The organism is Rhodophyticola sp. CCM32 (assembly GCF_004751985.1).
Taxonomy (GTDB): Bacteria; Pseudomonadota; Alphaproteobacteria; order Rhodobacterales; family Rhodobacteraceae; genus Rhodophyticola.
The window spans coordinates 2,391,849-2,619,919 of the sequence record NZ_CP038492.1 but is presented as its reverse complement, the minus strand read 5'-3'; the positions used below and the strand labels follow the sequence as shown (position 1 = coordinate 2,619,919).

Genomic DNA, 228,071 nt, shown 5'->3' with positions numbered 1-228,071 from the left:
CCTGACCCAGGTCTGGGAGCCGGTGAAGGACGGTCAGGCGCGCTGGCTGTTTCTGGATGAACCGGTGTCAAGCCTGGATATCGCCCATCAGCTTGAGGTGATGACCCTGGCCCGCCGCTATGCGGATGCGGGCGGCGGGGTGATCGCGGTGATGCATGATCTGAACCTGACGGCGATGTTTGCGGGCAGCGTTGCCCTGATCGAAGGCGGGCGGCTTGTGCGTCAGGATACCCCCGGGGCGGTTCTGACCGATGATCTGCTGTCACAGGCCTATGGCTGTGCGCTGAAGGTCAGCACACCACCGCAGGATGGCAGCGTCTTTGTCCTTCCCCAGACAGCGCAGGCCTGAAGGGCGCGCTGTCATTTAGCGCCGGATTTTCGTATATAAACCAGAGTTTGAAATAGGCGTGGTAGGCCCGGCAGGACTCGAACCTGCAACCAAAGCGTTATGAGCGCTCTGCTCTAACCAATTGAGCTACAGGCCCGCCTGACTGGCAGGCTTAGCAGCTTGCCCGGGGTCGTCAAGTCGGGCGGTCCCGCTTGCGTGGCCCTGCATGCTGTCTTATGGCCTCGGGCGAGCCTGTCGGAAGGAGTGTCACGATGCCTGATTTGCCTGTTCTCTGCCTGCGCTATCTGCTGTGGCTGATCGGTGCGACGCTGGTGTTTCTGCTGGCTGTCAATCTGGCAGGCCTGCCACTTGGCCCGGCGACACAGGTCATTCTGGCCTCGGTCCCGGCGATTATCATTGCAACCACGGCGATCCGCCGGGCCGGTCGCATTCCGCCGCTTGTGGCCTGGGTGCAATTATGGCTGGCGCTGTTCGGGGTCTATATGGCGCTTGAATTGCTGTTGATCGCGGCGTTCGCGCCGCATCTGTTCGGCGTATTGCTGCAATTCGGGCCGGACAGTCTTGGCTATCTGACGGCGCGTGCCATGGTGCTGCCCATGCTGGCGCTGTTTTTGTTTCTGGGTGTGCGATCAGACCGCGCCCGGAACGGGTGATAAGGTGCAGGCGCATGGACAGGCGAACGACCCCCTGCTAGCAGGGCTGCGACAGCCGAAAGGGGCATGATGACAGACGCGAAAAACAGCCTGACTTATGCTGCGGCAGGTGTTGATATTGACGCAGGCAATGATCTGGTGGAGCGGATCAAACCCTTTGCTGCGGCCACCAGACGCCCCGGTGTGATGGCGGGGCTTGGCGGGTTTGGCGCGCTGTTCGACCTCAAGGCGGCGGGCTATGACGATCCGGTTCTGGTGGCGGCCACCGATGGGGTGGGCACCAAGCTGCGGATTGCGATTGATACAGGCGTGGTGGATACGATCGGTGTCGATCTGGTGGCGATGTGCGTCAATGATCTGGTCTGTCAGGGGGCGGAACCCTTGTTTTTCCTCGACTATTTCGCCACCGGAAAGCTGGATGTGGAAAGCGCCGCACAGATCGTTACGGGCATTGCCCGGGGCTGCGAAGGTGCGGGCTGTGCGCTGATCGGCGGTGAGACGGCGGAAATGCCGGGCATGTATGATGCGGGGGATTTCGACCTTGCGGGGTTTGCGGTGGGGGCGATGGACCGCGGCGCGATCCTGCCTGCGGATGTGGCCAGGGGTGATGTGCTTCTGGGGCTGGCCTCGGACGGGGTGCATTCCAACGGCTATTCGCTGGTGCGCCGGATCGTGGAGATATCGGGGCTGGGCTGGGAGGCTGCGGCGCCTTTCGGCGACGGCACGCTTGGCGCGGAACTGCTGACGCCCACACGGCTGTACGTGAAACCGGTGCTTGCGGCGATCCGTGCGGGCGGTGTGCATGGGCTGGCCCATATCACCGGTGGCGGGCTGACCGAAAACCTGCCCCGTGTGTTGCCCGATGGCATGGGGGCCAGGATTGACCTGGACAGTTGGACCTTGCCGCCGGTGTTCCGCTGGCTGGCGCAGACCGGCGGGATGGACGCGGCCGAGATGCTGAAAACCTTCAATGCGGGTCTGGGCATGGTGCTGGTTGTGGCGGCGGATCGCGCCGATGATATCGCCGGTCTGCTGACAGCCGAGGGGGAAGATGTGTCTCGGATCGGGGTCGTCACCGGGGAGGCCGGCATGCACTATTCCGGGGCGCTTGTGTGACCAGACGTGTTGCGATTCTGCTGTCCGGCAGTGGCTCCAACATGGTGGCCCTGGTCGAGAGCATGACCGGCGACCACCCGGCGCGGCCCTGTCTGGTGGTCGCCAATTCCGCCGGGGCAGGGGGGCTGGCGAAAGCGGCGGACCGGGGCATTGCCACCGCGATGGTTGATCACCGCCCGTTCAAGGGCGACCGGCCCGCTTTCGAGGCCGCGCTGCACGAGGTGATCAGCGCCGCGCGGCCGGATATCCTGTGCCTGGCAGGGTTCATGCGGGTGCTGACCGAAGGGTTCGTCAGCCGCTGGCAGGGCCGGATGCTGAACACTCATCCCTCGCTCCTGCCGAAATACCGGGGGCTGCACACCCATGCCCGCGCCCTTGCGGCGGGGGAGGCCATGCATGGCTGCACCGTGCATGAAGTGACCCCCGCGCTGGATGACGGCCCGATTCTGGGTCAGGCCCAAGTGCCAATTGAGCCCGGCGATACGCCTGATCGTCTGGCCGCCCGGGTTCTGGCGCAGGAACACCGGCTCTACCCTGCGGTTCTGCGCCGTTTCGCTGCCGGTGACCGGACCCCTGTTTTCCTGAGCTGAACGGCCCCTTCTCTATCTCCCAAATACTTCCGCCGGAGGCATCCTGCCATTGCTGCAGGCCCGAACATTCAAGACCCTTCCAATTCCGCAGCCACTGGCCTATCACCGCGCCCCAGACATCTGTTGATCCGCTTGCAGGAAAAGACCCCGCTTTTGACCCAGACCCTGACCAGTACCGACGCGCTTGCCGCCTTTTGCGCCCGCGCCGCCACCGCCGCTTATGTCACCGTCGATACCGAATTTCTGCGTGAACGGACCTATTTCGCGCAGCTTTGTCTGGTGCAACTGGCCTTGCCCGGTACGGATGAGACAGAGGATGCGGTGCTGATCGACCCATTGGCCCAGGGCCTGTCGCTGGAACCGTTGTTTGATCTGTTTCGCAATGAGTCGGTGGTCAAGGTCTTCCATGCCGCGCGTCAGGATCTGGAAATTTTTCATGTGGATGGCAATGTTGTGCCAAAGCCGCTGTTTGATACCCAGGTGGCCGCCATGGTCTGCGGTTATGGCGATCAGGTGGGGTATGAAACCCTGGTGCGCAAGATCACCAGCGGTGGGGTCGATAAATCCTCGCGCTTTACCGACTGGTCGCGCCGCCCGCTAAGCGATGCGCAGAAATCCTATGCGCTGGCCGATGTCACCCATCTGCGGCAGATTTACGAACATCTGGCCGCACAACTGGAAGAGACCGGCCGCACCGCCTGGATGGAAGAGGAATTGCGGGTTCTGACCAATGCGGACAATTACGTGGTGGAGCCCGATAACGCCTGGCGCCGCCTGAAACTGCGCAGCAATTCCGGGCGGTTTCTGGCCGTGGTGAAAGAACTGGCCGCGTTTCGGGAAACCCATGCCCAGACCCGCAATATCCCCCGCAACCGGGTGATCAAGGATGACGCGCTGATGGAGATTGCGTCGTCAAAGCCGAAATCCATCGAGGATCTGAGCAAATCGCGCCTGCTTCTGCGCGAAGCGCGGCGGGGTGAGATTGCCGAGGGGCTGATCGCGGCGGTCGGGCGCGGCCTGTCAGCAGATCCCGGCACGTTTCCTGCCCTGCCCAAAGGCCGTGATCGCTCGGCCCTGAACCCGGCGCTGGCGGATCTGCTGCGCGTGCTTCTGAAAGCCAAGGCGGAAGAGGCGGGCGTGGCCCAGAAACTGATCGCCTCGGCCTCGGATCTTGATGATATCGCGGCGGGCCATCATGACGGGCTGTGGTGCAAGGGCTGGCGGCGGGATGTGTTTGGAGAAGATGCCCTGCGCCTGACCCGGGGCGAGATCGCGCTGTCGGCCAAGGGTCAGAAAGTGCAGATCATCGCCGTCTGAGGCCGGTTTTGCCTCAAAAGGCGCAGCCTTGCAGCCAGACATCCCGATTATCCTGCGGCACGCAGGCCCCGGCAAGCCGCCGGGCGATGCGGTCAATGCGGGTATTCAGCTGCGGCCCCGGTTCCGACAGGTTGAACCGCCCCGGCGCGATCATCACGGCCAGAAGGCGCATCATGTCCCGGTCGGGCAGATCGGCAGGGGCGGCGCCGAACACTGTTTCGCTGGCATGGCCAAACCCTGTCATCCAGCCCTCGGGCCCGGGGCCCATTTCGACGGTTTCAAGGAACAGGGCGAGGATTTGATCCTTGCTCAGCCGCCGTTCAAGCGCCAGCGCATAGGTCGTCTGCCGCAGCTTCCCGATGCCGGGCTGAAACTGCCCGAAAGCTTCGCGTTTCGAAAGCGATTGCGTGATCGTGGTAATCCCGGCCCCGGCGGTCTGCATATCCACCCCGTTATGGTCGTAAAACCCGGGGTCCTGCACCGTGATAAGCCATCCCAACCGCTCTGCGCCCAAAAGCGCCTCTGCCCCCTGGCCCCTGTCAATCAGGCGATCCGCGCGTGCGGCCAGTGCGGGCGCATCCCGCAATCCGTCAAGATAACCTTTCAGGCCATAGAGCCCGAGGGCCACAATACAAAGAAGAATAAGACTGATCAGGATTATGGCGCCGCGGCGCAGGATCATCACCGGTTGACGCTGCGCCGGTTTGATTGCGCCTGCACGATGATCGTGCGGATGCCTTCCAGATCCTGATTGCTCAATTCCGTCCCGGCAAGGATTTCGCGGGATCTCTGGGTGCCCTGACGGGTGGCGGTTGGCGGCTCGAAAACGCGGAAATCGAAGACCAGCCGCCCCTCGGTCCGTTCCACCTCGACCAGATCGGCAGACCAGTATCCCTGACGTGGTGGCAGGCCAATGGCGCGCACAATCGCACCGCCCGGGTGCGGGTCGACATTCAGGCTGATCACCTGGCTGACCAGAGGGCGCGGGTCATCGATGGTGATGACATCGACCACCTCGATCCGTTCCTCGCGTTCATTCCCGAACCAGTTGAACGGATTCAGCCGGGTTGAACAGGCCGAAAGCCCCAGGATCACTGTCAGCGTGATCAGCAGTCGAAATGCCATCTTGCCCCTCCGGTCTTTTCTTGCAGTCTGCGTAGCGCATTGGCCGTGCGATGAAAAGCGCCTCTGGACCTTTGGGTGTGTGCGGCTTACCTCAAAGCCGCAATCAGGTGACGGAGACAGGGATGGCCAGCGCCGCGTTTGAAGACATTGCAGAGACCTTCGCGTTTCTCGACGATTGGGAAGACCGCTATCGCCATGTGATTGATCTGGGCAAGGCCATGGACCCGCTGGAAGAGGCGTTTCGCGTGCCTGTCACCAAGGTTGACGGCTGTGCCAGCCAGGTCTGGATATTGCCGCAGATCGATGGGCAGGGGCCGGATGCGGTGTTTCGGTTTCAAGGCGAAAGCGACGCGATGATCGTGCGCGGGCTGATTGCAATCCTGCATGCGCTTTATGCGGGGCTGAGCGTGTCAGAGGTGTTGCAGGTGGATGCGGGCGCGGAACTGGCCCGCCTTGGGCTGAACGATCATCTGTCGGCGCAACGATCCAACGGGTTGCGCGCGATGGTGGAGAGGATACGGAAACTGGCGGGGGAAGAGGCCGCAGCCACGTGATCACATGTCGCGCAGGGCGGTCTCCAGATCGCCGTATCCGGTGAACCGCCGTTCGAATTCCAGTTGCAGGAAATCTGCGCAGTCTTTCGCCTTTGCCGTCAGCGCCGGGTCATCGGTCTGTGCCTGATAGACCAGCTTGTCATAATTCCCGAAATACATGTCACGCAGCTCCGGGTGTCGGTCGAGGCCAAGCGGTTTGGTGACAAAGGCATCAAACTGGCGCACCAGAAAATCCGTCAGATAAAAGGCGGTCATTTCATCATGCGCGGCAAAGACGGCATTGCCTTCGAAGAAACTGTAGCAATGGGGCCCTGCGATCATTTCGACCCCCAGTTCGGCGCAGCGGGCCTGCAACAGCCCGCCGGTGCCGCAATCCGCATAGGCCACGAATATCTGACTGTAACATTCCTTATGGTCACGCACCGCGGCCTCGATCGCGTCCGGGATTTTCTCGGGCGTGTTGTGCAGGATCGCGGGCAGGCACTGCAGATCAAGATGAGACCATCCATTTATGTGAATGATATCAAGTATTTCGCGCGCCAATGCCCCGCAGGCGAGGATCAGTATGTCGCCGGTTCCCTGTGCGCTGATGCCATGATCTTGCAGGGTTTCATCATCTATATGCATTGAAACACTTTACACCAGTGCGTGCGCTCACGGCGCTGTGGGTTGAGCGGACTGTGCCCTTGCCGGAAAACAGGGGCAAGCGACACATATATCTCACACACTCTATTCCATAGGACAATGTCATGACTGCCAATACCACCAATCCGGGCCTGAAGGTTCCTGCCCTCACCCTGCAGACCGTTGCGCTGATCCTGATCAGCGGCGCAGTGGGCACACTGGCCTTCGATCTCTGGGGCAAGGCGATCTCTCCGCTGTTGGGCTTCGCGCAATTGGCGCCCGTCGGTCTGGCCCGTGGTTTTCTGGGCGCCATCGGCCTGCCCAATAATGCGGCGGCGGGCAATCTGATGCATCTGTTCTTCGTGGGCGTGATTGCCTATCCGGTCGGCTGGCTGTTTATTGCCCGCCCGGTGATCGGACGGGTCATCCCGCAAATGCCCTGGCTGATCGCCTCGGCCATCTATGGGGCGGGCCTTTGGGTTTTCGCCATCGGCGGTATCACAATGATCGCCGGACTGCCCTTCTTTCTGGGTTTTACCGGTATCACCTGGGTCGCATTGGCAGGGCATGTTTTCTATGCCATCGCGGCGGCGGCCGCCGTGGCGTATATCGAGCGGCTTCAGAACCGGTAATTATTCCGGACAGATCGGGGAAAGGGGCCGCTTATGGCCCCTTTTGCTATTTCAGCCGCACGGCTGTGCCATAGAACACAACTTCACTGGCTGCCTGCGTGATGGTTGAGGTTTCCATCCGCACGCCGATAATGGCATCGGCATTCAGATCAACCGCCTGGTCGATCATCCGATCCATGGCCTGTTCGCGCGCCCCGGCTAGCAGGGCGGCATATTCCTTGACCTCCCCGCCGACGATGTTGCGCAAGGAGGCCACGATGTCTGACCCGATATGCTTGGCGCGCACGGTGGACCCCCGCGCGATGCCCAAAACGGCCGCAATCTCGCGGTCCGGCACGGCCTCGATGGTCATGATCTGAATATCACTTCTCGATACGGTCATATGTGTCGTCCTCCCGATTGCCGATACGGTCCAGAATGACCCGGGCAAAGATGTAGATCACAAGGGCAATCGGCATGAATATCAGCCAGCCAAAGCCGTTGCCGATTTGCAGGGAGGCGACCAGGGCGGTGCCAATGAATATGGTCAGGCCCGCGGCGGCAAGCACCGCAAGGATGATCAGGATAAACCGGTCAAGCGGCATGGGACGTCCCTCCTGCCCAAGTATATGGGGGCAGGGCGGCGCCATGCCAAGTCAGGCGTCAACGCTGTTGCCAGCGCGGCCCCAGAACCGACAGGGCCAGCCCCGCCATGATCACCAGCGCGCCGATAACCTCCACCAGGCTCAGGCGTTCCCCCAGAACAAGCGCTGCCGTGGCGATGCCCACAACCGGGATCAACAGGGCAAAGGGGGTGATATCCGCCGCCCGATGCCGGGACAGAAGCGCGCCCCAAAGCGAATAGCCAAGCACGGTAGAGACCAGCGCCACATAGATCACCGAGAGCCACCCCAGTCCGCTGAGCGCGAGCATTGTGGCCAGCGGATCGGGGCCTTCCGTGACCCATGACAGGGCCAGCATCGGCACAGGCGGCACCAGACTGGCCCAGATAAACACCGGCAGCATGGAGACCCCGCCAAGCCCCTTCAGGACCAGATTGCCCCCCGCCCAACAAAGCGCCGCGCACAGCACCAGCCCCAGACCGGTCCGGGTCAAATTTCCACCTGCGCCACATCCGAAAATCACCAGCCCGGTAACCGCGATGGCAATGCCAAGCGCCTGAACGCCCCGAACGCGTTCCCCAGAAACAGCGCCGAGAGCAGGATGGTCAGCGGAGCCTGCGCCTGCAGCAGAAGCGAGGCCAGTCCGGCGGTGACATCGGCCTGCATCGCGGCAAAGAGGAACGCAAACTGCCCGGTATTGATCAGAGCTCCGAGGGCAAGGATTTTCCACCAGGGCACCGGCGGGCGGGGAAGCACCAACAGCAGCGGCAGCAGAATGAAAAACCGCAGGCTGACCATCAGGAATGGCGGCAGTTCCTCCAGCGCCAGTTTCATGGCGGTGAAATTCGACCCCCAGGCGATAATCACCAGGCTCAGAAGAAACAGATCGCGCGGGGGCAGGGTCAGCCCTGTTCTGCTATGCATGCGGTTTCACAGGCACCCGTCCATCGGGGCCAAGAAGCCAGACCTGCCGGTCTTCGATCACCACGGCGCTTAACAGCCCGCCGAAGGCCGCGCCCGTGTCGATATTGAGCCGGTTGCCATGATGTTCCACCTGTTTGACGGTGCTGTGACCGTGAACCACAAGCGGCCCATGCGGGGTGGTGTCATGCAGAAAATCGTCGCGAATCCAGACCATGTCATCCTCTGACTGATCCTCCAGCGCGATGCCCGGGCGAATCCCGGCATGGACGAACAGACACGCCCCCGCCTGATAGACCAGCGGCAGGGCGGCCAGAAACGCGCGATGGGCCTCGGGGACCACGGCGCAGGCAGACCGGTGCATCTCTGCCGGCGGTGCCGATATATCCACCCCGTAGGAAGCCAATGTCGTCAGCCCGCCGATAGGCCCGCCAAGATAGGTCAGCCCGGCGCGCAGCTTTGGGTCGTTTCGGTGCGGGGTTTGCAGAAACCAGTGAAACATCCGGTCGTGATTGCCTTTCAGCACCACAATGCTTGGGTCACTCTTTTGCAGGCGGCACAGGTAATCCACCACCCCGGCGCTGTCAGGCCCCCGGTCCACCAGATCACCGACATGGACAATCGGGGCCGTCCTGGCCCCGCAGGCGGCGCGGTCGATTGATATCCGATCATGGGCAAGCTTCAGCTTGTCCAGATGGCCGTGAATATCACCGATTGCGTACAGGGTCATGGGCGGACCAAACCGGGATGTGCGGGCAGGCGCAAGGGCAGAAGATTGGGTGGAAAGAGAAAAGGCAGACCCCAGGGCTGACGCGGGCTGTGATGACGGGGGCTGTGATATCGGGTGAAAACGGTGTCAAAACCCGGAAGGCGTGTGTCTAAAGCGGATTTTGATTCAGATGAAACGATTTCTGCTTTAGCCATGCTCTGCCGCCATCATCGTTTTGAAATATGTGATCGCCGCCTTATCCACCCCGGCGCTTTCGAAAATGGCCGCTGTAAAACTGACCGGCGCTGTGCCCGGGGCGGTTATGATGCGATTTTCAGAAATGGCCGACGGGCTTGTCAGATAATGTTTGTCCCCGGCATAGCCCACCGCATTTTCGCTCAGGAAAGCCGGATCGTTCGAGGTGTGTATGACATCATCAAGAAGCCCGGCACGCGCAAGCGCGAGTGTCCCGCCACAGATGCCCGCAATAACGGCGCCGCCTGAATGCTGATCCTTCAGAAAACGGCGCATATCGGGCGCATCTCTCGTTTCCCAGATTGTGCCGCCGATGACAGCCATGGCATCGGGCTGCCACGCGCGCAGAGCGTCCACATCCTGCGTAACCTTGGCGGAAAGACCGCCCTGCGATTGCACCTCTCCGACGGATGGCGTGAAGTACCGGACATCAAGGCCATAGAACGGCCCGCCGGTTCCCCCAATCAAAGCGTATTCCCAATCCGCGAACCCTTGCGTCAGCAAAACCGCGATCTTCGACATAAGACGCATCCTTTTGTTTGGCAGATTATTGAGAACATAAGATGAACTTCTAGGCAGCGCAATCAGCATCAGTCCCGCAGCTTGCGAGGGCAAATGAACGTTTCGAGACCTTGTAGACGGATGCTGCAAAGAGCATGAATGAAGCACAGCACCATTAAAGCGTTTCGAGTTTACATGGATGCAGAGACAACGGCTTTCGCGTTTGAGCCGAAGGCGAAAGTCAGTGAAAGGCGTTTCAACAGTACGTCGAAACGCTACAGGCGGTATCTTCGATTAGGGTCCTGACCCTAAGGGTTTTCCAAATTGGCGCGGGGTTCGCCCGCGACGATCCCCTCGGTGCGCCATGTGCCGAAGATTTCCAGCGCCTTATCCGCGAAGGCGGCGTCATTGATATGGGCCTCGAGCCTGTGGAGAGTGACATTGGGTGGCAAAGTGCCCTGCAATTCGTCCAGAAATTGGGACAACCCACCCTTGTCGTGCAGATCGGCTCCCTCCCGATCCCATTCGCCAAGGCCGTGTTCAGGCAAGATCATTGCCACCGGTCCCTTTGACCCGGCCAGTTGCTCTGAATGCGCGCGGGCCACGGCTTTTCGCTCTTCCCCATCCAGAACAATCGAGGTCAGAAGCCGATTATGTGCGTGTTTGGGGTGATCTGCCCATTTTTCCGGTACCGGATGCCAGCCCACAATGTCGACAAGGTCATAGCAACCGGGCGCAACGATCTGGGGCGTGCTGCTGGCCCCTGCATTTGTCAGCCTGTCCGCCCCTGCTGAAATACTTGAACCATGGACATGATTCCCAAGCTCCTGCGTGCAGAAATCGAAGACACAGGCAAAGACACCCTGTGCGGCCAGGCTTTCAAAGGCGCGCCCCCCCATGCCGGTGGCGTGGAATACGGCAACCTCGAAACCCTGTGCTTCCAGCGCGGGTTTCAGCGGGATCACGTATTTCAACGCCGAGGTGCCAAGCGAGGTCATGCCGATGATCGGCTTGTCCGGATCCGGTTTGCGCGCGGCACGGGCCGCCCCCAGAACCGCACCGGCAGCCTGGCTGAGTGACGCCTTGCAGATCGCATTCAGCCCATAGAGCCCACCGGCCCAAAGGATCATCTGCACATCTGCGGCCACCCGATGCGGCGGGATAAGCGGCGAGAACGACACGGTGGAGATGATGTATTTCGGAACGCCGAGGGGCAAAGCTGTACACACATCCAGCGCCAGATCAGTGCCCATAGACCCGCCCAAAACGATCATCCCGTCAAACTTTCCGTCTGCACAAAGCCGCGCGGACAAAAGCGACGCCCCGGTTGCCATGATCTGCATGGCCGCGTTTTCATTGCCCGACGCGACAGCCTCGGCAATCGAGCTTCCGCCGGCTTCCGCGACATCGTGTTTGGAATAATCAGCGGGCGCTGACGGATCGCCCAGAACGGACACATCCATGGTCACGACCTGCCCGCCCTGTTCGCGGATCACATTGGCAAGAAAGCCCAGTTCGTCGTCCTTGGTGTCATACGTGCCGATCACCAGAATGGTTTTGTCCAACATATGATGCCCCTTGTTCGCCGCACCTAGAGCTTGATCCAGGCGGTTTTGAGATTGGTATATTTTTCAAGCGCATGAAGCGATTTGTCATGGCCGTTGCCCGATTGACCAACACCGCCCAAAGGCACTGTCCCGTCAGCCCCGCCATAGGTGTTCACATGCATCACGCCAGTGCGCACGGCCCGAACCATCCGGTGCGCGCGCGATAGATTCGATGTCCAGACAGCCCCGGCCAGCCCATAGATTGTGGCATTGGCGATGCGCACCGCCTCATGCTCATCTGTGAAGGCGGTCACGCCAAGGACGGGGCCGAACACTTCTTGCTGCGCCAGTGTTGCCTCTGCCGCCACGCCCGTGATGACAGTGGGCGCCATATAATAGCCGCCGGTCTCGGTGAGGATGCGGTCGCCGCCCGTGACAATCGTACCTCCCTCGTTGCGCGCGGTCTCCACAAACCGCAGATTTTGCTGCAACTGCGCTTCTGAATTCACGGCGCCGACATGGGTGTTTACGTCCAGTGGGTCGCCCACGCGCAGGGCCTCGGCCGCCCTGACCACGGCGGCAACGAATTCATCGTGGATCGAAGCTTCGACCAGCAGACGTGATCCGGCGACACAAACCTGCCCGGAATTCCGGAAGATGCCGGCAGCCGCGATTTTCGCAGCCTCTTCAAGGTTCGGCGCATCGGCGAAGACGATGTTGGGGGATTTGCCGCCAAGTTCCAGATAAACCCGTTTCAGGTTTGAACGTGCGGCATATTCCAGCAACCGCCGCCCGGTGCTGCCCGAACCGGTGAAGACCAGAACATCGACATCCATTGACAGGCCCATCGCCTCACCAACCACGCGGCCCTCGCCGGTGACGACGTTCAGAACGCCGGGCGGCAAACCTGCTTCCAACGCCAGTTCCGCCATCCGCAGAAGCGACAGGGATGCCGTTTCCGCCGGTTTCAGAACCACGGAATTCCCCGAGGCCAGTGCCGGGCCAAGCTTCCAGGCGCCGATCATCATCGGGAAGTTCCACGGGATGATCGCGCCCACGACGCCCACGGGTTCCTTATGGATCAGGCCAAGAATATCACTTTGGGTCGGCGCAATCTCTCCATAGACCTTGTCCAAGGCTTCCGCATAATAGCGCAGCGTCCCGGCGGCAGATCCCGGTTCGGCCTTCAGGGCCATCCCGATCTCGGTCCCGTTGTCGCGCACCCCCAGAACCGCCAGTTCCAGCGCGTTTTCCTCTATCAGGTTCGCCCATCGCAACAGCACCTTCCTGCGCGCGGCGGGCGGTTGCTTGGCCCAACGTCCGTCCTCGAACGCTGCCCGGGCCGAGGTGATGGCCGTTTCCATATCCTGCACCGTGCCTCTGGCCAGGCTGGTCAGAACCGTTCCGTCTATGGGCGACAGGATGTCCATTATGGCCCCGTCCGAAGCAGCAACATTCTGCCCGTCGATCAGGTGCGATCCGGGGGAAACGGCAAGCGCGCGCAGCGCGTCAATACGTGATTGATCCATGATGCCCTACCGCTGCTGCGTGTCGTGAAGGTTGTGGTCTTCGTCAAGCGAATTGGCCCGGTATTCCTTGATCAAGGCACGGATATGCAGACCCAGGACAATCACGATCATGGCGAAGATGATCATCGCAATCGGGCGTTCGATCATGTCCAGCGGTGTGTTCAGTCGTGGCAGGGCCGAGCGCAGCTTCACCTCCATGATCCCGCCCAGAACCATGCCCAGAATGATCGGCACAATCGGCAGGTTCAGGCGCTTCAGGATCAGACCCAGCACCCCGAATCCGGCAGCAATCATGCAATCGGTCAGAGAGTTCCGCAGGGAATAGACCCCGACGAAAGACAGCAACAGGATCATCACACCCAAAAACCGTGTGGGCACCTGAATGATTTTCGTAAGCAGGTTAGTGGAGAACAACAGAAAGATCAGCACCAGCACATTCAGGATGATCAAAGCCAGATACAGTGCATAGACCAGATCAATATTGTTCTGGAACAATTGTGGACCGGGAATGACATTGTGGACATAGAAGACCGATAACATCATTGCGGTCAGGGCCTCCCCCGGGATGCCAAGGGCCAGAAGCGGGATCATTGCCGCAGCGGGCACGGCGTTGTTTGCGGCCTCGGACGCGATCAGCCCCTCTGGCGCGCCTTTGCCAAAATTCTCCGGTGTTTTCGAAGTTTTCTGGGCATAGGTGTAGCTCATGAACTGGGCGGTGAATTCACCCGTGCCGGGGATCATGCCAAGGATCACCCCAAAACCAGAGGCGACAGTTGCCACGCGTTTGTGTCGAAAAAGCTCCCTCAGGCCAGCGGTAATCTTGCCCGCGACGGGTTTCGCATCGGGGCTCTCATCCGGGGCGGTCAGCAGAAAAAACGCCTGGCTCAACGCGAAAAGGCCAAGGACTGTGACGATCAGGTTGATGCCTGAACTCAGGAAGCTCAGACCGAAAGTATAACGTGCGGTATAGGTGACAGCATCCAGACCGACGGTTTGCAGGAATATCCCGAACATCGCCAGAAGCCCGGCGGCAAATATCTGGCCGCGATGGGCAAGAATAACGAGGATGATGCCCAGAAGTGCGGCAAGAAAAATCTCCCGGCTTCCGAACATCGGGGCGACCCAGGCCAGAGCCGGTGACAGCAGAATAAGACACAGGATGCCAAAGATCCCGCCCCAGAACGATGCGCTATATGCCAGTGACAGGGCACGGTGGGCTTCCCCCGCCTTGGTCATCGGATACCCGTCGTAAGAGGTCAGCGCATTGACCGCTGTCCCCGGCGTGTTGATCAAAACTGCCGGGATCGCGCCGCCATACATGGAAGACCCGTAAATCCCCAAAAGAACGGTCAGCCCGACAATCGGATCAAAGGCGAATGTTGCGGGCAAAAGGATTGCAATGGCGACGGCGGGGCCCACACCGGGGATCGCGCCGATGATCACGCCGCCGATGGACCCGATCAGCAGCGCAGCAAGGACATCCCATCGGGCCAGCATCGCGGCCCCGGAAAGAAGATCGTGCATTGCGCGCTCCGTTCAGAAATAGGTCAGCATGATCTGCCGCAACCCATCAGGCAAATACTGATAGACCTGTCCGGCGGGCAGCCTGACTTGCAGCAGCGTTTTGAACAGCAGGACAATCACAACCGCCGCACCCACAGCCGAGAAAAGGGCGGTGCGGCTGCGATAGCCAACGCGGATCGTCAGGCCAAGCGCGAACAGGATTGTCGTGGGCAGATAGCCCAGCATGGGCACCATGATCGCGTAGATTATGAACCAGCCTGCATATTCAAGCGACGCGGCCCATAATAAAACCTCGCGCCAGCGCCCTTCGATCCGTTCGGACAGGGCTGATCCAAGCAGGTGAAAGGCCGCGAACCCTGCCATGCTGATGAGGGATGCCGCAGGCCAGAACCGGGGTTGCGCAAATAACGCTGTGCCGGGGCGGTAGGTTGTCTGCGACCAAAGCTGCGACAGGAGACATATCGTTATGATCAGAAGCCCCCAGGCAAAAACGATATCACCGGGGCGACGATATCGTTTGAACAGGGCCTGAAGGGTTTTGACACGCGACATGGGGGGAAAGCTCCGGACGTTCGGGGCGGGTTCACCGGGCGGCAGCAAGATCACCGCCCGGTCGAAACATCGCGCGGGATTATTCGGCCAGCATCGCCTCGATGCGGGCCAGCGTCTCGATATCCGTCTGGATCTGTTCCACGACCTCCTCGGCGGGCTGCCAGTAGACCGAGGCGCCGGTTTCCGCAGCCAGGGCCTGCGCACGTTCAGACATCACCGTCTCCTGCGCGACAGCGATGATCGCCTCGCGCACATCCTGCGGTGTGTCGCGATGAACAAACAGCCCGTTCCAAAGAGCAACGTCGAGATCGGGGGCAAGCTCGGCCACTGTGGGCGCATCGGGGGTCAGCGGAATACGCTCCGACCCGATGGAGGCCAGCACTGTCACATCATCAAGGCAGGGCAGGATAAGTTGCAGGGTGGTGTTGATGACATCGACATCCCCAGAGGCCAGCGTGTTGCAATCAAGCGCGTCGAAGGCCGCATCGGACGCAAAGGAGAACCCCATCTCCTCGGCCAGACCAAGGGTCACCTGCGTCGGTACCAGCGGCGCCCCGAAATGGCCCAGAACAACGTCGCTTTCCCCCGCATATGCGGCAAGCTCTTCCATCGTCTGATAGGGGGCGTTGCCGCTGGTGGCGATAACAAACGGATATGTAAGGAAATTGCCAAGGGGCACGAACGGATCGGGGTTCAGATCAGGAATGCCAAGTTGAGGGCCAACAACCGGAATGGCGATGATGAAGGAGCCGATGACCGACCCATCGGCGGGCGCATTGGCAACTTCGATCGCGCCGGGAAACGGCCCTCCGCCGCCGCCTGGGCGGTTCACGACCGCGGCCGGAACGCCGTAAGCCTCCTGAAAATCCTCGGCGATCATGCGCGTCAGGATGTCTTCCAGATCACCCGGCGGCCACGGCACGACAAACTCGACCGGACCTTCCGGGTATTCGGCAAAGACCGCCCCTGACATCGCCGCAAGGGCCACTGCGGCTGCAGTAAGCGGTTTGGTTCGTATGGACATTGTGTTTCTCCCCGTATCGGTTCATATATTGAACCATTGGTTCAGAAAAATGTTGCCTTGCAAAAAGAGACCCGTCAAACTTTTTCTGTAATCGAGATCAAGAGAGGTTCCCCATGTCCTCCGCCGCAAAGACATTAGACCTGCTATCCTATTTCACGGACCTGCAGCCCGAGATCGGGCTGTCGCAACTTTGCCGGTTGGCGAATCGCGACAAGGCAACAACCTATCGCCATGTCCAAGTTCTTGAGGAAGCTGGATTTATTGAACAGAATCCGGTGACCAGGGGATATCGGCTTGGCCCTGCGCTTTTACAGCTTGCGCAAACACGTGAGCGGACCGTGCCGCGCAAGGCCGGCACGCAGGACGCATTGCGGATGCTGGCCGAGGCCACCGGCGAAACGGTTCATGTTGCCGTGCTTTCGGGTTTTACGCTTTACGCGCTCGACCAGCTCGAATCGGTCAAACACAGCACGCGCGTCCTGATCGACGTGAATATCTTCCCCCTGCACGCCACAGCCTCCGGGCAATGTTCTGTGGCCTTCGGTCCGCCTGAGATGATGGCCGAGGCCGTGAAAAATCTCACCCGCTTCACCTCCGAGACGGTGACAACAGACGAAGCGCTGACCGCTGTAATCGACGCCGCCAGAGAATGCGGCTTCGCCGAATGCTCAGACGCATACGAACGCGACGTGCATTCCGTATCTGCCCCCGTATTCGACCAGACCGGCCTTTTTGCCGGAACAGTCACAGTCGCCTGCGTCTCCACCCGCGTGACCCCGGCGCTTCAGCGCATCATTCGAACACATCTGGTTCGGGCCAGCCGGGCCATCTCTCACAACTGGGGCGGATCCGTCCCGGATCATGTCGAAACCGCCTGGGCGCGCAGCCTGACCGGCGCAGAAGAATTGGAATCTGTCCGATGAAAGACTCGAATTTCCTGAAGGAAAACAACGCCCGCTTCATGTGGCATCCGATGACCTCCCCCAAGGACAGCCACGACACACCCCCGAAGATCATTACCGGCTCAAGCGGCGTGCGGATCGAGGATACTGACGGGCATTCTGTCGTCGATGCCGTGGGCGGGCTCTGGAATGTCAATCTTGGCTATTCCTGCCAGCCGGTGAAAGATGCCATTTCCGGGCAGCTTGACAAGCTGCCCTATTATTCGACCTTCCGCGGCACCTCGAATGATGCCGCCATCGAGCTGTCCTACGAACTGGGCGAATTCTTCGCACCCGACGGGCTCAGCCGGGCGTTCTTCACGTCCGGCGGGTCGGATTCGGTGGAAACCGCGCTGCGTCTTGCCCGTCAGTACCATAAGCTGCGTGGAGAGGCGGGGCGGGTGAAATTCCTAAGCCTGAAGAAGGGCTATCACGGCACCCATATTGGCGGCGCCTCGGTCAACGGAAACGCCAATTTCCGCAATGCATATGAACCGCTTTTGCCCGGCTGCTATCACATCCCCGCGCCCTACACCTATCGCAACCCGTTCAACGAGGCCGATCCCGGGAAGCTGGCGCAGCTTTGCGCCGCCGCTTTGGAAGATGAAATCGCGTTTCAGGGCGCCAATACGATTGCCGCGATGATCATGGAACCGATCCTGGGTGCCGGTGGTGTGATCCCGCCGCATAAAAGCTTTGCACCCATGGTGCGTGAGATTTGTGATCGGAACGGCATCCTGTTGATCACTGACGAGGTGATCACGGCCTATGGTCGCACAGGGGCATGGTCAGGCGCGCGGCTTTGGGGCATTCAGCCGGATATGATGTGCACGGCGAAGGCCATAACAAACGGCTACTTCCCCTTTGGTGCGGTCATGCTGGGCGACAGGATGGTCGAGGTCTTTGAAAACAACGCCTCGGCCAAGATCGGCCATGGATACACCTATTCCGGCCACCCGGTGGGCGCGGCTGCGGCACTTGCATGCCTGGCAGAAACCAGGCGCCTGAATGTGGTTGACAACGCCACCGCGCGCGGCACACAGCTTTATCAGGGCTGTCTGGCGCTCAAAGACAAATACGACACTATCGGGGATGTGCGCGGCGGCCATGGTTTGATGACCGCGATTGAGATGGTCAGTGACCGCGCAACCAAGACCCCGATTGACGCCGGGTTGGCCATGACGGTGCAGGAGGCCGCGTATCAGGCCGGCGCAATGGTGCGTGTCTCGGGGCCGAACCTTATTCTGTCGCCCCCCCTTGTGCTGACGGAAGAAGACACATCCACGATCCTCGCCGCGCTCGACGCCGGGTTTTCTGCCCTATGACCGGGGATTTCGTCGCCCTTCTGGGGACAAAGGGCGGGCCGGCAATCCGGCCCGGGTCCTCGATGCCGACCTCAAATCTCCTCTGCCTTGATGGCCGCCGGATCGTTGTCGATTGCGGGCTCGGCGTAACCCGTGGCCTTGTGGATCAGGGCATGCAGCTCAAAGATCTGTCGATGATCTGCATCACCCATCTCCATTCCGACCATTATCTTGAGCTTGGCCCGCTGATCCACACTGCGTGGACGGCTGGGTTGAAAACGCCGGTAGAGGTTTGGGGACCTCCCGGCCTCGACATCTACTGGAATGGGTTTCTGGCATCTATGAAGGCCGATATCGACACCCGGATCGAGGATGAAGGGCGCCCGGATCTGCGTAAGCTGGTTCGGATCAAGGCAATCGACGCCGGAATGTTCTTTGATCGCGACGGCCTGACGGTCTCTGCGATACGGACGCAACACCCTCCGCTAGAGGATTGCTTTGCTCTGTCCTTCAGATCAGAACGTACACATGTCGTTTTCTCTGGCGATACAGCGCCAATCCCTGACCTTGTCGATTTCGCGCACGGGGCAAATCTGCTGATCCATGAGGCCATGCTTCAAAGCGCGTTACCCGCCTTGATGTCGCGCATCGGCAACGGCAGTGAAAAACTGATGGAACATTGGTTGCGGTCACACAGTTTCGCCCATGACGCAGCCCGGACCGCAGTCAGGGCAGGTGTGAAAGGATTGGCACTTTCGCATCTGATCCCCTCTGATGACCCGGCATATACTGAGGAACACTGGAGCAAAGCCGTTGAGGGTATCTGGGACGGAAAACTCTTTGTCGGTCGCGATGGCCTGAGGATAGCCCTCCCGATCCGGGAAGACAGTGCCCCGCCTTTAACCTGAGCCATGAGGTATCGCCAAAACCCTTTCCAACCCATTGCTTCATGATAAGTTTTTATGGTTCTGGATGTTTCACGTCTCTCAAGAAGCGCTTGATCTGCGCGTACCCGGACCCAACTCGGCTTACATATCTGTCAACGCAAAAGGCGCCCCGTCGGAGCGCCTTTTGCAAAAAGCTTCAATCCTTGGATGATCAGGCGCTTGCGGCCATCTGGTTATGTTTGCGCGCGATCCATTCCTTGGCGGTTTCCACCGCAACGGCGGCATCCCGGCAATAGGCGTCGGCGCCGATGGCTTTGCCGAATTCCTCGTTCAGCGGCGCGCCGCCCACCAGAACGATATATTCCTCACGCAGGCCCTTTTCGGCCAGGGTGTCGATCACGACTTTCATATAGGGCATGGTGGTGGTCAGCAGGGCGGACATGCCCAGAATGTCGGGCTGTTCCGTTTCCAGCGCCTCAAGATAGCTTTCGACCGCATTGTTGATACCCAGATCGACCACCTCGAACCCGGCACCTTCCATCATCATCGAGACCAGGTTTTTGCCGATGTCATGGATGTCACCCTTGACCGTGCCGATCACCATCTTGCCCACACGGGGTGCGCCGGTCTCGATCAGCAGCGGTTTCAGGATCGCCATGCCGCCTTTCATCGCATTGGCGGCCAGCAGAACCTCGGGCACGAACAGGATACCGTCGCGGAAATCGTTGCCGACAATGGTCATGCCGCCCACCAGCGCCTCGGTCAGGATACGATAGGGCGCCCAGTCCCGGCTGAGAAGGATGTTCACCCCCTCCTCGATCTCTTCCTTCAGACCGTCATAGAGATCGTCAAACATCTGCTGGACAAGCTCATCATCGTCCAGATCCGCCAGGATGATGTCATCGTCTTCGTCGGACATGATTAAACTTTCCCTCTTATGGGTGTTCTGTGCACATTTGGTCCATTAGCTAGAGACCGGGCGCATATTGACGCGCTGGATTGCGACAGAGGGCGCGTCGCAACCGACCTCTGCTTGCAAATGTTCCTGTTATGTTCTAGTTTCGCATGATGGAAACCGATGCAACCTTTCCGCCTGAACGCCGCAAAGGCCGGGGGGCGGCCAGCAATGAAACCGGCCGGTTCGAGCGGTTTGAAAGGGTTGGATTTTCCGATGGATGGGAGGCGGAAGACGCGTTGCCGCCCCTGCGCACCGAAATCCGCGACGAGATGGCGAAAACCATCATCACCCGCAACACCAGCCCGGATATCCCCTTTGACCATTCGATCAACCCGTATCGGGGCTGTGAACATGGGTGCATCTATTGTTTTGCGCGGCCCAGCCACGCCTATCTGGGTCTGTCCCCGGGTCTGGATTTCGAGACCCGGCTGACCGCAAAACCCAATGCCGCCCCCCGGCTTGAGGCGGAATTGCGCAATCCGCGTTACCGGCCGCAGGTGATGGCCATCGGCACCAATACCGACCCCTATCAGCCGATTGAACGGGATCGCCGGATCATGCGCGACGTGTTGGAGGTGTTGCAGAGGTTTCAGCATCCGGTGGGGGTGACCACCAAGGGTGTGCTGGTGGAACGGGACGCGGATATTCTGGGCCCGATGGCGCAGGCGGGGCTGGCACGGGTCTGCATTTCGGTGACCACGCTGGATGCGGATCTGGCCCGGAAGATGGAACCGCGCGTGCCATCGCCCGCCCGCCGGTTGCGGGCGATTGAACGGCTGACGCGCGCGGGCTGCTCTGTGCGGGTCATGGTTTCGCCCATCGTGCCGGGGCTGACCGACCCCGAGATCGAGGCGATATTGACAGCCGCCCGCGATGCAGGCGCGGTTGCGGCAAGCTGCATTCCCCTGCGCCTGCCGCGCGAGGTGTCGCCCTTGTGGCGGGCCTGGCTGGAAGAGCATTATCCGGCGCGTGTCACCCGTGTGATGGGCAAAATCCGCGAGATGCATGGCGGGCGGGATTATGACAGCAGCTGGGGCAAACGCATGAGGGGGGAGGGGGTCTATGCGGCGCTGATCCAGACCCGGTTCAAGCGCGCGCTGCGCGATCTGGGGCTGGATCACCGGCTGCCCCCGCTCAGGACCGATCTGTTCCGCGTGCCGCCGCGCCCCGGCGATCAATTGTGTCTGTTTTAAATGCGAAGGCCCGACGGATGCTGTCGGAATTCCCGGGAATTCCGTGCCGGAAAACGCGCGTTTTCCGCGCGGAAACCGGCCCTGTTCCGGGCCCGGTGCCGTGTCGCCCGATATCTGTGTCATCTGCGCGACCGGCGGCGGCTGGCCCGGGCGCGGGTTGGTCCCGCCCCATCGGTGCCGTCGCTTTCGGACGAAAAGCCCCCCAGTTCGGCGGTGATCTGCTCCAACCCCGGGGCCGCGGATTTCGGCGTTATCTCAAGGGCCTCCCGCATCTTGCGCAGATGTTCCGGCTGGGTGCCGCAGCAGCCGCCGATGATCGTGGCGCCGCAATCGCGGGCCAGAACCGCATAGCGGGCCATCAGCTCGGGTGTGCCATCGTAATGGATATGGCCATCGACATATTTCGGAATGCCCGCATTGCCCTTGGCGATCACCGGCCGTTCACTGCCCGAGGCGCGAAAGCCCAGAACCGTGCGCAGGAGATCAGAGGCACCCACCCCGCAATTGGCCCCATAGGCCAGCGGTGTATGGTCCAGCCGGTCCACCATGTCGGCCATGGCGGCGGATGTCAGCCCCATCATGGTGCGCCCGGCGGTGTCAAAGCTCATCGTGCCGCACCAGGGCATATCGGCCATTTTGGCCGCTTCGGCTGCGGCCTTGTATTCTTCCGGGGCGCTGATCGTCTCGACCCAGAGCACATCGGCCCCCCCGGCTTTCAGACCTTCGGCCTGTTCGTGGAACATCTCCACCGCGCTGTCATGGGTCAGCGCGCCCATGGGGGCCATGATCTCCCCTGTCGGACCCATGGAGCCGGCCACGATCACCGGATGATCTGCCCTGTCGGCCACCTCCCGCCCGATCCCGGCTGCGGCCTTGTTCAGCTCAAACGCGCGGTCCTGGGCGTCATGCAGTTTCAGCCGCGCCCGGGTGCCACCGAAGGAATTGGTCAGAAACAGATCGCTGCCTGCCTCCACCGCGCCGGAATACAGCGTTGTGATCCGGTCCGGGTGATCGACATTCCAAAGCTCGGGCGCATCGCCCGATTGCAGCCCCATATTGAACAATGTGGTTCCCGTGGCCCCGTCGGCCAAAAGCCAGTCCCGGGTTTCCAGAAGTCTCAAGAGGGCATTGGTCATAGGGGTCAGGTCTTTCGCACTTGCACGTCAGGCCGACATGGCGCTTCGGACCCTCTGGTGCAACTGCAATCTGCGCATAATCGTTATGAGGTGAATTGCGCGGCGCGCCCGCGCGGGGCTTGCGGCTTCGTGACAAAGCCCGGCAGATTGCTGGTGCCGCCTTACAGGCGATCATGCAGGCCGCCGGTATGAAACCGGACGCATGGTCAGACTGTCCCCGGGTGGTTCAGGCCTCGTCCAGCAGCTGGCCTTTGGCCACGGCCATCAGCTCGGCATATTTGGCGCGTGTCTCTGCCTCTGGCAGCCTATCCCCCAGATCGGCCAGAACCTTGCGCATGACATCCTCATGCCCGGCTTCCTCGAAATCGGATTTCACCACCTCGGCAGCATAGGCAGCAGCGTCATCCCCGGTCTTGCCCAGAATATCGGCCACCCACAGCCCCATCAGCTTGTTGCACCGCGCCTCGGCTTTGAACGTCATTTCGGCGTCATGGGCGAATTTGGCCTCGAACGCGTGTTCGCGGTCATCGAAGGTGGTCATGGTCTGTTCTCCGTTCACAGAAATGCCGGTCGCCCCTCATTATGCCGGGTGGGGACAATGCCGCAAGCGGATATGGCCATCTGCCTTGCGACAGAGCGCCCGATGTCCTATAGCGCGGCTGTATCGGCAGAACGTGGGGCATGTTCTGCATACCGTTCACGGAGACATCATGGCACGGCGCAAACTGGTCTATGAAGGCAAGGCCAAAATCCTCTATGAGGGGCCTGAACCCGGCACATTGGTGCAATATTTCAAAGATGACGCCACCGCCTTCAACGCTGAAAAACGCGATGTGATTGACGGCAAGGGGGTGTTGAACAACCGGCTGTCGGAATTTTTCATGACCGGGCTGAACAGCATCGGGGTGCCGACCCATTTCATCCGCCGCATCAATATGCGCGAACAACTGATCCGCGCGGTTGAGATCATTCCGCTGGAGGTTGTGGTGCGCAATCTGGCCGCAGGCCAGATCTCCCAGCGTCTGGGGATTGAGGAAGGCACGCCGCTGCCGCGCCCGATTGTGGAGTTTTATTACAAGGATGACGACCTTGGCGACCCGCTGGTCAGCGAGGAACATGCCATCGCCTTCGGCTGGGCCAGCCAGCAGGATCTGGATGACATGGTGTCGCTTGCGCTCAGGGTGAATGATTTCCTGTCCGGTCTGATGCTGGCGGTGGGCATCAAATTGGTGGATTTCAAGATCGAGATCGGGCGGGTCTGGGAAGGTGATTACATGCGTCTGATCATCGCCGATGAAATCAGCCCCGACAGTTGCCGCTTATGGGATACCGAAAGCGGCCAGAAACTGGACAAGGATGTGTTCCGCCGGGATCTGGGCGATCTGGCTGATGCCTATACGGAAGTGGCGCGGCGTCTGGGGGTTTTGCCGTCGAACACGGCGCCGGTGACCAAGCCGACACTGATCAATTGAGAGTTCCGCGCCGTTTGGCGCGGGGCAGAGATGCGTATTTGGAACAAGAAGAAGGGCAGGGGTGATGCGCGCAACCGTGACCGTGATGCTGAAACAGGGTGTTCTGGACCCCCAGGGGGAGGCCGTGCGCCACGGGTTGGGCGCCCTGGGTTTTGAGGGGGTGACCGCTGTGCGTCAGGGCAAGCTGATCGAGCTGGATCTGGCGGATGGCACCAGCGAGGCAGAGGTGACCGAGATGTGTGAAAAGCTGCTGGCCAACACGGTGATCGAAAGCTACCGGGTGGAGATGGGCTGATGCGTGCGGCGGTTCTGGTTTTCCCCGGCTCCAATTGTGATCGTGATCTGGCGGTGGCGTTTCGCGCTGCGGGATTTGATGTGCAGATGGTCTGGCACAAGGATACAGACCTGCCCGAGGGGCTGGATATCGTCGGTGTGCCGGGCGGGTTTTCCTATGGCGATTACCTGCGTTGCGGGGCGATTGCGGCCCATTCCCCGATTTCGCGCGCCCTGAAAACCCATGCAGGGCGTGGCGGCTATGTGTTCGGGGTGTGCAACGGGTTCCAGATTCTGACCGAGACCCGGCTCCTGCCCGGGGCCTTGCTGCAAAATGCCGATGTGAAATATATCTGCAAGACGCTGACCCTGCGGGTGGAAACCACGGACAGCGCCTTTACAAACGCCTATAAGCCCCTGGATGAGATTGATATTCCGATTGCCCATCATGAGGGCAATTATCAGGTCGATGCCGACAGTCTGGCCCGGTTGCAGGGTGAGGATCGCATCGCCTTCCGCTATCTTCAGACGCCGAACGGGTCCACCGATGATATTGCCGGTATCCTGTCCGAAAACCGGCGGGTTCTGGGGATGATGCCGCACCCTGAACGGCGCGCGGACCCGGCCCATGGCGGGACCGACGGGGCGGCGCTTTTCGCCTCTCTCAGCGAGGCACTGGTTGCGGCATAGCCAGATGGCTTGAGCCTGCTGCCCTGCATCGCGTAATCTGCCCCGGATGAGTAAGACCAACACCACCCTTCCGGCGCTGCGCGGATCGTCCCTGAAACGCACATGGGTGATGCGCGGGCTGATGATCCTGTTGCTGGCGGGCGCGGTTGCGGTGATCTGGGTGTCGAATATCTGGCTGACCCAGAGGTTCACGGAAACCACGCGCAACCGGGCCGAGCTGCGACTGGCGCTTTATTCCGGCTCCATCGTGTCGGAATTGCAAAGCAATTCCGTGGTGCCGCTGTTGTTGAGCCGGGACCCGTTATTGATCCGGGCGCTGGATCAGGGGGATTTCACCACAACCTCGCAGCGGTTGATCTCTTACGGTGAAGAGATCGCGGCGGCGTCGATGTTCCTGCTCAACCGGGAGGGTCGGATTGTGGCGGCAACCGACCGCAACCGGCTGGGGGAATTGCTGAACGCTGAGCCCTATTTTGTGCAGGCCCAGCGGGCCCCGGACACGGTGTTTACCAGCACCGAACAGGCCACCGGCGCGTTTGATTTCACCTTTTCGCGCCGGGTGATGGATGACAACCGGCTCTTGGGCGTGGTGGTGGTCGAGGTCAATCTGGCGCGTCTGGAAGACCGCTGGCGGGGCACGACCGAAGCCGTTTTCGTGGCCAATTCCGAGGGCCGGATCATGCTGTCGACCGAGCCGCGCTGGCGCGGGCGGACAGAGGAGGATGCGTTGGCGCTGCGCTCTCCGCCCTCGGCGATCCAGCGTGCGATCGAGGCCACGGGGGACTGGGCCTTTGGCGATCCGTCCCCGTATTTCTTCGGCGATTCCACGATCCGCCTGGAAAGCCGTATTCCGTTTCGCGGCTGGCGGCTGACATCCTTCACCGCCTATGCCTCGGTCCGGGAGCGGGTGAACGGGGTTCTGGCGCTTCAGATCATGGGATTCGCCCTGTTGCTGGCCGGCGCGTTTTATGTGCTCAGCCGCCGGGCCCGGATGCAAAGCGTCGTGTTTCAGCGCGAATCGGCAGAGCTTCGCCGGTTGAATGACAGGCTCGGGCGGGAAATCGCCGAGCGTCAGAAGGTCGAACGGACCCTGGAAGAGGCCGAACAGAGCCTGGCGCAGAGCCAGAAACTGGCCGCCCTGGGAGAGATGTCGGCGGCGGTCAGCCATGAGCTTAATCAGCCGCTGGCGGCGATGAAAACCTATCTGGCCGGGGCCAAGCTGCTTTTGCAGCGCCGCAGGCCCGAAGAGGCGTTGAGTTCGTTCCAGAGAATCGATGACCTGATCGAGCGGATGGGCGCGATCACCCGGCAGCTGAAAAGCTATGCGCGCAAGGGCGGAGAGGCATTTGAACCGGTCGATCTGCGGGAGGCGCTGAAAGGCGGGCTGACGATGATGGAACCGCAGCTCAGGCAGATGACGGTTGAGATCACGCAGAACCTGCCGCGCCAGCCGGTGATGGTGCTGGCAGACCGGCTGCGGCTTGAGCAGGTGATCATCAATTTGCTGCGCAATGCGCTGGACGCTATGAAGGCCGAGGACCGGCGCGAGCTGGACCTGATCGTGGCTGGCGGCGAAGAGGCGGTTTTGACCGTGCGCGACAATGGCAGGGGGATTGACGATCTCGATGCTTTGTTCGAGCCATTCTATACGACCAAGAAACCCGGTGACGGGGTGGGCCTGGGTCTGGCGATCTCATCAGGGATCATCAATGATCTGGGGGGGCGATTGACTGCACGCAATGGCGCCAGACGCGGTGCCGTGTTCGAGATGCGCCTGCCGATACTCGATCGGTCTGCCACCGCTGCCGCCGAGTGAGCATAAAGGACACGAGCCGATGAAAATCGCGATTGTCGATGACGAACAGGACATGCGCCAGTCGATCAGCCAATGGCTGGCGCTGAGCGGGTTTGACACCGAGACCTTTGCCAGCGCCGAGGATGCGCTGAAAGGGATCGGCCCGGATTTTCCGGGCGTGGTGGTCAGCGATATCAAAATGCCCGGCATGGACGGGATGGCGTTTCTGAAACGCCTGATGGGGATGGATAGCGGCCTGCCGGTGATCATGATCACCGGTCATGGCGATGTGCCCATGGCGGTCGAAGCCATGCGGATCGGGGCCTATGACTTTCTGGAAAAGCCGTTCAACCCGGACCGGATGGCCGAACTGGCCAAACGGGCCAGCCAGACCCGGCGCCTGACACTCGACAACCGGGCCCTGCGCCGGGAGTTGAGCGATGGCACGGTTCTGATGCGCAAGCTGATCGGCTCTTCCCCGGTGATGGAACGGCTGCGCGAGGATATTCTTGATCTGGGTCAGGCCGATGGTCATGTGCTGATCCTGGGGGAAACCGGAACGGGCAAGACCCTGGTGGCCCATGCGTTGCATGCGGTTGGCCCGCGGGCGGGCAAAAGCTTTGTCTCGCTCAGCTGTGCCGCCCATGATGAAGAGACATTGGCGACCATACTGTTCGGCCCGGTGGGCGAGGGGCAGGACCTGCCCCTGATGGAACAGGCCCGCAGCGGCAGTCTGGTGCTGGAGGATATCGAAGCCTTGCCGCAGGCCCTGCAGGCCCGTCTTTTGACCGCGATCAATGATCAGGGCACCCCGGCCGAAACCCGGATTGTGGCGATCTGCAATGCGCCGGAACCCGAAGGCTGCGAGGCCGCGCTGCGCCCGGATCTGTTCTATCGTCTGGCGGCGATGCGTATCGACCTGCCGCCGCTGCGCCAGCGGGGCGAGGATATCCTGACGCTGTTCAACCGCTTCGGGGAGCAGTTTGCCGAAGAATACGGCACCGATGCGCCGGAAGTGACGGCGCAGGAGGCCGCGCAATTGCTGCAGGCGCCCTGGCCCGGAAATGTGCGCCAGCTGATCAACATCGCCGAACGGGCGATTTTGCAGCAACGGCGCGGGTCGGGTACCATCGCCTCGCTGCTGATGAGCGATAATGCCGAGATCAGCCCGCAGGCCGTGGGCGAGGGCAAGCCGCTGAAAGAATATGTGGAGGCGTTCGAGCGGATGTTGATCGACAACACCATGCGCCGCCATCGCGGGTCGATTGCCAGCGTTATGGAGGAGTTGTGCCTGCCGCGCCGGACATTGAATGAGAAAATGGCGAAATACGGGTTGAGCCGGTCAGATTATCTCTGACATCGGCTGTGTTGCGGGGTCCATGCGCTTTATCAGTCTGAATGCCTGGGGCGGGCAGGTCTGGTCTGCCCTGAAACCCTGGATGCCCGCCATGGCGCCGGATATCCTGTGTTTGCAGGAGGTTACCCGCGCGCCGGTGCCCAGCCCCGATTGGCTGCGCTATGTGGACCCGTATCGCGCGCTTGATCAGCGGGCCGATCTGTTTGGCGATATCTCGGCCCTGCTGCCCGATCATCAATCCGCTTTCGCGCCCGCGACACGGGGCAGCTTGCAGGACAAGGCCGGCCAAAACGTCGCCTCGGAACATGGGCAGGCGGTCTGGGTCGCGCCCCATCTGGCGGTGACGGAACAGTGGCAGGGGTTCATCCATGGCCGGTTCCGCCCCGATGGCTGGGGGGCGGAACCTGTCAGCCGCACCATGCAGATTCTGCGGATTTGCGACCCGAAAACCGGCGGGCAGGTGGTCTGTGCCCATTTCCACGGGCTGCGCGACCCCTCGGGCAAGGGCGACACACCCGCCCGCGCGGCCCAGGCCAAAGCGGTCTGTGCCGCGTTGCGGGCTTTTCTTGCCCCGGGGGAGCCGCTGATTCTGGCCGGGGATTTCAACCTTTTGCCGGACAGCGCCAGTTTTGCGGAATTTGCAGCTCTTGGCCTCACCGATCTGGTAACCACGCGCGGTTTCACCGATACCCGCACCAGCCTTTACCCGAAACCACAGCGCTTTGCGGATTACCTGCTGGTCACCCCGGAGGTCCGCGTTGCGGAGTTTGATCTGCCCGCCTTGCCCGAGATGTCTGACCACCGGCCGATGATCCTGGATTTCGATGTTTAGGGTCAGGCCCCCTTAAATCCATACCGTCAGTTTGGCAGATTTTTCGCGTGACGAGGCGCAGGGCTGCCGGAATAGTGGTTCTATTTCAAAGGTCTGCAACGATGCTCACGCGGGACATCCGCCAAACCCGAAGGGCGCCGATTTCACATCATCTCAGCGGCGTGCGCCGCTTGACCGTAGAACACCTATGGCCGGCGCGCCGCAAACCACTGATATGTCGTGAAATCGGCGCTGACGGTATGGATTTAAGGGGGTCTGACCCTAAAGCGGTTTGCGTTTTATATGAGGCAGCCCCATCGAAAACCGCGTTCGATCCGAAGGGGAAAGGCAGCGGTTTTCGATACAGATCAAACGCAAACCGCCATAGAGCCTTTTGTAATTGTCTGATGCGACATATCGCAAGTTGATGACTTTCAATGCCGTACAAATACAAAAGCTGTATCTGTCTGCGGGTGTCTCCCGCATGGTGAAATCAGATATGGGTTTGCGGGCGCGCATGATCAGCCTGCGCGGCGACACCGGGCTGGTCCTGAAACCGGTCGTCTTGTGGCCCATACTTCGTTGAAGCCCCCACCGAAAACCATATGTTAAGAGAATGGGCATTGTCATTTCGCCCCGTGTTCCATTAATATCTCTCGGACCGGCAACCGCAACGATGGTCCGGCAAATCAGTTTTTCCAGGCCTCTGGTCCACCGCAAGATCGTGCGGGCCAACAGGTCGGGTCACAGGGTTTTCGCCCATACAGGGTTTTGCCCATTGAGATTGCCCTTTTTTTGACGGGGCTTATGAACGGATGGTGACGGTTTTACGCACCATCGGAGACAAACCGCGATGACACGCGCGCCACAAACCCCGGCACAGACAGGTACGGCTTCGACCCGTCCTCTGGCCGATTGCGCGCGCCTCCTCGCTATTTCAGGACATCATGGCAGCCGTGCCTCCCCAGGGGCGGGCAGGGCGCTATGCGCAAGGATAATATGGCAAAAAAGATGCTTATCGATGCCACACACGCGGAAGAGACCCGCGTTGTCGTGGCAGATGGAACCAGGGTTGAGGAGTTCGACTTTGAGTCGCTGAACAAGCGGCAACTGGCAGGAAATATCTATCTCGCAAAGATCACCCGGGTGGAGCCATCGCTTCAGGCCGCCTTTGTGGATTATGGCGGCAATCGCCACGGCTTTCTGGCCTTCTCGGAGATTCACCCGGATTATTACCAGATCCCGACCGCAGACCGCGAGGCGTTGCTGGCCGAGGAACGGGAATATGCCGAGGCGATGGCCGCGACCGAGGATGAGCCGCGCCCGAAACGGCGCAGCCGGCGCCGTCGCAAGGGCAGTGAGACCAAGGCAGAGGCCACATCGAACGATGCGGTGACAACCGGCGAGGCCAGACCCCCGTCTGGCATGGATGTCGTCGATCTGGGTCAGGAGGAGGACGCGGCTGCCTCCGCTGATGCAACCGAAACCGGTCCCGAAACTGCCCCTGAGAGCGCAGCAGACGCTGCCGAAACGCCGGTAGAACTCACAGCGGAAACGCCCGCAGAGGCCGAGACTGAAGCTGCTGAGGCTGAAGCCGAAACACCCAAACCCCGGTCGCGGTCTAGACGGTCCGCCAAGGCAAAAGCCGCCGAGAAAGCCACCGAGGCTGAGACGGAAGAAACAACAGATGCCGAGAAGAGCGGCGATGATGCGGATGCTGCGGAAGAGGATGATGTCGACACGGTCGCCGATGATGATGACCAGGAAGACATCCGGCCGGTCCGCAAACCCCGGCCCCGGAAATACAAGATTCAGGAGGTCGTGAAGGTCCGCCAGATCATGCTGGTGCAGGTCGTCAAGGAAGAGCGTGGCAACAAGGGCGCGGCGCTGACCACCTATCTGTCGATCGCGGGCCGCTATTGTGTGCTGATGCCGAATACTGCACGCGGCGGTGGCATCTCGCGCAAGATCACGGTCGCCGCCGACCGCAAGAAGCTGAAGGAAATCGCCACTGGGCTGGATGTGCCCCAGGGCGCGGGCCTGATTGTGCGCACGGCAGGGGCCAAACGCACCAAGGCCGAAATCAAACGCGACTATGAATATCTGCAACGGCAATGGGAACAGGTGCGCGCGCTGACCCTGAAATCCACCGCGCCTGCGCCGATCTATGAAGAGGGCAACCTGATCCACCGGTCGATCCGCGATCTTTATAATCGCGATATTGACGAGGTGCTGGTCGAAGGCGATGTCGGGTATCGGCAGGCCAAGGACTTCATGAAGATGATCATGCCGTCCCATGCCAAGAACGTGAAACATTACACCGACCCGATGCCGCTTTTCGCGCGTCACAAGGTCGAGGGTTACCTGGCCGATATGTTCAACCCGGTCGTGCAGCTGAAATCCGGCGGCTATATCGTGATCGGCGTGACCGAGGCGCTGGTGGCGATTGATGTGAACTCTGGCCGGGCCACCAAGGAAGGCTCGATCGAGGAGACCGCGACCAAGACCAATCTGGAGGCCGCAGAAGAGGTGGCGCGCCAGTTGCGCCTGCGCGATCTGGCCGGTCTGATCGTGATCGACTTCATCGACATGGATGACCGGCGCAACAACAACGCCGTTGAAAAGCGGATCAAGGACAAGCTGAAAACCGACCGGGCGCGGATTCAGGTGGGCCGGATTTCGGCTTTCGGCCTGATGGAGATGAGCCGCCAGCGCCTGCGTCCGGGTATGCTTGAGGCGACGACCCAGCCATGCCCCGCCTGCCATGGCACCGGGCTGGTCCGGTCCGATGACAGTCTGGCGCTGTCGATCCTGCGCCAGCTGGAGGAGGAAGGCACGCGGCGCCGGTCGCGCGAGGTGTTGCTGACCGCGCCGGTGGGGATCGTGAACTTCATCATGAATGTGAAACGCGAATACCTTGCCGAGATCGAGGCGCGCTATGGCCTGTCGGTGCGGATCGAGGCAGATTCGCATCTGGTGGTTCCCGATTACAAGATCGAGAAATTCAAGACAGCCACAAGGCGGGTGCCCGATGCGGCGCCGATTGTCTCGATGGATGCCGCTTTGATGGAACAGGTCGAAGAGGCCGCCTCGGCAGGGGATGACGGGGATAATACGCCAGAGGCCACAGGGCCTGCGGATGGGGAAGAGAACGGCACCAAGCGCAAGCGTCGTCGGCGCAGGGGCGGTCGGGGCCGCCGCCGGTCAAACGGTGAGGATGCCGCACAGAACGGGGATGCGGAAGAGGGCGATGCGCCAACAGAAGCGGACGAGACCGTAGCGGCAGAGGCAGAGACATCCGCCGAGGCCGAGGCCACCGCAGATGCCCCTGAGGCGCCCGCTGAAGACGAGGCCAAACCGAAACGCCGCCGCTCACGCGGGGGGCGTGGCCGGAAAAAGGCCACGGATGCGCCTTCGGAAGAGGGTGCAGAGCCGTCGCCCGAGACAGGGACAGATGCAGCACCCGCCGTCAAGGACACCACCTCTGAGCCGGAGCCTGCCCCTGAGCCCGAGCCTGTGGCTGAAACTGTCGCAGCAGTGGCAGCACCTGACCCGGCCCCTGAACCAAGCCCGGAATCGGTGGCCGTTGAGGTCGATGACGGCCCGCCGAAACCCAAACGCAAAGGCTGGTGGTCGCTCGGCTGAGAAAGCTTTGGCCTCGGGCCGAGACCAAAGCACACAGCCTTTACCGCCCGGCAGCCCGTCGGGCGGAGACCTTCGCTATACAGCATAATTTGGGCGATGCAGGTTCAAGGCGGAATTCTGCAGAATTCCCCATGGAAAACTGGAGTTTTCCACCCCAGCGGCGTCCTGGCTGTTCAATCCCGGCATCTCGGTGACTTTATTTCAGCCTACAACTTCGCGTGTCGTTTACAGCGATTTTCGTTTGCTCGGATTCGGTATTCCCGTTTGGATTGAGCCGTGATTCCTTGTTTGAAGAATTCAGCAAGGGCGGTCGCTATGGGCAAACCTCATCCATTGGAGCTTCGGCAGCGCGTTGTGGCGCATGTCGAGGCTGGCAACAGGCATCGTTCAGCGGCGGCGCGGTTCGATGTTTCGGTCAAATTCGTCAATGACATGGTCAGGCTGAAACGTCAGACAGGGTCGCTTGAGACTAAGCGTCAGGGCAATCCGGGCATTGGCAAGCTGACACCTCATTCAGACCGGGTAGCGTGTGCAGGGTGAGACCAAGGGCGAGATCACGTTTGAGGAAATGGCTGCGCGACTGTTGGCTGAGCGTGGTGTATCTGTCGAGAGGCAGCGAACAAGCGATTCAATGTTAACTCGAAAGGCTATAGATTCCAACTTATGCCGGACGCCACATTTTGTGTACTGTCCGGTATGAATCGCGGCTTGTCTGGCGAGAAACCCAACTTTTGTCGGGCAATACGACAACTTTCAGCAATAAAACGATTTTCGAGCCTATCGGTGGCCTGTCTACTGCCACTCATATGCCACCCCCGAGGCCGGTTCGCGGATCATTGCCGTTTCCCTGCGGGAGGCCGGTTAGAGGTCGGTGATTAACTCGGCAATTGCGGTGCGATACCGGGCGATGATGTCATCGCGGCGCACGTGGCGACCTTCACGCACCTGATGACGCCCTGCGCTCCACACATCTGTAACAACGTCATCATTTGCAGCGAATGCCAACCCGTCGAGCAATTGCGCATCGTCCAGTGCGCAAAGCGCAGGCGTGGTGCTGTCGATGGCGACCATATCGGCAAGCTGACCCGCTGCAAGTGTTCCGGACGCCCGTCCAATCGCCTGCGCACCGCCGATTGCCGCTTGTGTGTAAAGGAATGCACCAACGGACCCCTCGCCAGTGATCATGATATTCCTGCTCAGATCGCGCAGCCGTTGCGAATATTCCAGGGTGCGCAGTTCCTCTGTCAAAGAAATACGCACATTTGAATCGGACCCGATGCCAAAGGCACCGCCTGCATTCAGATAGGCCGGCCCGTTGAAAGGACCGTCGCCAAGATTGGCTTCGGTGATCGGACAAAGGCCAGCAACAGCGCCAGACCGCGCCATCTGCTGCGTTTCTTCCGGTGTCATATGTGTCGCATGGATCAGGCACCAGCGCTCATCAACCGGCGCATTTTCAAGCAACCATTCCACCGGGCGGGCGCCCAGCCATTGGGTGATGTCTGTAACTTCTTTGGGTTGTTCGGCGATGTGAATATGAACCGGTTTTTGGTCCGCTATTTCTAACACATGTGCCAGATCATCTGGTGATGTCGCGCGCAATGAATGGGGGGCAATGCCCACGACGGTATCCGGTGGCATTGTGGATTTCGCGGCGCATCGTGCATCGCTGACCAGGTTGGCAAACCGATCAACAGAATTTCTGAACCGCAATTGACCACCTTCAAGCGGTTGCTGGCCCGCGCCGCCATAGGAATAGAGCACAGGCAGATGTGTCAGCCCAATCCCCGTAGTCTGCGCGGCGCTGAAAACACGCTCGCTCAGCTCGATTTGGGTGTCATATTCGGCGCCGCCAATCTGGTTATGGACGTAGTGAAATTCGCCCACCGAAGCATAACCTGCCTCTTGCATCTCCATGAAAGTCAGTGCGGCAATGGCCTCGAATTGCGCAGGCACGAGACGATCCAGAAACTTGTACATCAAGCTCCGCCATGTCCAGAAACTGTCACGGCCGGCGGCGCGGATTTCGGTCATTCCCGCCATCGCGCGCTGAAAGCTATGGCTGTGCAGATTGGCAAGGGCAGGAAGCAATGTGTCCACGCGCAGGGCGGCGGCAGTCGGGGCAACACCAACCCGTATGGCTTCTATTGTCCCGCTTTCAACTGACACGAGGGCATCTTTTTCCAAACCCCGTGATGTTAGAACACGGCGCGCAAAAATCTCTTGCATGTCACTCTCTTTTGTATAGACATAATATAAATAACAATGTTTGACCGCTATCTCAAGCCTGATTGTGATGCAGCTAAGATGACCTCTCAAATCGTTCTTCGAAACACGACAATTGCAACCATGACGGCGGATTATGGGCTCTTGTCCGATGGCGCGATTGCCATTCAGGACGGGGAAATTGCATGGTGCGGTCCCGAGGCCGATTTGCCCGGCCAGTTTGCCGATCTGCCAAGCGAAGATCTGGCCGGGCGGCTGGTCACGCCGGGGCTGATCGATTGTCACACCCATTTGGTATTTGGCGGTGATCGCGCGCAGGAGTTTGAGATGCGCCTGAATGGCGCAAGTTACGAAGAGGTGGCGCGCGCTGGTGGCGGCATCGTGTCGACCGTCAAGGCAACACGGCAAGCCAGCGTTGAAAACCTGGTGGCGCAGGCCTTGCCCCGTCTGGATGCGATGATCGCGGAAGGTATCACGACGGTTGAGATCAAATCGGGCTATGGTCTGAATGAAGAGGCTGAGTTGAACATGCTGCGCGCCGCGCGGAAACTGGCCTCCATACGACCCGTGCGGATCCTGACATCCTATCTGGGTGCCCATGCGGTGCCTAAGGAATATCAGAACCGCCCTGATGCCTACATTGACGAGGTTTGCATTCCGACGTTGCACAAAGCCCATGCCGAAGGGCTGGTCGATGCAGTGGATGGCTTTTGCGAGGGGATCGCCTTTGACACGGCCCAGATTGCCCGTGTGTTTGACGCAGCAACTGCGCTTGGCTTGCCGCTAAAGCTCCATGCGGAACAGCTCTCCAATATTGGCGGCACACAATTGGCCGCCGCACGTGGTGCGATGTCGGTCGATCACATCGAATATGCCAACAATGATGACTGCGCCGCCCTTGCGAAATCGGGCACGGTGGCGGTGATCCTGCCCGGTGCGTTTTATACCCTGCGCGAAACGCAAGCGCCCCCGATAGACGCCCTGCGCACCCACAACGTGCCCATGGCCGTCGCGACGGATTGCAACCCCGGTTCCAGCCCGATGACATCCCTGCTGTTGGCGATGAACATGGCCTGCACGTTATTCCGCATGACCCCGCAAGAGGCGCTTGCCGGTGCCACGCGCCACGCGGCACAGGCCTTGGGCCAGGATGGGCTTGGCATCATTCAACAGGGCGCAACTGCCGATCTGGCCGTCTGGAACGTCAGCCATCCGGCTGAACTTTCCTATCGCATTGGTTTCAACAGCCTGCACAAACGCTATTTTGGAGGTGTCGCATGATCACGCTTATCCCTGGCAATGTCACACGAGACACGCTCTGCCGCATTTATCGCGACGGTACGGCTGCATCGCTTGATGCATCCGCCCGCCCAAGGATCGCGCAGGCGTCGGATCTTGTCGCCAAAGCCGCAGCAGGAAACGTCGCGGTTTACGGCGTCAATACCGGGTTTGGGAAACTGGCCAGCGTCAAGATCGCGCCCGAGGACACCGAAACGCTGCAGCGGAACCTGATCCTGAGCCATTGCTGCGGCGTGGGTGAGCCTTTGGATGACAGCAAAGTGCGGCTGATGATGGTTCTCAAACTGATCTCGCTTGGTCGCGGGGCCTCTGGCGTGCGATGGGAAACGATCGCGCTGATCGAGGCGATGCTTGCAAAGAATGTGCTTCCGGTGATCCCCGAACAGGGATCGGTCGGGGCCTCAGGTGATCTGGCACCGCTGGCCCATATGGCGGCTGCAATGATCGGAGAGGGCGAGGCGCGCGTTGATGGCGTGCGGATGTCGGCGGCAAGCGCGTTGGCGCAAGCCGGGCTGATACCAATCATTCTGGGCCCGAAAGAAGGGCTTGGCCTGATCAATGGAACACAGTTTTCAACGGCCTGCGCCTTGGCAGGGCTGTTCGATGCACAGCGCCTTGTGGAAACCTGCGCGGTTACGGCCGCACTTTCGACCGACGCGATCATGGGGTCCACGGCGCCGTTGCTGGCAGAAATTCACACCCTGCGCGGACATGCGGGCCAGATCGACATGGCGGCCGCCATGCGCCAAATCATGGATGGCTCGGAAATCCGTGAAAGCCACCGCGAAGGCGACACGCGCGTACAAGACCCCTATTGCATCCGGTGCCAGCCACAGGTGTCGGGCGCGGCCCTTGATGTCCTGCGCACAGCGGCCAGAACCCTGGAAATCGAGGCCAACGCCGTCACCGATAACCCGCTTGTGTTGCTTGAAAGCGGTCAAATCGTTTCGGGCGGCAATTTCCACGCGGAATATACCGGGTTTGCCGCCGATCAGATCGCACTTGCCGTATCCGAAATCGGGGCCATCGCTCAGCGCCGGATTGCGTTGATGGTGGATCCAGCCCTCAGCTTTGATTTGCCTCCCTTTCTGACACCTGATCCTGGCCTGAACTCTGGCTTCATGATCGCCGAAGTCACAAGCGCGGCCCTGATGAGCGAGAACAAGCATCTGGCAAACCCATGCGTGACCGACAGCACGCCGACATCTGCCAACCAGGAAGACCATGTGTCGATGGCGGCGCATGGCGCTTTGCGATTGGCGAAGATGAACGCAAACCTCAGCGTGATCCTTGGGATCGAACTGCTCTGCGCCGCCCAGGGCGTAGAGGCACGTGGCCCGTTGAAAACGTCAGAAACATTGCAGGCCGTGGTTGCCCGCCTGCGCCAGGACATCGCAACACTTGGCAATGATCGCTACCTTGCCCCGGATATTTCTGTAGCGGCGGGTCTGATCAAATCAGGTGTCATCAGCACAGCGGGCAAGACCGCATTTGCGTTATGATTGAAGTGCAAAGAGGCGACGGCCCTATCGTGTTGGGCCTGCCACATACCGGTACTGACGTACCTGAAGCGATCATGCAGGATCTGAATGAGACGGGCCGGGCGCTGGCCGATACAGATTGGCATATTCACCAGCTGTATGATGGGGTGCTGGACGGTGTGACCTCAGTCCGCACACCTTGGCACCGCTATGTGATTGACGCCAACCGTGATCCGGGTGGCCAGAGCCTGTATCCCGGTCAAAACACCACCGGCCTGTGCCCCGTGACAGATTTTGATGGGCACCCGATTTACCACGAAGGCCAGGAACCGGATGCATCTGAAATCGAGGTGCGTCGCGCGAAATATCACGCACCGTACCATGCCGCCTTACACGCCGAAATGGACCGGATCAAAACGCTGCATGGGTATGCCATACTCTATGACTGCCATTCGATCCGCGGGCATATCCCGTTCCTGTTCGAAGGCCAGCTGCCCGATTTCAACATCGGCACAAATCTTGGCACAACCTGTGACGCCCGCATTGCAGAGGTAACGGAACGGATCTGTGCCGCCGCCCAGGGGTATTCCAGCGTCACCAATGGCCGCTTCAAAGGCGGATGGACCACCCGGTATTATGGCCGCCCGGAAGATGGGTTTCACGCCATCCAGATGGAACTGTCGCAGTCCACCTATCTGACCGAAGAATGCGCGCCATGGGCCTATGACACCGCCAAAGCCAACCAATTGCGCCGCCATCTCACAGACATTCTAACCCGCATTGCTACCGTGATCCCGACAGGAGATTTGACATGACCGATCCTCGCCACAACATCCGCGACGTATTTCCGGACACCGGGACCGAGATCACCGCCAAAAGCTGGATGACCGAAGCCCCGATGCGGATGCTGATGAACAACCTGCATCCCGATGTGGCCGAGAACCCCCATGACCTGGTCGTTTATGGGGGGATTGGTCGCGCGGCGCGCACCTGGGAAGATTTTGACCAGATTATCGCCAGTCTGAAAGACCTCGACGAGACCCAAACGCTTTTGGTGCAATCGGGCAAACCCGTCGGTGTGTTCCAGACCCACAAAGACGCCCCGCGTGTGATCATCGCCAATTCCAATCTTGTTCCCCATTGGGCGACCTGGGACCATTTCAACGAGCTCGATAAAAAGGGCCTTGCCATGTATGGCCAGATGACCGCCGGGTCATGGATTTACATCGGCACGCAAGGCATTGTGCAGGGCACCTATGAAACCTTCATGGAGGCGGGTCGCCAGCACTATGATGGAAACCTCAAGGGCCGATGGATCCTGACAGGTGGTCTTGGCGGTATGGGCGGCGCGCAACCGCTGGCCGCCGTCATGGCGGGCGCCTGTTGTCTGGCCGTGGAATGCGACGAGACGCGCGCCGATTTTCGTCTGCGCACCCGATATGTCGATGAAAAGACAAGCGATCTGAACGAAGCCCTGTCGATGATCGACCGGTGGACCAAAGCGGGCGAAGCAAAATCCGTAGCGCTGATTGCGAACGCGGCGGATGTGTTCCCCGAACTGGTCAAACGCGGCATTCATCCAGATATCGTTACGGATCAGACATCGGCCCATGATCCGATCCACGGCTATCTTCCCCAGGGCTGGAGCGTTGCCGAGTGGCGCGCCAGGCAGGAAAGCGATCCCGCTGCGGTTGAGAAAGCCGCGCGCGCGTCGATGAAAACCCATGTCGCGGCGATGGTCGATTTCTGGAACGCAGACGTGCCGACATTGGATTATGGCAACAATATCCGTCAGGTCGCACTCGAAGAGGGATTGGAAAACGCCTTTGCATTCCCCGGGTTTGTCCCGGCCTATATCCGCCCGCTGTTCTGCCGTGGGATCGGGCCGTTTCGCTGGTGCGCTTTGTCTGGCGACCCCGAAGACATCTACAAGACCGACGCCAAGGTCAAAGAGATATTGGCGGATGACGCCCATTTGCACAATTGGCTCGACATGGCCCGCGAACGCATCGCGTTCCAGGGCATGCCCGCACGAATTTGCTGGGTTGGCCTGGGGGTGCGTCACAAGCTGGGCCTGGCGTTCAACGAGATGGTGCGCAATGGCGAGTTGAGCGCGCCAATTGTGATCGGGCGCGACCATCTGGACAGTGGCTCGGTTGCCTCGCCCAACCGTGAGACGGAAGCCATGAAAGATGGTTCTGACGCTGTATCAGACTGGCCGCTGCTCAACGCGATGTTGAACGTCGCCAGCGGTGCGACATGGGTTTCGCTCCATCACGGTGGTGGCGTTGGCATGGGCTTTTCCCAGCACTCTGGCATGGTCATCTGCTGTGATGGCTCAGAGGATGCGGACCGCCGGATTGAACGGGTCTTGTGGAATGATCCCGCCACCGGCGTCATGCGTCACGCAGATGCCGGCTATGACATTGCTAAAGATTGTGCACGCGAAAACGGGCTGAACCTGCCCGGAATTCTGTAGGATTCAGCGTTGGAGTGAAACCATGCCAAAAATCAAATATATCGAATATTCTGGTCAGGAACATGAGATCGACGTCGCAGTTGGGCTAACCGTGATGGAGGGCGCGCGCGACAACGCGATACCCGGCATCGAAGCCGATTGCGGCGGGGCCTGTGCCTGCTCGACCTGCCATGTCTATGTGGACGAGGCTTGGGTTGATCGGCTACCGGCAAAAGATGATATGGAAATCGACATGCTGGATTTCGCGCACGAGCCTGATCCGCAGAAATCTCGCCTGACATGCCAGCTCAAAGTGACAGAAGCATTTGATGGATTAATTGTCAGAATGCCGGAAAGACAGATATGAAATCAAATTTGTCGTCTTGGGTAATATTTGATCAATGAGATATCCGACCCCCAGCATCGGGTCGATACAGAGTACCGTCAGTATCCTCTCCAGCCCCTCGAACCGGGAAAACGGCTTCCCGGCCTGCATCCGCGATACTGAACCGTCGGAAAGGCATATGCGCTGACAATCTCAGAACCTCTCTTGTCATCCCACCGCCATTCTTCCAGGCGGCCGCCGGGATTGTGTCACGGCTGAAAAACTGATCTATCATCTGTGCGTTTCCAACAGGTTCTTCAAAGAACCAGGACAGAAATCAGCTTCATGTAAGTACTTCAAAATGGATGTGAAAATCAAAAGCCCCTCTCAAGGAACCCGGCAAGAGACACCGTCTTTGCATGACAGAATTCTGAATGAGGTCAGAGAAAACATCGTGTCCGGACGCTGGCCTCCGGGGCACCGCATCCCTTTTGAAACGGCGATGGCCAAGGAATTCGGCTGTTCGCGGATGACGGTGAACAAAGCACTGACGCAGCTTGCCCGGTCCGGGTTTCTGGAGCGGACACGCAAATCCGGCACATATGTCAAATCACCACAGGCTTTGTCAGCAGCACTTGAGATTACAAACATCCAGAAGGAAGTCGAAGACGCGGGCAAGACCTATACCTACACGCTTCTGCTTGATGTGGTCCGGGCGTCAAATTCCCGCGATGCGGAACGGTTGAATAAATCGGGCTCGAAAAAAGTTCGGGCCGTGGAATGCCTGCACTTGGCCAGCGATGCTCCGTTTTGCTATGAGGAACGCATCATCAACATTGATGCCGTACCAGAGATTGAACATGCCTCGTTCGAGGATGAACCACCGGGCGCGTGGCTTTTGCAAAAGGTTCCATGGAACTCTGCCGAACATCAGATCAGCGCAGAAACAACACCGGCTGATGTGGCGACGCAGTTGGGCATCAATCCCGGAGAACCCTGTCTGGCCGTTGAACGGAAAACCCAAAATGATCTGGGCAATGTGACATGGGCGAAACTTTGGTACGCGGGCGCAAACCATCGCTTGGTTGCGACATTCACGCCCAGCGGCTGATGGCCACTCAGCTACCGGCAGACCTGACGCATTCCGCGCCGGCTTCTTGAAGTTCCGCAACGGAATTCAGGCCCATCAGCTTGAGGCTGATGGCAATCTCATCAGCCAGAATGTCGATCGCTTTTTCCACACCGGACTGGCCGCCTGCCGACAATCCAAAGGCATATGCACGCCCCAACAAGACGCAACTTGCCCCAAGGCCCAATGCGATGATGATCTCGCTCCCGCGTCTGAAACCACCGTCAATCATGACGCAGAATTCACGCCCTACGGCCTCTCTGATCGATGGAAGCCGAGCTATGGTCGAACTGGCAAAGTCCAGTTGGCGGCCGCCATGGTTTGAAATGACAATTGCGTCTACCCCACAGTCCCGGGCCGTCTTCGCATCATCGGCACAAAGAATACCTTTGATGACAAGTTTCTTCTTCCATTTTTGACGCAACCATTTGACATCATCCCAGGTAAGAGAAGGGTCCAGTCTTCCCGACAGGTTTGAAGCCTGTTCCAGCGCCCCTGTCCCGAATTCAGGAAAATCCCGAACGGCCTCGACATTTGAGCTTCCGGTTTTCAGCATATCAAGACACCACGCAGGCTTTTGCATCATGGAAAACAGCAGCCGGGCATTCAACCGCGTCACGGCGCGAAAACCATTGCGCACATCTTTCTCACGAACCGATGTAACCGACGTATCCACGGTAAGGTAAAGAACATCCGTGTCCGCCTTGACAGCTGCATCAAGCAGTTTCTCCACGAAGGATTTGTCGCGATCCATATATAGCTGGAAATGCAACTGCCCGCCGACCTCCCGCCTGAGGGTCTCGATTGAAGAAATTGAAAACGTGGACAGGCACAGGGGTATGCCCCTGTTCTTTGCAGCCTGTGCCGCCTGAACCTCGCCGTTGCCGCGATAAAGCCCAAGAAAACCCACCGGTCCCAACATGAACGGGAGGGTTTGATCCTGGTCCAGATAGGTGCATTTCAGACTTGGGTTTTCAGATGTCCGCAAAACATGTTGCACAAGTTCCCAACGTTGAAAACCGCACCGGTTGCGCCTCATCGTCGTTTCCGAAAATGCGCCACCGTCGATGTAGTCAAAGAAGATTTTAGGCAGCTTCGCCTTGGCGCGGAGGCGCAAGTCATCAATGTTGACGATGGTGTGGCTCTGTCTCATAGGCTTCCTTTGTGGGGATCAATCCTGTCCCGAAAAGCAGATATACGCTGTCCGGAACGTTTTTTGCTCAACGTGCTTCGCGCGCAATCTCGATCATGGTTTTGATCCCTGATACCTTGCCATTCGCAAGTTCTGCGTAACGTTCAGGCGTCGCTTCAAGCGAGATAAAAGGAGCAATGAGCGCGCCAAACTGATCTGGATGTGCCGCTAACAGGTCCACTGCTTTTGGAAGCTCATCCTTAAAGGCATGTACGCCCAGCAATGCAATTTCTTTCTCTACAAGTTCGACGGGATCAAGTTCTATCGTTCCGGCGCCAATGCCCACCAGACAAATTTGGCTGCCGGTCAACTTGCTTATCAACCCGGCAATCACGCCGGGGTTGCCTGTTGTATCCAGAACATGGCGAACCACCTGTCCCGTCGGGTTATCGACCTGATCGAATTCATTCAGTGTGACAGGCCGGGCCTTCGCACACCGGGCGACACGTGTTTGACGCTCTGCGTTCATATCACTCACCAAAAGGGGCCGGTCAGACGTAACGGCGCATGCGATTGCCGCCAACGCGCCAATTGGACCGCAGCCCAGGATCAAAAGTGGTTGGCCCGCATCCAGTTGCAACCTGGACAACGCGTGTAGGCCGACGGCCAAAGGCTCTGCGAGAGCTGCGATGTCCAACCGCGTATCCTGGCCACATTTCTGGATAAGCGTCTGCGGAAGAATGACATATTCTGCAAACCCGCCGTCTATTGCTTCGCCCACAAAACCAAGGTTCCTGCAAAGGTGATGTTCTCCGGCCAAGCAGTTTGGACAGGAACTGCAATAACATCGCGAGTCCGCAACGATGTGATCACCGACCTGACAGCTCTCCACACCCGGGCCTGTCTTTTCGACCACACCAGAGAATTCATGCCCCGCAATGGACGGTGCGCGTGATATCCACTGACCGGTTTTGTAATTGTGGATGTCAGATCCGCAGATGCCCGCAAAGGAGACCGAAACCCGCACCTCGTTTGGTCCCGGCTCACCGACCATATCGATATGTTCAAACCGAATATCGCCTGTTTTGTGAAGCCGTACGGCCCGCATTTCTATCGGCTCAAAGGTATTTGTTGCGGATGTCGGAAACCGCGTTTGCATGGGCGTCAAAGCCCTCATACTCCGCCAGAATCTTCGCGTTGCGTGCCATTTCGGGATAAGCAGGTTTGGTGACATACCCAATCGAGCTGCATTTCACAAAATCATGGACCGAGAGTGGGCCATAGGTGCGCGCGCCCTGGCTGGTTGGCAACACGGCATTCGGCCCAAGGGCAAAATTTCCGATGGAAACCGGCGTGTGCGGCCCCATGAGTATTTCGGAGGCTTCAGTGATGTGCCCCAAATGTTCAAACGGTTCCTTTGACAGCAGTTCCAGATGTTCCGGCGCGTAGTCATTGATGAATTTATAGCTGTCTTCTAGGGAACCCGTCAGAATGATGCCGCCCGTTGGCCCCGTCAGAACGGCCTTTGAAAATTCAACGCGTTGCGCGCCCATATTTGCCCAATGCGCGGGCAATGCCGCCATGGCGTCTTCGGCCACCTTGCGCGAATGGGTCACAAGATAAGCCGAGCTATCCAGGCCGTGTTCGGCTTCAATAAGCAGATCAAGCGCTGCCAGACCACCGTCAACGGTTTCGTCGGCAAAGATGATCGCCTCTGATGGGCCTGCGGGAAGGCCGGGATCAATAATGCCTGACAACTGACGCTTTGCGGCAACGACCCACGGGCTGCCGGGTCCCACGATCTTAAGCGCTGGCGTTACAGTTTCCGTGCCGTAAGCCGCAGCGGCAACGGCCTGAGCCCCCCCGCATTTATAGACTGTTTCAACCCCTGCAATGCGTGCGGCAACCAGCGTTGCGGCATCAACAGATCCATCAGGCGTAGGGGGCGTAAAGATCGCGACATTCGGCACTTCGGCAACCACAGCCGGAACAGCCGTCATCATCGTGACAGAAGGAAAGGCCCCCTTCCCTCTGGGAACGTATAAAGCAACGGATTGGATCGGGGTGTAGCGATCCCCGGCAAAGGCGCCGGGCTGAATTTCCTTGAACCACATGGCTTCCGGCTTTTGTTCCTCATGGAAACACCTGATATTGATGATGCCATGTCGAATGGCATCAATGACGTCTTTGTCGACCGCTTCGAATGCCGCATCAAATTCCGCCTCTGACGCTTTCAAAGTCTCTTTGGTGAGTGGTTTCGCACCATCAAAATCTTGCCCAAATCGCACCAAAGCGGCGTCGCCTTCGGTCTTGACGGCCTCGATGATCGGCACAACCTTTTCCATAAATACCGAAAGGTCCGCTTCTGATCTCGCCATCAGGGCGGCATATGCTTGGGTGCTGAGCTTTGCTGTTTCATGAAAAGATATGGCTGACATCTCTGTTCGACCTTTCGCGAGCACCCCCCCGGGGGATGCTATTTTGATTTCAGGAAGATTTCCAAACCGACAAGCTTGTCCAGCGCGGTGATTGCAAGCATCGCCACAACAATGAAGACAACCGAAACAGCCGCCAGATCCGGCGTGATGATCGCGCGGATGGAATTATAGATTTGTACTGGCAAAGTCACGATGCGCGCATCCACCAGCAACAAGCTGACAAGAAACTCATTCAGAGATAGAATGAACATCAACAGTGATCCGGTGATCACGCCGGGTGTGACGGCGGGCAGGGTCACGTTAAAGAATGTCTGAACCGGCCCGGCCCCGCAACTTTGCGCGGCAAGTTCCAGATCGGGGTCAAGACCGGCAGCGCTTGAAGACACTGCCCAAATCATGAAGGGCAGGTTGATGACAGCCGTGGCAATCCCAACCGGCCAAAGGTTTCCAAGCATCCCTGCATCCCCGAAAGCCAGCATCAGGCCAATCCCGGACCCAATGAGAGGGATCGTGAAGGGGAGCAAAAGATAGGTCTGGATCATCACGCCACCCCTGATGCGGTATTTCGACAGGGCGATACCAGCAAGCGTGCCGGTCGGCAGGGACACCATGACGCAGATCGTCGCGACCCACAAAGACCTGACAAAAGCATCGCGCAAATCCTGTTCGCCCAGAATTTTACCGTACCATTTCAGGGAAAATCCATCGGGGGGGAAGGCAATGATATTTCCAGAGGTGACCGATGCTCCCAAAACGACAAAGGTTGGTGCGGACAATGTGACGATTGAAATCACAACCAGTGTCCAGAACAGAAGCTTTTGTCCAAGGGGCTGGTTCATGAGTCACGGCTTCCCAATTCAAGCGTTCCGGCGCCAAACACCGCAAAAATAAGCCCAACCATCATTGTGCCAATTCCGATAAGAATGATGGCAAGAGAGGCCCCAAAGCCCTGATCAGACGTTCGGAAGAACTGGTCATATATGGCGTTGGCGATGAAATCCTGCGTGCCTCCGCCCAAGATGGCGGGCATCGCAAAATCTGTAAGCGACAATGTCAGGACAACCAGACCCGCGCCCACAAGGCCTGGTTTGGCCATGGGGATAACCACATGCACCATCGTCTTGATCCAGGACGCGCCAAGGGATCTCGCCGCGGCTTCAATTTCTTCCGGGATCGCTGTCATTGCGGGGGCAAGCATCAAAACGGCAAAGGGCAACATATACTGCACCAGACCGAAAAGAACGGCGGGGTAGTTAAACAGCAGGCGCAATGGCTCTACCCCGACCAGCCCCAGAACGTCATTCACGATGCCCTGGTTGCCCAATATGATCAGCCACCCATAAGCCCGAACGACCTGCCCGATGAAGAAGGGCAGAAAAAGCGCGATCAAAAGGAATTTCCGCAATGTCGAGCTTGACGTTCGCACCATTGTATACGCGTAGGGGAACGCCAAGATCAGAGTAACGCATGTCACGATGGCAGCCCCCATCAGACTGCGCCAGATTATGGTCAACGCGAAACTTTCAGAGAAAGCGCGCCTGTAATTGTCCAATGTCCAGAAATCAGAAAACTGGAATGTTGTGCGATCCAGCGTTCGCAGCGACAGGTCTCCGATGTAGAACAGGCCGACCACAAGTATTCCAACCAGCAGAACGGCAGGCGCCAACATAAGGTAAGGCGTGTAGTTCCCGCCTTTTTTCGGCCAAACAGCAGCGAACCCGCCTTCCAGGACATCCATGACATGCCATAGGGCGGGGTATGCAGATTTGTATTTTCGCATGTCTGCGGTCCCGTTCGACCAAAGTGTTGTCCGGATGCCCGTCACCGGGCATCCGTTGCCATCAGAGCGCTGAGATCAGCCCTGCATGATTTGCTTGAAGCGCGAGAACCATTCGCTCTCGTTCTCTACCTGCACCTGGCCCGAGATCCGGATCAACCGCTCAAAATCAGCTTCTTCTGTCGGATAGGACGGATCGCCTGCCAACCCTTCTGGCGGCGTCAGGCCCGGAACAACACCTGGCAGGCCAAGGCCGTCCAGCCAAACTTGCTGAGCTTCCAGCGTGAGCGCAGAATTGATGTATTCCTTCGCCCAGTAGAGATCACTTTCTGAATGGCCCTTAGGGATCCAAAGACCATCTGTATCGAACTTGGCCCCTTCAGCGGGTACAGTCCACGCGATGTCAACGCCGTTGCGTCTTGCGCCAAGCGCGTTGGTTGAAATTGTGCAGGCCGCATCAATTTCCCCGTTCTGGAACCAGGTCACAAAGTCCGGATCTTCGCCCAGCAGCGGGTTCTGTTCACTCATCCGGGTGACAAAATCCCAGCAAGGGTCCATCGCATCCGGGATGCCGTCCAAAGATCCGCCGCCCGCGACCTGAGCCGGGAAATGGAAGCCAATGCCGTCATTATAGAACGCAATGCGGCCATTGAACCTTGGATCCAGCAGGTCGTGATAGGATGCCGGAGGACCGTCCGGGAACGCTTCGGGACGGTATGCCAGAACGTAGACATACCCGTATGTGTTCACGATGGGGTAACCCTCGACACCAACGGGCTTTGCCAGATCGGTGGTTCCGGCAAGATTTGACAGATCGGACAGATCTTCGCAAACGCCGCGAAGGGCCGACTTTGTAGCGTTGGTCGTCGTGTCCCAGTTGATGTGGATAGGGGGTGTGCGATTTTGCGCAACAGCGGCCCAAACCCTTGGCTGGATTTCATTGTCTTCGGTCAGATCGTGGACGATCCGAATGCCCGTGCGTTCCGTGAACGGATCAGAAACGCCGTTCCTCAGGGCTTCGACCCATGGGCCACCCCAGGCACGAATGATCAGCTCTTCCGGTTTTGCCGGTTCTTGCGCCCAGACAAGAGACGGCGCTGCGAGCATTGTACCGGCGGCCGCAGACGTCTTGAGCAACTGGCGGCGGTTCATAGCGTTTTTTAGTGTCATACTTTTCTCCCTGTTAAGGTTGACGCTTGGCTTTCCAAGCAATTTATTCCGCGACAAAAACATGCAGATCGCGGCTTTCCCATCCGATATGGACGGGCCGTCCCAACTCGTGAGTTGCGAAGTTGTTTTGATCGTGGTGGTAGATTCGTACAGGGTCAGTGCCGAGGGCCGGAACTGACAATTCATAAAGCAAACGCTCTCCTTCAAAGATGACGTCCGTCACGACGCCCTCGAATGTGGCGTCCAGCCCCTCAAGTTCAGCTTTGTCTGAAGCGATCCGAATTTGTTCCGCCCTCACGCCGCATCTGACCTTCGCACCGGTTAAGGCACTTTTCGGATTGCTTCGAAGGATCCCGCTCAGGGTGACATCATCTGCGGTTATGTCCACAGATTCACCGTTTATGCCTGCCAATTCGCCTGCGATGACGTTTGTGACGCCTATGAAATTTGCAACAAAAGGATTGCCTGGCGTTCGATACATCTCAGTGGGCGTCGCATCCTGCTGGATTTTACCATCGTCCATCACGATAATCTGGTCAGATACGACAAGTGCCTCTCGTTGATCGTGGGTCACGTTGATGGTGGTCACCCCAAGCTCTTTTTGAATGCGTCGGAATTCCAACTGCATCTCTTCGCGCAGCTTGCGATCAAGCGCAGCCAGAGGTTCATCCAAAAGCAAAAGGTCAGGCTCGAACACCAGGGCTCTTGCAATGGCGACGCGTTGTTGTTGCCCACCTGACAGTTCATTGATCCGCCGATCTTCCAGACCGTCCAGTCTCACAAGTTGAAGAAATTCGGTGACCCTGTCGGCAATTCTGGTTGCATCGAAACGGCGCATTTTAAGCGGAAAGGCCACGTTTTCGGCGGCTGTCATATGCGGAAACAAAGCCAGCTTCTGGAACACCATGCCGATCGAGCGCTTGTTTGCGGCAACGGCACTGACAGCCTGCCCATTGATGGAAATTTCGCCCTTCGTGGGGGTCAGGAACCCGGCAATCATGCGAAGCAAGGTGGTCTTACCAGAGCCCGATGGCCCGAGAATCGTCAAAAACTGCCCATGCTCCAGTGAGAAGCTGGCATCATCAACGGCCTTGAAGTCACCAAATCTCATATCGACATGTTCTGCCAAAACGGCCGGTATTGAGCTTGTTTTCACAGTTTGCATCCTGTCGACTGGATTGTATTGTGACACATCAGAGGTTTGGGGTTCAGATATGTATATACATATAAGGCGTCTTAAAATCCACCTGTCAAGCGATGAGTCACCAAACCGGGCCAGAAACCTTAGGTGCTCTAAATTGCAGCAAGATATCCACCATCGATAGCGATGCACTGGCCGGTTATGTACTTTGAGGCATTGCTGGCAAGGAAGATGACTGTGCCCTTCAGGTCCTCGGCATTTCCAAATTCTGCCATCGGTATCTTCTTCAGCATGGCCCCCCTCCACGCATCATCCTGATAGAAAGTGTCTGTCAGCTCGGTGCGGAAATATCCCGGAGCGATCGCATTCACACGGATCCCTTCTTTTGCCCATTCAGACGAAAGCGCTCTTGTCATGCCAAGCAGGCCTGACTTTGACGACCCATAGGGAACAGCTGTTGGCACGCCGACATATGACGTCAACGAACAGACATTGATGATGGACCCGCCCCGACCCGACGCGATCATCGTTTTCGCGGCTTCCTGTGCGCAAAAGAATGCGCCTTTCAAATTGGTGTCGGAAATTTTGTCCCAAAGCGCCTCGCTGACGTCAATGGACGGGCATACCTCTTCGTAACCTGCGTTATTGATCAAGATATCAATGCCGTCGTGCTTTTCCGCGAAGGATTTGATTGCTGCCTTTGCTTGCGCAGGGGAACTGACATCCATGACAAGCTTCCCGGCCTGCCCACCTGCCGCCGTGATCGCCTCTGACGTTTCTTCAAGCGAGTCCAGAGATCGCGAGGTAATGCCGGCAAACGCACCCGCTTGCGCAAGACCAATTGCCATTGCCTGACCCAGACCACGGCTTGATCCCGTAACAAGTGCGGTTTTCCCTGCCAGATTGAAGAGGGCGGAATTCATTGAAAAGCTCCTTGCTCTTGATGTTAATATGTATATACATATTATCGCGCAGATACAACTCATTTGAACTTTTGAGGTGAATGATGGCGGATCTCGGGAAACTCATTCGACGCGAATTGGACCAGATGCAGCCTTATAACGCTGGACTTAGCCTTGATGAAATTCGTTCCAAATACGACCTCGACGTGATTGCGAAACTGGCGTCCAACGAAAACCCGAACGGGCCGGCACCCGAAGTCTTAAGGATTCTCCGTGAAACGTCACATGATGTCTATCTCTACCCCGACGGATCGGCAAATCTGCTACGACAAAAACTCGCGAGGCATCTGGATTTCCCTGAGGATCAACTGATCTTTGGCAACGGGTCAGAGGAGCTCATCTCCATAATCTGCCAGAGTGTTCTTGACCCGGATGATCGTGTCGTAACACTCTATCCTTCCTTCTCACTTCACGAAGAATATGCCTATATGATGGGCGCGAATGTAGAGCGGGTCAGTGTGACCAGCGACCTTGACATTGACCTTGAGGCGCTGATCGAAGCGGCGGCGCACCCGGCCAAAATGTTGATTTTTGCCAACCCCATGAATCCTGTCGGGTGTTGGCTCAACCCTGATGATTTACAGGCCGTGATCCGCGCGAAACATCCAGACACACTTCTGGTGCTGGATGAGGCCTATTATGAATATGCGATTGCCGCTGATTATTGTTCAGGTGACAAGATGTTGCTTGAGAATGGCGGAAACTGGATAATCCTGAGAACATTCTCCAAGGCTTGGGGCCTTGCCGGTCTTCGGGTCGGGTTTGGCATGTGTAGTTCGGCGGACTTGCGCAAAACTCTGGACCTGACAAGAACGCCTTTCAATTTAAATACCAGTGCCCAGATGGCAGCATCGGCATCATTGGATGCGACGGCCTACATGAAAGGCAATATCGAAAAAACAATTTCTGAGAGATCACGCGTTGCGGCAGCCCTGTCAAAGCTCGGCTACAAGATAGCTCCCTCGTCAGGTAATTTCTTATTCTTCGACACGCGCGCGCCATCCACAAGTCTTGCTGATGCATTGCTCAAAAGAGGTACTGTGGTGAAACCCTGGAAGCAGGCCGGGTTTGAAACCTTTATCAGAGTCTCGATCGGTTCAATGGAGGAAAATGATAAGTTCATCGCCGATCTGGCCAGATAGCCCTGCTGTGCTACCGGAAGTATCCCCGCTCGGGGTTAGATTTTCCGCCCTTTGGTCACACAGACGGGCTGGATGCGCCTGGCAATTTCATCAGTGCAGCCTGGACTTTGTTTCCGATTGCGCTGTGCGGCCGTTCTTCGTTGTCGTCTCTACGCCAAGCCTCCAACTTTTCCGCCGTATCTTCAAGCCCCTGAACCAATGTGAGTTGCCGCTAGTTTCCTAGACCCCTGCCTTTTTCAGATTGAGCTGTCTGGTTTCGAAGTCAACGGGCGACAGTATGCCGTTGTTGGTGTGCTTGCGTTTTGGGTTGTAGAACACCTCTATGTATTCGAACACATCCTGCCTTGCGCTCTCGCGGGTGGAATAGGTCCGTCGCCTGACCCGTTCTCGTTTTAGAAGTTGGAAGAAGCTTTCGGCGACGGCGTTGTCGTGGTAATTCCCGCGCCTGCTCATGTTGGGCTCCAGATTGTGCTGGTGGAGAAACGTCTGCCATTCTCGGCTGGTGAATTGAGAACCTTGATCTGAATGCACCGTGACCTTCCGGTCTGGCTTTCTCCGCCAGACGGCCATCAGTAGGGCCTGCAAGGCGAGGTCGGTTGTCATGCGCGATTGTGCCGACCAGAGACTCAAGATATGATGTATTTCGGATCATTGGGCATCGCATCTTTCTATTGTGCAGATGCAGAAAAAATCATTCGGTTTGCGCACCCAGCGAGAAAGTTGAGTTCACGGAAAGGGCTCTTTAGTTGGATCCGCCGCGCAGTGTGCGAATGGCGGTTTTGAGCTACCCCCCGAAATTTGGACACTGACGTAAGCTATGATTTGCTGTCTGCTGATCTCCGACGAAGAGGAGATCAGAGATGTCGAAACGGAAGAACCACAGCGCTGAGTTCAAGGCGAAAGTTGCGCTTGAAGCTTTGAAGGGGGAACGCACTGTTGCTGAGCTGTCGAGCCAGTTTGGCGTCCATCCCACGATGATCCACAGTTGGAAGCGGGCGCTGTTGGAAGGCGCGTCAGGCGTGTTTGAGCGGGGTGGAAAGAAAGCCCCAGAGATCGACGAAGAACAGGTCAAAGAGCTGCACGCAAAGATTGGGGAGCGGGCGGTGGCCAACGATTTTTTGTCACGAAAGCTCAAGCCCTGGGGCCTGAAGTGAGGCGCGGCATGGTCGAGAAGGACAATCCCAATTTGTCGATTGGCAAGCAGTGCAATCTGCTGTCGATCTCGCGGTCGTCGTTTTACTACCAGCCCAAAGGCGAGACGGCGATGAACCTGATGTTGATGCGCCAGATCGACGAGCAGTTCCTGGAAACGCCGTTCTTTGGTGTTCGCCAAATGACCTGGCATCTGCGCAACGACGGTCATTTGGTCAATGAAAAGCGGATCGGGCGTCTGATGCGGCTCATGGGCTTGATGCCGATCTACCAGAAGCCCAACACCAGCAGGCCTGCAAAGGGCCACGAAACCTATCCATATCTGTTGAAGGGTCTGCGTGTGACGCGACCCAATCAAGTCTGGGCGGCAGACATCACCTATCTGCCAATGAGGCGCGGGTTCCTGTATCTGGTCGCGATCATCGACTGGCACACCCGCAAGGTGCTGGCCTGGCGGATATCAAACACACTGGAAGCCGACTTCTGCGTCGAGATGCTGAACGAAGCAATCACCAGGTTCGGCCCACCCGAGATCATGAATACCGATCAGGGCAGCCAGTTCACGTCATTTGTCTGGACGGATCGATTGCGCCGATCCGGCGTGCGTATCTCAATGGATGGCAAGGGGCGCTTCTTGGACAACATCTTCGTGGAGCGGCTCTGGCGGTCACTGAAATACGAATGCGTTTATCTGCACGCCTGGGAAACCGGATCAGAAGCACGCGCCGGGATCACCAAGTGGGTCGAGTTCTACAATCACAAACGTCCCCACAGTGCCCATGGCGGTAGACCGCCCGCCGTGGTTTACTGGTCAGAGAAAGAAGCCATGCAACCCGATCAGCAGGAGCAGAGAGTAGCTTAAGTTACGCCAAATACTGTCCAAGAATTGGGGAGTAACTCAGGATTCTATCGCGCTTGTATCCGTCGCCATCCCAATGCCGACTGTTGGTCATGGGCCTTAGAGTGGAACGGCACCATCCGCCTTACGGGCTTTTTTGGTGACAAAGGTGTTGCGCAAGAAATTGTAGATAGCCTGCGCAAACTGCAAATGGATCATCACGATCTAGGCAATGGAGACTATGTGCGTTCCCGCATAGAGGTTCCGCTTGATCCAGAAAGTGACAATCTCTTTCAAGCATGAATGCATGCAAAGCGCGTTAGCGTTTAGGCTTCATTCATGCTTGGCGTAAACAAGGCTAGCATGCTACTGTAACAAAAAACAGGTAAACTGGAGCAGTATCAATGACCTATATCATAGGAATGGTCTCCCAAAAGGGAGGTGTTGGAAAGTCGACTCTGGCGCGCATGATGGCCAGAGAGTTCGTGGCGGGAAGCCTACCACTAAGATCGCAGACTTAGACACACAGCAGCAGACATGCGCTCACTGGGCCGGTCGCCGCGCTGAAAACGGAGTAATGCCGGAAATGCAGGTGCAGAGCTTCGCCTCGGTCAAGACTGCGCTTGAAGATGCGCCCCGCTTCGATGCACTTATCCTGGACGGCAAGCCGAACGCCTCTGAACAGACGTTGGACATTGCTAAGGCCGCTGATCTCGTCGTGATTCCAACGGGCCAGACGGTGGATGATTTGCACCCTGGCGTTGTCCTTGCACATAGCTTGCGCAAAAAGGGCATTTCGCCCGAGAAAATTGCCTTCGCCATGTTCAAGACCACTGGTAGCGAACGTGAAAACGTCGCTGCGCGGCAGTATCTCTCAGAAGCTGGATATCTGGTCCTCGATGGCGAAGTATCGGTTTCCACGGCTTACGGGTCAGCATCTGACATGGGTAAGGCAATCACCGAAACCTCGTTCCGCTCGCTCAATGACCGCGCTGCCAAGCTGGCGCAGAGCGTCATCGACAAGATGGCAGAGCTTCAGGAAAGGCAGGTGGCGTAATGAGTACGAACATCACCAAATTGAAGCGTGGGAAAGGCGCTCCGCCGCCCGCAGATGTAACCCCTGATGTGATCGCGGACGACACCCGCGCCGAAAAAGTCGAGCTTAGGCCGCTCCAGGTTCGTATCCCCAAGGCCGTTTTCGAAGAGTTTTCGGAGCAAGCGGGGCGCGAATTTGGATTTAGCCACGGCTCGAAAAAACAACTTTTTCTCAGGATGTGGGAAGCATACAAGGCGCAAAACATGCAGGCATGATTGCATGCAAAGCGCCTTTGCGCGACGCGCCAAAGGAAAACTGCTCGCACTGAAAGGAGCGTTTATGCTTGCAATATGTGCAAGCATATCCTATATAACCTGATGAACAGCAAACACCGCAAGACTCTGGCCGTTGTCTTTACAGACCCTGTGTCAGGAACAATCGAATGGGTAACAGTCGAGCGTCTGCTTATCGCCGCTGGCGCACAGGTGGTCGAAGGACGCGGCTCACGAGTGCGGTTCGAAAAGGATGGCGAAGTTGAGACGTTTCATCGTCCACACCCCGCCAAAGAAGCCAAACGCTATCAGGTGCGCGCCGCCCGCGCATTCTTGGAACGGATCGGAGTGACGCCATGACCAATACCATGACCTACAAAGGCTACTCGGCCCGTATTGAGTATGATGATGAAGACGGCATCTTCACAGGGCGTCTCGCCGGTATCAGCGATGGTGTCGGTTTTCATGCTGATACAGTCGAAGCCTTGCGGGATGCCTTTCAAGAGGCGGTCGAAGACTACATTGAAACCTGCGCAAAAGTCGGCAAAGAGCCGCAAAAGGCTTTTTCTGGTCAAGTTATGTTCCGCGTCGATCCAGAAGTTCACCGTAAGGCGGCGCTTGCAGCCGAACTGTCAGGTAAGAGTCTGAATCAATGGGCCGAAGAGGTTCTGGATCGCGCGACAGGGTAAGGAACCTTGGTGGATTGGGTAAGGGTATGGCCGACGCCGACGACATTCTGAATGCGCGAAGGACTGAGCTTGAAACCATCGATCAAGCGATAATGGGTGAAGTCATCGGTGTTGCGCAAGCCATTGGTGACTTGCGCAAGGCGCTAGATGCCTTGGATGGCCATCTCGATGAACGGGAATTCGAGAGTGCCGCCGCGCTAGGATATCAGGACATCGCATCTGCGTTCATCTTCCTTCAACGCACTTTGGGCGGGCTGCAAAGTGCGGAGCATAACCGCCATGAATTTATCTCAAGTATCGCTGAACAGCTACAATGCGCTCATGAAGATGCGGAGCCTCTGGTTACGGCGCGTCTCCAATGCCTGGAACCCAAACAAGCGCTGAACGGCGAGGAACTTGCGGCTTCCAAGGCGCGTCTTCAACAGCGGTTAGACGAAATGATAGGGTAGGCTAGCCACTTGATGTGCGGAACCGGCCATTCTCCGCACCCTAGATAAACTCACACATCGCGGACGAAGCTGCCGTTCTGTTGTGAGGTATGAATGTCTGCTATGAGTTGACGGTGCAAATTCACTATCTGTGAAGAAGGCCGCCTTTCGGCGGCCTTCTGTTTTGTTGTTCGTCACACGAATATAAATTCGCCTGCGTCGATGTTGTTCGCATCAGCCAGGCTCATCTTATGCAGGCGAACCTCTTCGCCGTTATAGCTGATATCGACATGGGCATGCGTGCCATCCGACAACGGATTGACCGTGATCGTCAGGTCAGAGATATCGCTGGCTCCCCAGGCGGAGATGTCGATCTGGTCGATGCCTTCCTCAAACCCGGTGATCTGGTCGCGATGGCCATCACCGGCCATGAACACGAAGGTATCGGCACCTGCGCCGCCATTCATGCTCTCGGCATTGGTGCTGTCATGGATGATATCGTCACCACCCCAGCCCTCGCCATCGACATTGTCAGCTAGGTAGATCACGTCGTCATGATTGGTGCCCTGCAGCTTCTCGATACCTGCGAAAGTATCACCCGCCGCCACGCCGGTGCTGCCCGCCGCATTGGTCATGTCGATGGTCAGACCCTGGCCGATATCGCGGTAGCGCACGGTGTCTTTGTCGGCTCCACCATCGTAGTGATCGGCCCCGTCGCCGGCATAAAACGTGTCGCGCCCGCCCTCGCCATAGACCGTGTCATCACCTGCGCCATCGCGGATATTATCGTTGCCGTCACCGGCATAAATCACCTGACCCAGCTGCGAGAGCGCGGTGCCGTTGGCATCGACAAATGTGCTGTCGATGGTCTCTCCGCTGGCCGTGCCAAAGAGGTCCGGCACCGTGGCAGGCACCGTGGCGAGGACAAAATCCGAAGCTGAGATATTGCCCGCATCCGCCGCGTCATAGTTGAAGAGGCGCAGGCTTTCGCCGCCATAAGCGATCTCGACATGGACCTTGTCGGGGTTCGATGTGGCCACGGTTGTGACCGTCAGATCCGCGTAATCCGAGACGCCCCAGGCCGAGATATCGATCAGGTCATCGCCGCGCGTGAAGTCATTGATCCAGTCCTTCTGGCCATCGCCCGCGCCCATGACAAAGACATCCTGGCCAGCACCGCCATAAAGCGACTCCCGAGCCCCGCCGTCATAGATCGTGTCATTGCCATCCTCGCCATAACCATAAACGCTATCGGCCAGATAGATCACATCATCATAGTCACTGCCGCGCAACGTGCCGATATTGGTGAACGTATCCCCCGCCGCAATCCCGGTGCTGACAGCAGGGTCGGTCATGTCGATCGTCAGACCTGAGGTCGCGGTCGAGAACCACATCTGGTCACTACCAGCCCCACCATCATAGCTGTCCGCACCAGCACCTGCATAGAACCAGTCATTGCCGTCCCCACCAAGAACCGTGTCGTCGCCAGACCCGTCATAAATACGGTCATTGCCGCCAAAGCCAGCTAGGACCTGACCTGACCCGTCAACAACATCGCCATTGCTGTCTGTGTTGCTGCCATCAATGATATCCGTGCCGGAGGAGACGCTGACCATCACACCATTGGTAACCACCACACTGGTGACCACCGAGCCATCGGCGAACTCGAACTCTTCAATATCGTAGTTGCCGCCATTGGCGAAGTGATTGGTAACAGTGATCGTCTCTCCGGTATAGGTGGTGATCACCAAGTCATTGCCCGCGCCATGCGAGAAGAACACTTGATCAGCATTCAGGTCTGTGAAGACCAGTCGGTCATCGATGCTCGAGCTGTTGCCATAGTCGGTGATCGTATAAGATCCGTCCCCTTCTGTATGGTAGAACGTCTCTTGACCTCTTGACCCAACGACCGTCCCAGACGCCTTTTGGTCCGCGACTGTTCGATCCCGAATGGCTTGGGCGTTCAGGACCGTGCCATCGGCAAACTGAATCAACTCCATGTCGAAATTATTGCCCCACTCGAAGTGGTTGCGAATGGTCACGGCTTCGCTGTTGGGTAGGGTAATGACAAGGTCATCCCCGGACCCCCGTCCGAATGTGACATCCGATGCATTTACATCCGTAAACACCAGCCGATCACTGACCGAAGAGAGGCCGAACTCATCCTCGATGGTGTAAGAGCCGTCGCCCTGAGCGTGGTAGTAATTCTCCATCTTCGTGGATCCTTCGACCGGACGACAGCTCCAACAGAAAATCGAATGTATGCTGTCTCAGACGACCGCAATCACCTCGGTAGAGGAATGCCGGAGGCTGCTCACGCAAGTCCCAGACGTCAGCTCTTGCGAGGATTAGAAACAGAACACGTTGTTCGAGCTTGCTTTCAAACAAAACCACACGGGGGTGCTGTTCAGACGGCAGCTGCACGACAACCCCACCCCGCGAGCTGTGTTTGGATCTCTTTGCGATTTTGCGAGATGCACGACTGGCCTTAGGCGGCTGATCACCGCCGTTTCCATCTCCACTGTCTTTCATATGTATTTCAATGCGTTGCTCTCCCATGAGAGCGCCGCGATTGCCTTCTGCTATCGTTGCACGAAGCAAAGCGCAGCCATCTCACTGACGCTTTCGGGTCAGCGAACAGTTGACTTTGCACGGTTTTCGGCGGAAGAAGGAAGTGTCGGATGGGTATTCGACACAAAGATTATGGGCCTCGATCGGTTGCAGCCGTCGGGGCCTAACCTTTTTCCGGAACTGAGTTTTGCTATGTCGCTGCGGTGCTCCTTTCAGGGTATCGTTTCGGCCAAAGCTCTTCTGGACTTTGGCCAAGTTCAGCCGCGATTGCCGCCTCAATGTTCTTGGAGCGTTTGCGACCGATCGAGACCATGCAGACGGCCCCTTGCGTGACGCCGATCCTCCGACTGACTTCAGCCAACGAACTACCGACGAGTCGTAGTTGAAATTTCACACGTTCATGTTTGCGGAGGTCTGCGGCTGTTGGCTGGCGCATGGTGTATAAGTCCTTATCTCAGGAAGCCGTTCCAAAAAGCATAGCTCAGTATCAATATTTTATCAATAATTTCATATGCTTACATAATTCCGTCAGTTTGAGTCCCAAACCGTAGATTTGTTAAAGTTGGCAGCAGGTTTGCTCGGTCAAAGCCCACGTCCTAAGGTTCCGAAAATGGAAGCGCACAGAATTGGTCAGCAAAGTAAGCGAATTTCATGATGGTCAGCGCCGACGGATTGCGATTGAGAATCCTTGCGGAGGTTGGAACCTGCGGTCCCCCTTGGACATCAGACGCGCCTTTAGGAAATCGACATCGCTCCTTGAGTTTGGACGAAGTTTCGGCCTTGGAAGCCTTCTTGTGCGGAAGCTCCTCGAACTGGCGGGTATCGACTATGTCGCTGATTTACAACGGCAATATAGGCGTCAACGAAAGCTTGAAGCGCTCGCGAAAGCCAATGGGCTCGCAGCGGCTACGCTCAGAAAGCTTTTCAAGGACAGGGGATTTGAAGTGCTTCGGGGGCGCCCTCGACCTTTGCTTTCCCAGAAACAGCTAGCCGATGCTGTTCTTGCGTCAAAAACAGTCAATCAGGTTGCAATGCGTTTCGGATTTCATTGGCAAACCACGCTAAGGATTTTGATCCGGGTCCGGTTTGTGAGTGCGATCTCACCAACCAAGTATTTACCAACTCTACCTGAACAACCGCCGTCTGGGTGGTGTGGGATCCAGAGGTGGTAGAATTACACAAAATGGCGCATCGGAACTGGACCGCGACTCAGACGGGATGAGCAAACCAATCCCTGAATCTGTTTCGCGCTACGAAGCCGTTTGTTTCGATCTCTTTGGAACGCTGGTAGAAGTTTCTGATCAGCGTGGCGTTTGGCGGGATGTTCTTGCACTCGTTCCGTGCGAGAAGCGAAGACAGTTCGGGCATCGGATACTGCGAGAGAACCGCTCGATGAAGAACCTTGTCTCAGAACTATATCCTCCTGAAGATACAAGTCGTTGGAAAACCATTGCTGACAACACCGCAGCCGAGGCGCGTTCAACCCAGATGCGCGCTGGCATGTCTTGCATCTGGAGCAAGTTGCAGAGGAACGGACAAAAACTCGGCATCTGCTCCAATCTGTCTCAAGACTATGGTCCACCGGCCATCGAGCAGCTGCCGACACTACCAGATGTCCGCGCGCTTTCTTATGAGCTGGGTTGCGCGAAACCCGATCCTGAAATCTATCAGTACGTCGTCGATAGCTTTGGATACCGACCTGAGCAGGTTCTCTTTGTTGGGGATACACCAAAAACGGGTATCCTCGGGCCGCGCCGACTAGGCATTGACGCTATGCATATCAGAGAGTTTGAGAAGTTGTTTTCAGTGCCGGGCTAGTGCGGCCCAAAGCCGCCGCTAGCTATGGCCGGGGTTGCTGCAACGCAGCATTCCCGAAGCAGACACAGGCTTAAATCCCTTTGTCATCTGCTAGAAATGTACATAATTTCCGCGTAAGAAGTTTTGCGTCTTTGGTTTCGCATTCCCAAACAATCAAATAGGACCAGCCCATTTCTGCAATTTTCTGCGTCACCTCGCGGTCGCGTCGCATATTGTTCTTAAACTTCTCTTGCCAAAATTCCTGCCTTGTCTTTGGCGTTGTTGCCTTCGGGCATCCTAGATGTCGATGCCAGAAGCAGCCATGAACGAAAATGGCCTTCTTACGAGGGCGAAATACGATGTCTGGCTTGCCTGGCAACTCTGGCGCATGCAGTCGATAGCGGTAGCCCATCGAGTGCAGCATTCGCCTGACTATCATTTCTGGCTTAGTATCCTTTGCGCCAATTCGAGACATATTGCGTGAACGTGCCGCTGACACGGAGCTAAAATCAACGACAGCTTGGCGCGGCTTGATCACTGGCTATCGCCTTCGTCATTTTCCAGGTTCTACTTCGTAAACCTCTACCGAGCAGCCAACCTCTTTTAAGATCACTCTTCGGCAACGGTGAGGGTGGGCTGCCCTTGTCTGCCATAGAACGAAGAAAACCGCGATACGACGTCCTTCATAAACACAGGCGATATTTGAAGAAGCGGCTCTTCGAACAGATCTTGAACTTCTTCTTTCCCCACAGACATCAAAGATTCAAAATCCATGAAGCCTCCTTGAAAGAAGGCTGTACCTGGTAGGAAATGATAGCAGTTCCGCTTGTTTTTCTCCAACTCCTTCCTGACATTTTCCTTGCTCTTGGCCTCGTGTGCTGCGCATTCATCAAGAGATGAAATCTTGCAGAATGAGATATGCCGTGCCTTAAATTCTCCATTTGGTCGGACCGTTAAATCGCAAAGCGGATTCATCACCGCAAAATACGATCCGCCTTCCTTGGTTTTCAGGACTGTGCCGGTTCTCTTTGAGTCTCCTATGGGAGGAAAAATGTAGAACTCTTCCGGAACGCAGCTTTCTTCATCAAGATCGACTAACTGTATCAGATGATTCATGACGTGGCGCATCAACGCCTTTTCGGACTTTTCGGGATCTTGTTGGCCATACCTCTTCCAAGTCTCCTTCTGGCTTAGGAGATTGGACTTGAACACCTGGCTAAGCGACTGCTCAAGCAGCCCACGCCCGCCCATTACCCTAGTCAGCCCCGAGGCATGCACCTGACGAAAGTCCTCAAGGATCGCGAGATGATCTGCTTCGCCCTTCTTCAGCACCTCAATATGAACAAATGCGTCATTGGCTTCGCCGGGTGTGCCGGTCAAGATTACAATTGGCATTCGGACATTCGCCTCGCCCAATGCCTTAAGAACCTCATTGCCTTCGCCGCCTGCATCTCCAAGCTTCATATCAATAACAGCGCAGTCAAAACTGCTATCCAAAGCATTCAGAGTTTCGCTCAATGTGCCAAAAGGAACGACCTCAAATTCGGTTCCGTTCTCGTGGTTGAAACGAGCAACACTTTGCACGAAGCCTTGACGGTCGCCTTCATCATCTTCCACCAACAACAGCTTAATGGTCAAATCTACTCTCCGTTTTCGGGTTGCAGTCTAAAATACGCACCTTGATCGGACTCCAAAACATTCAACTCAAGGCCATTTCTCGACGCCGCTTCGCCCGCAATCGCAAGCCCCAAACCAGTACCATCTCGTTTGGTTGAAAATTCGGGGTCGAAAATCACCTCTGACTCGATGAGGGACTTGTCAATCCCTGGACCATTATCTCGATAGTCAATGAAAATGAGTGAGCTCTCAGAAATCTCAAAACGGATCGTGATCGATGGAACCTTCGTACCTTTTTCCGAAAACCAGTAGACGCTGTTATCGATCAAATTGGTGAAAATCGCGTAGAAGTCCTGTTTCCAACCCAATAGCTCAAAATCAACCGGCCCTACAACGTCAGCATCAACTCCGAGTTCAGCCAAAGAGTTCTTGAACACTTGCAGAGAGCCGTTCAGAACTTCCGACATATTGAATGGACGAGCTTCCGCTCGCTTGCCTGCCGCCAGCGGGTCAAGTCTTTCAAACAGCTGGGTAAACACCTCTGCGTTGTGTCCGAGCTCTTTTGCGATTGGCAGAACCTGCTCTAGATTTTCCGGCGTTGGATTATCGCTAAATATGCCTGCCCAATACTCAAGGTTGGGAACTTGGTTCTTAAAAAAGTTAAGTGGCCGCCGTCCTTCATGCAGGACAACGTTCACAATTTTCCCAAGAGTAGCCTGACCCTGATAGACTGCAACCGTTTGCCTTATACTCTCAGCCGCCTTGTTCTTCGCCGCCATGTCTCTTGCGAGGATGTCAGATATTTCTTTGGTAACACCCTCACCTATGCCCGCGAGCTCGAGCCTCTTAACCACGTCTGCGCGAATGTGGTCGTCTGAGAACAACTGCTGAATTTGCTTTTCCACACGGGACTTTGGCTTGCCTAGATCAAGTGATCTCCGAAGGGCAAACCTTCGGGTTTCCAGCTCTTCAATGACTTTGGTAGTTACGTCGATCAACCGCTCGTAGGCGGCGTTTTCTTTAAGGCCGTCCCGGGCACTTTTCTCCACTAGCCCCGACCTCTCTTCGGACTCAATGTGCACAAATCCAATGACTTGGTTGCCCCCAATTTTCCTTGAGGGGTTTTGGACCCTCTTCTGGTTTAGCCTTAGCCAGTCGAACTGTGCATCACCCAACGGTCGAATTCGAAAACCGTTTCTATAAACACCGATACCGTTATTGAAATTGAGTAGTTGCCGAGCGGCCAGGTTGCCCAGGTAGTTGCCGTCTTTATCTTTTAGCCCTCTTCGAATGATCTGATCGATGTCGTTCTTATCTCGATCATAAACCCGTATATCGAAGTGAAGGGCCCCACATGGGCTCTCAAAAAAGCCCGAAAAATCAACTGAAAACCTTTCCTCGCTGGCATTTTCGATTTTTTGCGTGGAATAGATGAGTTCACCAATACCGTTTTCGTCCACATAACCAGAAATCATGTAGTCATAGAATTCTAGAATCGGGAATGACTCGATAGTTTCTTCTGTATCTTGAACACCTTCGAAACCAGAAATTTTCAATCTGATATCAAATTTCTCTTGTTTCAGATCCACGCCAGATACAGCTGCCGTTGGAGGCGTCAGCTTTCGCAACTCATACATCAGACGGCGAAACTGAGCATCGTTCCATTCTTCCAACCCGGCACTACTACCCTTAATCGTAAGTACTGTACCGGGTTTGGAGTTGGACTTCTCAGTATCAATTAGCAATTCCACCTGGTCCAGATAGCTCGCGTCTTCAAAGGTGGCCCATTCCACAAATACAGAGGTCGTCTCGCCTTTCTCAGTGGTGGTTTCCAAAAGCAGATCGTCACCCAATATTGAAGCTGCGAACCGACCGACTCCTTTTCTACCCTGGAGAACTCGGCCGCTGGGGCTGATCTTTCGCTTCAGCTTGTCGTCGGTAGATGGGACCATCCACCTTTCCACAACATCTGACCTCGACATTCCGTGGCCGCCATCCGAAATGATGATTCTGTATTCCTGCGCCTCGGTGTCCGCCTTAAACTCGACCTCGACGAATTCCGAATCCGCGTCGAAGGCGTTCTTAACCAGTTCAACAACGGCAGCATAAGGGTCCTGAATAAGATCACGACCGATAGTTAAGATGTGACGCCCTGCAGGTCGAATAGAGAATACACTGTCTTCATTCATGACCAGCTCTCCACAAGTTTCCGTGCAATTTTTTCAGCTAACAGCACAGGCACGGCATTTCCAATTTGCATGAATGCCGAAGTTCGGCTTGGTTCGCCACTTACACTCTCGAAATAGAAGTCGTCGGGAAAGGTTTGCAGCCTTGCCGCCTCTCTAGGTGTCAGTGATCTGTTTTGCGCATTGTCTGGATGGATGTAGTAGTTTCCATCCTTTGAAATGTGGGCAACCACAGTGTGTGACGCTGGCAAGTCTGCCGCAACGACCTTAAAACGATCAAGAAACGAGCTTCGGTTATTGTGAGTCTTCAGACTCTCAGGCAGGTCGTTGTAACTCAGCCTTTTCCCGTTTTTGTTCCATTTGTTAACTACTTTCTTGAAAATTCTTAGGTCTCTCGAATTGTGTGGGCGCGCAACGTGCCAGGTCGTACCTCCGCCTTTTGCGAGTAAGCCTGATTCCGCCAACCAGCGGCTGGGAGGTTTCTTCAGGGATATGATAGAAGGTTTCCCTTTCCCTGCATGCAATGATGGCAAGTCGCCGATTGCATCCTTGACTAAGAAGTCAGCAGAGACTTTCTCAAGCTCAGGAAAGAAGCCGCCTTTTCGTCCTCTTCTTCCAACGAGAATCACTCTTTTTCGCTTCTGAGGAATCCCGTGCTCGTCGGCGGCGATGATTTTATGCTCGATTGAATATCCAAGCTCCTTGAAAAGCGGCAACATCATATCGAAGTACCGTGTACCGTCGATTTCATGTGCGGTCAGCAATCCAACAACGTTTTCAAAGATGAAGAACTTTGGTCGATACCGTCTCAAAAATTCAGCATAGTAGACAAACAAGTAATTCCGTTGATCGCCGATCATTTTTTGCTCAGAACGCGCTCGTCCGACCAGTGAATATGCTTGGCATGGTGGCCCTCCGACAATTAGATCTAACCTCCTTGCACCAATCCGAGCGTCTAGCCGTTCAAAGATCTTTGCTAGACTTTCCCTCCCGATAGTGTCGTTGATGACTGAATTTGAACCGGACGGAAACGCCAGCGAATAAAGTTCGCTTCTTTTAAGTTGACCCGATAGATAAGCATCGTAGGCGGAGAGATTGCCGCGAACTCTCAAGAGATGGAACGCCTCTCTAGTGCGTAGGGTGTAGGCTGCACCAGGATCAGCTTCAACATGAGCGACAGGATCGAAGCCAGCACGAACAAAACCTTCAGAAAGTCCGCCCGCTCCAGCGAAAAGATCAATAAAAATAGGTCTACTGCAATTTTTTGCTGCGAAATCAAACATTAATGGCTGCAGAATCACTAGTGTTGCGGGTTAGCGCTGTTTTTTACGACGGCGCAAGCTTTCCCCAATCAACTACTTCAAAATGCAGCCAGGCACCACTGTGGATTTGCAAGCAACAATGCCCGCGTCTTGGAAGATAGGAGGCAGGCATAAAGTACGCAGCGAAGGTCGGCTTCCCTGAAGAAATGCCACAGAAGAGGGCTAACCGGAATCTCGATTTTTGAAGGTCTGCTTTGGCGGATTCGCAAATTCTTCGCCGTATCGCGGCGAATGCACACTTTCCGCCCTCCCGACAGATTCTGTCGGGCCGATCTCAAGTTACAAGCAGCGGGCTCAGGGGATTTGGACAAGCCAAACGCCCTTCGCCGTTAGGGTGGAGGCGCAGCCTCCCCCCTCGGACAAGACAAATAAACAAGGCCGTGTCCTCGGCGTCGCCTGCGGGCCGCACCAACCTTGTCGATTTGTCCTGTCTCGCCCCCCTCCGCGTTCGCCACGTGGCAGATTTGCAGGAGCAGGCGGCTTCGCCGTCTGACCTCCAAATCGCCCCCGATTTTCCGGTTGGGAAACGGGATCAAACGAAACAAGCGGGCCTATGGATGGGAGGCGCAGAGCGTCAAAATAGGTAAGAGTTTGGCGCAATAGGAAAAACTATGTGTCGCTTCACAGAAAGTAAGATGGCGCGCTGGGGAGGATTCGAACCCCCGACCCCTTGATTCGTAGTCAAGTACTCTATCCAGCTGAGCTACCAGCGCGTGAGGCCGGGGTTTACCGCTCTGCCGGGGGCAGTGCAAGGGGCAATTCAGACCACGCCGGTGGCGGGCAGGTGGATACGAAAACAGGTGCCGTCGGGGCCTGTATCTTCCAGTTCCAGCTTGCCGCCATGGCCGCGGATCAGCTCGGCGGCGATGGCCAGACCCAGGCCTGTACCCCCGGCCCGTGCACCGCCATGGAAGGGCTGGAACAGGTGGTCCAGCGCTTTCTGCGGCAGGCCCGGGCCGGTGTCCCGCACTTTGATCCACCAGCCATCGGCATCTTCTGCGGCGCTGACGCAGACCTGCCCGGCTTGCCCGGTAGAGACGATCACCTGGCGTGCATTGCGCACCAGATTTCCCAGGACGCGGTAAAGTTGTTCGGAATCCGCGCGCGCAATGGTGCCCGGGGGCACATCGGCGATGATCTCGACCTGGTCATCGGTCACGGCCAGACGTTCATTTTCGACCATATCATGGATCAGTTCGTGCAGATCCACCCGGGCAAGCGCGGGTGGCGGTTCTTCGGCGCGGCCAAAGGCCAGCGTGCCCTCGCAAAGGTTCACCGCCCGGCTAAGCGATGCGACCAGCTTGGGGGTGGTGCGTTTCACGGTCGGGTCGTCGATGGTTTCCAACCTGTCGGCCATCAGGGTCGCGACAGTCAGGATATTGCGCAGATCATGGCTGATCTTGGCCACGGCCTCGCCCAGTTGTGCCAGCCGCTCGCGTTGCCGCAGCGCGCCGGTCAGTTGGGTTTGCAGCGATTGCAGGGCGGTTTCCGCGTCGTGTAATTCGGTCACGCCTGCGGCGGGCTTGATGATCCGGCGGGCGTCTTCCGGGGCCTCGGCATATGACATCATATGGGAAACCACCCGTTTGATCGGCACCACCAGAAACTTGCGCACCGACAGGAACAACAGTGCTGCCGTCACCACTGAAATCACCAGCGACAGCCACAGGATACGCAGGCCATAGTCGATCAGCGCATCGCGCAACGGTTCGGTATACATAGTGACTTCGATCAGCAAACCCGCCTCGCGCACCGGTTCGCCGATCACGCGGATTGTCTGGTTTTCGGGGGTGCTGATGCGTACCATCGCATCACGGATCAACTGCCAGGCGGGGGCGTCGCGCAGGTCAAAACTGTACGCCACGGGTGGGATATGATCCGTGGACAGGATCAACTGACGCACCTGATCACGACGCAGCACGACGTTCAGAACCTCGGCATTCTCCAGCAGTTCATCTTCCAGATCATCCTCGATCATCCCATCGGTTGCCAGCAGCGCCAGCGATGCGATCTGCGCCCGTTCCAGCCGGTTCAGCAGGTAATCTTCACGGAACCGCGCGATGGAGGGCACAAAAATCAGGATCTCTGCAATCATCACGAAGATGACCGTCAGGATCAGAAATCGGCCGGAGAGGGAGTTCACGTGTCGTTCATTTCCTATGTTTCAAAATTCAGAATCTCTGAACCAGTCTGACAATGCGCTTGACCCAGGGGTTTTCAAACAATCTGGGTGAGAAATAGGCCCCTGCGGCACGTTTGTTGATCTCTCCAAGCGTTGGATAAGGGGCAACCATCCCAGCAACGGCGCTCATTTTCAAGCCATTGGCGATGGCCATTGCCCAGATTTGAATCAAATCTCCGGCCTGTGCGCCAACGATGGTGGCACCGACGGGTTTGCCTTTGACAACCATCACCTTGATGAAACCCGTGGTCTGCCCGATGGCAACCGCCCGGTCGTTTTCATGATAGGGGAAGCGGGCGACGTCCACCCTGTCGCCATGCTGTGCGCGGGCCTGCGCCTCGGTCAGGCCGACCTGGGCCAGTTCCGGGTCCGTATAGGTGGCCCATGGAATATGATCGGTTCTGGCTTTGGCAGGCAGACCCAACAATATCGGCCGGATGACAACGCCCGCGTGATACCCCGCCACATGGGTGAATTGCAGGCCGCCTGCGGCATCGCCCACGGCATAGACGCGTTTGTTGGTGGTGGAGCGTAAGCCCGCATCGACCGTGATGCCCCCGGCGCTATGGGCAATATTGCCCGCGTCCAGATCAAGCTTGCCGATATTGACCTTACGGCCAACGGCAATCAGCAGGTGAGAGCCATCGAAACTGCGCCCGTCCTCGGTCTGGATATTGATCTGACCTTCGGACCCGGAGATCTGCGATACCTGCGCCCCTTCGATGATTTCCAGACCCTCGGCGGTCAGCTTTTCCAGAACAATCGCGGCCGCTTCGGCATCATCCTTGCCAAGGGCTTTCATCCCCTCCAGCACGGTGACCTTGCAGCCAAGTCTCAGATGCGCCTGTGCCATTTCCAGGCCGATCGGGCCACCGCCGATGACAATCAGATGATCGGGCCGGTCCCGCAGATCGAAGATCGTTTCGTTGGTGAAATAGGGCACTGTATCCAGACCGGGGATCGGCGGCACAAAGGGCCGCGACCCGGTGGCGATGACAAACCGGCGGGCAGTGATGATATCCTCCCCCGCCTGCAGCTCGGTTTCCGAGAGGAACTTGCCGAATTTGCGGATGACATGCACACCGAACCCCTCAAACCGTTCCTGGCTGTCCATCGGTGCAATCGTGTCGATCACGGTGCGGACATGGTCTTTGGCGGCGGAAAAATCGGCTTCCGGCGGGTGACCGGCGACACCGAACGCGCTGACCGAGGTGGTATGCGCCTTGTGACCGGCGGCCAGCAGGGCCTTGGATGGCACGCAGCCATGGTTCAGGCAATCGCCGCCCATCTTGTCGGCCTCAAGAAGAACCACCCTGGCACCCATCTGTGCCGCGCCTGCCGCAAGAGACAAACCGCCTGAGCCGGCACCGATGATGCAGATATCTGTGGTGATGCGAGACATGTGTTAGAGGCCTTTCCTGCCGCGGATGGTCTTCAGAATGATGGGAAGCATGGCCAGCGCGCACAGGCCAAGGATCGGGCCAAGAATGGCGGGCTCGAAGATGATCGACAAGTCCGGCGTCTCGCCCATGGCGAACACCTGGCCCAGGCCAGCCCCGACCCAGGTATAGACAATGGAACCCGGCATGATCCCGAAAAACGTGGTCAAGACATAACGGTCCAACCGTACACCAACCAAAGCGGGCAACAGGTTGGCCACGAAAAACGGCACCACCGGAACCAGACGTATTAGAAACAACATTGACCATTCGTTTTCGGCGATCCCTTCCTTGATACGTTTGGTCAGCCCGCTGGACGAATCCATACGTGCGACCAGCCGGTCACCAAGGCCCCATCTGGCGGCCAGGAAGATGATTGTCGCGCCCGTTGTGGCCGAGATGATGATGAAAAGCGCGCCGGGGAACAGGCCAAACAGAAAGCCGCCGGTCAGCGTTGCTATGGCCGCCCCGGGCAATGAGAAGGCGACGATCAGCACATAGATGGCCATGAAGGCCGCAGCCATGGCCAGGTAATGCATGTCCCGAAACGCAAGCAGCGCCTCACGATTGTCGCGCAGGGTTTCAAACGACAGGATATCGCGCAGCAGAAACCACCCAATCACGGCCCCTGCCATGATCAGGATCAGCGGCAGGAATCGGGCAATCGGGGGTTTTTGTTTGGGTGACGTCTCAGCCATCTTCGCACCTTTCAACTCTGGTTGGGCAGAGCATGCCCCCGGTCGGGGCGCAGATACAGCCCCTTCACGCTGCATTGATGAGCTGTGACGGAACAGGTGGTTTCTGTGAAAATCGCCCTTGATTTCGGGCGATCCGCTACGGGAATGTTTCTAAAGGGGTTTGCGTTTTAGATGAGGCAACCCCATCGAAACCCGCATTCGACCCGAAGGGGGGAGGCAGCGGTTTTCGGTACAGATCAAACGCAAACCGCTATAAGGCGCAGAATCCGGTTTTGGATTTGTTGACATGGCGCGCCCAAGACCGTATTGCCCGGGCTTCTAAGGATTCCCGAGCCGTTTGACGCAGCCATCAGCGGTGCCGTCCGGCAAGATCACGGAGCAAGACAATGTCGAAACGCACATTTCAGCCGTCCAATCTGGTGCGCAAACACCGCCACGGATTTCGTGCCCGCATGGCAACCAAGGCCGGTCGCAAGATTCTCAACGCCCGCCGCGCCCGCGGCCGGAAGTCGCTGAGCGCCTGATCCATCTGATAAGGCCGGTGATATGACACCGAATGCGCCTCCGCCGACCGCCCCGTCGACGGGGGCTTTTTTGCTTGAAACCCTGACCAGGCGGCCGGATTTTCTGCGGGCTGCGAAAGCTGTGCGGGCCCCTACACCGGGGTTTTTGTTGCAGGCCCGTGAACGGGTTGAAAGTGAGGGGATCGACGCAAGGCTTATACGCGTGGGTTTTACCTGTTCCAGAAAAGTCGGCAATGCCGTTGCAAGAAACCGTGCCAAGCGACGATTGCGGGAAATTGCCCGCGCGGTTCTGCCTCTGGAAGGGCGCCCGGGTTGGGATTATGTCTTGGTCGGCCGACCGGGGGCCACCACGACCCTGCCATTCACCCAATTACAGGCCGGTCTGTCCCGCGCCTTGAAAAAAATCCACCGATGACCCTGCTTGCCCGCCTTTTTGCCCTGCCCATCCGCGCCTACCGCGCGGTGCTTTCGCCCTGGGTCGGGTTCAATTGTCGCTATCACCCGACCTGCTCGGCCTATGCGCTGGAAGCGTTGGAGAAACATGGCGGCCTGAAAGGGGCCTGGCTGACGCTGCGCCGGATCGGGCGGTGCCACCCCTGGGGCAGATCGGGCATCGACAACGTACCGGATTAAAGCACCTTTCTTTTCAAGAAGATGCAGGAAACGGGGCGGCGGATCTGGCGGTGGATGATGTGGCCAGGGTCACAAGGTTCCGGCCCTCGGATTTGGACCCGTAAAGGGCACGGTCCGCGCGGGTGAGAATGGCCTTGGCATTCACCTCCCCGTTCTGCGCCAGAGCGATCCCGATACTCAAGGTCACCGGGATCGGAGGGGTTTTCCCACCGACCATAACAGGTGTTCCCCCCACCGCGATGCGCAACCGTTCGGCCACGTCTATGGCCCGGGCACGATCTGTATCGGGAAGCGCTACAAGAAATTCTTCGCCGCCGATCCGGGCCAGCAAATCCATACGCCGCAGCTGCGCGCGCAGGCGTTCGGCGACCACAACCAGAACCGCATCGCCCGCGGCATGGCCATGGCGGTCATTCACCTGTTTGAAAAAATCCAGATCCAGCATCATCACCGCAAGCCCCCGGCCCTGATGGCCCAGCATCCGGTCCAGATGGTGCAGGGCGTAACGCCGGTTGTGCAGGCCGGTCAGGCTGTCGGTCACGGCAAGTTCCAGGCCCGCCTGAACAGTCGAGCGTAACTGGTCAGACTGCCGCTTGCGCCGAAGCTGGGTTTTGATGCGAACAGCCAGCTCATCTGCATCCAGATGTTCATAGAGGATATCGCCCGCGCCCAGATCCAGGGCGATAGCGGCCCGTTCGCTGTCTTCGTTCGGCAAAATCATCAATGTGGCCGCATGTCGTGTGCTCGGGCGCGACCGCAGATCAGACAATAAACGCAAACCGTCATTTCGTGACGCCAGATCGGCGGCTATGACAAAGACATCCGGCATCATTTCCGTATCCAGCTCGCTCAGCGCATCTTCCCGTGGAACGATCTTCACCTTGCAGGCGCATTTGCTTTCCAGCGCCTGTTTCCAGATCGTTGCAGTGGCTGAATCCGGGGCAATCAGTGCGATTTTGCCGGGCCCCTCGAATGTGCCGGGCTCTTCGGCAAACCCAAGCTCAACGCAGGTTTCCTCGCGCAGGCGCAATTCGCGCTGTATGTCGCGGGCGCGCAACAGCGACCGGACCCGGGCGAGCAGGGCAATTTCGTCCACCGGTTTGGTCAGAAAATCGTCAGCCCCCTTTTCCAACCCCCGCATCTTGCTGTTCCGATCCGCCATGGCGGTGATCATGATGACAGGGATATCTGCGGTCTCGGGGTCTTCTTTCAGCTTTTCGCAAACGGTGACCCCGTTCATATCGGGCATCAGCACATCCAGAAGGATCAGATCGGGCTTCTGGGATTTCGCCTTTTCAAGGGCATCTTTTCCGCAATCGGCCTGAAGCACGTCATAGCAGGCGGCTGATAGTTTGACTTTCATCACGATGCGATTTGTCGCAACGTCATCAACGACCAAGATACGCCCTGTCATACTCGATGCTCCAATACAATTTTCACAGGTTTTTCGAGAAGCTATGCGACTCAAAGGTTAACAAACTATTTAATCATGCAGGTGACGCTTGGTAATGCAGCAAGAAACCGCCGAAAAAACCGCTCTGAAGGCTCTGGAATGGCTGGCTGCCGATCCCGGCCTGTTTGAGGTCTTTCTGGGGACAACCGGTGCCTGTGTTGCGGATGTCACCGCACGGGCCGGTGATGCCCAGTTTCTGGGGGCGGTTCTGGATTTCATCATGATGGATGATGCCTGGGTCATTGGATGTTGCGATGCACAGGGTATCGGGTATGAGATTTTGTCTCAAGCCCGTCAGTCCCTGCCCGGCGGCGCAGTTCCGAACTGGACCTGAGAGAGGTCAAAAGCGGTGTCACGCTCTTGGGTTATCCTGCACATCATTGTGCAGTTTCCCTAAAATACGGGTCAGTTCCATCCGCTCGGCGGCCGAGAGCCTGTCGTTGAAATGGGCCATGTTTTCCGAACAAACCGGCGTTGCGGCCTGCATGCGGCTCTGCCCTTCCGGGGTCAGGGCCACCTCGGTCATGCGGCGGTCTTCGCGCCCGATACTGCGCGCGATCAGACCTTCATCTTCCAACTGCCGCAGCGCCCGCGATGTGGCGGTGCGGTCAATCCCGACAAAACTTGCGATCTCGGACGGGTTTTTCAGCCCGTCCTCCCCCACAGCCACCAGAATACACCATCCGATCCGCGTCAGGCCAAAGCCACGCAACCCTTCTTCAACCCGCCGTTCTATCCCGCGAGCGGTCTGGGATATGTGGAATGTGATGCTGTCATGCAGCCCGAAACGAGGTTTTGCGCCATCCATGGGGCATACAATGACGGTCCTGTTGCATAATGGTCAAGGGACAGTCACGTCTTGGGGCTATGAAAGCACAAGGCTGAGGTGCAGGGATGATCACGGGCATTCTGTTCGACAAAGACGGAACATTGTATGATTTTCAGGCCAGTTGGTCGCGCTGGGCCATAGATATGCTGCACGAACTGGCGGGGGGAGACCCGGTGCAGGCCGCGGAACTAGGCCTGCGGATCGGCTTTGACATCGGGGCAGGGCGGTTTCAGCCCGACAGTGTTGCGGTGGCCGGAACCCTGGAGGAAACCGCGCGCGCCCTGTTGCCCGGTCTTCCCGAACTTGGCTTTGAAACGCTCTATCGCCATCTGGAAGAGACGGCGGCCAATACGCAGATGGCCGAGGTGGTGCCGCTGGCCGCCTTTCTGGCCGGGCTGAAAGCACGCGGATTGTGTCTGGGGGTGGCGACCAATGACGCGGAAGTGCCCGCCCGCGCCCATCTGACGGCCTCGGGCGTGGAGGCGATGTTCGACTATATCGCCGGTGCCGATAGCGGCTATGGCACGAAACCTGAACCGGGCATGTGCCTGGGCTTTGCCGAGGCAACGGGTCTGCCCCCTTGCAATGTGCTGATGGTCGGGGACAGCCGCCATGATCTGAGCGCGGCGAAAAGCGCGGGGATGATCGGTATGGGTGTTCTGACCGGTCTGGCCTCCCGGGGCGATCTGGCCGATCTGGCCCATGTGGTTTTGCCCGATATCAGCCATATCCCCACCTGGCTGGAGGATCACGGCGGCACAGATACGCCTGCCGGACGCCAAAATACGACGCGATCCGTCGCTATCTGAAAACCCCTGTTGGCATTCAGCGGCCAGTCTGGGTCGGCAACCGCCTGTGGGAGAGACCTGACATGACCGCCGAGACACCCGTTCGCCGCCGCCGTGCCGGGGGCCGCAAGGGCCATGCCAACCGTGCGGGGCACACGGCCGTCGACCAGATGCCCTGGCGGTTGATCCGCAACACCGATGCGCCGACAGAACCGCTGGACGGCGATGGGGTTCAGGCCATCCATACAGGCGCGATGCGCATTCTCAACGAGATCGGGATCGAGTTCCTGAACGATGAGGCGCGGGAGATTCTGACCCGGGCGGGCTGCAAGGTGGATGGCGAGAAGGTCTTCATGGATGAGGCCTTCGTGATGGAGATGCTGGGCCATGCGCCGGACAGTTTCACCATCACCCCGCGCAACCCGGACCGGCAGTTGATCATTGGCGAAAATGTCCTGACCTTCGGCAATGTCTCCTCTCCGCCCAATGCCTGGGACATGGAACGCGGCAAACGCTCGGGCGATTTCGAGACCTATAAGGAATTCCTGAAACTCACCCAGTATTTCAACTGCATCCATTTCGCGGGCGGCTATGCGCCCGAGCCGATTGATATCCACGCATCGGTGCGGCATCTGGACTGCCTGTATGAAAAACTGACCCTGACCGACAAGGTCCCCCATGCCTATTCGCTTGGGGCGGAACGGGTGGATGATGTGATGGAGATGGTGCGGATCGCCGCTGGCCTGACCCATGAGGAATTCGACGCCACGCCGCGAATGTATACCAATATCAACTCGGTCTCGCCCCTGAAACATGACTTTCCGATGCTTGACGGGGCGATGCGGCTGGCGCGGCGGGGGCAGCCGGTGGTGGTTACGCCCTTCACGCTTGCGGGTGCGATGGCCCCGGTCACCATGTCGGGCGCTGTGGCGCTGTCTCTGGCCGAGGGTCTCGCCGCGATTGCGCTTCTGCAATATATCAACCCGGGCTGCCCGGTGGCGATTGGCACTTTCACCTCGAATGTGGATATGAAATCGGGCGCACCCGCCTTTGGCACGCCGGAATATATGCGCGCGACCCAGATGACCGGACAGATGGCGCGGTTCTACAGGCTGCCGATGCGGTCTTCGGGGGTCTGTGCGGCGAATGTGCCGGATGGGCAGGCGATGTGGGAAACCTCGCAAAGCCTGTGGGCGGCGGTGCAGTCCGGCACCAATATGGTTTATCACGCGGCAGGCTGGCTGGAAGGCGGGCTGATCGCCTCGCCCGAGAAATTCGTGATGGATTGCGAGGTTTTGCAGCAGATTCAGCGCTATTTCGAACCGGCGCTCTGGGCCACGTCCGAGGATGAGATCGGCCTGGATGCCATTCGCGAGGTTGGCGCGGGCGGGCATTATTTCGGATGTGCCCACACACAGGAACGCTATCAGACCGCGTTCTATCAGCCGTTCCTGTCAGACTGGCGCAATTTCGAGGGCTGGCAGCTGGATGGTGCCGTCTGGACGGCGGAACGGGCCCATAAGATTTACAAGAAAATCCTTGCGGAATTCGAGGCACCGCCCATGCAGGATGACCGCCGCGAAGCGTTGCAGGCCTTTGTGGCGCGGCGCAAGGAAGAGGGCGGCGCACCCACGGATTTCTGAAATCTGCCGTATCATCCCCCCGGGCATATTGGGGGAAGCGCAGTAAGGATGCGGGTTTTCCGTACAGCCTTCTGCATTGGAATTGGAGTGCGATTCCAGGGGGATAAACTGGCAGATACGTGATTTTTAAAGCACCCTGCCTGAAACTTGAATCACAAATGCCCTGCCACGCTTCGCGTTCTCGGGACATTTGTGATGCGCGATGTCTCAGGTTTAAGGCAGGGTGCTCTAATCAGCAAATAGCTGATTTCGAATGCGAATTACGGTGAACAATGTTTCAATGAAACCGCAAAACGCTCTATTCGGCCATTTCGAGGCTGAAAAAATTACGGACCGCCTTGCTCTCGATCAAGGCGCGGGTCAAAACCTCGACGGGTCCGGGAATATCACGCTCACCGTTCCACCAGCGCCGCACTGTACGGCCATCCGAGACCATAAATAGCCGGGCGGCTCCATTCGCGCTGAGGCCCAGTTTGCGATGGGCTTCATGAAGTTCATCCGCATTCATCAGAAAATAAGCTTCACGATCGCAGCAGTCGCCCCCATAAGGGCAGCAGCGGCAAGAGCAGGGGCGAGAAAGGTGTTAACTCCGATATGCCGGGTTTCTGCAAGCAGCTTGGCGATCTCGGCACGCATCTTGTCATCTGCAAGAGTTTGTTCTTGACGTGTCATATTTACCCCTTGTTATAACTTGGCTCTGTTACCCTTTGATGGTCTCAAGATAGGGCCATTGGTCCTATTTATCAATCAATATGCACCTAGTGGTTAAGAGTACCTAACAGAATCATCTTACGGTTGAGGCTTGGCTAAACACCTCTGCCAACGGTTTCTTTACGCTTTTCTGACTATCACAGCCGCATATGAGTTGCGGGAAGGGTCAATATGCATGGTCTGGTCAATCGGGCGTTGCAGGAATTCTTGAAAGATACCTATGGCCCCGAGACATGGACCGAGGTGCGCAATCAGGCCGGGCTGCCTTTTGAAGAGTTCGAATCCATGCTGCATTACGAGGTCAGGCTTACCCTCAAGCTCGTGGCCGCGACCTGTTTTGTTCTGCAGAAAGAAGCGGCGGTGATCCTGGAAGATATCGGGATCTGGCTGGTGTCTACCCCAGAGAGGGAGCCCGTGCGCCGATTGCTGCGGTTTGGCGGCGCGACATTTCTGGAATTCCTGCAATCGCTTGAGGAGCTTCCGGGCCGCGCCCGAATGGCCTTGCCCGATCTCGATATGCCCGAGATCGCGCTGCATGCAGACGGCCCGCGCCGGTTCATTCTGGAAACGAAATGGGCCTTGCCCGGCATCGGGTCTGTTCTTCTGGGAACGCTCAGGGTGATGGCTGATGATTATGGCGCTTTGGTGCTTCTGGATTCAGAGATTGGCGAAAACGGGCGGGAGACGCTGGTTATCGAACTGCTGGAGACGCAGTTTTCTGCCGGGCAGGCCTTTGAACTGGGAACACGGGTGTCATGACCGGGGTGGAAAAGATAAATCCCGATCCGCTGATTGGCCTGTCTGGTGTTGCGCTGGACCGGTTGATGCCCCTGCATGTCTGGCTGAGCCCCAAGGGGCAGATCGTCCGTGCCGGGCCGACCTTTCGCAAGATGGTGGGGCATGTGGATATCATCGGCGGCAGCATCTTTGACCTGATGACGCTGAAACGCCCGCGACTGGTCAGCAAGCTGCCTGATCTGATGTCTTTGCAGGGCCAGCGCCTGACGCTGACACTGAATGCGGCCCCGCATCTGACATTGCGGGGTATGGTGGTGACGCTGCCCGGCGATACCGGCGCGTTTGTGAACATCTCGCTTGGAGTGTCATTTGCCCAGGCGGTTGCCGAATGGCACCTGACATTGGGGGATTTTGCGCCCTGCGATCAAACGGTTGATCTGCTCTACCTCAGAGAAGCGATTGCACTGACTGCACAGGAATCGCAGATGCTGACCGAAAGGCTGCAAGCCGCGCGGATGGTGGCGGAAGAACAGGCGCTGACCGACACGCTGACCGGGCTTGCCAATCGCCGGGCGATGGATATGGCCCTGTCCCGCACGTTGAGCGATCCGCAATCGCGGTATGGGCTGATGCATCTGGATCTGGATTATTTCAAACAGGTCAATGACACGCTGGGCCATGCCGCAGGCGACCATGTGCTGACACATGTGGCCGCTGTGCTTTGTGCCGAACTGCGCAAAAGCGATATTGTGGCCCGCATGGGCGGGGATGAGTTTGTTATGCTGTTCCAGGATTGTGATGACCCCGATCTGCTGGAACGGATCGCGTTGCGGCTGATCGACCGGCTGGAGGAACCAACCCTGTTTCAGGATAAGACCTGCCGCATCTCAGCCTCGATCGGGACCACGTTGTCGCGCTATTATACCAACCCGACGGTGGATCAACTGTTGAGTGACGCAGATCAGGCGCTTTATACCTCGAAGAAAAGAGGGCGGGCACGGCACACGTTTTACAACCCAACCGCAATGGCCAGTCAGGTCCGACCCGGATGAAACCGCACATGCGTTGGACAAAACGTTACCCTGCAGCATGCTGCCTTAAACCTGAGACATCGCGCATCACAAATGTCCCGAGAACGCGAAGCGTGGCAGGGTATTTGTGATTCAAGTTTCAGGCAGGGTGCTTTAAGGGGGCAGATCATAGGCCCGGCGGCTGCATGACCCATCGCCACGCCGCCTATAGCCTTTCGAGTTAACATTGAATCGCTTGTTCGCTGCCTCTCCCTTCGGTCGAACGCGAAAAGCGATGATCATGTCTCAATGAAAACTCGAAAGGCTTTAACGCAGCAGGTGAACCGAGCAATGGGCATGGCGCATGACCCGTGCCGCTGTGGAGCCGATCAGGAAATCGCGCAAACCGGGTTTGTGAGATCCGATGATGATACAATCTGCCCCCACTTCCCGGGCATGATCGGCGATGGCACGACCGGAATGGCCTTTCAGCAATACGCCCTCGACATCGGCAGCGTCACGGGTGCGTTCCGCAAGGGCATCTTTGACCTTTTGCAGGGCGTTGTTCACCGCCTCTTCCGAGACAAACGCACTGACCGAACCCTGAAGCGGTTCATAAACATGAACGGCATATATCTCTCCACCGTCTGCTTTCAGGCTGCGCGCCACGTCCAGCGCTTTGGCGCCAATGCCATGATCCAGCGCCATGGCCACGATGATTTTCTTATACATGAATACCCTCTGTCTGGTGTCAATATTGCGGCGGTCTTCAAACGGGTCGCCCGAATTTATGGGGTCTGCCTGGCTGTTTTGCCCGTGGCCCGGACCGGGCCGGGAGAGCCAAGCGTGTTGCGCATGCAGCGTTGGGTTTTCAACTCGATGCTTTTGTTCTGTGTCTGCCCGGCGACCATGCGTACAAGCAGTCTGGCGGCCTCCCGCCCCATCTCACGGTGGGGGACATGAACCGTTGTCAGGTCGGGGTCGGCAGTCCGCGCCAGCTCGATGTCATCAAACCCGGTGATCGAGATGTCATCGGGAACGCGCAGTCCCATTTTCTTGGCCCGGCCCAAAGCGCCAATCGCCAACACGTCATTGCCGCACATCACAACTGTGGGCCTGGTCGGGCCTGCCATCATCGTATGAAACGCGTCAGCGCCCCGTTCGATCCCAAACTCGGTTTCGATCAGGGTCAGACTTCCGGGGTCCAGCCCGGCCTCTTCCATTGCGGCGCGAATGCCCAACACCCGTTCACTGGCGCGATCATTGCCAGCCTGCTCTGCCGAGATCACGCCGATCTGGCGATGGCCGAGGGCAATAACCTCCCGCGCCAGGGTCATCATCGCCAGGCGGTTGTCAAAACCGATGGAAATCTGCGGAGCGTCCGGATCATAGGCCCAGGTGATCAATGCGGGAACCCCCTGGGTTTCCAGAAACCGGTAAATTTCATCCCGGCGATGGTAGCCGATTAACAGCAGGCCATCGGCGCCGCGGGCGACCAGTGTGCGTACCTGTTCTTCTTCCAGATCCTCGCGGTAAGAGGAACTGGCGATCAGCAGGGTAACGCCGCTTGAACGCAATTCTTCCTGAAACGCCTGAATGCCACGGGCAAAAACAGCATTTTCCATTGTTGGAATAATGGCCCCGATGGTGTTTGTGCGCCGCACCGCCAGCGCCCGGGCTCCGAAATTGGGGGAATACCCCAACTCGTGAATGGCGGCCATAACGCGGGATCGCGTCTTTTCCACAACCCGGTCAGGATAGTTCAGGCAGCGCGATACGGTGGCCGTCGACACATTGGCATGCTGCGCCACATCATCAAGTGTCGGGACCACGGATCGGCCTGTCGTTTCGCCCCCTTTGATCCCGGGTATCTGGCGGGCCATGTTGGTGTCATCCTTATCAATATGCTGAAGAGTAACATCAAAGCACAGCGGAATGTAAGCGCTTGCAAATAAAAATGTAAGCGCTTACATTCACTCGGGAATCACATTCTGACAAAAAGTGACTGTTTCATGCCCCTACTTGCCGCTGCGGTTTTGTTTGCGATCTTCACGCTGAACGTGGCGCTTGGCTCGATGGGGGCTGAAAGGTTTTTGGGAGATGTCGGTGAAATGCTGGTTCTGTTTGCGGCGGTGATCGGTTTCGTCGTTGCGATACTTGGCAAGGAGGCCGCTGAAAAAAACAACAGCAGCGGTGAATAAGCTCTAGGGAGGAAGACTATTGGACAAAGACCTCAAGGAAGTGAAATCCGCCGAGCGGCGGAATTTCCTGAAACTGGCCGGCACAGGCGGCTTTACGGCTGCGATGGTTGCGGGTGCCAGCGGCATGTTGTGGTCGTCAGAGGCCGCAGCCCAGACCGCCACGGAAGAGCGGGATCGTGAAAACGCCGCGGATCACATCATGACCCTGGCCACGGCCTATGTTCTGGGTGCCTCGCGCAGCTATCCGATCATGCAGCTTGACCTGAAAGAGAACATCCAGAACGCCACCAACGGCAAGGTCTATGTGCGTCTTGCACCGGGCGGTCAGCTTGGGGCGGGCGGTGCGCTTGCACAGCGGGTTCAGACCGGCACGATTCAGGTGGCACAGCATTCCCTGTCGAACTTTGCGCCCTTCGCATCGGCGGTTGATCTGATCAACCTGCCTTATTTCTGCGGCTCCAATCAGCGGTTCACCAATCTGGTCACATCCGATGCCTGGAAGACAGAGGTGAACCCGCGGATCGAGGCCAACAACTTCAAGGCACTGCTTTATATCGTTATCGACCCGCGGGTTGTTGCGGTGCGGCGCGGCGGCCCCGGCCCGGTTCTGACCCCGCGGATCTGGATGGCGTCAAGTTCCGCGTTCCCGGCTCGCAGATGTTGCAGCAATATTACCGTATGGTTGGCGCCAACCCGACGCCGGTGGCCTGGGGTGAAACCCCGGCGGCGATCAGCCAGGGTGTTGCAGATGCGCTGGACCCGGCGGTTGGCGCGCTGCATGTCTTTGGCTTCGGCGAATTACTCAGCCATGTGACCTTTACCCAGGCGGTGCCGGACAGTCAGGTTTATTCCTGCAATCTGGAATGGTTCGATTCCCTGCCCGGTGATGTGCAGGAAGGCATCGAATTCGCTTCTGAAATCACGGCGCAGCAAAACCTGGCGAAGGTTCCGGCGGCACGATCCTATGCGATGGCGCAACTGGCGTCCTCGGGTGTTGAGTTCCATTCGCTTAGCGCGGATCAACTGGCCGAATGGCAGGCGGTTGGCGGGTATCAGCTGCCGGACTGGGATCAGTTCAAGGTTGATCTTGCCGGGTCCATGGACACATTCGCGGCCCTTGAAGAGGCTGCAGGCACGATGGGCCGGTACTACGTCCACGACGCCTGAGTTGCGTGTTTTGGCCGGCGGCGCAGATGCCGCCGGTCATTCTCACCCTCTTTTTTCGGAACATTCTATGCGCTGTCATGAACAGCACTGCTGGAATACTGGCCAGTTCGCGAGGACCCTATGCCGAGATTTCTGAAAATACTGGACAAGAATGCAGAGACCTGGGCGCTTCTGGTTTTCTACGTCATGCTTGTTGTCACCATGGCCGTCGAAGTGCTGCGGCGCGAAATCTTCTCGTATTCCTCGATCTGGGGGGAAGAGATTGTTCGCTATTGTTTCATTTATCTGGCCTGGCTTGGCGCCTCGGCGGCGGTCAAGGAACGGGCTCATATCCGCATTGATGTGCTGATGCATTATCTTGGGCGGCGTCCCAAGGCGATCCTCTATATATTTGGCGATCTGGTGATGCTGGCGGTGTCTTTCATCGCGGTTTACTGGTCGTTTGAAACGGTCGCGGTGTCGGCCGAATACGGATCGGTCAGCCATGGTTTGCGGGTGTCCATGGTGTGGTTTCTGATGGCGGTGCCGATCGGGTTCACATTGCTTATCCTGCGTCTTCTGCAATCGCTTTGGCGCGATCTTCAATCCCTTCGTGACGGTGTGGACGTCTACGAAGGCGACAAGCTCTTTGACTGAGGGGGCGGGCGATGCTTTGGAATCAGCTTCAAAATCAGCCGGTTGTGCTGGGCTGGGATTTTTACACCTCGGTCATTCTGTTTGTCGTGCTGGTGGCCCTTGCGGTTCCGGTCTGGGCGGCAATCGGGGCGGCGGCCATTGTCATGCTGCTGATGTCCGGCGCGCTTCCGCTCGCGCTGGTGGGGGAAAGCCTGTTTGACGGCATTGACGCCTTCGCGCTGACCGCGGTGCCGCTCTTTATTCTGACCGGTGATGTGCTGGTGCGCACCGGGCTCAGCCGGAAATTCCTGGATGTGGCAGAGGCGCTGACCTGTTGGGCGAAGGGCGGCTTCGGATCGGCGACCGTGCTGGTCTGCGGCATGTTCGCGGCGATCTCGGGCTCGGACGCGGCGGGTGCTGCGGCGGTGGGCCGGATGACCATCGACCGTCTGGTCGAAAGCGGTTACCCCCGGCCCTATGCCTGTGCGCTGGTGGCTGCCGGGGCCTGTACCGGTATCCTGATCCCGCCGTCGATTGCCTATATCATCGTGGGTCTGGTGCTGGGCATTTCCGCCTCCACCCTGTTTCTGGCGGCTGTGATCCCGGGCCTTTCGATCCTGCTGGCGATCCTGATCACCAACATCATCATGAATCGTCTTTACGCTTACGAGGGCGGCGGGTTGATGACCTTGCGGGAATGGCTTGCCAATCTTGGGGGGGCGCTGAAATCGGGCTGGTATGCGTTTATCGTGCCGGGCATCATCTTTTACGGTATCTTTTCGGGCCGCCTGACCCCGACCGAGGCCGGGGCCACGGCAGTGGTGGTGACCATCGCGATGGGGTTCATCCTTGGCACGCTGCGCCTGTCTGATTTTCCGTCGATGTTGATCAGTTCGGCCAAGGTCAACGGGATCATCCTGCCGATCATCGCCTTTTCGCTGCCGCTGGCCCAGGCTTTGGCCATTCTTGGCGTGCCGCAGGGCTTTGTGTATTCGGCAACCACAGTGACCGAAAACCCGGCCTTTCTGATCCTGATGATGATCGGCATCCTGATCGCCGCAGGATGCGTGATGGAGACGACGCCGAATATCGTGATCCTTGCGCCGATCCTGAAACCGCTGGCTGACAATATCGGCATGAACGAGATTCAGTTCAGCATCATGATGATCACCGCCCTTGGTGTGGGCTTTATCACACCGCCGCTTGGGCTGAACCTCTTTGTCGTTTCGGGGCTGACGGGGGAATCCATCCTCAAGATTGCGGCGCGCGCCGTGCCCTTCGTGCTGTGCATGCTGATTGTGGTGCTGTTCATCGCCTATGTGCCGGCGATCTCCACCGCGTTTCTCCCTTAACCAGAAATGGAATGACTGATGTCTATCGAGTATCTGAAAAAAGCAACTCTGACCTCGCGCAGCGATGCGTCTGACGTGCATGAAACGGTGCGCAAGATATTGGAGGACATCGAAGCGGGTGGCGATCAGACGGCGCTGGATTATGCGGCGAAGTTCGACAAATACGATGGCCCGATCCTGTTGAGCGCGGAGGATATCGCGGCGGCCTGTGATCTGGTGCCCGACAAGCTTAAGGCCGATATCCGCTTTGCGCAGGGCAATGTGCGCCGTTTTGCAGAGGCGCAGAAGGAAACCCTGAAGGATATCGAGGTTGAGGTCGTGCCGGGGCTGATCGCAGGTCAGAAAAGCATCCCCTGCCGTGCGGCGGGCTGCTATGTGCCGGGCGGGCGCTATAGCCATATTGCCAGCGCAATCATGACGGTCACCACCGCCAAGGTGGCGGGTTGCGATCATATCGTGGCCTGTTCGCCGCCCCGCCCCGGGGTCGGCATTGCGCCGGCCATTGTCTATGCGGCGCATATTGCCGGGGCCGATACGATTATGGCCATGGGTGGCGTGCAGGGCGTTGCGGCAATGACGTTCGGCCTGTTCGGGTTGCCCAAGGCAAATATTCTGGTCGGCCCCGGCAATCAGTTCGTGGCCGAGGCGAAACGCTTTCTGTTTGGCCGTGTGGGCATCGACATGATCGCAGGCCCGACCGACAGTCTGATCCTGGCCGATGCCAACGCGGATGCCAGAGTTGTGGCCACCGATCTGGTGGGGCAGGCGGAACATGGCTATAATTCACCTGTCTGGCTGGTGACCGATACCAGGGCGCTTGCCGAAGAGGTGATGGGCCTGGTGCCGCACCTGATTGCCGACCTGCCCGAGGTGAACCGCCAAAGTGCCGAAGCGGCCTGGCGTGACTATGCCGAGGTGATCCTGTGTGGCGACCGCGAAGAGATGGCCGCCACGTCTGACAATTACGCGCCCGAGCATCTGACCGTACAGGCCGATGATCTGGATTGGTGGCTGACCCGGCTAAGCTGTTATGGCTCTCTGTTTCTGGGGGAAGAGACAACCGTGGCCTTTGGTGACAAGGCCTCGGGCACCAACCATGTGCTGCCGACTTCGGGGGCCGCGTCTTACACCGGCGGTCTGTCAGTACATAAATACATGAAGATCGTCACCTGGCAGCGGGCCACCCAGGCCGGTGCCAAACCGGTTGCCGAAGCCACCGCGCGGATTTCCCGGCTGGAAGGGATGGAGGGGCATGCCCGCACCGCCGATATCCGTCTGGCCAAATATTTCCCCGATGAAACCTTTGATCTGTCGGCAAATGGCTGAGCCATCTGCCATAACGCCCCTGTTCGACCTGTCCGGCAAAACCGCCTGCGTGACCGGGGCAAGCGCCGGGCTTGGCCGCCGCGCGGCCACGGTGCTGGCCGGGGCCGGGGCCAATGTTGTTGGCATCGCCCGCCGGGCTGAGGCATTGAATGACTGGGTCAGCACCACCGGGGGCCGCGCTGCCGCGATTGCCTGGGATCTGACAGACCGGGCAAGCCTGCCCGAACTTGCCAGCCGCGTTGCGGGCCTCAATGGCCCGCCCGATATCATCGTGCATGCCGCCGGGATCAACACCCGCGAACAGGCCGATGAGGTCAGCGCGGAGGGATGGGACACCACCCTTAACCTCAATCTGGCCACACCGTTCTTTCTAAGCCAGGCCTTTGTGCCTGCGATGAAAAAACAGGGCTGGGGTCGCATTGTCAATTTCGCCTCGCTGCAAAGCAGCCGCGCCTTTCCCGGCGGGCTGTCCTATGGCGCCTCCAAGGGCGGGATCGCGCAATTGACCCGGGCCATGGCCGAAGCCTGGTCGCCCCACGGGATCAATGCAAACGCCATCGGGCCCGGGTTTTTCCCTACTGAGCTGACCGAGGCGGTGTTTGCCGACCCGGACCGTCTGGCGCGCAATGCCGCGCAGACCTGTATCGGGCGGAACGGCGAGATGCAGGATATCGACGGGCCGCTTCTGTTCCTGTGTTCCGAGGCTTCGGCCTATGTGACAGGGCAGGTTCTGATGGTTGACGGGGGGTTCACCGCCAAATGAAAGCGCTTGTCTATACCGGATCGAAATCGCTGGAATACCGCGATATGCCCGACCCGGAGCCGCGCGCGGGCGAAGAACTGCTGCGGGTGGAAACCGTGGGTATCTGCGGTTCGGACATGCATGCCTATCTGGGCCATGACGAGCGCAGGCCAGCGCCGCTGATCCTGGGCCATGAGGCGGCGGGCGTCATCACAGGCGGCCCGCGCGACGGGATGCGGGTGACCGTGAACCCGCTTGTGACCTGCGGTATCTGTGCGGCCTGCAAGGCAGGGGCCGACAATCTGTGCGCGACGCGCCAGATCATCTCGATGCCGCCGCGGGAGGGGGCGTTTGCGGAATGGGTGGCGATGCCGCCGGGAAATCTGGTGCCGGTGCCGGGGGATGTGTCTCTGGAAAAGGCGGCGCTGGCCGAACCCATCGCCTGCGGATGGCATGGGGTGCGTTTGGGAAAGATGGCGCTGGGCGTCGCAGATAAAGGCCTGACGGCGCTTGTCATCGGCGGCGGGGCCATCGGGCTTGGCGCGGCGCTAAGCCTGAAGGCGCAGGGTGTGAGCGATGTGACCATGCTGGAAGCCAACCCCGATCGCCGCGCCTTTCTTGAGCAGAGATGCAGCCAGCATGTGATGGGTTCAGACGGGCTGCATATATCTGACATGTTTGACATGGTGGTGGATGGTGTCGGTTTCGCCGGGACACGGGCCATCGCCTCGGCCCATGCGCGCCCGGGCGGGGTGATCGTGCATATCGGGCTGGGGGAGGCGACAGATGGTCTGGATATCCGGCGGATGACGCTTCAGGAGATCACCTTTATCGGCACCTATACCTATACCGCCGAGGATTTCCGGCAAACCGCACAGGCGATTTTCGACGGGCGTCTTGGCGCGCTCGACTGGACGGAAACCCGCCCCCTGGCAGAGGGCGGGCAGGCCTTTGAAGATATTCGCCTTGGTCGGCCCCTTGCGCCCAAAACGATTCTCATTCCCGCCCATGAGGGCGCGCAGGATGGCGCAGGCTCTCAATCGAAACCTGAGCTGACATAGGCCCCGCATGGTGCTGGGCAGAGAGATTCATTCCACGGAAGATGCATGGCGGCTTGCGAAACGGCGCCTGCCCTGGATGGTGTTCGACTATATCGACGGGGCGGCGGGGGCCGGGGACGGGGCCGCGATGAACCGCAAAGCGCTCCGCGAGATCCGCTTGCAGCCCCGTGTCCTGTCGAATGTGGAACATCGCGATCTGGGCATGCCGGTTTTTGGCCATGAGGCCCGGAAACCCTTTGGGATCAGCCCGATGGGAATGTGCAATCTGTCAACGCCCGGCGCGGACCTGATGCTTGCGCGACTGGCCGCGCGTGAACAGGTGCCCCTTGGCGTGTCCACCGTCGCCTCGACCCCGCTGGAAAGGATGATCGAGGTGGCCGAGGGCCATGCCTGGTTTCAGCTTTATTTCAGCGGGGGTGGAAGCGAGGCAACCGCCCTGGTCAAACGCGCCAAAGCCGCAGGGTATCGCACCCTTGTGCTGACACTGGATGTGCCCGAGGTGGGCCGCCGCCCGCGCGAATTGCGGCGCGGCTTCAAGATGCCCTTTCGGATTGGCCCGCGCCAGTTTCTTGATTTTGCCCTGCATCCGGGCTGGTCCCTTGAGACACTGATAAAAGGTGTGCCCGGGCTTGCGAATTTTGGCGGGCCCAACGGGCATTTTGACCGCACCAGCAGCCGGGCGCGGGCGGATTGGACCTATCTCGACCGGCTGCGCGGGATGTGGGATGGCAATCTGGTGGTCAAGGGCGTCTTGAGTGTGGAGGATGCCCTGTGTCTGCGCGAGGCCGGTGTGGATGCCATTCAGGTTTCCAACCATGGCGGGCGGCAGTTGGAAAGCGCCCCGGCGGCCATTACAGCGCTTGGGGCTATCCGCCGGGCATTGGGCGAGACCTATCCGCTGTTCTTCGATTCCGGTCTCAGGTCAGGCGAAGACGTGGTGAAAGCCTATGCCACAGGCGCCAGTTTCGTGTTCTTCGGCCGCCCGTTGCTGTTTGCCATGGCGGCCAATCGCGAACCGGGCCTGACGCAGCTGTGGGAGGCTTTGTCAGAGGAGACCAGTATCACCCTTGCGCAGCTTGGGGTGACCTCCGTGTCGGCGATCTCGGGTCAGGTTCTCTATGCCGCGCCATAGAGCAGAGGCAGCGGTTTTCGAGTCACATCAAACCCAAACCGCTTTGAGGTGTGCTTCGTCTGGGTGGCGCGATATCTGCGGCGAGGATGATTTCTCGCAATCATCTTGCGCCGCCCCATAGCTATCATCCCGCCGGGCAGCGCCCGTATCGCCCCCAAAGGGCGCGGGCGATGCCCTTTGCCCTTTGCAGGTCTGTTTGCAAAATTCTGTCCCATGCCTCAGGGCCTGATATGATCGGTAAGGGCAGGGTTACCCCAGAAACATCCAGGCAAATCCAAGCGCCAGGGCCAGCAGGGTCAGGGTTTCGACGCCGATAATGATCATCCGGCGCGGGCCGTTGGCGAATATCTGGTCAAGCGAGGTTTTGACCCCCAGGGCGGCAATTGCGGTCAGCAGCATAAAGCGTGAGATGTCGTTGACCGTGACGATCAGGGTCTCGGGCAGGGGCAGGATGCTGCGCAGGATCATCAGCAGAGTGAAGACGACGACGAACCAGGGCAGACCGATGGCACCACCGGTCTCGCGCCGGAATGACAATGCCACCGCGATCAGCACAACCGGCAACAACGCGACACGCTGCAATTTGGTGACAGTTGCCACATCGCCCGCCACCTCGCTGACGGAATAGCCCGCACCGACCACCTGGGCCACATCATGGATCGTGGCGCCAATCAGATACCCGCTTTCGGTCTCGGTCAGCCCAAGGGTTGAAAACAGGACAGGGTAAAGCACCATCGCCAGGGTCGACATTGCCGTAACACCGACAACGGTCAGCAGCACATCTTCCTCTTTCACATGCCGTTTCGGCAGAACCGCCGCAATGGCCAGCGCCGCCGAGGCGCCGCAGATCGCAACAGCCCCGCCCGACAGAAACCCGAAGGCCAGCGGTCGGCGGAACAGCCGGGCAATCCCCACGCCGGCGGCAAGGGTCAGGGGCACAAGTACCAGGATGCCGATCACCGGTGCCCAGCCAAGGGCGGCCACATCGGCGAAGGTCAGACGCAGGCCCAGAAGGGCAACGCCGATCCGAAGCACGGTTTTCGACGCAAATGTGATGCCGGGTTCGGCCCGTTCGTCACTGGCAAGAAAATGGAACGCCATGCCGATCAGAAGCGCAAACAGCATCGCCGGCGCGCCGTAATGTTCCGACAGGAAGCTGGCCGCCAGGGCGATTGTCCCCGCGATCAGCAGGCCGCCCTTGGTGGTCTGGCACCAGTCCCGCATCTGCGCGCATCCGCCCCGGACAGTCAGACCTTCAAGCCGCATCATCGGCAGGGCTGAGATCGAACAGCTCTTCGGGGAAGAATTTGGCCAGCCGGATATCGGCGGTGCGGGCGTGGCCTTCCATCCCTTCCAGCCGGGAAATCCGCGCTGTGGCCACCGCAAGATCGCGTGAGGCATTGCGTGTGGCCCGTTGCCAGGTGACGGTTTTCAGGAATTTATGCACCGATAAGCCGCCGGTATAGCGCCCCGCCCCGGAGGTGGGCAGCACATGGTTGGGGCCGGAACATTTGTCACCGAAGGCCACGGTGGTTTCCTCGCCCAGAAACAGCGAGCCATAGGCCTGAAGACGCCCCAGCCACCAGTCAAGATCGGCGGCCTGCACATGCAGATGTTCGGGCGCATACTCATCCGCCACATCGGCCATCCCGGCGGCATCCTCGCAAAGGATCACTTCCGCATAATCGGCCCATGCGGCGCGGGCATTTGTGGCATTCAGCTCTGGCAGGTCGTTGATCATACCGGGCACCAGCTGCATCACCCGGTCTGCCAGGGCGCGATCCGACGTGACCAGCCAGACAGGGGAGTTATAGCCGTGTTCGGCCTGACCCACGAGATCCCAGGCCACAAGATCTGGGTCGGCGGTCTGGTCGGCGATGACCATCGAATCCGTTGGCCCGGCGAACATGTCGATGCCGACCTGGCCGTAAAGAATGCGTTTGGCCTCGGCCACATACTGGTTGCCGGGCCCGACCAGAATATCGGCCCTGGGCAGGCCGAACAGACCGTTGGCCATGGCCGCCACGCCCTGCACGCCGCCCAGGTTCAAAATCACATCTGCGCCGCAAAGATCCATCGCATACAGGATCGCGGCGGGAATGCCCTCGCCCGGGCGGGGCGGTGAGCAGGCCGCGATATGGGGCACACCTGCGGCCTTGGCGGTGGTGATGGTCATGATTGCGCTGGCGATATGGCTGTAACGTCCGCCGGGGACATAACAGCCTGCCGCCGAAACCGGGATCTGGCGCTGGCCAGCGGTCAGACCCGGCAATATCTCGATATTGCAATCGGTTGTGGTTGCGCGCTGTGCCTCTGCAAAGCGCCGGATATTGTCATGGGCAAAGCGGATATCGTCTTTCAGCTTTTGCGGCACCTGCGCGGCGGCGGATGTGATTGCCTCGGGCGAGACGATGATCTCCCCCTCCCATTTGTCGAATTCGCGGGCATAGCGGCGCACCGCGTCATCCCCGCCCTGCGCGATTTCACCCAGGATTTTTTCAACCGATACACGCACATCAGGCTGATCGCTTTCGGCTGTGCGCGCGGCTTTTTTCAGATAGGTCTTTGGCATTTCATCACTCACATACGGCCCTTCCAGGGCACGACTTTGCGCTCAATCCAGCGCATCAAAAGGTCAAAAGCATAGGCAATCGCGGCGATCACGATGATCCCCATGATGACCGTGGATGTCTGCAAAAACTGCGAGGCAGACAGAACCATATACCCAAGGCCTTCGGTTGCCGCGACCATTTCGGCAGCGACCAGCGTTGTCCAGCCAAAACCGATGCCGATGCGCATCGCGGTCAGGATTTCAGGCAGGGCTGAGGGCAGAATGACATGGCGCATCACCTGCCATCGGCTGGCCCCGAAGGAATAGGCCGCGTGGATCTGTTCAATCGCCGCCGATTTCACGCCGGAACGGGCGCCAAGGGCCACGGGCGCGAAAACCGACAGGAAGATCAGCAACACTTTCGAGGTCTCGCCAATCCCGAACCAGATGATCATCAGCGGCAGATAGGCCAGTGGCGGGATCGGGCGGTAGAATTCAATCGGCGGGTCGAAAAGGCCGCGCATGATCGGGCTCATCCCCATGGCCAGACCCAGTGGAATGCCGATCAGACAGGCCAGCAGGAAAGCCCCGAACACGCGCGCGGTCGAGACGGCCATATGTTCAAGGAAGGGTGTGTTGGTAAAACCGTTCTGCCACACATCGGCGAATTTGGCGATGACCGCGCCGGGGGAGGGCACGAAAAGCGGCCGGACCCAGCCCATGGCGGTGACCAGCCACCAGATAAAGATCAGAAACGCGATGGACCCAAGCGAAAGCCAGAGCGTATCGCCCTGACCGGGCACACCATAGGTTTCACCGGGCTTGGTGGGCCGTGCCCGGGCGATCCGCCCAAAAATGCCGGGCTGCGGGGCGGGTTCTGCCCCGGGCGTTGTGGTGGCGGGGTGATCAGTCATGCCGCGGCCTCCTCATCGGCGAAGATGATTTCCAGCACCTCTTCGCGCAGGTCGATAAATTCGGGGGAGGCTTTTACATGGCGCGCGGTTTCGCCCGCCAGAAACCGCCGCGAAAATGGCAGATCGAACCGATGTGCGATCCGGCCCGGCCGGGGCGACATCACGATCAGCTTGGTGCCCATGAATAGGGCTTCCTCAACCGAATGAGTGATGAAAAAGACCGATTTATGAGTTTCGTTCCAGATATTCAGGATCAACTCCTGCGCCTTTTCCCGGGTCAGGGCATCCAGCGCGCCAAGCGGTTCGTCCATCAACAGAACCTTCGGGTCGCAGGTCAGGGCGCGGGCAATGCCGACGCGTTGCTGCATCCCGCCGGACAGCTTGTAGACGGGTGATTTCTGGAACCCGTCAAGCCCCAGAAGGGCCGTGAATTTCTCTGCGATTTCATAGCGTTCGGTGTTGGAAACCGCCTGCATCTTCAGCCCGAAAGCAACATTGTCGATCACGTTCAGCCAGGGGAGCAGAGCGTGTTTCTGAAACACGACGGACCGGTCGGCGCCGGGGCCTGTGACCGGGCGTTCATCCAGCAGGATATCACCGCTTGAGGGCGCCAGAAACCCGGCGATCAGGTTCAGCAGCGTGGATTTCCCACAGCCCGACGCGCCAAGTGCGACCACGAAATCATCATTCTCGATGCTGAGGTCGATCTTTTGCAGCGCCTGAACCGGCGGGCGACCATCCGCAGCAGGAAAGATCACCGATGCGTCGTTGATTGTGAGGCCCATACGCGTTTCCATCCGATGAGAGGGTCCGGCCCCGATGCCAATGGCGCCGGGACCGGGAGGGAAGTTTACTGAACCGCCGCTTCGGCGATCGAGGTGCTTACAAAACCCGAATACTCATCGGCCACCGCGTCGATCCGGCCTGCCGATTGCAGGAAGGTCGCCGTTGCCAGCATGGTATCCGCAGCACTGCCCAGCCAGGTCGGGCTCAACTGATCGGCCAGCGGGATGAAGGCGAACCCTTCCAGAATACCCGGCACCTGTGAGGCATCGGCCCCGGTCTGTTCAGCGATGGCGATCACCGGCGCGCTGTCGGCAGTCCAGGCTGCGGGGTCTGCCAGATAGGCCCCGTTTGCAGCATCCATCGTGGCCGCAAAGGCGGCAAGACCATCGGCATGGTCCGCCGCAAATCCGGTGTTCACCACCCAGCCGTCAAATGTGGGGAACCCCCATTCGGCGGTCTGGTCCGCGCCCACCAGAAGCGTGCCGTTTTCGCTGATCTGGGACTGGACCGGCTGCCAGATAAAGGCGGCGTCAATCGCATCCTGCTGCCAGGCGGCGGCGATCTGATCGGGCGGCATGTTCAGGATGGTCAGTTCATCCTCGCCAATGCCCGCCTGATCCAGCGCGCCCATCAATGAGAAATGCGCGGTCGACCCCACAGGCACAGCCACACGTTTGCCGCGCAGATCCTCCAGCGTTTCGATCCCTGCGCCGTCGCGCACGATCAGGCTTTCGGCCTCACCAATGACCTGGGCCAGCATGAACAGTTGCAGATCAACCCCGCTGGAGGTCGCAATTGCCAGGGGGGATGACCCAAGTTCGGCCACCTGAATATCGCCCGAGGCCATGGCCGCGATCACATCGGTGCCCGATGCAAATTGACGCCATTCGATGGTCCAGCCGGTGGCGGCATCGAAATCGCCGGCGGCGCGGGCCACCTGCATCGGTGTGGGGTTGCCGAAATGACCGATGGTCACATCCTCGGCCAGGGCGCCGCTTGCAGTGATGGCCATGGTCGCGGCGCTGAGCATCAGGCGTTTTGTCATACGTTTCATATTATTCTCTCCTCTGTTGTTTTGTTCCCCGGATACGAAACCCGGTGGCGTCTCTTTGTTCAAACCATTTACCTTAATGCTCGTCCTCCGTGCTGTGTGAAAAGGCGACGATGGCCTCTACAAGAACGTCAAGAGTGTCGACCCTCTTGGCACCCTCTGCAAGGACATCGGCAATCAGTGAGAATTCTGTGCAGGCAATAAGTTGAACACATGCCTTTGAATTAAGCAGAGTGTGAGAGGCTGCATGAAGCGTCGCGCGGGCGGTTTCTGTCGGGCCCGCAGCCTTTATGCTGCGGATCGCGGTCAGCAAAGCGGTTTCATCAGACGCATAGACCGGTGTCAGACCGGCCTTTGCCAAAGCGGCGTCAAACAGACCGACCTGCCGCACTGCCGGTGATGCAAGAATACCCACGCGGCCGTCAGCACCTGCCAGATCCCGCGCTTTCGCCACGGACAAGGCCACCATATCCAGAAACGGTACGCTGGTCGCGGCCTGAACGGCGCCTGCGTAATGATGCGCGGTGTTGCAGGGCATCGCCAGCGCCTCGGCGCCCGCGGCCTGCAATTTCTGCGCCATCCCGACCAGAACCGGGGCCGGGTCTGCGCCGGTGCCGTCGATCAGCCGTTTGATGCGAGAGGGCACCTGCGGGTTCTGATCGACCAGAAGCGGAATATGATCCGCATCATCTTCGGCAGATACGGCGGCGATAACCTTCTGCATCAGCAGAACCGTCGCCTCGGGGCCCATGCCTCCCAGAATGCCCACAGGTCTCATGCGGCGGCCCTGCTCAGGTCTGCGGCCACATCCAGAATATGCGCGGCGATCAGATCACACTCTTCAAGGCTAAAGGTCAGCGGCAGGCGCATGTCAAAAAGGCCCGCCAGAATACGGTCGGTCCCGGGCAGGTTCTGGGCAGGGGCGTAGCGCCAGCTTTGATGGGAAGAGGTGAAGCCCACAGGCTCTGCCGCGCCGAACCATTTCAAGTCAACCCCCAGGGCAGCGGTGGCCTCAAGGAAGGCGCGGGCCATGTCATCGGGCAGCCCCGGTACGAAAAACTGGATTGAGGAGCCGACATAGGCCTCCGCGACCGGGCGTTTGGGCAGGCGCAGCGCCGGGTGCCCCGACAGATGTGCCGCAACCCGGTCATAGCGTGCGTTCCATTGGATGATGGCATCGTCCAGCCCAGCCAATTGCGGCCGCAGAATCGCGGCGCGCAGATTGTCCATCCGCGCCGACAGGTTGGGCATTTCAAACCGGATATCGCGATAGGCTTCCGCACCCGGCCCGGCACCATGATGGGCGTAATGCATATAAGAGCCTGACAGCATCGTGGCACGGGCCATGAACGCTGCATCATCCGAGGTCAGAAACCCGCCTTCGCCTGAATTCATGTGTTTGTAGGTCTGGGTCGAGAAGCAGCCTGCCAGGCCGAAATTTCCCGACCTCTGGCCATTCCATCTGGCCCCCATCGTATGGGCGCAATCCTCGATCACGGTCAGACCTGCGGCCCGGGCGATCTGCATCAGCCGGTCCATATCCGCCAGATGCCCGCGCATGTTGGACAACAGCAGATGGCGCGCGCCTGAGTGCTGCGCCTTTGCGGCCAGATCGGCGAGGTCGATCACAAGGTCACCGGTGATTTCAACCAGAACCGGCTCTGCCCCCAATGCGGCAATCGCGCCGGGAACCGGGGCCAGTGTGAACGCATTGGTCAGCACCTTGTCGCCCGGCGTGACCCCGGCGGCGCGCAGGGCGATCTGCATGGCCTGCCCGCCCGAGGCGAGGGCCAGACAAAAGGCAGCCCCCTGCCAATCCGCATAGGCCCGTTCCAGCGCCACCACCTCGGGTGTCTCGCCCGGCGCGATGTTATAGCGGTGCAGGCGCCCCGACCGCATCACATCGAGCGCGGCTGCAATCCCGGCTTCGGGGATCGGCGCCTGTTGGGTGAAGCTGCCGGTGAAAGCCGCCCTTGCCATGTTTACTCGGCCGCCATCGGCGCGCGGTCAGAGGCCAGAACCTGATCATAGCCAAACAGGCCCGCCGATCCGCCCGTATGCAGGAACACAATGCGCTCGCCTTTCTTGAATTTGCCCTTGCGGCAATAGTCAATCAGCCCTGCGGCGCCTTTGCCGGAATAGACCGGATCCAGAAGGATACCTTCCAGTTCGGCGAACATGCGGATCGCCTCGATCGTGTCATCGCGCGGAATGCCGTAGCCGGTGCCGACATAGCTGGTATCGGCCATCACATCCTCGCGCTGGACAACGCCGGGGCAGCCCAGTTTCTCGGCGGTTTTGACCGCCAGATCATAGACCATCTGTTCCTGTTTCGGCTGCGGCGCACGGGTGCCGAAGCCCAGAAGAGGAATACCCGCGTTGAGCGCTTTCAGCCCGACGACCAACCCAGCCTGTGTGCCCGAAGACCCGGTTGCATGGACCAGACGGTCAATCACCATCCCGCTGGTGTTGACCTGGTTCAGCAGTTCCATGGCACAGTTCACATAGCCCAGGGCACCGGTGGGGTTCGACCCGCCGCCGGGAATGGTGAAAACCTTTTTGCCATCCGCGCGCATCGCTTCGGCGGCCTTTTCCATCTCGCCGGGCATGTCATGCCCGTTGGGGAATTTCTCGGTTGTGGCTCCATGCAGATGGTCCAGCAGGACATTGCCATTATCGTTGTAATTATGGTCCTGATAGCCGGTGCGGTCTTCCAGAAGGATATGGCATTTCATGCCAAGCTTGGACGCAAAGGCAGCGGTCTGCCGGGCGTGGTTTGACTGGGTCGCGCCCTGGGTCATCACTATATCGGCACCCATCGCCTCGGCCTCGGCCATCAGGAATTCCAGCTTGCGGGTCTTGTTGCCGCCGGTGGACAAACCGGTGCAGTCATCGCGCTTGATCCAGATCTCAGGCCCGCCCAGTTCTTTCGACAGACGGTCAAGCCGTTCCAGCGGGGTTGGCAGATGGGCCAGAAAGATGCGGGGGAAGCGGGCGAGGTGCATTGTGATGTCCTTCAGCAGATGACTTGCGCCACAGACGTAGCGAGCCATGTTTCTCAAGGCAAATTCAAAATAGTTGATATAATATGCAGAATACGCAAGTTATGAGGTGAAAATGCGCTTGGAATGGCTTGAAGATATTCTTTCTGTTGCAGAAACCGGGTCTTTTAGCGAGGCTGCGGAACGGCGCGGATTGACCCAGTCGGCGTTTTCCCGCCGGATCAGAAACATCGAGGATTATGTGGGCGTTGAATTGTTCGACCGGTCCCACAAACCGGTGCAGCTCAGCCCGGTGGCGGAGGATCAAAGCCGCCAGATCGCCCGCGCCGCCATCGCCCTGCGCCAGCTTGCCAATGATCTGAGACTGGGGGACCGCCGCAGCACCAACCGCGTTGTGATCGCCAGCCAGCATGCGCTGACCACGGGGCTGACGCCGGGGATCATCCAGGCGGTGCAAACCTACCAGAAAGACATTTTTGTCCGTCTCCGCTCGGCCAATCTGGATGAATGCTATGCGCTGCTTCTCAGCCGTCAGGCGGATATCGCGCTTGTCTATCAGGTGCCCGGTGCGGATCAGCGGATCGAGGCCGATTATATCGAGACAATGGCCGCAGGTGCGGACCGGTTGATCCCGATCAGCGCGGCGGGGCTGGCCACAGAGATCGGGGCCGGACAGAGCTTTGCCGATCTGCCGGTCATCGCCTATCCCGGCCGGGTGTTTCTGGGTCAGGTGCTGGAGCAGGCGATCTTTTCGCAGCTGGGCAGTGAGGTTCATATCGTGCCGCAGGTTGAAACAGCGCTGACCCTGGCGGCGATGGAGCTTGCCGTTGCCGGTGTCGGCGTGGCCTGGGTGCCCGCTTCATTGTGCAAAGACCATGTCCTGCGCGGCAGGCTGGTGGACCTGTCGCAATATTTGCCGGCCTGCGATCTGTCCGTGGTGGCGATACGCCTCGCAGGCCGCTCGGGCCAGGCGGAAGACGTGTTCTGGGAACTGCTGACCGCGCTGCATGAGGGGTAGGCAAGGGGCGGCTTTTTCCGAATATTGTCAGCGTCCAGCGCCGGAACCGGCGATACATGCTCGACCATTTGCCGGACTCATCCGGCAGGTCGCTCCAGGGAGCACCTGTTCTTGCAATCCAGAAAATCCCATGGCGCGAACGATCAGGATGAAGTGTTCAAAGAGCTTCCACCCCTCGTCCGACATCAGGTCTCGGGCCAAGCGGATCTCTATACCAGATACCAGCTTGAGTCAGACCTGCGGGCCGGTGTGAATCCCTTTTGTCAACACGGCCTAATCGACATGCGGGTTCGGGGGTTTGGTCGGACTGTCATTGTCGATCTCGAATTCCACCCTTTTCAAGATGCCGTTGAACGGCGACGCGCCGGTGAGGCGGTCGGATACCGGTGGCAGCCCGCCCCGGCCTATGAACACAGGGCCGAGGGTCGGGCGGAGGAGCATCTGCGTGAAATCGCGGGAGACCAGTTCACGGTCGTCGAGAAGGAGCGTCCCTTTCCCCTGCAATTTCCCGGTTCTTTCAAACGCAAATGTCAGGCGGGCCGCACCGGTCAGATCCAGCGGATCGCTGGTCAGGTGAACCTGTACGCCGCAGGCATTGTAGACATAGGTCAGGCAATCATCCTTTAAGAACAGCGCATATCCGCCGCCGCAATTCCCATTGCTAACCAAAGTCCCCGTGTTGCCGGGCTGAAGGATGACATCGGCCGAGATGCGATGGGACCGGTCGCCCGTGCGCGGGGCGGTGGCATTCGGCACCATTTTGACTTCCGGATAAAAGACAAAGTGACCGCGCCCGGAAATGCCACCGGGCTTTGAGACGGGGCGAAACCGCACCTCGCGATCATCCAGCGGCATGACATCATAGCGCCCGGCCTCGGCCCACCAGCGTTCGCGCAATTCGGCGAGCTTTGCGGGCTCGTCCCGCGCCAGATTGCGGGTTTCGTTGAAATCCTCGGTGAGGTTGTAAAGCTCCCAGTCATCGGCTTCGAAATCTTCGCCCTTGGTGTGATTGGTGACCGCCTTCCAGCCTTTGTGCCAGATGCCACGATGACCGAACATTTCAAAATACTGGGTTTCCTTGCGGCTTTCATCCTCCGGGGCGGTGAAAGTATAGGCGAAGGATGTGCCATGTACCGGCATCTGCGGGATACCTTTATGGGTCTCGGGCGCGGTGACCCCGCAAAGCTCCAGAACCGTGGGCGTCACATCAACCACATGGTGGAACTGGTGGCAGATCTGCCCGCGCGCGGCGATCCCGTCGGGCCAGGACACGATCAGCGGGTCACGCACGCCCCCGCCATGGGTGTAGGATTTATAAAGCCGCAAAGGTGTGTTTGACGCCTGCGCCCAGCCCCAGGGGTAATTGCCGAAATAGCGCGGGCCGCCAATGTCGTCATAGCCCTCCAGATTGGCCTTGGTACTGTCGGGGATCTGGTTGAACCGTCGAATGACATTCGTGGTTCCGACCGGGCCGCAATCATTTGAGGCGCCGTTATCCGAGATCAGAACAAAGAGCGTATTGTCGAGCCGGCCAAGCCGGTCCAGATAGGCGACCAGGCGCCCGAACTGGGCATCGGTGTAATCCAGAAAACCGGCATAGGCCTGTTGCATCCGAACGGCGACCTTTCGCGTGTCCGGGTCCAGATCGTCCCAGCGATCCACCTGTGGGTTGTTGGGCGGCAGCCTGGTGTCTTCCGGAACAAGCCCCATATCCTTTTGCCGCGCCAGCCGCTGTTCGCGGATCACGTCCCAGCCGACGTCATAGACACCGTCATAGCGGGCCATCCACTCCGCCCCGACCTGATGCGGAAAATGGCCCGCTGAAAAGGCAAGGTTCAAAAAAAACGGCACCTCCGGCGTCATCGAGCTTTGCGCGCCGATCATGGTGATCGCCTGATCAATCATATCGGCGGTCAGGTGATAGCCGTTTTCGGGCAGGTCGGGCGGGTCGACCGGGTGGTTATCCTCGATCAGCTCGGGATGGTATTGATCCGTGCTGCCATTCATGAAGCCGTAAAACCGCTGAAACCCGCGCCCCAGCGGCCATTGATCGAAGGGGCCGGCGGCACTGGTTTCTTCCACCTGGGCAAGGTGCCATTTGCCCACGGCAAACGTGCTGTAGCCTTCGCCCCCCAGCATTTCGGCGACCGTTGCCGCCCGGTGCGTGATACATCCCCGGCCACTGGGATAGCCAAAATCGAAATTCGCCAGAAACCGCATGCCGACGGAATGGTGGTTGCGGCCGGTCAGCAAAGACGCCCGCGTGGGCGAACACATGGTTGTGGTGTGGAAATTCGAATAGCGCACACCCGTTTCCGCCAGCCGGTCGAAATGCGGTGTGCGGATTTCCGAACCGTAGCACCCCAGATCCGCATAGCCGACATCGTCCAGAATGACATAGACGATGTTGGGGCTGCCGGGTGTGGGGCGCTTTGGCATGTCAAAGGACATGTCCGCCTCGTGATAGGTTCGGCCCAGCCTCTGGGACGGCGCAGATCGTGACATCACTTAGCCTGTGAATTCTTGCAGGGCCGGATCAGAATGACTCTCCCGTGTTCCAGCGAATGACGCGGGTCTCCAGCCAGGATACGATTGCAAAGCCAGCGATGGCCAGGGTCGACGCGGTCAGGATCGTTGCAAAAAGCCGGGGCGTGTTGAAGTCGAACATGCTTTGCAAAAGCAGGTATCCAATGCCCTGGTTTGCGCCGATCCACTCGCCCACAATCGCCCCCAGCACACACATGGTGACCGAGATTTTCAGGGCCGAGAAAATATAGGGAAGCGCCGCGTAATAGCGGACGCGCCGAAAGGTCTCGGTCTTTGAGGCCGACAGGACATGCATCAGTTCCAGCAATTGCGGCGATACGGACCGAAACCCCCTGACGGCGTTCACAAGGGTCGGGAAAAAGCAGATCAGCGCCGCAACCGCGACTTTCGGCTCAATCCCGTTGCCCAACATGATTTTCAGCACCGGAGCGATGGCGACAATCGGGATCGTTTTGATCAGGATGGCAACCGGGTAGTACAGCTCCTCGATCGTCTTGTTATACACGAATGCCAGCGCGACAAGCAGGGCCACGGTGTTGCCCAGCAGGAACCCAAGAAACGCTTCGATGATCGTGGGCACGGCATTTGTGGCCAGCAAACCGGCATCCGCATAAAGCGTTTGCACGACCACGATGGGCGAGGGGATGAGATAGCTTGGCACGGAAAAGACCGTCACGATCAGCTGCCAGAATATCAGGGCCGAGGACAGCCCCAGAAACCCCATGATCGCAACCCGCGCCGGGCCTTCCTCGGGCAGTGCAAAGGCCGGTTTCCCGGATTTTTCGGCTGTGTCAGAGGCGATCTCGTTCAGCGTCATGGGGTTATCCTTCATCCAACATGGCCCGTAACCTGGCAACAAGCACACCAAGTTCGGGCGCATCCTTCAGGCCGATATCGCGTTCATCGGGCAGGTCGATATCCAGGATGCCGCCGATCCGGCTGGGGCGGCGGCTCATCACCACAACCTTTTGCGAGACAAAGGCCGCTTCCTGCAAGGAATGCGTGACAAAGACGATGGTCGTGCCGCTTTGCCGCCAGATGCGCAGCAACTCGACATTCAGTGCATCCCGCACCAGTTCATCAAGCGCGCCGAAGGGTTCGTCCATCAACAGCACCCGCGGCTTGGTGACAAGCGCCCGGGCGATGGCAACGCGCTGCCGCATCCCGCCCGACAGCTGCGAGGGATAGGCGTCTGCGAAGCCATCAAGCTCCACCAGTTCAAGCGCCTCCACCGGGTCCATTATGTCCGAACCACCTGCCGTTGCGGGGCCAACCTCGAAGGGCAGCTTCACGTTTTCCAGAACCGTCGCCCAGGGCATCAGCACGGATTGCTGAAAGACCATGGAAAACTGTCTTTTTCGCCGCGCCTCGCCGGGGGGCGCGCCAAAGATCGCGACCTCCCCCGTGGTGGGCGGCAAAATATCCGCGATCACCCGCAAAAGCGTGGATTTTCCGCAGCCGGAATGTCCGATCAGCGAGACGAAAGCGCCCTCTGCAATGTCCAATGACACATGGTCAATGGCAGAGACTTTCTTGGGCCCGGACCCAAACGTGACCGAAATATCCTGAAGGTGGATCGCCGCATCATCCTCGCGCGTGGCGGGTACGGCTGATGCGGCGGAGGGGGTCATCGTTTGGTGCGATCAGTCGCTGCAAGGATTGATCCGTCAAAGACATCCACTGCGGACAAGCTGCTTTCGATTTCGCCAATCGACGCATAGGTATCAAGCGTCTGCTGCCAGCGTGCCTCAGACACGTTGCCCCAGCCGAACTCAAGCGTCTCGTCGGTGTAGATATAGTTGTCGAGCGACATGTTCAGGGACTGCAACTGAAGATCGGCGTCCAGCGCGGGCGCATAGGCCACCAGTGCCGCGGCGGCCTCTTCCCGGTGGTCGGCCACCCAGCTCCACGCTGTGTCGGTGACCTCAAGGAAGGTTTTGAGCATCTCGGCATCATTGGCGAGGGTTTCATCCTTGGCGATGTAATAATTGGACTGGAACTGAAGCCCGTTATCCCAGATTGTCTGTGTGTTGACGCCGCCCGGATGGGCCAGCACAGGGGCAAGTTGCGCCACATTGGTTGGCCAGCTTGCCACCACATCCACCTGATCCTGAAGCAGCCCCGGAATGCGTGACTGGACAAAGGTGATATCATCCATCGTGAGACCCACATTGGCCAGAAGGGCCCGGATCTGCGGGATTGCGCCCTGGCCCGCGCCGATACGCCTGCCAGCCCAGTCGCTGACGGTTTCGATCCCGGCTTCCTTAAAGGAATAGAAGGTCAATGGTGCCTTCTGAAAGCTTGCCGCGAAGGATTTCAGAGGCAGCCCACGGTTGGCCGAATACATGATCTGTGGCGCATAGCCGATGGAAATGTCGGAGGTGCCGCTGAGAAGCTCCTGAATCGCGTTGGAGCCGGGCCCGCCCGGCAGCAGGGTCACATCCAGCCCCGCCTCGCTGTAAAGACCTTGCGTCAGCGCCACGATCTCACCCGCCGACCCGGAATCAGGCAGCCAGGAAAGCTGGATGGCCAGGGGCGTGGCCTGAGCCAGCGCAGGTGTCGCAAGACCGCCAGCAGCAGTTGTCGCAAGGGTGGTGAGGAGGAAATCACGGCGGTTTAACATCTCAGGTCTCCGGCTGTTGGCAATATGTCTTTTGCCATGAGCCTAAATCAGCGTCGCGCAGTTTGCAGCATAACAAAATTAATGAACCCCATAAGACTTGGTTATGTTACAGTGGGCTGACCAAACTTGCGGCGCAAAATCCCGGGCTGTGCCTGCTATTTTGTCAGGCCTGAATCCGTTCCCAAATGGGACTTCAAAGACTCCGACATGATGTTCATCAAGCTGCGCAGATGCGGCACACGCTCCATTCCGTCGCGATGGACCAGGCCCATACCAAACGGTAACATATCCATGTCCATCTGCAAAGTTGTCAAGCCCTTGCCAATCGGGCTTGCGGTCAGCAGGCGGGTCTCGAACATCAGATATTTACCGGATCTCACCAACTCGGCGCAGGCAAAGATCGAGCCTGTTTCCACAGCAAATTTTGGCGGTGGCGCGCCTCTGGACCGAAAAACGGACAAAAGATGTGATGCGATTTCCTTTGATGGCTGAAAGGCCACGAACGGGTGGCCAGCGACGGCGGCACAGTCGATGATCCCGGGTCGTTCGAGCAGCGGGTGGTGCGGCGACGCCAGGATGCACATGTCGCTTTGCGCCAGGGCACGCACCGTGAACCCGGGCAACCGCGTGGACTGAAGCAACGCGCCTGCAAAAATGTCGATCCGGCCAAGCCGCAGATCGTCGGCAAGCTCATCCATGGATCCCGTCAGGACCCGCAGCCGGTGGTTCGGGTAAGTCGTGTGAAACTTTTCCGCAACCATGGGCAGGATCGCAGAGGCCCAGACCGGCCCCGCACCAATCGTCACCGCCGCTTCCTGTTCTCCCAATACATTGCGGATGTCCTGAAGCGCATGCTGGTACTCAAGCCCGATCACCTGTGCGCGTTCGTAGAAGAGCTTCCCCGCATCGGTCAGTTCCGACCCCGACGCGTGGCGCACGAACAGTTTGGTGCCCAGGATGTCTTCGAGCTTGTGAATGTTTTTGGACAAGGCCGGCTGCGATATCCGCAATCGCAGCGCCGCTTTTGAAATACCCTGCTCTTCGGCAGTCACAACAAACTGGCGCAGCAGCGTGAGGTTCGGGACTTCGAAGGGCAAGGGCTTCCATAACCAATTGGAATGGGTTTCGTAGGTCTAACTATTGGCGTGGCCCCTGTGATTGTCAAATACTGAGAGACGATTTCGCGGAGCGTCGATCCCCCTGACGTGCTGTCAACCTGCGATACAGGCCGTCGCGCGTTCCGCAAGTCACCTGGCGCATCTGCGTCCAATCCAGTTTCGCAGCGCAGCGGATCTGCCAACACAAGGCGCGATAGAATGACGGACTTCCCAGGCAAGATCGGTCGCACGGTGGACGAGTCGACCCCGTGGTGGCCAGGTGCTGCGGACAGCCTGCCGCCCAACATCGTCACCATTCTGTTCGACGATACAGGCTGGGCCGATTTCGGCTGCTTCGGGTCCGAGATCAGGACCCCGCATATCGACGCGCTTGCGGGGGACGGGTTGCGGTTCAATTCCTTTCATGTGACGCCGCTCTGTTCGCCGACGCGGGCCTGTCTTTTGACGGGCAAGAACCACCATCATGTCGGCATGCGCTGCCTGGCCGACACCGATACCGGCTTTCCCAATGGGCGCGGCACGGTCCGCAGCGATGTTCCGCTGCTGCCGGAACTGCTGCGGGATCAGGGCTTTGGCACTTATATGGTGGGCAAGTGGCATCTGACCCCCGCGCAAGAGGTGACGCCGGCCGGCCCCCACAAAAACTGGCCGGTCTCGCGCGGGTTTGACCGCTATTACGGGTTCCTGGGCGGCTGCACCGATCACTATACGCCCGAACTGATCCAGGACAATCACAGCATCGACCCGCCCGAAACCGAAGACTACCATTTAAGCGAAGATCTGGCGGACCGGGCGATTACCTATCTGCGCGATCACACCGCATTTCGCCGCACCTCCCCGTTCTTCCTGAACCTTTGCTTCGGGGCGACCCATGCCCCGATTCAGGTCGCCAAGGAGTTTATCGACCCCTATGTGCCGGTCTTTGAAAAGGGCTGGGACCAGACCCGCGAAGACCGTCTGGCGCGGCAAAAAGAGATGGGGCTTGTGCCCCAAGACACCGACCTTGTGCCCCGCAACCCCGAGGTGCCCGACTGGGACAGCCTCGATGCGGATGCCAGGCGGCTTTATACCCGGCTTCAGGCCGCCTATGCGGGGTTTCTGGAACATTCCGATGTGCAGATCGGTCGTTTGGTGGCGGAACTCAAGCGGCTCGACCTGTTTGATAACACCATTATCCTGGTGATGTCTGATAACGGCGCCAGCCGCGAAGGCGGAGACCATGGCGCGGTCGATTGCAACGCGCCCTATTCGGGGATGCCGGAAAGCGTCGCCGAGCAGATCAAGCGGATTGACGATATCGGCGGCCCGAATGGTCCGGCGCATTATCCGCAGGGCTGGGCGATGGCGGGCAACACGCCGTTTCGGCGCTACAAGCAGTTTGTCGAACTGGGCGGTGTCCGGTCGCCGCTTGTGGTGTCCTGGCCCCTGGGGCTGGACGCGCAAGGCGGCGGGATCCGCGACCAGTTCCTGCATGCCATCGACGTGGCGCCAACTCTGCTTGACATCATCGGTCAGCGCGATGCCGCCCCTTTTGACGGGGCCAGCTTTCGCTCCGCTTTGACCGACGCGGACACCCAAGCGCCGCGCAATACCCAGTATTGGGAGATGTTCGGGCGGCGGGCCGTCTATCATGACGGGTGGAAAGCCGTGTCCGAACATGACAAGGGCGATGACTATGCCGCCGATACCTGGCGGCTCTATGACACGCGCAGCGACTTTTCCGAATGCCATGACCTTGCGGCGGCACATCCCGACAGGCTGGCCGCGCTGCAGGATATCTGGTGGCAGGAGGCCGAGGCCAATGAGGTCATGCCGCTGGATGACCGGACGCTGGAGGATATTCTCGTCTTCCGTCAGCCGAATGGCCTGATGTCCCAGCAAAGCATCACGTTTTATTCCGGCCAGGGCCATGTCCCGCAGATCAGCATGGTGACAGCCACCGAGCGATCCATGGATATCACCGCCGCGCTGGTCCCGAGGTATGGCGGCGCCGAAGGCGTGCTTGTGTCATCGGGTGACGATCTGGGGGGGTATAGCCTGTATATCAAAGAGGGCGCGCTTCATTTCGAACATGTCTGGAGCAGAACGCGCATCATCGTTTCGGCAGCGCTGCCAGAGGTGTTCCAAACCTGTGGGGTCCGCATCTCAGTCGCGGGGGACAAGACGGCGGTTGCGACACTCGTTGCCGATGGCATAGAGCTTGAAAGCGGGTCCATCCCCCGCGTCTCCGGACATACCTCGTTCTGGGGCCTTGATGTCGGCCGCGACGCGGCCCGCCAGGTCAGCCAGGCCTATACAGGCCCCAACGCCTTCCCGGATGAGGCGCTTGACAAGGTGAACATCACCTTTCGATCGCCCATTGATCACGCGCACCTTGCCGCAACCGGGGTCGCCTGTGAGTGACATGGCGGATGGCCTGCCCGACAGAGCCGTCTTTGCATTTGCATTCTATGATGTGGGCCATAACGGAACAACTTTTGTTGTTTCAAGAGCATGAAATGGGCAAACCAAGCAGAAATAAACGATTTCTGCTCTATTCCGGCAGCCCTGCGCCTCATCACGCGAAAAAATCTGCCAAACTGACGGCATGGGTTTAAGGGGGCCTGACCCTACATTTGTCCCGGCAAGAACAGGACCACACCCGGCAGCAAAAGCAGGATCAGCAAACGGATGATATCAATGATCCAGAACGGCGTGACACCTTTGAAAATCGTCGCGGTCGAGACATCACCCACCACACCTTTGAGCACAAAGACGTTCAGCCCGACCGGCGGCGTGATCAATGAGATTTCGACAACGACCACAACAATAATCCCGAACCAGACCGGATCAAAGCCCAGCTGTGTCACCAGCGGAAAGAACACCGGCACGGTAAGCAACAGCATCGACAGGCTTTCGAAGACGCACCCCAGAACGATGTAGATGCCAAGGATCGCCGCCATCACCATAAAGGGCGTCAGGTCGTAGGAGGTGACCATTGCAAGCAACCCCTGCGGCAAGCCCGCGATATTGACGAAATTCGAGAACACCCAGGCACCGATCAAGACGGCAAACAGGGATGCCGTTGTGGTTGCTGTTTCCGTCAGCACGTCTTTGGTGTCGGCGAATGACAGACGCCCACGGGCCAACGCAATCAGAAAGGCGCCCATCGCCCCCATCCCGGCAGCTTCGGTTGGCGAGAAGGCAATGTTGAGCGGGTGAAAATCGAACACGCCGTAAAGCCCGCCGATCACCAGAAAGAACAACAACAAAACGGCCCAGACCTCGCTGAGGGCTTTGACGCGGCCGGGCCAGGGGGTTTTGTCTCCCGCCGGTCCTGCATTTGGGTCACGCCAGACGGTGAACCTCACGGCCGCGAGATACAGCACGATGCCAAGGACACCCGGTATGATGCCCGCGGCAAATAATTTGCCGACAGATGTTTCCGTCAACAGCCCGTAGATGACAAGGATCACGGAGGGCGGGATCAGGATGCCAAGCGTCCCGCCTGCGGCGATGGAAGCGGTGGCGAGCTTGTCGGAATACCCGAAACGACGCATTTCAGGCATCGCAACCTTGGACATGGTCGCCGCAGTGGCCAGCGATGATCCCGACATCGCGGCAAAGCCGCCGCAGGCCATGATTGTTGCCATTGCCAGCCCGCCGCGCAGATGGCCCAGAAATGCGTTGGAGGCGGCATAAAGCTCGCGGCTGATGCCCGCCTTGTTCACGAACAGCCCCATGAGAATAAACAGGGGCACAACCGACAGACCATAATTCTGGCTGGTGTCGATGATAAGCCGGGCGACCATCGAAACAGACGCGCGAAAGCTGGTTTCGAACATGAAGCCCAGCATGCCGACAAGACCCATCGCGAAAGCAATCGGGATGCGCAGCAAAACCAGACCAAGAACAGCCCCGAAACCAATGAACCCTTCAACCATGGGGGCGCGTCATAAGCTCGGGACGGACGGCGATGATGATGCCGCGCGCGATCAAGGCGGCGGCGGTTGCGGCGGTGAGGATCGAGATGAACCAGATCAGATAATGCACCGGCGCGTTCAGATATTCCATCACATCCCCATAAGACCGGCTGCGTTCGGCCAGCACCCAGATCCGTTGAGCAGGCCAGATCAACATGACACCACACAGAAGGCTGACGACAACGTCGCGCACCCGCGCAAGGTAATACCGCCTGAAGGTTTGATCCAGCAGATCGACGCTGATATGCACGCCGCGAAACGACATTAACGGCAATACGGAAAAAACGATGACGGCCATCAGCAGCCGTGTCAGATCAGCACCGGCCTGAATGGGGGCGTTGAAAATTGATCTCAGCATGACGTCCGAGAACGTCATGACCATCAGCGCAAACAGGGCGGTGCCCGAGACTGCGGCGGGCAATGTAATCAGAAGTTTGAGGATGTGGCGCATGTTCAAATACTGCTGTTGCCCCCCGCATGGCGAACCATGCGGGGGACGTGGCTTCAGTCGGCGGCCATTTCATCAATGACCATCTGGTAGGCGGCCTGTGCGTCGATCCCGGCCGCTTCAAGCTCTGCCAGAACATCGGCCGTCACGGCCTCGGTGATCACGGCAAAGGCGGCCTGATCTTCGTCGCTGGCCATGATTGTCATGGTGCCTTCACCCATATCGGCATACGCCAGACTGTCCGACAGATCCCACGCAGCGCCGGCCATACGGCTTGCGGCTTCGCCAAAGACGGCGTCAAGCTGGGCCTGAATCCCGGCCGGAAGACCCTCAAAGGTTTCCTGGCTCATGATGATCGCGAAAGACCCCCGATAAAACCCGCCGGGCATCTCGAACAGAACCGGGGCAACTTCGTTGAGCCGGAAGCCGATCCGCTCGCCCACATTCATGGCAACCGCGTCAGCCGCAGCGGACTCCAGTGTTTCATAGACCTGTGGTGCGGGCACGTTGATCCCGACAAGGCCAAGCTGTTCGCCGACATTGCCCGCAACGCCACCGCCAATCCGGGTTTTCAGGCCGTCGAAATCCGCAAGCGATTCAACTGGTTCGCGCAGGTGCATTTGGCCGGGGCCATGCGTGTTGAGCGCGATGACCCTGACACCGCGATGCTCGTCCAGTGCCGCAAGATGTTCTTCGAAGACGCGCCAATAGGCGACAGAGGCTGCTTCGGCATTGCCCTCATAGCCCGGCAATTCAATCAACTGAGTGCCGACGAAGCGACCCGGCTGATAGCCGTGGAAGATGATCGCGATATCCGCAGCGCCATCCTGAACAAGGTCCATCTGAGCAGGGGGCGGCGCAAGCCCGGCAACCAATTCACCGGTCACGGCCCCATCGGTCGCCTCTTCCATCATCTCAATCAGGCCACCAAAAATTTCGGTGTTGACGCCATGGCTTGGCGGTAACCATGTTGAAATCCGCAGATTGTGGTCCTGCGCGAAGGCCGGAGCGGCCAGTCCGGCGCTGGTTGCGATCGCAAATGCGAGCCCTTTCATATTCAACATCGTGGTATCCCCCTATCGGTTACAGTCTTGCCCGGGCAGAGCCCGATTATGTCTCATGTCACAAACTGTATGCAGATACATGTTTTATGTCTATAATAAATACCATCCGACCTCTCTCCTGCAGAAAGCCCTGAAAATGCCGTCTGATCTTGAACTTCCGTCTCTGCCGCAATCGACAGATGACATCACCGAGCTTGGGCTTTCATCGTTTGCGCCCTATCTGATGAACCGCATTCTGCGGCGCTACAACGCGCGCATGGATGAAGAGATTCGGGGGCACGGCTTGAACGTACCACGCTTGCGCGTCTTGGCGGCACTTGCAGCAGAAGGGCCGCAAACAATCAATAATCTGGCGGTTTTTGCGATTTCCGAACAATCGTCGATCAGCAGGTTATTGGATCAGATGGAAGCTGAGGGTCTGGTCTTGCGGCAAGTCAGCGAAAGTGACAGCCGGGCACGTATTGCCTCGCTGACGGAACTGGGACGTGACCGTTTTGAAGAAGCGTTTCCACTCATGCGCGGTGCGGAAGCGGATATGCTAACCGGGTTCAGCACTGCGGAACGCGCGTTGTTGATTGAACTGTTGCGCAGAATGATGAGCAATATCCGCCAGAACCCGATCTGATTCCGGCTTGACAGCACCAGCCCGTTCCTTGAATTATATATGCAAATACATATATACTGAGAGCTTGAAATATGGCCGAACGATCCTTTGCCGCCGAAGTCGAAGATCTTCGCAAGGGTGAGGGCGACACTTTCAAAGGGGAAGGCATTCTGGCGATCACAAAGGCGCTTCTGGAAAACGGCGTTGGATATGTGGGCGGCTATCAGGGGTCGCCGATCAGCCACTTGATGGATGTGCTGGCCGACGCTCAGGGGCTTTTGTCAGAACTGGGCGTTAAGTTTGAGGCCAGCGCATCAGAAGCATCCGCTGCTGCGATGTTGGCCGCGTCTGTACATTATCCGATCCGTGGGGCGGTGACGTTCAAATCAACCGTGGGCACAAATGTTGCGTCGGACGCGCTGGCCAATCTGGCATCCGGCGGTGTGACCGGCGGGGCGCTGGTGGTTGTGGGCGAAGACTATGGCGAAGGCTCCTCCATCATGCAGGAACGCAGCCACGCGTTTGCGATGAAAAGCCAGATCTGGCTTCTGGATCCCCGCCCGAACCTGCCAGCCATTGTGAAATCAGTTGGCGACGGTTTTGCTTTGTCCGAAGCTTCGAACACCCCTGTGATGCTGCAGGTGCGGATCAGATCCTGCCATATGACCGGCCAGTTCAAGACGCGCAACAACCTGCGCCCGGCCCTGACCGTGAAAGACGCGCTGGAAAACCCGCGCCGTGATCTCGACCGGATCGTGTTGCCGCCGGCCTCCTTCCTGCATGAACAGGAAAAGGTCACCAAACGGCGCCCCGCTGCGATCAATTTCATCCGTGACAATGGCCTGAACGAGAGTTTCGGGCCTGAACAGGGCTCCGTTGGGCTTGTGATACAGGGGGGATGTATAATGCCGTGATCCGGGCCCTGTCGGCGCTTGGGCTGGCGGATGATTACGGCAAAACCGACATTCCGCTGCATGTTCTGAACGTGACCTATCCACTGGTCGATGATGAGCTGACGGCGTTCTGCAATGGCAAAGACGCAGTTCTGATCGTCGAGGAAGGTCACCCCGATTACATCGAACAGGAAATCCGCGCGATCCTGCACAAGGCGGGCGCCACCACCCAAATCGCGGGCAAAGACCCGTTCCCCGAAGCGGGTGAGCTGACCGGACCGATCATGCGCGACGCAATTGGCGCGTTTCTAAGCGTTCACGCCCCGGCGCTGCTGAATGACAGGGATCGTGCGTCCAATCTGCCGCCCGTTCTGACATCGGATGTTCTGGCCGCGAACGTCCCGGCCCGGCCACCCAGCTTTTGCATTGGCTGCCCGGAACGGCCAATCTTTGCCGCCACGAAACTGGTGGAACAGGAGCTTGGGCCGCATCATATCGCCTCCGATATCGGCTGCCATCTGTTCTCGATCAACGCGCCTTTTGACATCGGGGCCACGACAATGGGCTATGGCCTTGGCCCGGCCTCCGCTGCGGCCCTGTCGGATAAAGACGCCAAGCGGCGGTCGATCTCGTTTCTCGGGGATGGCGGGTTCTGGCATAACGGGCTGGCGTCATCGGTCGGCAATGCGGTGTTCAACGAACATGACGGTGTGATTGTGATCGTCGACAACTACTATTCCGCCGCGACGGGCGGACAGGATATTCTATCCTCACGGGCCAAAAACGCGACAAAATCCACCAAACACCCGATCAGGAAAGCGGTCGAGGGCATGGGTGTGAAATGGGTGCGCCAGCTTGATCGCACCTATGACGTGGGGCAGATGCAACGCACCCTGACAGAGGCGCTGACCACCCCTGAGACCGGGCCCAAAGTCATCATTGCCTCATCTGAATGTATGCTGAACCGCCAGCGGCGCGAGAAACCTGCGCGGCGCAAGGCGGTGGCGGATGGCAAACGGATGCTGCGCACGCGGTTTGGTGTGGATGAGGATGTGTGCACCGGCGATCACGCCTGTATCCGCCTGTCGGGCTGTCCATCGCTTTCACTGAAAACGCTCGATGATCCGCTGCGCGATGATCCGGTGGCCGCGATTGATACCAATTGCGTGGGCTGCGGAAACTGCGGCGAGGTTGCGGATGCCGCTGTGCTTTGCCCCTCATTCTATCAGGCCGATCTGATCGAGAACCCCAACCGGGCCGATCAATGGCTGGGCCGGTTTCGGGGCCGTGTCAGCACGTGGTTGCAGAACAGACGTGCGGCCAGGCGCCTCACCTTTGGCGCAACCCGGTGAGTGACATCCTCAAAATCGCGATCCTTGCGGTTGGCGGGCAAGGCGGCGGCGTGCTGTCGGGATGGGTCGCGGCGCTGGCCGAAGCAAATGGCTATGTCGTGCAGGTTACATCGGTGGCAGGTGTGGCGCAGCGCACGGGGGCCACGATTTACTATATCGAAATGGCCCCGAAGGGCGCGCAGCAACCGGTTTTTGCCCTGTCCCCCACCCCGGGTGATATCGACGTGCTGATCGCCGCCGAGATCATGGAGGCCGGACGCGCCGCGCAACGTGGATTTCTCTCGCCGGACCGGACAACGCTTGTCACCTCGACCCACCGCATCCTGGCCGTGACGGAAAAGCAGGTGCCGGGCGACGGGCGTGGTGATGGATCTGCCGTTGAAAGCGAATTGCAGGCCTTTGCAAAAGCCATCGTGGCGTTCGACATGGAGCGCTTGGCGTTGGAGGCAGGCAGCTTTATCTCGGCAAGCCTGTTTGGCGGTCTGGCGCGCTCGGGTGCGCTGCCGTTTGCCGTTGACGCGTATCGCGCGATCCTGGAAGGCTCTGCAAAAGGTGCGGCCGCAAGCCTGCGCGCCTTTGATGCGGCGGTCGCCTATGTGCCCAACGCACCGGACCCCCAGGCGCCTGTGCCTGCAATCACCGGCCCCGATGCGGCAATGGCGGAGTGGCAGGCGATGACGGGCCGTATCAGCGCGATGTGCACAGATGCGCGCGCTGTTTTGCAGGCGGGATTGCAAAAGGTGGTTGATTATCAGGACCTTGCCTATGGTGCCGACTATCTGGACCGGGTCGGGGCGTTTCTGGGGCATTCCGAGACGCTGGATCGGGCGGCAGCGAAATATATCGCCAATGCGATGTGTTATGATGATCTGCCCCGCGTGGCCGACCTCAAGACGCGCGGCAGCCGCACAGACCGGCTTCGCAATGAACAGGAAATTCCCGATGGCAGCCTTGTTCGCGTGACCGAGTATTTTCACCCCCGGGCGGAGGAAGTCTGCGCCACACTGCCCCGCAGGCTGGGGGCGGCAATCGTGGCGCGGCCCTGGGCGATGCGCGGGCTTGGGTTGCTGTTTCGCAAGGGGCGACGGGTCCGCACCGATGGGGTCATTGGCTTTACAACGCTGTGGTGCGTCGCCGGTCTGCGACCATTCCGGCGGCTTCTGTTGCGCCATGAAACCGAAATGGCGCATCTGGATGCGCTGACCCGTCGGGCGCAAGGCTGTCTCCCGGAGAGGCCGGAACTGGCCGCCGAAATCCTGAGCTGTCAACGGCTGATCAAAGGCTATTCCGATACCCATGCACGCGGGCTGTCGCGGTTTGATCAGGTCATGGAAGGGCTGGATTTGGTCCTTGCGCGCACGGATGCTGCAGATTGGCTCCGCCGCATCCGAGAAGCCGCATTGGCCGATACGACAGGCGACCAACTGGCGGGCGCACTGGACACAGTGCGCAGTTTTACGCCCCCGGCTGCAACGCCTCCAGCAAGGCCTGCAACACCGGCTTGATCCGGGCCGCATCGGTGTCAGCCAGGCTGGCCAGCAGCCTGGCTTCCTGGGCGTTCGCTTTTGCAACAAGATCTTCGGCCAATGCCTTGCCTGCATCTGTCAGGGTCACGCGCACACGGCGGCGGTCCGCGGCATCCGAGATGCGGGATACCAATCCGCGCGTATCCATCTGGTCGATGGTCTTGGTCATGCGCGATTGTTCCAGCAGCGACAGACCGGCCAGTTCCGTCACCATCATCGGGTCACTGTCGATCAGACAGGCCAGCACGCGCCATTCCGGCACCCGTAGCCCTGTCGCGCGCACCTGCGCGTGAAAGTCCGCGCTCGCCTGCTCACTGGCGGCCGCCAACAGATACAGCAGGTAGCCATCAACAAAGCGGTCCCCTGGTTTGGTCATCTAAAATCCTCGCAACAGATGTCTTGACACGATTTATATGATATTTCATATATTTTAAATGGAGAAATCAATGGTCCCATATCGTATCGTTGAAAAAGTACCCGTCACGAGCCGTATCACTGCGTTTGCCTGCGCGCCAATACAAGGCCCTGTGCCGCAATGGTCGGCGGGCGCGCATGTTGATGTCGACCTCGGCGCATTGGGCGCACGGTCATATTCCCTGATCCGCTGGCCCGAACACGCCGATGACAGGCTGCATATTGCGGTACAGGCCGAGCCTGAAGGCACGGGCGGATCAAAGGCGATGCATGCGTTGGAAGCCGGGGGGGAAATTGCCCTGTCCGATCCGAAAAACAGTTTTGCGCTTCAGGATACGCCCAAGCCGATTGCCTTGATCGCGGGCGGTATCGGTGTCACGCCGCTGATCTCAATGGCGACGGAACTGCAGGAACAAGGCCGCGATTTCGCGTTCCATTACACCGGGCGAAGTGCTGCGATCATGGCCTATCGGGCCGAACTTCAGGGCGCCTTTGGCGATAACGTGACGTGCTATTACGATGATGCCAAGCCTGCCGATTTGGCTGCTCTGGCTGAGACCTTGAAGGGGCACGCGCTCTATATCTGTGGCCCCAGGGGGATGATCGACGCCATGCGCTCGGCGGCTGAGATCGCGGGCGTTCCTGCCGATGATGTTCATGTCGAACTGTTCACAACGCCCGACGCTGTCGGCAGCGAGACGGCCTTTGAGGTGGAACTCGCCTCATCCAATGAGGTCGTCACCGTTGCGGCGGATCAGACCATTATCGAAGCGCTTGAGGCGGCGGGCCATGACGTTCTGTATGATTGCCAGCGCGGCGATTGCGGCATTTGTCAGGTCGATGTGTTGGCCGGCGAACCGGATCACCGCGATGTCGTGCTGAGCGAGGCTGAAAAGGCCAGCGGCAAGGTTATGCAAATCTGTGTCAGTCGCGCGAAATCTGCGCGTCTGGTTTTGGACATGTAGGAGGTAACAATGGAAGCCAGGGATATCCGAGCCATGGTGCAGGGCCATCAGGTCCACCGCGACGTGTACACATCCCAGGCGGTTTACAGGGCCGAGATGCGGCATCTGTTTACCAATGCCTGGATTTTCGTGGGCCATGACAGCCAGACACCGCACAAGGGCGACTACATCACAACCCAAATCGGGGAGCAGCCGGTTATACAGGTCCGCCACAGCAATGGTGAGATCTATGTGCTGAACAACCGTTGTCCGCACAAAGGCACCAAAATCGCCATCGACCGCGCGGGCAACACGGGTAAGTTCTTTCGCTGCCCTTACCACGCGTGGTCGTTCAAGACCGATGGCTGCCGCCTCGCGATCCCATTGAAAAAAGGCTATGATGGCACCGGCTTTGAAGAGACGTCGAATGCCAGGGGTATGGCCCCGGTCGGCGCCGTAAAGGTTTATCGCGGCTTCGTTTTTGCGCGGCTTTCTGCGGATGGGATCCGCTTTGAGGATTTCTTTGGCGACAGCCTTTCGACCATCGACAATATGGTCGACCGTGCGCCCGAAGGGCAGCTGGAAATCTCAGGTCCACCGCTACGCTACATGCACCGGTGCAACTGGAAAATGCTGGTCGAGAACCAGACCGACACCTGCCACCCGATGGTGGCGCATGAATCCAGCGCCGGCACCGCCGTCGATATCTTCAAGGCGATGGGAGAGCCCGAACCGCGCCCGGCCGCGATGCAGATCATTGCGCCCTTCATGTCGCCCTATGAATTCTTCGAAGGCATGGGCATCCGCACCTGGCCCAACGGGCATGGCCATACCGGCGTCAATATGTCGATCCATTCCGCCTATGACGCGATCCCCGGATATTTCGAAGCCCTGAAAGAAAGCCATGGTGAGAACAAGGCCAAAGCTGTTCTGGATGAGAACCGCCACAACAGCGTGTACTTCCCGAACATGATGGTCAAAGCGCCGCTGCAACAGTTGCGCAACTTTATCCCCCTGGCGGCCGATAAAACGCTGGTCGAAAGCTATGTCTACCGGCTTGTCGGTGCGCCGGATCAACTGGTGGCAATGTCGTCGATGTACAATCGGATGATCAACGCGCCGACCTCGATCGTGGGCCATGACGATCTGGAGATGTATGAACGTGCGCAGGAGGGTCTGATATCCGACGGGTTGGAATGGGTGAACATCCAGCGTCTGTATGAAGAGGGGGAGGATTTCAGCGTTGAGGCGGTCGAGAACGGCACAACCGAACGCCAGATGCGCAATCAATTCGACGCCTGGGTCAAATTCATGACCGCCGACATGGAAGGGGCGGCGACATGACCCGCGATGAGATCATTGATTTCCTCTATGCCGAGGCGCGGATGCTGGACGAAGGGCGGTTTTCCGAATGGCTCGCGCTCTGGATGCCTGACGCGTATTACTGGATGCCGCTGGATTACAAACAGACCGACCCGATCAACGAGACGTCCCTGCTTTATGAAGACCAGTTCATGCTGCGCCTGCGGGTGGAGCGGTTGAACGGCGAACGCACCTTTAGCCAGAAGCCCAAAAGCCGCTGCCATCATGTCCTGCAGCGCCCTTTTGTGGATCTGTTCGATGCCCAGGCCGGTGTGTTCCAGACCAACACGGCGATGCATTATATAGAGACCCGGCTGGACGATCAGCAATTGCTGGCGCTGACCGCGACCCATGATTTGAAACTGGTGGATGGCGCGTTGCGGATCGCTGGCAAGAAAGTCGAGCTTTTGAATTCGGACGCCGCCTTCGGCAACATTCAACTGCTGCCATGACGGATCAGCGCATTTACGACCAGCTTGCCCGATCTGCGGCGCAGTGGCCAGACCGCCCGGTGCTGGATGTGATGGCCGAGACTGCCGCATGCTATGACCTCAAGGCCGGGCCGATCACATATGCCGATTTTCTGGCCGGTATCGACGCTTGGGCGGACAGGTTTGGCGCGGCGGGGTATTGCGCGGGGATGCGCGTTGCAGTGCTGTTGGAAAACCGCCCGGCATTCTTCGTCCTGTTCTGCGCGCTCAATAAAATCGGCGCGTCCATTGTCCCGATCAACCCTGATTTGCGACTGTCCGAGTTGCGCTATCTGATTGGTCATGCCGAACCGGCTTTGGTCATCGCTTTGCCGAGCCGTCTTGAGGAACTGACCGCGGCGATTGCGCAAACCGATCTTGCGCTACAGGCGATTGCACCCGAGACGCCGCTGCCTGCGCCGCGCGCGGGCGCGGTTGTGGCCGGTGATCAGGCGGGCGAAGCCCGCGAGGCGGCGGTGCTTTATACATCCGGCACCACGGGCGCGCCCAAGGGCTGTGTTCTGCCCAATGCCTATTTCCTGCTGGCGGGGCGCTGGTACGCGGATCTGGGCGGGATTGCGTCGCTGACCACAAATGGTGAACGGATGATCACGCCACTGCCGGTCTTTCATATGAATGCGATGGCCTATTCCTTCATGGCGATGTTGAATGTGGGTGGTTGCCTGATCGCGCTGGACCGTTTCCATCCAGGCAGTTGGTGGGCCAATGTCGCCGACAGCCGCGCCACCTGCTTGCATTATCTGGGCGTGATGCCCTCGATCCTGATGGGGATGCCTGACACCGGCACGGACCGGGCCCATAACGTGCGCTTTGGCTTTGGCGCGGGCATTGATCCCGAGCTTCAGGAGGAGTTTGAAACGCGCTTTGGCTTTCCGCTGATCGAGGCCTGGGCCATGACCGAAACCGGCGCAGGCGCGGTGATCGCCAACAATGAAGAGGATCGGCTGATCGGGCAATCTTCGCTTGGGATTGCCCGGGATTGGGTGGAGGCGCGCGTTGTCGATGACACGGGCACAGAAACACCCGATGGCACGCCCGGCGAATTGCTGGTGCGCCATGCGGGCGACATTCCGCGCTATGGCTTTTTCTCGCATTACTACAAGAACCCTGAAGCCACCGCTGAGGCTTGGGAAAACGGTTGGTTCCACACAGGGGATATTGTCAAACGCGATGCGGATGGGCGGTTTACCTTTGTCGATCGCAAGAAAAACGTGATCCGGCGGTCAGGCGAAAACATCGCAGCGGTGGAGGTTGAAAGCGTGCTTATGCGCCACCCCGATATCAACGCGGCGGGCGTGGCCCCGGTGCCTGATGCCATGCGCGGGGATGAGGTTTTTGCCTGTCTTGTGGTGGACAGACCGGGTGTCGAGACAGCGCAGGCCATCGCCGAATGGGCGCTGAGACAGATGGCCTATTACAAGGTGCCGGGCTATATCGCTTTCGTGGATGCCTTGCCCCTGACCAGCACCCAGAAAATCCAGCGCAAGATGCTGAAAGATCGGGCCGCGGTGCTGCTCAACGACCCGAGCACGATTTGCCTGACCGCCATGAAGAAAAGGCAAATCGCATGACACGGCGCCCCGATTCTTACGAGGGCGTCGTGCTGGCAGCCCCTTTTTCAACGCCCTATCAGCGCTATTCGATTGATACCGCTCATCAATGGATTGCCCGCGCACTCAAAGGATCATTACATGCCGCCGGGATTGCCAAGGACCGTCTGGACGGGTTTTCCGTCTCGTCCTTTACGCTTTTTCCCGACACGGCCGTTGGCCTGACCCAGCATCTGGGGCTGTCGCCGCGCTGGCTGGATCATGTCCCGATGGGCGGGGCCTCTGCGGGTGTCGCACTGCGCCGTGCGGCGCGGGCGGTGCAGGCGGGCGATGTTGATATTGTTGCCTGCGTGGCGGGTGACACCAATCATATCGACAGTTTCCGCCAGCTTTTATCCAGCTTTTCCCGTTTCGCGATGGATGCCAGCTACCCCTATGGCTATGGCGGGCCAAACGCGAATTTCGCGCTGCTGACTGACCGTTACATGACTGATTACGGGGCAACGCGGGAGGATTTCGGCAAGATTTGCGTGGCCCAGCGGGACAACGCGCTGCAAAATCCGCGCGCTGTGATGAAGAAACCGCTCAGCCTTGATCAGTACCTGAACGCACGCCCCATCGCGGAACCGATTGCGCTTTTTGACTGTGTCATGCCCTGCGCCGGGTCGGAATGTTTCCTGGTGATGCATGAAGATGAGGCCCTGCGCCTTGGCATTCCTTTCGCGCGCCTTACGGCGGCGATTGAACGGCACAATGCCCATATTGAGGACCCGATACAGCTGCGCGGCGGCTGGACGCTGGACCGGGATACGTTGTGGGACATGGCAGGCTGCGCGCCGCAGGATATCGACGTGATGCAGACCTATGACGACTATCCGGTTATCGTGATGATGCAGTTTGAGGATCTGGGGCTTTGCGCCAAGGGCGAAGGCCCCGCTTTCGTGCGCCGGCATGATTTGACGATCAAGGGCAGCTTTCCGCATAACACCTCGGGCGGTCAGCTATCGGCGGGTCAGGCGGGGGCGGCGGGTGGCTTTATCGGTATGGTCGAGGCGATCCGACAGGTCACGGGCCAGGCCGAGGGGACTCAGGTCAAGGATGCCGGGCGCGCACTGGTCGCGGGCTTTGGCATGATCAACTATGATCGGGGCCTGTGTTCCAGCGCCGCAGTTTTGGAAACGGGGGCACGCGCATGACCGAGCCGCTACAAAGACCGCCCAAAAAGAACCCGCAAAGGCGCAGCATCTCGCCGACGCGTCCGCCGGAAATGCGCAGCCGCGCCGCGCTTGGCCTGACCGCCGCCGCTGCCGAGGGGCGGCTGGCCCTGCAATGCTGTGCGGACTGCCAAACCTGGCAATACCCGCCTCGCGATGCCTGCGTCTCGTGCCTGTCAACGGACCTGCCCTGGCAGGCGCTTCCGCCAGACGGAAACTTGCTTGCCGAAACAACGGTGCAAACCTCGCCGCGGCTTTATTATCGCGAGCGGATGCCGTGGCGGATGGGCAGTGTGCAGATGGATGCAGGCCCGGTGATTTTGGCCAATATCCACCCCGACGTGACGCCCCGCAGCAAAATCCGCATGGCTGCCCATCTGGATCGCGCCGGCCAGGGCGTGCTGGTCGCGATGCCGGTGGACGCGGCCCCCAACCAACAGGATGCTCCTTTGATGCGTGAATTGACCGCCGACCCCAAACACCGCCGCATCCTGATCACCGATGCCCGCGCAGCCAATGCCCCTGCGCTTGCCAAGGCACTGAAGGACGCGGGCGCGGCGATCGTTTTTGCCGGAGAGGCCGAAAGCTGGCGGCCCTATCCCGGGCGTACCGCCTTGCAAGAGCTTGACGTTGATCTGATGCCGCTGGATGTGACCGACACGCAATCGGTCCAGACGCTTGCAGGCGAGATCGGCGGCAAAACCGATATCCTGATCAACAACGCGCAGTTTGTCCGCCCCGGCGGCGCGCTGGCGCGCGGCGATGTGGGCTTTGCCCGCGACGAGATGGATGTGAATTACCTCGGCCTGATGCGGCTGGCACAGGCCTTTGGCCCCGGCATGTGCGCCCGCGCGGCGGATGGGGTGAATTCGGCGGTGGCCTGGGTCAATCTGCTCTATATCGGGGCGCTGTCCAACACACCCGATTATGGCGCATTCGCCGCCAGCCAATCAGCGGCCTATTCCCTGTCACAATCCCTGCGGGCGGATTTCCGCAGTGCAGGGCTAAAGGTGATGAACGTCTTTTCCGGCCCGGCGGAAGAAGATTGGTTCGCCCCCCTGCCGCCGCCAAAAGTCCTGCCGCAAACGCTGGCGCGCGATGTGGTGAAAGGCTTGCAGGCAGGTATCGAGGATGTCTGGTGCGGCGACATCGCCCAGGACATGCGCGACCGGTTCCGCCGCGATCCCAAAGTGCTGGAACGCGAAATGACATTCGGAGGCGATGGCCCATGACCACCCTGACTGATCTGGCCAGTGCCTTGGCCACTGGCTCTGTGCGGGTGGTTGACCTGACCCACACGCTGGACCCGGATTTCCCGGTGATCATCCTGCCACCCGAGTTTGGCCAATGCGCACGGTTCCGGATGGAAGAGATCAGCGCCTATGACCATCGCGGGCCTGCGTGGAAATGGCACAATATTTCGATGTCGGAACACACCGGCACGCATTTCGATGCGCCGTCTCATTGGGTGTCGGGCCGGGATGTGCCGTCAGGGTCGGTCGATGCGATTGCGCCTGAGAATTTTGTTGGCCCGGTTGTCGTGATTGATTGCGTGGCCCAATCTGACGCGGATGAAGATTACGAGATGACACTGGACGATATCGCCGGATGGGAAGCGACCCATGGTCAGATCCCCGCAGGCGCCTGGGTTCTGATGCGCACGGATTGGTCAAAACGGCGGGGGGCGGAATACCTCAATATGCGCGAAGACGGCCCGCATTCGCCGGGCCCGCGCCCCGAGGCGATCAGGTTTCTGATTGATGAGCGTGATATCCTGGGTTTCGGCACCGAAACCGTGGGCACCGATGCGGGCCAGGGCAGCCATGCTGTGCCACCTTACCCGGCCCATTACTACCTGCACGGAGCTGGCAGGTTTGGCCTGCAATGCCTGTCGGGGCTGGACCAATTGCCCGCAACCGGCGCAGTGCTGATCGCGGCGCCGTTGAAAATCAAAGACGGCACCGGCAGCCCCCTGCGGGTTCTGGCGATGGTGGAAGAGGTATGACCGAATACACAGCGATCATCACTGGCGGCAACAAGGGCATCGGGGCCGATCTTGCAGCGGCTTTGCTGGAGCGGGATTACACCGTTATTTCCGTGGCCCGTCGCGCGCCAGAGGCCAGCCATCCAAACCTGCATTCGATTGAGGCCGATCTGTTGGATCCAGAAGCCGTCAGCGCCGCGGCGCACAGGATTGCCACAGATTTTGACGTGACGCATCTGGTTCACAATGCCGGGCTGATCTGGCCCAATCTGGTGGAACAGGCGCAGCCGTCTGACATCACCGGCCTTGCGCAATTGCACCTTGGCTCTGCCTTGACCCTGCTGCAAGCGGTGCTGCCCGCGATGAAATCACGCGGATTTGGGCGGGTCATGTTCAACGCCTCCCGCGCGGCGCTCGGCGCGCCCACGCGCACCGCCTATAGCGCCAGCAAGGCGGGCATGATCGGCATGGCACGCACCTGGGCGCTGGAACTGGCTCCGCACGGGATCACCGTCAATGTTGTGGCCCCGGGTCCAATCCTGACAGATAATTTCTGGGGCATCGTCGAAAAGGACAGCGCCCAGCAAGAGGCATTCGCCAAACGCATCCCGGTGGGGCGGCTTGGCGTATCGCAGGACGTGACCAACGCGTTTTTGTTCTTTTGCGATCCGTCCAACAGCTTTGTCACCGGACAGACGCTCTATGTGTGCGGTGGGGTCAGCGTCGGCACATTTCAGATTTGACCGCCGCCTGCATGGCCCGTCTGGCAAATGTTCGATACCATCAGGCGTATCCCCGCTTCGCCCGATCCTTTCCCACTCGCGGACCAAACCCCACTCACCAAACAACCCACGGTCGATCTGCATCCGGTAAAAACGGGTTACGTCATGCCCGCAACGATAACCGCGGTTTGGTGGGAAGGCCGTTATCCCGTCTTTGTCAGGGGCGTTCGGCTTGCACCGTCAGGAATTCGAACCGGTCACTCAGGACATCAACGAAGCCATGGTTCAATTCGGAATCGACGCTGATGCTATCGCCTTCGCGCAGGGTGAAGCGCTGCCGGCCGTAGCGGTAGATCGCCTCGCCTTTGAAGACGAACACAAAGACCACGCCCTGCCCGGTATAGTTGGGTGGCTGGCCGCCATCCTTCAGCAACGTGACGTATCGCGCCTGAAACCGCAGGTCGCGACGGGCATGCATCGCCAGATTGACGTATTCATGCTGATGATCATCCGTGATCCGGGTCGATTTCAGACCCTCGCCTGCGCGCACGATCGTGAAATCCGTGTGCTCCGTCCGCGCCTCTCGAAACAGCGAAATGATCGGAACTTCCAGCGCCGCTGCAAGGGCTTCCAGGGTCGTGATCGAGGGCGAAACCAGACCATTTTCGATCCGGCTGACCATTGCGGCGGAAATTCCGGCCTGGGATGCGACCCAACGGGCCGACAGGCCACGCTGAACACGCAGTTCCTTGAGCGACGCACCAATGCTCGCTTCGATGGTGCTGTTCCGGGCGGAATTCTCCAACATGGCGACCAGCCTAAAGCACCCTGCCTTAAACTTGAATCACAAATACCCTGCCACGCTTCGCGTTCTCGGGACATTTGTGATGAGCGATGTCTCAGGTTTAAGGCAGGGTACTCTAGTTGGTTGCATAATATCCAACAACATCCCCGTCGGTTTTTACACCGAGCCCGTTCAACAGCCGGTTTGCGTAGCAAAAATATCCGGTGATCTGGTTGATCTCGAGGATCTCTGCGTCGGCCCACCCGACGCAGGACAGGGCGACGACATCAGCCTTGATCATATCGCCGGGGTGCAATGTCAGCTTCTCGGCATAACGCAGCGCGGCCAGCTCGCGCCCGTCCAGCGCATCCTCGGGGCGGCGCGCCTGGATCGCGTGCTCGATGGCATCGGCGCGGTCGGTATCACCGATCAGGTGCCGCGCATTGGCCCAGTGGTTCGCATAGGAATAGGCACAGCGATTGAGTGTGGATACGTAGGATGCAATGACTTCCTGAAACCATCCCGGCACAGTGTTGGAATCGTTATGCAGACAGGCCCGATACAGCACCACATGGCCGTCCATCGTACTTGGGCGCAGGGAATGGACACGCATGACGTTGTCGACAGTGCCGTGCGGTGTCTGCGCAAATTTCAGCGATTTCCGCAGCCGTTCGTCTGCCTTCTCATCCGGAATCATCTCGATCCAAGCGGCCATGTGTCTCTCCTTTTTGTGCCTGAAAAAACGGCGAAGCGACTTCAGGCCGGTCGCTCGGGCATTTTTTTGTTGACGTAATATTGCGCAATAAGCAAGATAATTGACTAATGTGCAACATCCTCGATACTTAGAAAAACAAAAGGGTACGCATGGCAGAGAACCGTTGCGTGCAGTGGACGCGGACCAGCGGCGACACGGTTAACCGAGGGGTGAACCCAACATGAACGACGCAAATGCGATTATCGAGGTTCGCAATCTCGACAAGTTCTACGGGACGTTTCACGCTCTCAAAGACATCAACCTGCAAGTCCATCAGGGTGAGAAGATGGTGGTTTGCGGCCCGTCGGGGTCGGGAAAATCCACCTTGATCCGATGCTTCAACGGACTGGAATTCCACAATTCCGGCACGCTGAACGTGGACGGGATCGAGGTTCACGAAGCCTCCAAAGATATCCGGAAGCTACGCCAGGAAGTCGGCATGGTGTTCCAGCAATTCAACCTGTTTCCGCACCTCACGGTCCTCGAAAACCTGATGATCGGCCCGATGAAGGTGCGGGGTTGGACGAAGCCTAAGGCAGAGGAAACGGCGCGCAAATACCTCGACCGCGTCCACATCCCCGAACAGGCCGAAAAGTACCCAACCCAATTGTCCGGAGGGCAACAACAGCGCGTCGCGATCGCGCGGTCGTTGTGCATGGAAAGCAGGATCATGCTTTTTGACGAGCCGACCTCGGCCCTTGACCCGGAGATGATCAACGAGGTGCTCGATGTCATGGTCGAACTGGTCGATACCGGCATGACCATGGTTGTCGTCACCCACGAGATGGGTTTTGCGCGCAAGGTTGCGGACACGATGGTGTTCATGGAGCGCGGGGAAATTGTGGAAATCTCACCGCCCGAGAAATTCTTCACCAATCCGTCCAGCGACCGCTGCCGGATGTTCCTAGACCAGATTCTGGAGCATTGATGTGGGTTCCACCTTCAATCAGCAGGACCTGAAGGGCGACCCGCTTCCCCAACCGTCCGCCGTGCAGCGCTTCTTCGGGTCGACCATCGCGTCGGTTGCGATCTACCTGATCGTGATGGGGATGATCGTCTACGGATCCTATGTCGGTGCCCAGAACATGGGCTACAACTGGCAATGGAGCCGTGTTCCGCAATTTCTCTACACCTTTACCGATGACGGCTTTCAACTCGGCGAGATTTTCATCGGTCTTGGTGTGACCTTGCAACTGTCGGCCACGGCCTTTGTTCTGGCGACGATCCTGGGACTGATCGTGGCACTGATGCGTCTGTCCGGCCTGGTGGTGGGGACGGCCGTGGCAATCGGATTTCTGGAATTCATCCGCAACATCCCGCTGCTCGTGCTGCTTTACCTCTTCTACTACGTGCTGGGGCCGATCTTTGGTTTCGACCGCTACACCGCCAGTGTGCTGACCCTTGCCGTCTTTCACTCGGCGCTTATCTCCGAAATCTTCCGCGCCGGCATCAACGCCATCCCGCAGGGGCAGTGGGAGGGCGCGAAATCGATAGGCATGAGCACAGGCCAAGCCTACCGCTACATCATTCTGCCCCAATCGATCCGGTTCATGTTGCCGCCGATGACCGGAGAGGTCGTTCATCTCGTGAAGTCGTCCGCCATTGTCAGCGTGATCGCCGTAGCCGAACTGACCACGATTGGGCGTAACATCATCTCAGACACCTTCATGAGCTTCGAAATCTGGTTCACCGTCGCCATCGTCTACATGGTTGTCACGCTGATGCTGTCCGTCGGCGTCGGCTTCATCGAGCGACGATACACAGTCGAATGAACCGGCCACCGATTGCCCTTCACCTCACTCACCGAGAAATCAAACAGGGAGATACCCAATGAGTTTTACACGGAGATTATTCGGGACCGCGCTTGCTGCGACCGCTGCGATGGCCATGGCCTTGCCCGCTGCGGCGCAATCGGCCCAAGATCTGGTCAATGAGAGCATCCTGACGACGATTCAGGAAGAGGGTGTCATTCGCATCGGCCTGTCGGTCTTCACCCCGTGGTCCATGCGCGACGTCAACGGTGATCTGATCGGCTTCGAGCTTGATGTGGGTCGGCAATTGGCCGAGGATCTGGGCGTAGAGGTGGAATTCGTCCCCACCTCCTGGGATGGGATCATCCCGGCCCTGATCGCGGGCAATTTCGACGTCATCATCTCCGGCATGTCCTGGACACCGCAGCGCAACCTGACCGTGGCATTTTCGGACCCCTATGCCTATTCCGGCATGGCGATCTATTCCAACATCGAGATGACCGAAGGTCTCACGATCGACGATTACAACTCGCCCGACATCACCTTCGCGGCACGGCGCGGCGCGACGCCTGCTGTGGTGATCCAGAACCGTTTCCCCGATGCAGAACTGCTGCTGTTCGATGAGGACGGCGCTGCGACCCAAGAAGTCCTGAACGGCAATGCACACGCCACGGTGTCATCGCAACCGACCCCGGATCGCGAAGTCGCGCGCTACCCAGACACGCTGCATGTCCCGTTTGATGTTCTGCTTGATCCGAGTGGCGAGGCCTTCGCTATGCGCCAGGGCGACCCGGTTGCCATGAATTTCTTCAACAACTGGATTGCGGCACGGTTGCGCTCGGGCTGGCTGGAAGAACGTCACGACTACTGGTTCGTCGGCAGTGAATGGGAAGATCAGGTGCCGGCCGAATAAGGCCTGACATCGCACCACCAACAACGATGAGGGGCGGCGGCCTTCCTGCCGCCCCTTACACCCCCCTCAGCAGGCGGATGATCCGGTGACCATATTTTTCAAAAAGCTCCGGTGGCCAGACTACCTGATCGTGGCTGTACTGCTCGGCTTCTTCAGCTACATCTGGCTCGCCATCGAAGGCAATCTGAACTACGAATGGCGCTGGCACCTGATACCGAACTACATCTACAGCTGGCATACGACCCGCGAGGAATGGTTCGCCAACCTGTTGCTTCAGGGCCTGATGGCGACAGTCCGTATCAGCATCTACGCCAGTATTCTGGCGCTGATCCTGGGCACCTTTCTTGGCGTCGCCCGATGTTCGCCGAACCTCACCATCCGCATGTTGGCACGGACCTATCTCGAATTGCTCCGCAACATTCCTCCCGTCGTTGTCGTCTTCATCTTCTTCTTCTTCCTGTCGCAGCAACTGATCGACGCGTTGAACCTGGAACGTTGGGCGCGTGGCATCGCACGGCAGGAGAATAACGGCATCTGGGAATTCTTCTTCGGCGAAATGCGCCGGTTTCCCTCGCTGATCTCGGGCGTGATTGTTCTTGCCCTGTTTGAAAGCGCCTTCGTGGGCGAGATCGTGCGCGCCGGCATCCAGTCGGTTCCGAAGGGCCAGCGGGAAGCTGCCCGGTCCATCGGAATGAGCCGCTATCAGGAATTGCGTTACATCGTCCTGCCACAGGCCCTGCACAAGGTCGTCCCGCCGATGGCCAACCAATTCATTACCTTGATCAAGGACAGTTCGATCATCTCGCTGATCTCGGTGCAGGAGCTGACGTTCAAGACCGTGGAACTCGTCGCCTCTACACGGCTGATCTTCGAAGCCTGGATCACGACGGCCGCGTTCTACTTCGTGATCTGTTTCGGGTTGAGCCGATTGTTCGCGCGGTTGGAAAATCGACGACGATCGGGCCAGTGATCTTTCGACAATATTCGAGCCCCCGCCCTATACGGCGGGAAGTTTTGAATGCCGAACGGTTCCAAAGCACCAAACAGGCGCAAGCCACCATCATCTTCTGGATCAATCAATGAGTCCTGACCCGAGACGACTGTCCAGTTTTCTGGGACCACTTCAATCCCTTTGTGTTAGACAAGTTGTGGACGCTGGGCCAAGTCAATGGCCTCATATTGGCCCGCAGGGTCCAATCCGATCTGTCGATCCGGATGGGCGAAAATCGTGGCGACGTCGGGATAAGCCTCTAGAATCCGGCGCGCGCCCGGCACGCGATCAATGTGCAGATGTCCACCTTCCCAAACCGTCACCCCATCCACGGTGATCGAGGGGTCAACCATGTTCCAGCTGATTTCACCCGGCGCATAGGCACCGCAGGTGTGGAAATGCAGAATGCGCGGATTGCCGAACGCCGTCCCGCCCCACAGCTCCGCATTTTCGTTGATCGGCCACGGATAACCGCAACCGGGATGGATGCCGGCATGCCAGGAATGCACGAAATCCCGGTCAATGCCGAACTGCCCGGCGACCCGGTCGTAATGGGCATTGGCCTTCGCCACGTCCTGCGCCGGTCCATCGAACCCGGCCAATCGGCCGTTCCGCAGCAGCGCGAAGACCTGGTCGTCGAAGTCGAGGTGATATCCATCGTAGTAGCGTGACCCCGTGCCGGTCAGGAAACCGCAAAGTGCGACGCGCCCCGAAAATTCATGGGCCGGGACCGGTGCAAAGATGGACATCGGAAACCGGAGAATACTCGTGTCACCCTTCGCCGACAGGTCCATCACCGGCCGCCCTCGGACATCGGTGCCGGCCGCGCAGGTCACATGAACGTCCATCGCGGCATCGAACATATGATTGATGGCGGATTTCAGCCCGGTAAAGGCCGCATAGTGCCCGTTGCCAAAGCCCGATGCCAAAAGTGTCTCGTTCACCGCAAAGCTGACGATGATCCTCTTTCCCGGGGGCATGTCCGAAAACCGCATCTGATCACCCAGGCGTGCCAGAAAAAGGATGATGTCCGCCGCCTCGAATTGGCGCAGAAGGTCGGGCGTCAGGTGTGGTTCTTCTGGGTTGAAGCCTACATCCGTGATACGGACGTCCAGACCAGCATCCTGCGCCGCGGCTGCGACATGGTCCGCTACCTTGTCGTCGAAATAGCCATACTCCGCCCCTTCGCGCGCGATCAGGAGTCGATCCCCTTGCTTGGCGGAGGCGCAGTTCAACAACAGGTTGCGCGCCCCGCCAGCGGCGTCGTTCAATGCCATGGCCGTCTCCAGCTGAATTCGTTGCAGGAAGGTTATATCCGACCCTCAAACTCCGCCATTTGAAAGTGGTTATCTCATGCATTAGAGTTGCTAATATGATCCTCAATCTGCCCTATGCGACTCTCCGTGCTTTCGAGGCTGTCGTGCGCCTTGGCGGGTTTTCTGCAGCAGCGGCGGAATTGGGCGTCAGCCAAAGCGCGGTCAGCCAACATGTGAAGTCGCTGGAAGAATGGTTGGGCCAGGAATTGCTGGTGCGCGGTGCCCGCCATTCCATGGCGACACGGAACGGGGAGATGCTGGCGCGCGAGATCGCGCAGGGTCTTGGCGGCATCTCCGATATGTGCAACCGCATTCGCGGCTCGGCGCGCGAAGACCGAACCATTGTGATCAGTTGCCTGCCAGGCTTTGCGTTCACGTGGCTCTTCCCACGGCTTTTGCGCTTCGACCTGGCGCATCCGGACCTTTCGATCTCCATAACCACGGATATCGGGGATCGCCCCTTCAATCCCGGTGAGGCCGATATCGGCATTCGCTACGGCCACGGGGACTTTCCTGGGTTGAATGTTGATCTGTTGATGGAAGAGCGCCTCTTCCCGGTTTGCGCACCCGTATTGCTGGAGGGTGCGCACGGGCTGAGCGATGTCAGCATGCTGCGCCATCACACCCTCCTTCAGGACGAGATCCTGAATTACGGTGCGTCCAATCCTACCTGGGAATACTGGGCGCGCGCGTGTAGCGTGCCGCTTTGGAAGGACATGCGCACCCGGCATCTTGGACAGTCGAACATGGTCATCCAGGCGGCGATCGAGGGGTTGGGTGTCGCGTTGGGCCGTGAACCGCTTGTCCTGGATGCGCTGAGATCGGGACAGCTTGTTCGGCCCTTTCCGCACATCACCGACTCGCCGCTGGCCTACTGGCTGGTCCGCCATCGACAGGCCGACAAAAGCGCCAAGGTTGCCGAGTTTCTCGACTGGGTGAAAGCAGAGGCACAAGCACAGCCCGACATCCCGGATCCCATCACATAGTTCAATTAGCCTCTCTAATGGCTCGCATTACCAATACGGGATGGATCGCGGCGCCGCCCCGACGCCATAATATGTTCCAAAGCAACCTTCCCGGAAAGGCCGTCGCTCATGTTCCTGAAAAACTGTTGGTACGTCGCTGCGTGGAGCAAGGACATCGGTCGCGAGATGATGGCGGAGACCTTTCTTGGCGAAAATATCGTCCTCTACCGCAAGGAAGACGGTACACCGGTTGCGCTGGAAAATGCTTGCCCGCATCGCAAACTGCCATTGTCCGATGGCGCTTTGGAAGGCGATCTGGTGGTCTGCGGGTATCACGGTCTGACCTTTGATTGCACCGGCATATGCACCGACAGCCCGACCCAGCGCGGCATGACACCGCGCCGCGCGGTCGTGAAATCCTATCCTGTCGTGGATCGTTACCGGTTCCTGTGGATCTGGATTGGCGACCCGGCCCTTGCCGATCCGGACCAGATCTTCGAGATTGAGCGGTTCGATGACCCGACATGGGGCAAGACCGATGGCGGCGTGATGGATATCGACTGCCACTATCTGTGGGTATGCGACAACCTTCTTGATCCAAGTCATGTGGCCTGGGTGCATGTCTCGTCCTTCGCCGGTGGCGGCACCGATGATCAACCGCTCAAGGTCGAGAAGACCGATAGTGGCGTGCAAGTGACCCGCTGGATCATGGGTCAACCGCCCTCCCCCTACTACTCGGGCCTCGTTGCTTTTAAGGGCAATTGCGACCGGTTGCAGCATTACGAGATGGTTCGCCCTGCCATTGGGTTGAACAAATCCATCTACACACCGCTTGGCACGGGCGGATACGGGTCCGAACCGGTGGAGAAGACCTTTATCAACATCTCCTACAACTTCATGACCCCGATTGACGAGGACCGGACCCGCTATTTCTGGTTCCAGCATCGCAATTCGGAACCTGAAAATCAGGAGATGTCGGAGTTCATGAACAAAGGGGCCCGCATGGCCTTTCTGGAAGACAAGGCCGTTCTCGAAGCCGTGCATCAGGGAATGAAGCACAAGGTGACACCGAATATCGACCTGGGCCTCGACGCCGGGGCGAAGACGTTCCGCCTGGGTCTCGACCGGGCGATCGGTGCAGAAAACAAGTCCGAAGCAGCCTGAAAGAGGCGCAGGCCACCCCCCTTACCAGCGGCCGCCCTTGTCGAAGGCTTACCTGCCTGGGAAAATGCCGCTGGAGCGGCTCTTTAAAGCGTTTCGACTTTATGTGGAAACGCGATAGCTCACTATCCGATTCCCTGGGACCACGTCAGACCTGAATTTCCGTAACCTGCCTGTCAAAGTCTCGTGCCATGAGCGATTGCCCCAGCCGTTTCACACAATGCCCCCTGTTCGCAGCTTCACAGGCGCCCCGGCTTTGCGCAGCCGGTGACATTTCAAGATGGTTGCAACTGGGCGCTCATCCAAGAAGGGTTTGCCCCTCGCTTACGCGCAGTTCGGTTTTGCAGATGCGCTGACAGTCTGACACGTCGGCCCCGTCCAGGCGTTTCAGCAGCAGATCGGCAAGGTTCCAGCCCGCGTCAGACCGGGAATAGTAAGAGGTGTTCAGCGGGGTGCCGATATAATTGCCGATATTGGTGCCCGTGCGAAGCGAGAAACCAAGACTGTCGCCCGCAGGGCCGAGGGCCTGGCGCACACCGGCCCGCGCGCCCAGAAAGACCAGTTCGTTCACACAGACAAAGGCATCGGCCTTCGCACCGATCAGGTCAATTGCCGTATTCCGGGCGACAGGCGCTGACAGGTCGATATGCCGGACAAGTGCAGGATCATAGGCAATGCCGGCCTCGAACAAGGCGCGCCGGTATCCTTTGAGCCGCTGGCCGACAAAGGAATAGCGCAGATCGGCATCCAGCATCGCAACGCGCCCATAGCCCTGATCAATCAGCGATTTGGTGCCCTGATAGGCGGCATATTCATTGTCGAGATCGAAATAGGCATGCGGTTGCGGCAGGTCGGTCCGGCCGAATGTCACGAAGGGTACGTTTTGTTCCAGCAGGAATTGCACCCGTTCATCCCTGGGTCTTGTGTGATCAAGGATAATGCCATCGGCATTGCGTCCCTTCACCACCTGTTGCACCCGGTCCAGCCCGATTTCATCCGTGGTGACCGGGACCGCCCGCACCGAATATTCGGTTCCCGCAAAGCGCTGATGGATGCCGTTCAGCAACCCGACAGAGCCGGAATCGCCGATCTCTTCCTCCGAGGAGAAGCTGAGGAAGGTCAGCGCAACAAAGGTCTGGCCGGTGCGCAGCTTGACCCCGTCCAGATTGCGCACATAGCCCAGTTCCTCGGCGGTTTTCTTCACCTTCTCAACGGTATCGGCGCCAATCCGTTCCCCGCCTTTCAGCGCGCGGGTGACGGTTGTGACCGAAACGCCCAGATGGTCCGCAATTGTTCTGAGCGTCACCGGGCCCCCGTCGCTTGGCTGTGGTTTGGGCACGGGTGACCTCCTTCCTATCCTTTCAGATAGCTGACCCCGGCAGGCTGATCCGATGGCGCAGCCCCGCGAGAGCGGAGCCGTTTGATGGTTTTCGGCAGGCCCGGCAGCAATGTGAAGCAATTGTCATCATAAACGGCTTCCCCGCCATGATCATAGGTGACGTAAAAGACAGGTGTGTCACTGGTCAAAGTGACCGTGGTTTCGCCGTCTTCGGTTGCCAGATCGACAGTGATGGTGGGTTCCGCCAGGGCGTAATCCTTGGGGCGTTTCGGCAGATAGTCATTTTCGCCGATATATTTCCGCTCGGTATCGACCCAGGAGAAGAACAGGAAACTGTCCTCGCCCAAACGGTCGGCAGTGACCCGCGCCACCTCGACGCTGTGGTCCGGCGGGCAGACCGCCGAGACCGTATCCAGCGTTTCCATCGCACCGCCCATCTCGACCGAGCGCAGCCCGATGGTCAGCGAAACCGGGCCGGGCGTGTCATTGACCGCAAACAGAACGATATCGCCGGTTTCCTCGTCCGGCTGCGCGGTGACCATGACCGGGTTGAAGAATTTGCGCGCCAGATAATGGGTGGCTTTCCAGCCGCCGCCATATTCCAGGCTGGCCCAGCTTGCCACCGGCCATGTGTCATTGAGCTGCCAGTACAGCGTGCCCATGCAGCGGGGTTTGTTGGCGCGCCAGAACTCGATCGAGGTTTTCATCGCCAGCGCCTGCCCGATCTGGCTGAGATAGACCATATCGGCAAAGCTTTCGGGGAAGGTGAAATAGCGTTGCAGGGTTTCCACGATCCGCGCATTGCCGCCGACATTGCGCTGATGCACCTCCATCACTTTGGACGAAACATTGCGGTCTTTGGGTTCGGCAAAGCTTTCGACGCATTTCATCGAGGGAAAGGACTGGAACCCGAATTCCGAACAAAAGCGCGGGCGGACCGTGCGGTAATGTTCAAAATCCTTCGCCTCGTGCCAGACCGACCAGAAATGCATGTCGCCCGATGTGTCGCGGTGCCAGGCATCGCCGTAATTCAGCCGTCCCATGGAAGGGGAAGAGGGCCAGAACGGTGTGCTGGGTGCCTCATCCTCAACCGCCTCTTCCAGGGCATGGTTCAGCCGGTCATACATGGCCAGATACCGATCCCGGTCGTTCATCGGTTCCTCAAACCAGCCAAGGGCACCGATCAGTTCATTGTCACCGCACCAGATTGCAAGACAGGCATGGGCAGACAGGCGCCGGATCTGCTGGCGGGCCTCAAGGCGCACCAGATCAAGCCAGGCCCGGTCATGGGATGGGTAGAGATTGCAGGCGAACATGAAATCCTGCCAGATCAGGATACCCATCTCGCTGCACATCTCATAGAACCAGTCGGCCTCATACTGGCCACCGCCCCAGATGCGGAGCATGTTCATATTGGCATCCACCGCAGATTGCAGAAGGTCGCGCACCGCCTCGGGCGTGCCGCGCTGGGGCAGGGCGTCGGCCGGGATCCAGTTGGCCCCGCGCATGAAAACCTCCCGCCCGTTGATGCGGAAGGCAAAGCGGTTGCCAATCTCGTCTTCCGAAGTGTCCAGTACCACCTCGCGCAGGCCGATGGTTTTGTGCCGTGTCTCGGCCCCGACACGCAGGATCAGATCATATTGCGCCTGTTCCCCATGACCCACAGGCCACCAGAGTCGGGGATTGTTGATCGTGACCGACAGCCGGGCGCGGTTTTCGCCCGGATAGGCGGCCACCACATCGGTGATGGTCTGGCCGTCGATGGACAGTTCCAGTTCGGCATCGGTCGGCAGGGAGGCGCTGAAGACCAGATCAACCTCAAGCGTTACAGCGCTGTCTGCATGCTGCTGGCGGATCAGCGCATCATCAAAGCGCAGCGTGTCGGTCCGGCGCAATATGACATCGCCGTAAAGACCAAGCGGGGACAGGGCGATATTCCAGTCCCAGCCCGCATGGCATTGCGCCTTGCGCAGGAAATTATACTGCGCAATCGGGTTGTTATGGGCGACATAGGGGATCGGAAAGGCCGAAGCCGCAGCCTTTTCCAGCGCGATGGCGCTGTTTGAAAGGAAGGTGACCGTCAGGGTGTTTTCCCCGGGTTTCAGGGCCTCGGTCGCGTCAAAATCCCACCGCAGGAACTGGCTGGTGCAGCGGCCGATCTCAACCCCGTTCAGGGCGACGATGGCATGGCAATCCACGCTTGCGAAACTGATCGTATAGCGCGCGCCCGCTTCGGGGGCGGCATCGAACCGGGTTTCGGCCTGCCAGCTGCTTTCGTGAACCCAGTCCAGGCTGCGTTCGGTGTCACGCCAATACGGGTCGGGGATCAGCCCGGCCTCCAGCAGGGCGGAATGCACATCGCCGGGCACCGGCATCGGAGCCGATGCGGCGCCATTGACCTGGGTAATTGTCCAGCCCTCGTTCAACAGGGTGCCGGGGGTCATTGTTGTGCTCAAATGGGTCATCTTGGGTCGTCCTCCAAATGGCTCCACGGAAAGGTAGCGTCCTGCGCCAGCAGCGAGTGCCACAGGGCCTGATCCTTCCCGTCGGGGGCGAGGTTCTGATATTGAAAGGGATCATTGATGTTGTCGTAGACAGTGACCGGTGCCGCGCTGATCCGGCGGTCATCGGACAGGGGCGCATAGACTGTCTGGGCGGGGCTGCGCAGGCCCACACCGCGAACGGTCTGAAAAAATGCGGTGCGTCCGGTATCAGCCGCGCCACCTGCCTCGGCCATAAGCGAGGCGCCATGCATATGGTCGGGCGCGGGTTGCCCGGCGGCCTCCAGAAAGCTGGGGGCCAGATCGACCAGCGAGGCGACCGCACCCGTCACCCGATGGCCCGGCACCACGCCCGGCCCGGCCATGACCAGCGGGATGCGCAGGCTTTCGTCATTCTCGGTGCCCTTCTGGACCAGCCCGTGACTGCCCAGATTTTCCCCGTGATCCGAGGTGAACACGATCAGCGTGTCGTCTTCGAGACCCGCATCGCGCACCGCATCCAGAATACGGCCCACGGCGCTGTCCATCCAGGTGACCGCCCCGTAATATTCCGCAGCCAGAGCCCGCAGGTCATAACCCTGCGGCAGGTCCATCGTGTGCGGCAGGCGGAAGGAATAGTACCGGAAATCCCAACGATAGACCTTGTACCAGTAATCCTTGTTCTCGATCCGGTCCTCATCGGTGTTTTCCCGCAGGGCAACATGGTCCGGGTCGTACATATGCAGATATTCGTCGGGCATATCCGCAACCGGGCAATGGGGCGGAGAGATGTTGTGATAGAGGAAAAACGGCTGCGTGCTGTCCGTCTTGCCTTTCAGATAGGTCACCGCCTCCTCTGCCTCGAACGCGACGCTGAACCCGTCGGGTGCGAATTCCGGCCCGCCATCGCGGGAATAGATCTGCGCGGAATGGGCATGATGTACACGCGGGATCAGATAATGGTCAAAGCCGATTTCATGAGGCCAGGAATGGATATGCCATTTGCCGATCACACTGGTTTCATAGCCGCTGTCCCGAAGGATCTCGGCCAGCGTTTTATGGGGCAGATGCGGGCGTTTGGGATAGGGGTATTCGGGCATGTTGAAATCGCCCTGCCGCCCGTCATAGGCCACATTGGTCTTGCCGCCCGTGGCTGTCCGGTTGTGCTGCCCCGAGATCAGCACGGATCGCGCGGCCATGCAGACCGGGAAATTGGTGATCGCCAGATCCCACATCGCGCCCCGGGCCGCCAGCCGGTCGATATTCGGCGTGGCCACCTGCGTACCGCCATAGCATCCAAGCTCGAACGGGCGCAGCTGATCCGAGGTGATCAGGATGATATTGGGGCGGGTCGCCATTTACAGATGCCTGCCGCTGTCGGGGTCGAACAGATGCGCCGCCGCCAGATCCCAGATCACATTATGGTTGCTGCCGGTTGCCAGTTTCAGCAGCCCGGGTTCACGCATCCGCACATGGGTGCCGGCAATGTCGATCACCATTGAGGTTTCAGAGCCGATCGGTTCACAGAATTCCAGCGAATGCGGCCCGGTGACAGTGCCGGTGGCGCCTTCCGCCGCCAGAGACAAGTTTTCCGGCCGGATCGCCAGGGTCGCGCGCTGACCGTCCTGCACCTTGCCGCGGGCGACAGAGGCCGGCAGCGGCAGCTCCATATCGCCGAAATGCGCCACGAAACCCTCCGCATTGGTGGCGATGGTCACGTCCAGCGCATTGATCTCGGGCGAGCCGATGAACTGCGCGGCGAACAGGGTGTCGGGGTGCAGGTAAAGCTCCTCCGGGGTGCCCAACTGTTCGATCCTGCCCTTGTTCAGCAGCACGATCTTGTCGGCCAGGGTCATCGCCTCGACCTGATCATGGGTCACATAGGCGATGGTGGCATTCAGCGTCTTGTGGATGCGTTTCAACTCGGTCCGCATCTCGGTGCGCAGCTTGGCATCAAGGTTCGACAGGGGTTCATCAAACAGGAAAAGCTGCGGGTTGCGCACCATGGCCCGGCCGATGGCAACCCGCTGGCGCTGACCGCCGGATAATTGCGCGGGTTTGCGTTGCAGGTAATCCTCAAGCTTCAGAACCTGCGCGACGCGTTCGACCTCGGTCTTGATATCCGCGCGCGCGGATTTGCGGATGCGCATGCCGAAGGCGATATTGTCGAAAACGCTCATATGCGGGTACAGCGCGTAGGATTGGAACACCATCGCCAGATCGCGGTTTTTGGGGTCCAGATGGGTGACATCCCGGCCGCCGATCTCGATGGCCCCCTCGTGATCCTCTTCCAGGCCCGAGATCAACCGCAGAAGCGTGGATTTCCCGCAGCCGGATTCCCCCAGAAGCACAAGAAACTCACCGGTTTCAACCGTGATATTGATATCGTTCAGCACGGTGAGCGCGCCGAAGGATTTGGAGACATTCTTCAGTTGCAATCCGCCACTCACGACAGGGCCTCCTTCTCTGAAGCATTGGGAAATCCGGCTTCTATGCCGGGAATGACAAAGCCGCTGATCAGAACGGCCCAGGCCGACAGGCCGAAATAAAGACCCACCAAGGGCTGCCAGGCCGTGACAAGGATCAGCACCGGCAGAACCGCCAGAGACAGCAGCAACCGGTACGGGGCCAGCGCCATCGCCCATTTCGCATTGACGAATGTGTCGGCAATCCCGCCCGACAGGCAGGATTTGACCACGATGCCCGCCAGCAGGCTGAGCGCGACAAAGACAAGGGCTGTCAGCAGCAGGCTGGTGGCGATCCCGGTGATCATGGCCAGAAGTGCACCGATCACTGCGAACGCGATGTAATGGGGCAGGGCAAAGGCATTCAGGGTCAGAAACTCCCGCCGGTATTCGCGCCACATGCCGGGCACGATCTGCGCGACCGTTTCATCCTCTATCCGGCGGGTGGCCCAGAGGCAGGCCGCCAGGGCGGGGGCGAAACCGAACAGCCCAAGCCCCGCCAGAGCCAGCCCGATGGTGACCAGATTGATCGCCGTCATCTGCCAGATGCGTGTGGTGAAAAGAACAACAAATCCCTGCATCATCTTACCCTTTCACCGCGCCGCGCATCATGCCGGACACGATTTGCCGTTGCAGCAGCAGGAAGGCGATCAATGTGGGCGCGATCACGATCATGATCCCGGCCATCAGGATCGCCTCGGTGGTCGAGGACATCATGTCATTCGCCCGGTAAAGCAGCATCGAGACGGTCGAATCCTCGACCCTTGGGGTGTAGAGATAGGGCAGGATGAAATCGTTATAGATGTGGATCGTGCGCAGGATCACCACGGTCGAGATCGCGGGCGTCATCAGTGGCAGAATGATCTTCCAGTAGATCTGGAAATAGTTTGCCCCTTCGATCCGGGCGCTTTCATCAACCTCGCGGCTGATCGACCCAAGAAACACGATGAAGATATAAAGCGATACGATATCCGCCCCGGAATAGAGCACGATCAGTGCCCATTTGCTGTTCACCAGGCCAAGCGTCAGGATCACCTGATACAGGGAAACCTGTGTGGTGATATGCGGCACTGCCATCACCACGACATAGGCCAGCAGGATCAGCCGCCGCCCGGGAAAGCGAAACCGGTCAACCACATAGGCCACCATGGTGCCGATCAGCGTCACGATCACCAGTGACACGGTCACCACAAACACCGTGTTGTAAAATGCCGTTCCCACCATCGCGCGGTCAAAGAATTCCCAATAATTTGTGAGACTGCCGAAATTTTCCGGCCAGTCGGTCTTTTCGCCCCTCAGCATTTCTATCGGCGTTTTGAAAGAACTGATGAAAGCGATGTAGAGCGGGGCGACCACAATGAAGGAGGCGAGGGTCAGGAACAGGTAATGAAACCCGTTCCAGAACAGTTTTTGCGGCGTCAGTTTCCGGCGCAGCCGATTGTGCCGGCCCGTATTTGCGACCGGGGGCGTGGTGGTGCTTTCGGCGGTCATTTCGTGCCCCCCCGGTCAAACAGCGCGCGTTGCAGGATGATCACCAGCATCACGAAGCTCAGCAGGATGATGGCCATGGCGGCGGCCATGCCGACGCGTCGAAACTCGAACGCCTCTTCAAGGGTGGCCATGATGAAGGTTTTTGTGCCGTTGGCCCCGCCGGTGATCAGGAAGGGCACATCGAACACCTCAAGCGATCCAACGGTCGACAGGATGATCTGAAGGCCCAGAACCGGGGCAATGGTCGGGAAGGTGATGAACCGGAACTGTTGCCACTCACCGGCGCCTTCGATCCGGGCGGCCTCGTACTGGTCCTGGGGGACGGCCTGAAGCGCGCCATAGGTGATCAGAAGCTGAAAGCCCAGATAGCGCCAGATCGAGGCAAAGACGAGCGACCATTTCACGATTGCCGGGTTCTGCACCCATTCCTGAGTATAATCGCCCAGACCCACCACATGCATCAGCGCGTCAAGCCCGCCCTCGATCTGCAGAAAATCGCGGAAGATGATCGACACCGCGACCGAGTTCAGCACGAAGGGCATGAACAGCAACATGCGGAACATGTTCGACCCGGGCATGCCACGGTTCAGGATCACCGCGAAATAGGTCGCCATCGCCAGTTGGATCAGCGAGCCAATGAAGTAATAGAGAGAGTTGATCAGCGGGCTGAGCAGAATGCGATCTTCGGTGAAGATGCGCCGGTAATTTTCAAACCAGATGAAATTCGAGCTTCGCGACAACCCATCCCAATCGGTCATCGAATACCAGATCAACTGGACAAAAGGGTAGAGGCTGAAAAGCGTCAGCATGGACAGCGGCACAACCAGAAAGCCGACAATAACCAGCCGACGCTGCGACTGCGCAGTTAACGGTCCCATAACCAGCTCCTGACAAGGGAAATCGCAATTTTCGGTGCGGCGGTGGATGTGTCACCCCCGACGGCGCAATGCCGCCAGAGATGACACAGGGGGGGGCACGTGGCGCGCCCCCGTGAGTGAGTCAGTTGCCGTTTGCCCGGTCCCAGCGTGCATTCACATCCGCGATGGCTGCTGCAAAATCATCTGCCAGGACAAGATCGCGGATATAGGTGCCCGCCATGAAGTCCAGACGGGCATCTGCCATCGCCTGCTTGAAGGCAGAGCTTGGCGTCTCGGATTCGATGATCGGCGGTTCCGGTGCCAGCAGCTCGACCAGTTGCGGCAATGTCGGTTCGATCCGGGTATCGCCGGGGATGAACCCTGCCTCATTGGCCACATCGGTCTGGGTCAGCAGAAACTCCACCCAGGCCATTGCCGTTTCCGGGTTGTCCGAATTGGCCGAGACGCCAATCGCCCAGTCGGGGTTCAGCAGGACGGCGGGGCTGCCGCTGTCATCAATCGGCAGGGGGAACATGCCAAGATCGTCCGAGACATTTTCCATGCCCAGTGCCTCACCAGAGGCGATGGCCTGCGGCACCGACCAGTTGGCCAGGAACCACATTCCGGCCTCACCGACACCCAGCATTGCCTTGGACTGGTCCCAGTTATTGGCGGTGTAATCACGTTCGGTGCAGCCTGCCTCGAACAGGTCATGCACAAAGGAAATCGACTCCCCGTAAGGTTCATCGGGCGAGAAGGGTGTGGCACTGGCCAGCGCGTCTTCGTAATAGCCGCCATCGCCTGCAAACAGCAGCGCGGCCTTGTCCCATTGCTGCATGGGCCAACCGGCACCCATGTTGATCTGGAAGGGGGTGATCCCCGCCTCGTTCAGCGCTTCGCAGGCTGCAAACAGTTCGGTGCGGGTGGTCGGGACGCTTTCGATGCCCGCGCGTTCAAACGCGCTGCGATTATAGACAACCGCTTCGGCATTGGCGCCATAGATATAGCCATAGACATTGCCATCAACGGTATAGCGGTCCACGAACATATGCGTGTCGCGCAGTTCCATATCGTTCAGTGGCAGGTAAAATTCCGCGTATTGATCCGGCGGCAGATTGTCGAGAACATTCAGAACGTCGCCATAATCGCCCGAAGCCAGCCGTGTCGGCATTTCCCGGCGATAGCCATCGACCACGATGACCTCAACATCGGTGCCGGGGTAAAGGGCTTCGAATTCTGCGGTCCAGTCATCCCACCGGCCATTTGTCTGGAACGTGCCGAAATGGGTGAAGAATGTGATCGGTCCGGTGATCTCGGCCGAGGCGATATCGCCACTGAACACCAACGCAGAAGCAGAAACGGCCAAGGCCGCCTTAATCGAATGTCGCATGATTTCCTCCCAAAGAACTATGCGAATTGTATAATGCGCAAACGATAAACCAGTCAAGGTTTAACGATTGCGCAAACGGGTCTGGTCGCGCAGGAATAGATAGCGGTTTGCTTTTTATGCAGAATCCCCGGTTATCCACATCCGCGCCGGTTTTACCTGTCAACAACCCGGTGCCCGGTGCGGGGATATGGCAGGGACGGTTTTGACCGTCAGCAGAATCATACCCGCCGGTGAGAATCCGGGAATGCCGGTCTCAATCTGCGCTGGCAGCCGGTGCGATTGTATAGCCTGCCTCTTCCAGCCCCTGTTTCAGGCGCGTCGCCATGGCAACGGCTGCAGGGCTGTCGCCATGGATGCAGACACTGTCAATTCCGGTATCCAGCTGCCTGCCGCTTTCCGAGGTGATCCTGTTTTCGCGGATCATATCCAGCACCCGCAACAGGGCATGATCCGGGTCTTCAATCATCGCGCCGGGCATTCGGCGCGGGGTCAGGTTGAAATTGTCCGCATAGCTCCGGTCGGCATAGATTTCGCGGATCGGGCGCAGATTGTACCTCTCGGCCGCCCGCGCGGTTGCGGTGCCGGGCATGACCATGAAGGCAAGCCCGGGGTCGGCGGCACGAATGCCCCGTGCGACCGCATCCGCCAGATCATCCTCATCGGCGCAGGCATTGCCAAGGGCGCCATGGGTTTTGACATGGGTGCCGGGATGCCCGGCAAGTGTGGCCATGGCCTGAAACGCACCGGTCTGATAGGCGATCAGGTTCTCGATCTCGCCTGCCGTGATGCCCGCGACCGGTCGCCGCCCGAACCCCAGAAGATCATCATATCCGGGATGCGCACCCACGGCGACACCGCGGGTCTTTGCCGTGGCGATCGTTTGCCGCATCGTTTCGGGGTCGCCTGCATGAAAGCCGCAGGCGATATTCGCGGTGCTGACCAGTGACAGCATGGCCAGATCATCGCCCATGGTCCAGGGGCCAAAGCCTTCTCCAAGATCGGCGTTCAGATCAATCCGCATGGCGGGCGGTCTCCTGTTCTGGCACTTGCGATTGGAACACCGTTGGTATACCATCATTCAGCAGCCGGAGAAAGAAATATCATGCCAGACACGCGCCTGCTTTATCTCGGAAACGGGAGGAGTTTTCAGTCAGTTGCAAAGCTTGACGAACGGTTTGAAGGCTGGGGTCTGAAGCTTGACAGATACTGGGCCTATGGCGGTGAATTCCCGGATAGTCTGGAAGGATATGACGGTATTTTCCTGTCCGGCAGCCCCCATGGCGCCTATGAAGATATCGACTTTATCACCCGCGAACATGACTTGATCACCGATGCTGCCGACAAGGGCATTCCGATACTGGGCATCTGCTTTGGCAGCCAGATTCTGGCCTCGGCGCTCTGCGGTCGCGATCAGGTCTTTCGCCGCGACCATTGCGAGATCGGATATAAGGACCTGCCGGTCACCAGGGCCGCAAAAGACGACCCTATCGCTGCCGATCTGGACGAGAACGTGCATATGTTCGTCTGGCACAATGACGAGGTGCGCGGCGATCACCCGGATATGACGATCCTTGCCTATTCCGACATCTGCCCCAATCACATCTGGCGCTATCGCGACAGGCCGTTCTGGGGCATCCAGGGGCATCCTGAAATCACGGCCGCCCAGGCCCCGGTCTGGTTTGAACAGAACCGCAGCCGGATGGAGGCAGACGGGGCCGATATCGACGTTCTGAAAGCAACTGCGGACCCGGCACTGCAGGCCAAGACGATGCTGACCCGCTTTGTGGATTTTATTGTGCAGGGCTGAGCCCGAAAACCCGGACAGCCCCGCAAACCCGGACAGAAAGGGAAGAGAGTGGTCGAGACCGCCTATTGGTTCGAGAAACGCGAATATGATGCCCGGCTTGCCCGTGTGCAGGCCGCCTTGCGCGCCGGCGGTCTGGACGGTCTGATCGCCTTCCAGCCCGAAACGGTGACCTGGGTGACAGGGTATTTCACCCGGGGTTACGGGACATTGCAGTTTGCGATCATTCCGGCAGAGGGGCTGCCTGCGGTGTTTTGCAGGGATGTTGAGGAATATTACCTTGATGCCACCTGCGTCTATCCCGACCGGGCGATGTGGCGCGACAGCGATGACCGGATCGCGGTGGCGGCGGAGGCGATCCGCGCGCGGTTGGGCAGCACTGCGAAACTGGGGATCGAGAAAGCCGCCTGGCCGCTGTCGGTTGATCGGTTCGACGGTCTGCAAGCGGCCCTGCCGGGCTGTCTCTGGCAGGATGAAAGTGATCTTGTGCGGCAGATGCGGTTGATCAAATCCCCGGCCGAGATTGCCTATCAGCGCCGCGCGGGCAAGGCGGCCGAGGCCGGGATGCGCGCGGCAATCGACAGTGCTGCCGTGGGCGTCAGCGAGCGGGAGATGGCCGCCGAGGTTTGTGCCGCGATGATCCGCGCGGGCAGTGATCTGCCCGGCCCCGGTGTCATGTCCTCGGGTGAGCGGGCGTTCCACCTGCATGGCGGCTATTCGGACCGGGTTCTTGAACATGGCGATATCGTGCAGATCGAGACCACACCGAATGTCCGCCATTACCATGCCCGGTTCATGCGTCCGATCCGGGTGGCCAGCGCCCGTGAGGAGGATCACCGGGTGGTCGAAAACCTGATCGCGATACAGGATGCCGCCCTGGCCGAGGTGGCCCCCGGCATATCTGCCCGGGTGCCTGACACGATTTACCGCGAAGGTGTGCTGTCTGCCGGGCTGCGCGAGACCTATACCAACAAGACCTTCTATTCCGTCGGTTTACTGCTTCAGCCCTCTGGCGGAGAGCCATTGGAGGCCGCGCCCGGTGCGGATTGGTGCTTCGAGCCGGGGATGACCTTTCACACCTATGTGCTGGCCCGGGGGTTCGGCATGTCCGAGACGATTGCGATCACCGAGACGGGGTCTGAACGGCTGACCAATTTTCCGCGTCAGTTATTCATTGCGGGGTGAGCGGACGGCCTGAAAGCCGTCGATCCTTTGGCAAAATTTTCCCGGTGCGGCTTGGCAGCTTTCGACCGTCACCCGCGCATGCAGTGCGATGACCTGTTTGCAGAGATTGTGGATCACCTCATTGGCAATCTCGGGCAGGTCCAGAACTTCATCTACAAGAATATCTTGAGCAAAACCGATGACCCGAGCGAGACCTCTTGCAATGTAAACGCCAAGCTCGGCCACCATATCACGCAGACCATTGATAAGTTGCGTGCGCTGCAGATATGGACATTTGCAGTATGGCGCATTGCGACGACGATTGAAGCAGGAGCCATCCACCCCATCAGGTTTGACGTCGCGGCCGTCTTCCCATTATAGCGTTTCAACATAAAGTCGAAACGCTTTAGCCAAAAAGCAGGTCGAACAGGTTGTGGCTCAAGTGATCCATCATCAGCATGTGGCTGTGCCCGCGGGGCAGGTCGGGTTCGGCCAACAGCCTGAAATTCTGGTTATGTGTCGAAAGGGCAGCCCAGGCTGTTGAGCGATCTTGCCAATGTTCTGCACAGTCCAAGAAATCACCCGCCACGATGGTCAGAGGGGTATTGCCCAAAACCGATGCTGTCGCAGGTGCGCCTGAGGGTTCGAGGGCGATGATGCGGCGGAACAGGTCGGGGGCTGCGGCCTGTGCGTCAAAGGCAATCTCACCGCCCTGGCTGTGGCAGACGACGATCGCAGGGCCGGTTTTGCGCAGCACGTCCAGCAGCGCCTGAGTGTGCAGGGGCGTGGTGTGCAGCCATCGCGGGGCAAAAATGCGCGCAAAGGCATCAAACTGCGCGACGGGGAATTGCTGGCCCTTAAAAGCCGTGCGGGTTGCGAAGCCTTCGCGGGTGCCAATACGAAACAGGACCCACGCCTCTTCCATGCTGCGCAGGATCGGATCGCCCTCCCACAGACTGGGGGCAAAGCCCGCGCGACCGCGTTCGACATTGTCGACCACATGGACCTCATAGCCACGTTGCAACAGCAGATGCAGCCAGCCGGGGCGGCCATCGGGCGTCGTCTCCCAACAGGTGCCGGACATGCCGCCGCCGTGGATCAGCACCACAGGGGGGTCAGTATTGCGGGCCTCAGGAATGAAATATTGGACATAGGCATGTTCCACTGCGAAATGACCGCGCGGGTCAACCTCGTAAGACGCGGTGCGGGTGAACTGCACGGTTTTGGGCGTGCCGGTTGTGACCTGATGGATGCGCCCGCCCGCGGTGTAGGACCCGAAATCTGATAAGTGATAACCCATGGAACAGCCTTTGTGGTGGCGCGCCCCGCCAAAAGACAAGGCGCGCCTTTGGGCTTAGTTGAGATCTGAAAGCGCCTGATACTCGTTATATGCCGCAGCATATGCGCGGTAGCTTTCGATCACGCGTCTGAACATCGGGTCGTTTTCGGCGTTCTCAGCATAGACCTCGTCGGCCGCTTCGCGCAGTGCGTCCAGAACACTGTCCGGGAAACGTTGAACGTTGACGCCGTTGGCCCGGAACTGGTCCAGAACTTCGCTTTGCGCACCCGCAGCTACGCCCATCGCATAGAGGTTCGCGTCCGCGCAGGACACTTCGATTGCGGTGCGCTGCTGATCTGTCAGGCTGTCCCATTTATCCTTGTTCATATAGAATTCGATAAAGCCTGCCGGTTGGTGCCAGCCAGGGAAGTAGTAGTTTTTGGCAACCTCATCGAAGCCCAGCAAGACATCGACGAGAGGAAAGCTGAGCTCTGTGGCATCAAGCCGACCGGTTTCCAGTGACGTTGAGATTTCGCCCACGGGGATACCTGTCGCATTGGCCCCCAGCCTGCCAAGTATCTCGCCGCCCAAGCCGCCGATGCGGATATTGAGGCCTTGCAGGTCTTCGGGGCTGTTGATCTCGGATGTGTACCAGCCGCCTGCCTCCGACAGGATCACACCGCAGGCCATTGGCACGATATTATAGGGTTCATACATCTCCTGCCACAGCTCCAGCCCGCCGCCGTGATGCAGCCAGCTGATGTAAGACAGGGGGTCGCCGCCAAAGGGCACCGAGCCGAAGAGAGCCGCTGCCGGTTCTTTACCCGCCGCATAGGCCGCAAAGGACCAGCCGGCATCAATGGCCCCCACGCTGACGTTGTCGAAAATTTCAGTCGGCGGGGACAACTCACCAGCCAACAGATAGTCAAAATCGACTTCGCCGCCGGTTAGGGTGGCGACGTTTTCGACGAACCGCTGTGCCGTCGGGTCAAGCACGGGCAGGCCGGGAAAGGCGCTTTGCATTGTAAAGCTGTCGGCCAAAGCGCCGCTTGCTGCAAGGGCCGCGACGGATGCGGCGATCAGTGTGGTTTTCATGAGGTTCCTCCCTATCATGATGTGAACCCGGTGATCAGCCGGGGGAATACGATCAGCAGCACCAGCACTGCGACTTGCAATGCAATGAACGGTGCCACGCCTTTGTAGATTTGCGGGGTGGTCAGCCGGTCGCCCGCCGCTCCCCGCAAGTAGAAGAGCGAAAAGCCAAAGGGCGGTGTCAGGAATGAGGTCTGCAGGTTGACGGCAACAAGGATACCGAACCAGATCAGGATATCTTGCCCCGCCAGCCCGTTGCCGAAGTCGAGCCCCGCCACGATGGGTGCAAAAATCGGCATCAGGATGAGCGTGATTTCCAGCCAGTCGAGCACGAAGCCCAAAAGAAAGATCGCGCCCATGACGACGGCCAGCACAGTGTAGGGATCTGTGCCAAAGGCCATGATCCCCGCCTCAACCAGGTCATCACCGCCCACGCCTTTGAAGACGGCGGAAAAACAAGTGGCCCCGATCATCACGAAGAGCACGACAGCGGTGGTCACGACGGTTTTCTTGGCGGCGGTCATCAGCATGCCGATGCTGAACTGGCCATAAAGAACGGTGATCAGGAGCGCACCAAGGGCCCCGATGCCGCTGGCTTCGGTCGGGGTTGCCAGCCCTGCAATGATCGACCCCAGAACGCAAACCACGAGGGACAGCAATGGGCCAAGGTCGAACAGCAACTGCCACAGGGACACGCGATGGGTCTGCGGCATCGCGGGCAATCCGCGCGCGCGCCATATCACATAGGCCGCATAGGCCCCGACGAGCATCAGCCCCGGCCCGATGGCACCTGCGAACATGTCCGGCACAGGCGTTTGCAACTGGTCGCCCAGCACGATCAGCATGACCGAGGGCGGGATCAGAATGGCGAGCGTGCCCGAAGCCGCGACCAGCCCTGCAGAGGTGGATTTGTCATAGCCTGCTTCTTCAAGGCGAGGCAGGGCAAGGAGGGCCAGCAGAACCACCGACGCGCCGACGATGCCGGATGAGGCTGCAAGCAGGACGCCGATCACAAGAACCGACACGCCCATCCCACCCGCACTGCCGCCGAGGGCACGTTGTGCCGCGCGCAGGGAGCGTTCTGCAACGCCTGACGTTTCCAAAATCAGGCCCATCAGGATGAACATCGGGATCGCCACCAGTAGCCAGTTGGACAACACATTGGCGTAAATCCGGCTGACAAGCAGGTTAAAGAAGGCCGTTGGCAGGTCCGAGATCAGGATGAAAATCGCGGCAGAACCCGCCAGCACCATGCCCACGCGGTATCCTGCGAGAATGCCAATGAGCGTGAGCGCCGCCATGGCGAGAGGGAGGAGGCTCTCGCTCATCTGGCCACACGGATCAGGCGGAGGGTTTCAAACAGGATGGCTATGGCCAGAAGGGCCAGCCCCAAAGGCAGCACGGTTTTGACCAGCCAGAGATCATTCAGCCCCCCGTTGCGGGACCCTTCGTCCGAGGTCCATGCGCGTATCATGAAATTCCACGAGGCGGGTAGGGCAAGGGCAAGGAACGGCGTGGCGAAGAGTAGGTTGCCGATGAGGTTGATCCGCGCGCGCGTCGCGCGGCTGCGGTTCTGGTAGAGGAAATCAACGCGCACGTGGACATCGCGCAGCCATACCAATCCCGTAGGCAACAGCCCCGCGACGACCAGCAGGTGCCATTGCAAATCAAGCAGCGAATTCAGCGTTACGGCACCGCCGATCAGGGCCCAGTCGGTCGTAAATTCGGCCAGAGGGTTCACATCCAAGGCGCTGCAGATGACCTGCGCCACGATTGCCGCCATCAGAATCAGCAATCCGACTGCAAACACCGCAAGGGCATGCTCCCCTCGTTTCACTACGTCCTCCCCGCATATTGCTCCACATGGAACAATATATTTCCATCTGGAGCAATCCTTTTTTCAGGGCTAGGTTTGAAATATGAAACTGATCGACATCCTCGACGCGACCCCGTTTCCCATTGGATACCGGATCGCATTCTTGACGAACTTCTGGCGTGAACCGCAGTTGCGGAAAATGGAGCGGGAGACTGGGCTGATCCGCCCCGAACTCACCGTGTTAATGTGTCTGAGTTTTCAGCGCGGTCTTTATGCGCGCGACATCTGCGAGGTGACAGAACAGCCGTCCAACACGGTCAGTCGGGCGGTGTCATCGCTGGAGCAGAAGGGCTTTTTGCTGCGCGAGAAAGATAAGGTGGATACGCGCCGGCAGGTTTTGAACATCACGCCGGAAGGTCAAAAGGTGCATGACCGGATTATGATTGGTTTTGCGACATCCGAAGCCAAAATGCTGAGTGCTTTGAACCCCAATGAACGTGAAACGCTCTTATGTTTGCTAGACAAAATTGCACGCGGCGTCCAAGACTGGCGATAGATTTCTGCTCTAGCAGCGATAGAGGTCAACCGGCAAAGCGCTGAACACTTCGGGCGGGCCGGTCTCACGGATTGCAAAGGTCTGGCCCACGCCCGCGGTCAGGCCGGTTTCGGTGTCGGGGATCATGATGTGGACAAAGAATACCATGCCCGGTGCCATCATCAGTGGATTGCCCGAATAGATCATCGGCGGCACATCCATCCATGTGGGGCGAAAGGTGCATCCCAGCGCATAGCCGCAGGCCGCATAACGCGCTTTGGCGAATCCGGCCCTGTCCAGCACCCGGCGATGGATATCATCAAGCTGGCCCAGTTCGGTCCCCGCCCGGGCGGCCTCTTTGACCTGTGCCAGCGCGTCAGCGGCGATGTCCAGCATCCGTTCCTGCCGCGGGTCGGGGGTGCCCAAGATCAGCGTGTGTTCGATACAGACATGATAGCGGCAATAGGAGGCCGCCAGTTCGACCAGAACCTGATCGGTTTTCTCAATCCGGCGAGGTCCACCGATCCCCCGTCCGAAAAGCGCCCGTTCACCGGAATTGACCAGCGGCCCGCCCGAGGGCACATCGCCACCGCCCTGCAACATGGCGGTCAGGCAGGCCGCACTCAGCGCGCTTTCATAAATGCCGGTCCGGGTGATGGAAATCGCGGCCTCAACAGCGGCGTCAGCCAGGTTGCCCGCAACGCGCATATGGTCCAGCTCAGCGGCGGATTTCACCAGCCGCTGGTTGCGGACCAGATTCGAGGCATCCTCAAGCGTGACAAACCCGGCAAGCGCGGCCTCGACCAGACGCCCGTTTGCGGCGGTCAGGCCATAGGTGTCGAATTCAACCCCGATCCGCTCCCCCGCGAGGTTCAGATCTGCGAGGATCGCGCGCAGGTCATGCGCGGGGGTGGCATCTTCGGCATTCAGCCAGATGCGGATATCGTCGTAAAGCGAGGCAACCTCGGCCTGCTGCCGGTCAGGTGTGCGGGTCAGCAGGATCAGCGGGCCATCATCCGCCGTCACGATCCCGACCTGAAAAAACACATAGCCAGCCGTGTCGAATCCGGTCAGGTAATAATGGCTTTCCTGGGCAAAGATCAGCAGGGCGGCCTGCCCACGATCCCGCAGCAACTGGCGGGTGCGGGCGATCCGCTGGCGATGTTCCGCCTCGGCAAACCGCAGGGAGACCTGTCGGCCATCCCGGGTGGTGCCGGATATCTCGGCGGTTTCGGTCATGGGTCACTCCAGATCGCAGATATCCGCCATGGTCATCAGGTAGATGCGGATCATGTCGAGGTAATCGGGCACATCCACACGTTCATCGGGCATGGTGTTGTATTTGCCGCCCGGGCCGCAAACCACCCCTTCCATGCCTCCCTCGGCCCAAAGATGGCCCGCATCGGTGCCGTAATAGCCTGGCGGGGTGATCGCGCCGACAGGTTGGGGCGTGCCGCGGATCGCCTCATAGGCCTGGGACAGGGCGGTGACGATGCGGGCGTCTTTCGCAACCTCGAAGGCCGGCATCATCGGATTGCCATCACGATGTTCCGTGCGCAGCGTGGCCTTGAGGCCGGGGGTGCGGGCCTCCAGCCGGTCGAGAACATTGCGTATATCAGCCAGTGCGCAGGTTTCGGTCTGGCCCGGACCATAGCGCCCCGATCCGGTGATCCGCACGAAATCGGCAACCTGGGGTGGGCGCCATTTGTGCATTTCGCGCCCAAGCGCACCTTCCACAGTGCCCACATGGACCCGGTTGATCGCGCGATGGTCGTCACTGGGGGCGTCTGAAAATGTCATGGCGTTCAGTTCGGGGATCAGCGCGGTTGCAGCCAGGATCGCATCCACGGCCTCTTCGCGTTTGGACAGATGGCGGGTGATCCCTTCCAATTCGATGATGAAGGTGAAGGCGGCCGCATGCATGGTGACGGCTTGCAGGTCGGTCGGTTCGGAGTTGATGAAATAATCCGCGCGGGTTCCGGCTTTGACCGCAGACAGAGTGCCCACACCACCCTGAAGTTCACCGATCACATAGGTCAGGATCACATCGCCCTTCAGACGCCGGCCGGCCTTGATCAGAGTCTGCACCGCACACAGGGAGGCCGCATCGCCAGCCTTCATATTCGACACGCCGATGCCATAGATGAAATCTTCATCTACGATCCCGCCCCAGGGGTCGACAGTCCAGCCTTCGGTCACCGGGTTGGTGTCGAGATGGCCGTTGAACAGCAGGCTTTTGCCGCCGCCGGTCCCCCGCCAGATGCCAATCGCATTGACCCTTTCGCCCGCCACCGGCTGAAGCTCGGCTTCAAGCCCCATATTGCGCATGATATCGACCATATGGGCGGCGAGGTCCCGCTCTCCTTTCGTTTCGGAATAGCTTTTGTGGCGCACCATGTCTGACAGGGTGTCGAGACAGGCGCGCGTGTCGATATTGCGGGCGAGGTCGAGGGCGGTTTGGGTCATGGTTTCACCTCGTCAAAGTCAGGGGCCGCGCCGCGGGGCACGGGCACCGCATCAAGCAGATCGCGGGTATAGCTGTGGCGGTCAGGCGTGGTGGCCTCGGATGTGGCAAAACGGTCCACAACCTCACCGCGATACATGACCATGATCTGATGGGCGAGCTGACGCACGAGGTTGATATCATGGGTGATGAAGATGCAGGCGGTTCCCGTCTGCTTTTGCAGCCTGATCAGCAGCTTCGCGACCGAGGCCTGTACCGAGACGTCCAGCGAGGCGGTGATTTCGTCACAGATCACCACATCGGGTTCGGCGGCAAAGGCCCGGGCGATGGCCACGCGCTGTTTCTCGCCTCCCGAAAGCTGATAGGGGTAGCGGTTCGCGAAATCCGCCGGCAGCAGGACCTGCTCCAGCAGATCGGCAATCCGCGCCGCGCGATCCGCCTTTGGCACCAGATCATAAAGCTTCAGCGGTCGGGACAGGATCTCGCGGATACGCTGGCGCGGGTTGAGGGAACCATCGGGATGCTGGAACACCATCTGAACGCGGCGCCGATAGGCTGTGTCGATCTGGCGGCGGGTCGTGAAATGCCGATCATGGAAGGTGACGGTTCCGTCAAAATCCTGAAGGCCCGACAAGACCTTTGCCATGGTCGATTTGCCGGAGCCGGATTCGCCTACGATCCCAAGCAATTCCCCCGGCCGGACCGCAAGATTGACGGTTTTCGCACCGAAAACCCCTTCGGCCTTTGTCCCGATCAGCCGGGCAAAGGCCGAGGGGCGGCCATATTCCACACTGACAGTATCGGTGCTGAGCAGCGGCGCGGCACCCGGTTCGGGTGGCGTGGCCCCCTGCCAGTCCCCGGGCCGGGGGACGGCGGCAAGAAGGGCGCGGGTATAGGCGGCACGCGGCGCGCGGAACATCTCTTCACAGGGGCCCTGTTCGACAATCTCGCCTTTCTGGATCACCGCGACACTCTGGGCGATGCGCGACACAAGCCCCAGATCATGGGAGATATAAAGGGCTGCAACACCGGTTTCGGCCCGAAGCTCGGTAAACAGGTCCAGAATCTGCCGGGCGGTTATGATATCTAGCGCGGTTGTCGGTTCATCGAAGATGATCAGTTCCGGGGCGCAGGCAAACGCGGTGGCGATGACCACGCGTTGCTTTTCGCCCCCCGATGCCTGATGCGGAAAGCGCTGCATCAACTGTCTGGGGCGGGCGATGCCGGTGCGGGTCAGCGCGGCCTCACCTTCGGCCCAGGCCTGATCGTGATCAAGGTTCCGGTGGCGCATCAGCGTTTCGGCCAATTGCTCCCCCAGCCGCATGGTGGGGTTCAGCGAGGTGCTGGGGTCCTGGAACACCATGGCGATGCGGCGGCCCCGGATTTCCAGAATTTGCGGCAGGGTTTTCTGGCGCAGATCTTCCCCGTTCAGGCAGATCTGCCCGCCCGGCTCGGTCGCGTTCGCGGGCAGATACCGCATGATCGCCCAGGCCAGTGAGGATTTGCCGGAGCCGGATTCGCCCACAAGGCCAAGTGTCTGCCCCTGGGGAACGGTCAGGTTGATGGATTTCAGCGCCTCCACCGGGCCTGCATCGGTCTGATAGCTGAGAGAATAGTCGCGGATATCAAGCACCGGTTGCGCGCTGCCGGGAAGGGGCGTGATTGTCTGCTCCATAGCCTCAGTGGCTCCGGCTTGGGTCAAGGCTGTCCCGCAGGGCGTCGCCGAACAGGTTGAACCCAAGTGCTGCGATGGCGATGGCGACGCCGGGCACCGCCACGCACCAGGCATTGCGGAACATGAATTGCCGGGCTTCGGCCACCATCAGCCCCCATTCTGTGCTGGGCGGTTGCGCCCCCAGCCCCAGAAAGCCCAGTGTGGCCCCGATCATGATCGCAAAAGCGACGCGGATTGTGGCCTCAACCACGATCGGGCCCAGGGCGTTCGGCATCACTTCGCGCAGAACAATATAGCCGCCGGTTTCACCACGGGCGACGGCGGCCTGCACATATTCACGGGTGCGGATCGACAGAACCGAACTGCGCGAGATCCGGGCCATGCCCGGCGTGAAGGCAATCGCGACGGCCAGCATCGCCTCGCCCATGCCGCCGCCCAGTATGGTGACGATCAGCAGGGTGAATAACAGGTCCGGCACCGCCAGAAGACCATCAAGCACGCGCATGATCAGGCTGTCGACCCAGCCCCCGGCAACACCCGCGACAACGCCGATCAGGGTGCCTGCGCCAACCCCCAGTATCGTTGCCCCAAGACCGAAAGAGATGGTTGCGGGCGCCCCGTTCAGAAGCCGCGACAGCAGGTCACGCCCAAACTGGTCTGTGCCCAGCCAATGGGCGGCAGACGGACCTTCAAGCCGGTTGGCAGGGTGAAAGGCCTGTGGATCATAGGGGGCCAGAAACGGGCCGAAGATTGCGGCGCAAAGCACAATTGTCAGCAAGGAAATGCCAACAAGGGCAGGGGGGTTGCGAAAGCTCTTACTCATACCGGACCCGTGGATCGAGAAAGGCAATCACCAGATCGGACAGCAGGTTCGACAGGGCGTAAACCGTTGCCAGCAGCAATGTGATCGCCTGAATGACAGGCAGGTCGCGGTTTTCCAGCGCATAGATCAGCAACCGGCCCAGACCGGGCCAGGCGAATATCTCCTCAACCACGATGATGCCGCCCAGCAGATAGCCGATATCCAGCGAAATCACGGCCACGGCGGGGGCCAGGGAATTGGGCAGGGCGTGGCGCCGCAGGACCCGCCCTTCGCGCAGGCCTTTCAGCCGGGCGGCGCGGATATAGTCGCTGGACAGAACGTCGGACATCTCGCTGCGGACCTGACGGGCGATATGGGCCATCAGGATCAGACCCAGGGTTGTGGCCGGAAGGGCCACATGCCCCAGAAAGCTGCCAAGGTCTTCCCATGGCGCGACATAGCCGCCGGCCGGAAACAGGCCCACGGAGGGCCCGGCAAGAAACACCAGCAGCAGGGTGGCGGTAACAAATTCGGGCATCGAGGCCCCGATATAGGACACAAAGCCGATGAACAGATCCCAGACACTGCCGCGTTTGATCGCGGCCAGCGCTCCAAGGGGCACGGCGATCACCGTCACGGTGATCAGCGCTGTCAGGGCCAGAACAGCGGAATTCCAGAATGCATCGCCGACCACCTCGGCCACGGGCCGGGACAGGCGCAAAGACATGCCCAGATCACCCTGCAGCAACCCGCTGACCCAGTCGATATATTGCAGATACCAGGGCTGATCGAGCCCCAGTTGCCGTTCAAGTGCGGCCACCTGATCCGGCGAGCCATACTCACCAAGGATCATGATTGCGGCATTGCCGGGCAGGATCATCGTCACCGCAAAGACCGCGAAGGTCACGATGGCAAGGACGATCAGGACCGAAAACAGCCGCCGGATCAGGTAGCCAAATGACACAGGGTCAGTTCCGGTCGAGCCATACGTTCTCGATATAGTAATACCGGGAGATGGGCGCGACCGTCCATTCCTCCGTCTCGTCGCGGCTGGCGGTCAGCACATCCTCGAAGAACGGGATGATATAGGGCTTGTCCCGCAGGATCAGCTCCTGCGCCTGCGTATAAAGCGCGGCACGTTCCGCCTCGTCCGGGGTGCTGCGGGCCTGTTCGACCAGACCGTCGAATTCGGCATTCTTCCAGCCTGTATCCTCATAGGATGCATCCGATGTCAGCAGCAGGTTGAAGGTGCCATCCTCGGTTGGCTGCATCCCCCAATAGCCCATATAGAACGGCCCCTGCATCCAGACATTCGCCAGATACGTGTCATGGGGCATCGTTTCGACCTCGATATTGAAGCCGGCGGGCTGTGCCATCTGGCGAATCGCGATGGCGGTTTGCACCCGGATCGCGGGCCGGTTCGATGCAACCAGGGTCAGGTCGATGCCATCGGGATACCCGGCCTCGGCCAGCAGGGCCCGCGCGCCTTCGGGATCATACGGGATGGCAGGGGCGTCGACCGCATAGTGAAATTCCGGCGACAGGATATTGTCATTGGCCGGACGGCCCAGACCTTCAAGCACGATATCAACCAGCAACTGGCGGTCGACGGACATGGCCAGCGCCTGACGTACCCGCAGATCGTCGAATGGCGCCTGATCATAGCGCATGACCACATTCACATACCGGCCCGAGGGCACGCGCTGCGCCTCGACCCCGGCAGAGCCTGCGATGCGTTCATAATCCGCCTGCTGCACGGTCAGCATCACATCCATATCGCCGGACAGGAAATTGGCGGTCTCGGCGGCCAGATCCGGGAACAGATGCATCTCGACCGCATCGAGATAGGGCTTGCCCTCGATGAAGTAATCGTCGTTTTTCACCAGTCGCGTGATCCGGGCGCTGTCATAATCCTCAAGCTTGAAGGGCCCGGTTCCGTTGACGTTGGTGTCCAGCTCGGTCAGGGGCGCCTCGGCCGCGGCACGGCTGATGATCCGCGCATTGGTATGTGCGGTCGAGGTCGGCAGATCCGCGTAAGGCACGCTGAGGCGGAACACGACGGTATGATCGTCCGTCGCTTCGATGGCCTCTACCATATCCAGCACCGAACGGGCCGCTGCGGGTGTGTCGGGGTTCAGGATCAACTCATAGGTTGCAACCACATCATCGGCGGTGAAGGGGGTGCCGTCATGGAAGGTGACGCCGTGGCGCAGATGAAAGGTGAACTCGGTCGCGTCGTCATTTGCCGTCCAGCTTTCGGCCAGATCGGGCACCGGGCGGGTATCAACGCCAATGCGTGTCAGACCGGAATAGACCATATCCATCACCGGATATTCGGCAGGGCCTGAGTTTGACAACACGTTGAGCGTTGCAATCCGGGTGGAGTGGCTGATCTTGAGGGTGCCGCCCTGCACGGGCGTGCCGGTTTGCGCAAAACCGATGCGGGGCAATGTGGTTGCGGCAGCCATGCCGATCATCACGCCGCGGCGCGAGAGAGTGAAATGGGACATTGTCGTCGTTCCTCTGTGTCGGTTGAGCCGTTTTACTGCGGGCGGCTCTCTGGTTTGTGGGCTGGTCCCCTCTGATCGGGGACTCTCGTTGTTTTTTGTGTGTTTTTCGTGCCTTGAATGTCAGGTCACAACGGTCAGATCATCGGGCAATGAGGTCAGAATATCCGGCGCGCCTTCGGTCACCAGCAGGGTATGGCCGACGCCCATGGCGTATCCGCTGTCGCTGTCGCCCAGCATCACATGATAAAACAGGGTCATGCCCGGTTCACATTGCATCGGATTGCCCGAATAGATCATCGGCGGCACATCCATGCTGGTCGGTGCGAAGGTTCCGCCAACCGAATATCCCGTGGCCCCGTACCGGTGCTGCCCATACCCGCCCGCATCCAGCCCGTCGGCATGGCAGTCGAATATTTCGCCCAGGGTTGTGCCGGGGCGGGCAATCTCGGTCATCTTATGCAGGGTTTCCCGCGCAACATCATACATCTTGCGCTGCGCATCGGCGACCTTGCCAAACAGGATCATCCATTCGGTTTTGACATTATACCGGCGGTAGGCGACCGGATATTCAACCAGAAGCTGATCCTGCGCCAGGATCTGACGCGGGAAGGAAACGCCACGGCCATAAACCGCACGTGGCCCGGAATTGAAGATCGGGTCATTGGGGGGCATATCCCCGCCGCGCCCGAGGACCGAGGCGATATAGGCCGCCTTGACCTGCGCATCGGTTATGCCGGGGCGGGCGATATCAATGACATCCAGAAGCGAGGCATCAAGAATATCCCCCGCCGTGCGCATATATTCCAGCTCGGCCGGTGATTTCACAAGCCGCATGCGCCGGATCAGGTGATCGTCATTTTCAAGGGTGCAGAACCCGTCAAGCGCCCCCTGAAGGCGCCACAGGTTCCAGCCGGTCAGCCCGTGGGTGTTCAGTTCCACAGCAATCCTGCCGCCTTCAAGGCCCAGTTCCGACAGGATGCTTTTGAGATCCTGTGCGGGGTTGGCATCTTCGGCGTCCCACCAGATGCGGATATCCTCGATGGTGCTGGTCTGACGTGCCTGAAGCAGATCAGGGCGCCGCGTCAGCAGGACAATCGGCCTGTCATCAGCGGTGACAACGGCACATTGGAAGAAGACAAAGCCCCCGGTGTCATAGCCGGTCAGCCAGAAATGGCTTTCCTGGGCAAAAACCAGCATCGCATCCACGTTGCGGCGTTTCAGCTCGGCACGCAGCCGGGATTGGCGATCTTCATGTTCTTCCCGCGAAAATGGCAGAAAGGCGCCGGGCTGGATCATCGCATCTGTTCTCCGGTCATGGCGAGGTCGTGAGTTGGGATTCTTCCGGTGTCATAATAATAAAGACTAAAGTTTGGTATACCAGTCGTCAACCACTGGAATGCCTTTTCATGTTATGCTAATCCACTTCTGTGCATTGCTCGCAAAATGGGCCAATAAGACAGTCTGATAGTTTGAGCGATTGTGCGACAGGCACGCCGAAGAGAGGGAGTGCATGCTGAAGGAAACCGACAAGAGGCTTGCATTGCAGGCCTATGAGAAGGTGCTTGACCTGATCCTTTCGGGGGAGGCGCAGCCGGGCGATCTGCTGAATGAACGCAGGCTGGCCGAGCATCTTGATATGTCGCGCACGCCGGTGCGTGATGCATTGCTGATGCTGGAGGGGGAGGGGCTTCTTGTGCGGCAAGGCAAGCGCGGCCTTCAGATCAAGCAGATGCGGATCGAGGATTACATGGATGCGCTTCAGATACGCACGTTTCTGGAACCCGAGGTTGCGCGTATGGCGGCCATGGATCTGGAAGAGGGCGCGCTTGACGATCTGGCCGCAACCTTGAAGCAGCTTGTGGAACGGGCCGCCACCGGGCAGGCGCGGATAGAACGGGACGAAGTGCGCGGGGTTGACGAACAGTTGCACGGGCTGATTGCCGATGCTGCGGGAAACCAGCAATTGTCTTCGATCATCCGCATGCTGCGCCGGCAGACGCAGATCTTCGATCTCAAGCGGCTGCCCGAACGGCTTGAAGATACCTGTCGCGAACATCTTGCGATCATAGATGCGCTGAATTCCAGACGCGGGGATGACGCCGCAGCGGCGATGCGCACCCATCTTGATAAAGTCCGCGCCAGTATTGTTGCACGATTGGTAAAATCATGAATCAAATCCCGGCTGAGCCCCGTCAGAACACGGCTGTGCCGGATATCGACCTGGCCGCCCGGATATTCGAGGAACTGCGCCTGCGCACGGCGGCAAGCCGGGGGGTGACCCGCGCCTCCTATGGAATGGGGGAGCAACTGGCCCATGACATTCTCAAACGCGAGGCCGCAAAGCTGGATCTGAGCATTCAGACCGACGCGGCCTGCAATCTTTACATGACGCTGCCGGGCCGGGGGCGGGGCAAGCCGATCTATATCGGGTCGCATCTTGATTCCGTTCCCCTGGGCGGCAATTTCGACGGCGCGGCGGGTGTGTTGCTGGGATTGTCTGTGATCGCAGGCTTTTGCAGCGCCGGCGTCGTGCCGCCCTGTGATATCGTTCTTGTCGCGATCCGGGCCGAGGAAAGCACCTGGTTCGGGGCATCCTATATCGGCAGCCGGGCGGCTTTTGGTCAGCTTGCCGCAGAGGAACTGGACGATGTGCTGCGTGCGGGTGACCGATCAACCCTGGGCGCGGCCATCGCGGCGGCGGGCGGTGATACCGCCAGTCTTCGGCAGGGTGCGGCCTATCTTGATCCTGCGGCGATTGGCATGTTTCTGGAACCGCATATCGAACAGGGCCCGGTGCTGCTTGAACAGAACCTGCCGATTGGTATCGTCACCGGTATTCGCGGCAGTTTTCGCTATCGCCACGCCCGCTGCTTTGGCACATATGCCCATTCGGGGGCGACGGGGCGTTCCTCGCGACAGGATGCGGTGGTGGCTGTTTCGGCGCTGGTTGTCCGGCTGAACGCGTTGTGGAAGGACTTGGATGCAGAGGGGGAGGATATGACCGTGACCATCGGCCAGTTCAACACCGATGCCGATGAGGCTGCCTTCAGCAAAGTCCCGGGCAAGGTGTCGTTCTCGCTTGATCTGCGCAGCGCCAGCCCCGACACGCTTGCACGGCTGCGCCGCGAGGTGGAGGCCCGGTTTCAGGCCATCGAGACCGAAATGGGTGTCCGGTTCGAACCCGGTGCGCCAAGCGGGTCCACGCCTGCGCGGATGCATCCCGGGATCGTGGCGGGGTTTGAAAATGCAGCGCGCATGTTGCGGGTGCCGACTCGCATCATGCCATGCGGGGCAGGCCATGATGCGGCTGTCTTTGCCCAGATGGGTGTGCCCACGGGCATGGTGTTCATCCGCAACCGCAACGGCAGCCATAACCCTGACGAGCATATGGAGATCAGCGATTTTGCCATTGCGGCAGAGGTTGTTTCGGCCCTGTGTCTGGACCCGCCGCAGTTATCGGAATGACAGATTGCGTTGTGGTCCAGCCGATTGCCGCATGTGGTGTGGTGGCGTTGCGGAAGGCGGGGCTTGATGTACATGTGGCCCCCGCCCCGGACCTGGATCAGATGCGCGTTTCACTGGCCCATGCACGGGCGGTGATCACCCGCAACTGGGGTTTTCCGGCAGAAGCGATTGCTGCGGCCCCGAAACTTGAGGTGATCGCGGTTCACGGCACCGGCACGGATCGGGTGGATCACGCCATGGCAGAGGCCCGCGGCATCGCCCTGTGCAATACGCCGGGGACAAATGCGCAATCGGTTGCCGAACATGCCCTTGGCCTGATCTTGTCCTGCGCCCGGGCCATCCCGGCGTCGGATCAGGCTGTCCGCTCCGATGATTTTGACTTTCGCGACCGGCATCACCCGGTTGAGCTGTCGGGCCGGACCCTGGGCCTTGTCGGCTATGGCCATGTCGCGCAGCGTCTGGCCGGGATGGCGCGGGCGCTTGGCATGCAGGTGCTTGTTCTGTCGGTCCATGCGGATGCGGCGGCGCTGACACAGGCGGGCTGCATTCCTGTGGGCACAGTTGAACAGATTTGCGCCACTGCCGATGTGGTGTCACTGCATGGTGTTCCGGGGCGGTCCCCCCGGTTCGATGCGACCCTTATCGGGCAGATGAAAGCCGGGGCCATTCTGATCAACACCGCACGCGGTGCGCTGATTGATGACACAGCGCTGGTTGCGGCCCTGCGGTCAGGGCATCTGCGCGCCGCCGGGCTTGACGTGTTCCAGCCCGAGCCGCCAGATACAGACAGCCCGCTTCTAACCTGCCCGAACCTGTATCTGACACCGCATATGGGCGGGGCCACGGTTGAGGCGATGGATCGTACCGGACTGGCCGTCGCACAGATCGTGATTGACCGGCTGTGCCCGGATTTTGCCTGAGGGATGTGCCTATGGAGACGGATACGCAGACAAAAGCCGCGTATAAGACCGCAAAACTCCTGGCGATGGGGGATACAGCGCTCACAGTCGAATTCGGCACAGAGATTGACCCGCTGTCCAATGCCCGCGTTCTGGCGCTGGAAGCCGCGATTACTGGGATGTTCATACCCGGCATTGTCGAAACCGTGCCCACCTATCGCTCCCTTACGGTTCATATCGACCCGGTGACGGTGGATATGGAGGGATTGCAACAGACATTGCAGGCGCTGGCCGCCCGGCCCGTGGCTGTCACCGCGAGGCCCGGGCACAGCTGGCAGGTGCCGGTTGTCTATGGCGGCAGTTTTGGGCCGGATCTTGAAGCTGCGGCCAAGGCCTGCGGGCTGACCCCGGCAGAACTGGTCACGCGGCATTCCGCTGGCTCATATACGATTGCGATGATCGGGTTTCTGCCCGGCTTCTCATATCTCAGCGGTCTTGATCCCCGGCTTGCGATCCCAAGGCGGGAGGAGCCGCGCCTGCAGGTGGCCGCATCCTCAATCTCGATCGGCGGTGCACAGACTGCGATCGGCAGCGTCTCAGGGCCAAGCGGGTGGCATATGCTGGGCCGGACCCCGGCGCGGCCTTTTGTTCAGGACCGCAAGCCGCAGGCCCTGTTCGCCCCGGGGGACCGCATTTCCTTTGCCCCGATTGATGCCGGCGAATGGGACAGGCTGGATGCGGCGGCGGCAAAAGGCCAATTGGTGATCACGGAGATGACCCGGTGACCGATCTGACCGTTCTGGACTGCGGGCCCGGCACAAGCGTGCAGGATGCCGGGCGGCTTGGTCACCGCCGCTATGGCGTGCCGACAGCAGGTGCGATGGACAGATCAGCCTTGGCTGCCGCCAATCTTCTGGTTGGCAACGGACCCTTTGCAGCCGCGATTGAATTCACCCTGATCGGCGGGCGGTTTCGTGTCGGGGAGGCGGGTGTGCTTGTGGCGGTGGCCGGGCCGGGGCTGTCCCTCTGCATCGACGGGCAGAAGGTGCTGACCCACCATTCCGCCTATGCACCGGCGGGGGCGGTGCTTGAGGTGTCGCCGATCCGGGGCGGGGTTTATGGCTATCTTGCGATCCGGGGCGGCCTTACCTCGCCTTTGGCGATGGGCAGCCGTTCGGCGCATATACGCTCCGGCATCGGAGGCGTCGCGCTGACGGCGGGGGATATCCTGACATGTTCCGCCTCTGACTCCAATGAACCGGAACTGGCAGGGGATGCGACGGCGCTGGGGGGTATCAATGGCAAGGGCGGCCCGTTTCGTGTGGTGCCGGGGCCTCAGGACGGTGAATTTGAACAGGGCGCGCTGAACAGGTTTCTGTCATCCCCTTACACGGTCAGCCCGCAATCGGATCGCATGGGTCAACGCCTGTCGGGGGCATCGCTTTGCCATCCTGGCGGGCATAACATCGTCTCCGACGGGGTGGTGCCGGGCAGCGTTCAGGTGCCCGGCGACGGGCAGCCGATTGTGCTGATGCGGGATGCCCAGACCACGGGCGGATATCCCAAGATCGCCACCGTAATCTCTGCTGATCTTGGCCGTCTGGCGCAGACCTTGCCCGGCGGGACCGTGCGGTTTCGCGCGGTGACAATGGCCCAGGCGCAGGAGGCCGCACGCCGCATGGCCGCAGGGTTGCTTGGCCTTGCCAAAGGGGTGCATCCGGCGGATATCCGATCCCTGCCTGAGCGGTTATCGGGCGAAAACCTTATCAGCGGTATCGTTGCGGATGATTGATCCTCCCGCATTTCGGACCCGCCGGGGATTGACCTTGATACGTGGAACCCTGTCTGTAGGGTCAGATGCACCTGTTCCGGGAACCCCGAAGTGATGTGGCAAATCAAGAAAGTCGAGACAGGCCTCGGATGAGCCAAGCTCGCGCCATATCACCTGTTCGCAGGGCAAGGGGCTTAATCTTGATGTCCTGGCTGTTTGTTCTGCCTTTCATTCTCAGCAGTCTTGTCGCGCCCGGCCTGATGCCTGTGCGCACCGAGGGCGGGATGGTCATTGTCATCTGTTCGGGTGGCGACACGGCGACCATCGTCCTTGGGCCTGATGGTGAGCCTGTCGAGGCGGAAGACAGCAGATGCGCATGGGCCGCCCATGCGCAGTCAATTGACATGGCCGCAGATGACAATGCGGTTTTCCGGAAGACAGAATTTTCCCGGCTTGCCCTGTGGCAACCGGATGTCACGGTCCCTTATTTTGGCGTGCGGCCAGGGCCGCCTGTACGGGGGCCGCCGCAGCACCTCTGATTTTTCACAGACAATATGTAAATCAGAGGACCTATAATGGCTTTGACCGATCAAATCCGCCCCGATACGGGGCCGGCAACCACTGGCGCGCGCGCCAGATTCTATTCAACCGCATGGCGATGGCATTTCTACGCCGGGCTGTATGTCGTCCCGTTTCTGATCATGCTCGCGGTGACAGGGCTTATCATGCTTTACGCGGCGGTTATCGTCGGCCGCGATGGTGAGAAGATCACTGTGATACCACTGGATACCACACTTGCGGTTTCGGCGCAGGCCGAGGCTGCGCAACAGGCCGTCCCGGATGGAGTGCTGGTGCGTTATATGGCGCCACGCTCTGATGATCTGGCGGCGGTGTTCCGTATGGATGTGGCCGATCAGGCGTTGATGGTGGCGGTGGACCCGTATCGCGGCGATGTCCTGTCTGTCGCCCCACGGCGGGATGCGCTGTATGATTTTGTTGCGGATATTCATGGTGAGCTTCTGCTTGGCAGCACGGGCGATTTTCTGATCGAGATTGCGGCCTCGCTTGGGATGGTTCTGATCGCCACGGGGCTATACCTCTGGTGGCCGCGGGGCACCCGGTTGTCGCAGGCACTGGTGCCGCAACTGCGTGCCAGGGGCCGCCGGTGGTGGAAATCAATGCATGCCACAATCGGTGTCTGGAGCGCGCTTTTGCTGGCGGTCTTTCTGGTGTCTGGCCTGTCATGGGCCGGTGTCTGGGGTGGCAAATTCGTGCAGGCCTGGAGCACATTTCCGGCAGAGAAATGGGGCGCACCCCTGTCAGATCTGACCCATGCGGATATGAACCACGGGGATGCGCTGGAAGTGCCCTGGGCACTGGAGCAGACACCGATGCCTGCCTCGGGTTCGCAGGCGGGTGTTGAGGGGCTTGCCCCGGGCATGCCGGTCACCATTGACAGCGTGGTTGCCTTTGCGCGCAGCATTGGTTTCGATCATCGGTTCCAGCTGGACATGCCCCGTGACGAGACAGGCGTCTGGACGATTGCCCGGGATTCGATGAGCAATGACAGCTCTGACCCGACCTCGGACCGGACCGTTCACATTGATCAGTATACCGGGCGTATCCTGGCGGATGTGCGATTTGCCGATTACTCGATATACGGCAAAGGCATGGCGGTCGGCATCGCGTTTCACGAAGGCGATATGGGATTGTGGAACCTGGTGCTGAACACGGTGTTCTGCCTGTCGGTTGTGTTTCTTTGTGTCAGCGGAATCGTGATGTGGTGGATGCGGCGCCCCGCCGGGGCATGGCGGATTGTTGCGCCGCCTTTGCCAAGGAACATACCGTTATGGCGTGGCGCGATGATGGTCGGGCTGGTTCTGGCGATTGTTTTCCCGCTTGCCGGGCTGACGCTTGTCACGGTGTTTCTGATTGACCGGGTGCTGGTGGCCATCGCCCCGGCGGCGAAAGCGCGGCTTTCCTGACACCCAAGACCGCGCGCGTTTTGGCAAGGCGCGCGCCGCAGGACCGGTCACCGTTCTGGCACCTCGCCCGCATGACCCCTTAGTTCGGGGAATGCCCTCCGCTGTCATGCGGGCAGGTTGCAGAATTCTGTGCCGATGCTTTATCGCGCTTTTGGTGCGGCTGTGCTGGATCTGAGGATGATCTGCGGCGCAATCTGATCAACCACCACCATGCCCGATCTGGCCGGGGTGGCGGCGCAGATCTCCTCTACCGCGCGGATACCCAAGGCGCGCAGGGGCATGCGGATCACGGTCAATGCGGGGCGCAGGTAATCGGCCAGCGGCGTGTCGTGGATGGCGATGACGGAAAAATCATGCGGCACGGTCTTTCCGCTATCCTGAAGCTTTGCCAGCACCCCGATCGCACCCACAAAGCTTGAGACCACAACCGCGCTCAGATCGGGTGTTTTGCCAAGCAGGCGAGAGATTGCCTCGGCCCCCTCATCGAACTGATTGCCACCAATTGTGTCCCATCCGGTATCGGGGGCGATGCCCGCTGCGCGCAGGCCCTGTTCCCATCCGGTCTTGCGGCCCTTTGAGAACTGAAGCCTGTCATCCACCCCGATAAAGCCGATCCTGCGATGACCCAGATCCGTCAGATGGGTGGTGGCCATACGCCCGGCCTCCACATCATCAAGATGGATGATCATTGCCTTGTCCGGGTCGCCGGATTGCAGGAACACGGTCGGCACATTGTTGCGCGCGGCGCGCGCCAGAGTCTTGTCAAGCCTTGTATCAGCGCCTTGCAGGATCAGCCCATCGACCCCGCGGCCTGCCACCAGCGTTTCCAGATGCGACCTGCCAAAAGCATCCGAATTTGCCTCTCCCACCAGAATGGTCTTGCCGAACCCCATGGCTGCCTGATGCGCCCCGGCGATGATTTCGGCATAGATCGAATTTGTCAGATCATGGACAACAAGGGCGATCACACCCGTTTTGGCCGATTTGAGGTTCCGGGCCGCCACATTCGGCGCATAATCCATTTCCTCAATCAGCCGCAGCACCCGTTCACGTGTTTCCTTGCTCACACGCAGGGTTTTGTCGCCGTTTACGATGCGGCTGACGATTGCCGGTGAAACCCCGGCGGCACGGGCGATGTCTGCGTTGCTGCTCATGAAAACGCCCCCTGTTCGGAGAGGAAGAATAGCCATCTGTCGGGCGGGTGCAACTGGATGGTAAATCATGTTGCCTGAGTTGGTAAATCGATTTACCATAATAGAGATTTGGGCGTATTTCCACGATTCGCGGGCGGATGCGGGAAGAAGAGAAGGGCAACCTCATGACTGCTGCAATGACGCCGGATGCGCTTGATGGTGTGCGCGTGCTGGATTTCACCCAGATGATGCTGGGCCCGCTATGCACGCAGACTCTGGCCGATCTGGGCGCCGATGTGGTGAAGGTTGAACGCCCGGGCGTTGGCGAATGGATGCGCAAGATGCCGATGCTTGGTGAATTTGTCGGCAGGGATTCCGCGGCCTTCCATTCTTTCAATCGCAACAAACGCTCTGTCGCGGTTGATCTGAAACATCCCGATGGGCGTGCGCTTCTGCTGGAGATCGTCAAGGATTTTGACGTGGTGACCGAGAATTTCCGGGCCGGCGTGATGGACCGGCTTGGCCTTGGATATGAGGATTTCAAAGCCGTCAAACCCGATATCATCTATGCCAGCGGGTCGGGCTGGGGCCAAAACTCGGAACTGGCCAAGCAGAACTGGCCGGGGCAGGATTTGCTGATCCAGGCCATGTCCGGTGTGATGTATAATACCGGGCGGGCCACGGATCAGCCCACGGCCTGTGGCACGCCGATTGCCGATTTCGCGGCCAGCCAGGCGATGGTTTCCGGCATTCTGGCGGCCCTTCTGGCCCGCGCCCGGCACGGGCTTGGGCAGCGGGTGGAGGTTGACCTTTATTCAGCAACCCTGAACCTGATGGCGCAGGAAAACTTCGCGGTTCTCAATCAGGATCTGACGTTGGAACGCTCCAGCGCCGGTGTTGCAACGCCCTGGAATGATGCGCCTTATGGCCCGCACCCGACATCTGATGGCTATGTCGCGATTGCGATGTGTCCGTTGGACAAGCTGGCCATTTTGCTGGACGATCCCGGCATTGCCGGGATGCACGGGTTTCGCGACCGCGATGTGCTGAAACTGCGGATTGATGGCCATAGCGCAAAAATGACCACGGCGGCATTGTTGAAACTGCTGCAATCAGCGGATGTCTGGTGCGCGCCGGTACGCGACAGCCGGGAAGCGATGGATGAACTGGTGGAAACCGGGTCTGACCTGCTGGTCGATCTGGATCATCCCGAGGCAGGGGTGGTGAAGGCGATTGCCTGCCCGATCACCCTGACCGGCACGCCCGCCACACGCAAGGACCCGGCACCGCTTGTGGGGCAGCATACCGATGAGGTTTTGCAGGAACTGATCGGGGGTGCACGCTGTAGCGCGCTGAAAGAGAAAGGCGCGATTGGATGAGCGAGACGCGCCTTCACCCCAATCTTGTGCTGACCCGCAAAGGGGCGATCCATGAATTGCGCGTGGACCGTGAAGAGGCGCTGGGTGCGCTCAATTTCGAGATTATGGAGGCGCTTGGTGCCTATATCACGGAACTTTCCGCCGATACGGAGTGCCGCGCGCTGATCCTGACGGGCACGGGCAAGGGGTTTGTCGCCGGGGCCGATATCACCGGCTATCATGGCGCCTCCCAGGCCGTGTTCGACGCGTTTCAGCGCCGGTCGCGGCAGACCTTTGATGCCATTGCCGTCCTGCCGCAAATCACCATCTGCGCGGTGAATGGCTATGCGCTTGGGGGTGGGTTCGAACTGGCACTGTGCTGCGATTTCATTCTTGTAGCAGAATGCGCAAAACTGGGCCTGCCCGAGATCAAGCTGGGGCTGCTGCCCGGTGGCGGCGGCACACAGCGCCTGCCCAAACTGGTGGGCAGGATGCGGGCCAAGGAAATCCTGCTGTCGGGCCGGTTCATCACCGCATCGGAGGCTGTGGACTATGGTGCTGCCCTTGAGGTGCTGGAGGCTGATGCGCTGCTGCCACGGGCGCGTGACATGGCGGAAATGCTGGTCGCACAGGCGCCTGTGGCGCTCAGCGAGGGCAAGCGGGTTATAGATGACGGGGTCGAGATGCCGCTAAGCGCCGGGCTGACATTCGAACAGCGTGTTCTTGGCGCGCTTTATGCCACCGATGATGCCAAGGAAGGCATCGACGCATTCGTGGGAAAAAGAGACCCGGTCTGGTCGGGAACATGAGGAAGCAATGAGCGAGAAGAGTGTTATCAGCTACCGCAACGGGCCGTTTGCGACCGTCAGCATGGGGCTGCCGGGGGATCATGAGGGCAAGACCGCGACCCGTGTCTTCTTTGTCAAAGGGGCCGAGAAACTGGCCCTGATCGACAGTGGCCTTTACGCCGGATATCCCTCGCTCGAACAGGGGTTCGAGGAACTTGGATATGCCAAATCTGATCTCGACCTGTTGCTGATCACCCATGAACATATGGACCATGTGGGCAATAACGGCCCCCTGAAAGAACAGACCGGCTGCACGATCATCGGACATAAGGGCCGGGCCGACCGCGTGGCCGATAACATGCTGAATGCCAAGACGATTGTACATGCTTTCCCGGAAGGTGAAGATTTTGATCTGAACGTGGAATATCTGGACTGGATGGCCCCGAACGAAGGCCCGCTGGACAGTTTTGTCGCCGATGGCGATATCATTGATCTGGGCGGGGGCGTGAAGCTGGAAGTGGTCGAATGTCTGGGTCATTCGATGTCTGAAATCGGCTTTTTTGAACATTCCACCCAGACCTTGGTGATCGCCGACCCGCTTTTGCCGGTCTTCAATCCGGTGTTGTATCTTTATGAAGACCCCGCCGTGATGCGGGCCACTTTCGACCGGATCGAAGCCTTCATTCGCGAGCGGGATGTGCAAACCGTGATCTTTGCCCATGAAGAGCCACGCACCGGCGCCGATACGTTTGAGTTGATCGACAATTGCCGGGCCCGGGTTGACGGGATCGAAGACAGCATGTTGCGCAATATCAAGGCCAAACCCGGGATCGGTTTTGCCGAATTGCGCGATCTGGTCTGTGACGAGTTTGAAAAGGTGCGCGAATGGCGCGCGCTGGTCAGCATTGATGCAAGCCTGAAAGCGTTTGAAGCCGCAGGCAGGATTCGCCAGGAGAGCGGTGGCTGGGTCCATGCAGGTTAGCGGCATGCCAATGGCGGCGGTGCTGGGCTCCGGCACGATGGGGGCGCAGATTGCGCTGTCTCTGGCGCTTGGCGGCTTTGATATTCGTCTGTGGGGCCGCCGGGCAGAGGCATTGCCCGATGCGATGGACCGGGTTGGCGCGGCCTTTGATTTCCTGGCCGAGGCGGGATTGGCAGAGCCGGGCAACCGGCCGTTGGTCCTGTCGCGGATCAAGGCGACATCTGATCTGGAAGAGGCGGTTTGCGACGCAGGGTTTGTGATCGAAGCCGTTGCAGAAGACATTGCCGTGAAACAAAGCCTGCTTGGCGCCGCAGAAACCCATGCCGCATCAGATGCTGTGCTGTCTTCCACCACGTCGGCGCTTAGCGCGACTGAAATCCAGTCCTCTCTCGCCCGGCCTGACCGGTTTTGCGTCGCCCATTACGCGCAGCCTGCGCATCTTGTGGAACTGGTTGAAGTGGTTCCGGGACAACAGACTGCCGCCGGAGTAACCGAATTTGTAACCCGGCTTCTGACCGATACGGGAAAGACCCCGGTGCTGTGCCCGGATATCCCCGGGTTCCTTTGGGCCCGGATACAGCATGCGGTGTTACGTGAATTTGCCTCGCTTGTGGGGCAGGGGCTGGTCACGGCAGAGGCATGTGACACCATTCTGAAGGTTGGCTATGCCTCGCGTCTGCCCGCGATGGGGGCTTTTGAACATGCTGATCTGGCCGGGCTGGACCTGATCAATTCAGCCGCCGCAAAGGCCGTCTGGGCAGATTTGTCGAATGTCATGGATCCGGGCGATACGCCTGTGGGGGAGCTTTATGAACAGGGCCATCTGGGCATGGAATCGGGGCACGGGTTCTATGATTGGACCCAACGCGATCCCGGGACGTTCAGGATGCAGCGTGATGCCGAAATCATCCGCCGTATCAAGATCAGGCGGCAGGACGCAGGTTAGGAGTGTATTCTTAAGGGTACTTTTGAGTGCAAAGAATATATTTTGTATACAAATAATGATAAGGCCGGGACTTTTTCATAAAACGGTCTATTGGATCAGGTGGTGAGGAAAGAGGCCCACAATGACCCGTAAGCATCCCTTCAAGCGCCACCGTTTTCCAGCCGTCATTATTCTTTGTGCGGTTCGTATGTACCTTCGCTATTCCCTTTCTTATCAGGATACGGCTGATTTGCTTGCCGAGCGCGGCGTGTATGTTGACCGATCAACTCTCTATCGTTGGGTGCGTAAGTTCGGACCCCAGATAGCCAATGGTATTGAAAGGCGCCGCCAGTGGGTTGGCCTGAACTGGCATGTTGACGAAACGTATCTCCGGGTTGTCCCGGCAGTCACACTGTTTGACCTGCTCCCCTGTGAGCCCGCGTTTTTCAGTTAGCTCTGTTCAGGTTTTGGTCCTCGCTTGACCGTTGGTGATACTCCCACGGGATGAGCCCGTCGAGGCTCGAATGTGGGCGGTTGTGATTGTAGTCGTTTCGCCATGCCGCAATTAAGTGGCAGGCATTGCGGAGCGACGGGAACAAGTGTTCGTTCAAACATTCTTCGCGCATCCGACCGTTGAAGCTTTCGACGAGGCCGTTCTGCATGGGCTTGCCTGGCGCGATGTAGTGCCAGCCGACCTTGCGATCCTCTTGCCACTTCAGCATCGCGTTGGAGGTCAGCTCCGTCCCGTTGTCTGAGACCACCAAGCACGGATACCCGCGCAACTCGGCAATCCGGTCCAGTTCACGGGCGACACGCGCACCGCCAATGGATGTGTCCACGACAAATTCCTGGATGAGCGTTTCTGCTTCATCTCGCTGGCCGTTCTGTAAGAGGTCGTTTACGCGATACGCGGTGAGGCCGATTGCTGCGACATCCCCTGCGAACCCAATACGATCCAAAACCTCAAGACCCACCATAACGCCTGCAAAGGAGGATAGTGGAAGTCCATTCGTATTTGCATAGTCGATGGTCTCCTGGGCCGATTCATAAAAGAAGTTACCATTTGTAGAAATACCGGATTCGTTAAAATATGAATCCAAAGAATCCGGCGTTATGTGTCCAGATGTAGCAGCATCCGCGAGCAAGAAACTAACACTGTCAGGATACGCACCCTGAACTGCATCGAACACCGACGACATGTCTCCGGAATCAAGCACTCCGTGTAATTCACTTACAGAAATCCCGTTGATCGATGTGACATCCGGATTATTTAGCAGAGCCTCAAGCTCAACTTGTCCAAATGCGCTGTCCATAGAACCGTTGGGAATAACCGCGTAAACATCTCCGGATACCGAAGCCGCGTAGTTCTGCGAAACCTGGCCAAAAAGCGATGCATCGCTTCGACCATTTATAGCCGAGCCAACGTCCGTGTAGTCGTTCAGGGAACCATGGGCACCAATGGTGTCTTGGATAGCGTCTGCAACGGCTTGGGTGCTAAGAAATTCAGCCGCTTCCGTGAGTTGAATATGACTGTATGGCCCTCCATCTCTAACAAGGCTATCCAACAAACCGCTAGCGCTGTCACTGATCGGGCTGGAGAACAGGCCTGTCGATCCCGCGTCAATTGAAGATGACAGACCGTTAACGGCCTGATTGAAAAAATCCTGGGTCAATGCAACGCCGCTAGAGTTGGCCTGCGCGACCTCTTGTAAAACTGAATTCAGATCAGAAAAATCCACATGTGAATAATCAGCCACCGACAAAATACCCATTTTTCATTTTGATCTCCAAATCTTCAGAAAAGATCACAATCGCTTCCGTTTCATGCCCATAAAGTTGTCTGTTTAGTGATGGGCTGTCGTATTTTGACAGGGCTTCTTGAACAAAGTTACATGCTCTGTCTTGCTGCTCGCGGCTCTTGAATTTTGAGGCATTGGTCAAAATTTGATATCGCTCTTCGTAAGGGCGGTCTACGTTATGAATTCGGTCCGAGATGTTTGTGCAAAACCTCAATGGAAAGCCAATATCTTCAATATTCCAAATTGTCTTCTTGCCTTCCGTTCTGGGCATAAAACCGTAAGGTTCGCCATCTTTAAGTGAAAACTGAATTCGCAGACCATCAATGAAAACGTACATGAAATACCTCGGAGTGCCCCCGGCGGTCATATGTACTAACTGAATGTAGAGGTTTGGATCAGACGTAGCGATCCGACTTGTATCGGCATCTGCCCAAAACTCGCCACCGCTGGACATCGGGTATCTTTTTACGAGCTTTGGATCATACTGGATGTGCTTGGTATGCGACCCAGGGCTTTCATAGTAACGATGGTCGTCGAAATATCTATAATTAATACGCGTATCTTGCATTTTCACCACAATTCCTGGGATTGGGCTGGCTCAGTATTATGCTGAATGCTCGCGTCCCTAAATTCACGCTGGTGTATTAGGGTTTCTGGTGTAGAAAAATATTCTTTTGCGCTCATGTCAAGCTTGAATCTTGTCCATTTTCAATCAGCCATTTCAGCGCTCCCGCTCATCTGCCTGACGCTCATCCCTAGGCTAAATGAGCACTTGGGGCGGCACAAAAACGCTACAGGTCCAAAGGCATTCACTCGCCGTGAGGCACAACCTTTGGGTTGTTTTGAAAGCGGTGGCCTATTTTCCCCTGCTTCGTCTGAGCCTGCATCGCAAGGATTGAGAACCATATGGTTTGATGATCCCAGATGTCAGGCAGCGGAGTAGGTTGGAAAATCCTCCTGCTTTAGTATCCACGCCTCATGCATCGCACTACGCTCTCAGGCTCATGGCTGTGCGCCGGAGGATGTCGAGAACCCGATCGACCTCTTCCTCCTTTCTGAAGTGGTCAACAGAGGCGGTCGTTGACAGGACGGCCTGCGTTTCTCCGATATTGCGGATGGGAACGGCAATTCCTGAAGCGCCCTGTTCGAATTCGCTGGTCGACAGGACGTAGCCATGCTGTGCCGCAGCTTCCACCTTTGCGCGAATGGACGCCAGATCCATATCGGTCGCGTCGGTGTAGCGATAAAGCCGGCAGGCCTGAATGATGTCCTCACGCTGCGGGGCGGGATACCCGGCCAATAACATACGTCCGACCGCAGTCGGGAGAAGCGGCAGGGCGCTGCCGATGGAGAAGCCCAATGACATGCGCGCAGACGCCACCGCCGAGCGTGCGATATAAACCGCCCGCGTGCCTTCCATAACAGAGACGGCAAGTTCGCCGCGAAGTTCTTCTGCAAATTGATTGAGGACAGGTTGAATAGACATCCCGATCGCGTGGGACGTCAGGTAACCACCGGCGACGGCGACAATCTTGGGGGTCAGGCGGAACGTCTGATTTTGCCGCGTCAGATACCCTGCTTCTTCCAGGGCCAGACACAGGCGCCGGACGGTGGAACGGTCGAATTCGGTAAGCCGGGCGATCTCGGCCATCGTAAGGTCAGTGCGCCCTGTCTCAAAACTGTCCAGAACGCGGAGGCCTTTGACGAAGGTTGATGCCGTGTCGCTCGCGTTCATCTTGACCCGCTTTCCGAAGTGCCTTACGTTCCATAAGGGAACATTAGTTCGTATATCGAACGTATGGGAGAAGATCAAGAAGCGATGACGACGGCCGAGGGGACCGATATGCCAGTCGACAGCAACGGGTGGACGCCGATCGCGGCCAGCGTCGATCTGGATGGCGAGCGCGCCGTTTTGCCGGTTTCGCTTGGCGGTGATCGCTATGTGTTGTTCCGGGATGATGAGGGCCAGCTGGGACTGATCGGCCGCAACTGCCCCCATCGCGGCGCGGATCTTTGTTTTGGACGGCTTGAGGATAACGGATTACGCTGCCCCTTTCATGGCTGGCACTTTGACCGGACGGGACAATGCGTCGAACAGCCAGCAGAGCCGGAGGGGTCGAAAATGCACACGCAGATCAAGGTGCCGATGGTGCCGGTCCGTGAGGTCGACGGCGCGATCTTTGCACAGGTTGCGCCACAGGAGGTGAACGCCAATGATTAGCCAGCAACTTAATGATCAAATCACCCGGATCGGCCCTGACACGGCGGCAGGCAGCGTGCTGCGCCGCTACTGGCAGCCTGCGGCGCTGAGCGATGAGCTGCAGGGGTCGTTTCCCGTGCCGGTCAACCTGCTGGGGGAGCGTTTGGCCCTTATCCGCGACGGTGACGAAACGCTGAGCCTCGTGACCCGAGAGGCGGACCCGTCCGAGGCCGCGGCTCATTACCCCGACAGCGCGGATATCGTGGTGAAACCCGACGGCCCGCGCTACCCGGTGTTTGAGCAAAAGGGCGTGGTCTTCGCCTATCTCGGCCCCGATGAGCCTCCCGCCTTCCCAGGTTTCGACTGTTTCCGCGCGCCCGATACCCATGTGTTTGCGTTCAAGGGCCTGTGGGAGTGCAATTGGCTGCAAGCGCTGGAGATTGGGATCGACCCGGCCCATGCCTCCTTCCTGCACCGTTTCTTGGAGGATGAAGATCCCGCCGACAGCTACGGCAAACAGTTCCGCGACAAGGCGGCAGAGACCAACATGCCGATGACGCAGGTCCTGCGCGAATACCCGCGCCCCGAGATCAAGGTCGATGAAACCGATTACGGCCTGAAGATCACCGCGCTGCGCCATATGGAGAACGCGTTGACCCATGTGCGCGTGACCAACCAGATCTTTCCCGAAGCGATCTGTATTCCGATGTCGCGCGAGATGACGATCACACAATGGCACGTCCCGATTGATGATGAACATTGCTATTGGTTCACGATTTTCACCAGCTTCAAGACCCCCATCGACAAGACGCGGATGCGCGAACAAAGGCTGCTGGAACACCGGCTGCCCGACTATGCGCCGTTGAAGAACCACAGCAACAATTACCACTACGACCCGGCGGAACAGGCATCGGTGACCTATACGGGCATGGGGCTTGATATCAACGTCCATGACCAGTGGGCAGTTGAAGGGATGGGCGCTATTCAGGACAGGACGCAAGAACACCTTGGGCGCAGTGATGTCGCGATCATCCGCTACAGGCGCATGTTGCGTCAAGCGATCAAGAGCGTTCAGGACGGTGACGTGCAGAGCCTGCCGATGCGGGGCAGCGGCGATGTCGCGCGCATCAGGGGGCCGTTGTCGAACGACGCGATTGCCTCAACCGGGGATTGGCAATCGGCCAGCCATGCCGCCGACCTTGCGCGCCGGGCGGATTGCCCGTGGGATGCGTCTGTCTGAGATGGCGGGGAACACGACAGATTTCGCGCAGGCCCTGACCCGCGCGGGCCACTACGATGTGGCCGATATAGAGCGCGCAGAGGAGGTTCTGGCCTCGGTTTCCGAGGTGGGGTTGGAGACTGTCCGCATCCTGTTTTCAGATCAGCACGGTATTCTGCGCGGCAAGACAATTGTCGCTGCTGCGCTGGCCTCGGCCTTCAAATCCGGTATCGGGGTGCCCTCTACCTTGCTGTTGAAGGACACTGCGCACAAAACGGTGTTTCCGGTTTGGACCGGCGGGCTTTCCATCGCCGATCAACCCTTTGGCGGCGCGGGCGATGTCATCCTACGGCCCGATCCGGCACGGTTCTTTCCACTGCCCTGGTCGCCCCATTCCGCGATCTTGCTATGCGATGTGTTCCACCGCTCCGGCGCGCCGGTTTCCTTTTCCTCCGGGGCGGTTCTGGCCAATGCGGTGGGCAAGCTGGACGCGGCGGGGTTCCGCGCGATTTTCGGGCTGGAGGTGGAATTTCAGGTGTTCGAATGCCTGGACCCCGCGCTTGGCCACGCGGCAGCCACCATGCCGCCTGCCCCGGTTCAGACCCGCAACCTGACGCAGGGCTATAAGTATCTGACCGAGACGCGCTATGCGGAGGTGGAGGATCTTCTCGATCACCTGCGCCGCATGGCGGAGGGTCTTGGGCTGCACCCCCGGTCGATGGAAATCGAAATGGGGCCAAGCCAGTTCGAGTTCACCTTCGAGCCATCAGACCCGGTAACCCAGGCCGACCGCTTTGTGCTGTTCCGCACGATGGTCAAGGAGGTCTGTCACATTCGCGGGCTGCACGCGAGCTTCATGGCCAAGCCCGTGCTGCCGAACGCGGTGGCGAATGGCTGGCATATCCACCAATCGCTTCTTGATAAGGCCACGGGCAAGGCGCTGTTTTGTCCCGACACGCCGGGGGAGTTGACCACGCCCGCAAGCGGCTGGATCGCCGGGATCCTGAAACACGCCGCTGCCTTTTGCTTGCTGACCAATCCCACAGTGAACAGCTACAAACGGTTCCAACCGTTCCAGCTTGCCCCGAATGCCGTGCAATGGGGGCAGGACAATCGTGGCGCGATGCTGCGTGCGTTGCTGACCGCCGGTGATCCCGCGTCGCGGGTCGAGAACCGGGTGGCGGATACATCGGCAAATCCCCACTACGCCTTCGCGGCCCAGATCCTGTCGGGCCTGGAAGGTATCCAAAGTGGCGATACCCCGCCACCTGCCAGCGAAGACCCTTACAATGATGCAGCAGAGCCCCTTCCGCGCAGCCTGATCGCTGCGGTCGAAGCATTCGGGAGCAGTGCCTATTTGCGGAGTGCCATGGGCGATGCCGTCGTGGACTACATCGTGACTTTGAAGCGCGCGGAATGGGATCGCTATATCTCGGCCCTGTCCGAGTGGGAGCAGCAAGAGTATTTCGGGCTATTCTAGGCCATGACGGCGCCGGGCCAGATCCAGATCACAACGGTCAATGGCCGCCTCTTCGAGGACACCATCGACGGGTACTTCCCGCTGATGGTGTCGCTGTCCCAGATGATGGAGCGAAACGGCTTCAGCTCCGCGTTTGTCCTGATGTCCCATGCACCGATGGCGGTGTTTCCGAACTTGCCCGATGATGCCCCCGTTCCGCTCAACATCAGGGCAGGTCAGGCCGGTCTGATCGATGAGGTGACTTTGTGGCTGCATCAATCTGGCGGCACGCTGGAGGTGTTTGGAAACGGCTCCTGGCGATGGCTGGAAGATGATGGCTCAGACAAGGGGGGGCAGCTTGATCCGATGGTCCGATTGGCCGAACCGGCCTTCCTGTGGGGGATCGGATTGCCCGCCGACCCCGCCGTGCAAGGCTCCGGTATGGTGTCGGTTCATCTGGCGCCTGAGAAGGGGCAAGGTCTTACGGATGTGCAGACCCAATTGGGCTGGTCAGCCCTGCGGATATGGGGGCCGATCCCAAGTGCCGCAGGGATCGCCGCGACGGATACGCCGGTGCATCTGACCTTTGGGCGTTCTGTTTCAAAGACTGCGCGGCCTGAGCTGCGCCCCGGCCAATACGTCTTGTCCCGCTCCGAGCCCGGGACCTAGAGTGAAATCGTTTTGTTCTGCTCTAGGGTCCTGACCCTAGATGGTTGCCGTCACAGCGGCACCGCCCCCGGTGGCACATGCGTCTTCGCGATGTCCTGGAAGGCAGAGGCTGCAGGCGACAGGGCGTGATCCGACCGAAAGTAGACCATGAAATCCTGCGCAACCGGCGGGTCGCCGAAATCATGGAACGCGACCTTGAACTGGGGGCGAACACCTCTGCGTAGGAGGGGGCGGCGGTCGCGAAATTACCGGTGCCGACCATCGCGAGCGCGGGGATCAGACTGCGCACACGCACCGATCCGCAATTTTTCGTCCAGCTATGATGTCTGAGGGTGCGCTCCAACAGAATGTCGAACTCATCAGAATAGTGAATCCACTGATGCGGGTGTTCGGTCTTGGCCGCTGAGCCTGCCGCGGTAACCAGACGGATTGGCACGCTCCATAGGGGTGATTTTTCGACATCCGGCAGGTGGCTGCGCGCGGGTCCGATCCCGATCTCGGCCTCATTGGCGGCGACGGTATCCACGATCCGGTCGCCCACGGAATCCATGATTTCCAGGGTGATGCCGGGATGCCGGGTCCGGTAAATGTCAAGAATCTCGGGCAGCCACGTCGCCGCCAGCACTTGCGTCAGGGCCAATCGCAGGGTGCCACTGCTAAGCGACCGCAAACCCTGTGCCGCATCCTGCACACCATCAAGATCTGCCATGACCCGTGCGAAAATAGGGCGCAGTTCGGCGCCGAATTCGGTCAATATCACGCCGCGCCCGGTCCGGACGAACAACGCCAGCCCCAGCGTGTCTTCAAGTTGCCGCACCAACATGCTGACAGCCGATTGCGTCAGGTTCACCTGCTCCGCCGCTGCCGTAAAGCTCTGCAACTCGGCGACGGCGGCAAAGGCGCGGATCTGGCGGACCGTGATCTTCATCAGTTTCCCTGATGGCTGAGCGAGATATATTTGTTTGCCTTTTGCCATGCGAGATCGAATAGTCAACCTTGTTCGCGACCGCATCACATATGCATTTTCCGAAGAGCTGGGAGGCGGCATGACATCTGCTTCAGGCCTGCCGCCAATCCGGCTTCGTGCTGAGCCGCTGACATCTGATGATTTCGCGCCGTTCGGCCAAGTGCTTGGGCCGGGTATCGGAGCCAGCCGGTTGATCCGTGATAACACCGTCCGCCTGACCAACACGCCCTCATGCCTGACCCACACAGATGCGGCGACCCGTGCCGAAATCGACATCTACGAGGTTACGGGAAAGGCATCGCCGGTCGTGTGCACGCGCATCGAGCGGCATCCCTTGAGCGCGCAGATGTTTGTGCCGCAGATGTCCGTGTCAAGCGCTCATGCATGCTGGATGGTTGCCGTCTGGCCCGATGGGCCCGAGGGGCCGGTTCGTGCCTTCGTGGCCAGGGCCGGACAGGGCGTCGTGTACAAAAGGGGTATCTGGCATCAGGGCATCATCGCGCTTGAGATCGACATGCAGTTCGTGTCGATGATGTTCCGCGGCGACGACACGCAGGATACCGAATTTCACACCCTGTCGCGCGCTGTCGCGTTTGAGATTGGCGATCCGTGACGCATCTGGCGATCGATATAGGGGCGCGGTTCATCGACATGATCGCGTGGGGGTCGGACGGCGTGCGCAGGTGCAAGCAGCCTTTGGGCGATGCGCTATGGGACACCGCACTGGCGGGGTTGGCCAAGCTTGACCTTACGCCAGAGCAGCTGTCGGAGGTGCGGATCGCATCGACGGGTTTTCTCAATCACTTGCATCACGCGCAAACACTGCAGGACGGGCCCGGGGTTGGGGTCGGTCTCATCACGACAGCGGGGTTTGAGGATATCGCGGTGCTTGGCCGTCAGGACCGGGTCGGATTGTACGACCCGGTGACACGTGTCGCGACGCCCGTACATCTGATCGACGATGGCGCAACTTCCGGCGTCTCTGCCCGCATGGATGCGCAGGGCGAAGAAATTCAGGCGGTCGACGAGGCCGAGGTTGCACGGATCGCTGAAGCCCTTTCGGAAAGCGGCGTGTCCACAGTCGCGATTTGTCTGCTGCATGCCCACCAAAATGGTCGGCACGAACACGCCGTCGCATCGATCCTGAGGGCGCGGTTGCCCGATCTGTCCATCAGCCTGTCCCATCTGGTCGATCCTCGGCCACGGGAGTTCGAGCGTCTCGTCTCCACGGTGCTCGATAGCTGGCTGCGAGTCACGGTGCTGCCGGATCTGATTATGCTGAGGGATCGTTTTGCGGCCAAGGGATTTGCCGGGTGTTGGGCTTGGGGCGATGGGCGTGGGGTGCTGACGGAATTCACCGGATCATTGGTGCGGCTGATGGCCGGCGGACCCGCGGCCTCAATCCGGGGGGCCGCGGCTGTGATCGATGGCGGGCAAGCGACCGCGATTTCGATCGATATAGGGTCAAAAACCTCCGATCTGGCCCTTGTCCGGCAGGGCGCTCCGGCCCTGACCGATAGCGGAATGCTGGCCGGGATTCCGGTGCGTGGTGCACGGGTGGATATGGAAAGCCTGCCGGTGGGCGGCACCCAGATGGTTCCGGGGCAGGTGGAGTATATGCTGGACGACGCCCTGATTGCCGCTGGGTGGATGGCGGGTGACACCGACTGTACGGCGACCGAGGCGGCGCATCTCCTTGATCTTGTGCACCGGCATCTGGCCCAGGCAATCACGCGCCATGCCACCCGGCGCAATGTCGATCCGACCCGCGCGAGTCTTGTCGTGACGGGAGGGGCGGGTGCGTATCTGGCCACGGGTCTTGCGGAGGCGCTGGGCCTCAGCCACGTCCTGATACCGCATCTGTCGATGTTTGCGGGTGCCGTCGGTCTGGCGCGCGCGCCAAGGCAGGCTGAGATCCGGCGTCGCGTCGATGCGTCGTTGACCGATGTGACGTCAACGATGTTGGTGGGTTTCGCGCGCACCAGCACGGCTGAGCTTGTACCGGTGCCGGATCATCAATCCTCAATCGAGCTGATAGCCCGCATCTCTCCCCGCCCTAGGATGCCACATATGGACGTCACGTTTGACCGCGCCGCGCCGGAGCGATTGGCGCAGACCTATCAAGAGACCTACCGCAGCCGCTACGGAATCGCGCCGCAGGGGCCGGGATATGTGACACTGCTATGCGCGCGGTCGTTTGAGACAACCGGCGCGCTGGCGTCGGCTCTGACACCGGGGGAGGCTGACCTGCCGATCTGTCCGGACGGATGGCACGCCGTCCCGGTATCGGGCGGGTATCGGCTGGAGAGGAGGGCCTCATGAGCACGGCAAACCGTATTCTGCAACTGCGCCTCGACGGGTTGGCGGAAACCATGCAGCGCATGCTTCTGGACACGGCCGTGTCGCCCGTCGCGCGGGAGGCGGCGGATTGCGCCTCGGCCCTGTTCACGGCATCGGGCGAACTTCTCGCCATGTCCGATGCCATCCCCCTGCTGCTTGGGGCGTTGCCCGGCCAAATGACGGCGTTGCTTGCCTGCTACCCCCCGGACACAATGCGCGAGGGTGAGGTTTACATCGCCAACGATCCGTTCTCAGGCGGCACCCATCTGCCTGATATCGCCGTGATCCTGCCTGTCTTCGCCAAGGGCCAACTGATCGGGTTCACGGCAAGCCTGCTGCATCATCAGGACATTGGCGGCATGCGGCCCGGATCGGTGCCGCCTGATGCGACTGAGATCTTTCAGGAGGGGTTGCGCCTGCCCCCGATGCGGGCGGGAACCGACCATGTGCTGTCGCAAGAGGTCCGCGATCTTGTCACCGCCAACAGCCGCGTCCCGGGGGTCGTTCTGGCCGATCTGGACGCGCAGGTCGCCGCCGCGCGTTCTGCCGTGCAAGGCTGGATGCGCATCATTGATGATTTGGGTGTCGGTGGGTTTGTTGAGGCGACCGCAGAACTACTCGATGCCGCCGAAGTGGAAACCCGCGCCGCCTTCGGGGCGTTGTCGGGGGATGAAGTGCGCGCGGTTGACGGCCTTGATCCGGATGCGACTCTCGGGCGGTTAGATGTTTGCGTTGCCTTGATGATCTCGGCGGATGGTATGGTCGTGGATTTCACCGGCTCCTCCGCGCAGGTCGACGCGCCGATCAACTGCGTCGCCTCCGGCCCGCTATCGGCGGTGTTCTATGCTGCGATCACGCTGCTTGGCCCCACGGCATTGCGCAACGGCGGTATCCTGCGTTGCCTCCATCTGGTGCTGCCGGAGGCAAGCGTCGTCAACGCCGCCACACCCGCGCCGGTCAATGCGCGCACCAATATGGTGCGTGCGATCACCTCAACCGTCCTTGCGGCCTTGGCGCAGATTGACCCTGCGGGTCGCCCGGCGGCAAATTGCGGGATGGCCTATGTCATCGCGTTCTCGGGGATGGGGGCGGATGGCCAACGGTTCCTCGCGACCGAGATCATCGCAGGGGGTGCCGGTGGCGGTCCCGATGGCGCAGGCGCGCATGCGGTCTCGACCGATGTGGGCAATGCCCGCAACACGCCCGTTGAAATCATCGAGGCGGACCTGCCTTTGCGGGTCCTGTCGTCGGAGCGTCGGCGCGGTTCCGGCGGGGAGGGCCTGCACAATGGCGGTGACGGCGTTCGGCGAACATATCTTGCACTGGCCGATGGCATCTCGGTCTCGATCCGGGGGAGCGGTTCCAGCGCGTCCCAGATGGATCCGGCGGGGGTGGTGCGCCGAAACCTTCCGCTGCGCGTCTCTTGCGCGCCGACGGCACGACGGAACCACTCGGCCCGCGATCTGCTGTGAAACTGGACACGGGCGACAAGCTGGTGATCGAGAGTTGCGGTGGCGCGGGCTTTGGCGCGCGTCCGGTCCCCCTGGTATGATCGTTCAGCCAGCGGCGCCGATATCGACGGCACATTGCTGCATCTCGTCCAAAACGCTTCGGGGCATCTCATCGGCGGTGTACCGGCCGGTCGGGAAAAGCATCGAGATTGCGCCTTCGATCTGCCGTGCTGGTGAGAACACCGGCACCGCGACCGAACTCACGCCAGAGATAAGCCCGGCCTCGACAAACGAGAAGCCGCGCTTTCGGGTGCTGTCGACCGACGGCCCCAGCGTATCAGGATCACATTCAGCGGGCCAATCGCCCCGGTCCAGATGGGCAAGGATCGCATGACCCGACGCCGTGCGGTGAAGCGGGACATGGGTTCCGACCGAGATCATGTTGAGTGTGAATTGCCCCGGCAGATAGGCGTGGGCGACATAGGTGGCATCCGCCTGGTCATGCAGCGCGAAAGACAGGTTCTCACCAATCTTTTCGGCGGATTTGCGCAAGATGGGCTGGATCACCTGCGCGATTCGGTGCCCGTCCAGAAACCCGCGCGCCAATCGCATCACACCCACCGTCATCTCAAAGCGCTGGCCCTTTTCCACAAGGATGCCCGCCTGCAAAAGGGTGCGCACCAGCCGCCGCGTGACCGCAGCGTTCAGCCCCGTCTTGCGCGCGATTTCCGACAGACTCATCAGGCGCGACGTTCCGTCGAACGCCTCCATGACCTGAAGGCCCTTGCGAAACGTGAGCGAGATTTCAGACTCGATGGCACTGCTTTTCTCGGGCTTGGGGACTGTATTCATCACAACATCATCCATTTCTCGGACTCCATCGCTGGTTTAATAGGCATTCGCAAGTCATTCGAGGCCAACATAGCCGGTAGTGGGTTGCACTGTCCGGATTCTATCGTACGGTATATCGAATAAAGTTTCGATAAACGAATATTGCGGAAATCCATGACACGCCTTTGGCACACCCTTCGCAGCTCTGACTTCCCGCCGCCCCCCGGCGCGGTGGCGATCCTTCCGGTCGGCGCGTTGGAGCAGCACGGGCCGCATCTGCCCCTGGGGACTGATCATCTGCTGGCCGAGGCGATGGCGGGCCTGGGGGCGGCACAGGCGCAAATAGCGGAATGCTGCCTTCTTCCCGTTTTGCCCATCGGTGTCTCGGAAGAGCATCACGATTGGCCGGGTACGGTGTGGCTTGGAACGGAAGACATGATTGCCACGCTGATGGCGGTCGCGCGCGGTGTGGCGCATGCGGGCTTCCGAAAACTGCTGATCATCAACGGCCATGGCGGGAACATGCCCGCCCTCCAAACCGTTATCCGGCGTGCCCGCATCCAGCACGGGCTATTCGCCTCGACACTTGGCTGGATGGCGTTGGGGATCGGGGATCATCCGCAGGAGGCAAGGGTTGACGACCTTCATGGTGGGTTCATGGAGACGGCGGCAATGCTGCATCTGTTTGCCGACCTTGTGGATATGACCCAAGCGGAAGATTTTGCCTCGACCAACCGGCAGATGGCGCAGGATTACAGCTATCTCAGGTTCCTTGGCACCCCGTCCACCGGATGGACCGCGCGTGATTTGCACCCTGAGGGAGTAGCTGGGAATGCCGCCGCCGCAACACCTGAGGCCGGGCGGGTGATTGTCGAAACGGCAGCAAGGCACATTGGTGCGCTGATCGACGAAATGGCGGGATATGAGCCGGATTGGGACGCGTCATGATGCGCCCGTTGCCCGCGCCGCCTCAACCCTACGTCTTGCAGGACGTGATGGTCCCGATCTCCCTGTTGCGCGATTTCGCCTCTCGGCCGGTAGAAGGCGGGGGGATGACGGACGGGCTTGTTATGGCGGATTTGGGGGTTGCTGCGGGGCGGCTGTGCCATGCCTCTGAACTGCCCGATGCGATACATGTTCCGGCACGCGGCAATGTTGCGCTGCCCCGCCTCGCAGAGGCGCATGTTCATCTCGACAAATCCGAGACGATTCATGAAACGGGCGCGGGCGACGGCACCCTGATGGGGGCTATCGGAACCCTGGGGCCTGCCATGCACACCTGGGACGTGGATCATTTCAGAACGCGGATGACCCGGGCTGTCGATCAGGCGCTGACGGCGGGTGTCGGCACGATGCGAAGCCATATCGACTGCATGCTGCTGCCCGAGGACAAACCGGGATGGCACGCGATCAAAGACGTGATGTCAGAGTATGAAGGCCGGATGCGGATCACGCCGGTGGCGCTTGCCGCCCTCGATCGCGCGATGATTGATGGCTTCGATACGCGGTGCAAGCAGGTGGCAAGGGCGGGCGGTGTGCTTGGCGCCTTCATCCCGCCCGATGGCGCGGCACCCGAGGTTCTTGATCGGTTCCTGCAAGGGGCGGCACGCTACGCGCTCGACGTCGATTTCCATGTGGATGAGCATCTGTGTGATACGCCCCCGGCAACACTCGCACTGGCCGAGGCGGTGGTGCGGACCGGGTATGAGGGCCGGGTTCTGGCCGGTCATGCCTGTCGTTTGGGGCTGTTGCCGGCAGATGATCTGGACCGGGCCTTGGATCTGATCGCCCAATCCGGCATCGCCATCGCAACGCTGCCCCGAACAAATCTCTACCTTCAGGATCGGCAACAGGCACGGACCCCAAAGCAACGGGGGATGGCCCCGGTTCGGGAGATGTCCGCCCGTGGCGTGCCGATCGTGATCGCCACCGACAACGTGCGCGATGCGTTCTTTCCCTTTGGAAACTACGATTTGCTGTCCGTGTTCGCGGATGCGGCCTATGCCCTGCATCTTGATCATGAGCTTGGCCATTGGATCAGATCCATTACCGACATTCCCGCCCGCGTCCTTGGGGACACCGATGGCGGCCTGCTTGCCAGCGGTGCCCCCGCCGACCTGCTTCTTGTTCCGGCTCGCAACTGGAGCGCGCTTTTGACCGCCCCCCCACAGGAGCGCACCGTCCTGATCGCCGGCCGCGACAGGGCGGTGGGCGGCATGAACACCATCACGCCAAAAGAGATCGCCCTATGAACGCGCGGATGACAGAGTGTTTCGGGATCCTACAGACCAGTGGCATCACCGTGGACGATGCGCCGGGTCCGGTTGAGCGCAAAAGTCGCGATTTCTTCTGGTATTCGCCGATCCTGAAACGGCAATTGGCTGACATCAGGGGCGATTTTCTGGCGATCCCGGAGACCGAGGATGAGGTTCGCAAAATCCTTGCCACATGTTTCGAACATGACGTACCGGTTACCGTTCGCGGTGCCGGAACCGGCAATTACGGGCAGGCAATGCCGCTTCGGGGCGGTTGTGTGCTGCTGACCGAACGCCTCGACCAGATCGGCATCCATACGGGGCATGTGGTGGCCGGGCCGGGGGCGATCATGCGCCGGATCGAAGACCGGGCCCGCGAGACGGATCAGGAGATCCGGCTGTTCCCGTCCACCATGGCGACCGCGACGATCGGCGGTTTCATCGCGGGTGGATCAAGCGGCGTCGGCGCAATCCGTTGGGGCGGTTTGCGTAACCCGGCCAATATCCGCCGCATCCGGCTTCTGACCATGGAGGCCGAGCCGCAGGTGATCGAATTGACGGGCCACGATGTTCACAAGGCCGCCCATGCCTATGGCGTCAACGGGATCATCACCGAGCTGGAACTGCCGATTGATCCGGCAACAGACTGGCGCGAGGTTCTGATCGGCCTGCCGGATATGGCCGCCGCGATTGCCTGCGCCTTCGCCATTGGTCGCGACGATGCAATCCTGTCCCGCATGATTTCACTGTTCGAGCCGGGGATTGCGGACAGGTATTTCCTCCGCCATCGCAAGCTGGTGCCTGAGGGGGAAGCGCTTGTGGCGGTCTATGTGGCCAGCGGGGATCTTGCGGCATTGGAGGCGTTGATCGCGCGCCTGGGCGGACAAATCCGGTTCCGCGATGGGGAGCATGAGGGGCGGTTTCCCGACCTTTATGAGCTTGGGTGGAATCACACCACGCTCAGGGCGATCAAGGTCGATCCGGCGATGACCTACCTGCAAATGATGTTCAGCGATGATGTCCATTCTGACGCCGCCGCCATCAAGGCCCGGTTCGGGGATGAGCTGCAGATCCACATGGAATTCACCCGCATCCAGGGCGAGGTGCGCGCCGTCGCGATGCCCCTTGTGCGCTTCACGGATGAGGCCCGGCTGGAGGAGGTCGTGACCATTCTTGAGGGCGAATTGGGGCTGACGGTATTCAACCCGCATCGCGTGACATTGGAGGAGGGTGGCATGAAGGCGCCGGATCTTGATCAGTTGGAGTTCAAACGCCGGGCGGATCCCAAAGGGTTGCTGAACCCCGGCAAGATGATTGCCTGGGAAGACCCGGATTGGGTGCCGCAGGACGGGCGCAGCTACCTGTTCGGCACTGTCGGCGGGGGACGGACCTGATCATGCGCGTTCACGTCATATACGCGCATCCCCTGGCAGATAGCCTTGCGGGAACCCTGCACCGAACGGTTGTCGAGAACCTGACGCACGCGGGTCATGAGGTTGATGATCTCGACCTTTACGCCGAAGGGTTCGACCCGGTCTTGTCGGCTGAGGGACGATCAAGCTACCACGATGTGCCGGACAATCGCGTGCCCGTCGAAAGCTATGTTCAGCGCCTCAAGGCCGCCGATGCGCTGGTGCTGTGCCATCCGGTCTGGAACTTCGGCTGGCCCGCCATGCTGAAAGGTTATTTCGACCGCGTCTTCCTGCCGGACGTCTCCTTCGTGTTCAAGAAGGAACGCCTTGGGCCGGGGCTGACAAACATCAAGAAGCTGACGACGGTGACGACCTATGGTTCGAAACGCTGGCGCGCCGCCGTTCTGGGCGATCCACCGCGCAAGAACGCGACCCGTTTTCTACGCGCGATTTGCAAACCGGGCGTGCGTGTCGACTATCACGCGCTCTACAATATCGACCGACTGTCGCGAGACCAGGTTGAGAGCTTCATCAGGAAGGTCGGTACGAAGATGAGGAATTATTGATGTCCGCACCTGCTGATATAGCTCCTCCGCCCACCGTCGGGATTAGCCAGGTGGAGCCCGGGGCGGGCGCCGGTGATGACCGCGAGGTTGCAGTGGCGTTTGAAAACCTTTCAATGACCTATCCCGATGGCACAGAGGCATTGCGCGACATCAACCTGACGATCCGAAAGGGCGAATTTGTGTCCTTCATCGGGCCATCGGGTTGCGGCAAGTCCACCCTGGCGCGGATCGCATCGGGCCTGCTCACCCATACCGATGGGACCGTCCGCATTGACCGCGACCACCTGGCATTCGTGTTTCAGGAGGCAACTCTTCTGCCGTGGCGCAAGACGTTGCAAAATGTCGAGCTGATGATGGAACTGCGCGGCGTGCCGGCAGCGGAACGGCGGCGCAAGGCGCTGGAACAGATGGAAGCCGTGGGCCTTAAAGGGTTTGAGGATCGCTTTCCCCGCGCCCTGTCCGGCGGCATGAAGATGCGCGCCTCTCTTGCCCGTTCGTTGTCGCTGGAGCCTTCCGTGTTCCTGTTCGACGAGCCCTTCGGCGCACTTGATGAGATCACCCGCGAGAAGCTGATCGAAGACCTCGCGGCGCTCCACCGGGAAAAGCAATTCACCGGCTTCTTCATCACCCACTCCATCCCCGAGGCGGTCTACCTGTCCGACCGTGTTGTGGTGATGAGCGCGCGCCCCGGACGCATCCATTCCGAGTTCAAGGTCAATCTGCCCTCACCGCGCACCGGCGACATGCGCTTCGGGGCCGCTTTTACGGATGGCCGCGCGCAAGTGTCAAAATCCCTTCAGGAAACCATGCAACCGGGAGACGGCGCGATATGAGCGACGCATCCACCCTTCGGGCCCATAAGCCGGTCCCAAATCGTGCGCCCCCCACGCCGGTCGTGCGCTTCGCCTGTTCGGTGCTGCCGCCCGTGATCCTCGGCATCGCCCTGTTGGGGCTTTATGCCTGGGTCCGGGCCGGGTTGCCCGATCACAGGCTGTTCCTGATGCCAAGCGGGGCCGGATTGTGGGAGCGTGCGTTTTCGCGCCCCGACGTCCTGGCCGAGCTTGGTCAGCGTGCGCTTGTGACCCTTTCGATTGCGGCGGCGGGCCTCGCCTGTTCCATCCCCATGGGCATCCTGCTTGGTATGATCATGTTCCGGCTGGTGACGATGGAGCGTGCGATTTTCCCCTATCTCGTGGCCCTGCAATCCATTCCGATCCTTGCGATTATCCCGCTGATTCAGGCCGCCCTCGGCTTCGGCTTTCTGCCGAAAGTTCTGATTGTGGCGATGTTCACGTTCTTCTCGATCCCGACCACTTTGCTGCTGGGCCTGAAAAGCCTTGATCGCGGCGTGATCGACCTGTTCCGCCTGGCCAGCGCAAGCTGGTGGATTACGCTGTGGAAGGCGGGCTTTCCGTCCGCCGCACCGGCGTTGTTCGCGGGCCTTCGGATTTCCGCAGGCCTCGCCGTAATCGGCGCCATCGTGTCCGAACTGTTCTTTCTGGCGGGTGCCGGGGGCCTCGGCCAGATGCTTATCAATGCCAAGATCGACTTCAAATACGAGGAAATGTACGCGGCGCTGATCGCCTCCTCGGTCTTGTCGATCTCGGTTTACCTGTTCTTTCAATTCGTCGGAAACCGGCTGTTTTCGGAATGGCACGGACGCGTTTGAAGGTGACGAAACTTCCGCCAACAGAGAGGAACCTACCATGACACTACGACTGCTTCCCGCCCTTCTCGGCGCGACTGCCCTATCGGCCACTGCTGCCATGGCCGGCGATTTTGCCGAGACCAGCTATACCACCGACCTGTCAGAGGTCTGCCCGAACCCGCTGATCCTGCAAAAGGATTGGCTGATGCAGGCCGAACATGGGCCGATCATTCAGATGATCGGGTCCGGCGGCACGATGGAGCAGGGCGCCTATCGCGGCCCTCTCGGCTCGACCGGTATCGAGCTTGTCGTGCTGGAAGGCGGCGGCGGTATCGGTCTGGCCGATGGCGAGACGTCCTATTCTGCCCTGTTCCGTGGCAACAACCGCGCCAATCTGGTGCCGCACCTCGCCTATCACGAGTTGGACAATGCCTTCATATTCTCTGATCAGTTCCCGGCCATCGGTGTCTTCGCGCCGCTCGACGTCGCCCCCACGGCGCTGCTCTGGGATGAGGAAACTTACCCTGATGGCTTCAACTCCGTGGAAGACCTGATCGCCTTCGCCGGGTCCGGTCAGGGCAAGATCTATGTCTCGACCATCAACCGCACCTTCGGGCGCTACCTGGTTGAGGCAGGCGTTCCCGCCGAGGCTTTCGTCGAAGGCTACCGGGGCGATGCCGAGAACTTCGTCGTCAACAACGGCACATGGCTGAACCAGGGCTTCGCCACCAGTGAGGTCTATAACTTCGAGACGGGCAACAACTGGGCCCGCCCCATCGACTACGTGTTCATCAACGATCTGGGCTATCCGAACTATACCGGCATGGTCTCGGTCAGCCGGGATCGGTTGGAGGAACTTTCGCCCTGTCTGGAAGCCTTGGTTCCGATCATGCAGCAGGCGGCGATTGACTACGCCACTGAACCCGCAGAAGTGAACGAAATTGTCGTGGCCTTCAACGAGGGCGATTACAATGTTGGCTGGTGGTCGACCGAACCCGATCAGGTCGCGAACGCGGCGCAGGTCATGGCCGAGACCGGGATCATCGGCAACGGCACCAACGGCACTGTCGGCGATTTCGACATGGCACGGGTGCAGGCCATCTTCGATGTGGTTGCGCCGAACCTCGATGAGCGTGCCAATCCTGACGTCACGCCGGAAGATGTCGTGACCAACCAGTTCATCGACCCGTCCATCGGGTTCGAGTGACAGTGACACGCGCCGTGCTTCTTGACGGCGACGCCCTGGCCGCCATCCGACTCTCGGAGATGACGGCCAGGGTGGCTGCATTGGCAGATGCGGGCATCGTCCCGCATTTGACGACCATTCTGGTGGGCAATGACCCGGCCAGCGAGGCCTATCTCAAACGCAAGCATGCGGATTGCGCGAAAGCGGGGATCGGGTCGGAGGCCATCGTGCTGGATGCCGAAACCTCCCAGGATGATCTGATGGCACTGATCGCGCGGTTGAACGCGGACGCGTCGCGCCATGGTGTGCTTATCCAGCTTCCCTTGCCGAACCACCTGGACACCGACAGTGCCGTCGCGGCAGTCGACCCGGCCAAGGATGTGGACGGGTTTCACCCAATGAACCTCGGGCGGCTTCTTTGGGGATCCGAGGGCACATTACCCTGCACGCCCGCCGGTATTCTCGATCTGCTGCAAGCCCATCATGTCCCGCTTGCAGGGCAGCGTGTTGTTATCATTGGGCGTGGTTCCATCGTGGGGCGACCCCTTGCGATGCTGCTGTCGCGCAAGGGTGTGGACGCGGATGTGACGCTGCTGCATAGCCGGTCCGGTGATGTGGGTGGCGCTATTGCCGGGGCCGATATCGTGATCTCGGCCGTCGGGCAGCCCGATTTCATTCGTGCCGACATGATCCGGCCCGGCGCTTCGGTTCTGGGCATCGGAATCAGTTACGCAGAGGGCGAAATGGTCTCTGACATTGCGGGCGACGTGGCTGAAAAGGCCAGTTTCGTGACCCCGCGCCATGGCTCGGTCGGTGCATTGACGCGTGCCCATCTGTTGCTGAACCTGGTCGCCGCCGCTGAGGCCACTCAGCCAGACACTCTTCAAACGGGATATCCTCCTTTGCGCTCCTTAGTTCCCGATACGATTGCGCCGCCATTTGCCCGCTACTCCCACGGGGTCGAGATGCCTGCCGGAATGCGGCTGGTCGCCACTTCGGGCCAGTTGGGCCTCGCGGCGGACGGAACGGTGCCAGAGGGCGCGCGCGCCCAGGCCGATCTGTGTTTTGCATCCTGCACCGCGATCTTGGGCGCTGCTGGCATGGGGCCGGGTGATGTGATCCGCATCAATGCGTTTGTCACCGCGCGGGAACATATGCAGGGATATATGGAGGCACGCGATGCGTGGCTGGCTGATGTGACGCATTTGCCCGCGTCAACGCTGGTGATCGTGTCCGGCTTCACCCGTTCCGAATTTCTGGTCGAGGTAGAAGTGACCGCCGCTGCAATGTGACAAACAAGCGTCACGGCAGGGTGGGCTGGCGCGCGTCTGTCACGCGCCAGCCTTTGCTGGTTATTCCGAAGGGGGGCGGCATTCGTTGATCGGCGCGGCGCGCGTGATCGGGAAACAGGATTCCCATTCCGCGGTCCGTGACGGCCATGGGGTCAGGCTTTCGGGGCTTTCCTCAAGTTCCAGCACACCCAGAGCCTGAAGGTCCTTCACGCGCCCATCGAGATATTCCTTGATGATCGTGATTTGCCCATCCTCAATCGTCGCGATCCAGACATCGTTGACGACCTGATAGTTGCCACGCTGGAACGCGCGGAACTGCACCTCTGCCGCGATCCGGCCAGTGACGGTGTCGATATACCAGGCATCGGCCGGCAGATAGAACGACACTTCGCTGGCTGCTTCGCAGAACAGCTGAAGATCCTCAAGCATCGAGCCGCGCCCGGTATAGGCGGTTGTCGGGTAGGCAAAACTTACCTCTTCCGACACGGAAGAGATCATCGCATCGGCGTTGCAGTCGCCCCACGCGGTCATCAGGTCAAGGATGAGATCTTGCATCATGGCCCGGTCTGTTCCCGGCTCGTCCAATTCACCTGCGAAGAACACGTTGGGGCGCACTTCTTCCTGCGCCATTGCGAGTGTTGTGGATGAGGTGAGCACCGCGAAGGCCGCTAAAGCTGTCCGTAACATAGTCCATCTCTCTTTTCGTTTATCGAAGTATATGTCGATAATCGCCCGACCATTGCTTTTTTTCAAGTTTCTTGACGCTGCGGAAGGCACCGAAGGGTGACTTTGTCTCTCTGAATTGCAGGGGCGTGGCAGATCGCCCAATGAATAGGCGAAGGCGCAACGCCAAAATGACTAAAGCGTTTCGACTTTATGTTGAAACGCTATAGCTGTTCATCTTGCGACAGGCATTCACCGCATTGCGCAGCAAGCAGGCCGTGGTGACCGGCCCGACCCCGTCGGGGACATGGGTGAGCCAGGACACATGACCATCCACCGCAGCGCGGTCGATATCGCCCACAAGACGGTTACCGACGCGGGTCACGCCGATGTCGATTGCGATGGCGCCCCGGCGCAGGTGATCGCATCTGATCAATCCCGGAACGCCCGCAGCCGCCACCACAATGTCCGCGCCGCAGGTCTCGGCGACCAGGTCTTTTGTCGTGACTTGTGCGACCCGGACCGTCGCGCCCGCTGTCAGCAGCGCCATGGCAAGGGGCCGCCCGACCGTGGGTGACGCGCCGACGACGGACACCACCGCCCCCTCCAACGACCCTGCGAGATGCGCGGCTACAATAGCGGCAGCCTCTGCCGTTGGCGGAATGACGGCGACCTCTCCCTTGGCATGGTGCCCGGCGTGAACGGGGTGCAGCCCCTCTGCGTCCGCGTCGGGTCCGATGTGATCAAGGAACCGGGAGGCATCAAATGCATCCGGTGCGGGTTGGATCAGCAGGACCGGCCCTGTGAGTAACGCCGGAAGCCTTGCGTGTTCTTCATCGGATGTTGGATAGGCCAGCCTCTCAATTCGCAAGGCAATGCGGGCGGCGTAGTCGGATATGCGATCCACATAAGCCATCGCGCCGGGCGCCAGCGGGTCGGCCAGAACGCACAAGGTGTCGCCGGGCACGGGGTTCAGGCCATCGAGGATGGTGTTCGCAAGGTCGACACCTGAAAAGAGACGGGTTTGCATGCCCTAAGCCCTTATTGCCGGGTTCATGGTTCAGAAGATTGTATGCCTGGTTTCCGGCGGGAGAAAAACACGCTCGACAGGAAAAGAAGGGAGATCCCAAGAAACACGGCGCTGATGGGCCGCTCGACAAAGACAAGCGGATCACCGCGTGCCAAAAGCATCGCGCGGCGGAAATGTTCCTCCAGCAGGGGGCCGAGGATAAAGCCCAACAGCACCGGTGTCGCTGGGAATCCGCCGATGCGCATGGCGTAGCCGACAACCCCGAAGATCAGCACGATGAAGATGTCGAAGACGTTGTTGTCGGACGAATAGACGCCCAGGCAGATGAAGACGAGGATACAGGGGTAAAGCACATGATAGGGGATCGTCAGCAGCCGCACCCATAACCCGATCAGGGGGATGTTGAGGACAAGCAGCATCAGGTTGCCGATCCAAAAGCTCATGATCAGGCCCCAGAACAGTGTCGGCTGATCGTTGATCAGGTTCGGCCCCGGCTGAATGCCGTGCAGAAGCATCGCGCCGAGCAGCACGGCGACCACCGCGTCACCGGGAATGCCGAGGCTGAGTGTGGGGATGAACGCGGCCTGTACGCTCGCGTTGTTCGCGGCCTCGGGCGCGGAGATCCCCTCAATCGCGCCCTTGCCGAAACGCTCAGGCGTGCGCGACAGGCGGGTTTCGGTGGCATATGCCATCAGCGATGCAATCCCCGGCCCGGTGCCCGGCAGCGCACCGACGAAAGACCCGATGGCCGAACCGCGCAGGGTGGGCCCCCAAATCTGTCGCCTTTCTGCCTTCCCCGGCCACATGTCCTTGAACCGGAAGCGACCGACCTGATGCACCACGCCCTGTGGCTGTCCGATGCTTGCACTGATCTCGGCCACGCCGAACAATCCCATGGCGACAGCCACAAGGCTGAACCCGTCAGCAAGGGGCAGGAAGCCGAACGTATACCGGAATTGCCCGGTGTTCACATCCGTGCCGGCCAGTCCAAGCCCGACGCCGAGAGCCACCATCGCCAATCCCTTGAATGGCGAGCCGAGGCTGAGCGTGGCGGCGGCAATCAGCCCCAGAAGCATGACCGAGAAGTATTCGGCTGAGCTGAAATTCAGGGCGAAGCGGGCGATGACGGGGGCGAAGAACATCACCAGGATGATCGCGAAGGTTGACCCGACAAAGCTGTTGATCGCGGTGATGAACAGCGCAAGCGGGGCCTTGCCCTGCTGTGCCATCGGATGGCCATCAAGGCAGGTGATGGCGGCCGTCGCCGTCCCGGGAAGGTTGAGCAGGATCGACGCGGTAGAGCCGCCGTATTGCGCGCCATAGAAAATCCCCGCCAGCATGATCAGCGCATGGGTGGGGTCAATATAGTAGGTCAGCGGCAGGGCCAGCGAAATGGCTGCCAGCGCGCCGACACCCGGCAAGACACCGACAATCGTGCCGACAAGAACACCGATGAAACAGAACATCAACGCCTCTGGGCTCAACGCCGTGTTCAGGCCCAGCAGCATGCCGTGGAAAACCTCCATCACAGCCCCTCGAACGGCTCAATGGGCAAGCCGAAGCCCCAGATGAACACCACCGTTCCAAAGAGCGCCATGAATATCGCGATGACCCCAAGCACCCGCCAATTCCGCCCCGGCTCACCCATGCCCACGATCAGGACCAATGCAATTGCTGCCGGGACATAGCCAAGCCGTTCAAGCAACAAGGCGAAGACGAGGATGGCGGCACAGGTCGCAAGCATCCCGCGCCAGGCGATACCTGTGGTGTTGTCTTCGTCCAAAGGGCGCGCGCGCCAAGCCTCAATGATGACGAGCAGCCCCAGAACCACAAGAGTTCCGCCAATCGCCAGTGGAAAGAACCCCGGCCCGGGCCGCAGCGCGGAGCCGAGGGGGTAGGTCAGCGCAATGGCCGCGACAAACGCACCGAACAGGCTGACGCACAGCCCGGGCATGATGGTGCGCACAAGGGCAGCACTCATCCGTGCCGCCCGTGCTTGAAAGATCGGATCACAATCCAGCCGCGTCGACGACACGGGTCCATTTTTCGACCTCGCTGACGATGAAATCAGCCGAGTCCAATGGTGTCATGCCTTCCACCAGGAACCCACGTTCGGAAAATGTCGTTTGCAAAGCCTCCGTCTGGAGCGCGTCGGAAATCGCGTCGTAGAGCATTTCGAGAACCTCGGGCGGTGTGCCTGCCGGCGCGAAGACACCCTGCCAGGAGAAGGCGGAATAGCCTTCAAGCCCGGCATCGCTCATCGTGGGGACGCCTTCGAGCAAGTAATGCTCCTGCGTGCCGGTCACGGCCAAGGGGCGCAGATCGCCCGATGCAATGAATTCCGACGTCACCAGAATGTCGCCGAACATGCCGTCGATGTTGCCGCCAAGCAGATCCTGCAGTGCCGCGGCGCTGCCACCGTAGGGAACGTGCAAAAGCTGAGTTCCGCTCTCAAGGCCGAACAGTTCTGCCGACATATGCATCGACGTGCCGACGCCCGGTGTGCCGTGTGCGAAGCCTTCGGGGTTCTCGGCGGCGAAGTCGATCACGTCCGAGACCGATGTAAAATCGCTGTCAGACCGGACCACCAGCGCCAGAGGCGAGGAGATGACGATGCTGACCGGGGCGAAGTCGTCAACCGGCGAATAGGGAAGATCGTCGCGCAGCGCCGCACTGATCGCGTTCGATCCGGTCACGCCCATCAAAAGCGTATATCCGTCGGGGTCGGACTGGGCGACATAGTTCGCCCCCACAGTACCGCCCGCACCGCCGCGGTTGTCGACGACCACGGGCTGACCCAGCGGGCCAGAGATCGCTTCACCGATCTGGCGGGCCAACAGATCGGTCGATCCACCCGGCGGGAAGGGCACGACAATGGTGATCGGTCGTTCAGGATAGCTTTGGGCCAAGGCGCTGGTCCCGGTAAAGGCTACCGTCACACCAAGAAGGGCTGTCAAAAGTACTTTCACGTCTTCTCTCCTAATAATGACTGTTCGTTTTGTTAACTCCGACCTCTTCAGGGCCGTTTCGGGCTGTATCAGGCCCGCCTGAATCGTTCCGCTCGAAACGGATGAAGGTCGATCCCGGGCGTGCGCCCGGCGACCAGATTGGCGATCTCACGGCCTGTCGTGGCGCCGCCGCACATGCCGACATGGCCGTGGCCAAAGCCGAACCATGCGTTTTCAGCCCTGGGCGCGCGGCCAATGACAGGCAGGGAATCCGGCAGGCAGGGGCGGTGGCCCATCCAGGTTGTGTAGTTTTCCGTCTTGAGAGTGCCGAACACCTTCCGGCCCACATTGATCAGCGCCTCGGCCCGTTCCATCCGGGGCGGTGCATTCAGACCCGCAAATTCAACGGTTCCGGCCAGACGCAGACCCATCTGCATCGGATTGATCATGATGTTCTGCTCCACCGCCATGACGTTGCGGTTCAGCTCCACGCCGGGATCGGGGATCGTGACGTGATAGCCGCGCTGGGTTTCCAGCCGCACGGCGGCCCCAAGTTTAAGAGCAAGGGTCTTGGACCACGCACCGGCGGCGATGATGACGCCATCAACCTCAAGCGGCGCGCTGTCAGCCAGTTCGACCGTGTGTACGAGGCCGTCCCTCATCCCAAACCCGGTGGCAGCGTCGCGCAGATGCTCAGCCCCGTCCTTCAAGGCCTGCGTATAAAGCGCCTGAACCAGCGCCGCCGGATCAGGGGTGGAACCGTTATCGGGCGCGAACTGACCAAAGCCGAAACGACCGCGCAGGGCGGGCTCAAGGGCGAAAAGGTCCTCTCCCTCAACGCATTTCATCTCGACCCCCAAACTGCGCCGCAACTCGGTGCCGAACCGCCACCGCTCAGCCGCCTCGCGGGAGGAATAAACGTACAGACACCCATTGCGCCGCAGAAGGCTGGTAGCCCCGGCCCGCTGCAACAGCGGTGTGTAGCAGTCAAATGTCGGCGCCAGCAGCCCGCGAATCGCACCTGCGATCCGGGTGACCTCCGCCTCGGGCATGTTGCGCAGGAACTGAAAAAGCCAGGGCAGCACGCGGGGCAGGTAATGCATGCGGATCACCAGCGGCCCTTCCGGATCGGTGAGCCATTTTGGAACCCGCTTCCACATGCCCGGCATACCGACCGGAAGAACGGCGCTGGGCGAAATGGAGCCTGCGTTGCCGAAGGACGTCTGCGATCCAGCCTCCTTTGGATCGATGAACGTCACCTTGTGGCCATCGCGCTGAAGCCAGGCCGCGGTGGCAACACCGACAATCCCCGTCCCGATAACTGCGATATGCATGCGCGTTCCTTTCACCTCAAGTTATTCAGGCCGCACTCCCTTCAGGCAAATGAATTGATCTGCTGATGCCATGCAAAAATCTGATAGGAGCAATCGCCGCCATTGGCACGAAAGAACGGCTTGTGCAGGGGAAGGAAGGCACGCCTCTCAGCCCAAACCGATGAGCCTGCGCGTCTTGTGGCCCCGGGGTCAAACTGGTTTCGGGCAACGGATCGAGGATTTGCAAAAGCGAGATAGCCAGCTCGACCCCAGACACGGCAGGCAATGGAATCGAATGGCAAGCTGAGAGGCTTGCAGGTTCCCGCAACCATCTTAACTTGCGCTCCCCCGCCCCATGAGTTCAAAGGCAGAACAGCCGCGTCAGATTTGGGCGTGCCGGAAATGCTGAGATTTCTGTACCCTCCGTTGATCTTGCCGCGATTACTCCCTTCTCTTTCCTCTGGAGGATAATGGCGATACACAAAGAGCAGGCGGAGTCCCCCGCCACTGGCACCCGATGGCACGAACCCTTCTGCAAGCTTCCGCAATTTTGAGTGTTCTGTTGCTCTTAAGCCGGTTTTCCGGGCTGATCCGAGAACAGATGATTGCCGCGCAGCTCGGGCTTGGTCCCGAAGCTGATGCAACGGTGTTGTTGTTGACCCTCCCGGATATGCTTGTAAGCGTCTTGTTGGCTGGCGGGTTTAGTGCAGCCTTGGTTCCCGCGCTAAGCCGCGCCGAACCCGCTGAACGGGCGGACCTCTTGCAGCGTATCATCCTTTGGATGACCCTAGGTGCCATTGGTCTGGGACTTCTTTTGATCATCTTCCGCGAGACAGTCCTTGGTTTACTTGCGCCAAGTCTCAACCCTGTAGAGTTGACAAATTTTGGATGGGGATTTGCGCTCGCCGTGTTGGTTCTTCCGCTCTCCGTTGTTCTGGGGCCCGTGACAGCGTATCTACAGGTCACGCGGCAAAATGCGTTGCCACCCCTTGGGGTTGTCGTCTTTAACTGCGTGCTGGTGATCTATTTTGCGATCCTCCAAAGAAGTTCTAACCAATTTGAAACAATTGATTTTTTAACCTTCGGAACCGTACTGGTTTTTGCAGCTCTACTCCGGCTTGCGACACTTGTACCCGGGGTGACCCCCGTACTTAGAAGACCAATACGAAGGGCAAGGTTTCAAACCGGATTTCGAAGGCAGTTCTTGCAAGGTGTCGCTGCACATAGCCTCGTTGCCGCGACCCCGATCATATTTCGGTCCTTGCAGGCGACCGGTGGACCAGGGAACCTGGCCGCCTTCAGCTTCGCAGAACGTCTCTTTCATCTTCCAGTCGCCCTGCTGATTTCGCCGATCATGCTGTTCTTTTTGCCAATCCTGTCCAGGCTTTCAAAAGATGAGAACGCGGCTTTCCGTTCTCGGGTACTGCTTGCATCAAACATCGGATTTGCAGCGACCCTATCTGCAGCCATAGTGTTGGCTTTATTCTCAGACCCTATCTCTGAAATCATCTTCGGGTATGGGCGCATGCAGGGCGCAGACACCATGCAAGTCGCATCTTCCTTCCGAATTTTTGCGACTGCGTTACCGGCATTCGCTCTATTTCAGGTTATGAGCGCTGCGCTTAACGCACAGACACGGACCCACAAAGTGCTTCAGGCAACCATCTTGGCATTGGTTGCAGGTCTGGGCGTTTTTCTTGTTCTGCAAAAATTCGGACTCCCGCCTCACATATCGGCAAGTTGGGGGTTTGTCAGTTTCCATTATGCGGCGGCCATCTTCTCAACATGCTTCTCGATGGGCAAAACCGACTTGTCAGAACTTTTCGGTCAACTTAGTCGAACCATGTTCCGCTGCTTGGTCGTTATGATGCCACTGCTTCTATTGCTCAACTTCCTTACATTGCCAGAAAGCCGCCTCATGAACCTGTTCTTGATACTTTGCACCACATTGCTGATGATTCTGGTCAACCTCCGTGTTCTACTCTCGCTGCGCTCGGTTCGCGTGGACGAGGGTGAGACATCACAGTAGGACGCCAGGCGATGCGTGGACTATCAAGCACTCTCTTGAACCTTGGCCGAAGCAAGAAAATTGCATTGGTTATCGCAATGGATGGGGCCCTAACGGCTTTGTCGCTGTATTTGGCAATTGCGCTACGTCTGAACAGTTTTGATCTCTTATTTTACTCGCAGGGCTGGGCTCTGTGCCTTATTGGCCTCTTGCCGGCAGGAATCGCACTCTCGATTTTCCTTTCAATCCCCTGGATTTCCGTTCGGTCATTCAATCTCCATGGCATTGCTCGACTGGGGCTTTTTGCGGTCCTGCTCGGCGTTTTGCTGTTTCTCATCAATACGTGGGTATTCTTTCTGATCCCGCGATCAGCGCCCTTGATTTTCATCCCGATCCTGGCCTTTCTGACGGTCTGGCTCCGGCTTAGTTTCGACCGTTTCATAGAGCCGGGCGGGAAGGCAACAGCCGGGCAGGAGCGCGTCTTGATCTACGGTGCCGGCGCGGCAGGCGTGCAATTGGCAAACGCACTCAAAAGCTTCGATGCCGCCGAGGCCGTCGCCTTTGTTGATGACAATCCAGCCATGCACAAGGTTCTTATCGGTGCTCTTCGCATTTACGGGCCCAAAGATATCAATGGGTTGATCAAGGAAAAAAATGTGACGGAGATCGTTCTGGCGATGCCGTCTGCGTCGCGTGCGAGAAAGCAGCAAATACTGCGGGGGCTTAGCGATCATGGCGTAACCCTGCGCACTATGCCGCATTTCATTGATTTCATGACCGGCCAAGCCATCACCGGTCACTTACAGACCGTGACCAGCGAGGACCTACTGGGCCGTTTGCCCCAGGCGCTGGACATGCCGGAAATCGCTGCAGATTATATGGGGCGGAATGTGCTTGTTACCGGCGCTGGTGGATCCATAGGGTCAGAGCTAAGTCTCCAGCTGGCATCTGTTCCCGCCAGAAAAATTGTGCTCTTCGACCACAGCGAGGTGGCGTTATATGATATCGAAAGGCGGTTGCGGGCCGCGCATGTGGAGTGTCAGATAGTTCCTATTCTTGCCTCGGTCTTGGCTGAAGACCACCTGCGACAGGCGCTTGTTGAACATGACATTGAGATCGTCCTGCACGCGGCGGCTTACAAGCATGTACCTTTGGTCGAAAACAATGAAATCTCGGGGGCAAGAAACAACATTATCGGAACATATCAGGTTGCGCAAACGGTCGCTGAAATTGGCATTGCCCGATTTATACTGATTTCGACCGACAAGGCCGTGCGACCGACGAATGTCATGGGGGCGACCAAAAGGTTTGCCGAGATGCTTGTGCAAGACTTGCAGACACGTCACCCCAAAACTGTTTTCTCAATGGTCCGGTTCGGGAACGTGCTTGGCAGTTCGGGCTCGGTCATCCCGCTATTTCGCGAACAAATCTCGAAAGGCGGCCCGTTGACCGTGACCCATCCCGAAGTGACCCGCTTTTTTATGACGCTGAGTGAAGCCGCAAGGCTGGTGCTGCTGGCAGGAACCTTTGCACGTGGCGGAGAGGTCTTTGTTTTGGATATGGGCAAGCCAGTGCGCATAGTTGACTTGGCAAGGAACATGATCGCCTTTTGCGGCTTGACCGAGCGCACGACAAAGAACCCTCGTGGCGATATCGAAGTAATCTATACCGGTCTGCGCGAAGGTGAAAAGCTGTACGAAGAGCTCCTCATCGACGACAGTCAGGTTCCTACTCCCCATAACAAAATAATGTGCGCGCGGGAGCCGTTCCTGAACCCGGAAGAAACCGCAGAGGCGCTTTGTCAACTCAAAGACGCATTAGACAGGAAGGATGCGGGGGCGCTGAGGAAGCTCTTCACCAAAACGGTCGCGGGATACACCAATGGAGCAGTATCTTGAAGAGAGCCTTTGATGTGCTGTTGTCGCTTGCCTGTCTGATACCTCTTGTAATCCCGATGCTGGTTATCGCGGTGGCGATAAAGCGTGAGGATGGAGGGCCCGTTCTTTATAAGCAAAAACGAATTGGCCGGGGCTGCGTGCCTTTTGAAATGCTGAAATTCAGATCTATGATCGTGAATGCTGATCAAACCGGCGGTTTCCAGACCATGCAAAACGACCAGAGAGTGACACGGATCGGCGTGTTCATGAGAGCCAAGTCGATAGATGAGTTGCCACAAATTCTGAACGTCCTGAAGGGTGACATGTCCTTTGTCGGACCCAGACCAGATGTACCAATGCAGGAACAACTGTATGAGCCGGAGGATTGGCAGCGCCGCCATCAGGTTCGTCCCGGCATCACGGGGCTTGCACAGGTGAGGGGACGCTCTGATATCGACCCGAAGACCAGACTGGCCCACGATCTGGAATATGTCGAGAGAGCTAACCTCGCACTAGATCTTCATATTCTGCTCAAAACCTTCCGCGTCGTGCAAAAGGGCATATAAGCTAATGCTTATCCATTATGTAACAGGAAGCAGAGCCGATTTCGGGCTGGTCCAGAGTTGTCTCAAGAGAATTGATGCGTCCAGCCAGCATGAGGTGGAACTTGTCGTAACGGGGCAGCATCTCATCGACAAATATGGCGGTACGATGTCCGAGGTCGAACGTAGTGCGCTTCGGATCGCGGGAACAATCCCGGTGTCGCTCTCCGGCAAAGACGGCCAGGAGATGGCGATTGCGACGGCACATGAACTTGCAGGTTTTGCGAGCATCTGGAAGACAAAACGCCCTGATCTGCTCTTGGTTCTGGGAGATCGTGGTGAGATGTTGGCAGCGGCCATTGCTGCGGTCAACATGGGCATCCATGTCGCGCATCTTCACGGTGGTGAGCGATCGGGAACTGTCGATGAAAGCTTTCGCCATGCTATTTCAAAACTGAGCCATTTCCACTTTCCGGCGACCCAGGACGCAGCAACTCGGCTGTTGAAGATGGGGGAGGAGGAAGACAGCATCACCGTGATCGGCGCGCCTGGGCTGGTCGGGCTGACCGATGGTGCCCGACGCAAGCCGACCAAGCTCCGACAAGACTTTGAACTGCCACATTCCAAAGCCGTCGCGCTGGTCATCTTCCACCCGGTCGTTCAGGAACAACAATGTGCGGCGGCACAGATCGAAACGATTATCGTTGCCATCCAAGAGGCAAACCTCTCAGCGATCATTCTTCGGCCAAACTCCGATGCTGGTGGGGTCGCGATAGATGAAGTGCTGAACAAATACGAGATGTCAGGTGACATACGCGTCCTAACCCATCTGGGCCGTGCCGACTTTGTTTCAGTCCTCGCGTCCTGCGATGTGATGATTGGAAATTCTTCGTCCGGTATCATCGAGTCGGCAAGTTTTTCTGTTCCTTGCGTCAATGTCGGTAGCCGCCAGAAAAACCGGCAGCGCAACAGCAACACAGTTGATTGCCCAAGCATCGACCAATCCGCCATTCTGCAAGCGATTGGAACCGCACTGGAAATGAAATGCGATGGAGAAAACGTCTACGGCGACGGCCGTTCGGATCACCTATTGCTTCACGCACTTAACAATATCGAGCTGAAGCCGTCTATTTTAGCAAAACAGAACGCGTATTAAAGCCTTTCGAGTTTTCATTGAGACATGTTCATCGCTTTTCGCGTTCGACCGAAGAGAGAGGCAGCGAACAAGCGATTCAATGTTAACTTGAAAGGCTATAGCGGGCTCTCTCTTCCGGGAGAGGTCGCACAAAGATCCCTTCGTCGCGTAGGCACTGTCGCAAGTCCGACAGGTCAAGCTCCCGCCAATGCAAGGCTTGCGCGACGGCAACACCAGATACCTCCGTCTTGTCGATCAACTCGACAAGATGATCCCCGGTTCCCAGCCCCCCCGAAGCGACCACCGGGATCGACACACGATCACTCACTTGCCGCACCAGATCAACATCAAAACCCGAGCCAAGACCATCCTTGTCGATCGAAGTCAAAACGATCTCTCCCGCGCCGCATTTCTCGGCCTCCGAAGCCCATTCCAGCACGTCGCGCCCAGTATGATTCCTACCGTTATCCGTCATTGCGAGCCAGTTCGTCCCGGAACGGATCGCTTCAATAGACACAACAGTCGCCTGCGCCCCAAAACGATCAGACAAAGCTGAAATCAATGAAGGGTCGCGTGTCGCCGCCGTGTTGATCGCCACTTTGTCCGCTCCTGAACTGAGCAGAACATTCGCATCCTCGACACTTCGCACCCCCCCACCGACCGTCATTGGAACAAAAACTTCGGTGGCAACAGTCCTCACGATGTCCAAAAGACTGTTGCGTTCATAAAGGCTTGCGACTGCGTCCATAAGGAACAGCTCATCCGCGCCCCCTTCCGCATAGGTGCGGGCGAATTCGGCAGGTGGTCCAACCTTGCGCCATCCTTCCATCTGCACGCCCTTGATCAGCCAGTTCAACTTGATGTCGAGGCGTGCGATAAGGCGGACATTTCGCATAGAGCAGGCCCTCAGATCACGCGGTGACGCAAAGACCAACCAGTCTCCGCGTCCTTTTGCCATAGATGTGGTGACCGAAAACGATCTGTAAGCGCCTCAAAATATGCTCGATCCATTTTCGGATGTTCAAACATAGTCGAAGCTTTCGGAAAAGTTTCCGCGTCGATCGAAAGATAGTCAAAAATTTCATCCGCCCATCTTTCAGGGAACTCTCCGTCATACCTGCGGATGAGCGCGACAGCCTCTTCCCGCTCCAGATCTCCCGAGCGGACCTCTTGGCTTGCATCATAGCTCGCGCGACCGATGCCAAACTTGATATAGGTGGTATAATAGTGGAAATCGTCAATTTTGTCGTCAATCGAGTTATACTTCGAATACGTACCGGCAGTGCGTTCCGGCGAGGCTTTGAAACCACCATTCTTCACAGCAAAGTAGTAGGCCGACTGCGGATGCCATTTCAGGTAGTATCCCAAATAGTGAACTTCAGCCTTTAAGTCTCGCAACGGCGCCATATCGGCTGGCAAGTACGGCGATAAGTCGGCCTGGCTCAAACCGAAATTTTCCTTCAGGCTGGCAACGCTTTCGCCACCAAGATACATTTCCTGATCGCCCTTGGCGGCAAAAAAGTCGTAGGATCTCTGGGCGTCAGCGTTGTCTTCGATCGGATTGCCATACTCAGCCTCGTTCTCGCCATAGAAGATCAGCGGGATACCGAACAAAAGCGCCATCTTTGGTGCAAAACACTTCTGACCAATGATAAATGGCTGAAAAGGATGGAATATATTCTCTACGGCGAGCCTCGTCAGCAGCCTTTTGGATCGACCCGATGCGGTCATCTTGTAGTTGTCCATGCCCGAGTTGATCCAAGCATCGAAGTTCTGTCTGCCCCAATCCGTATAGATGTTCGGTGCCCAGGTTACGGTGAGCGGATTCATCCCAAACTCGTATTTCAGCATCCATGACTGATAGAAGCTGTCTTTGCCTCCCGATCCAGGCACAAGACAGTCATACGATCCGTTTTGACTGCGAAACCGATCACAGAGCGCCTTCAGTTCTGCCCGACGTTCATCCCAATCGATGTCGCGTTCTTTCCGCGCCGCGGTTCGGCAGGCATCGCACACCCTGTCTTGATCGAACCGGATCGTTGTCTTGACGGATTCCTGCGTATGCTGGAACTCGACAGTTGAGTTCGCTCGCTGGTTTGAGATGCCGCAACGGGAACAAAACTCGACATCTGCAGGCAGACCGTAAAGCCGAGGTGGATCGTTTCGTTCGGGTGAAAAGTCATCCGGCTCGATGTTCCAGTCCAAAGCACATGGTTTTATTGTCATGGAAAGATCAACCCCCAGGGTCACATTGCAGGTCTTGTGAAACGAACCTGTGTAAGAGCGACGATAGCCTGTCAACCCCACAAACAATTTGCTAAAGCCTCAGAACCTTGTTGACCAGGTTTGGAAATGACGCCTAAACGGAATACGGAACAATGATGACCATTTCAGCCCCCGTGATGTCCCTGAACGGCCGCGAAATCGGATCCAGCCATCCTTGCTATATCGTTGCAGAGATAGGGGTGAATCACAACGGCAACGGCCAAATCGCCCGCGAAATGATCGACGCGGCAAAAAAAGCCGGCGCGGACGCGGTCAAGTTTCAGACTTTTCGCACGGACGCATTGGTCAGCCCAGGCGCCGGCAAGGCAGACTATCAGGTCACCCAAACCGGGAGCGGTTCGCAAGCTGACATGTTGCGCAGGCTGGAACTAGACGATGACACCTTCAGGGCATTGCGCGACCACTGCGAAACTGTTGGAATTGACTTTATGTCAACTGCCTTTGACTGCCAAAGCCTTGAGACAGTCATCGACCTCGACCCGGTGTGTCTGAAATGGCCATCTGGCGAAATCACAAATGTTCCCCTGCTCCGTCAGGCTGCGCAGACCGACCTGCCCGTCCTGCTCTCAACCGGGATGGGTGGCATTGCCGAAATCTCCACTGCCATCGACACACTTACTCGAAGCGGCGAGAAAGACGTCGCGATTTTGCAGTGCGTCTCAAACTACCCGGCCCGGATCGAGGACCAAAATTTGCGCAGCCTGCCTGCGCTCTCCGGTGCATTTGGACGCCCGGTTGGATTTTCTGACCACACAATCGGACCTTACGCCGCGCTTGTTGCACGCGGGCTCGGAATGTGTGTGCTCGAAAAGCACTTCACCCTTGATCGTTCACAACCCGGACCAGATCACGCGGCATCAATTGAACCAGATGACTTTGCTGCTTTGGTTCGGCTGCTGAGGCAGGTCGAGGATGGGCTTGGTGATGGCGTCAAACGCGAGGTGGGTTCTGTCTCGGATGTACGTGCCGTAGCGCAGAAAAGTCTTGTGTTCGGCCTCAACCTGCCGAAAGGTCATACGCTCCGTGAGGCTGATTTGTCAGCAATGCGGCCCGGGAACGGTCTATCGCCTGCCCTTCTGGACCTGTTTATAGGACGTGCTTTACGCTGCGATGTAGACGCTGGTGAGCTTGTGGACCTGGCACATGTCGAATGAGCAAATCGATAAGCTTTGTCTTTTCGGTGCAGGCGCCCATGGTCGTGTCGTCGCCCATCAGGCGCGATCCATAGGGGTAAAGGATCTTTGCTTTGCAGACGATGCATTGCCAACCGGATCCAGTATTGACGAAACTCCGGTGCTGTTCCCGGATCTGGAAAGCGTGTCAGGCTATGCGATGCTCATCACGGTTGGTGATATCCGCACAAGACAACGCATCTTTGACCAAAGCCGCGCTTCGGGTCACCCTCATGCGCGGCTTATCATTGAAGGTGCACGTTTCCTGTCAGAAGACCCCGGCGAAGGGACAATGGTACTTATCGGCGCTTTTGTGAACATCGGTGCAAAAATCGGAAAGAATGTCATCGTAAACAGCGGTGCCATTGTCGAGCACGATGCAATCATCGATGACCACTGCCATCTGGCACCGGGCAGCGTTGTCGGCGGTGCGGCGAAGCTTGGCTGCGGCGTTTTGCTGGGTAGCAACGCCACAGTTCTGCCGGGTATGTCCGTTTGCGACTGGTCGACGATTGGCGCGGGCGCGGTGGTCTGCGATCACATAAAAGAACCGGGAACATACATCGGCGTTCCAGCAAAGAAATTCACAGACCGGGACATCAGAACGTGACGCTCAGCTGTACAATTGTCGATTACGGCAGTGGCAATCTTTTTTCCGTGACCGAAGCTCTTAAACGCTGCAACGTCACGCCTGTCTTGAGCTCCGACCCAGACGTCGTCGCCAACTCAGATCGCCTGATCCTTCCGGGCGTGGGTGCGTTCGGACGCGCCGCTGATCAGTTGCGCAAGACTGGTCTTGATGCGGCCGTACTGCGTTATCTTGACAGGGAACGTCCATTTCTGGGCATCTGTGTCGGCATGCAGATTTTGATGGAGACAGGAGAAGAGTATGGCATCCATCAAGGTCTCGGAGTGTTCAGCGGATCCGTTTCAAAAATCACCGCGCAACACGATGACGGAAGACCGGTGCGAGTGCCAGTGATCGGTTGGAACACCCCGCGCGAAGCATTCACAGGCAGTTTTGCAGGGACACCATTTTCCGCTGTTGGGGCAAATGCCGCCTACTACTTCGTGCACAGTTACGCGGTGCAATGTAAAACAGAGGGCGTCGTCACTGCCGTTACCGATGTAGGGACGACACAAGTGACGGCTGCAATTGCCCGCGATCATGTCTACGGAGTGCAGTTTCATCCCGAGCGGTCTGGACTGGACGGTCAATCTTTTCTGGATGGTTTCCTGCGGCTCTGATTTGACGTAGCAGCGCCCTGGCTGTCCGTAGCAAAGACAATCTCCATCTCGGTCTTGTAAGGGTCGGTCCGATAGCCCTGTATCGGTTGGCCATGAACAAGATAGTGTGACAGGCGGGATGAGAACCAGGGATCGCCGAAAATTTCTTGCAGGCGATCAATGGGCAGCGTCGTGATGTCCAGCCCGCTGCCTTGATAGCCGAAGTCAGCCATCTCAGGTTGGCAAATCAATTCAACCAAAAAAGTCTCTTCAGGATCGAGATGGTTTTGCCAGCGCGGCGCCGCAGCGTTGTAGTTCTCGCGAGTGTCGTCGAAGGAGGTATTCGTGCGCCAAGCCTCACCTTTAATATCAGAAAAACGGTCCAAATCCGCCAACTCATCAACGTATGGCTCACCTAGAAACTGGCAAATCTTGCGCATTTCCCCCGGCAGATCCAGAGCAAGACTCTCTGCGCGCAGTATCAAGATGCGGTTTTCTCCGTGTATTTTCTGTAGTTTGGGAACCTCCACCATGGCCCCCTTGCAGTTCAGCGCGGCATCAAGATATGTCGGCCAGGGCTCGTAGGTCATCTTTTTGTAGGATGCGGTCACGTCACGAGGATCCCGCACAATATGTATAACTTGCCCGTGCGGAAACATTTCCAGGAAAACGGGAATGTCGCGCCACTGTGCTGCAAGTTTCTCTGCCCAACGCGTGGCCCCGGGCTTATCCGCAACGAGAATTGATCTCATAATCGCGTCGTAAACACGGCTGTGGGTGATCTGCCCTTCGGCCAGCTGCCCCTAACAGCGTCGCTGGAAAAGCTCAGGCCCCAACGCCTGGCCACACGCTGATGCGTTTCCGCCAGCAATTTCTGAAGCTGTTGCGGGTCGGCGGGATCCGGGAAATGAGGGTAGCAGAACCGCAAGTATTTCACCGTGGAGGAAGCCGCAGCGATTGCAGGAATATTGTTTACCACCGCTGTCAAAAATGTTGTCCCACTTCGGTACACACCCGAGAGGAAAACAGGTCGCGGTTCGTTCGCTGCCGCTGCAACGGCGTGTTTCTGTCTCAATGCTGGCCTCCAGCCGATAAGATGCGTGCCGAGCTATAGCGGCAGTCGGTGGTCGCGTGAAGATTCGCCCTCACACCTATCAGAAGACCCTACCCACTAGTCAGCCTTCGGACTTTCAATTACTGGTTAAAGCTGACCACTCGACCTCTCAGACAGCCCTTCAAACCTTTCTGGAAAAACCGATGACGCAAGACGACCCGCGCAAAGCCTACTGGAATGAAAAATATCTGGAGTACTGGCGTAGCAGGGTAGCAGAAGCAGGGGAAGGCACCAGCAACGTCGTTTCGGGCGACCCGAACACGGAAGATGACGAAGTATATCGCCGTGTATTTCATCGCTACGGATTCGAGCCGGGCCGTTTGCTGGAAGTAGGATGCGCGTGGGGCCGGATGTTTCCTTGCTACAAAGCATATGACCTTAAAATCACCGGGGCTGACATCTCTGAAGCGATGATCTCTGCCGCACGCGAGAGTTGGGAAACTGATGAAGCCGTTGAGGCGCTTGCAGTTGCGCCGGCGGAAGAGTTGCCGTTCGCAGATGAGTATTTTGACAATCTCGCATGTCTTGCAGTCCTTGATGCGACCCGGCAAAACGAGGCACTCACTGAATTCCTGCGTGTCACCCGCCCAGGCGGGCGGCTCTATATCACCGGGAAAAATGATCTTTATCACGCGGATGATCAAGAAGCGCTGGCGGCCGAGATCGGTGCGAGGAAGAAGAACCATCCGAATTTTTTCACGGACGTCACCGGACTGCTGGAATGCATGTCGCAGCAGGGTCACACTCTGGTTGGACAGTATTACTTCGAGCGCCGAGGCGATTTTGCGGCCTTTAAATACGTTGAAACGCCTCGTCCGCCATTTTACGAATATCTTCTGGTCTTCTCGCGAGGTGAGAGCTTTGCGCCTCTGCCGACCATCAGCTCCGCCTATTCGAAAGCTTTTCAAAATCAATAAAGCCCGGCCCGAAAGCCGCCGATACTGCTAAAGGGTACTTCATGTCCGGTCGTGTTTTTATCGTACATACCATCGACACCGAGGGGCCGTTGTTCGAGCCTCTGGAGGCAAAGTTCGAACGGCTGGAAGAACTATATGGGCTGAGTGGCGTAGAACCTACGATCGACAATCTTCAAAGATTGAAAAACGGCGAAATCGATCTTGGCAACAAGACGGAGAAGATTTCACTCGCACTGCAAAGTCATGCTGGAAGCACACTGGGCAGTTGGGAAGAAATCAACGCCATGTTGCGACGGGTGACGGAACGGGCATACCGCGAACAATTGCCTGATCATGACGGAAATGGATGGGTCTATACTTGGTATTGCATGGACCATGTCGGGTTCAATGTGAACCCGCGAAAGCGCGACATCGGTCACCATCATGTTCATGACCGCTACACAAGCCTGGTAGAAGATCAGCCGTGGTCGCGAGACGCGGTTGAGTTTCACTTTCACCCCGTATCCACCTATCGTGAGGCGCATCGCTGTGCGACGCACTATCTGCGTTATGATGATCTTTTCGAGATCCTGTCCCGCCGCATTCTGGAACGCGGCTTTTTCCCGGCAAGCTATCGTGCCGGCTTTCAAGCGGAGAGACCAGACAGCCATTGGTTTCTTGAGCAGTTCATTCCGTTCGATTTCTCGAACATGGCAACAAAAGATACACATGATCTAGACGCATCCACCGACTTCCGAAACGGCCGGTCGGGCAATTGGCGTCGCGCGCCCAGTGATTGGAGAGTGTACCGGCCCGATCATGACGACTACCAGAAGGAGGGCCGATGTCGGCGCTTGATCGCGCGATCGCTCAACCTCCGCAGCCGCATCGCAGCGATGACACAAGATGAAATGAACGCGGCATTCGCGCGCGCGGCATCCGGGCTTGATACAGTTGTAGGAATGTGCAGCCATGACTGGCGTGATCTTGAGCCCGAGGTGGATGCCGCTGTCGATATGCTGCGCGCAAGCACATGTCGCTATCCCAATGTGCCCTTCCACTACAGCCCTGCGCGACCAGCTTTCCAAACTCAGTTGACGACCGAAGAACGGCAACAGGAGGCGCTGGACCTTTCTCTTGAGTTCGTGCCTGAGAGGCCGGGCCAAGATGTCCCCTTTATCCGCATTGAAGCAAAACGCGGGAAGGTTTTCGGCCCCCAGCCATTTCTCGCGATCAAAACCAAATCCCGGCGCTTTCTGCATGACAACCTTGATTTCGGCGATATGCCAAACGTCTGGTACTATGCGTTTCATGGCGACACGCTTCCGCTTGAGGATGTTGAGGAAATTGGCGTGGGTGCAAGCGACATCCTCGGCAACACAATCACCAAGACATTCCGGCCCGGCTATTGACCCGCATGCGACCTCATGAACACGACCCGCCAAAAAAGGTCATCATGGCCTGCTATGGCGGTGGTCATGTGCAATCGCTCATCCCTGTGGCAAAGGCACTCTCAGCCCGGCCCGAGATAGACCTGCTGGTGGTTGGTTTCACAACTGCCCGGGCGAGCTTTCAGCGGGCCGGGATCCCGGCCGAGAGTTACTGTTATTTTCTGGATGACATTGAGCACAAATGGCTCAAACTGGCCCGTCGGCACGCGCCGGCATCACGTCACGCCGATATTACAGAGGACGAAAACCTAGCCTATCACGCTATTGGGCTGCAGGACCTGGCCGCAGAAGAAGGCCAGGAGGCCGCTCTGGCCAAATTCGAACGCTTCGGACGCAAATGCTTTTTGCCGACGCGCACTTTTGACAGGTTTCTCAACAACTCCCGACCGGACCTGGTTATCACATCCAGCAGCCCCCGATCAGAACTTGCCATGATAAGATCAGCCCGTCAGCTGGGGATTGAAACTTTGGTGATCTCGGATCTTTTCCTGCAAGCGGAAGCCAAATACGTCTGCGCAACGGACTATGCCGCAAATGTATCGGTGCTCTCTGACTACGTGCGAGACTTTCTATTTTCAAAAGGGTGTCAGTCGCACATCTGGGTCACCGGGAACCCGGCGTTTGATCCGCTTGTTGACGCTGCCTCGGAAGACCTGAGGCTGAAAAGGCGCCACGAGCTTGGTCTGCTGGACACGCAAAGCCTGGTGATGTGGGTCTGTCCCTCGGCTGCAGTGTCAATTCTTGGTAGGCCTTTTGCTGATCCTTCGGCCATCCTGAACATGCTGAAAGATTTAACCGAACAAACTCCAGGAACACAAATCATGGTCCGACAGCACCCCAATGAGAGAGTCCTCAAAACAGACAAGATAGGCCCGGCCTTTGAGCCCCCGGCCAATTGGAAGATCGAAGACTGTTTGGCGGCCTGCGACAGCGTCCTCGTTGAAACATCAACGGTTGGCCTACAGGCGGCCCTACTCGGCAAGCCCGTCGTCACAATCAAAGCCGACGGTTATCCGCCCTATGCAACACTTGGGCTCGCAACCGATGTACTCGACGTCAACGCAGCATTGCCAGTGCTGCAGAACCCGACAAAACCCGATCTCGCCCGGTTGGGCGCGCCAAGTCTGGGCAGTGCGACCGCGCGCGTCCTGAGGGTGATCGAAACCCTCTTAGTACAACGCCAAAGTGCCGGAACAGTGCAATGAAATCACTACAGGATCTTGCAAATCTGTCCGGCCGGAAAGCCCTTGTCACCGGAGGCGCAGGTCATATTGGTATTGCAGCGGCTGAGGCGCTGCTTGAACTTGGCGCCGAAGTTGTACTTCTCGACTTACCCACTTCACCGCTTGAGAAATGCGCAGCAACTTTGCGCGACCACCACGGGGACCGGATCACTGTTCTGACAGGCGATTTGAAAGATCCAGAGTTGCCAGCAGAAATTGCACGCGAGCTTCAGAAAACCAGTGGATCCCTTGATATACTGATCAACAATGCCGCTTTTGTTGGCACTTCTGACCTTGAGGGGTGGGTAACCCGTTTCGAAGATCAAAGCGTCGATACGTGGAACCAGGCCATGCAGGTGAACCTAACCGCTGCGTTTGCACTCATTCAGGCACTCGTACAGCCTTTACGCGAGGGAGGACACGGAAGCGTGGTCAATATCGGATCGCTTTACGGTGTCTTGGGACCGGATCTGTCGCTCTATGACGATACATCCATGGGAAACCCCGCAGCTTACGCGGCAAGCAAAGGGGGGCTTCTTCAATTGACGCGCTGGCTTTCAACCGTCCTTGCGCCTGATGTCAGGGTCAACGCAATTAGTCCCGGTGGTATTTTCCGGGGCCAGCCCGAGGTTTTTCGCGACCGTTATGTCGCACGAACACCACTGAGGCGCATGGGAAAAGAAGAGGACTTGAAAGGAGCAATTGCGTTTCTCGCAAGCGATCTTTCAACATATGTAACGGGCCAGAACCTCATGGTCGACGGCGGCTGGAGCGCGTGGTAGATGTCGCCTGGTCAATCAACTCTGCTGGATGCTTTGAGGGCATTTGCCGCACATTGCGTTCTGCTCGGACATATCCTTTCGCTTTCGATCTTCCCGGAGCTACGCACCGGCTTGGGGGACCTGGGCGTCGTCATCTTTTTTGTTCTATCTGGTTTTCTGATCGCATCCACCAGCACTGCGAAGGCGGATCGTAGTCGATATCTGTTTCAGGATTACCTGCTTGACCGTGCTTTCAGGATTTTCGCACCTTACCTTCCCGCATTGATAGCCGTGTTCATTCTTGATGGATTGACCCTTCGGTTTTCGACGGTGCAAACCTATGCTGAGTATTTCACACTTAAAGATTTCACGGCGAGCCTGCTGATGTTGCAACAGTTTCCACCTGGCATCATCCTCGACGAGTGGTTCGGACTTAATGCCGCAAAACTCTCGACTTTCGGCAGCGCCAGACCGTTCTGGACTGTTGCCAACGAGTGGTGGCTCTATGTCTGCTTTGGCATGATATTCTTCAGTATAGTTTCAAAACATCGCAAAACCGGCTTTGTTTTTCTTCTGGCAGCCGCGATCGTCCCGGTATTCAACTTCGTCGCAGGTACAGGTGACGGGCTGAGTCTGCTTTGGGTTGTCATGGCATTGATGGGTGTATTCTATGCCCGCAGGCCCGGCAAAACCGGGGCAAATATGCCAGATATCAAAGTGCCGGACTCCAAGCTGAACATTATCCTAACGATGGCGCTCATCTGTACTCTGCTGCTAGCCGTTGTACGCTTCTTATGGATCTCATACCTGCATCCATCCTTGGCGCCCGGAACACCGGTGGTCTACGACTTCAACCTCTATGTTCTGATTGCATTCGCAATGTCCCTGATGTTCTTTCTTGTGCGGCAGATCGAAAACCCTTTAGGCCACAAGTCTATCCGGTTCTTAGCGGGCTACTCCTACTCGCTTTATCTGATCCACTATTCCATTATCTATTTCTGCGATGCGCTTGAGTTGGGACCGAAGGGAAAAGCAACGCGGCTCCTCTTCCTCTACCTGCTCTGCAATGTGGCCGCAGTTCTTCTCTGGGCCCTGTTCGAGCGACATCATCGGCGCCTGAGATACTGGGTTTCTGGACGTCCCGACAGGCAAGGCTCATGAAGGCAATCGTATTCGGAACCGGGTCGATCGGTCGGCGTCATATTGGTTCACTCAGACAAATCGTACCGGACTGTGAGATCATTATCGTACGCAATGGGGCGCATGAGGATGACTATTCGAAACAAATTGGGGCCATAGTGATCGGCTCACCTAAAGCCGCGCTGGATTTACGACCTGATCTTGCCGTGATTGCCACGCCGTCAGCACTGCACATTGACGCGCTGGCCCCATGCATGATGACCAACCTTCCAATTTATCTTGAAAAGCCCGCAGTCACCACAAACAGTGACATTTCCTCTATCTCTCAACTGATAGCGAACCGAGGCTACGATGCGCCAAGTCAGATGGGCTGCAACCTGCGCTATCTTCCAGCAATGCAGAAAACTTACGACCTTGCCCGATCCGGTGAGCTTGGGCTGATTGCGCGGGCGAGCTTTCAGGCGGGGCAGTATCTGCCCGACTGGCGTCCAGGCACGGATTGTCGCCTTTCCTACAGCGCCGATCCAAAGCGTGGCGGCGGTGTCATCTTTGATCTCATCCACGAGATAGACGCCGCGTGTTTTCTCTTGGGGGCTTTCACCGACTTACACGCCTTTTCGGCGAGGATGGAGCCGTTGGGCATTCGCTCCGAGGCGGTGGCAACACTCATCTTACGTGGCGAAACCGGCAAGCCGCTGGTGACCATCGGTCTCGATTATGTCAGCCGGCAACCATTGCGCAAATATGATATCGTCGGCACCGCCGGAACACTTCAACTGGACCTGGTGAAAAAGCGAATGATCCTCGATACAGCCAAGGGGCGCGAAATCCTATCGCAGGATCCAGCCGACTTCGATGTCGCTCAAACCTACGTTACTGCGATGTCGGAATTTCTCAATGCCATCTCAACTCGACAATCGACGAGCCAGGATATTTCCGTTGGACTTGAAACCGCCGCTCTGGCGATCAAAGCAAAGGCCGCCTTATGAGTACAGTCGCCACAATTTGCGCACGCGGTGGCAGCAAGGGAGTTCCGGGAAAAAACACCCGTCTGCTACTGGGTAAGCCATTGATCACACACACGATTGAGCAGGCGCTGTCCTGCGGACAGATTGACCGAGTATGTGTATCGACAGACAGTCAGGAAATAGCTGATATCGCGCGCTTGGCGGGTGCTGAAATACCCTTCCTGCGCCCAGCCGAACTTGCAACAGATACGGCCGGAAAACTTGATGCGATCATCCACTTGGTGGAACATCTGGAAGCCACTGGTGCAAACATATCCCGAATTGTCGATTTGGACCCAACATCACCGTTGCGCGCCTTGTCAGACATAGACGACTGTCTTCGTCTCCTTGACGATTCCTGTGACACGGTGATCACCGCATTCGAAGCCGAAAAAAACCCGTATTTCAATATGGTAGAGATGGGTCAGGACGGCGATGTGCATCTATGCAAGCGGCTTGGTGGCCCCGTCTTGTCAAGGCAGTCTGCCCCACATGTCTACTCGATGAATGCGTCTATCTATGTCTGGCATCGCCAAAGCCTCAACAAGAACCTATGGTCGGGACGCGTTAAGATGCACGTGATGCCTCGGGAACGCTCGATAGACATCGATGCGCCCCTGGATTTTCGTATCGTGGAGTTAATTCTGAAAGATCGGCAGGAGCCGAGCCGTATGGAAAATCCACCTGTTGGTTGAGCTGGTCACCCATTTTGTTCGGCGCACCCAACAAGAGCCTCAGGTTGGCACCGACCGTATCGTGCTGACTTTTTCGACGGCTCTGCGGAACCGGCTGGTATTTTCGGCAATGGCAGTTGTATCCATCTCCAGAAAACCGTTGTAGATTTTTCTCAGGCGCGCAATCTCTGCCACGAAATCCATGCCTGCCTTCAATTCGTCCAGGCTTCGCGCCCTGCGGTGAAAGCTGCGCGAAAGAATCGCTCCCGAAGAACCAAGTCTGACATGCTCACCCAAAAGGATTTCCGGTGGGATGACGCCTTCTGTACTGCGCGCAATGCCACCAATACCAAACGGGATATCGGCTGACCTGAGTGCTTTGGCAGGACCGTCGAGAACCTTCTGCGCCAGAGGTTCGAACATCATCGCATCGCCCCGTTCGAGGTGCAGATCGTTCAGGCCAAAGTGCAGCCCGGTCAAAGGCAGGTCTCCAATCATCTCAGGCAGTTGCGCAACCGCCCCGATCGTTTCAAAGAGTGGCAGCGCTTCGACGCGATCAGCCAGGATGTCAAAAAACCGCGCCAAGGTATCCCGATTGTGAAACATTGGCAGCATAACCGCATCGGCGCCGCGTGCCACAACAGCGTCCACCTCATCTTTTGACCCCTCGTGCAACGGGTTAATCCGAACCAGCAAATGAGCATCCGGCGCGCCCTGCCTTATTCTGGTGACATCCTCGATCTGCAAGGCCGACTGCACGGTATCAAGATGACCTTGGCGTTCCTGTTTTCCGAGAGTCTCCAAATCAACCATTATCCGGTCTACCCCGTGGGTGGACGCAAACAGCGCGATGTCAGGGTCGTCGACAATCATCAAGAGCCGCAGTTTGTTCTCTCTGATCGCCATCAGCCGGTCTTACCAAGATTGGCTGGTGTGTTTTCCAGATCTTCAAACCGGCGAAACCAGAGCTCCGTTGCGATCAGGGCTCTGAGTTGACGGGTGTGGTTTGCGTGTCCTCCTAGATGTTCGTCCACGATGCGCCGAAGACCTTCTCCAGAAAAGAGATTGCGGGCCTCAAGCCGACCGTCAAGCAGACAGGACCGGCAATATGAAGCGAGCGCATCCCGAAACCATTCGCCAACCGGCACAGTGAACATCTGTTTTTTGCGTTCGACTATTTCCCGCCCAAGCAAGGGTATCATGGCATCTTTGTAGACCGCCTTTGTTCGGCCCCCACTCAGCTTAAGCGCCCCAGGTATTTGGAATGCGAACTCCGCCATTCGATAGTCTAGAAAGGGCGAGCGAACCTCAAGACCGTGCGCCATTGCCATCCTGTCTGGCTTGACCAGATTGTTACCAGGTAAAAGCGTAAGTGTTTCAGCGAGCAGGACGCGATTTATCGGGTCTTGGTGACTTGCGTCCTTTATGGGATCTGAAAGAGCAGAAAACGGGTCTTTCTCCGAAAAGGCCGCCGCGAGGTCTCCTGTAAGCAGCCAGTCAGCCTGACTGCCTGTGAGCAAACCCGACCCGCGCGCGAATGCGTTTTCCCAATCCGGCTCCAACTGATCGGCCTTGCCTTGAGGGAAAACCTGCAGATACTTTTCATATCCTCCAAACAGTTCGTCACCACCATCGCCGGTCAACACCATCCTTACCTCTCGTGCGGCCAGCGCCGAAACCTGGCCCGTCGGGATAAAAGAGATATCGCCATGCGGCTGATCGCAATTCCAGATCATTTGCGGCCAAAGCACCTCAAGGTCCGGTTTCATCATATGGACCTGATGGTAGCTGCCGAACCGGGCGGCAACCCTCCGAGCCCAGTAGGTCTCATCGAAACGCGGGTCGGAAAAACCGATCGAATAGGTGCGGATCGGTGCCTTCTGGTAAAGACTCATCATTCCAACGACCGACGCACTGTCGAGACCGCCAGACAAAAACGCACCGAATGCGGCATCCGACCTCATCCTTATACGCGTTGCATCATCCAGCAAACGAACCAGCCCTGCGTGCACATCAGCCGGTGATATATCTTTTTCCGGCGAAACCGCGTTGAGATCCCAGTACCGTTCAATCTTCACACCGCCAATGCGATCAATCTTGGCGCGACAACCCGGCATTAAATGATGTATGCCCTGAAAAATCGTATCAGGCGCAGGAATGTAGTTGAGCGCAAAGAACTGTGCGAGAGATGACAGGTTCGGCGAATAGCGCTGCCCGTTTGTTAGTATGGCCTTGATCTCAGAGCCGAACCAGAGCACCCCGCTTTGTTCGTCGCCAGCAAGGTAAAGAGGTTTGACCCCAAGCCTATCCCGAAACAGCCATAGCGTCTGAGTGCTGATCCGGTAGACAGCAAATGCAAACATACCGTTTAAATGATGGACAACGTCAGGACCCCAATAGTCGAAACCGTGCAACAGAACCTCTGTATCGCCATTGCTTCGGAAGCTATAGCCGGCACGCCTGAGAACCTCACGCAGTTCCAGATAGTTGTAAATCTCACCATTCTGCACGACGACCAGATCGCCATCATCTGAATAGATAGGCTGGTTGGACGCCTCGGTCAGATCAAGGATCGAAAGCCGCGTATTCCCCAACAGAATGCCCGGCCCCGCATGCATACCATCCGCGTCCGGGCCCCTGTGTCGAAGTGCGTTCGCCATGCTCGGACCGCAGGTCACCTGATGGTCATCCCATCGGAAGGCCCCAAAAATTCCGCACATCAGCTCTGTCCCTCAGACACCAGAATTTCCTTTATTGCCGTGATTACACCCTGTTGTTCGCGAATGCTCATGGCGCTGCCAGACGGAAGGCAAAGCGATGTAAGAAACAGGCCGGGACTTACGGCTCTTTCCGGTGAGTGTGGTTCGAACGCGGCTCCTGCAAGCAGCGGTTGCATCTGCATCGGCTTCCATGCGGGCCGGGTCTCAATTCCCCTTGCCTGAAGAGAACGCATAAGCTGATATGAATGTAGTGAGATCAAATCGGGATCAAGCGAAATCACGGTCAGCCAACGGTTTCCAATCGACCCATCGACCTCTGACTGAAAGCATATGCCGGGGACTTCAGACAATGCGTCCAGATACCTTAGAAAAATAGCCCGACGCGCTGCAACCCGATCATTCAAAACTTCAAGCTGGCCACGACCAATTCCGGCCAGCACGTTTGACATCCGGTAGTTATATGACAAATCAGAATGCTGATAGTGCTCTGCATCATCGCGTCCCTGCGTCGCAAGCTTGCGAGCACGGTCCACAAGATCCTGCTGATCAGAGACAAGCGCCCCGCCACCGGATGTTGTGATAATCTTATTCCCGTTAAAGGAGTAGACAGACATCAGCCCATGCGCGCCTGAAGGTCGATTGCCATAGCTCGCACCCAGGCTTTCCGCCGCGTCTTCGATAATCGGGACACCATAGGCCTCGGTCAACCTGACCAGCGCATCCATATCTGCGGACTGTCCGTAAAGATGCACGACGATCACCGCCTTCGGCAACAGACCCCTTTCATTGTCTCGTGCCAAAGCGCGCGCTAAAGCCGCTGGCGACATATTCCAACTTTCAGGGTCGGCATCGATCAAAACCGGCTCGGCGCCAACATATAAAATCGGCTGCACCGAAGCTGCAAAGGTCAGATCCGAGACATAGACCCGGTCGCTTACTCCGATATCCAGCACGCGCAGCGCAAGATGCAGCCCCGCTGTTCCAGAAGTCAAAGCAACCGCGTGATGTCTTCCAGATACATAGCACATGGCATCTTCGAATGCGGTCAGGTTTGGCCCTGCCGGTGCGATCCAGTTCTCATCAAATGCAAGCTGAACATACCCGGCTTCAGCATCCCCCATATGCGGTGGCGACAACAGTAAGGTCTTGGTCAGCGCAGCCCGGTCAGCCAAGCCAACCGGCCGACCTTCGGGATCGGTCAACACAATTACGTCTATCGCCCGCTCATCAAGAGCAGAAAGCAGTTCCGCTCTACGCGTGCCTTGCGCTCTTGTAACAGGTTGCCTGTCGCCAAGGGCCGATACCGGCGTATCAAGATCGTGACCTCCAAGAAGCGCCCGCCGGACATCGCCATCCGTAACCGTGCGCATGATACGTTGATCGGCGTCTACAACCAGGCAAATCTTGGTGCTGACATGTTCAAGCGCCGCAAGCACCTGACGCAGATCCGAAGTTGCTGACAATATGTGTTGGTCGATCTGGGTCACGTATGGCTCGCAGTTGTGATCACCTAATGAGGTAACCTTTGCAGTGTCGAAGTGCAATCAAGCCGAGGCGGGCCTGCCCGGCGCTCTGTTCGTCGCCAGTTGCACAATTGCGCCGGATTTCCTTCGCACGGAGAGATGCTTTCAACGCGCGGCGTTTTTCGGTCATTTACACTTTGCAGCCCGCCCCGCTGAAACCCTAGGATATACGGAGCGCGGCCAGCACAACCAGGATTGAGACCAAGGACAGACTCGTCGTAAATGCCGAAATAGCCACAAAAAATACATTGTTGACCATCGCCACGCCCAGAAAGGCAGCACTCGTCAGAACACCGATCTCCCGGCGGGCATGTGCAAGCCCCGCACCCAGCCCTGCATTCCCCCTGAACCCTGCCCATGCAGGCGCGACCAGCAGCAGGACCAGCAGCAGGACAGCCACAATGCCGCCCCCGACACCATGGGTCAGAAAATCATTGTGCAGATGCGACAGACGGATCGGAAATGAGGATGTATCGGGAAAAACTGCATCAAAGCGGTTTTGAGGGCCAAACCCGAAAAGGGGTTGTTCCAGAAACGTCGCCCAACCTTCGTGCAACATGATCATACGCAAACCCGTGGACCAATCTCCATCTCCACCTACAAGTTCACTTGCAAGTGAACTTGAACTTGGACTTGAACTTGTGAGCATTTGCGCAGCTGCCGCATATCGGCCAGACGATGTCGCGTTGGCTGAAACAAACAAAATGACCAGCCCCATCGCGGCAAAGATCGCCCCGCAGGTCCAGATTTTATCCCGCAGACTGGCGGGGGATGTCGCATCGAACCCTATCCGTATCAATACGAGAACCCCGAGCCCCAGGAACAGACCGCGGGATTGCGAAAGGCCGCCAATGACATAGCCACCAAGTACAAAACTCAAGAGGCCCAGCCAGACCCATAGCTGCGAGGGCGCAAATCTTGCCATCGTCACCAGCATGCAGGGAACCAGGAGAAGAGGTGTCAGATTGAGCGGATTTCCCAACAGAAGTTCAGGCCGCCAGACGTCCATGTAGACACGTGCAAAAAGCGCGAGACCAAAAACCAGCATCAACATCAGCACTGTACCGCGAAACAGCCAGCCCATGTCCAGACGCACGGGTTCACGCACCGCCCAGAACGCAAGACCAGCCACAATGATCAGAGGAAGCGTATCGCCTATTGGCGATGCTGCATCAGCGCCGGCAATCAGTGATCGTGCCGTGATATAAATCACGTATGCCAGAGAGATGAAAAGAAAGTGGCGCAGCTCGCGGAGATAAGGCCCCTGCTGCATACGCAGCAGCGGTACAAGCACAAGAAACGCCAGTGTCGTAAACTTGCCAAGCAGCGGCATCAGCAACCACTGCAACAGCAATACCGGAGCACCACGTTTGGTCATAAGCGTCTGTATCGGGCGCTGTTTTCCGGTCATCAGTCCACTCATGCTGTCTGACCCTAGATGGCACATGCGGGAGGAGCAAGCACCTTAGGCGCCGGTTGCGACCCCCGCAGGATGGCCCATGACTGGACAGCCTTCGAGGCAATTCTTAAGAGACGCTGTATTTGAAGGAGAATATTATGCAGCGCCAGAAGCCAGTGATGACCCCGGCCATTTTGGCTGCAATAACCTTTCTGATTTACGTGGCGTGTATTTTTGGCGGAATTTATCAAGCCACGCTGTGGAGCCAGGTGGGTTACCTTTGGGATCACGGCTGGACCATTGCGAACTGGCAATCTCCTCTATCTGACGACCCGGCCGATCAGCTTCGCGCAAACAGCGTCCGGCCTGCTGCTCATCGGCTGCGCTATTTCCTGACATACCCACTTTTTTGGCTTGGTTCCCAACTGGGGATCAGCGCAGACAGGCTGTTTACAAGCCTCGCACCCTTGCTGTCGGCAACGACGATATGGTCCGTCGCCCGCGTTATAGTCGTGCGTAGTGGAAGGCCTTTGACCTGCACCTCACTTCTGGCGATCCTGCCTCTGGCCGGAATATATTTCGCAATGGATGGCCGCATGATGCTTGCGTTTTGCGGCTTTGCAATCTTGTTGTGCGCCCATTTGGCCCCTCTTCGAACCGCACCATATTGGGTGGCGCTGGGTTCTGCTGCCGCACTTTTTCTCACGTCTGTGTCGAGTGGCACATTTTATTCAGCTTTTACAGCGCTCGTCGTGCTGAGCTTTGGCACCACCATTCGCGCTCAAACCATGTTGGCTCGGCTGCATGGTTTGATCCCGCTGCTCTTCATATTGTTGCTCTACCATTCCGATTTGTCGTCAACGCTGGAAAAAACCCTCGCTTACTATGGCGGTGGTCTGTCAGGTCTGGCAGGAATGGTAGGCCATGGTTTCGGAGCGTATTTTCTGAATCTGGAGATGACGCCAATCATGCTTTCCGCTCTGATCCTGGGTATGGTTTCCTGTGTTACGATAGCTTGCTGGCTGCTCCGCCGAGGGCATGAAACCTCGCTGTCATTGGTCCTGTTCACCTCGATTGCCATGGGGGTATTCGGCTACTCTGCCCTGTCACTGGCACTCATCCCGGCCTGTACTCTTGCTGGTATAGAGATTACACGGCGCCAGCCCACTAAAGGGGCCAAATAGGCACGAACATCGATGCTGTCCAATTGCGCTTGGGTCAGTGAGCACGCATCAAAAAATGGTATTCCGCTACGGGATGCACAGCTTACCAAGCGGCAAAATGTGTCGAACTTGAAACGGCTTCAACACAAACCTCCCGCTCGCAGGGGCACTACACCAATGATACCTCAGACGCTGCCGTCCCAGCCATCGGGGGCTTCGGGGAAGAATTTCATGCCGCCTTTGGGATTGATTGGCGGGACGGGCCATTGATGACCGCGGGTCAGTGATAATTCGCGGTTTGCGCCGGGGTGGAACTTGCGACCGGGTTCGCCCACGATCTCGTCGCCATCACACCATTTGTCATCGCTGCCATACATCTCGGCGCGCAGCAGGGTTTTCAACTGGTCCAGCGTGGCCCCATGCCGCGCATCGCCAGCCAGATCGGTCATTTCCTGTGGGTCCGCGTCGATATCGAACAGTTGGAAATGGTTGCCGACCGGGTACCAGATCAATTTGTACTGCCCGGCGCGGATCATGCGCGAGGCATGCGCCTCTTCCCCGAATTCGCCATAGAGATGGTCGCGCGGCCGGTCTGATATCATCGAGCAGCCCTCGACTGTTTCAGGCACATCAATGCCCGCCAGTCCCAGAAGCGTCGGCATCACATCCTGAAGGCCGGTGATCCGGTCGTCGGTGCGGTTGAACCCGACCTCGCGGTCATCCTTCTGCCCGATCACAATCATCGGCACATTGGACGACCCTTCATAATAGGTCTGTTTGGCCCAGAAACCGTGATTGCCCAGCATGTCGCCATGATCCGAGGTGAACATGACGATTGTCTCGTCAAGGATACCTTCCTCGCGGATGGTTCCGATCAATGCGCCGATCTGCTGGTCGATATGGGTACACAGGGCATAAAAGGCGCGACGTGCCCATGTGATCTCCCGATCTGAATAGACCGCGCGGGACCGCACACCCTGAAGGTTATAGGGCAGGTCCTCGGTCTCGTTGGCCCAATCCCCGCAGAACGGTGTATCGATCTCGACCCCGCTATAATGATCAAGAAACCTTTGCGGCGGAACCAGCGGCGGATGTGGGTGGCGATAGCCGAGATACCAGAAAGAGGGGCGTGTCGGGTCGCGGCGGCGCACATAGCGCTGCATCGCATCGGTGGCCCAGTTGGTGGCATGCACATGTTCCGGCAGGTGCCAGGCCGTGGCCTGATAGGCGTTGTTCGACATGCCATGCCCGAATTGCTGACCGACAAAACCCTGATCACCCAGGAAGATTTCATAATCATCGGTCACGCCGTATAATGTGCGGCCTTCATCATCGAGCAGGATATCGTCAAACCCGATTCTGTCGCGTTGCGGATAGGTATGGGTCTTGCCCACGGCATAGGCCTGATAGCCGGCATTGCGAAAGCTCTGTGCAAGCGTGGGCAGGTGCGGTTCCATCGGGCGGTGCGGCTGGAATGTGCGGTCGCCATGGATGCGCGGTGTCGTACCGGTCATCAATGTGCGCCGCGCGGGCAGGCAGACCGGTGTTTCCGAGTAGCAATTGGTGAACCGCACACCGTTCCGGCAAAGCTGGTTCAGAACGGGTGTGTGAACCGCCGGATGACCCGCAGCGCCCAGAAGGGCCGCGGGCCAGTGATCGGTGACAACCAGAAGGACATTGGGCTGTGTCATGTCTTTTACTCCGTTGCCTTCGCGGCCCTGGCGCGCCTGATAAGGGGTGTCAGCACGATCAGGGCGGTCATGCCAAGGATTGCCAGCGCAATTGGATCTGAAATGAAGGCGATAAAATCACCCTGGGCAGAGATCATGCCCTGACGCAGTTTTCGTTCAAGCGTTGCCCCAAGGGCCATGCCAATAACAATCGGCGCCACCGGATAATTCGCAAATCTCAGAACCAGCCCCAGAATGCCCGCGATCGCGCAGACAAGGATATCGACAAGATTGCCCCGAACGGTAAAGGCCCCGATCATCGAAAACAGAACAATCATCGACATCAGAACAGGCTCGGGCATACGCAGGACACGTTCAAAAACCCGGGCGCCAAGGGCCCCCATGGCAAACATGATGAAATTGGCGACCAGGATCACCAGAAAGGCGCCGGTCAGAATATGGGGGTTGTTGTTGATCAGATCGAAACCCGGTGTCAGCCCCTGAATGGTCAGCACCCCGAGCAGGACAACCGTACCGCCATCGCCGGGAATGCCCAGGGCAAGCGTGGGGATCAATGCACCACCGGTGACGGCGTTGTTTGACGCCTCCGAGGCGATCAGCCCGTCAGGTTCCCCCTTGCCGAAATTCTCCTTCCGTGGAGAGGTGCGGCGCAGATCCGAATAGCTGACGAAGGTGGCGGCCGTGGCGCCGGTGCCCGGCAGGATGCCGATAAAGGTTCCGATCACACTGGACCTGACAAGCTGTGGGAACCGCATTCGGATTTCGGGCCATTCGGGCATGCGGAAGCCGATATTGGTCACATCCTGGGTCTTGGCCGGGAAATAGAACGCGGCCCGGTGCAGGACTTCTGACAGGGCGAACAACCCGATCAGCACCGGGATCAGGGACAGCCCGCCACGCAAGGCGGGGATGTCGAAGGAAAACCGGGTCATGCCGGTCAGATCATCCGGGCCAACCGTTGTCAGCCACAGGCCGATCATGCCCCCCAACAGGCCTTTGAGAGTGCTGCCGCGCGACACCCAGGCGATACAGGTCAGTGCAAAAACGATGATTGCGAAAATGGCGGCGGGGCCGAATGCCACCGATACCGACGCCAGTGTCGGGGCGGCAACGATCAGAACCGCCAGCGAGAACAGGCCGCCGAAGAGCGAGGCAAAAGTGGCCCAGCCAATGGCCAGATCCGCCTTGCCCGCTTTGGCCATAGGGTAACCATCCAGAACCGTTGCCGCCGATTGCGGTGTGCCCGGTGTATTGATCAGGATGGCCGAAACCGACCCGCCATAGACTGAGGTGACATAAATCCCCAGAAACAGCGCGATGGAGGTTTCGGTGTCGAGACTGAAGGAAAACGGCAGCGCCACGATCAGAGCGGTCACGGTGCCGATCCCCGGCAGCGCACCGGCGATTGTGCCCCAGAGGCATCCGATGATGACGGCCAGAAGAACCGAAAATGTTGCAAACTGGCTGATGGCAAGGGCGATCTGGTCCATGTCTCTGCCTCAGATCTGATTGAACCAGGGAGAATGCGGCAACAGCAACTCGAACACGAAGGTGAACAGCGCCCAAAGCGCGGGTACGGACATCAGGACAACGGCAAGCAACACAGGCAGATTGCGATACCCGACCGCCAGGCAGAACAGGAACATCCCGGGGATCATGGCGAAGACAAAGCCGATTTTCGTGATCCCGTATGCCGTTGCAAGCACGATGATAACAGTCGTGGCAAGCTGGCGTATATTGATCTGTTCCAGCCGGGTTTCCGTGTTTTCAGACCTGATGGACTGAACGGTTACGGCAGTCGCAAAAAGTATCCATGGCACAAGAAACAGCCGGGGTGCGAAGCCGGGGCCGACATCCCCGCCAAATGTCACAACGTCGAAATCTGCACTGAAGGTCAATGCGAACAAGACGATACCCGACAGCAAAAGCAGACCGGAAACCGTTATATCAAGCATGCGCGCCATGAGATCGCCTTTTGAGTTGCGATTGCCGGTTGCGGCGCGCACGGCAAGGCGCGCGCCGTATGGACCATCAGGGACCGTTACTGGATCAGTCCGGCATCCCGCATAAGCTGGCCATTCAACTCATAGGCCGAGCGGAAGAACAACCCAAAGGCATTGTGATCCATAAACCGGATCAGGCGGTTGGCCCCGGCCATGTTTTCGGCAAAGCTGTCGGTCTGAACGGCCTGCCCACAGGCATCCGACAGGGCAGAGACCACATCACCCGGGGTGCCCGCCTGGGTGAACAGGCCGAACCATACAGAGACCTGCGCGTCATATCCAAGTTCCGCCATGGTCGGCACATCCGGGTGAGTGTCTGAGCGTTCATCGGCCATGATCGCCAATGCGCGCCAGCCGAACCGGCTGTCATAATCGGCAAACCAGGTGGTTGTTTCAGCCCGCCCGCCCGAGATTTCAGTGGCAATATCTCCACCGCCCTGCGTCGGGATATATTGGGTTGTTACCCCTGTCGCATTGTCGAGTGTCAGTTGCGCCACATGGCTCATCGAGCCCGGCCCGGCACCCGCGAAACGCAACGTGCCTGCCTCTGCGGCGGTCCTGTAGTCGTCCAGCGACTGAATCGGGCTGTCATCGGCCACAACAAGATAGAAAGGCCCCTGGCTGACCATGCATATCGGGGCCCAGCTGTCGGCATTATAGCTGGTGCCGCGCAGATGTGGCTGGGTCGTTGTGGTGCCGACCGGCATGAAGCCAAGATTATAGCCATCAGCCGCCTGTTCGGACAATTGGGTGGCCCCCACGGTGCCACCGGCGCCGTCGACATTGGTCACCACGATGTTCTGACCCAGAATGCCCTCAAGCTCCGCCGCCAGGAACCGGGCCGGAACGTCGGTTCCGCCACCGGCCCCGAACGGGACCAGCATGTTGATCGTCCGCTCCGGGTAATCGGCAATAGCCATGGTCGCGCTCAGGGCCATGCCGGCCCCGACAAGCACGGAGCTTACCGTTCTTTTCATCTGTCTTCCTCCCTTAGAATCTGACTGGGAGCCTAGAGTTTGTCCGAAGCATCGCTAAGTGATAACTTGTCACCCGTTAACAATTAAGGATGAAAGCCTGACCAAATGTCTGCCCGCACAACCCTGAAAGACGTGGCCCAGGCGGCTGGCGTTTCCCAGATGACGGTTTCCCGCGTGGTCCGGGGTGACCAGGCGGTTTCCCTGCGAACACGGGAACGGGTGCAGCAGACGATCGAACAGATCGGATATGTGCCGAACAAACTGGCCGGGTCGCTGGCCCATGCCCGGTCTAACCAGGTCGCCGTTATCATCCCGTCACTGGTGAATAATGTATTTTCCCAGGTGCTGGCCGGGATCACGGCAGAGCTGGAAAAAGCCGATTACAACCCGGTTGTCGGTGTCACGGATTACAATCTTGAAAAGGAAGAGGCGCTTTTGATCTCCATGATGTCATGGCGCCCCGCTGCGGTGATTGTCACCAACCTTATTCATACGGATCGCACGATAAGCATTCTGAGAAATGCCTCGGTCCCGGTGGTTGAGATCATGGATGTCGACGGGGCGCCGATCGACATGTGCGTTGGCCTGAAACACGACACCGCAGCGCAGGCATTGGCGGATCATCTGGTGTCAAAAGGCTATCAGCGGTTCGGGTATCTCGGTTGGCAGACAAATGATTATGCAGCGGCAAAACGGTTCAAAGCCTTCCGGGAACGCTTGGAGGCCCGTGGCTATGGTCTGGTTGCCCCAGAGATTTACAATGCCCCGCCCGACATGCCCGCCGGAAAAGCCGGAACAGACCTGCTATTGAAAGAGGCGCCGCTGACGGATGTCATCGTATATTCCAACGACACGGCGGCCATGGGCGGTGCGCTTTTCTGCCAGGAAAAAAATATCGCCCTGCCGGATGATATGGCGATTGCGGGCTTCAGCGGATTGCGCATGGGGCAATGCCTGCCACAGCCGATGACAACCATCCGCACCTTTCGTCTCGAAATCGGCCAGACCGCAGCACGCAATGTGCTCAAGGTTCTGTCCGGCGTGCCAGTCATGCGCAAGATTGATCTGGGTTTTGAACTCATCGACGGCCAGAGCGCCTGAGCCGGATCGATGTTGATCGGGGCAGTCATTGACTCGATTTGAGTATTCGTTTACCCAAAATGAGTAATCGATTACTCAACCCGCCTGTGGCATATATGGCTTCGATCAAGGAAATTGCAAAACTCGCCGGTGTATCGGTAAAAACCGCCTCGGGTGCGTTGAATGATCAGGCGTCGATCCGGATGTCTGACGAGACCCGGTTGCGGGTGATCGAAGTGGCCAACCAGCAGGGATATCGTCCCAGTTTCGCGGCACAGGCCATGCGGCTGGGAGCTTTACCGCTGGTCGGGGTCGTCTCGGACGGGGCGATCAACTCGCCATATGCGGCAGATATCATGCGCGGGCTGGAAAAATCGCTGGCCAGTGAACGCCTGACCTCGATCACAACGATGTTGCGTGGTGATATCGAGGAATCCGTCGAATGGCTTGAGCAGTTCAAACCCCGCTCAATTATCTATGTGTCCGGCTTCTATCGAAGGGTGTCTATCCCGAAACACATGGTCGGGCGTATTCTGGTTCTGGTGAATTGCCGCGATGCGGATGACGTCATCCCCTCGATCGTGGCGGATGAATTGCAGGGTGGGCGTGACCTGACGCAATTCCTGATTGATGCGGGTCATCGGCGCATTGGCTATGTCAGCCTTCCCGGTCTTGATGCCTCAACCGTGCGTCTTGAAGGGGTCGCAACGGCGCTGGAGCAGGCCGGGCTGCATCTTGATCCCGCCCATGTCTTCCCCGCCACATCCCGCGCCCGGTATTTTGACGGAGAGGCCGGCAGTGTTGATGCACCCCTTCGGGCGCTTCTTGCCGCGGGCCAACTGCCCGATGCCCTGATCTGCGGCAATGACCGCGTTGCAATGGATGTGTATGCCGCCGCCGCCCGGCTTGGCATCTCGGTGTCTGAAACCCTTTCGGTCTGCAGTTTTGACAACCAGGTCGAACTCGCCCGCCGCATGGACCCGCCCCTGACATCCATGGCGCTTCCGCATCGTCGGATGGGCGCGATTGCCGGTCGGGTCTGCGCCGCGAAAGACACCCCGGCACATGGGCACACACTGGCCTTCCGGCTCG

The 228,071-nt window shown here is 58.8% G+C and carries 216 protein-coding genes, 2 tRNA genes and 8 pseudogenes (2 of these 226 cut by a window edge); 115 read left to right on the top strand and 111 right to left on the bottom strand.

Annotated features, from left to right (window positions below):
- Nucleotides 1-349 carry the 3' end of a heme ABC transporter ATP-binding protein gene (locus tag E2K80_RS12720; protein ID WP_135375339.1) on the top strand. It extends 431 nt beyond the left edge of the window, so the window shows 349 of its 780 coding nt (coding positions 432-780); its start codon lies beyond the left edge, outside the window; the stop codon is at nt 347-349.
- Between the two features lie 59 nt (nt 350-408).
- On the opposite strand, the gene E2K80_RS12715 is transcribed toward E2K80_RS12720, so the two are convergent.
- Nucleotides 409-485 (bottom strand) — tRNA-Ile (locus E2K80_RS12715).
- A 115-nt stretch (nt 486-600) separates the two neighbouring features.
- Between E2K80_RS12715 and E2K80_RS12710 the strand changes: the two genes are divergently transcribed.
- The 4 genes from E2K80_RS12710 to rnd all read left to right on the top strand — a co-directional run bounded on the left by E2K80_RS12710 (nt 601) and on the right by rnd (nt 4,025).
- Nucleotides 601-1,002 (top strand): hypothetical protein, encoded by a 402-nt coding sequence (locus tag E2K80_RS12710; RefSeq protein WP_135375338.1) that lies wholly within the window; start codon nt 601-603, stop codon nt 1,000-1,002.
- A gap of 69 nt (nt 1,003-1,071) precedes the next feature.
- On the top strand, nt 1,072-2,118 hold the full coding sequence (gene purM, locus E2K80_RS12705; protein WP_135375337.1) for a phosphoribosylformylglycinamidine cyclo-ligase: 1,047 nt from the start codon (nt 1,072-1,074) through the stop codon (nt 2,116-2,118).
- Nucleotides 2,115-2,708 (top strand): phosphoribosylglycinamide formyltransferase, encoded by a 594-nt coding sequence (gene purN, locus E2K80_RS12700; RefSeq protein WP_135375336.1) that lies wholly within the window; start codon nt 2,115-2,117, stop codon nt 2,706-2,708. Before purM ends, purN begins: the two co-directional genes overlap by 4 nt.
- 153 nt (nt 2,709-2,861) lie before the next feature.
- Nucleotides 2,862-4,025, top strand: a complete 1,164-nt coding sequence (rnd, locus tag E2K80_RS12695; RefSeq protein WP_135376616.1) for a ribonuclease D — start codon at nt 2,862-2,864, stop codon at nt 4,023-4,025.
- Between the two features lie 13 nt (nt 4,026-4,038).
- On the opposite strand, the gene E2K80_RS12690 is transcribed toward rnd, so the two are convergent.
- Together E2K80_RS12690 and E2K80_RS12685 are read right to left on the bottom strand one after the other, a co-directional pair.
- Entirely contained in the window at nt 4,039-4,707 is a 669-nt protein-coding gene (locus E2K80_RS12690; protein WP_135375335.1) for a transglycosylase domain-containing protein, read from the bottom strand.
- Nucleotides 4,707-5,150 carry a hypothetical protein gene (locus E2K80_RS12685; RefSeq protein WP_135375334.1) on the bottom strand — a complete coding sequence of 148 codons (444 nt, stop codon included), beginning with the start codon at nt 5,148-5,150 and terminating at the stop codon, nt 4,707-4,709. Before E2K80_RS12685 ends, E2K80_RS12690 begins: the two co-directional genes overlap by 1 nt.
- Nucleotides 5,151-5,272: 122 nt before the next feature.
- Between E2K80_RS12685 and E2K80_RS12680 the strand changes: the two genes are divergently transcribed.
- Nucleotides 5,273-5,704, top strand: a complete 432-nt coding sequence (locus E2K80_RS12680; protein WP_135375333.1) for a SufE family protein — start codon at nt 5,273-5,275, stop codon at nt 5,702-5,704.
- Here the strand turns inward: E2K80_RS12680 and E2K80_RS12675 are convergent, their stop codons facing one another.
- The gene (locus E2K80_RS12675; protein ID WP_135375332.1) at nt 5,705-6,331 is read right to left on the bottom strand and encodes a DUF1638 domain-containing protein; all 627 of its coding nucleotides are present in this window, start codon (nt 6,329-6,331) and stop codon (nt 5,705-5,707) included.
- Between the two features lie 122 nt (nt 6,332-6,453).
- Here E2K80_RS12675 and E2K80_RS12670 point away from each other — a divergent pair, with 122 nt between their 5' ends.
- Nucleotides 6,454-6,960, top strand: a complete 507-nt coding sequence (locus E2K80_RS12670; protein ID WP_135375331.1) for a hypothetical protein — start codon at nt 6,454-6,456, stop codon at nt 6,958-6,960.
- Between the two features lie 46 nt (nt 6,961-7,006).
- Here E2K80_RS12670 and E2K80_RS12665 read toward each other — a convergent pair whose 3' ends face one another.
- The 11 genes from E2K80_RS12665 to E2K80_RS12615 all read right to left on the bottom strand — a co-directional run bounded on the left by E2K80_RS12665 (nt 7,007) and on the right by E2K80_RS12615 (nt 16,124).
- A complete protein-coding gene (locus tag E2K80_RS12665; RefSeq protein ID WP_238475533.1) occupies nt 7,007-7,342 on the bottom strand; it encodes a YbjQ family protein in 336 nt (111 codons plus the stop codon).
- The gene (locus tag E2K80_RS12660; protein ID WP_135375330.1) at nt 7,323-7,544 is read right to left on the bottom strand and encodes a hypothetical protein; all 222 of its coding nucleotides are present in this window, start codon (nt 7,542-7,544) and stop codon (nt 7,323-7,325) included. The genes E2K80_RS12665 and E2K80_RS12660 overlap by 20 nt, the downstream gene beginning before the upstream one ends.
- 58 nt (nt 7,545-7,602) lie before the next feature.
- Nucleotides 7,603-8,055, bottom strand: coding sequence for an EamA family transporter (locus E2K80_RS12655; RefSeq protein WP_168193184.1), 453 nt, complete (start codon nt 8,053-8,055; stop codon nt 7,603-7,605).
- 26 nt (nt 8,056-8,081) lie between these two features.
- Nucleotides 8,082-8,486: an EamA family transporter gene (locus tag E2K80_RS12650; protein ID WP_135375328.1), complete on the bottom strand. Its 405-nt coding sequence runs from the start codon at nt 8,484-8,486 to the stop codon at nt 8,082-8,084.
- The gene (locus E2K80_RS12645; RefSeq protein ID WP_135375327.1) at nt 8,479-9,213 is read right to left on the bottom strand and encodes a metallophosphoesterase; all 735 of its coding nucleotides are present in this window, start codon (nt 9,211-9,213) and stop codon (nt 8,479-8,481) included. Before E2K80_RS12645 ends, E2K80_RS12650 begins: the two co-directional genes overlap by 8 nt.
- 186 nt (nt 9,214-9,399) lie before the next feature.
- Nucleotides 9,400-10,038, bottom strand: a complete 639-nt coding sequence (locus E2K80_RS12640) for a DJ-1/PfpI family protein (protein WP_238475532.1) — start codon at nt 10,036-10,038, stop codon at nt 9,400-9,402.
- Between the two features lie 218 nt (nt 10,039-10,256).
- Nucleotides 10,257-11,516 carry a Tm-1-like ATP-binding domain-containing protein gene (locus tag E2K80_RS12635; protein WP_135375326.1) on the bottom strand — a complete coding sequence of 420 codons (1,260 nt, stop codon included), beginning with the start codon at nt 11,514-11,516 and terminating at the stop codon, nt 10,257-10,259.
- 23 nt (nt 11,517-11,539) lie between these two features.
- A complete protein-coding gene (locus E2K80_RS12630) occupies nt 11,540-13,024 on the bottom strand; it encodes an aldehyde dehydrogenase (RefSeq protein ID WP_135375325.1) in 1,485 nt (494 codons plus the stop codon).
- Nucleotides 13,025-13,030: 6 nt separating this feature from the next.
- The gene (locus E2K80_RS12625; RefSeq protein WP_135375324.1) at nt 13,031-14,548 is read right to left on the bottom strand and encodes a tripartite tricarboxylate transporter permease; all 1,518 of its coding nucleotides are present in this window, start codon (nt 14,546-14,548) and stop codon (nt 13,031-13,033) included.
- 12 nt (nt 14,549-14,560) lie between these two features.
- Nucleotides 14,561-15,100: a tripartite tricarboxylate transporter TctB family protein gene (locus E2K80_RS12620; RefSeq protein WP_135375323.1), complete on the bottom strand. Its 540-nt coding sequence runs from the start codon at nt 15,098-15,100 to the stop codon at nt 14,561-14,563.
- A gap of 79 nt (nt 15,101-15,179) precedes the next feature.
- Nucleotides 15,180-16,124 carry a tripartite tricarboxylate transporter substrate-binding protein gene (locus tag E2K80_RS12615; protein WP_135375322.1) on the bottom strand — a complete coding sequence of 315 codons (945 nt, stop codon included), beginning with the start codon at nt 16,122-16,124 and terminating at the stop codon, nt 15,180-15,182.
- A gap of 113 nt (nt 16,125-16,237) precedes the next feature.
- Between E2K80_RS12615 and E2K80_RS12610 the strand changes: the two genes are divergently transcribed.
- The 3 genes from E2K80_RS12610 to E2K80_RS12600 are packed head-to-tail and all read left to right on the top strand — an operon-like array spanning nt 16,238 to nt 19,277.
- The gene (locus tag E2K80_RS12610) at nt 16,238-17,047 is read left to right on the top strand and encodes an IclR family transcriptional regulator (protein WP_135375321.1); all 810 of its coding nucleotides are present in this window, start codon (nt 16,238-16,240) and stop codon (nt 17,045-17,047) included.
- The gene (locus tag E2K80_RS12605; protein WP_135375320.1) at nt 17,044-18,390 is read left to right on the top strand and encodes an aspartate aminotransferase family protein; all 1,347 of its coding nucleotides are present in this window, start codon (nt 17,044-17,046) and stop codon (nt 18,388-18,390) included. Before E2K80_RS12610 ends, E2K80_RS12605 begins: the two co-directional genes overlap by 4 nt.
- Complete coding sequence (locus E2K80_RS12600) at nt 18,387-19,277, top strand: MBL fold metallo-hydrolase (RefSeq protein WP_135375319.1); 891 nt, start codon at nt 18,387-18,389, stop codon at nt 19,275-19,277. The genes E2K80_RS12605 and E2K80_RS12600 overlap by 4 nt, the downstream gene beginning before the upstream one ends.
- 190 nt (nt 19,278-19,467) lie before the next feature.
- On the opposite strand, the gene E2K80_RS12595 is transcribed toward E2K80_RS12600, so the two are convergent.
- Complete coding sequence (locus E2K80_RS12595) at nt 19,468-20,175, bottom strand: corrinoid protein (RefSeq protein WP_135375318.1); 708 nt, start codon at nt 20,173-20,175, stop codon at nt 19,468-19,470.
- A 146-nt stretch (nt 20,176-20,321) separates the two neighbouring features.
- On the opposite strand from E2K80_RS12595, the gene E2K80_RS12590 reads away from it, so the two are divergent.
- Complete coding sequence (locus tag E2K80_RS12590) at nt 20,322-21,407, top strand: PA0069 family radical SAM protein (protein WP_443216530.1); 1,086 nt, start codon at nt 20,322-20,324, stop codon at nt 21,405-21,407.
- Between the two features lie 119 nt (nt 21,408-21,526).
- Here E2K80_RS12590 and bmt read toward each other — a convergent pair whose 3' ends face one another.
- Both bmt and E2K80_RS12580 read right to left on the bottom strand, forming a co-directional pair.
- A complete protein-coding gene (gene bmt, locus E2K80_RS12585; protein WP_135375316.1) occupies nt 21,527-22,543 on the bottom strand; it encodes a betaine--homocysteine S-methyltransferase in 1,017 nt (338 codons plus the stop codon).
- Between the two features lie 226 nt (nt 22,544-22,769).
- The gene (locus tag E2K80_RS12580) at nt 22,770-23,084 is read right to left on the bottom strand and encodes a DUF1476 domain-containing protein (RefSeq protein WP_135375315.1); all 315 of its coding nucleotides are present in this window, start codon (nt 23,082-23,084) and stop codon (nt 22,770-22,772) included.
- 169 nt (nt 23,085-23,253) lie between these two features.
- On the opposite strand from E2K80_RS12580, the gene purC reads away from it, so the two are divergent.
- The 8 genes from purC to E2K80_RS12540 all read left to right on the top strand — a co-directional run bounded on the left by purC (nt 23,254) and on the right by E2K80_RS12540 (nt 33,126).
- Nucleotides 23,254-24,015 carry a phosphoribosylaminoimidazolesuccinocarboxamide synthase gene (gene purC / locus E2K80_RS12575; RefSeq protein ID WP_135375314.1) on the top strand — a complete coding sequence of 254 codons (762 nt, stop codon included), beginning with the start codon at nt 23,254-23,256 and terminating at the stop codon, nt 24,013-24,015.
- A 64-nt stretch (nt 24,016-24,079) separates the two neighbouring features.
- Nucleotides 24,080-24,310 (top strand): phosphoribosylformylglycinamidine synthase subunit PurS, encoded by a 231-nt coding sequence (purS, locus tag E2K80_RS12570; protein WP_135375313.1) that lies wholly within the window; start codon nt 24,080-24,082, stop codon nt 24,308-24,310.
- The gene (gene purQ, locus E2K80_RS12565; RefSeq protein ID WP_135375312.1) at nt 24,310-24,978 is read left to right on the top strand and encodes a phosphoribosylformylglycinamidine synthase subunit PurQ; all 669 of its coding nucleotides are present in this window, start codon (nt 24,310-24,312) and stop codon (nt 24,976-24,978) included. Before purS ends, purQ begins: the two co-directional genes overlap by 1 nt.
- Before the next feature lie 109 nt (nt 24,979-25,087).
- Nucleotides 25,088-26,794 (top strand): sensor histidine kinase, encoded by a 1,707-nt coding sequence (locus E2K80_RS12560; RefSeq protein WP_135376613.1) that lies wholly within the window; start codon nt 25,088-25,090, stop codon nt 26,792-26,794.
- A 19-nt stretch (nt 26,795-26,813) separates the two neighbouring features.
- On the top strand, nt 26,814-28,130 hold the full coding sequence (locus tag E2K80_RS12555) for a sigma-54-dependent transcriptional regulator (protein WP_135375311.1): 1,317 nt from the start codon (nt 26,814-26,816) through the stop codon (nt 28,128-28,130).
- A 22-nt stretch (nt 28,131-28,152) separates the two neighbouring features.
- Nucleotides 28,153-28,962: an endonuclease/exonuclease/phosphatase family protein gene (locus E2K80_RS12550; protein ID WP_135375310.1), complete on the top strand. Its 810-nt coding sequence runs from the start codon at nt 28,153-28,155 to the stop codon at nt 28,960-28,962.
- Between the two features lie 978 nt (nt 28,963-29,940).
- Nucleotides 29,941-32,586 carry a ribonuclease E/G gene (locus E2K80_RS12545; protein WP_135375309.1) on the top strand — a complete coding sequence of 882 codons (2,646 nt, stop codon included), beginning with the start codon at nt 29,941-29,943 and terminating at the stop codon, nt 32,584-32,586.
- A gap of 315 nt (nt 32,587-32,901) precedes the next feature.
- The gene (locus E2K80_RS12540) at nt 32,902-33,126 is read left to right on the top strand and encodes a hypothetical protein (protein WP_135375308.1); all 225 of its coding nucleotides are present in this window, start codon (nt 32,902-32,904) and stop codon (nt 33,124-33,126) included.
- A gap of 321 nt (nt 33,127-33,447) precedes the next feature.
- Here E2K80_RS12540 and E2K80_RS12535 read toward each other — a convergent pair whose 3' ends face one another.
- Nucleotides 33,448-34,815: a formimidoylglutamate deiminase gene (locus tag E2K80_RS12535; protein WP_135375307.1), complete on the bottom strand. Its 1,368-nt coding sequence runs from the start codon at nt 34,813-34,815 to the stop codon at nt 33,448-33,450.
- Between the two features lie 90 nt (nt 34,816-34,905).
- Between E2K80_RS12535 and hutI the strand changes: the two genes are divergently transcribed.
- From hutI to E2K80_RS12505, 6 genes are all read left to right on the top strand, one after another.
- Complete coding sequence (gene hutI / locus E2K80_RS12530) at nt 34,906-36,093, top strand: imidazolonepropionase (protein WP_443216555.1); 1,188 nt, start codon at nt 34,906-34,908, stop codon at nt 36,091-36,093.
- The gene (hutH, locus tag E2K80_RS12525) at nt 36,090-37,613 is read left to right on the top strand and encodes a histidine ammonia-lyase (RefSeq protein ID WP_135375305.1); all 1,524 of its coding nucleotides are present in this window, start codon (nt 36,090-36,092) and stop codon (nt 37,611-37,613) included. The genes hutI and hutH overlap by 4 nt, the downstream gene beginning before the upstream one ends.
- Nucleotides 37,610-38,407, top strand: a complete 798-nt coding sequence (gene hutG, locus E2K80_RS12520) for an N-formylglutamate deformylase (RefSeq protein ID WP_135375304.1) — start codon at nt 37,610-37,612, stop codon at nt 38,405-38,407. Before hutH ends, hutG begins: the two co-directional genes overlap by 4 nt.
- Nucleotides 38,404-40,071 (top strand): urocanate hydratase, encoded by a 1,668-nt coding sequence (gene hutU, locus E2K80_RS12515; RefSeq protein WP_135375303.1) that lies wholly within the window; start codon nt 38,404-38,406, stop codon nt 40,069-40,071. Before hutG ends, hutU begins: the two co-directional genes overlap by 4 nt.
- A gap of 22 nt (nt 40,072-40,093) precedes the next feature.
- Nucleotides 40,094-40,417 (top strand): 2Fe-2S iron-sulfur cluster-binding protein, encoded by a 324-nt coding sequence (locus tag E2K80_RS12510; RefSeq protein WP_135375302.1) that lies wholly within the window; start codon nt 40,094-40,096, stop codon nt 40,415-40,417.
- Between the two features lie 319 nt (nt 40,418-40,736).
- Nucleotides 40,737-41,486, top strand: a complete 750-nt coding sequence (locus E2K80_RS12505; RefSeq protein ID WP_135375301.1) for a UTRA domain-containing protein — start codon at nt 40,737-40,739, stop codon at nt 41,484-41,486.
- Between the two features lie 7 nt (nt 41,487-41,493).
- Here the strand turns inward: E2K80_RS12505 and E2K80_RS12500 are convergent, their stop codons facing one another.
- From E2K80_RS12500 to E2K80_RS12465, 8 genes are all read right to left on the bottom strand, one after another.
- Complete coding sequence (locus E2K80_RS12500; RefSeq protein WP_135375300.1) at nt 41,494-42,657, bottom strand: alpha-hydroxy acid oxidase; 1,164 nt, start codon at nt 42,655-42,657, stop codon at nt 41,494-41,496.
- 67 nt (nt 42,658-42,724) lie between these two features.
- Complete coding sequence (locus E2K80_RS12495; RefSeq protein ID WP_168193183.1) at nt 42,725-43,795, bottom strand: zinc-dependent alcohol dehydrogenase; 1,071 nt, start codon at nt 43,793-43,795, stop codon at nt 42,725-42,727.
- A complete protein-coding gene (gene hisD, locus E2K80_RS12490) occupies nt 43,755-45,074 on the bottom strand; it encodes a histidinol dehydrogenase (RefSeq protein ID WP_135375298.1) in 1,320 nt (439 codons plus the stop codon). Before hisD (E2K80_RS12490) ends, E2K80_RS12495 begins: the two co-directional genes overlap by 41 nt.
- Nucleotides 45,075-45,112: 38 nt before the next feature.
- Entirely contained in the window at nt 45,113-45,913 is an 801-nt protein-coding gene (locus E2K80_RS12485) for an ABC transporter permease (protein WP_135375297.1), read from the bottom strand.
- Nucleotides 45,910-46,743 (bottom strand): ABC transporter permease, encoded by an 834-nt coding sequence (locus E2K80_RS12480; protein ID WP_238475531.1) that lies wholly within the window; start codon nt 46,741-46,743, stop codon nt 45,910-45,912. Before E2K80_RS12480 ends, E2K80_RS12485 begins: the two co-directional genes overlap by 4 nt.
- A gap of 186 nt (nt 46,744-46,929) precedes the next feature.
- Nucleotides 46,930-48,021 carry an ABC transporter substrate-binding protein gene (locus E2K80_RS12475; protein ID WP_135375295.1) on the bottom strand — a complete coding sequence of 364 codons (1,092 nt, stop codon included), beginning with the start codon at nt 48,019-48,021 and terminating at the stop codon, nt 46,930-46,932.
- A 43-nt stretch (nt 48,022-48,064) separates the two neighbouring features.
- Nucleotides 48,065-49,132, bottom strand: coding sequence for an ABC transporter ATP-binding protein (locus E2K80_RS12470; RefSeq protein ID WP_135375294.1), 1,068 nt, complete (start codon nt 49,130-49,132; stop codon nt 48,065-48,067).
- A gap of 182 nt (nt 49,133-49,314) precedes the next feature.
- The gene (locus E2K80_RS12465; RefSeq protein WP_135375293.1) at nt 49,315-50,085 is read right to left on the bottom strand and encodes an SDR family NAD(P)-dependent oxidoreductase; all 771 of its coding nucleotides are present in this window, start codon (nt 50,083-50,085) and stop codon (nt 49,315-49,317) included.
- 80 nt (nt 50,086-50,165) lie between these two features.
- Between E2K80_RS12465 and hisC the strand changes: the two genes are divergently transcribed.
- Nucleotides 50,166-51,266, top strand: coding sequence for a histidinol-phosphate transaminase (gene hisC, locus E2K80_RS12460; RefSeq protein ID WP_210405385.1), 1,101 nt, complete (start codon nt 50,166-50,168; stop codon nt 51,264-51,266).
- A gap of 55 nt (nt 51,267-51,321) precedes the next feature.
- Here hisC and E2K80_RS12455 read toward each other — a convergent pair.
- Both E2K80_RS12455 and E2K80_RS12450 read right to left on the bottom strand, forming a co-directional pair.
- Nucleotides 51,322-51,473 (bottom strand): annotated as a pseudogene (locus tag E2K80_RS12455) (integrase core domain-containing protein); the annotation flags it as partial.
- 12 nt (nt 51,474-51,485) lie between these two features.
- Nucleotides 51,486-51,887 (bottom strand): annotated as a pseudogene (locus E2K80_RS12450) (DDE-type integrase/transposase/recombinase); the annotation flags it as partial.
- Nucleotides 51,888-52,126: 239 nt separating this feature from the next.
- Between E2K80_RS12450 and E2K80_RS12445 the strand changes: the two are divergent.
- The 6 genes from E2K80_RS12445 to E2K80_RS12420 all read left to right on the top strand — a co-directional run bounded on the left by E2K80_RS12445 (nt 52,127) and on the right by E2K80_RS12420 (nt 55,702).
- A protein-coding gene (locus E2K80_RS12445) for an IS3 family transposase (protein ID WP_135375292.1) occupies nt 52,127-53,280 on the top strand; the annotation gives its coding sequence in 2 pieces (ribosomal slippage) (nt 52,127-52,418 and nt 52,418-53,280; 1,155 coding nt in all).
- A gap of 553 nt (nt 53,281-53,833) precedes the next feature.
- Nucleotides 53,834-54,313, top strand: a complete 480-nt coding sequence (locus E2K80_RS12440) for a hypothetical protein (protein ID WP_238475530.1) — start codon at nt 53,834-53,836, stop codon at nt 54,311-54,313.
- Nucleotides 54,313-54,567: a hypothetical protein gene (locus E2K80_RS12435; RefSeq protein WP_135375291.1), complete on the top strand. Its 255-nt coding sequence runs from the start codon at nt 54,313-54,315 to the stop codon at nt 54,565-54,567. Before E2K80_RS12440 ends, E2K80_RS12435 begins: the two co-directional genes overlap by 1 nt.
- A gap of 102 nt (nt 54,568-54,669) precedes the next feature.
- On the top strand, nt 54,670-54,924 hold the full coding sequence (locus E2K80_RS12430) for a type II toxin-antitoxin system HicA family toxin (protein ID WP_135375290.1): 255 nt from the start codon (nt 54,670-54,672) through the stop codon (nt 54,922-54,924).
- Entirely contained in the window at nt 54,921-55,253 is a 333-nt protein-coding gene (locus E2K80_RS12425) for a type II toxin-antitoxin system HicB family antitoxin (protein ID WP_135375289.1), read from the top strand. Before E2K80_RS12430 ends, E2K80_RS12425 begins: the two co-directional genes overlap by 4 nt.
- 26 nt (nt 55,254-55,279) lie before the next feature.
- Nucleotides 55,280-55,702, top strand: coding sequence for a hypothetical protein (locus tag E2K80_RS12420; protein ID WP_135375288.1), 423 nt, complete (start codon nt 55,280-55,282; stop codon nt 55,700-55,702).
- Between the two features lie 173 nt (nt 55,703-55,875).
- Here the strand turns inward: E2K80_RS12420 and E2K80_RS12415 are convergent, their stop codons facing one another.
- Both E2K80_RS12415 and E2K80_RS20090 read right to left on the bottom strand, forming a co-directional pair.
- A complete protein-coding gene (locus E2K80_RS12415) occupies nt 55,876-57,894 on the bottom strand; it encodes a calcium-binding protein (protein WP_135375287.1) in 2,019 nt (672 codons plus the stop codon).
- Nucleotides 57,895-58,442: 548 nt separating this feature from the next.
- On the bottom strand, nt 58,443-58,688 hold the full coding sequence (locus E2K80_RS20090; protein WP_135375286.1) for a helix-turn-helix domain-containing protein: 246 nt from the start codon (nt 58,686-58,688) through the stop codon (nt 58,443-58,445).
- Nucleotides 58,689-59,470: 782 nt separating this feature from the next.
- On the opposite strand from E2K80_RS20090, the gene E2K80_RS12405 reads away from it, so the two are divergent.
- Nucleotides 59,471-60,070, top strand: coding sequence for an HAD family hydrolase (locus tag E2K80_RS12405; protein WP_135375285.1), 600 nt, complete (start codon nt 59,471-59,473; stop codon nt 60,068-60,070).
- A gap of 70 nt (nt 60,071-60,140) precedes the next feature.
- Here the strand turns inward: E2K80_RS12405 and E2K80_RS12400 are convergent, their stop codons facing one another.
- The 8 genes from E2K80_RS12400 to E2K80_RS12365 all read right to left on the bottom strand — a co-directional run bounded on the left by E2K80_RS12400 (nt 60,141) and on the right by E2K80_RS12365 (nt 69,493).
- On the bottom strand, nt 60,141-60,587 hold the full coding sequence (locus tag E2K80_RS12400; RefSeq protein ID WP_238475529.1) for a very short patch repair endonuclease: 447 nt from the start codon (nt 60,585-60,587) through the stop codon (nt 60,141-60,143).
- Nucleotides 60,588-60,658: 71 nt separating this feature from the next.
- Nucleotides 60,659-61,687, bottom strand: a complete 1,029-nt coding sequence (locus tag E2K80_RS12395; protein WP_135375284.1) for a response regulator — start codon at nt 61,685-61,687, stop codon at nt 60,659-60,661.
- Nucleotides 61,688-61,689: 2 nt separating this feature from the next.
- Entirely contained in the window at nt 61,690-63,855 is a 2,166-nt protein-coding gene (locus tag E2K80_RS12390) for a sensor histidine kinase (RefSeq protein WP_135375283.1), read from the bottom strand.
- Entirely contained in the window at nt 63,852-65,135 is a 1,284-nt protein-coding gene (locus E2K80_RS12385) for a DNA cytosine methyltransferase (RefSeq protein ID WP_135375282.1), read from the bottom strand. Before E2K80_RS12385 ends, E2K80_RS12390 begins: the two co-directional genes overlap by 4 nt.
- A 675-nt stretch (nt 65,136-65,810) precedes the next feature.
- Nucleotides 65,811-65,887: transfer RNA gene (locus tag E2K80_RS12380), tRNA-Arg, on the bottom strand.
- Nucleotides 65,888-65,934: 47 nt separating this feature from the next.
- The gene (locus tag E2K80_RS12375; RefSeq protein ID WP_135376610.1) at nt 65,935-67,269 is read right to left on the bottom strand and encodes a sensor histidine kinase; all 1,335 of its coding nucleotides are present in this window, start codon (nt 67,267-67,269) and stop codon (nt 65,935-65,937) included.
- Nucleotides 67,270-67,345: 76 nt separating this feature from the next.
- Entirely contained in the window at nt 67,346-68,758 is a 1,413-nt protein-coding gene (locus E2K80_RS12370; protein ID WP_135375281.1) for a dihydrolipoyl dehydrogenase family protein, read from the bottom strand.
- Nucleotides 68,759-68,761: 3 nt separating this feature from the next.
- Nucleotides 68,762-69,493: a TVP38/TMEM64 family protein gene (locus E2K80_RS12365; RefSeq protein ID WP_135375280.1), complete on the bottom strand. Its 732-nt coding sequence runs from the start codon at nt 69,491-69,493 to the stop codon at nt 68,762-68,764.
- A gap of 386 nt (nt 69,494-69,879) precedes the next feature.
- On the opposite strand from E2K80_RS12365, the gene rpmH reads away from it, so the two are divergent.
- The 3 genes from rpmH to yidD are packed head-to-tail and all read left to right on the top strand — an operon-like array spanning nt 69,880 to nt 70,650.
- The gene (gene rpmH, locus E2K80_RS12360; protein ID WP_011453767.1) at nt 69,880-70,017 is read left to right on the top strand and encodes a 50S ribosomal protein L34; all 138 of its coding nucleotides are present in this window, start codon (nt 69,880-69,882) and stop codon (nt 70,015-70,017) included.
- Between the two features lie 22 nt (nt 70,018-70,039).
- Entirely contained in the window at nt 70,040-70,432 is a 393-nt protein-coding gene (rnpA, locus tag E2K80_RS12355; RefSeq protein ID WP_135375279.1) for a ribonuclease P protein component, read from the top strand.
- Nucleotides 70,429-70,650: a membrane protein insertion efficiency factor YidD gene (gene yidD / locus E2K80_RS12350; protein WP_135375278.1), complete on the top strand. Its 222-nt coding sequence runs from the start codon at nt 70,429-70,431 to the stop codon at nt 70,648-70,650. The genes rnpA and yidD overlap by 4 nt, the downstream gene beginning before the upstream one ends.
- Before the next feature lie 13 nt (nt 70,651-70,663).
- Here yidD and E2K80_RS12345 read toward each other — a convergent pair whose 3' ends face one another.
- The gene (locus E2K80_RS12345; protein ID WP_135375277.1) at nt 70,664-72,064 is read right to left on the bottom strand and encodes a diguanylate cyclase; all 1,401 of its coding nucleotides are present in this window, start codon (nt 72,062-72,064) and stop codon (nt 70,664-70,666) included.
- 94 nt (nt 72,065-72,158) lie between these two features.
- Between E2K80_RS12345 and E2K80_RS12340 the strand changes: the two genes are divergently transcribed.
- On the top strand, nt 72,159-72,437 hold the full coding sequence (locus E2K80_RS12340) for a DUF3572 domain-containing protein (protein WP_135375276.1): 279 nt from the start codon (nt 72,159-72,161) through the stop codon (nt 72,435-72,437).
- An 18-nt stretch (nt 72,438-72,455) separates the two neighbouring features.
- Here E2K80_RS12340 and E2K80_RS12335 read toward each other — a convergent pair whose 3' ends face one another.
- Nucleotides 72,456-72,911 (bottom strand): MarR family winged helix-turn-helix transcriptional regulator, encoded by a 456-nt coding sequence (locus tag E2K80_RS12335; protein WP_135375275.1) that lies wholly within the window; start codon nt 72,909-72,911, stop codon nt 72,456-72,458.
- An 86-nt stretch (nt 72,912-72,997) separates the two neighbouring features.
- On the opposite strand from E2K80_RS12335, the gene E2K80_RS12330 reads away from it, so the two are divergent.
- Together E2K80_RS12330 and E2K80_RS12325 are read left to right on the top strand one after the other, a co-directional pair.
- Nucleotides 72,998-73,741: an HAD family hydrolase gene (locus E2K80_RS12330; protein ID WP_135375274.1), complete on the top strand. Its 744-nt coding sequence runs from the start codon at nt 72,998-73,000 to the stop codon at nt 73,739-73,741.
- A 62-nt stretch (nt 73,742-73,803) separates the two neighbouring features.
- Entirely contained in the window at nt 73,804-75,363 is a 1,560-nt protein-coding gene (locus E2K80_RS12325; protein ID WP_135375273.1) for a trimethylamine methyltransferase family protein, read from the top strand.
- A 298-nt stretch (nt 75,364-75,661) separates the two neighbouring features.
- Here E2K80_RS12325 and E2K80_RS12320 read toward each other — a convergent pair whose 3' ends face one another.
- Both E2K80_RS12320 and E2K80_RS12315 read right to left on the bottom strand, forming a co-directional pair.
- Nucleotides 75,662-75,871: a hypothetical protein gene (locus E2K80_RS12320; protein WP_135375272.1), complete on the bottom strand. Its 210-nt coding sequence runs from the start codon at nt 75,869-75,871 to the stop codon at nt 75,662-75,664.
- Nucleotides 75,871-76,035 (bottom strand): hypothetical protein, encoded by a 165-nt coding sequence (locus E2K80_RS12315; RefSeq protein ID WP_135375271.1) that lies wholly within the window; start codon nt 76,033-76,035, stop codon nt 75,871-75,873. Before E2K80_RS12315 ends, E2K80_RS12320 begins: the two co-directional genes overlap by 1 nt.
- 210 nt (nt 76,036-76,245) lie before the next feature.
- Between E2K80_RS12315 and E2K80_RS12310 the strand changes: the two genes are divergently transcribed.
- Entirely contained in the window at nt 76,246-76,833 is a 588-nt protein-coding gene (locus E2K80_RS12310) for a heme NO-binding domain-containing protein (protein ID WP_135375270.1), read from the top strand.
- Nucleotides 76,830-77,864: a GGDEF domain-containing protein gene (locus E2K80_RS12305; protein WP_135375269.1), complete on the top strand. Its 1,035-nt coding sequence runs from the start codon at nt 76,830-76,832 to the stop codon at nt 77,862-77,864. The genes E2K80_RS12310 and E2K80_RS12305 overlap by 4 nt, the downstream gene beginning before the upstream one ends.
- A gap of 285 nt (nt 77,865-78,149) precedes the next feature.
- Here E2K80_RS12305 and E2K80_RS12300 read toward each other — a convergent pair whose 3' ends face one another.
- Together E2K80_RS12300 and E2K80_RS12295 are read right to left on the bottom strand one after the other, a co-directional pair.
- Nucleotides 78,150-78,554 (bottom strand): universal stress protein, encoded by a 405-nt coding sequence (locus E2K80_RS12300; protein ID WP_135375268.1) that lies wholly within the window; start codon nt 78,552-78,554, stop codon nt 78,150-78,152.
- Between the two features lie 56 nt (nt 78,555-78,610).
- The gene (locus tag E2K80_RS12295; RefSeq protein WP_135375267.1) at nt 78,611-79,705 is read right to left on the bottom strand and encodes a LacI family DNA-binding transcriptional regulator; all 1,095 of its coding nucleotides are present in this window, start codon (nt 79,703-79,705) and stop codon (nt 78,611-78,613) included.
- Nucleotides 79,706-79,834: 129 nt separating this feature from the next.
- Between E2K80_RS12295 and E2K80_RS12290 the strand changes: the two genes are divergently transcribed.
- The 8 genes and pseudogenes from E2K80_RS12290 to E2K80_RS12255 all read left to right on the top strand — a co-directional run bounded on the left by E2K80_RS12290 (nt 79,835) and on the right by E2K80_RS12255 (nt 87,418).
- Complete coding sequence (locus tag E2K80_RS12290) at nt 79,835-80,023, top strand: hypothetical protein (RefSeq protein WP_135375266.1); 189 nt, start codon at nt 79,835-79,837, stop codon at nt 80,021-80,023.
- A 19-nt stretch (nt 80,024-80,042) separates the two neighbouring features.
- Nucleotides 80,043-81,190 (top strand): annotated as a pseudogene (locus tag E2K80_RS12285) (TRAP transporter substrate-binding protein).
- 120 nt (nt 81,191-81,310) lie between these two features.
- The gene (locus tag E2K80_RS12280) at nt 81,311-81,826 is read left to right on the top strand and encodes a TRAP transporter small permease (protein WP_135375265.1); all 516 of its coding nucleotides are present in this window, start codon (nt 81,311-81,313) and stop codon (nt 81,824-81,826) included.
- An 11-nt stretch (nt 81,827-81,837) separates the two neighbouring features.
- Nucleotides 81,838-83,157: a TRAP transporter large permease gene (locus E2K80_RS12275; RefSeq protein WP_135375264.1), complete on the top strand. Its 1,320-nt coding sequence runs from the start codon at nt 81,838-81,840 to the stop codon at nt 83,155-83,157.
- An 18-nt stretch (nt 83,158-83,175) separates the two neighbouring features.
- The gene (gene hisD, locus E2K80_RS12270) at nt 83,176-84,483 is read left to right on the top strand and encodes a histidinol dehydrogenase (protein ID WP_135375263.1); all 1,308 of its coding nucleotides are present in this window, start codon (nt 83,176-83,178) and stop codon (nt 84,481-84,483) included.
- Nucleotides 84,476-85,246 carry an SDR family NAD(P)-dependent oxidoreductase gene (locus E2K80_RS12265; protein WP_135375262.1) on the top strand — a complete coding sequence of 257 codons (771 nt, stop codon included), beginning with the start codon at nt 84,476-84,478 and terminating at the stop codon, nt 85,244-85,246. The genes hisD (E2K80_RS12270) and E2K80_RS12265 overlap by 8 nt, the downstream gene beginning before the upstream one ends.
- Nucleotides 85,243-86,286: a zinc-dependent alcohol dehydrogenase gene (locus tag E2K80_RS12260; RefSeq protein ID WP_135375261.1), complete on the top strand. Its 1,044-nt coding sequence runs from the start codon at nt 85,243-85,245 to the stop codon at nt 86,284-86,286. The genes E2K80_RS12265 and E2K80_RS12260 overlap by 4 nt, the downstream gene beginning before the upstream one ends.
- 7 nt (nt 86,287-86,293) lie before the next feature.
- Nucleotides 86,294-87,418 (top strand): alpha-hydroxy acid oxidase, encoded by a 1,125-nt coding sequence (locus E2K80_RS12255; protein WP_210405384.1) that lies wholly within the window; start codon nt 86,294-86,296, stop codon nt 87,416-87,418.
- A 249-nt stretch (nt 87,419-87,667) separates the two neighbouring features.
- On the opposite strand, the gene E2K80_RS12250 is transcribed toward E2K80_RS12255, so the two are convergent.
- The 8 genes from E2K80_RS12250 to E2K80_RS12215 all read right to left on the bottom strand — a co-directional run bounded on the left by E2K80_RS12250 (nt 87,668) and on the right by E2K80_RS12215 (nt 95,725).
- Nucleotides 87,668-88,687: a YeiH family protein gene (locus E2K80_RS12250; RefSeq protein ID WP_238475528.1), complete on the bottom strand. Its 1,020-nt coding sequence runs from the start codon at nt 88,685-88,687 to the stop codon at nt 87,668-87,670.
- Nucleotides 88,674-89,990 (bottom strand): histidinol dehydrogenase, encoded by a 1,317-nt coding sequence (hisD, locus tag E2K80_RS12245; protein WP_135376607.1) that lies wholly within the window; start codon nt 89,988-89,990, stop codon nt 88,674-88,676. The genes E2K80_RS12250 and hisD (E2K80_RS12245) overlap by 14 nt, the downstream gene beginning before the upstream one ends.
- 8 nt (nt 89,991-89,998) lie before the next feature.
- Nucleotides 89,999-90,883, bottom strand: coding sequence for an ABC transporter permease subunit (locus E2K80_RS12240; RefSeq protein WP_135375260.1), 885 nt, complete (start codon nt 90,881-90,883; stop codon nt 89,999-90,001).
- On the bottom strand, nt 90,880-91,668 hold the full coding sequence (locus tag E2K80_RS12235; protein WP_135375259.1) for a taurine ABC transporter ATP-binding protein: 789 nt from the start codon (nt 91,666-91,668) through the stop codon (nt 90,880-90,882). The genes E2K80_RS12240 and E2K80_RS12235 overlap by 4 nt, the downstream gene beginning before the upstream one ends.
- 65 nt (nt 91,669-91,733) lie before the next feature.
- The gene (locus E2K80_RS12230) at nt 91,734-92,723 is read right to left on the bottom strand and encodes a taurine ABC transporter substrate-binding protein (RefSeq protein WP_210405382.1); all 990 of its coding nucleotides are present in this window, start codon (nt 92,721-92,723) and stop codon (nt 91,734-91,736) included.
- A gap of 73 nt (nt 92,724-92,796) precedes the next feature.
- On the bottom strand, nt 92,797-93,498 hold the full coding sequence (locus tag E2K80_RS12225; protein WP_135375258.1) for an aspartate/glutamate racemase family protein: 702 nt from the start codon (nt 93,496-93,498) through the stop codon (nt 92,797-92,799).
- Nucleotides 93,495-94,700, bottom strand: coding sequence for a DegT/DnrJ/EryC1/StrS family aminotransferase (locus E2K80_RS12220; RefSeq protein ID WP_135375257.1), 1,206 nt, complete (start codon nt 94,698-94,700; stop codon nt 93,495-93,497). Before E2K80_RS12220 ends, E2K80_RS12225 begins: the two co-directional genes overlap by 4 nt.
- A gap of 2 nt (nt 94,701-94,702) precedes the next feature.
- The gene (locus E2K80_RS12215; RefSeq protein WP_135375256.1) at nt 94,703-95,725 is read right to left on the bottom strand and encodes a D-cysteine desulfhydrase; all 1,023 of its coding nucleotides are present in this window, start codon (nt 95,723-95,725) and stop codon (nt 94,703-94,705) included.
- A 112-nt stretch (nt 95,726-95,837) separates the two neighbouring features.
- Here E2K80_RS12215 and E2K80_RS12210 point away from each other — a divergent pair, with 112 nt between their 5' ends.
- A complete protein-coding gene (locus tag E2K80_RS12210; protein WP_135375255.1) occupies nt 95,838-96,740 on the top strand; it encodes a LysR family transcriptional regulator in 903 nt (300 codons plus the stop codon).
- Nucleotides 96,741-96,768: 28 nt separating this feature from the next.
- Here E2K80_RS12210 and E2K80_RS12205 read toward each other — a convergent pair.
- The 6 genes and pseudogenes from E2K80_RS12205 to E2K80_RS12180 form a co-directional block, all read right to left on the bottom strand.
- Nucleotides 96,769-96,947 (bottom strand): annotated as a pseudogene (locus tag E2K80_RS12205) (transposase); the annotation flags it as partial.
- A gap of 66 nt (nt 96,948-97,013) precedes the next feature.
- Nucleotides 97,014-99,191 carry an arylsulfatase gene (locus tag E2K80_RS12200; RefSeq protein ID WP_210405381.1) on the bottom strand — a complete coding sequence of 726 codons (2,178 nt, stop codon included), beginning with the start codon at nt 99,189-99,191 and terminating at the stop codon, nt 97,014-97,016.
- 85 nt (nt 99,192-99,276) lie between these two features.
- Entirely contained in the window at nt 99,277-100,104 is an 828-nt protein-coding gene (locus E2K80_RS12195) for an ABC transporter permease (protein ID WP_210405380.1), read from the bottom strand.
- A gap of 4 nt (nt 100,105-100,108) precedes the next feature.
- Nucleotides 100,109-100,918: an ABC transporter ATP-binding protein gene (locus E2K80_RS12190; RefSeq protein WP_135375253.1), complete on the bottom strand. Its 810-nt coding sequence runs from the start codon at nt 100,916-100,918 to the stop codon at nt 100,109-100,111.
- Nucleotides 100,915-101,910 carry an ABC transporter substrate-binding protein gene (locus E2K80_RS12185; protein ID WP_135375252.1) on the bottom strand — a complete coding sequence of 332 codons (996 nt, stop codon included), beginning with the start codon at nt 101,908-101,910 and terminating at the stop codon, nt 100,915-100,917. The genes E2K80_RS12190 and E2K80_RS12185 overlap by 4 nt, the downstream gene beginning before the upstream one ends.
- A 155-nt stretch (nt 101,911-102,065) precedes the next feature.
- On the bottom strand, nt 102,066-103,007 hold the full coding sequence (locus tag E2K80_RS12180) for a LysR family transcriptional regulator (RefSeq protein WP_135375251.1): 942 nt from the start codon (nt 103,005-103,007) through the stop codon (nt 102,066-102,068).
- Between the two features lie 219 nt (nt 103,008-103,226).
- Here E2K80_RS12180 and E2K80_RS12175 point away from each other — a divergent pair, with 219 nt between their 5' ends.
- Nucleotides 103,227-105,431, top strand: a complete 2,205-nt coding sequence (locus E2K80_RS12175; RefSeq protein WP_135375250.1) for an arylsulfatase — start codon at nt 103,227-103,229, stop codon at nt 105,429-105,431.
- Nucleotides 105,432-105,637: 206 nt separating this feature from the next.
- Here E2K80_RS12175 and E2K80_RS12170 read toward each other — a convergent pair whose 3' ends face one another.
- Genes E2K80_RS12170 through E2K80_RS12160 form a run of 3 tightly spaced genes read right to left on the bottom strand, consistent with a single transcriptional unit; the run spans nt 105,638 to nt 108,502 of the window.
- A complete protein-coding gene (locus tag E2K80_RS12170; RefSeq protein ID WP_135375249.1) occupies nt 105,638-106,951 on the bottom strand; it encodes a TRAP transporter large permease in 1,314 nt (437 codons plus the stop codon).
- Nucleotides 106,944-107,441, bottom strand: a complete 498-nt coding sequence (locus E2K80_RS12165) for a TRAP transporter small permease (RefSeq protein ID WP_135375248.1) — start codon at nt 107,439-107,441, stop codon at nt 106,944-106,946. Before E2K80_RS12165 ends, E2K80_RS12170 begins: the two co-directional genes overlap by 8 nt.
- A gap of 53 nt (nt 107,442-107,494) precedes the next feature.
- Nucleotides 107,495-108,502: a TRAP transporter substrate-binding protein gene (locus E2K80_RS12160; protein ID WP_135375247.1), complete on the bottom strand. Its 1,008-nt coding sequence runs from the start codon at nt 108,500-108,502 to the stop codon at nt 107,495-107,497.
- Nucleotides 108,503-108,557: 55 nt separating this feature from the next.
- Between E2K80_RS12160 and E2K80_RS12155 the strand changes: the two genes are divergently transcribed.
- The 3 genes and pseudogenes from E2K80_RS12155 to E2K80_RS12145 all read left to right on the top strand — a co-directional run bounded on the left by E2K80_RS12155 (nt 108,558) and on the right by E2K80_RS12145 (nt 112,856).
- On the top strand, nt 108,558-109,127 hold the full coding sequence (locus E2K80_RS12155) for a MarR family winged helix-turn-helix transcriptional regulator (RefSeq protein WP_238475527.1): 570 nt from the start codon (nt 108,558-108,560) through the stop codon (nt 109,125-109,127).
- A gap of 71 nt (nt 109,128-109,198) precedes the next feature.
- A pseudogene (locus E2K80_RS12150) lies at nt 109,199-111,351 on the top strand (thiamine pyrophosphate-dependent enzyme).
- Entirely contained in the window at nt 111,348-112,856 is a 1,509-nt protein-coding gene (locus E2K80_RS12145; protein ID WP_238475526.1) for an indolepyruvate oxidoreductase subunit beta family protein, read from the top strand. Before E2K80_RS12150 ends, E2K80_RS12145 begins: the two are co-directional and overlap by 4 nt.
- Here the strand turns inward: E2K80_RS12145 and E2K80_RS12140 are convergent.
- Nucleotides 112,807-113,253 (bottom strand): MarR family winged helix-turn-helix transcriptional regulator, encoded by a 447-nt coding sequence (locus E2K80_RS12140; RefSeq protein ID WP_135375245.1) that lies wholly within the window; start codon nt 113,251-113,253, stop codon nt 112,807-112,809. The genes E2K80_RS12145 and E2K80_RS12140 overlap by 50 nt on opposite strands.
- Nucleotides 113,254-113,452: 199 nt before the next feature.
- Here E2K80_RS12140 and E2K80_RS12135 point away from each other — a divergent pair, with 199 nt between their 5' ends.
- From E2K80_RS12135 to E2K80_RS12100, 8 genes are read left to right on the top strand one after another with little or no spacing between them, the layout of a single operon-like run.
- Nucleotides 113,453-114,256, top strand: coding sequence for a PDR/VanB family oxidoreductase (locus E2K80_RS12135; protein WP_238475525.1), 804 nt, complete (start codon nt 113,453-113,455; stop codon nt 114,254-114,256).
- A gap of 9 nt (nt 114,257-114,265) precedes the next feature.
- Nucleotides 114,266-115,579, top strand: a complete 1,314-nt coding sequence (locus tag E2K80_RS12130) for an aromatic ring-hydroxylating dioxygenase subunit alpha (RefSeq protein WP_135375243.1) — start codon at nt 114,266-114,268, stop codon at nt 115,577-115,579.
- Nucleotides 115,576-116,049 (top strand): aromatic-ring-hydroxylating dioxygenase subunit beta, encoded by a 474-nt coding sequence (locus E2K80_RS12125; RefSeq protein ID WP_135375242.1) that lies wholly within the window; start codon nt 115,576-115,578, stop codon nt 116,047-116,049. Before E2K80_RS12130 ends, E2K80_RS12125 begins: the two co-directional genes overlap by 4 nt.
- Nucleotides 116,046-117,659, top strand: coding sequence for an AMP-binding protein (locus E2K80_RS12120; protein ID WP_135375241.1), 1,614 nt, complete (start codon nt 116,046-116,048; stop codon nt 117,657-117,659). The genes E2K80_RS12125 and E2K80_RS12120 overlap by 4 nt, the downstream gene beginning before the upstream one ends.
- On the top strand, nt 117,656-118,834 hold the full coding sequence (locus tag E2K80_RS12115; RefSeq protein ID WP_135375240.1) for a thiolase family protein: 1,179 nt from the start codon (nt 117,656-117,658) through the stop codon (nt 118,832-118,834). Before E2K80_RS12120 ends, E2K80_RS12115 begins: the two co-directional genes overlap by 4 nt.
- Nucleotides 118,831-120,084: an SDR family oxidoreductase gene (locus E2K80_RS12110; protein WP_135375239.1), complete on the top strand. Its 1,254-nt coding sequence runs from the start codon at nt 118,831-118,833 to the stop codon at nt 120,082-120,084. Before E2K80_RS12115 ends, E2K80_RS12110 begins: the two co-directional genes overlap by 4 nt.
- The gene (locus E2K80_RS12105; RefSeq protein ID WP_135375238.1) at nt 120,081-120,857 is read left to right on the top strand and encodes a cyclase family protein; all 777 of its coding nucleotides are present in this window, start codon (nt 120,081-120,083) and stop codon (nt 120,855-120,857) included. Before E2K80_RS12110 ends, E2K80_RS12105 begins: the two co-directional genes overlap by 4 nt.
- A complete protein-coding gene (locus E2K80_RS12100; protein WP_135375237.1) occupies nt 120,854-121,579 on the top strand; it encodes an SDR family NAD(P)-dependent oxidoreductase in 726 nt (241 codons plus the stop codon). Before E2K80_RS12105 ends, E2K80_RS12100 begins: the two co-directional genes overlap by 4 nt.
- Nucleotides 121,580-121,636: 57 nt before the next feature.
- Here the strand turns inward: E2K80_RS12100 and E2K80_RS19815 are convergent.
- From E2K80_RS19815 to E2K80_RS12085, 3 genes and pseudogenes are all read right to left on the bottom strand, one after another.
- Nucleotides 121,637-121,765 (bottom strand): annotated as a pseudogene (locus tag E2K80_RS19815) (WGR domain-containing protein); the annotation flags it as partial.
- A 10-nt stretch (nt 121,766-121,775) separates the two neighbouring features.
- Complete coding sequence (locus E2K80_RS12090) at nt 121,776-122,366, bottom strand: helix-turn-helix domain-containing protein (RefSeq protein ID WP_135375236.1); 591 nt, start codon at nt 122,364-122,366, stop codon at nt 121,776-121,778.
- A 112-nt stretch (nt 122,367-122,478) separates the two neighbouring features.
- Nucleotides 122,479-123,057 carry a carboxymuconolactone decarboxylase family protein gene (locus E2K80_RS12085; RefSeq protein ID WP_135375235.1) on the bottom strand — a complete coding sequence of 193 codons (579 nt, stop codon included), beginning with the start codon at nt 123,055-123,057 and terminating at the stop codon, nt 122,479-122,481.
- A 220-nt stretch (nt 123,058-123,277) separates the two neighbouring features.
- On the opposite strand from E2K80_RS12085, the gene E2K80_RS12080 reads away from it, so the two are divergent.
- The 4 genes from E2K80_RS12080 (at nt 123,278) to E2K80_RS12065 (ending at nt 126,730) form a co-directional block, all read left to right on the top strand.
- Nucleotides 123,278-124,024: an amino acid ABC transporter ATP-binding protein gene (locus E2K80_RS12080; RefSeq protein WP_274379217.1), complete on the top strand. Its 747-nt coding sequence runs from the start codon at nt 123,278-123,280 to the stop codon at nt 124,022-124,024.
- Nucleotide 124,025: 1 nt separating this feature from the next.
- A complete protein-coding gene (locus tag E2K80_RS12075) occupies nt 124,026-124,868 on the top strand; it encodes an amino acid ABC transporter permease (RefSeq protein WP_238475524.1) in 843 nt (280 codons plus the stop codon).
- 58 nt (nt 124,869-124,926) lie between these two features.
- Entirely contained in the window at nt 124,927-125,760 is an 834-nt protein-coding gene (locus E2K80_RS12070) for a transporter substrate-binding domain-containing protein (RefSeq protein ID WP_135375234.1), read from the top strand.
- Between the two features lie 85 nt (nt 125,761-125,845).
- Nucleotides 125,846-126,730 carry an amino acid ABC transporter permease gene (locus E2K80_RS12065; protein ID WP_135375233.1) on the top strand — a complete coding sequence of 295 codons (885 nt, stop codon included), beginning with the start codon at nt 125,846-125,848 and terminating at the stop codon, nt 126,728-126,730.
- Nucleotides 126,731-126,897: 167 nt separating this feature from the next.
- Here E2K80_RS12065 and E2K80_RS12060 read toward each other — a convergent pair whose 3' ends face one another.
- The gene (locus E2K80_RS12060; RefSeq protein ID WP_135375232.1) at nt 126,898-128,028 is read right to left on the bottom strand and encodes a hypothetical protein; all 1,131 of its coding nucleotides are present in this window, start codon (nt 128,026-128,028) and stop codon (nt 126,898-126,900) included.
- A 95-nt stretch (nt 128,029-128,123) separates the two neighbouring features.
- Here E2K80_RS12060 and E2K80_RS12055 point away from each other — a divergent pair, with 95 nt between their 5' ends.
- Together E2K80_RS12055 and E2K80_RS12050 are read left to right on the top strand one after the other, a co-directional pair.
- Nucleotides 128,124-129,053: a LysR substrate-binding domain-containing protein gene (locus E2K80_RS12055; protein WP_135375231.1), complete on the top strand. Its 930-nt coding sequence runs from the start codon at nt 128,124-128,126 to the stop codon at nt 129,051-129,053.
- Between the two features lie 108 nt (nt 129,054-129,161).
- Nucleotides 129,162-130,196 (top strand): aromatic ring-hydroxylating dioxygenase subunit alpha, encoded by a 1,035-nt coding sequence (locus tag E2K80_RS12050; protein WP_135375230.1) that lies wholly within the window; start codon nt 129,162-129,164, stop codon nt 130,194-130,196.
- Between the two features lie 295 nt (nt 130,197-130,491).
- Here the strand turns inward: E2K80_RS12050 and E2K80_RS12045 are convergent, their stop codons facing one another.
- From E2K80_RS12045 to E2K80_RS12005, 9 genes are all read right to left on the bottom strand, one after another.
- Nucleotides 130,492-131,532 carry a LacI family DNA-binding transcriptional regulator gene (locus E2K80_RS12045; protein WP_168193181.1) on the bottom strand — a complete coding sequence of 347 codons (1,041 nt, stop codon included), beginning with the start codon at nt 131,530-131,532 and terminating at the stop codon, nt 130,492-130,494.
- Nucleotides 131,533-131,546: 14 nt separating this feature from the next.
- Entirely contained in the window at nt 131,547-133,997 is a 2,451-nt protein-coding gene (locus tag E2K80_RS12040) for a beta-mannosidase (protein ID WP_135375228.1), read from the bottom strand.
- Nucleotides 133,994-135,370 (bottom strand): sulfatase-like hydrolase/transferase, encoded by a 1,377-nt coding sequence (locus E2K80_RS12035; protein ID WP_135375227.1) that lies wholly within the window; start codon nt 135,368-135,370, stop codon nt 133,994-133,996. The genes E2K80_RS12040 and E2K80_RS12035 overlap by 4 nt, the downstream gene beginning before the upstream one ends.
- Nucleotides 135,371-136,462: an ABC transporter ATP-binding protein gene (locus E2K80_RS12030; RefSeq protein ID WP_238475522.1), complete on the bottom strand. Its 1,092-nt coding sequence runs from the start codon at nt 136,460-136,462 to the stop codon at nt 135,371-135,373.
- Nucleotides 136,459-137,058, bottom strand: coding sequence for a DUF624 domain-containing protein (locus E2K80_RS19635; protein WP_238475521.1), 600 nt, complete (start codon nt 137,056-137,058; stop codon nt 136,459-136,461). Before E2K80_RS19635 ends, E2K80_RS12030 begins: the two co-directional genes overlap by 4 nt.
- A 4-nt stretch (nt 137,059-137,062) precedes the next feature.
- Nucleotides 137,063-137,968, bottom strand: a complete 906-nt coding sequence (locus E2K80_RS12020) for a carbohydrate ABC transporter permease (protein ID WP_135375224.1) — start codon at nt 137,966-137,968, stop codon at nt 137,063-137,065.
- Nucleotides 137,965-138,846: a carbohydrate ABC transporter permease gene (locus E2K80_RS12015; RefSeq protein WP_135375223.1), complete on the bottom strand. Its 882-nt coding sequence runs from the start codon at nt 138,844-138,846 to the stop codon at nt 137,965-137,967. Before E2K80_RS12015 ends, E2K80_RS12020 begins: the two co-directional genes overlap by 4 nt.
- A gap of 121 nt (nt 138,847-138,967) precedes the next feature.
- Nucleotides 138,968-140,215 (bottom strand): ABC transporter substrate-binding protein, encoded by a 1,248-nt coding sequence (locus tag E2K80_RS12010; RefSeq protein ID WP_135375222.1) that lies wholly within the window; start codon nt 140,213-140,215, stop codon nt 138,968-138,970.
- Nucleotides 140,216-140,468: 253 nt separating this feature from the next.
- A complete protein-coding gene (locus E2K80_RS12005) occupies nt 140,469-141,236 on the bottom strand; it encodes a LamB/YcsF family protein (RefSeq protein ID WP_135375221.1) in 768 nt (255 codons plus the stop codon).
- An 81-nt stretch (nt 141,237-141,317) separates the two neighbouring features.
- Between E2K80_RS12005 and E2K80_RS12000 the strand changes: the two genes are divergently transcribed.
- Entirely contained in the window at nt 141,318-142,022 is a 705-nt protein-coding gene (locus tag E2K80_RS12000) for a type 1 glutamine amidotransferase (protein WP_135375220.1), read from the top strand.
- Nucleotides 142,023-142,070: 48 nt separating this feature from the next.
- Nucleotides 142,071-143,204, top strand: a complete 1,134-nt coding sequence (locus E2K80_RS11995) for a M24 family metallopeptidase (RefSeq protein WP_135375219.1) — start codon at nt 142,071-142,073, stop codon at nt 143,202-143,204.
- Here E2K80_RS11995 and E2K80_RS19630 read toward each other — a convergent pair.
- The 5 genes from E2K80_RS19630 to E2K80_RS11970 all read right to left on the bottom strand — a co-directional run bounded on the left by E2K80_RS19630 (nt 143,187) and on the right by E2K80_RS11970 (nt 147,391).
- Nucleotides 143,187-143,432, bottom strand: coding sequence for a hypothetical protein (locus E2K80_RS19630; protein ID WP_238475520.1), 246 nt, complete (start codon nt 143,430-143,432; stop codon nt 143,187-143,189). The genes E2K80_RS11995 and E2K80_RS19630 overlap by 18 nt on opposite strands.
- Before the next feature lie 157 nt (nt 143,433-143,589).
- A complete protein-coding gene (locus E2K80_RS11985; RefSeq protein ID WP_135375218.1) occupies nt 143,590-144,483 on the bottom strand; it encodes an alpha/beta fold hydrolase in 894 nt (297 codons plus the stop codon).
- A 54-nt stretch (nt 144,484-144,537) separates the two neighbouring features.
- The gene (locus E2K80_RS11980; protein WP_238475519.1) at nt 144,538-145,557 is read right to left on the bottom strand and encodes a TRAP transporter substrate-binding protein; all 1,020 of its coding nucleotides are present in this window, start codon (nt 145,555-145,557) and stop codon (nt 144,538-144,540) included.
- A gap of 14 nt (nt 145,558-145,571) precedes the next feature.
- The gene (locus E2K80_RS11975; RefSeq protein WP_238475518.1) at nt 145,572-146,882 is read right to left on the bottom strand and encodes a TRAP transporter large permease; all 1,311 of its coding nucleotides are present in this window, start codon (nt 146,880-146,882) and stop codon (nt 145,572-145,574) included.
- Nucleotides 146,879-147,391: a TRAP transporter small permease subunit gene (locus E2K80_RS11970; protein ID WP_135375216.1), complete on the bottom strand. Its 513-nt coding sequence runs from the start codon at nt 147,389-147,391 to the stop codon at nt 146,879-146,881. The genes E2K80_RS11975 and E2K80_RS11970 overlap by 4 nt, the downstream gene beginning before the upstream one ends.
- A gap of 82 nt (nt 147,392-147,473) precedes the next feature.
- On the opposite strand from E2K80_RS11970, the gene E2K80_RS11965 reads away from it, so the two are divergent.
- On the top strand, nt 147,474-147,926 hold the full coding sequence (locus tag E2K80_RS11965) for a MarR family winged helix-turn-helix transcriptional regulator (RefSeq protein ID WP_135375215.1): 453 nt from the start codon (nt 147,474-147,476) through the stop codon (nt 147,924-147,926).
- A 9-nt stretch (nt 147,927-147,935) separates the two neighbouring features.
- On the opposite strand, the gene E2K80_RS11960 is transcribed toward E2K80_RS11965, so the two are convergent.
- The 7 genes from E2K80_RS11960 to E2K80_RS11930 all read right to left on the bottom strand — a co-directional run bounded on the left by E2K80_RS11960 (nt 147,936) and on the right by E2K80_RS11930 (nt 156,652).
- Nucleotides 147,936-149,144 (bottom strand): M24 family metallopeptidase, encoded by a 1,209-nt coding sequence (locus E2K80_RS11960; RefSeq protein ID WP_135375214.1) that lies wholly within the window; start codon nt 149,142-149,144, stop codon nt 147,936-147,938.
- A gap of 3 nt (nt 149,145-149,147) precedes the next feature.
- Nucleotides 149,148-150,371: a M20 family metallopeptidase gene (locus E2K80_RS11955; protein ID WP_135375213.1), complete on the bottom strand. Its 1,224-nt coding sequence runs from the start codon at nt 150,369-150,371 to the stop codon at nt 149,148-149,150.
- A complete protein-coding gene (gene nikE, locus E2K80_RS11950) occupies nt 150,368-152,044 on the bottom strand; it encodes a nickel ABC transporter ATP-binding protein NikE (RefSeq protein ID WP_135375212.1) in 1,677 nt (558 codons plus the stop codon). The genes E2K80_RS11955 and nikE overlap by 4 nt, the downstream gene beginning before the upstream one ends.
- Nucleotides 152,045-152,048: 4 nt before the next feature.
- Nucleotides 152,049-152,867: an ABC transporter permease gene (locus E2K80_RS11945; protein ID WP_135375211.1), complete on the bottom strand. Its 819-nt coding sequence runs from the start codon at nt 152,865-152,867 to the stop codon at nt 152,049-152,051.
- Nucleotides 152,860-153,810, bottom strand: a complete 951-nt coding sequence (locus tag E2K80_RS11940; protein ID WP_135375210.1) for an ABC transporter permease — start codon at nt 153,808-153,810, stop codon at nt 152,860-152,862. Before E2K80_RS11940 ends, E2K80_RS11945 begins: the two co-directional genes overlap by 8 nt.
- A 4-nt stretch (nt 153,811-153,814) precedes the next feature.
- A complete protein-coding gene (locus tag E2K80_RS11935; protein ID WP_135375209.1) occupies nt 153,815-155,356 on the bottom strand; it encodes an ABC transporter substrate-binding protein in 1,542 nt (513 codons plus the stop codon).
- A gap of 120 nt (nt 155,357-155,476) precedes the next feature.
- Nucleotides 155,477-156,652 (bottom strand): M24 family metallopeptidase, encoded by a 1,176-nt coding sequence (locus tag E2K80_RS11930; RefSeq protein ID WP_135375208.1) that lies wholly within the window; start codon nt 156,650-156,652, stop codon nt 155,477-155,479.
- Between the two features lie 214 nt (nt 156,653-156,866).
- Between E2K80_RS11930 and E2K80_RS11925 the strand changes: the two genes are divergently transcribed.
- The 7 genes from E2K80_RS11925 to E2K80_RS11895 all read left to right on the top strand — a co-directional run bounded on the left by E2K80_RS11925 (nt 156,867) and on the right by E2K80_RS11895 (nt 163,476).
- Complete coding sequence (locus E2K80_RS11925; RefSeq protein WP_135375207.1) at nt 156,867-157,526, top strand: GntR family transcriptional regulator; 660 nt, start codon at nt 156,867-156,869, stop codon at nt 157,524-157,526.
- Nucleotides 157,523-158,821 carry a hydantoinase/carbamoylase family amidase gene (locus tag E2K80_RS11920; RefSeq protein ID WP_135375206.1) on the top strand — a complete coding sequence of 433 codons (1,299 nt, stop codon included), beginning with the start codon at nt 157,523-157,525 and terminating at the stop codon, nt 158,819-158,821. Before E2K80_RS11925 ends, E2K80_RS11920 begins: the two co-directional genes overlap by 4 nt.
- Nucleotides 158,818-159,741, top strand: coding sequence for a hydroxyacid dehydrogenase (locus E2K80_RS11915; RefSeq protein ID WP_135375205.1), 924 nt, complete (start codon nt 158,818-158,820; stop codon nt 159,739-159,741). Before E2K80_RS11920 ends, E2K80_RS11915 begins: the two co-directional genes overlap by 4 nt.
- A gap of 11 nt (nt 159,742-159,752) precedes the next feature.
- Nucleotides 159,753-160,505 carry a 5-oxoprolinase subunit PxpB gene (gene pxpB, locus E2K80_RS11910; protein ID WP_135375204.1) on the top strand — a complete coding sequence of 251 codons (753 nt, stop codon included), beginning with the start codon at nt 159,753-159,755 and terminating at the stop codon, nt 160,503-160,505.
- Entirely contained in the window at nt 160,502-161,512 is a 1,011-nt protein-coding gene (locus E2K80_RS11905; protein WP_168193180.1) for a biotin-dependent carboxyltransferase family protein, read from the top strand. Before pxpB ends, E2K80_RS11905 begins: the two co-directional genes overlap by 4 nt.
- A 182-nt stretch (nt 161,513-161,694) precedes the next feature.
- Nucleotides 161,695-162,030, top strand: a complete 336-nt coding sequence (locus E2K80_RS11900) for a hypothetical protein (RefSeq protein ID WP_135375202.1) — start codon at nt 161,695-161,697, stop codon at nt 162,028-162,030.
- 36 nt (nt 162,031-162,066) lie between these two features.
- Complete coding sequence (locus E2K80_RS11895) at nt 162,067-163,476, top strand: PepSY-associated TM helix domain-containing protein (protein WP_135375201.1); 1,410 nt, start codon at nt 162,067-162,069, stop codon at nt 163,474-163,476.
- A gap of 140 nt (nt 163,477-163,616) precedes the next feature.
- On the opposite strand, the gene E2K80_RS11890 is transcribed toward E2K80_RS11895, so the two are convergent.
- Nucleotides 163,617-164,630 (bottom strand): LacI family DNA-binding transcriptional regulator, encoded by a 1,014-nt coding sequence (locus E2K80_RS11890; RefSeq protein ID WP_135375200.1) that lies wholly within the window; start codon nt 164,628-164,630, stop codon nt 163,617-163,619.
- Nucleotides 164,631-164,794: 164 nt separating this feature from the next.
- Here E2K80_RS11890 and E2K80_RS11885 point away from each other — a divergent pair, with 164 nt between their 5' ends.
- From E2K80_RS11885 to E2K80_RS11865, 5 genes and pseudogenes are all read left to right on the top strand, one after another.
- Nucleotides 164,795-165,988 (top strand): CaiB/BaiF CoA transferase family protein, encoded by a 1,194-nt coding sequence (locus E2K80_RS11885; protein ID WP_135375199.1) that lies wholly within the window; start codon nt 164,795-164,797, stop codon nt 165,986-165,988.
- The gene (locus E2K80_RS11880; protein WP_135375198.1) at nt 165,985-166,776 is read left to right on the top strand and encodes an enoyl-CoA hydratase/isomerase family protein; all 792 of its coding nucleotides are present in this window, start codon (nt 165,985-165,987) and stop codon (nt 166,774-166,776) included. The genes E2K80_RS11885 and E2K80_RS11880 overlap by 4 nt, the downstream gene beginning before the upstream one ends.
- 7 nt (nt 166,777-166,783) lie before the next feature.
- Nucleotides 166,784-167,737, top strand: coding sequence for an MBL fold metallo-hydrolase (locus E2K80_RS11875; protein ID WP_238475517.1), 954 nt, complete (start codon nt 166,784-166,786; stop codon nt 167,735-167,737).
- Nucleotides 167,727-168,683 (top strand): 3-hydroxyacyl-CoA dehydrogenase family protein, encoded by a 957-nt coding sequence (locus tag E2K80_RS11870; RefSeq protein ID WP_238475516.1) that lies wholly within the window; start codon nt 167,727-167,729, stop codon nt 168,681-168,683. The genes E2K80_RS11875 and E2K80_RS11870 overlap by 11 nt, the downstream gene beginning before the upstream one ends.
- Nucleotides 168,684-168,804: 121 nt before the next feature.
- Nucleotides 168,805-169,059, top strand: a pseudogene (locus E2K80_RS11865) (IS6 family transposase); the annotation flags it as partial.
- A gap of 49 nt (nt 169,060-169,108) precedes the next feature.
- On the opposite strand, the pseudogene E2K80_RS11860 reads toward E2K80_RS11865, so the two are convergent.
- The 3 genes and pseudogenes from E2K80_RS11860 to E2K80_RS11850 form a co-directional block, all read right to left on the bottom strand.
- A pseudogene (locus E2K80_RS11860) lies at nt 169,109-169,504 on the bottom strand (integrase core domain-containing protein); the annotation flags it as partial.
- Between the two features lie 907 nt (nt 169,505-170,411).
- Nucleotides 170,412-171,035: a hypothetical protein gene (locus E2K80_RS11855; protein WP_135375196.1), complete on the bottom strand. Its 624-nt coding sequence runs from the start codon at nt 171,033-171,035 to the stop codon at nt 170,412-170,414.
- A gap of 414 nt (nt 171,036-171,449) precedes the next feature.
- Nucleotides 171,450-172,196: an IclR family transcriptional regulator domain-containing protein gene (locus E2K80_RS11850; protein WP_135375195.1), complete on the bottom strand. Its 747-nt coding sequence runs from the start codon at nt 172,194-172,196 to the stop codon at nt 171,450-171,452.
- 108 nt (nt 172,197-172,304) lie between these two features.
- Between E2K80_RS11850 and E2K80_RS11845 the strand changes: the two genes are divergently transcribed.
- Genes E2K80_RS11845 through E2K80_RS11830 form a run of 4 tightly spaced genes read left to right on the top strand, consistent with a single transcriptional unit; the run spans nt 172,305 to nt 176,008 of the window.
- Nucleotides 172,305-172,682, top strand: coding sequence for a Rieske 2Fe-2S domain-containing protein (locus E2K80_RS11845; protein WP_238475515.1), 378 nt, complete (start codon nt 172,305-172,307; stop codon nt 172,680-172,682).
- Entirely contained in the window at nt 172,675-173,901 is a 1,227-nt protein-coding gene (locus E2K80_RS11840) for an aromatic ring-hydroxylating dioxygenase subunit alpha (RefSeq protein WP_135375193.1), read from the top strand. Before E2K80_RS11845 ends, E2K80_RS11840 begins: the two co-directional genes overlap by 8 nt.
- Nucleotides 173,849-175,360, top strand: coding sequence for a glutamine synthetase family protein (locus E2K80_RS11835; protein WP_238475514.1), 1,512 nt, complete (start codon nt 173,849-173,851; stop codon nt 175,358-175,360). The genes E2K80_RS11840 and E2K80_RS11835 overlap by 53 nt, the downstream gene beginning before the upstream one ends.
- A gap of 3 nt (nt 175,361-175,363) precedes the next feature.
- Nucleotides 175,364-176,008 (top strand): hypothetical protein, encoded by a 645-nt coding sequence (locus E2K80_RS11830; RefSeq protein ID WP_135375192.1) that lies wholly within the window; start codon nt 175,364-175,366, stop codon nt 176,006-176,008.
- 22 nt (nt 176,009-176,030) lie between these two features.
- On the opposite strand, the gene E2K80_RS11825 is transcribed toward E2K80_RS11830, so the two are convergent.
- Nucleotides 176,031-176,936 carry a LysR family transcriptional regulator gene (locus E2K80_RS11825; protein ID WP_168193179.1) on the bottom strand — a complete coding sequence of 302 codons (906 nt, stop codon included), beginning with the start codon at nt 176,934-176,936 and terminating at the stop codon, nt 176,031-176,033.
- Between the two features lie 118 nt (nt 176,937-177,054).
- Here E2K80_RS11825 and E2K80_RS11820 point away from each other — a divergent pair, with 118 nt between their 5' ends.
- From E2K80_RS11820 to E2K80_RS11810, 3 genes are read left to right on the top strand one after another with little or no spacing between them, the layout of a single operon-like run.
- Nucleotides 177,055-177,588: an ureidoglycolate lyase gene (locus E2K80_RS11820; RefSeq protein WP_168193178.1), complete on the top strand. Its 534-nt coding sequence runs from the start codon at nt 177,055-177,057 to the stop codon at nt 177,586-177,588.
- Nucleotides 177,585-179,297: a hydantoinase/oxoprolinase N-terminal domain-containing protein gene (locus E2K80_RS11815; protein ID WP_135375189.1), complete on the top strand. Its 1,713-nt coding sequence runs from the start codon at nt 177,585-177,587 to the stop codon at nt 179,295-179,297. The genes E2K80_RS11820 and E2K80_RS11815 overlap by 4 nt, the downstream gene beginning before the upstream one ends.
- Nucleotides 179,294-180,787, top strand: a complete 1,494-nt coding sequence (locus tag E2K80_RS11810; protein WP_168193177.1) for a hydantoinase B/oxoprolinase family protein — start codon at nt 179,294-179,296, stop codon at nt 180,785-180,787. Before E2K80_RS11815 ends, E2K80_RS11810 begins: the two co-directional genes overlap by 4 nt.
- 84 nt (nt 180,788-180,871) lie before the next feature.
- On the opposite strand, the gene E2K80_RS11800 is transcribed toward E2K80_RS11810, so the two are convergent.
- Entirely contained in the window at nt 180,872-181,633 is a 762-nt protein-coding gene (locus E2K80_RS11800; RefSeq protein WP_135375187.1) for an IclR family transcriptional regulator, read from the bottom strand.
- Nucleotides 181,634-181,771: 138 nt separating this feature from the next.
- Here E2K80_RS11800 and E2K80_RS11795 point away from each other — a divergent pair, with 138 nt between their 5' ends.
- From E2K80_RS11795 to E2K80_RS19315, 8 genes are all read left to right on the top strand, one after another.
- The gene (locus tag E2K80_RS11795) at nt 181,772-182,545 is read left to right on the top strand and encodes a creatininase family protein (protein ID WP_135375186.1); all 774 of its coding nucleotides are present in this window, start codon (nt 181,772-181,774) and stop codon (nt 182,543-182,545) included.
- 47 nt (nt 182,546-182,592) lie between these two features.
- On the top strand, nt 182,593-183,849 hold the full coding sequence (locus E2K80_RS11790; RefSeq protein WP_168193176.1) for an amidohydrolase family protein: 1,257 nt from the start codon (nt 182,593-182,595) through the stop codon (nt 183,847-183,849).
- 8 nt (nt 183,850-183,857) lie between these two features.
- Nucleotides 183,858-185,246, top strand: a complete 1,389-nt coding sequence (locus E2K80_RS11785) for an FAD-binding oxidoreductase (protein WP_135376596.1) — start codon at nt 183,858-183,860, stop codon at nt 185,244-185,246.
- A gap of 2 nt (nt 185,247-185,248) precedes the next feature.
- Nucleotides 185,249-185,830 carry an NAD(P)H-dependent oxidoreductase gene (locus E2K80_RS11780; RefSeq protein ID WP_135375184.1) on the top strand — a complete coding sequence of 194 codons (582 nt, stop codon included), beginning with the start codon at nt 185,249-185,251 and terminating at the stop codon, nt 185,828-185,830.
- Between the two features lie 140 nt (nt 185,831-185,970).
- Complete coding sequence (locus tag E2K80_RS11775) at nt 185,971-186,663, top strand: ABC transporter ATP-binding protein (RefSeq protein WP_238475513.1); 693 nt, start codon at nt 185,971-185,973, stop codon at nt 186,661-186,663.
- The gene (locus tag E2K80_RS11770) at nt 186,660-187,499 is read left to right on the top strand and encodes an ABC transporter permease (RefSeq protein WP_135375183.1); all 840 of its coding nucleotides are present in this window, start codon (nt 186,660-186,662) and stop codon (nt 187,497-187,499) included. The genes E2K80_RS11775 and E2K80_RS11770 overlap by 4 nt, the downstream gene beginning before the upstream one ends.
- Before the next feature lie 37 nt (nt 187,500-187,536).
- Complete coding sequence (locus E2K80_RS11765; protein ID WP_135375182.1) at nt 187,537-188,685, top strand: hypothetical protein; 1,149 nt, start codon at nt 187,537-187,539, stop codon at nt 188,683-188,685.
- Nucleotides 188,682-189,956: a tetrahydrofolate dehydrogenase/cyclohydrolase catalytic domain-containing protein gene (locus E2K80_RS19315; protein WP_135375181.1), complete on the top strand. Its 1,275-nt coding sequence runs from the start codon at nt 188,682-188,684 to the stop codon at nt 189,954-189,956. The genes E2K80_RS11765 and E2K80_RS19315 overlap by 4 nt, the downstream gene beginning before the upstream one ends.
- 60 nt (nt 189,957-190,016) lie before the next feature.
- Here E2K80_RS19315 and E2K80_RS11755 read toward each other — a convergent pair whose 3' ends face one another.
- From E2K80_RS11755 to E2K80_RS11730, 6 genes are all read right to left on the bottom strand, one after another.
- On the bottom strand, nt 190,017-190,709 hold the full coding sequence (locus tag E2K80_RS11755) for a nuclear transport factor 2 family protein (protein WP_238475512.1): 693 nt from the start codon (nt 190,707-190,709) through the stop codon (nt 190,017-190,019).
- A gap of 121 nt (nt 190,710-190,830) precedes the next feature.
- The gene (locus E2K80_RS11750; protein ID WP_135375180.1) at nt 190,831-191,649 is read right to left on the bottom strand and encodes a bifunctional 5,10-methylenetetrahydrofolate dehydrogenase/5,10-methenyltetrahydrofolate cyclohydrolase; all 819 of its coding nucleotides are present in this window, start codon (nt 191,647-191,649) and stop codon (nt 190,831-190,833) included.
- A 23-nt stretch (nt 191,650-191,672) separates the two neighbouring features.
- Nucleotides 191,673-193,175: a tripartite tricarboxylate transporter permease gene (locus E2K80_RS11745; protein ID WP_135375179.1), complete on the bottom strand. Its 1,503-nt coding sequence runs from the start codon at nt 193,173-193,175 to the stop codon at nt 191,673-191,675.
- Complete coding sequence (locus E2K80_RS11740; protein ID WP_135375178.1) at nt 193,175-193,630, bottom strand: tripartite tricarboxylate transporter TctB family protein; 456 nt, start codon at nt 193,628-193,630, stop codon at nt 193,175-193,177. The genes E2K80_RS11745 and E2K80_RS11740 overlap by 1 nt, the downstream gene beginning before the upstream one ends.
- Before the next feature lie 28 nt (nt 193,631-193,658).
- Nucleotides 193,659-194,618 carry a Bug family tripartite tricarboxylate transporter substrate binding protein gene (locus E2K80_RS11735; RefSeq protein ID WP_135375177.1) on the bottom strand — a complete coding sequence of 320 codons (960 nt, stop codon included), beginning with the start codon at nt 194,616-194,618 and terminating at the stop codon, nt 193,659-193,661.
- Nucleotides 194,619-194,686: 68 nt separating this feature from the next.
- Nucleotides 194,687-195,931 carry an NAD(P)/FAD-dependent oxidoreductase gene (locus tag E2K80_RS11730; RefSeq protein WP_135375176.1) on the bottom strand — a complete coding sequence of 415 codons (1,245 nt, stop codon included), beginning with the start codon at nt 195,929-195,931 and terminating at the stop codon, nt 194,687-194,689.
- Nucleotides 195,932-196,427: 496 nt separating this feature from the next.
- On the opposite strand from E2K80_RS11730, the gene E2K80_RS11725 reads away from it, so the two are divergent.
- Genes E2K80_RS11725 through neuC form a run of 4 tightly spaced genes read left to right on the top strand, consistent with a single transcriptional unit; the run spans nt 196,428 to nt 201,493 of the window.
- Nucleotides 196,428-197,939, top strand: coding sequence for a lipid II flippase MurJ (locus E2K80_RS11725; protein WP_135375175.1), 1,512 nt, complete (start codon nt 196,428-196,430; stop codon nt 197,937-197,939).
- A gap of 11 nt (nt 197,940-197,950) precedes the next feature.
- On the top strand, nt 197,951-199,816 hold the full coding sequence (locus E2K80_RS11720) for a polysaccharide biosynthesis protein (RefSeq protein WP_135375174.1): 1,866 nt from the start codon (nt 197,951-197,953) through the stop codon (nt 199,814-199,816).
- Nucleotides 199,813-200,361, top strand: coding sequence for a sugar transferase (locus tag E2K80_RS11715; RefSeq protein ID WP_135375173.1), 549 nt, complete (start codon nt 199,813-199,815; stop codon nt 200,359-200,361). Before E2K80_RS11720 ends, E2K80_RS11715 begins: the two co-directional genes overlap by 4 nt.
- 4 nt (nt 200,362-200,365) lie before the next feature.
- Entirely contained in the window at nt 200,366-201,493 is a 1,128-nt protein-coding gene (neuC, locus tag E2K80_RS11710; protein ID WP_135375172.1) for a UDP-N-acetylglucosamine 2-epimerase, read from the top strand.
- An 82-nt stretch (nt 201,494-201,575) separates the two neighbouring features.
- Here the strand turns inward: neuC and hisF are convergent, their stop codons facing one another.
- Both hisF and E2K80_RS11700 read right to left on the bottom strand, forming a co-directional pair.
- Nucleotides 201,576-202,367: an imidazole glycerol phosphate synthase subunit HisF gene (gene hisF, locus E2K80_RS11705; RefSeq protein ID WP_135375171.1), complete on the bottom strand. Its 792-nt coding sequence runs from the start codon at nt 202,365-202,367 to the stop codon at nt 201,576-201,578.
- Between the two features lie 11 nt (nt 202,368-202,378).
- The gene (locus E2K80_RS11700) at nt 202,379-203,722 is read right to left on the bottom strand and encodes an N-acetyl sugar amidotransferase (protein WP_210405378.1); all 1,344 of its coding nucleotides are present in this window, start codon (nt 203,720-203,722) and stop codon (nt 202,379-202,381) included.
- Between the two features lie 131 nt (nt 203,723-203,853).
- Between E2K80_RS11700 and E2K80_RS11695 the strand changes: the two genes are divergently transcribed.
- From E2K80_RS11695 to hisH, 3 genes are read left to right on the top strand one after another with little or no spacing between them, the layout of a single operon-like run.
- Complete coding sequence (locus E2K80_RS11695; RefSeq protein ID WP_210405377.1) at nt 203,854-204,912, top strand: N-acetylneuraminate synthase family protein; 1,059 nt, start codon at nt 203,854-203,856, stop codon at nt 204,910-204,912.
- Nucleotides 204,902-205,540, top strand: coding sequence for a NeuD/PglB/VioB family sugar acetyltransferase (locus tag E2K80_RS11690; protein WP_135375170.1), 639 nt, complete (start codon nt 204,902-204,904; stop codon nt 205,538-205,540). The genes E2K80_RS11695 and E2K80_RS11690 overlap by 11 nt, the downstream gene beginning before the upstream one ends.
- A complete protein-coding gene (gene hisH / locus E2K80_RS11685) occupies nt 205,537-206,178 on the top strand; it encodes an imidazole glycerol phosphate synthase subunit HisH (protein WP_168193174.1) in 642 nt (213 codons plus the stop codon). Before E2K80_RS11690 ends, hisH begins: the two co-directional genes overlap by 4 nt.
- On the opposite strand, the gene E2K80_RS11680 is transcribed toward hisH, so the two are convergent.
- Nucleotides 206,145-206,909 (bottom strand): sulfotransferase, encoded by a 765-nt coding sequence (locus E2K80_RS11680; protein WP_135375168.1) that lies wholly within the window; start codon nt 206,907-206,909, stop codon nt 206,145-206,147. The genes hisH and E2K80_RS11680 overlap by 34 nt on opposite strands.
- A 505-nt stretch (nt 206,910-207,414) precedes the next feature.
- Between E2K80_RS11680 and E2K80_RS11675 the strand changes: the two genes are divergently transcribed.
- Genes E2K80_RS11675 through E2K80_RS11645 form a run of 7 tightly spaced genes read left to right on the top strand, consistent with a single transcriptional unit; the run spans nt 207,415 to nt 214,444 of the window.
- On the top strand, nt 207,415-208,188 hold the full coding sequence (locus tag E2K80_RS11675) for a class I SAM-dependent methyltransferase (protein ID WP_135375167.1): 774 nt from the start codon (nt 207,415-207,417) through the stop codon (nt 208,186-208,188).
- A 41-nt stretch (nt 208,189-208,229) separates the two neighbouring features.
- The gene (locus E2K80_RS11670; protein ID WP_135375166.1) at nt 208,230-209,579 is read left to right on the top strand and encodes a hypothetical protein; all 1,350 of its coding nucleotides are present in this window, start codon (nt 208,230-208,232) and stop codon (nt 209,577-209,579) included.
- A gap of 5 nt (nt 209,580-209,584) precedes the next feature.
- The gene (locus E2K80_RS11665; RefSeq protein WP_135375165.1) at nt 209,585-210,823 is read left to right on the top strand and encodes a capsular polysaccharide export protein, LipB/KpsS family; all 1,239 of its coding nucleotides are present in this window, start codon (nt 209,585-209,587) and stop codon (nt 210,821-210,823) included.
- Nucleotides 210,820-211,623 carry an SDR family oxidoreductase gene (locus E2K80_RS11660; protein ID WP_135375164.1) on the top strand — a complete coding sequence of 268 codons (804 nt, stop codon included), beginning with the start codon at nt 210,820-210,822 and terminating at the stop codon, nt 211,621-211,623. Before E2K80_RS11665 ends, E2K80_RS11660 begins: the two co-directional genes overlap by 4 nt.
- Complete coding sequence (locus E2K80_RS11655; protein WP_135375163.1) at nt 211,624-212,763, top strand: acyltransferase family protein; 1,140 nt, start codon at nt 211,624-211,626, stop codon at nt 212,761-212,763.
- A complete protein-coding gene (locus E2K80_RS11650; protein WP_135375162.1) occupies nt 212,760-213,731 on the top strand; it encodes a Gfo/Idh/MocA family protein in 972 nt (323 codons plus the stop codon). Before E2K80_RS11655 ends, E2K80_RS11650 begins: the two co-directional genes overlap by 4 nt.
- A complete protein-coding gene (locus tag E2K80_RS11645) occupies nt 213,728-214,444 on the top strand; it encodes an acylneuraminate cytidylyltransferase family protein (protein WP_135375161.1) in 717 nt (238 codons plus the stop codon). The genes E2K80_RS11650 and E2K80_RS11645 overlap by 4 nt, the downstream gene beginning before the upstream one ends.
- 39 nt (nt 214,445-214,483) lie before the next feature.
- Here E2K80_RS11645 and E2K80_RS11640 read toward each other — a convergent pair whose 3' ends face one another.
- The 4 genes from E2K80_RS11640 to E2K80_RS11625 all read right to left on the bottom strand — a co-directional run bounded on the left by E2K80_RS11640 (nt 214,484) and on the right by E2K80_RS11625 (nt 220,089).
- Nucleotides 214,484-215,329, bottom strand: a complete 846-nt coding sequence (locus E2K80_RS11640; protein ID WP_135375160.1) for an aldolase/citrate lyase family protein — start codon at nt 215,327-215,329, stop codon at nt 214,484-214,486.
- Entirely contained in the window at nt 215,329-217,143 is a 1,815-nt protein-coding gene (asnB, locus tag E2K80_RS11635) for an asparagine synthase (glutamine-hydrolyzing) (protein ID WP_135375159.1), read from the bottom strand. The genes E2K80_RS11640 and asnB overlap by 1 nt, the downstream gene beginning before the upstream one ends.
- Entirely contained in the window at nt 217,143-218,630 is a 1,488-nt protein-coding gene (locus E2K80_RS11630) for a DegT/DnrJ/EryC1/StrS family aminotransferase (protein ID WP_274379215.1), read from the bottom strand. The genes asnB and E2K80_RS11630 overlap by 1 nt, the downstream gene beginning before the upstream one ends.
- A gap of 196 nt (nt 218,631-218,826) precedes the next feature.
- Nucleotides 218,827-220,089: an O-antigen ligase family protein gene (locus E2K80_RS11625; protein WP_168193173.1), complete on the bottom strand. Its 1,263-nt coding sequence runs from the start codon at nt 220,087-220,089 to the stop codon at nt 218,827-218,829.
- Nucleotides 220,090-220,223: 134 nt separating this feature from the next.
- Here E2K80_RS11625 and E2K80_RS11620 point away from each other — a divergent pair, with 134 nt between their 5' ends.
- Entirely contained in the window at nt 220,224-221,249 is a 1,026-nt protein-coding gene (locus tag E2K80_RS11620) for a hypothetical protein (protein WP_135375157.1), read from the top strand.
- A gap of 164 nt (nt 221,250-221,413) precedes the next feature.
- On the opposite strand, the gene E2K80_RS11615 is transcribed toward E2K80_RS11620, so the two are convergent.
- The 4 genes from E2K80_RS11615 to E2K80_RS11600 all read right to left on the bottom strand — a co-directional run bounded on the left by E2K80_RS11615 (nt 221,414) and on the right by E2K80_RS11600 (nt 225,899).
- Nucleotides 221,414-222,919, bottom strand: coding sequence for a sulfatase-like hydrolase/transferase (locus E2K80_RS11615; RefSeq protein ID WP_135375156.1), 1,506 nt, complete (start codon nt 222,917-222,919; stop codon nt 221,414-221,416).
- 5 nt (nt 222,920-222,924) lie between these two features.
- Nucleotides 222,925-224,409: a tripartite tricarboxylate transporter permease gene (locus E2K80_RS11610; RefSeq protein WP_135375155.1), complete on the bottom strand. Its 1,485-nt coding sequence runs from the start codon at nt 224,407-224,409 to the stop codon at nt 222,925-222,927.
- A 9-nt stretch (nt 224,410-224,418) separates the two neighbouring features.
- Nucleotides 224,419-224,883, bottom strand: coding sequence for a tripartite tricarboxylate transporter TctB family protein (locus E2K80_RS11605; protein WP_135375154.1), 465 nt, complete (start codon nt 224,881-224,883; stop codon nt 224,419-224,421).
- Between the two features lie 77 nt (nt 224,884-224,960).
- Nucleotides 224,961-225,899: a Bug family tripartite tricarboxylate transporter substrate binding protein gene (locus E2K80_RS11600; protein ID WP_135375153.1), complete on the bottom strand. Its 939-nt coding sequence runs from the start codon at nt 225,897-225,899 to the stop codon at nt 224,961-224,963.
- A gap of 105 nt (nt 225,900-226,004) precedes the next feature.
- Here E2K80_RS11600 and E2K80_RS11595 point away from each other — a divergent pair, with 105 nt between their 5' ends.
- Together E2K80_RS11595 and E2K80_RS11590 are read left to right on the top strand one after the other, a co-directional pair.
- The gene (locus tag E2K80_RS11595) at nt 226,005-227,000 is read left to right on the top strand and encodes a LacI family DNA-binding transcriptional regulator (RefSeq protein ID WP_135375152.1); all 996 of its coding nucleotides are present in this window, start codon (nt 226,005-226,007) and stop codon (nt 226,998-227,000) included.
- 95 nt (nt 227,001-227,095) lie between these two features.
- Nucleotides 227,096-228,071, top strand: partial view of a LacI family DNA-binding transcriptional regulator gene (locus tag E2K80_RS11590; RefSeq protein WP_168193172.1) — the 5' portion only. It continues 53 nt past the right edge of the window; the window shows 976 of its 1,029 coding nt (coding positions 1-976); the start codon lies at nt 227,096-227,098; its stop codon lies off the right edge, out of view.

Excerpts from the sequence above, each read along its gene's own strand:
- neuC (WP_135375172.1), top strand. The coding sequence starts at position 200,366 with ATGCTTATCCATTATGTAACAGGAAGCAGAGCCGATTTCGGGCTGGTC.
- E2K80_RS11765 (WP_135375182.1), top strand. The coding sequence starts at position 187,537 with ATGACACTACGACTGCTTCCCGCCCTTCTCGGCGCGACTGCCCTATCG.
- E2K80_RS11820 (WP_168193178.1), top strand. The coding sequence starts at position 177,055 with ATGACATCTGCTTCAGGCCTGCCGCCAATCCGGCTTCGTGCTGAGCCG.
- E2K80_RS12325 (WP_135375273.1), top strand. The coding sequence starts at position 73,804 with ATGACCGCCGAGACACCCGTTCGCCGCCGCCGTGCCGGGGGCCGCAAG.
- E2K80_RS19635 (WP_238475521.1), bottom strand. The coding sequence starts at position 137,058 with ATGCAGGGATTTGTTGTTCTTTTCACCACACGCATCTGGCAGATGACG.
- E2K80_RS12675 (WP_135375332.1), bottom strand. The coding sequence starts at position 6,331 with ATGCATATAGATGATGAAACCCTGCAAGATCATGGCATCAGCGCACAG.
- E2K80_RS12275 (WP_135375264.1), top strand. The coding sequence starts at position 81,838 with ATGCTTTGGAATCAGCTTCAAAATCAGCCGGTTGTGCTGGGCTGGGAT.
- E2K80_RS12190 (WP_135375253.1), bottom strand. The coding sequence starts at position 100,918 with ATGACCCCCTCCGCCGCATCAGCCGTACCCGCCACGCGCGAGGATGAT.
- E2K80_RS12625 (WP_135375324.1), bottom strand. The coding sequence starts at position 14,548 with ATGCACGATCTTCTTTCCGGGGCCGCGATGCTGGCCCGATGGGATGTC.
- E2K80_RS12210 (WP_135375255.1), top strand. The coding sequence starts at position 95,838 with ATGCGCTTGGAATGGCTTGAAGATATTCTTTCTGTTGCAGAAACCGGG.
- E2K80_RS12440 (WP_238475530.1), top strand. The coding sequence starts at position 53,834 with ATGCCGGAAATGCAGGTGCAGAGCTTCGCCTCGGTCAAGACTGCGCTT.
- E2K80_RS12620 (WP_135375323.1), bottom strand. The coding sequence starts at position 15,100 with ATGTCGCGTGTCAAAACCCTTCAGGCCCTGTTCAAACGATATCGTCGC.
- E2K80_RS12640 (WP_238475532.1), bottom strand. The coding sequence starts at position 10,038 with ATGCTGATTGCGCTGCCTAGAAGTTCATCTTATGTTCTCAATAATCTG.
- E2K80_RS12225 (WP_135375258.1), bottom strand. The coding sequence starts at position 93,498 with ATGAGACCTGTGGGCATTCTGGGAGGCATGGGCCCCGAGGCGACGGTT.
- purQ (WP_135375312.1), top strand. The coding sequence starts at position 24,310 with ATGCGTGCGGCGGTTCTGGTTTTCCCCGGCTCCAATTGTGATCGTGAT.
- hisD (WP_135375298.1), bottom strand. The coding sequence starts at position 45,074 with ATGTCAGCCATATCTTTTCATGAAACAGCAAAGCTCAGCACCCAAGCA.
- E2K80_RS11770 (WP_135375183.1), top strand. The coding sequence starts at position 186,660 with ATGAGCGACGCATCCACCCTTCGGGCCCATAAGCCGGTCCCAAATCGT.
- E2K80_RS12710 (WP_135375338.1), top strand. The coding sequence starts at position 601 with ATGCCTGATTTGCCTGTTCTCTGCCTGCGCTATCTGCTGTGGCTGATC.
- E2K80_RS11595 (WP_135375152.1), top strand. The coding sequence starts at position 226,005 with ATGTCTGCCCGCACAACCCTGAAAGACGTGGCCCAGGCGGCTGGCGTT.
- E2K80_RS11650 (WP_135375162.1), top strand. The coding sequence starts at position 212,760 with ATGAAGGCAATCGTATTCGGAACCGGGTCGATCGGTCGGCGTCATATT.
- E2K80_RS12580 (WP_135375315.1), bottom strand. The coding sequence starts at position 23,084 with ATGACCACCTTCGATGACCGCGAACACGCGTTCGAGGCCAAATTCGCC.
- E2K80_RS12230 (WP_210405382.1), bottom strand. The coding sequence starts at position 92,723 with ATGAAACGTATGACAAAACGCCTGATGCTCAGCGCCGCGACCATGGCC.
- E2K80_RS12330 (WP_135375274.1), top strand. The coding sequence starts at position 72,998 with ATGATCACGGGCATTCTGTTCGACAAAGACGGAACATTGTATGATTTT.
- E2K80_RS12605 (WP_135375320.1), top strand. The coding sequence starts at position 17,044 with ATGAAAGACTCGAATTTCCTGAAGGAAAACAACGCCCGCTTCATGTGG.
- E2K80_RS11985 (WP_135375218.1), bottom strand. The coding sequence starts at position 144,483 with ATGGGTTATCACTTATCAGATTTCGGGTCCTACACCGCGGGCGGGCGC.
- E2K80_RS12295 (WP_135375267.1), bottom strand. The coding sequence starts at position 79,705 with ATGGCCCGCCAGATACCCGGGATCAAAGGGGGCGAAACGACAGGCCGA.
- E2K80_RS12125 (WP_135375242.1), top strand. The coding sequence starts at position 115,576 with ATGACCCGCGATGAGATCATTGATTTCCTCTATGCCGAGGCGCGGATG.
- E2K80_RS11960 (WP_135375214.1), bottom strand. The coding sequence starts at position 149,144 with ATGACCGAAACCGCCGAGATATCCGGCACCACCCGGGATGGCCGACAG.
- E2K80_RS11955 (WP_135375213.1), bottom strand. The coding sequence starts at position 150,371 with ATGACCCAAACCGCCCTCGACCTCGCCCGCAATATCGACACGCGCGCC.
- E2K80_RS11980 (WP_238475519.1), bottom strand. The coding sequence starts at position 145,557 with ATGAAAACCACACTGATCGCCGCATCCGTCGCGGCCCTTGCAGCAAGC.
- E2K80_RS12050 (WP_135375230.1), top strand. The coding sequence starts at position 129,162 with ATGTTCCTGAAAAACTGTTGGTACGTCGCTGCGTGGAGCAAGGACATC.
- E2K80_RS12290 (WP_135375266.1), top strand. The coding sequence starts at position 79,835 with ATGCCCCTACTTGCCGCTGCGGTTTTGTTTGCGATCTTCACGCTGAAC.
- E2K80_RS12405 (WP_135375285.1), top strand. The coding sequence starts at position 59,471 with ATGAGCAAACCAATCCCTGAATCTGTTTCGCGCTACGAAGCCGTTTGT.
- E2K80_RS12195 (WP_210405380.1), bottom strand. The coding sequence starts at position 100,104 with ATGACGCTGAACGAGATCGCCTCTGACACAGCCGAAAAATCCGGGAAA.
- E2K80_RS12690 (WP_135375335.1), bottom strand. The coding sequence starts at position 4,707 with ATGATCCTGCGCCGCGGCGCCATAATCCTGATCAGTCTTATTCTTCTT.
- E2K80_RS12415 (WP_135375287.1), bottom strand. The coding sequence starts at position 57,894 with ATGGAGAATTACTACCACGCTCAGGGCGACGGCTCTTACACCATCGAG.
- E2K80_RS11740 (WP_135375178.1), bottom strand. The coding sequence starts at position 193,630 with ATGAGTGCTGCCCTTGTGCGCACCATCATGCCCGGGCTGTGCGTCAGC.
- E2K80_RS11600 (WP_135375153.1), bottom strand. The coding sequence starts at position 225,899 with ATGAAAAGAACGGTAAGCTCCGTGCTTGTCGGGGCCGGCATGGCCCTG.
- E2K80_RS12555 (WP_135375311.1), top strand. The coding sequence starts at position 26,814 with ATGAAAATCGCGATTGTCGATGACGAACAGGACATGCGCCAGTCGATC.
- E2K80_RS12540 (WP_135375308.1), top strand. The coding sequence starts at position 32,902 with ATGGGCAAACCTCATCCATTGGAGCTTCGGCAGCGCGTTGTGGCGCAT.
- E2K80_RS12485 (WP_135375297.1), bottom strand. The coding sequence starts at position 45,913 with ATGAACCAGCCCCTTGGACAAAAGCTTCTGTTCTGGACACTGGTTGTG.
- E2K80_RS12510 (WP_135375302.1), top strand. The coding sequence starts at position 40,094 with ATGCCAAAAATCAAATATATCGAATATTCTGGTCAGGAACATGAGATC.
- E2K80_RS12070 (WP_135375234.1), top strand. The coding sequence starts at position 124,927 with ATGAGTTTTACACGGAGATTATTCGGGACCGCGCTTGCTGCGACCGCT.
- E2K80_RS11835 (WP_238475514.1), top strand. The coding sequence starts at position 173,849 with ATGCCGCCGACCTTGCGCGCCGGGCGGATTGCCCGTGGGATGCGTCTG.
- E2K80_RS11730 (WP_135375176.1), bottom strand. The coding sequence starts at position 195,931 with ATGCATATCGCAGTTATCGGGACGGGGATTGTCGGTGTTGCCACCGCG.
- E2K80_RS12345 (WP_135375277.1), bottom strand. The coding sequence starts at position 72,064 with ATGACAGGGCGTATCTTGGTCGTTGATGACGTTGCGACAAATCGCATC.
- E2K80_RS11750 (WP_135375180.1), bottom strand. The coding sequence starts at position 191,649 with ATGCAAACCCGTCTCTTTTCAGGTGTCGACCTTGCGAACACCATCCTC.
- E2K80_RS12055 (WP_135375231.1), top strand. The coding sequence starts at position 128,124 with ATGATCCTCAATCTGCCCTATGCGACTCTCCGTGCTTTCGAGGCTGTC.
- E2K80_RS12080 (WP_274379217.1), top strand. The coding sequence starts at position 123,278 with ATGAACGACGCAAATGCGATTATCGAGGTTCGCAATCTCGACAAGTTC.
- E2K80_RS11810 (WP_168193177.1), top strand. The coding sequence starts at position 179,294 with ATGAGCACGGCAAACCGTATTCTGCAACTGCGCCTCGACGGGTTGGCG.
- E2K80_RS11880 (WP_135375198.1), top strand. The coding sequence starts at position 165,985 with ATGAGCGAGACGCGCCTTCACCCCAATCTTGTGCTGACCCGCAAAGGG.
- E2K80_RS12535 (WP_135375307.1), bottom strand. The coding sequence starts at position 34,815 with ATGCAAGAGATTTTTGCGCGCCGTGTTCTAACATCACGGGGTTTGGAA.
- E2K80_RS11935 (WP_135375209.1), bottom strand. The coding sequence starts at position 155,356 with ATGTCCCATTTCACTCTCTCGCGCCGCGGCGTGATGATCGGCATGGCT.
- E2K80_RS12000 (WP_135375220.1), top strand. The coding sequence starts at position 141,318 with ATGCCAGACACGCGCCTGCTTTATCTCGGAAACGGGAGGAGTTTTCAG.
- E2K80_RS12165 (WP_135375248.1), bottom strand. The coding sequence starts at position 107,441 with ATGCGCCACATCCTCAAACTTCTGATTACATTGCCCGCCGCAGTCTCG.
- E2K80_RS12320 (WP_135375272.1), bottom strand. The coding sequence starts at position 75,871 with ATGAATGCGGATGAACTTCATGAAGCCCATCGCAAACTGGGCCTCAGC.
- E2K80_RS12010 (WP_135375222.1), bottom strand. The coding sequence starts at position 140,215 with ATGCGACATTCGATTAAGGCGGCCTTGGCCGTTTCTGCTTCTGCGTTG.
- E2K80_RS11615 (WP_135375156.1), bottom strand. The coding sequence starts at position 222,919 with ATGACACAGCCCAATGTCCTTCTGGTTGTCACCGATCACTGGCCCGCG.
- E2K80_RS12200 (WP_210405381.1), bottom strand. The coding sequence starts at position 99,191 with ATGTCCTTTGACATGCCAAAGCGCCCCACACCCGGCAGCCCCAACATC.
- E2K80_RS12090 (WP_135375236.1), bottom strand. The coding sequence starts at position 122,366 with ATGTTGGAGAATTCCGCCCGGAACAGCACCATCGAAGCGAGCATTGGT.
- E2K80_RS12130 (WP_135375243.1), top strand. The coding sequence starts at position 114,266 with ATGGAAGCCAGGGATATCCGAGCCATGGTGCAGGGCCATCAGGTCCAC.
- E2K80_RS12595 (WP_135375318.1), bottom strand. The coding sequence starts at position 20,175 with ATGTCCGACGAAGACGATGACATCATCCTGGCGGATCTGGACGATGAT.
- E2K80_RS11945 (WP_135375211.1), bottom strand. The coding sequence starts at position 152,867 with ATGAGTAAGAGCTTTCGCAACCCCCCTGCCCTTGTTGGCATTTCCTTG.
- E2K80_RS12630 (WP_135375325.1), bottom strand. The coding sequence starts at position 13,024 with ATGGATCAATCACGTATTGACGCGCTGCGCGCGCTTGCCGTTTCCCCC.
- E2K80_RS11920 (WP_135375206.1), top strand. The coding sequence starts at position 157,523 with ATGAATCAAATCCCGGCTGAGCCCCGTCAGAACACGGCTGTGCCGGAT.
- E2K80_RS11830 (WP_135375192.1), top strand. The coding sequence starts at position 175,364 with ATGACGGCGCCGGGCCAGATCCAGATCACAACGGTCAATGGCCGCCTC.
- asnB (WP_135375159.1), bottom strand. The coding sequence starts at position 217,143 with ATGTGCGGAATTTTTGGGGCCTTCCGATGGGATGACCATCAGGTGACC.
- E2K80_RS12140 (WP_135375245.1), bottom strand. The coding sequence starts at position 113,253 with ATGACCAAACCAGGGGACCGCTTTGTTGATGGCTACCTGCTGTATCTG.
- E2K80_RS12550 (WP_135375310.1), top strand. The coding sequence starts at position 28,153 with ATGCGCTTTATCAGTCTGAATGCCTGGGGCGGGCAGGTCTGGTCTGCC.
- E2K80_RS11645 (WP_135375161.1), top strand. The coding sequence starts at position 213,728 with ATGAGTACAGTCGCCACAATTTGCGCACGCGGTGGCAGCAAGGGAGTT.
- E2K80_RS12060 (WP_135375232.1), bottom strand. The coding sequence starts at position 128,028 with ATGGCATTGAACGACGCCGCTGGCGGGGCGCGCAACCTGTTGTTGAAC.
- E2K80_RS12260 (WP_135375261.1), top strand. The coding sequence starts at position 85,243 with ATGAAAGCGCTTGTCTATACCGGATCGAAATCGCTGGAATACCGCGAT.
- E2K80_RS11915 (WP_135375205.1), top strand. The coding sequence starts at position 158,818 with ATGACAGATTGCGTTGTGGTCCAGCCGATTGCCGCATGTGGTGTGGTG.
- E2K80_RS12015 (WP_135375223.1), bottom strand. The coding sequence starts at position 138,846 with ATGGGACCGTTAACTGCGCAGTCGCAGCGTCGGCTGGTTATTGTCGGC.
- E2K80_RS11620 (WP_135375157.1), top strand. The coding sequence starts at position 220,224 with ATGCAGCGCCAGAAGCCAGTGATGACCCCGGCCATTTTGGCTGCAATA.
- E2K80_RS12420 (WP_135375288.1), top strand. The coding sequence starts at position 55,280 with ATGGCCGACGCCGACGACATTCTGAATGCGCGAAGGACTGAGCTTGAA.
- E2K80_RS12280 (WP_135375265.1), top strand. The coding sequence starts at position 81,311 with ATGCCGAGATTTCTGAAAATACTGGACAAGAATGCAGAGACCTGGGCG.
- E2K80_RS12650 (WP_135375328.1), bottom strand. The coding sequence starts at position 8,486 with ATGCATAGCAGAACAGGGCTGACCCTGCCCCCGCGCGATCTGTTTCTT.
- hisD (WP_135375263.1), top strand. The coding sequence starts at position 83,176 with ATGTCTATCGAGTATCTGAAAAAAGCAACTCTGACCTCGCGCAGCGAT.
- E2K80_RS11900 (WP_135375202.1), top strand. The coding sequence starts at position 161,695 with ATGTCCTGGCTGTTTGTTCTGCCTTTCATTCTCAGCAGTCTTGTCGCG.
- E2K80_RS12105 (WP_135375238.1), top strand. The coding sequence starts at position 120,081 with ATGACCACCCTGACTGATCTGGCCAGTGCCTTGGCCACTGGCTCTGTG.
- E2K80_RS11845 (WP_238475515.1), top strand. The coding sequence starts at position 172,305 with ATGCCAGTCGACAGCAACGGGTGGACGCCGATCGCGGCCAGCGTCGAT.
- E2K80_RS12255 (WP_210405384.1), top strand. The coding sequence starts at position 86,294 with ATGGTGCTGGGCAGAGAGATTCATTCCACGGAAGATGCATGGCGGCTT.
- E2K80_RS12475 (WP_135375295.1), bottom strand. The coding sequence starts at position 48,021 with ATGACACTAAAAAACGCTATGAACCGCCGCCAGTTGCTCAAGACGTCT.
- E2K80_RS12160 (WP_135375247.1), bottom strand. The coding sequence starts at position 108,502 with ATGTTGAATATGAAAGGGCTCGCATTTGCGATCGCAACCAGCGCCGGA.
- E2K80_RS12685 (WP_135375334.1), bottom strand. The coding sequence starts at position 5,150 with ATGGCATTTCGACTGCTGATCACGCTGACAGTGATCCTGGGGCTTTCG.
- E2K80_RS11665 (WP_135375165.1), top strand. The coding sequence starts at position 209,585 with ATGCGACCTCATGAACACGACCCGCCAAAAAAGGTCATCATGGCCTGC.
- E2K80_RS11660 (WP_135375164.1), top strand. The coding sequence starts at position 210,820 with ATGAAATCACTACAGGATCTTGCAAATCTGTCCGGCCGGAAAGCCCTT.
- E2K80_RS11605 (WP_135375154.1), bottom strand. The coding sequence starts at position 224,883 with ATGGCGCGCATGCTTGATATAACGGTTTCCGGTCTGCTTTTGCTGTCG.
- E2K80_RS12115 (WP_135375240.1), top strand. The coding sequence starts at position 117,656 with ATGACACGGCGCCCCGATTCTTACGAGGGCGTCGTGCTGGCAGCCCCT.
- E2K80_RS12495 (WP_168193183.1), bottom strand. The coding sequence starts at position 43,795 with ATGCAAACGCGGTTTCCGACATCCGCAACAAATACCTTTGAGCCGATA.
- purS (WP_135375313.1), top strand. The coding sequence starts at position 24,080 with ATGCGCGCAACCGTGACCGTGATGCTGAAACAGGGTGTTCTGGACCCC.
- E2K80_RS11655 (WP_135375163.1), top strand. The coding sequence starts at position 211,624 with ATGTCGCCTGGTCAATCAACTCTGCTGGATGCTTTGAGGGCATTTGCC.
- E2K80_RS11825 (WP_168193179.1), bottom strand. The coding sequence starts at position 176,936 with ATGAAGATCACGGTCCGCCAGATCCGCGCCTTTGCCGCCGTCGCCGAG.
- E2K80_RS12175 (WP_135375250.1), top strand. The coding sequence starts at position 103,227 with ATGACGGACTTCCCAGGCAAGATCGGTCGCACGGTGGACGAGTCGACC.
- E2K80_RS12645 (WP_135375327.1), bottom strand. The coding sequence starts at position 9,213 with ATGACCCTGTACGCAATCGGTGATATTCACGGCCATCTGGACAAGCTG.
- E2K80_RS11800 (WP_135375187.1), bottom strand. The coding sequence starts at position 181,633 with ATGGATGATGTTGTGATGAATACAGTCCCCAAGCCCGAGAAAAGCAGT.
- E2K80_RS12335 (WP_135375275.1), bottom strand. The coding sequence starts at position 72,911 with ATGGATGGCGCAAAACCTCGTTTCGGGCTGCATGACAGCATCACATTC.
- E2K80_RS12250 (WP_238475528.1), bottom strand. The coding sequence starts at position 88,687 with ATGATGCGGCTTGAAGGTCTGACTGTCCGGGGCGGATGCGCGCAGATG.
- E2K80_RS11790 (WP_168193176.1), top strand. The coding sequence starts at position 182,593 with ATGGTCCCGATCTCCCTGTTGCGCGATTTCGCCTCTCGGCCGGTAGAA.
- E2K80_RS12265 (WP_135375262.1), top strand. The coding sequence starts at position 84,476 with ATGGCTGAGCCATCTGCCATAACGCCCCTGTTCGACCTGTCCGGCAAA.
- E2K80_RS12235 (WP_135375259.1), bottom strand. The coding sequence starts at position 91,668 with ATGGGCCTCACAATCAACGACGCATCGGTGATCTTTCCTGCTGCGGAT.
- E2K80_RS12185 (WP_135375252.1), bottom strand. The coding sequence starts at position 101,910 with ATGTTAAACCGCCGTGATTTCCTCCTCACCACCCTTGCGACAACTGCT.
- E2K80_RS12385 (WP_135375282.1), bottom strand. The coding sequence starts at position 65,135 with ATGTTTGATTTCGCAGCAAAAAATTGCAGTAGACCTATTTTTATTGAT.
- E2K80_RS12435 (WP_135375291.1), top strand. The coding sequence starts at position 54,313 with ATGAGTACGAACATCACCAAATTGAAGCGTGGGAAAGGCGCTCCGCCG.
- E2K80_RS12560 (WP_135376613.1), top strand. The coding sequence starts at position 25,088 with ATGCGCGGGCTGATGATCCTGTTGCTGGCGGGCGCGGTTGCGGTGATC.
- pxpB (WP_135375204.1), top strand. The coding sequence starts at position 159,753 with ATGGAGACGGATACGCAGACAAAAGCCGCGTATAAGACCGCAAAACTC.
- E2K80_RS12505 (WP_135375301.1), top strand. The coding sequence starts at position 40,737 with ATGGATGTGAAAATCAAAAGCCCCTCTCAAGGAACCCGGCAAGAGACA.
- E2K80_RS12035 (WP_135375227.1), bottom strand. The coding sequence starts at position 135,370 with ATGGCGACCCGCCCCAATATCATCCTGATCACCTCGGATCAGCTGCGC.
- E2K80_RS12170 (WP_135375249.1), bottom strand. The coding sequence starts at position 106,951 with ATGGTTGAAGGGTTCATTGGTTTCGGGGCTGTTCTTGGTCTGGTTTTG.
- E2K80_RS11930 (WP_135375208.1), bottom strand. The coding sequence starts at position 156,652 with ATGATCCAGCCCGGCGCCTTTCTGCCATTTTCGCGGGAAGAACATGAA.
- E2K80_RS11690 (WP_135375170.1), top strand. The coding sequence starts at position 204,902 with ATGTCGAATGAGCAAATCGATAAGCTTTGTCTTTTCGGTGCAGGCGCC.
- E2K80_RS12425 (WP_135375289.1), top strand. The coding sequence starts at position 54,921 with ATGACCAATACCATGACCTACAAAGGCTACTCGGCCCGTATTGAGTAT.
- E2K80_RS11795 (WP_135375186.1), top strand. The coding sequence starts at position 181,772 with ATGACACGCCTTTGGCACACCCTTCGCAGCTCTGACTTCCCGCCGCCC.
- E2K80_RS11850 (WP_135375195.1), bottom strand. The coding sequence starts at position 172,196 with ATGAACGCGAGCGACACGGCATCAACCTTCGTCAAAGGCCTCCGCGTT.
- E2K80_RS12005 (WP_135375221.1), bottom strand. The coding sequence starts at position 141,236 with ATGCGGATTGATCTGAACGCCGATCTTGGAGAAGGCTTTGGCCCCTGG.
- E2K80_RS12365 (WP_135375280.1), bottom strand. The coding sequence starts at position 69,493 with ATGGCTGAGACGTCACCCAAACAAAAACCCCCGATTGCCCGATTCCTG.
- E2K80_RS12545 (WP_135375309.1), top strand. The coding sequence starts at position 29,941 with ATGGCAAAAAAGATGCTTATCGATGCCACACACGCGGAAGAGACCCGC.
- E2K80_RS12155 (WP_238475527.1), top strand. The coding sequence starts at position 108,558 with ATGTCACAAACTGTATGCAGATACATGTTTTATGTCTATAATAAATAC.
- E2K80_RS12300 (WP_135375268.1), bottom strand. The coding sequence starts at position 78,554 with ATGTATAAGAAAATCATCGTGGCCATGGCGCTGGATCATGGCATTGGC.
- E2K80_RS12340 (WP_135375276.1), top strand. The coding sequence starts at position 72,159 with ATGCAGCAAGAAACCGCCGAAAAAACCGCTCTGAAGGCTCTGGAATGG.
- purC (WP_135375314.1), top strand. The coding sequence starts at position 23,254 with ATGGCACGGCGCAAACTGGTCTATGAAGGCAAGGCCAAAATCCTCTAT.
- yidD (WP_135375278.1), top strand. The coding sequence starts at position 70,429 with ATGACCCTGCTTGCCCGCCTTTTTGCCCTGCCCATCCGCGCCTACCGC.
- E2K80_RS12590 (WP_443216530.1), top strand. The coding sequence starts at position 20,322 with ATGATGGAAACCGATGCAACCTTTCCGCCTGAACGCCGCAAAGGCCGG.
- E2K80_RS11875 (WP_238475517.1), top strand. The coding sequence starts at position 166,784 with ATGAGCGAGAAGAGTGTTATCAGCTACCGCAACGGGCCGTTTGCGACC.
- E2K80_RS12215 (WP_135375256.1), bottom strand. The coding sequence starts at position 95,725 with ATGCACCTCGCCCGCTTCCCCCGCATCTTTCTGGCCCATCTGCCAACC.
- E2K80_RS12220 (WP_135375257.1), bottom strand. The coding sequence starts at position 94,700 with ATGGCAAGGGCGGCTTTCACCGGCAGCTTCACCCAACAGGCGCCGATC.
- E2K80_RS11895 (WP_135375201.1), top strand. The coding sequence starts at position 162,067 with ATGGCTTTGACCGATCAAATCCGCCCCGATACGGGGCCGGCAACCACT.
- hisF (WP_135375171.1), bottom strand. The coding sequence starts at position 202,367 with ATGCGAAATGTCCGCCTTATCGCACGCCTCGACATCAAGTTGAACTGG.
- E2K80_RS11745 (WP_135375179.1), bottom strand. The coding sequence starts at position 193,175 with ATGGAGGTTTTCCACGGCATGCTGCTGGGCCTGAACACGGCGTTGAGC.
- E2K80_RS11890 (WP_135375200.1), bottom strand. The coding sequence starts at position 164,630 with ATGAGCAGCAACGCAGACATCGCCCGTGCCGCCGGGGTTTCACCGGCA.
- E2K80_RS12465 (WP_135375293.1), bottom strand. The coding sequence starts at position 50,085 with ATGAATTCCGCCCTCTTCAATCTGGCAGGGAAAACCGCACTTGTTACG.
- E2K80_RS12670 (WP_135375331.1), top strand. The coding sequence starts at position 6,454 with ATGACTGCCAATACCACCAATCCGGGCCTGAAGGTTCCTGCCCTCACC.
- hutH (WP_135375305.1), top strand. The coding sequence starts at position 36,090 with ATGATCACGCTTATCCCTGGCAATGTCACACGAGACACGCTCTGCCGC.
- E2K80_RS12315 (WP_135375271.1), bottom strand. The coding sequence starts at position 76,035 with ATGACACGTCAAGAACAAACTCTTGCAGATGACAAGATGCGTGCCGAG.
- E2K80_RS12100 (WP_135375237.1), top strand. The coding sequence starts at position 120,854 with ATGACCGAATACACAGCGATCATCACTGGCGGCAACAAGGGCATCGGG.
- E2K80_RS11785 (WP_135376596.1), top strand. The coding sequence starts at position 183,858 with ATGACAGAGTGTTTCGGGATCCTACAGACCAGTGGCATCACCGTGGAC.
- E2K80_RS20090 (WP_135375286.1), bottom strand. The coding sequence starts at position 58,688 with ATGCGCCAGCCAACAGCCGCAGACCTCCGCAAACATGAACGTGTGAAA.
- E2K80_RS12600 (WP_135375319.1), top strand. The coding sequence starts at position 18,387 with ATGACCGGGGATTTCGTCGCCCTTCTGGGGACAAAGGGCGGGCCGGCA.
- E2K80_RS11975 (WP_238475518.1), bottom strand. The coding sequence starts at position 146,882 with ATGAGCGAGAGCCTCCTCCCTCTCGCCATGGCGGCGCTCACGCTCATT.
- E2K80_RS11885 (WP_135375199.1), top strand. The coding sequence starts at position 164,795 with ATGACTGCTGCAATGACGCCGGATGCGCTTGATGGTGTGCGCGTGCTG.
- E2K80_RS11840 (WP_135375193.1), top strand. The coding sequence starts at position 172,675 with ATGATTAGCCAGCAACTTAATGATCAAATCACCCGGATCGGCCCTGAC.
- E2K80_RS12470 (WP_135375294.1), bottom strand. The coding sequence starts at position 49,132 with ATGAGATTTGGTGACTTCAAGGCCGTTGATGATGCCAGCTTCTCACTG.
- E2K80_RS19630 (WP_238475520.1), bottom strand. The coding sequence starts at position 143,432 with ATGGTGGCCGAGCTTGGCGTTTACATTGCAAGAGGTCTCGCTCGGGTC.
- E2K80_RS12635 (WP_135375326.1), bottom strand. The coding sequence starts at position 11,516 with ATGTTGGACAAAACCATTCTGGTGATCGGCACGTATGACACCAAGGAC.
- E2K80_RS11725 (WP_135375175.1), top strand. The coding sequence starts at position 196,428 with ATGGCACGAACCCTTCTGCAAGCTTCCGCAATTTTGAGTGTTCTGTTG.
- E2K80_RS12120 (WP_135375241.1), top strand. The coding sequence starts at position 116,046 with ATGACGGATCAGCGCATTTACGACCAGCTTGCCCGATCTGCGGCGCAG.
- E2K80_RS11965 (WP_135375215.1), top strand. The coding sequence starts at position 147,474 with ATGAAACTGATCGACATCCTCGACGCGACCCCGTTTCCCATTGGATAC.
- E2K80_RS12110 (WP_135375239.1), top strand. The coding sequence starts at position 118,831 with ATGACCGAGCCGCTACAAAGACCGCCCAAAAAGAACCCGCAAAGGCGC.
- E2K80_RS11695 (WP_210405377.1), top strand. The coding sequence starts at position 203,854 with ATGACCATTTCAGCCCCCGTGATGTCCCTGAACGGCCGCGAAATCGGA.
- E2K80_RS11610 (WP_135375155.1), bottom strand. The coding sequence starts at position 224,409 with ATGGACCAGATCGCCCTTGCCATCAGCCAGTTTGCAACATTTTCGGTT.
- E2K80_RS12390 (WP_135375283.1), bottom strand. The coding sequence starts at position 63,855 with ATGAATGAAGACAGTGTATTCTCTATTCGACCTGCAGGGCGTCACATC.
- E2K80_RS11925 (WP_135375207.1), top strand. The coding sequence starts at position 156,867 with ATGCTGAAGGAAACCGACAAGAGGCTTGCATTGCAGGCCTATGAGAAG.
- E2K80_RS12305 (WP_135375269.1), top strand. The coding sequence starts at position 76,830 with ATGACCGGGGTGGAAAAGATAAATCCCGATCCGCTGATTGGCCTGTCT.
- E2K80_RS12665 (WP_238475533.1), bottom strand. The coding sequence starts at position 7,342 with ATGACCGTATCGAGAAGTGATATTCAGATCATGACCATCGAGGCCGTG.
- E2K80_RS11680 (WP_135375168.1), bottom strand. The coding sequence starts at position 206,909 with ATGAGATCAATTCTCGTTGCGGATAAGCCCGGGGCCACGCGTTGGGCA.
- E2K80_RS12370 (WP_135375281.1), bottom strand. The coding sequence starts at position 68,758 with ATGTCTCGCATCACCACAGATATCTGCATCATCGGTGCCGGCTCAGGC.
- hisC (WP_210405385.1), top strand. The coding sequence starts at position 50,166 with ATGATGGCGGATCTCGGGAAACTCATTCGACGCGAATTGGACCAGATG.
- rpmH (WP_011453767.1), top strand. The coding sequence starts at position 69,880 with ATGTCGAAACGCACATTTCAGCCGTCCAATCTGGTGCGCAAACACCGC.
- hisD (WP_135376607.1), bottom strand. The coding sequence starts at position 89,990 with ATGCCAAAGACCTATCTGAAAAAAGCCGCGCGCACAGCCGAAAGCGAT.
- hutU (WP_135375303.1), top strand. The coding sequence starts at position 38,404 with ATGACCGATCCTCGCCACAACATCCGCGACGTATTTCCGGACACCGGG.
- E2K80_RS11780 (WP_135375184.1), top strand. The coding sequence starts at position 185,249 with ATGCGCGTTCACGTCATATACGCGCATCCCCTGGCAGATAGCCTTGCG.
- E2K80_RS11720 (WP_135375174.1), top strand. The coding sequence starts at position 197,951 with ATGCGTGGACTATCAAGCACTCTCTTGAACCTTGGCCGAAGCAAGAAA.
- E2K80_RS12240 (WP_135375260.1), bottom strand. The coding sequence starts at position 90,883 with ATGACTGATCACCCCGCCACCACAACGCCCGGGGCAGAACCCGCCCCG.
- purM (WP_135375337.1), top strand. The coding sequence starts at position 1,072 with ATGACAGACGCGAAAAACAGCCTGACTTATGCTGCGGCAGGTGTTGAT.
- E2K80_RS12610 (WP_135375321.1), top strand. The coding sequence starts at position 16,238 with ATGTCCTCCGCCGCAAAGACATTAGACCTGCTATCCTATTTCACGGAC.
- E2K80_RS12020 (WP_135375224.1), bottom strand. The coding sequence starts at position 137,968 with ATGACCGCCGAAAGCACCACCACGCCCCCGGTCGCAAATACGGGCCGG.
- hutG (WP_135375304.1), top strand. The coding sequence starts at position 37,610 with ATGATTGAAGTGCAAAGAGGCGACGGCCCTATCGTGTTGGGCCTGCCA.
- E2K80_RS12480 (WP_238475531.1), bottom strand. The coding sequence starts at position 46,743 with ATGTTGGCGCCTGCCGTTCTGCTGGTTGGAATACTTGTGGTCGGCCTG.
- E2K80_RS12680 (WP_135375333.1), top strand. The coding sequence starts at position 5,273 with ATGGCCAGCGCCGCGTTTGAAGACATTGCAGAGACCTTCGCGTTTCTC.
- E2K80_RS11625 (WP_168193173.1), bottom strand. The coding sequence starts at position 220,089 with ATGAGTGGACTGATGACCGGAAAACAGCGCCCGATACAGACGCTTATG.
- E2K80_RS12085 (WP_135375235.1), bottom strand. The coding sequence starts at position 123,057 with ATGGCCGCTTGGATCGAGATGATTCCGGATGAGAAGGCAGACGAACGG.
- E2K80_RS12615 (WP_135375322.1), bottom strand. The coding sequence starts at position 16,124 with ATGTCCATACGAACCAAACCGCTTACTGCAGCCGCAGTGGCCCTTGCG.
- E2K80_RS11675 (WP_135375167.1), top strand. The coding sequence starts at position 207,415 with ATGACGCAAGACGACCCGCGCAAAGCCTACTGGAATGAAAAATATCTG.
- bmt (WP_135375316.1), bottom strand. The coding sequence starts at position 22,543 with ATGACCAATGCCCTCTTGAGACTTCTGGAAACCCGGGACTGGCTTTTG.
- E2K80_RS11670 (WP_135375166.1), top strand. The coding sequence starts at position 208,230 with ATGTCCGGTCGTGTTTTTATCGTACATACCATCGACACCGAGGGGCCG.
- rnpA (WP_135375279.1), top strand. The coding sequence starts at position 70,040 with ATGACACCGAATGCGCCTCCGCCGACCGCCCCGTCGACGGGGGCTTTT.
- E2K80_RS12040 (WP_135375228.1), bottom strand. The coding sequence starts at position 133,997 with ATGACCCATTTGAGCACAACAATGACCCCCGGCACCCTGTTGAACGAG.
- E2K80_RS11870 (WP_238475516.1), top strand. The coding sequence starts at position 167,727 with ATGCAGGTTAGCGGCATGCCAATGGCGGCGGTGCTGGGCTCCGGCACG.
- E2K80_RS12660 (WP_135375330.1), bottom strand. The coding sequence starts at position 7,544 with ATGCCGCTTGACCGGTTTATCCTGATCATCCTTGCGGTGCTTGCCGCC.
- E2K80_RS12375 (WP_135376610.1), bottom strand. The coding sequence starts at position 67,269 with ATGATTGCAGAGATCCTGATTTTTGTGCCCTCCATCGCGCGGTTCCGT.
- E2K80_RS12500 (WP_135375300.1), bottom strand. The coding sequence starts at position 42,657 with ATGAGACAGAGCCACACCATCGTCAACATTGATGACTTGCGCCTCCGC.
- E2K80_RS11640 (WP_135375160.1), bottom strand. The coding sequence starts at position 215,329 with ATGGCGATCAGAGAGAACAAACTGCGGCTCTTGATGATTGTCGACGAC.
- E2K80_RS12430 (WP_135375290.1), top strand. The coding sequence starts at position 54,670 with ATGAACAGCAAACACCGCAAGACTCTGGCCGTTGTCTTTACAGACCCT.
- nikE (WP_135375212.1), bottom strand. The coding sequence starts at position 152,044 with ATGGAGCAGACAATCACGCCCCTTCCCGGCAGCGCGCAACCGGTGCTT.
- E2K80_RS12310 (WP_135375270.1), top strand. The coding sequence starts at position 76,246 with ATGCATGGTCTGGTCAATCGGGCGTTGCAGGAATTCTTGAAAGATACC.